This window comes from Bacillus sp. FJAT-49736 (assembly GCF_018343615.1).
Taxonomy (GTDB): domain Bacteria; phylum Bacillota; class Bacilli; order Bacillales; family Bacillaceae_C; genus Margalitia.
This window is the reverse complement of sequence record NZ_JAGYPI010000002.1, coordinates 635,974-866,659: the sequence shown is the minus strand read 5'-3', so window position 1 is coordinate 866,659 and position 230,686 is coordinate 635,974. Positions and strand designations below refer to the sequence as shown.

Genomic DNA, 230,686 nt, shown 5'->3' with positions numbered 1-230,686 from the left:
AAGAGTTCGTCGACTTTGTCCTTGTATTTTACTTCTTCCCATTTTTTTAACTTTGGAACTAACGCTACATTTTCCCGGATCGTCATATGTGGCATCAACCCAATTTGTTGGATCACGTAGCCAATATTTCTTCTGAGTTCTACTGGATTTTGCTGTTTAATGCTTTCTCCGTTGATGGTTATTTCGCCACTGGTCGGTTCGATTATTCTATTAATCATCTTCATCGTGGTTGTCTTTCCACACCCACTTGGACCAATGAGAACAAGCAACTCGTTGTCCTTGATGGAAAAATTTAAGTTCTTAATGGCCAAATAGCCACCATCGTATTGTTTGGATACATTTTTAAATTCTATCAATGCTTAAATCACCTCCAGTGTTTTTTTACCCTAATATTTTGGAGGTAAACATGTTTTTTATCATTTAGGTAAATGGTTTGTGTTCTGTGGATAGGTACTGAGTTCGAATAGGAGAGGAGAAACCCAGGGTGAACCTGCCGAAAATCTAGGACAACGTGACGAAAAAGAAGGGGTAAACGCCGGAAAAAAGGGGAAACCTGCCGAAAAATTGAGGCGAAATGGAGAAATTGTAGTGAAGTGCCGAAAATCTAGGGCAACGTGCCGAAAAAGAAGGAGTAAACGCCGAAAAAAGGGAGAATTATGCCGAAAAAGCTAGTACAGAAGCCAAAAAGACCAGAACCCCGATTGTTGTGTATAACAAAATAAAGGAAACCTATATAAGAAAATAGAATTAATAGAAGAAAGAAATAGTGTGAAGGGCTGATTGTATTGCAAGATTTAGCCATTATAGAAAAACTTTTTGAAGGAACATTCAAAGTGTTAAACGGATTGCCGCTATATATCGCTTGGAAGAAAGTGGAGAAATAAAAGAGATGAATTTCAAAGATAAAATCGGCCAGTTAACAAAGCTATGCGAGATCCATCATCTGCAGCATATCAGTGTTTTGGTCAAAACATTGGATAATGATTACCGGGAAGCACTTTTATCCAATGGCTTTGAACATAAATCTTCCATTGTGGAATATGAAAAAGATTTAAGTGAACTAGTTCCCTGTCTATCTAATTTTCAGTGGATGTCATTAGACGATGAACTTTCAGAAGAAGTTTTTATTAAAACATGGAAGGAGTCAATGTAATTATCTGATAATCAGGCATCATCCCTAACTATGGAACAACATTTTGATTCTATCAAAAGTGAATTGGGACGAAAAAAATGGCGGAATTCCTGCCGTGTTTTTATAAAAGAAGAAGAGCCAATTGCTGTTACCATCCCTCATATAGAACCGGGTACCGAGGATGAAGGCCGGCTATTCTACTTTGGAATCGTTCCTAAAGAACGTGGAAAAGGATTAAGCTCCATCCTTCACAACCAATCATTAAGTTTTCTGAAGGAAATGGGTGCGACATATTATATTGGGAGCACTCAGACCACAAATATTAGGATGCAGAATGTTTTCAAAAAGAATGGGTGTTGTTTAAGGGCTCAGATGGAATCCTACTATAAATATTTTGAATGAGGTGTGGAAATTGGGAATGTCTGATTATTATAAGATGCTCAGAGATAAAGTGGGAAACGAATTGATTTTCATACCAAGTGTAGCAACAATTATTCGTAATGAAGCGGGAGAGATTTTATTTCAATACAAAGGGAACGGAGCAAAATGGAGCCTCCCTGCTGGGGCCATTGAGCCTGGGGAGGCACCTGCGGAAGCAATAGTTCGCGAAGTTAAGGAGGAAACTGGGCTACATGTAGTACCAAAAAAGTTGTTAGGTGTGTTTGGCGGGAGTGACTTTAGATACGAGTATCCCAACGGTGATAAAGTGGAATATAACGTTTTCCTTTTTGAGTGTGAAGTAAAAAGCGGAAAACTGAATCCGGTAGACAGAGAAACAGTTGAATTACGATACTTTAAAGTGGAAGAAATACCCGAGCTTGCTTTGCCTTATCCTAATTCTCTATTTTCGCAGCCAAGTCATGAAGAAACTTATTTTCAATGGAAGGAAGATAGCTTAAAAACAAAAAATACTTACGATAAATTGGAGAATGATATAGCGAACTTGTCCCAGCAGCACTGGCCGGGATTCGAAGCCGTTGCTTTTGCACTTTATGATCAAGAAAAGGTCTATCTTTACCGTCATCCGAAGTTCACCCAACAAGTTCTTCCGTGGAATGAGCAATTTCTAGGGGACACCATTATATTATTTGGGGATTATCCAACCGCCATAGTAAGTGTGGAACGTTATGAGGATATGGAAAGCTTATATTCGATTCTTGCACACGAATTATTCCATGGTTTCCAATATGTCAAAGGGGAAAAGCGATTTCCGAATGAAATGCTTGGAATATCATATCCACTAATAGAGGAAAATGTGGAACTAAGGAGTCAGGAAAGACTTCATCTTTATCATGCCGTAATGGGAACTGCGGATGCCAGAGTAAAACATCTTCAAAATTTCGTTTCAAAAAGGGAAAAGAGAATTAGTCTTATAGGTGAGTATATCGAATATGAAAACGATTTAGAAACGGTTGAAGGGCCAGCTTGGTATATGGAATTGAAGGTCTACGCTGAGAAAAGTCCGCTTCCATATGAGAAAGTAGTAGAAAAATATAGTAGTTATCTATTAAACAAGGAAGATGCTAGCATCCATCTTAGAAGGAGCTGCTGTAGTTCAGGGTTGTTTCTTAGTCTACTGTTGGATGAACTCTCACCTAATTGGAAGGAAGGCTTTTTCGAATCTAATCAAACTTTATATGAGTTATTGAAGAAGCACTTGGATCTTAAAATGGAGCCAATAGATGAAATAGTCATTTCAGATGAGGCGAAAACCATTGTAAAGATGGTGAAAAACAGGAAGGAATCGGAATTGATAGAGTTTCAAGCAAAAAAAGGCTACCATCTTATGTTGGAAGGCGATATAACCGCATCTATGATTGATCCGATGAACATCACGAAAGTCGAAAATAGACTCCTCCATAAAAACTTTTTGAAAATAAAGGTAAATGAGAAGGAATATTTATTTCAACAACCGGTTTTAGCTTATACGAACGAAAATAGCCGAGTTATATCCAAACTTCATGTCATACTTGATGCAAAACCAGTTGAGAAGGAAGGCACTCTAGTTATTAATGACGTGGGTGAATTCAATGGAAAGTTATGCGAGAAAAATGGCATGTTTAATCTCTACTTGAACAATCCTAATAACCTAAATAAATGAGCTCGGACATTTTCCCGAGCTCATTTATTTAATGCTTTTTTCATGGAGCTTTTTCCTATTCTCAATATATTCCCATAAATGATAGATTCCCAAATAAACCATATTGGACAAAAAAGCCAGTGTGGGCTTATGAAAATAAAGGATGAAAAGCAAACCAAGAATAACAAAAGGGGGCGTTAAAATTAGGTGCTTTCTCCAGTTCATAGTAACCCTTTCAAATGCAAGATATTATATTGTTTCCTCAAACCGACTACTTAAACGATTTCAAGCCTGCTCAACTTCGGATGAATCCAGAAATATACTGCAAATCCCAAGTAACCTAAACATGCTAAGTAAAGCACAAGATTACTAGACGTTAATTGCCCTAACAAACCGCCTAAAAAATACTCTATTGTACAAAGAGAGCCCAGCAGTGATGACAAAAAGGCAAATCCTGTTCCTAGGTATTCTCCCGCAGGTTGACTTGAATTAATGTTTGAATGTAGATCCCCATGTCTAACATTCTGCCATCTCCTTTCTTACCAATTTTTTATTATTATTTCATTTATTTTCCAGGTATTCAATTAATAATTGTATAATTTATAAAATAATGTCTGTTTGAAATATTCCCTATACACAGTAAGGCAATTGTAGTAAGATTTTTACAATCAAGGAGGGGAAGAAATTGACCCAAAAATACATAATCCGTCCCGAAATTTCAGCTGATTACGAGGAAATACGAACGGTAAATTATTTTGCTTTCGGGAACAGAACTAATGAAGCAAATCTTATAGAAGCAATCCGTCGAAGTGACCTATTTATTCCAGAGCTTTCGCTTGTTGCGGTGGAAGAGGAAGAAATCGTTGGTCATATCTTGATTAGCCAGATTTTCATAGAAACGAACGGAGGGGAAATTAGGACATTAGGCCTCGCACCTATGGCGGTAAAGCCAGGATATCAAGGGATGGGAATTGGTTCGGCGCTTGTGAAGGAAGGATTGCAAATTTGCCGGAACCTTGGCTATTCCCATGTATTTGTACTTGGTCATCCAGAATTTTATCCTAAGTTTGGATTCTTACCATCACAATCAAATTTTGAAATTGAATGTCCATATCCTGTTCAGGATCCATATTTTATGGCAATCGAGCTGAAAGCTGATTCGTTAAAGGGTATAAAAGGGAAGGTAAAATATCCTCCATCGTTTGAATCTGTATCTTAGTGAAAGGCTCTTTTATAAAAACATGCTTTGGTAGATGAGAATAAAGAACTTTTTAGAAAAATTGATTGGAACTGAGTCTGTACTAAGACTTATTTCCATATATGAAAACTGACTAAAAGAGGTGTAGTCATGTCATTTCCAACACTAGAAACAGAGCGTTTAAAGCTCATTGAAATCACAGAAGAATACGCTGGAGCAGTATATGATGTTTTTTCCCGGGAGGATGTAACACGTTTTTACGGAATGCAGCCCTTTCAGGAAAAGGAACAGGCACTAAGAATGGTTCAATCGTTTTCTAGGAATTTTGAAGAAAAGCGGGGAATCCGCTGGGGGATGCTTTTGAAAGAAACAGGAGAATACATCGGCAGTGTAGGATTAAATAATCTTGTTTTGTCTAGCAAGCGAGCGGAAGTTGGCTATGAGCTTCATCCGAATTTCTGGAGGAAGGGGTTTGTTTCGGAGGCTGTGAAGGCAGTTTTGAAACATAGCTTTGAAGAATTAGATTTATATCGTATTGGTGCCGTTACCTTTCCGGAAAACGAACCATCCTCCAATCTGTTGCTAAAGATTGGATTCCAGAAAGAGGGACTGTTAAGAGGTTATATACATCTAGGGGGAGTATCATACGATACCTTTGTTTTCTCTATATTAAAGACGGATTGGGAAAAGTAGTGGAGAATTATAGATTTGGTCTAATTAACCGACACTAGATCTATTATCTGTGACAAAATCGACTAATTTCATATATTTTCGGACATAGGATTCGTTAAGTCCACCAATTAAAAGGAGTGCTTTTTATGACAGAAGATTTCTATTGTGAAGAGGTGCTAAGCGGTAAGACTACGGTAAAAAAAGTAATGGAAACGGAAAATGTTTTAGCCTACTATCATACAAGACCTTTTTACCCAGTTCATATTGTGGCAATACCGAAAATGCATATTCCTTCGCTTATCACACTCCAGGAAGAAGATAATGAATTACTCGTTGAATTATTTTGCGTCATTAAAAAGGTAGCCGCAATGGTAACAGAAGAGAACGGTGCATGCAGAGTTATTACGAATATAGGAAACTATCAAGATTCCAAGCATCTTCATTGGCATATAGTTTATGGTGCACCTCTTAGGTAGTGTGATAGGGGAACAAGTGATGGAATTAACAGTTTCTCAAACCTTTGCTATTAAACATGTGAGGTTTAAAGCAAAAATTAAGAAAGGAGGGGGTCAAATGAAAAAATCAATTCTTTATCCAAAGAATCTTACAAAAGGAGATACTATTGCAGTTTCCGCACCATCCAGCGGTGTAGAAGAGCCTTGGCATCGCTATATTAAGGATGCCCAAAGAAATGTAGAAAAATTAGGCTTTAAGGTTATCATTGGCGATACCGTTTGGACGAATGAAAAATGTGTAAGTGCTTCGAAGGAAATCCGCGCAAGAGAACTTCAGCAATTTTTGCTGGATGACCAAGTGAAAGCAATTATTCCTCCTTGGGGAGGAGAATTTTTAATGGATCTTCTGCCGTTTTTAGATTGGGGGAAATTAAGAAGTAATACCCCCAAATGGATTCTAGGTTACTCGGATATCAGCACCTTTACTTTTGCATACACATTGCTGACAGGTATTGCAACTGCACATGGCAACAATTTCTTTGACTTAAGTGCAAATAAGTTAGATTCATTGACGCAGAAGTGGCTCGATGTTTTAGGGAATCCTCCAGGTGAAACGATTTCGCAAACATCCTCAAGCCTTCACATCTCCTCTTGGGGAGATGACCCAAATAGTGGATTTCAATTAGACACTCAGACCGTTTGGAAATCGTTAATATCAACGGAGTCAACGCAATTTTCCGGTAGATTACTAGGTGGATGTCTTGATACAATTTCCATTCTTATCGGAACACCTTACGCACCTGTTCAACAGTATGTTGAAAAGTACTGCCAAGAGGAAGGTGTTATTTGGTTTTTGGAAAGCTGCGAAATGAATGCGGCAGATATATATCGTCATCTATGGCAAATGAAAATGAATGGCTGGTTTGAGAAAGCGAATGGAGTATTGATTGGTCGACCAGCGGGATATTCCGATACGAAAGATTTTACGTTAGTGGATGCTCTACATATGGTATTTGGTGATATGGATATTCCCGTAATCTATGATGCTGATATCGGACATGTTCCGCCACAAATGATTTTAGTAAATGGGGCAAAAGCTAATGTTTCCTATACACAAGGGTCGGGCACTGCAGATCTTACGTTTATGTAAAACGAAACAGGAGGTTTTTATGGACACAGTTTTGGAAGTAACATTGGAATTCTATCGACCAAAATATCTAAATGAATTGAGTAATTTTTATTTACCTGCAGACCAAGAACAATTTACTGCGTTGCCAGTTGAAATGCTAGAAACTACGGATGTTAGGCACCCGATAGTGATTGTAAACCAAAATGAACCAGTAGGCTTCTTTGTATTGCATTCTAGTGAAAGAGTCGCGGAATATACAGATAATCCAAATGCTATGTTATTAACAGCATTTTCTATTAACCATGCCCATCAAGGGAAAGGATTTGCCCAGAAAGGCATGAATCAATTAAATGAATTTGTTCCGCAAGAATTTCCACAATGTAATGAGATTGTTTTAGCTGTAAATCAAAAAAATATTCCTGCACAAAAGTTATATGAAAAGGTTGGATTTGCAGATACTGGACAGAGAAAAATGGGGAGAATTGGAGAGCAATTGATTCTGAGCCTAAAACTGTGATGAAGGAATGGTCGCATTGAAAATTAGTAAACACAACGCAGAACACTATGTGTGGGGAGATCAATGTGATGGATGGCACTTAGTGAAAAATAATGATTTAAGCGTCATTCATGAAAGGGTGCCTGCCCATACATCCGAGGTTCGACATTACCATCAGCATTCACGTCAATTTTTCTTTGTTTTATCCGGTTCTGCGGTATTGGAACTAAATGGTGAGAGAATTAACTTAAATAAAGGTGAAGGGGTGGAGGTTCCCCCTCTCCTTCCGCATCAAATGAAGAACGAATCTAATGGAGAAATAGAATTTTTGGTTATTTCACAACCTCATAGCCATGGGGATCGAATTGTAATGAATGAAAAATGATTTTATGTATGCATGGTGAAAGGGGATTAATATGTACGGATTTATTGCATTGCTGGACAAGGAAACAGAAGATTCCATCAAAGACATATGGAGAGAATTAAAGTTGCGATCCATTTCCTCTTATGCGGAGGAAGTAGAAAATCGACAGCCACATATCACCCTTGCAAGCTATAACCAGCTAGACCAAGGTGATTTTATCCAATGGATGGATCAATTCTATGATTCTACTCCACAGGTGGAAATAACATTTAATTCTCTAGGAACATTTTTAAATTCAGGAACATTGTTTTTAGCCCCAACGATATCTGAATCTCTGTCCAATCTTCATAGAAATCACCACGACAATTTTAATAAGTACAAGGACAATCCTAATTCTCTCTACCTTCCGGGAAAATGGATTCCGCATTGTACACTAGCCAATCGGTTAACCCATGAAAAATTAATGGAGGCATTTACATACTGCTTCGGAAAAATTAACACAATCCAGGCAAGTATAACAAAGGTTGCCTTGATAGAAACTATTTTTGTAGATGACCAATGTATAGCAGCCCCAGTTGTATATAGTAAGAAGTTGTTATCCTAAATTAAAATGAATCGTAATTGGAAACAATAAAAAATGGTGCTATTCGTTAAGAACTCATCATGACTGTGAGACCCATTTTACTTTGTTAGTGTAGTAACAGGAGGGTTTTAATTGAAAATACGAAAATTAAGGATGGAAGAGAAGGCCCCAATGGATTTACTTTTATTAGCGGATCCTTCTAGGAGTCTAGTAGAAGAATACCTTTCCAGAGGTGAGTGCTTTGTTGCCGAGGGAGAAGAAAGTATTATGGGTGAATATGTATTGCTTCCAACACGGCCAGATACAATAGAGATTGTGAATATTGCAGTTGCTGAGCATCTTCAAGGAAAAGGAATCGGGAAGAAACTAATAAAAGATGCGATAAAGCGAGCGATGGAGTTAGGCTTTAAGACAATTGAAATTGGCACGGCAAACTCCAGTGTGGGCCAACTATTACTCTATCAAAAATGTGGTTTTCGGATTGTTGGCGTGGATAGGGATTTTTTTATCAGGCATTATGAGGAAGAGATTTATGAGAATGGTATCCAGGTAATCGATATGGTGAGATTGTCTCAGGATATATGAATTGGGATATCGGAATGAATCGAGTAAGCTATATTCGGCAAGAGGGGAGAAAAATATACAGATTATTGATATGACAATTATAGAATATAGATCGTGATCGTACATGGAAGTTAACTTATCAACGAAGGAAATGCTGCAAAACAGGAACTTTACACCGAATGGGAAAAGTTAAAAGTAGGTATAAAGCCATTAGAATATAAGATTAGTAGGAGAAGATAAGGAATTTATTTTAAGAACAAACGCCATCACTTTTGTAGCAAAAAAATATTTCAATAATCTCTGTTTTTGAAAGAGGAGAAAAAAATCAATTAGTCGTTCTAGTAGGGCACGGGATTATTAATGTAATGATTGCAAAAGAGCTACAAAGGATTGGATGGAAAGGGAGTAAAAGGTCTGGTGCAAAGCATTGGAGTAGTACAACATATTTATTGTAAAATGATATAACTCCATGATTTTCTGTTGGATTGGATATAATAAGGAAGAATGATCTTTTAATGAGATGGAGAGAACATCATGAAAGCACTTATATTTGAAAAGTTCGGAGGGCCAGAAGTTCTCCAATATCGAGATATAAAGAATCCGGAAATCGGTCCAGAAGATGTTTTATTAGAAATGAAAGCGATTGGGTTGAATTTTGCGGATGTATATCGCCGAAAAGGTAATTATCATTTAGTCGGACAACCCCCGTACATATTAGGATACGAGGGTGCTGGTCTCGTGCAACAAGTCGGAAGTATGGTTAAGGATATTAAAGTAGGAGACAGAATAGCTTTTGCAGATGTTCCTTTTGCGAATGCAGAGCTTGTCGCGGTACCTCAAGATAAAGCAATTCCTATTCCGGAGAGTATTTCGTATGAAATGGCGGCTTCTTTGGTACTGCAGGGTTTAACAGCTCATTATTTAACGAAAGATAGTTATTCCATAAAAAATGGAGATGTAGCTCTAGTTCATGCTGCTGCCGGAGGTGTGGGCCAGCTGCTAGTGCAAATAATCCAATTGCATGGTGGAAATGTTATTGGTTTGACTTCCTCTGTGAAAAAAAGTCAAGCTGCCCAAACAGCGGGAGCAAATCATGTGTTTTTGTATACAGAAGATTGGAAAGAAAAAATTAAAGCTGTAACCAATGGTCGTGGAGTAGATGTCGTGTATGAATCTGTTGGGGCGACACTTACGGATAGCTTTGATGTAACCCGTATTGGTGGAACTGTTGTATTTTTTGGAATGGCAGGTGGGGATCCAGCACCAGTTGACCCAAGAATGCTGATGGATACATCCAAAACTCTGACTGGCGGTGACCTTTGGAATGTGCTAACATCTCGGGAAGAACGCGTTGCACGTTCCGAAGAATTATTTAAATCGGTTCAAAGCGGTCATCTTAAGATTTCCGACCCCACCTTGTTTAAATTATGTGATGGTGCAAAAGCACATGAGTTCCTTGAAAGCAGAAAAAGTACCGGAAAGGTATTATTAATTCCATAAATCTAAAAGAGGATCCTTTCTATCTTACAGGAAGGATCCTTTTTTACGTTGAATTAACCGTAAATTGAAACTCCCAATATATGACTTTAACATTCAAGTATTATGATTTTAATAGAAATGGATATCTGTTAACTAGGTAATATTGATTATTTGTTACATGGTTCAAATTGACGATATTGGAGAAATTTACAACACAATTTTTGTAAAAAATACGCATATTATTACTTGTTGTGTGTCCAATGTTCGTTATTTATACTGAATCTTGTAAACTATTAAACATGGGGAGTGGGAAATTTTGCGAAAAAGAAATCTATTATTATCAATAGGTCTAGCCACTTTGTTGACTTTACCGTTCTCATCCGTGGATGCTGCAGCTAAGAATACACCTGTAAAAAAAGCACATCCACATCCAATTGAGGTGCAAATTCTTGGAATCAATGACCTTCATGGACAGCTAGACGTCACACGTACGGTTGGCAGTCGAAACGTTGGTCGTGCAGATGTACTGGCAGCCTATTTGAAACAAAAGAAAGCACAAGTAAAAGATACATTGCTAGTTACAAGTGGTGACGCAGTAGGCGCTTCTGCACCTGTATCAGCACTCTTTCAGGATGAACCTACTTTGAATATTTTAAATGCACTTCATTTTGATGTTGGTACACTTGGGAATCATGAATTTGATCACGGTGTAAAGGAAATGATGAGACAAATTTATGGTGGAACAAACCCAACGACAGGGGAATATTTTAAAGGACTAAATTTCCCATATGTATGTGCTAATGTAATAGATAAAAAGACGAAGAAACCTTTGCTACCGCCTTATGTAATTAAAAAGGTGCATGGCATAGACATTGGATTTATTGGTGTAGATACAACCGAAACACCAAGTATCACCATGCCAGCAAATGTGAAGGACGTTGAATTTACCGACGAAACAGAAGCAGTCAATAAATATGCAAAAGAGTTAAAGAAAAAAGGAGTAAAAACCATCATTGTTTTGGCACATGATCCAGGAAATTCAGATTATGATGGAAAAAACGCGACTGGTAAAGTGATTGACATGGCGAAGAATATGGATCCTGAAGTGGATGTTGTATTTGGCGGTCATAATCATGCTTATATAAATACGAAAGTAGCAGGGAAGCGGGTTGTACAAGCATATTCTTATGGAACAGCATTTGCAGAGGTTCATATATGGATTGATCCGAGAACAAAAGATGTGGTAAAAGACAGTGCAGAAATTGTAACAACTTATCAAGATTCCATTACACCAGATCCTCAAATTAAGGCAATGATTGATAAGGATGAAGAAAGAGTTGCCCCATTAATTAACCAAGTGCTCGGAACCACTACCGCTGCATTGACAGGTAAACAAAATGAAAGCGGAGAATCAAATTTAGGAGATCTTATAACAGATGCACAGCGTGATATTACACAAGCACAAATTGCCATAACGAATCCTGGTGGTATTCGTGCGGATATTAACAGCGGAGAAATCACATGGGGAGAACTTTACACAGTTCAACCTTTTGGAAATACCATGATTACGATGGACTTAACTGGAGACCAGATTCGCAAAGCGTTAAATCAACAATGGCGTGATGACGGCTCTTCTAAAATGCTACAAATCTCCGGTATGAAGTACACTTGGGACAGTACAAAAACGGATAAAATTGTTTCTCTAACATTGGAAGATGGTACACCAATTGAACCTAATCAAATTTATACAGTTGCTATGAACAACTTCCTAGCAAGCGGCGGGGATGGGTTCACGGAATTCGCCAATGGTAAAAATCAAGTAAATGGTCCTGTTGATTTGGATGCATTAGTAGACTATGTGAAAAAGCAAACTGGTCCGATTACGATGGAGATTCAGAATAGAATAGTGAAAGTAAACTAGTTTTGGAACACCCCTTAGTGTAGGAATGCTAAGGGGTGGATTTATTAAAGCTTAGGTGCTTCCATCCCAATAGCACTCCATTCTTCTTGTGAAGGACCGTATACACCAGGAACCTTGAGGCCAGCTTGTCTCATTAGTACGGTCATCTGTCCGCGGTGATGGGTTTGATGCAAAATTACTAATAGCAGAGATGCACCTATAGGTAATTGCCGCCCAAACATATCGTGTTCTTCTTTTAAGGATTGGTCGTTCCATTGCTCCTTGATTGCAGAAATCATAGCAGCGTTCACTTGCCGGTATTGATCGGCAATTTCCTTCGCAGATACAGGCACATCCTGATCAGATTCTGCCCCCTTGAATTGCAACCCTGTTTTTGAAACCATTTCATGAAGTGAAGCTACAACATGCCATGCGATCCTGCCTAAATCGCGACCTGCAGCGGTTACGTCCTGTTTTAGTGAGGCATCCGTTAATGTATCCAAAACCTTCTGAGTAGAGCTGCTTTCTTGCTCCCACTGATTCAAAAATTCCGTAATAGATTGAAACATTTATGTTCCTCCTTCAATATTGTCGCTATCTATCATTGACTTTCATGTTCAACAAAATACATTTAGCGGGGGAAATATCATGTGAAATGCTTTGGAGGGACCAGGAAGTTTAAAGGGAGACTGCTGAAAAAGGAAGGAAGATACTGAAGTAATAAGGTGAATTGCTGATGTTCAGTAAGATGATCTTTCATTTATTCCGCCAATTTATCCAATAATTCCGCGGGAATTTAAGATAATTCCGCGAAACCTACACATAATCCCGCGGAATTTACCGTTAATTCCGCCAAACCGCAGAAGTTTTCCGCCATCGGCTAAATCCCAACGAAAAAGGGTGTCATAATCGACACCCTACAAAATTCTATTTGAAAAACTTTTTATTGAACCAATCCCTAGCTGCATACACCTCGTTGCCAGATAATTGATGTCCATTCTGTTCAAAAAGCACTTCTATATCCGCGTTCGCAACTTTCAAAGTTGTAACCAGCTCTTTCGTCTCCTGAAGCGGAACCAATGGGTCATTTTCGCCAGCTCCGATAAAGACGGAAGTTCCACTCAAATCAGGTAAAGTAATCCCGCGTCTCGGCACCATTGGATGAAAGAGAACAGCGCCCGCTAACACATTTTGATAATGGAAAAGTAAGCTTGCTGCAATATTAGCCCCATTCGAGTAGCCAACCGCAACAATATTATTCCGATTGAATTGATATGCTTCCGCACTTTCGTCCAAAAACTCTTTTAATTCCTGAGTGCGGAAAATTAGATCCTCTTCATCAAAAACTCCTTCTGAAAGACGGCGAAAAAAGCGAGCCATTCCGAATTCGGATACATTTCCTTTCACACCTAATAAAGAAGATTCTGCTGAAATCATTTTTCCTACATTTATTAAATCGTGTTCTGTACCTCCTGTTCCATGCAGAAGAAGGAGGGTAGGGGCATTAGGATTTTCCCCTTTTTCAAAAATATGTTTCATCATACTTCACCTTTCTATTGTTTTGTATCTAATGGTTTTAAATGAGCTTCAATTTGTTCGCGCTTCTCTTCTAAAAATGGTGGCAAGGCAAGGGACTCTCCTAGTGTAGCCAAGTCTTCATCTGTATCAAATCCTGGTCCATCTGTTGCAAGCTCAAAAAGAATTCCATTTGGTTCTCTAAAATAAAGGGAACGGAAGTAAAAGCGATCGACAAATCCGGAATTTGGAAATCTTGCTGCTCGAATCTTTGCAATCCATTCCTGTAGTTCTTTCTCATCTTCTACCCTAAACGCAACATGGTGAACCCCGCCACGTCCAAGACGTTCTGGAGGAAGGTCGTTTCTTTCCTCGACATGAACTTCCGCACCTGTACCACCTTCACCAGTTTCAAATACAAGTATATCCGGTTGGCCTTCTATCTCTGATGGATATTGACCTTTCAAACGGAATCCTAGAATATCGGTTAAAACAGAAGCAGTAGCTGGTGCAAAACGAACCGTTAATTTAACGGGACCTAGTCCAAGTATCCCATTCTCAGCTGGAATTGGGCTTTTATTCCACGGTTTCCCGCCTTTCACTCCAACATTATTCTCATCCGATACTAAAATCAAACGCTGCCCCTCATGATCTTTGAAGGCAAGGGTAGAGCGACCTGCTCGATTTTTAATGTCCTCGTGTTCAATTTTTAATTCCTCAAAGCGTTTTTTCCAAAAGACGAGAGCCTGATCATCAGAAACACGTAAGGAAAGTGCGGAAATACTATTTACTCCTTCATGTGTACGAGCAGCATGCGGTATTTCAAAAAATGTTAATTCCGTTCCGGGATTTCCTTTTTCATCGCCATAAAATAAGTGATAAACAGAAATATCATCTTGGTTAACTGTCTTTTTTACTAAGCGAAGACCTAATACTTTTGTGTAAAAATCGAAATTTTCAGGTGCCTTGGCAGTTAAAGCAGATACGTGATGAATACCTTTTAACTCCATAATATTTCCCTCCATTAGTTTTGTATTTTTCTAAGTAACTCTAACAATTGCTTTTTCTCATCCTGAGTTAATTTGCTAAATTGGGATGCTTGAAATTGTTCTTGCTTTGGTACTACTTCCTGAAAAAGATCTTCTCCTTTTTTCGTTAAGGAGAGATATTTTGTTTTCCACTCCTGTTCTCTTTTTATTAGTCCGAGATCTTCTAATTTTGATAATAGCTGTGTAATGTTTCCTTTAGTAACTAGGAGTTTATCTGCCAGCTCCTGTTGGGATAACCGTTTATGTGAACCTATTTGAACTAGTACATCAAATTGGGCAACAGATAAATTCCATTCTTTTAAGTGCTGGTTTGATTCGCGGATGCTTTTGTTATATATTCGTGATAATCGGAACCAAATCATTAAACCGAGTCTTTCTTTCATAACATCACCCCTTGATGAAATCAGTTTATTACTAAACTGATATTAAGTCAAGTCTTCTAACTTATAAACCATCCTGTAATGGATTAGGCTGAATAGGCTTACTTCCATTCTTAGCTGAAAAAAAGAAACCCTAATTTTGAATAATTCTCTTTTCAAAATTAGGGGTTAGTCTCAATATTATTTCTTTTTATTAAAATAATCGATATATCCTTTGGATAAATTATCTAATGGTCCATAGGTCTGCTCCAAAGCTTTGAAGGCACGATTAAATACGATTTGTTCTTTTTGGGGATTATCATCCTCTACGATATCATTTTTCTTCAACACTTCAACCATGTCTAGATATTTTTCTAATCCATAGGTTTGAATTAAATAATCTGTAATTAGAAAGCCTACGTTATAAATATCGATAGAATTATCGGTGTAATTCACGTTTTTGAGGTCACTGATAGGTTTAATGTTTTTTGTTTTCTTTAATATTATTTTCTCTCTTTCTGCTACTTTATTATTGAAGTCAAGTTGTGGTTTGCCGGAATCATCTTTCGTAACTGCACTGGATACAAATACGGCGAGACCTTCTTGCATAAAGGTTGGGGCATTATCGTTAGAAAGATCTGCAAGCATCGTATGAACAACTTCGTGTGTCATTAAGGAATAGGTTACCTCGGAATAGCTTCCGTCTACTAAAAACTTCAGCGAAGTAAATGGTGATGTAACTCCAAAAAGAGTTGGCCAAGCTACGGAGGCGGAAATTTCCTCGAGTGAATCATAGAGCTTGACATTTACTTCCGTGGGCTTCCACCTGAATGTTTTGCTATATAACTCAACAAGATCCTCCACATCTGTAAAAGCTATATCGGCATCTGATTCTAGTGAGGGTAAATAGTAAAGATTTAATGGACCCTCTGTTTTTTTCTTGAAGGGAAGGTCGTTCATCTTCCATGTGCCGTTTATCTTGTTAATGGGATATGTTATGTGATTAGTAATATCCTGATTTTTCAATTGCATATTAATCTGTAACTCTAGTTTTCCTTTATCTAAAGAATCCAAGGTAATATCGTTAATAACGACAGAAACTTTCCAACCTTCCTTTTTCTTTTGATTGAAGTCCTCTAACCATACTTTTTGTTCTTTGTAAAAAAGCTGATTTGTTTCATTTTGAAAGGAAAGAAATTTTGTCTTATTATTTTCCTCTGCTGCTTCTATCATTCCTTCAAAATGGCTTTTTACTGAATTTTCCTCTTGTTCTAGTGCCTTTTTGTCGGCTTGTTTTGTTTGGTGGATTTTTCTGTTTGGTTCTTTTTGTTTTGAACCTACGGTAGGCTGAGAGTGGCAGCCAGAAAGCAGTATTACAAAAATGAGGATAGACAGGGCTCTTTTTAACAAATTATCTACCTCCTTATATAAGTAGTGTTCATAGTAAAAGAAGAATTCCTCTTTACTAACAATATTATACAATATTTCCATTTTTGATTAAAGACTACTATATTTAAAATATTCCTACTATAATGAAAACATCTTTCCATAAGGAGTGAATAATTTGCAAAAAAAGGTTGGGTTTATCGTATATGATGATTTTGCAATTTGGCAGGTTTCGCTTTTGCAAATGTTTTTGAAAAATGCAGGCTATTGCGTGGAGACTCTATCAATTAATGGCGGTTTAGTACCCACTGATGGGGGAGTTCTAGTTCATACAGAGCGTATTGATCAAAGAAATCCCAATGAATATGCTTTTTTGCTATTGCCAGGCGGAAAAGTAACAAAGGATTTGATAGATAATCAACAGCTGCATCAATTTTTACAAGATTTTGATGGACTTATTGCTGCGAGCTGTGGCTCTTCAGCCATTGTTGCCGGTGCCGGCTTGGTGAAAAGTGATTTCACCACCATGCCTCATATAAAGGAACTATTTGCAGAGTATTATGCTGATGGAAATTATACGGATACCGACATTGTGATTGGAGATAAGTTGATTACTAGTAAGGGATTTGCTCATTTCGATTTCATGATGGCGGTTTTAGTAAAGATTGGACTTATCGAGGCAAATCCGCGATTAAAAAATCTTGCATTAAAACTTTCCAAAAATCAAACGCTAAATACGTAATTGGTTGAAATAACACTAAAGGGTGTTATAATAAAAGTAACACCTATTAGTGTTATAAATTCTTTGGAGGTTTTATTCATGACATTACCAGATATTAAACACACTGTTATTTTAAATGCCCCGATTGATAAAGTATGGAAAGCAGTTGCAACCTCAGAAGGTATTGCAGCTTGGTGGATGGAAAATACATTTGAACCCGTTCTTGGAAAGGAATTCATATTGCATGCGGGACCTTATGGAGACTCACCTTGTAAAATAACGGAGCTCGATCCTCCTCACCGAGTGGGATTTGATTGGGGGAAGGATTGGCATTTAACCTTTGAATTAAAAGAAGTAGACGGCAAAACAGAATTTACTCTTATTCATTCAGGCTGGGATGAAAATAAGGTTACAGAATTTAATCAGCCACACACGGTTATTCGCGGTATTATGGATCAAGGTTGGGCTGGAATTAAAGAGAACAAGCTCGTCTCCTATGTTGAGTCTTTATAAATGAAAGATACTGCAATAAAACATGACGTCTTTCAAGCGATTGCCGACCCAACTAGGCGTAAAATGTTAATTTTACTTGCCGATAAAGAAATGCCGATTGCTTCCATTACGGAACAATTTCCTATTACCAGAACTGCAGTTAATAAGCATCTCCATGTTCTTGCGGATGCAGGTCTTGTTCAAAGTAAAAAAGTAGGGCGTGAAACAAGGTACACGCTGCAGCCTGAACCCTTAAAAGAGCTTCAAAAATGGGTGAGCTTTTTCGAAAAATATTGGGCAGATAGACTATCCGCTTTAAAAGAATATGTAGAGTCAGAGGACTAATTACATATTCAGCTCATACCAAGAAGCAGCAGGGTATCCCCGCTGCCTTTTGCTGAGCTTTTTTTGTTTTTTTGGTTCCAGGTACTACTCAACATAAAAACTAGTAAAATACTATCTCTTGTACATTCTGGAGCAATTTTTTTTCATGGCTACCATCTAGGTTAGCCATCCAAAGATCTCTGTTTTCATTCAGTATGGATGATCCTCGCAGCCAAACTAGCTTATTCATGGATTTTACGTATTGTGGTGCATAATCACCCAATCCTTTCGGTGGATTGGTTAATTTGGTTTGCATATTTTTCGACACATCCACGGAGTAAAGTACTGGGAGAGGGTGTTTGCTGAAATCATTGGACCATTTACCTTCCTTCATTCGAGACACTACTAGCAATTCGTTTGTTATCCAGTTGAAATCAATGTCAGCAAAATGGTCTGGTGTAAATGTTCCAGATGCAGGCAATTCTTTTATCCTCAGTTTTTTATTTTTAAAATCAAAGACTAATCTTCCGCCACCGGCTATGAAGGCTAGTGAATCAGTGGAAGGAGCCCATTTGGGTGACCCAACCTGTAAAATAATTTCATCCAAGACTTTAAAATTTTTGCCGGTGCTATCGATCACACAAACCATATTGCTATCCATGGACCATGAAGCTGTCGGCGAAACCACAAAGGATACCCATTTTCCACTTGGGGAATAGCTAAGCTGCTCCGCATATACAGCAATTAATTTATTCTTATTCGTTGTCCCAATTTCCTTAGGCAGTGTAAAAAATGGCTTCACACCACCAAAAAGAACAATATCGCGGTAGTTTTCGCCTACTTTCTTGGTGAACAAGGATGCACTTGACCAGCCATCTGGTCGTAATGTACCCGAGGAGGAAAGGAGAAATCCGTCCCCTTTTGGAAGCCATGCATAATCATTTACACCCATTGCGATGTTAAAGAATTCGCTTAAATTGGAGATGTCTAAGATTCCTTTATCACTAAAGGCAAGGATGTTTTTATGTGGCCCCCATTTTAGCGAATGCCCGTTATGGTAGATTTGTTTTCTCTTACCACTTTCCAAATTATATGTCCATACCTCAGATTGCTGTTCATTCTTAGAGAATTTAGAAGGTCCCATTTGCTGATAAACCAGTAGTTTCCCATCCCTTGACCACTTTGGTGCAGAGGGAACATTACCTGAATTGGTAACTTGCTTTTCCTTTCCATCTACAAAAATCCATAGGTTCCCATCCCGGAGGAACGCTGCTTTAACAAGATTTGTTTGAGCAGTAGCGTTAGCATAAGGAACTAGGATTGTTAAGATAAATGTTAATAACAAGATTTTTTTCATATGATTTCTCCCTTCATTTATGCTGTTCTTACTATCTACTTTGTATGGTTTTAATATGTAGTAAATTTTTGCAGATAAAGGAATTCCCTTCGCTGCTATGGAATAAACATAAAATGGATATATTAGGGGATTTCGATTTTTATTAAAGAATTGCTTTCAGTATGTTAGTAAAGATCGCTGCCTAAAAAAGGAGATGGAGACCAATTGGACAATAATACAAAAGCAAGAGAAGAAGTATTGAATAGTGTAAGAGGTTTAACAGATGAGCAATTAAATAAAAGGGTCGAAGAGGGAACTTGGTCGATTATGCAAATACTGCAACATTTATACTTAATAGAAAGGTCGATAACGAAAGGTATTTCTAATACATTAACTAGTGAGAGTGAACCAGCGCCAGCGAAACCGATAGAACGGATATTGAATCGCTCAACAAAGGTGAATTCCCCACCGTTTGGCGTTCCATCTAATGAATTTGTTACCTTAGAAGAAATGGAAAAGAAACTCGCTGAATCTCGAAAAGCGTTAAATCAGCTTACTTCCAGTGCAAAAGAAGCGGACTTAGAAAGCAAATCAATGCCAAACCCTGTGTTTGGCAGACTTAGTTTAAAACAGTATATTTCTTTTGTTGGTTATCATGAGCAGCGTCACTTGCAGCAAATAGAAGAAATAAAAGCAGCATTGGAATAGTAAAAAAATCACCAAGAGTTCTCGCTTAAGACAAGAACTCTTGGTGATGAATATAGGTAATTATACCTAATTTGTGCTATTTGAGAAGTAATTCGTGCCATTTTAAGTTAATTTCATGCCATTTGAGAAACAAATCATGCCGTTCTCGCACCTTTTCGGGCGAATCAATAGTGCCAACTCAATCTATTTAATGTATTCATTTCCGACTAATATATTGGAGATGACACTTGTTGGAATGACAAACTCCACTGTTCCCATATAGCCAGGTGCTACATCAAATTGATTGAAGGCAATGACTAATTTATGGTTCTTATTAATATAAAAGTTTTGATTCGCAGATATTTTATTAAACATTTCTTCAGGTCTTATATCCAGGTCTCGTTTGCCGCTTACCCAATAAATCTTGTTGGAATCCTTTTTCATTTGCTGGTGCATTTGATCTTTGATATTTTCACTGATTAAGTCGATATATTGGTCATTTTTAAATAAAATTGGCAGGGTCAATAAGATTTGTTTTTTCTTATCGATAGTGTCAAATGTTAAAGTTGTGTCGGATGATGCTTGGATTTTTGTTACATATCTTTCTATCGATAAAATCTGATCATTATCTGTTTTCACTTCATAGCCGCTATCTACTCCAAGATGTCCGCCGCCCTGTTTTTTTAGATCCTTCATTTCTTTAGAGAACTCTTTATACAATTTACGGTTTTCCTCAACATACTTTTGATTAAGGCTGCTTTCCAATTGTTTGTTCTCTAGATTTTTTACTTTTGGTGTTTGAATATGGGCATTAAAGTTTTTATCGTCGAAATGATAATCTTTAAAAGTGAACACTTTCACGACATTACCCACTACTGGTATTTCTGACATCGTTTTTGCAAAAGTAGGGCTAGTATTTAGGCCGACAATAAAAATAGCTGCAGCAGCCACTGTTCCAACTACCCACTTATAGGAACGTCTAGGCTTTTTCGGCTGATTAAGTGCTTTTTGCACAACAGTATCTAATTCTGCCGGGATAGGGATATTTTTATATTCATCTCTCAATAGCTCTAGCTTTTTATCCATTCGAAATTCCTCCAATGTGCTATTTTAACTTTATTCGCAGCATATCAAGTGCTCTGTATATCCTGGTTTTAATCGTAGATTCATTTTCGTCGAGTACTTCAGCGACCTCCTCAATTTTGAGGTCCTCAAAATACCTTAGGACAATTACTCTCCTGTATTTTTCCGGTAATGCCTCAAGTGACCGTTCTAAATCAAAATGTTTATATACATCCTCTTTGCCTGAGCTGAAATAATCTAAAGTTTCCACATTCATAAAGGTGACTTTTTTCTTTTTTCGTATATAGTCTAACGATGTATTTACTACGATTCGATAAAACCAGCTTTTAATAGACCGCTTATCTCGCATGGAGTCAAGGGATAGCAGGCCTTTTTTTATCGAATCCTGCACGATATCTAAAGCGTCCGCTTGATTTTTGACATAACTGTATGCAAGGCGGTAAAAGTCTTCCTTGTTTTCTGTAATGAATTGAACAAAATATGGTTCTAACTTGCTTTTCTTCATTGAAAAAAGAGCTCCTTCTTCTAAGATACGTATCGTTCAAAGTGTCTTACGGAAAATAGACGTTTCATCTCTAAGGAAAGTTTGAAAATTTTATTGGGGAATTTGATATTTTTAGTATGAACTAATTTAGTATGCATTGTGTAAAAGGATTTTACATGTATAAGTGGAATATGAATAAAAGAAAAATAAATATTTGAAGGGTGTGAAAACAGTGTGGAACACGCACTGTAGAATATGAAAATTAAACTGATCATTGCGGATGATAATTCGTTCATTCGGGAGGGAATGAAAATAATCCTTAGCACCTACGAGGAATTTGAGGTTTTAGCCACGGTAGATGATGGGCAGCAAGCGGTTGATTTTTGTAAAAGTCATGATGTGGATGTTGCATTATTAGATGTTAGAATGCCTAATATGAACGGAGTTGAGGCAACGAAGCTCCTAGTAGAGCAAACAAACACAAAGCCTTTGATTTTAACTACTTTTGATGATGATGAATACATAATGGATGCGATCAAAAATGGGGCTAAGGGCTATTTGCTTAAGAATACAGAGCCGGAGGTCATCCGGGATGCCATCAGGGGTGTTTATAAGGGGAACAGCTTTATTCAGGATATCGTGTTGGAAAAAATCAAATCCAATTTGGTCGAGCCGAGAAGTACCGAAACCAAGATAGATACGAGCTTGTTTACGGAAAGGGAATGGAGCATTATGTCCTTAATTGCAAAAGGTCTTTCGAATAAAGAAATTTCCAAGCAGCTCTTTATTTCAGAAGGAACGATTGCAAATTATATTACGTCCATTTTAAATAAAACTGGACTGGAGCATCGGACGCAAATTGCTATTTATTATTTAACCGGAAAAGTTGAGCAATGAGGGTAATATAATGGAATTATGGATGATTTTCAGCAAATTAATAGTAATGGGGTATATTGCTGCGGCTTATGTGCAATCTGGAAGCCCGCATTTACCATGGATTGTTTTTTCGTTGCTTATCTATTTCTGTGTGAATATCGTTATATACATATTTAAAAGGGATAAATTAAAACAACTTTTCATGGTAGCAGCCATTGTATTAACCATTATGTTTTGTATCCGCATTGATCCTTTATTTATTTTGCTCATTCCTATTAACCTATTTGAGCTAGCAGCAAACTATATAGAAAAGAAAATATTTTTATTAATACTTGCGGTAATTCCTATTTTATATATAAAGGCAAACATATATCCCGTTTATGGAATGGTGACATTGCTCAGTTTTATGATTTTTGGCATGAGTGTGATGTTTTCAAAAAAACTAATGAATTATGAGAATCAAGTGGATAAGATGAGGAAGGATCTGCAAAAGCTATCAAGGAATTTGAATGAAAATCAGGAATACATACGACAATCGGAATATACCTTCAAACTGGAAGAGAGAAACCGATTATCACAGGAAATTCATGATAAAATTGGTCACTCCATGACTGGCGCCCTCATTCAAATGGAAGCCTCTAAACGATTGATGTACGTCGATCAGAAAAAAGCATCGAAACTTTTACAAAATGCTATTAATATATCGAAAGAGGGAATTGAGAGTATTCGAATCACCTTGAAAAATATGAAGCCGTCTACCGAGCAAATGGGAATTCATCGTATGAAACTATTATTTGATGAATATGCATCGAAACATGGGCTAACAGCTTCCTTTGTGTACAAAGGAAACCTCGAGGTTATTACCCCAATACATTGGAAAATTATTCAGGAGAACATAACGGAGGCTCTAACAAACACTCTAAAATATTCTGATGCTACCCATGTTTCAATCCATCTAAATGTGCTAAATAAAGTAATTAGGGCAGAAGTGAGGGATAATGGAAGAGGAGCAGAAAAGGTAAAAAAAGGGCTCGGAATCAGGGGGATGGAAGAACGGACAGCTGCTATAAACGGAAAAGTGATAGTGGATGGGACAAATGGCTTTTCGGTAACGACATTGCTGCCTATATAATGGGGTCTTCATGAATTATTACAAGATCTTTTTTTCAAAACAAGTTTGGGAAAGAGGAAAAATGATTTAAAATTTTACATATAAAAAAAATGACATTATAATAACTTTCTTATTTTTATCAATTCAATTTTGTAGAAGTTGTAGATAAATTCGGTGTTATATGGCTGATTACCAAACCGTAAAAAAGGGAGAACTGTTTAATTTATAGGACATTTTTCCTAAAGTGGATTACATTTTTAGTAGGGTATGTAACTTTGCCGACTGTCTCGGAGAAATCGTAGGTAAAATTATATGGTCTATATTTTGCAAATAAATAAAAAAAACATTTAATAATCCCGATATTATTGAAATGTCGGGATTCTTTTATTATAAAATGAACACAACACAATCTTTTATCTTTTATTGAATTTTTGTTTTATGTATAAGTAAATATAAATTATTAAATCTACAGTCAAAAAGAACAAACCAATAACTAAAGTATAATATTTAAAAAAGGTAGCTGTAGAATATCCTCCTACATAGATGACATACAAAAGTATAAAAATAATACCTAATATCCCACATATCTTTTGAGCTTTTACCATAATTTCATCCCCCTTTAAACAAGAAATTTATGCAATAAATAGGATTCAAATTTATGTTCAGTTTAAAAGCAATTTTTAAAATTATTTCAAGAATATCACCCATTTCTTTAGTGTTTTAACGTATCTCTTGTGTTACCCAAATAGGGTTAATGTCTTTTTATGATTTTTAGTTTAACAATAAGCAAGTAAAAAGCATGTATCATTGAATCCAAATAATCAAAGATACATGCATCTATTTTAAATTTGTACAAATATAGTATCTATTATATTGATCGAGTATACATGGTTATTTGCTTATGATCGCAGGCGGATAATCCTTCCGATCCTGAGATTGAATTTCCAGCCATTTCATCGCTGATAAAACCAAGCTTTCATCATGAGGTTTTGCGACAAATTGAACTGCGATTGGCAGTCCGGCTGAACCTCTTTCATTCTCCATAGCTGCTTGATGAACAAGGTCTTTTCTGTTTCTCATTTCTACCTGCTCTTCTTCACGGACAAGTGTATAAGAAAATGCTCCGGAGCAAAATCCGAGATAGTTGATGAGGGAATTGTACGCTCCTTCATATGAAAATTTCTTTGAACCTTCGTGCAAAAGCGCTGGTGTTGGAAAAGCAGGGCATAAAACTAGGTCGATACCTTTTTCCTTCCAATCCAGAAGAATAGATTTTTGATAATCTTTTCTTTTTTGAACTAGAGATTGGAATGCCTCTTCGTCTTTCTTTCCCGTAAAAGGGAGGATAATTTCGCTTACTGTTTTTTGTCCTAACTTGCCAAGGAAAAAGCTCATAAGTTTCCGTTTAAATGGATGGATGGACTGTGTTCGGATAGCATTTTCAATCGCAAATTCCTTTTTCGATTCACCAATTGTTTTTTTCATTCCTTCTCCACCATCCGGACACATGAGTCCATAAAAACCTTGCATACTCTCTTTGACATAAGGGAATGAATACCTAACTACTTTTGCACCTGCTTTAATAAGTAACTCACTTACCTCATGTAATGCACGAGAAATGGATGGAGAAGGGTCTAATATACCATCCGTTTCCCAAAGACCAATGGTTAGCCCATTAAGTCCCATTTCTTCTACAGTTTTGCCGGCTAACACTTGAAAGGCTAGTTTTAGATCCTCCACCGACCGTGCGATCGGACCGATGGAGGACATCTCGGCCGTTTCCTTTCGAATGTGAAAAATTCCTTCAGGAGGAGCCTGTGGAATTGTTCCTGGGGTCGGCTTTAGCGCATGAATACCGCAAAATTGTGCGGGAGTACGGACACTACCTCCAATATCAGTTCCAATTCCGAGCGGTGAAAACAGGCTTGCCACCGCTGCTCCTTCCCCTCCGGAACTTCCACCTGGGGTACGGTTTCGGTCCCATGGATTAGTGGTTCGTCCATAAACAGGGTTGAGCGTTTCACAACCTAAAAGAAGTTGCATCGCATTGGTCTTTCCAAGTATAATCGCTCCCGCTTCTCGAAGTCGTTTTATAGAGGGATCGTCATCTTCTACTAAACTATTTCTTCCTTCTATTCCCCAGGTAGAAGGGGTATTTTTAACATTTAGGTTTTCCTTCACCGTTACTGGCACACCGTGTAGAGGACCTTTTACTTTACCTCTAATAAGCATATCGTCAAGTATACGAGCTTCTTTTCTAGCTTCCTCAAAAAGTGGAATTACAATCGCATTGACTTCTTCGTTTTTCTTTTGTATATGTTCTATAAATGATTCCACCACTTCCACAACGGTTCCTTCACGCTTAGCAATAGCATCACTTAATTGGGTGGCAGATAATTGATACCAATTCATAAATAACTCCCCGTTTCATCGTAAGTAATTTTCTAAATTAATTATTTGAGAGAGCCGCAAAAATTAAAAACTAACGGATCGACTCTCTTTTTGAATCGAACGATATTTAATATAAATGGTTGCTCTCCACAAAAATGTATAAATGACAAGAATTCCAATATATAAGGCTAGCATTAATTCAATATCGGGTTGATAGGTGTGGCCAACAAAGATGGGATGACTTTTAAAGATGTGTGTTCTAATTTCATATCGTACATATGGGAATCCAAATAGAAATAAATAGAATAATAAATTATGTTTAAATCGAATATTTCCATCACTACTTTTCACAAATGAAGTCGTTAAAATATATGGAATTGCTACAACTACCCCTAAACCAATGGTCCACAATATTTCCAAGAGTGATGCCCTTGTCATACAGTAAATGATCCAAGGAACAGGGGCAAACAAAAGCCAATCTCCAAGCAGGAGCTTTAGGCCAGATCCATTAACAACCCTTCTTGTTTGAATAAATTGCTTTAAGGTAACCCAAATAATTAATGCCCATACACCATAACCAATTAAATCCCATTGATGCTGTGTCATTTTTTCTTCCTCCTAATCAAGCCGCCAGTCGGTTTATTGTAATTCATATGATAAATACCGACCGTCGGTTTGTCAATGATTTTTTTGTGAAATTTTTTGTGTGTATATTTTTGCATTTGGACAAAGCAAATTATGAAAAATATGTTGAAAGCCTTATGAAAGTAAATGGTGTTACTATACATGGTTAGTTTTCTCATTCCTGGGCTTTAAAACATTTTTGCACAAAAAGAATAAATCATAAAAGTTCCGCTCAATGAATTTACATTTGAGAATTTATGTGACTAAACCTTCCTTTTCAGCCATGTTAGCAGACCTGATAGTTTTTGATCATTTTTCTGTTTCTGGAGATTTATTGGTATGATGGAAATATAGGGTGTTTTGTATATTTAAAAGGGGTGTAATTATTTGAACAATCGGCTACTTTATTTGGATCGACTTCGTGTCTTTTTAACGTTTCTTTTACTTTTTCATCATACAGCAATTGCCTACGGTGCATCGGGATCATGGATTTATATAGATGCGGAACAAGGAACAACACTAACGAATATCCTACTTTCTTTATTTACGGCTATTAATCAAGCATTCTTTATGGGGCTATTCTTTTTCTTATCCGGTTATTTTGTCCCTAGATCCTATGAACGAAAGGGGAATGTGAAATTTTTAAAAGATCGTTTTATTCGTCTTGGAATTCCACTATTATTCTACCTTTTTATCATAGGACCACTTATTGAGTACTTCCTTTACGTAGAAAAGAGTATGAGTTTGGGGGAATTTTACAGTAAGGAGATCTTAACATTCCATCAATTCTTTATTGGACCATTATGGTTTGTAGAAGCATTATTAATTTTTAATTTAATCTATGCTTTATATAAAAAGTTGGTAAGGAAAGAGTGGAAACCTCAGCCGTTTCCTACTAACCGAAAGTTGGTAATAACCGCTTTTTCACTAGGTGCTGTAGCGTTTTTCGTTCGTTTAATATATCCGGTTGGTAACGGGATCTTAGGGTTACAATTTGGATATTTCCCTTCCTATATACTACTTTTTTATGTTGGGATTGTTTCGTATCGGAATAATTGGTTGAAGAATATTACTGCAGATACGGAAAAAATATGGAAATGGATTACGTTTATTGCGATTCCTATATTCCCTATTGGCTTGATTCTAACGGGTGCTTTAAACGGAACTTTAATGGTAAATGGAGGATGGAATATTCAAGCCATTCTTTATGCCTTATGGGAGCCATTTGTTTGCATAGGAATGTGTATACTGCTGATATCACTTTTTAAACAGAAATATAATCAAATGTCTCTCTTCTTTAAATGGCTAGCGGATAATTCTTTTACCGTTTATATCCTTCATCCCCCTATTATTGTGGGGGGGTCTCTATTACTTCACACATTGGACATTCTACCGTTTGGCAAGTTTGTAATCGTTAGTATTCTCTCCCTGGTATTAACCTTTATCTTGGCATATTTAGTTCGGTTAATTCCTGGTACAAGGCGAGTCTTAGGTTAATTTTCCAATGATATTGGATTTCTTCAAAGGAGGAAGGTGAACTTACTCGAGGTCAAACCTCATTTTCACTTAATTCTTGTTCTATGAAATAAATAATGATACTTATTACCTCACAGCAAGTTTAAACTTCTTTCTACTATTTTTATCACGAAATAAATAGCTCCTTTTTCAAATGGAAATACTCATAATAAGTATTTTTTTGAAAGAGGAGAGAACATTTGTTGAATATACAAAAGCCAATTATCGGCATTACCAGCACGTCCGTTAATTATAACGGTTATGAAAGCTCGATGCTTCCAATTAGTTATTGTGAAGCAATAACTAATGCTGGTGGTATTCCAGTTATTATTGCTGTTTCCAAAGAAGAAATGGCAGCACAATGGTTAAATGTATGTGATGGAATTATATTAAGTGGCGGGGAAGATATGGATCCTTCCTCTTATCATGAGGAACCTCATCCGAAGCTGAAAAAAACGATATTAGCACGAGATCAATTCGAAGTAGGTTTAGTACAAGCCGCCAGAAAACAAAAGATACCTATTTTGGCCATTTGCAGAGGAGTACATATTATGAATGTAGCAATGGACGGTACCATCATGCAGGATATAGAAAGTATTGTTCCTAATTGTATTCAGCATACTCAAAAGGCATCCAGTAAAACTCCTTCCCACAGTATTAAAATAAACGAAAATAGCCTGCTTTTTTCCATCCTTGGATTGCACGAAGCAAGGGTGAACAGCTTTCACCATCAAGCTGTGAATAATGTAGCGCCCGGATTAAAAGTAACAGCCAGGGCAAATGATGGAATCATCGAAGCTATTGAAGCTATGAATATGGAAAACGGGTGGATGTTAGGTGTTCAATGGCATCCAGAGGAAATGGGGATGGATTATCAGATGGATCGACTATTTTCAGAGTTTATTAAAGTCTGTGAGCTAGGTGAATAACACTACTCGAAAAAACTCATATGAAAAACATGAAGATTCTCATGTGAAAACAAGGAAGGAATGCACTTATGGAGGTGCGTTCCTTTTTTTATAATTACATTACAGAACAAAGGAGAGGAGAAATATCATGAACGTATTGGAAATCAAAAATTTAACGAAGAAATTTGGCGATTTTATTGCAGTAGATAATATGGCATTAAAAATAGAAGAAGGAGAAATCTTTGGATTTCTTGGTGCAAACGGAGCAGGAAAAAGTACAACCATTAATATGATATCGGGGTTGCTAAGAAGCAATGATGGGGTTATTAACATACTTGGGAAAAATGCTGCAAAACATAGCCGGTTTGCCAAAATGAATATCGGGATTGTTCCGCAAGATATAGCTATCTACGAGGATTTGACCGCATATGAAAATGTCCGATTTTTTGCAGGACTATATGGCCTGCGTGGGCAGGAATTAGATGAACGTGTAAAAGAAGCTCTTGAGTTTGTTGGATTAAGTGATAAACATAAAGGCTATCCCAAGAATTTTTCCGGTGGGATGAAAAGGCGCTTGAATATAGCTTGTGCCATTGCCCATCGACCGAAATTGATTATTATGGATGAACCGACAGTTGGGATTGATCCGCAATCGAGAAATTATATTCTTACCTCTGTGCGGAAGCTTAATGAAATGGGAAGTACGATTATTTATACAAGTCACTATATGGAGGAAGTAGAGGAAATCTGTACTCGAATCGCAATCGTTGATCACGGCCAAATCATAGCGGAAGGAACAAAGGAGCAATTGAAATCCATCATTACAAATACAAAGGACATTTGGATTGAAGTGAAATCGGCAAAGGGAATTGATCCAAACATGCTGCAGGCAATTCATGGAGTGGAAACAGTTCAGATAGAAGAGAATTTAATTAAAATCAACTCTGACACTGGTGTGAACAATTTAAACAAGATTATTGAACAATTAATGAAAGACGGAGCAGAAATACGTTCTTTAGAAGAACAGGAACCGAATTTGGAAACGGTGTTCTTAACGTTAACAGGAAGAAACCTGCGTGATTAAAAGAAAGGGGGGGAAGTGGTGAATATTGTAAACATCTTCTTGAAAGAATTAAAGCAAACATTTCGTGACGTTCGAATGTTTGGCTTCATGATTGCTTTTCCAATTGTGTTCATATTGGTTCTTGGGTTGGCATTATCCAATGCATTCAATACAAATAAGATTACTATTGATGACATTCATGTCTTATATAAAAATCAGGGAAACAATCAATTAGCGCGGTCCTTCGAAGCATTTAAAAAAGAATTAAGTAAATCTGGAATTCACTTTAAAGAGGCAACAGGTAATGTAAATGGAAAGAAAGAGGTAAAACAAAATAATGTGGACGGTTATGTGGAGATTTCAAACACTGGAGTCAAATTATATGAAAGTGAACGGAATAGTATTGAGGGAAACATTATTCAAGGAATGATGTCCGCATTTGTAGATAAATACAATGTTGCCATGGCAGTAGCAAAGATAGATTCGAGTAAAGTAAGTACGGTGCTTGCATCGAACCATACAATTCCATATATAAATGAAACTTCCTTGCATGCTGCAAAATCTCCAGGGGCAATGGATTACTATGCGATAGCCATGACAGCCATGATTGCTTTCTACGCAGCACTGAACGGTACTTCCTTAATGAACGTTGAAATCGCAAGAAAGACAGGAGACCGACTTCTAGTATCGCCTGCTCGTAAAAGTGACATATTTTTAGGTAAAGTGTTTGGAAGTATAGTAGTGAACTTTATATTTATTGTCATCGTTGTTTTATTTAGCAAGTTTGTTTTTAAAGCAAATTGGGGTGACCATTTAGGTACAGTATTGCTTGTTTTATTCACGGAAATTCTCATGTCTATCAGCTTCGGACTCGGAGTAAGCTATCTTACGAAAACTGCTGGAGCGGCCAGAACCATTGTGATGATTATCATTCAGGTTGCCTCTTTCATAGGCGGTGCTTATTATAAAATCGATTATGCAGGCAATATTCCAAAGCTATCACCATTATCTTGGGCAATTGAAGGAATTACTAAAGTGATTTATGAAAATGATCTCGCGGCTGCCATCCCTTCTATAACTTTGAATTTAGGGATAACGATTATTACGATGCTAATAGCAGTAGTATCGTTTCGAAGACGGGAGGGTTTATAAGCATGAAGGATATATTATGGTTAGTGAAAAATACGTTAAAAGTAACATTTAAAAATAAAAAGGGAATTCTATTATATATATGCACCCCCCTTATCGGGATATTTATTGCAATTCTTTCCCATGGGGGAATGAGCGGAGCCACATTACAAGTTGGGGTGGTGAATCACGATCAGGAGCTGATAACAGCAGATACCATTAAGTTTGTAAAAGGCTTAGAGAATGTGAAGGTAAAAAACATCAAGGGATCAGAAGTATCCAATCTAATAACGGAAGGAAAACTCGATTGTGTTATTACCTTTGAAAAGGGATTTGCTGCGAGTGTTCTTGCAGGAAATCCAAATCATATCACCATTACTTCCATAAAAGGAGCAACGGTTACAAGCTACATTAAATCTTATCTATATAATTACATTGATAATATCACGGCAATTAGCAAAGCGGCGGGTGGTGACCAAAACATATTCGATAAAATGTATGCCGATTACCAGCAGCCACAAGTAAAATTGTCTGCAAATGTCTTAAAGGACACATCTAAAAATAAAGACATGACCAACCAAACGATTGGGTATTTGTTAATGATTATGTTAATTAGTGCAGGGAGTCTATCTGAAATCATTTTAAAAGAAAAAGGAAATAGAACCTATTTCAGATTATTATCGACACCTATTAATGCTAGAAAATATATCTCAGCAAATATCATTGTGAATCTTATTGTGATGGTAATCCAAATAATGATTACATTAGTTTGCCTTAAAGGTATATTCCATATCAACATCAATATGCCTGCATGGCAAATGGCGCTAATCTTGCTGTTATTCGGATTAGTGGCAATTGGATTTGCACAAATTACGGTTGCTTTTACAAACAGTACAGGTGCATCTGGTGCAATGCAAAACCTATTTATTGTTCCAACTTGTTTAATATCAGGATGTTTCTTCCCGTCCGAAATCATGCCCAAAGCACTGCAAAAACTATCCGATTTCTTCCCGCAGCGCTGGGCTATGGAATCCATTGCGAAATTACAGCAAGGCACACAACTAGGGCATGTCACATTGGACTTCTTGATATTGCTAGCCTTTGCAGTTGCGTTTTTCTTAATCGCGATATACAAAATCAGTAGAAATAACAATGTGAGGAATTTTATTTGAGTGAAGAAGGGAACTGGTCTGGGAGGAAGGACGGTTCCTTTTTTCATTTTAAAAACAAATGGAATTACTCTGGTTCTGACTCTTATTGTTCCTGTGTATGGAAATTCCATGCAATGGATGCTTGTGTTTTTGTTTAGGCATTGTTGTTGGATATAAAAAGTGAAATAACAATCATTTTTATAAAGGAAATTACTATAAAATGAGAGTATTTATACGTAAGTAGTTTTTAAAAAAGATTTTGTAAAGTGTCGATTTGTCATTTGCATATTCGTTGCCTTAATAGATGCATGGATATTTTATAAAAATATAATATCTTAATTGGAGGAAATTATATGAATTCAGTAATCTCGAAAGACGGCACTAGGATTGTTTATGACAAAATCGGTGAAGGGCCAGCACTTATATTAGTAGCGGGAGCGTTTAGCTATCGAAAGTTTCCACAACAGGTACAACTGGCAAATCTGTTATCAAAGCACTTCACGGTGTATAATTACGACCGTCGCGGGAGAGGAGATAGTGGAGACTCGCTGCCATATGATATTGCACGTGAAATAGAAGATCTTCAGGCACTGGTGGAAGAAGCAGGTGGTGTGGCTTATGTTTGGGGATTGTCTTCTGGAGCGGCTCTTGCCCTACTAGCAACAGAGAAGGGGGTAAACATAACGAAATTAGTCCTCCATGAACCTCCTTTTGTGGTAAAAGCCGCCGACCCAAAGCCGCCGAAAGACTTCTTAAAGCACACTACCGATCTTATTGTCGCTGAAAACCGTGCCGAGGCTGTTAAATATTTTATGACAAAGGGTATGGGGGCACCTTCATTCGTAGTAGGCATGATGCGAATGATGCCTGGTGTTTGGTCAAGGCTTTTGGATATAGCACACACACTTCCTTATGATGCAGCTTTGTTGGATGGTTATATGGATGGAAAACCATTGCCTTCTGAACAATGGAAGAATGTTAAAATACCTACACTCGTAATGGAAGGAACGGAAAGCCCGACTTCCCTGCGTCACAGTGCTCAGGAGCTTGCCGGTGTTCTGCCAAATGCACAGCTCATTAGTAAAAAAGGTCTCGGACACACCAAGAAGCTAAATATAAAAATGATATCAGCAGAACTTACAGCATTTTTACAAAGTAATTCTTAATAAAAAAATGAATGTGGATGTTTATTAATCGAAGTAATATTCGTTGTATAGATAGAAGCTAGATAATTCTATGAGATTATACAAAGCTTCATGAAAAAAATATTTAGGAGGTAATAATATGAGATTTATGATGATTGTTAAAGCCACTACAGATTCTGAGGCCGGAGTACTCCCTAGCAAGGAGCTAATAGAAGCGATGCAAAAGTATAATGAAGAATTGGTAAAAGCAGGTGTTTTATTAGCTGCGGATGGACTTCAGCCTAGTTCAACCGGAATCAGAATTTCCTATCCTGAACCGGGAGGAAAACCAAAGGTTATAGATGGTCCTTTTACAGAAGCAAAAGAAATAATTGCGGGATATACAATGATCGAAGTCAAATCTAGAGAAGAAGCAATTGAATGGGCTCTGAGGATGCCGGACCCACACGGGTATGGACAGGGAGAAATTGAACTTAGACAGGTATTTGATGCAGAAGACTTAACAGATAATCCTGAATTACTGGAAAAAGAAGCGGCACTACGAAAACAAGTAGAGGAGCAGAAGAAGGCGTGAGTTTGTCCGAAACACATCGAACGATTGACGCGATATGGCGAATAGAATCACCTAAGCTCATCGCTAAATTAACAGGAATGGTACGGGATATAGCTCTTGCAGAGGACCTAGCACAGGATGCATTGGTGATTGCGCTTGAGCGTTGGCCGCAAATTGGTATCCCTGAAAACCCGGGTGCATGGTTGATGACAACTGCGAAGCGGCGTGCAATCGATCATTTAAGGAGAACGAAGGTGCGTGATCAGAAATACGCAGAGGTCGCCCAACATACAACTTTATATACAGAAGAGGACATAAACCATGCTTTGGATGAGGAGATCGGTGACGATCTCCTTCGTCTCATCTTTATGACATGCCATCCAGTACTTTCTCAGGATGCTAGAGTCGCCTTAACGCTTCGTCTACTATGCGGTCTTACGACAGAAGAAATTGCACGTTCTTTCCTCTCTGCAGAATCAACCATTGCACAGCGAATTGTTCGTGCTAAAAGAACGCTTAATGCGAAGAAGGTCCCTTTTGAAGTGCCAATCGGAGAAGAACTGAAAGTCCGTCTCTCAGCAGTTCTGGAGGTCATTTATTTGATGTTCAATGAAGGATATTCAGCAACCTCCGGTAATAACTGGACTCGACCATTGCTCTGTCAGGAGGCGCTAAGACTTGGACGGGTACTTGCAGAGATTGCACCACATGAATCGGAAGTACATGGGTTAGTTGCCTTAATGGAGATTCAATCATCCCGCCTCAAAACAAGGGTGAACTCAAAAGGGGAACCTATTCTTCTTATGGACCAAAATCGTGGACTATGGGATCAGCTCCTTATTCGACGCGGCTTGGCAGCACTTGAACGCAGCCGTAGTATTGGACGCTCACTTGGACCATACTCTTTACAGGCTGCTATTTCAGCTTGCCATGCACAAGCGCCGACTCCTGAGGAGACGGATTGGATCCGAATTGCTGCTCTTTACGAAGCACTTTCGAGAGTAATGCCCTCGCCAATTGTAGAATTAAACAGGGCAGTGGCTATATCCATGGCATTTGGACCAGAATTTGGACTTCAGATTGTGGATGAGTTGAATACAAACCCTTCCTTGGAGGAGTATCATTTGTTACCGAGTGTCCGCGGAGATCTTCTCATGAAGCTGGAAAGATATGATGAAGCAAAGACAGAATTTGAACGTGCGGCATCTCTAACCCAAAATGAGCGGGAACGAACGCTTTTAAAAAATAGGGCTACTGAATGTGAGAATAAAACATCGAAGTAAATATTTTTTAACCTTCTTGTCGATTACATAGTTTCCTTTTCGTCGAGATAATAAAGGAATAGTTTTAGGAGGGAATATTACCCTTAACTTTTTCTTATTTATACAAGGAGGGAAAATATTGAGATTTTTGTTGATGGTGAAGGCAACACCTTACTCGGAAGCTGGAGTCGTTCATAGCAAAGAGCATATTGACGCATTGTATGCCTATAAGATGTCTTTGGCGGAAGTCGGCGCACTTCTTGCGGATGAGGAACTTCAGCCAAGTTCAAATGGGATAAAAGTAAAGTACCCAAAGAATGAAGCAAAACCACAGGTACAGGTGGGTCCCTTTTTGATAAATCAAGACTTCATAGCAAAATATACTTTGATTGATGTGAAATCGGAAGAGGACGCACTGAATTGGGCACTAAAAATGCCGATCCCGGAGGGGCACGGTGAGTTTGAGATTGAATTGCGAAGAATTAAAGAGAATGGTGAATCCATAAAGGAACCTAGAATAGAAGCATTGGAAGCAGATTTGCAGGATCAACTTAATATGTTGAAAGAATTATAATGCAAAGGGGAGTATGTAAAATGAATCAAGAAGTAACGGATTTGATTCAATCAATAAAAGAACCTTTGCAAGGAGATTTAGCCACTAGTTTGCGTGAAGTTGTCCATCAAGCTATCCCAGATATTAATGAGCGTATTCAATATAAAAAGCCACATTTTTTGAACAACGGAAAATATGCGGCTGTTATCTCAACATCTAAAGAAGCTGTTAGTTTTACGATTTTTAATGCCAGCACGCTGGAACTTCCGGAAGGCATGTTCGATGGACCACCGGAAAGAAAGACATTAAAGCTGCGTAAAGGGGATACGTTTGATTTCGAGCAACTAGTTTCCTGGGTTGGTCAAGCTTCAATGGGATAAGGAACCATCCGGTCCCTTGTCCTTTTTATATGAAAAGAAAAACTACCGTGGCCTCTTACGATTCGCAACATTTCTCCCAGTAACAATAAGGATAACGAGCACCAAAAAAACTGCTGTCCACTTCAAAAAAATTATTTCAGAAGACTTTTTATTACTTTCGTATTCTCCTACATTAGTAGGTTTAACATATTTTTCATTTTTAGTAGGTTTAACATATTTTCCATCCCTAGTAGCTTTAACATATTTACCGTTTCCATCTTGAACTGCAATTGCCTCATCTGTATTAATTCCTTTAATAGAGTAATATTTAGTACCTTTTTTATAAGAATTGGAAAAATTCCCAGAATAAGTTCCTTCCCTATCCGAATACTTTGTTACATGCCCAATTTCCTTCCCTATCTCTTTTACCTTCTCATCATTTACCACGTAAATATATCCATTCCAAACCACAAAGGGATATGCCCATTTAGCGAAGGACTTATCGGAAACTAAAAAGCTTATCGACAATACCGTGCACAATATGACATATATAGTCCTCATACATTTCCTCCTTAAAGGTATTTGTAAATATGTATTTCTTCAGGTAATAAAAAAATTCCTGTATTTGGATTAAGTAAAGGAATTATTTTTAAGATTGTAGTATTTAATAGTTAAGAAATTAGGAGGAATGAAAATGGAGCAAAAACAATTTATATATACACTAAAACTAATCCCCGAACTAATAGATCCGAAAAATTGGACAGACAAAGAGAATCAAATTGTGGGGAATCATTTTACAAGATTAAAAGAATTATTAAATCAAGGAAAGCTAGTATTAGCAGGAAGAACCCAGACGATGGATGAAGACACATTTGGAATTGTTATTCTTCAAGTGGAATCTGAAGAAGAGGCTACTTTGCTCATGAATGATGATCCGGCTGTAAAAGAAGGAGTCATGACAGCGGAAATGTTTCCTTATAAGGTAGCTTTATTTAATCATGATTTTAGAGCTTAGAAGCAGAAAAATTGAACGCCGGGACCTTAATAATGGACGGTTTCATAATGAATTGCCCTTGGTTCACCTTGGAATCCTAGCAGATATTTTTTTGGAAAAATATTTGAAGTGCTTCATCATATTTACACGCAAACGAATTAAAAAGTTTTGCCCAATAGGGGGCATATAATATGGAACTAATTGATACCACGCCATTCTTTTTCGGCTTGCATCCTTCGGTTTACTATTCCTATAATGATGAGGGTCATGAATGGCTTTCTTTTGCAAATATATACGCAAAGGAAATAAAGAGGACATTTGCGGAAGACTATCATTCTCTTACAACGGACGAATTATATCTTGAATGGTTCTCCATAAATGGCGGTAAGAAATTTGGCCATAATTGATTAGCTTATTTTATTGGGGACATGTTTTTTCAGGAAATGGTTATGAGATTGGGAGAATTGAACGCAATTATTGCTTGGAAAGAGGATGGCCAATTGAAAAATCAAATAGGCCATTTATTTTTGCAATTTCAACATTTTTCTCCAATTGTTAATTTAATCAAACATTTGATTAAATGTGGTTTATTGTCTGGTTTACTAAGAAAAATTGTAATTCGGGGATTAAAAAATTGCTCGTTTTTGTCGTACAGTTTTTACATCATCACATCTTTAATGTACTACTATCCTGTTGCAAATGAAAGCATCTATCCCAATGATCGTTACACTCCCAATTGCCTTTTAGTGTTAAAGCATAAAGCTCTTGGTGACGAGGCAAGATTGCGAATGATTAAATTGTTATATGAGGGTGATCGGACACTACAGGAAATAACGGAGCATTTGGATATAGGGAAATCTACCATTCATCATCATCTGAAAATATTAAGATCTGCTAGATTAATAGAAATCATTCAGTCGAAGTATTCATTAAAGAGAAAGTCAATCGAATTTGTTGAGGAAAGAATTGGAGTATTTTTTGAAAGGTTAGTGTATGGATAAAAAATGGGCTAGATTGCCGAAAAAAACGAGCAACTTGGTGAAATTGAGATGAAAACGGAGAAAAAAGCAGCTAGAACGCCAAAGCTTAAGAAGAAAACACCATAAAATAGTTGGGATCGGTGGAGTATTAAGTGATGTATGGGGAATCCGCCCGTTATATATAATGATCGGATCGATTATTTGCTTCGTTTCTTTATTAGGAATATTGCTTCCTTAATTTCGATTTCTAAATGAAACAGTGGTTGAAAGGGATACAGCGTAGGAAGGATATTTTTATAAAGTAATAGAATTCAATTTAAAAAAACAGGATCCAACAAACATATAGGGAGGACAGAAATCATGAACTTTACTATCCGCAAAATGCGATTAGAAGATATTCCTCACATTCAAAAGGTGGCAAAAATAAGCTGGGATTCTACGTATGAAGGCATTATTCCGAAATCGGTACAAGAAAGCTTTTTAAAAACAGCCTATAATGATGAAATGATGAAAAGGAGATATGAGGGTTCACTTATTTTTGTGGCAGAAGTAGAAGGGGAAGTAATTGGATTTGCAAACTTTTCTCGTTTAAAGGAAAACGGGGAGGCAGAGCTGGGTGCTGTTTACTTGTATCCTCAATTCCAAGGTCAGGGGATTGGAACCGCTCTTTTAAAAGAGGGGATTAACTCTTTGGGAAATGTTAAAGAGCTTTATATCAATGTTGAAAAGGATAACCTAATTGGAAAAAACTTTTATAAAGCAAAGGGATTTAAGGTTGTTTCTGAATTTGATGATCTTTTTGAAGGGCATGTTCTTAAAACGATGAGAATGGTTTTGGAAATATCCCCTACTTTAAATTAGAATTTTACCAAAAAGAAGGGTTTTTAGAATTTGAGTCGAATACTTCACAAATATCCTAACAAATGTTTGGAGGTCGCAATTTTGTTGCTTTACTATTGATATCTATCACCTGCCTAAAAGTAATAAAAATTTAGGAGTTGATATATATGTTATACAAAAATTGTCTTGAAGGAATTTCTTCTGATATGTTGGATGGCTTTTTTGTCGGTTGGCCAGATCCTCCAAATCCAAAAACACACTTCAGACTACTAAAAAATAGCAGTAAAGTGGTCATTGCGTTAGATGATAATACTAATCAAGTAGTTGGATTTATAACTGCAATCAGCGATGGGGTTCTATCTGCGTACATTCCATTCCTTGAAGTGTTACCAGAGTATAAAAATAAAGGTATAGGCAAGGAATTGGTTAAGCGTATGTTAATAGAACTTGATATTATTTATATGGTTGATTTGTGCTGTGAAGATAACTTAGTTCCTTATTATGAGAAGTTTGGGATGCTAAAATCAAATGGAATGCTCGTAAGAAATTTCGAAATGCAATCAGGAAATTCAAACAAATAAATAGAAGAACAGACGCTTGGTGAATAGCCAAGCGTTTTATATGTCCTATAGTATTCGCTTACTTCCATCGCAATTTGGAAAATTCACTAGCAGTTAACGGAAGACACGATATAGGACTGTTGTATTGAAAATCTTTAATAAAAATTGCAAGATTTGTTCAGGACGCTGCAAAAATTATGATCGATAACAACTGGATGGAGCAGCCCCCACATGGGTTGACCGGGATAAACTGAATTCCGACTAATCAATCACTACAACCAAAAATAAAATTGGAATGGGTTGGAGGGACAAACCGTTCAGATAATGTCGAGAAAACATAAGCAGAAATGGACAAACGAAATGCAGTTTAATGCATTCAGGCATAGTTCATGGGAAAAAAGAACCATATCCGACAAATTTTGTCCTATTTTTCCCACTAGTCTAAAAAATTGTTATATAATGACAATAACAAACTGATAGAGGTGATTGGATGGAACTGACAAAAATATATGGGGATCTACCAGTTTTGGAGACGGATCGTCTTTTGCTGCGGAAAGTAACATTGGATGATGTTGAGGATATTTATACTTATGGTTCAAATGAAGAAGTTACAAAATATGTTACATGGGATACGCACCGAACTCTATCAGACGCTAGAGAGTTTGTGGAGTTTGTTCTAAACCAATATGAAAGTAAGAAAGTTTCCCCTTGGGGAATTGAATATAAAGAGAATGGAAGATTAATTGGAACAATAGATTTCGTATCCTGGCAGCCAAAACACCATACTGCCGAAATCGGATATGTTGTTTCACAAGAATACTGGGGACAAGGGATTGCAACAGAGGCAGCAAAGAAAGTGATTGAATTTGGATTTAAAGAAATGGATTTAGTTCGTATTCAGGCAAGATGCTTTGTAGAAAACATTGGTTCAAGCCGTGTTATGGAAAAGGCAGGAATGTTTTATGAGGGCATTTTGAGAAAATCGGCCTTTATAAAAGGAAAGCACCATGATTTAAAAGTGTATTCTATTTTGAAGGATGAGTTTTCATTCAGAGAATAATAACTATCTATGAAATGGGGCGAAGGGTTTGGTAAGACGGTTCATGAGTATTTTTCTTACACTTTTAGCTTTGCTTGGAATAAATTATGCAGTAGCTTACTTAACAGGATCAAATTTCATAGATTATTCGTTTGTTGTCGGACTTGTTTCCAGCATTATCGTTTGGTTTTTCACCTCAAAAGGGGGACTAACCTCCCGTTTGACAGATGCTATTGTTCAAATAGAATCAACAAATTTTAAAATGAAATCGGATACATATAAATTTTCACCTAATACGGCTTTCTTTACCTCGGTAGCTTACACGCTTGTAGCGATTGTTATTACTTTTTATTATTATCGGAAGTATTTCTCGTAAAAGGTGAGGTACATAATGCAAAGTCCAATTATGAACCAAATTAACACCATTTTTGTTCATGTCAGCGATCTAAGAAGGTCGGTGGAGTGGTATTCCAAGCTGCTTGGGCAAGATTATGATTTGTCAAAGGTAAGCCCACCTGTATATAACATTAATATCAATCACTATACAGGTTTGACATTAGATGCAGGTCCTAATGATATGGTAAAACAAATAAATCCATCTAGTTACCCGTTGTTTAATTTTCATACAGATAATATTAATGAAGCATATGAATATATAAACCTATTGGGTTATGAAATAGAAAGTAAAATGGTGCGATTTGATGACTTTGCATTTTTTACTGTTCGTGATCCGGATCTAAACATTATTATGATCTGTAATGGTTAATAGAAATAAATACCCAAAAGCCTGGTTTCTCATTAATGAAGAAATCAGGCTTTTTAAATGTAATCTCCTGTTCATCATTGGTTCATAATCCTAATTTACAATCACTATGTAGACGGAAGAACAGGGGGGATGAACATGAATAAAATCGCTCATTTCATTAGCAGTTCTAAAGGATCAAAGATAATCTTATTGGGCTGGCTTGCAGTCATTATCATATTAAGTGTTATTGCACCAAGCGCCAAGCAATATTCCATCAGCAGTGGGGAAGGAAGCGTTCATGAAAATACACCTTCCGCTAAAGCAACAAAAGTGATGGATAAATACTTTCCAACAAAAGATGGTTTAACAGCGCTGCTTGTCTTTCATGATACAGGACAGATAACGGAACAAGATCGCGCGAAGATTACGGAAATTAGCAAGTGGTTATCCTCCGATTCAAAACCGAAGAATGTATCGGGTGCATTGCCATTTCACCAATTGCCAGAGCAAGTTCAAAATAAAATGCTTTCGGACGATAAAACAACCCTAATATTGAATGTTGCTCTAAAAAAGGGACTGGATTCAGATCAAATTTACGATACTATTGAAAAAATCAAGCACTATACCAATAAATATAACACCGAGGGCTTAAAACTTGAAATCACCGGTCCAGCAGGAATTTCTTCCGATACGATTTCTTTATTTAAAAACGCAGATCTCATTCTAATGTTCGCAACTATTGGGCTTATTCTAGTTATATTAATGATTATTTATCGCTCTCCATTACTGGCGATAATTCCATTAGTTATTGCAGGAATGATATATCAAGTAGTGGATCGGATTTTGGGGCTAGCAGCGAGGTACGAGTGGTTCACTGTTGATAAACAAGCACTCTCCATAATGATGATCTTGCTTTTTGCGGTTTTAACGGATTATTGCTTGTTTATTCTTGCGAGATATCGCGTTGAACTAAAAGTTAACGAGTCAAAATACGAAGCTATGAAAAAAGCTTTTACACACGTAATGGAGCCAATCTTATTTAGCGGCGGTACAGTTCTAGTCGCTATGTTTGTATTATTCTTTGCAAATTTCCAGCCATATCATTATTTTGCACCAGTTTTTTCGGTAGCGATGGTAGTTATTTTACTAGGCGGAGTAACACTAATACCGGCGCTTTTTGCAGTAGTTGGCCGGAAAGCATTTTGGCCTTTTATTCCGAAATACGAGAAGAACGAAAAGAGGCATCACCAAGGAATTTGGGCAAAAGTGGGTTCCTTTGTCACAAGGAAGCCTGGAGCAACAGTAAGTGTATTATTACTATTCTTAATCTTATCTGCTTTAAATGTAGGATCGCTGAAATATTCATTCAATATCATGAAGTCCTTTCCGAACGATATTACCTCCCGCCAAGGCTATGAAATATTAGAGAAACATTTTCCTCAAGGAGAATTAGCGCCTGTAACAGTAATTTTGGAATCACATAAGGAGATTGTTCAAGATTCTACCTTTGCGGAAAAAATCAATGATTTGGAAAAGGCGCTAAAAACTCAAGAAGGTGTTAGTGATATTTCGCCAAAAGCGGAGCCAGGCACCATTAATCGAAACGCAAATAATTTCTTATCCGAGGATAAACATGCAGTTAAGCTGCAATTGACTCTCAAGGATAATCCTTATGATCAATCGTCATTAAACGTCATTAACAAGTTACGTGAAAACGGTGAGGCTATTTTACAAGATAGTGGCTTTAATACAAAACAATTTTCTATCTATTACTCAGGACAAACAGCTGAACAATTAGATGTAAAAAATTTAAACAACCGTGATATGATTATCACTTTCTTATTAATTGCGATTTTCATTACTATTATGCTTGCCTTCCAAGCTAGATCAGTCGTAATGGCATTCACAATGATTGGGACGATGCTATTATCTTACGTAGCTACACTTGGTTTGGGATGGATGGTGTTCCATTATATCTTAGGCTATGACGCCATTAGTTATCGTTTGCCGGTGTACACCTTCGTATTTCTTGTTGCCTTGGGCGTTGATTATAATATCATGGTTGTCTCCAGAATTAGAGAGGAAGCAAGGCACTTTGAATGGAAAGAAGCGGTTGCCCGCGGTGTTTCCCTTACTGGTGGAGTCATTTCATCCGCAGGAATTATTTTGGCGGCTACATTCTGCGTATTAATGACACAGCCATTGCAGGAGCTCTTCCTATTTGGTATGACCATGGGGATTGGAGTATTAATGGATACATTTTTAGTTCGCGGTATGTTATTACCTGCCATTTTGACCTTCCTCAAGCCTAAGACATTAAATAGAACCAATTAAATATGTAACGTGCTGTTCATCTGTTGTTCATAAAAGCATTTTATTCTCGTTATAGGAATTAAGCTTGAAAAAAAGAGGAGGAATTAAAGATGTTTACCACCATGTTATTTTTTCATCTCTCTGGTTTATCGATATGGCTGGGATCGTTAATATCCCTTGCAGTTATAATGTCGCTGTTGAAGAAACAAGCAGGTTCAAAGGATGTGCAATCTCTATTGCAAAAAATCCCCGGCCTTTTCAACAGATGGCTTCATCCGAGCAGCTTCATTGTACTTTTAAGCGGAGTATTTATGATTATCGGCATGAATATTTCGGAGTCACAAAAGCCATTATGGCTTCACTTCATGGAAAAAGGCGGGTCCCTTACCATTCTATTATCTATTATTGTTTTAAGTATTATTAGCAGCAAAAAAATCAAAAAACCATTAAGAGCTGCGAATGTAGACGTGGGAGTGGTACAAAAGGGGTTATCAATTTATTTAGTATGGCTTTCTATTTTCATTATGCTAGTTTTATCTGTAGTTTTTATGGTAAGTTATAAATTTTAAATATAAAGGGCTAGCTGTATTGAATTTGGTAGTTCCAATTCCGTGGAGAAACATTGCAAATAGCATATGAAATGGCCTCTCTTTTATCATAAAAAATAACTAACCTATTACGCTGATTTATCAATTCAGATAATGAAAACAAATCCAAAATAGCATAGCAAATGGCACCCAAAGTATCATTTTGACAATGGATATTGTCATCTAGGGTGCTATTTTATTTGTAATTTGGTCTGTCAATTTTAATCTGTTAAGAGAAGATTTAAGGATTTGTACCATCGTATAGTATCATATTGTTAGAAATTATATATACAATCGGATTATTATCCGTGCTGCCATCATGGAATCTCGTTGCAACAGGTAAACCTTATTCACAATTTTATCCACTGTTATCGTTGCATTTTATGGCATATAGCCTAAAATGCACCTTTCCTTCCCTGAAGAAAATGGCCTCCGCACAGGGAGGGAAAAATAACAATTGATGGATTATAGACCTTTACGATTATCCACAATATGCCGCCATATCTTTGGATCTACAAGGTGAAATCCTGCAATACCAGGGGTACTGTTTAATTCAAATATTATGGGGTTTAAATTATTGTCTACCCCAACATCTATTCCATATTCTCTTGCAGGGTATTTGCTTGCTATGGTTTCAGAAGCACAAATGGATACATCCTTTATTTTTTCTAAAAGTTCTCTTTCCTTTTTGGGATTCAACTTAAGATAATGTTTCATAAGCTTCTCTATAGGTAAAATCTGTGAACCACGACATCTATTTACAATACCATTGTTATCAAGTTGTTTAGAGCTAATGTTTGCAAGTATGCCGCTGACCTCCCATTTGCTGTTGACTAATTGGGTATGAACACGAATGCTGAAAGGATGTCCGCTGTCAGTTACGCTTTTTATCCCTTCCTGAATGATATAAGGGTGCGATCTCCCGAATTTTTCAAATGGTTGTAGTAGTTCATGAATCTGTTTAACGGTTAGCTTTTGATTAATCTGCTGTCCCTGCATAGAATAACCATTTATCGTATGAAGTTGGTATGGCCCCTTAGTAACTTTAAAAATACCTCTGCCTTGGCCAGATGTATCGTGTTTAATATACAGTTCTTCAAATTTAGTTAAGAAAAGATGTAAATTAGCCATCGAATATTCTACTGTAGTTGGAATACTGCCGAGCTTCATTTGGCCAGAGTTTAATAGTTTATACTGTTCCAGTTTTCCCACTGTATGAACCAAAGTTTTTCACCACTTTCATAAAAAAACACTATAATTTTTCAGATTAAGTGTTTGCTTCTTAATCATATTGTTATGTATATGCTGGTCCAAAATATGGTGCGCCGGCGGATGCATAATTTTACATAAAAAACCCCGTAAACACTGCTCTATAGCTTAATAGACAACAAATCTTGAAATTTCACCACGTAAAATTAAGTTACATTCGTTTCATTCTCTTATTAAGGTGTGAAAGGCACAAAATAAAAATGCTCTAAGAAGCTAATGCACATCACCTCGACTTTATTTTTGAGTTTCATGGATGCTGAAAGGATTTTCCTCCTAGTTATCGAATATAACTAGGAAGCAGATTATGCTAAAGAAAAGGAGATACCTTAAATGAATAATTTAATATTTCAAATAAAATCGAACCATGAGGATTCTGAGTATATCCGTAGTAAATTAATGGAATATAATATGAAATACCTTTCGGATAAAGAGATTGCCTATGTTAACGAGGATATAAGCATTACGATTAATGATGAAGAAGGAAATATACTTGGTGGTATTACGGGAAACACCAAGCTTCATTGTCTATTCATCCAATTCTTATGGGTGGATGAAAGATTAAGAGGTCAAGGAATGGGAGCGAAGCTATTAAAAAAGGTAGAGGAATTGGCGGTTGAAAAAGGTTGTAGAATGATAAGGGTGGACACTTTTAGCTTCCAAGCACCCGAGTTTTATCAAAAACAGGGCTATGAAGTATATGGTACGGTGGAAGATTTTCCTGAGGGATGTACACATTATATGCTATTGAAAAGAATGTAAGGATGGGTGAAATATGACGATTGTCTTGGAGAGAGCAACAGAACCGGAGTTAATAGAGATATATGATTATGCTGGTCAAAATAGACAAGAGGCAACTGGAATAACAGCCGATAATCATCAGGAAGAAATGATCAAGGCCTATGAAAACTCCATAAAGCACGGGGCATATTTTTTAGTAGCAAGAAACAATGGTATTTTAGTCGGTTGGGTATTGATGGATAAGAGTACGGACTGGTTTACTGGAAAGGAAATTGGCTGGATCAGTGACGTATATGTAAAGGCTGAGTTTAGAAAACAGGGTTATGCCAAACAGCTATTACAACAAAGTTTACTGGAATTTAAAAGCTTAGGATACTCGGATGTGCGATTAAATGTTTTTTCCTTTAACGAGAGTGCCATTCGATTATATGAAAAAATAGGCTTTCAAGATTTGTGTAAGTTTATGAAAGTAGAAATTTAATAGCATTAACACAGAAGATATAAAAGAATATACAGAAATAAATTTAACTTGCTGGAAGTGCACCAGCAAGTTAAATGAACAGTCTCATTCTCTTAATACTCTAGGGAATGTTAGATAAATAATGGTTCCAAGTCCTTTGGTACTGCTGACGTCGATTCTACCACCCATTTCTTCCGTGATACGTCTGCATACCATTAGTCCAAGCCCGGTTCCCTTTTCCTTCGTTGAATAGAAAGGGAGGCCGAAGCGGTCAAGTGTTTCTTTACTCATTCCTTCCCCATTATCCGCTATAGAAATTTGAACCGTTTTTTGATTCACCTCTAATTGAATGACAATCATTCCATTTCCGCTAGAAGCTTCGATACCATTTTTTAATAGATTGATAAATAATTGCTGCAGCCTGCTGCTGTTCCCTTTGATATGCGCAGGGAATTTATTTTGGAAATCAATCTTTACATTATTGAGAGTTGCAAAAGAGGAAATGGATCGAACAGCACTTTTTAATTCAATGGTTACATCTAGTGAAACACCTTTTTCAGCTGAATGGTTTTTTCCTAAAGCAAGATAATCGGCAATAATGGCGTTCGCACGGTCCACCTCTTCTATGCAAATCTTAATGTATTCTTTTTCGGAAAGTGAAATTCTAGTGGAGGTCTGTAATATTTGTAAGAAGCCTCGTACACTGGTCATTGGATTACGAATTTCATGAGCGACACTTGCAGCCAACTGTCCTATTACATTAAATTTTTCCGCATGTAAAATTTCGTTAGATAGATTTATTTTCTCAATATGAGCCTCAATTAAATAAATGACAAGCCAAATTAGGACGATATTTTCGAGAATATAAAAAGAGTAAATAATTAGCTTGTTAAAAGTTAAGCTTTCAGATAGCATGAGTGAACCCAGGATAGGGGTACTTGCCGAAAAAATTCCTAAAAACAAAGAGGAATAAGTTAATTTTTCCTTTAGAGAGAAGGTGAAAAAATGGCGCTTAAGCTTGATAAGAATACTGCTTGCGATTAGCAGAATTATAAAACCTGGAATTATTCCTACTCCACCAAAGAAATAGCGAAGGATCATATAGTATAACGAAATGATTATCCCGGTAATGTTCCCTCCGTATATAAATGCCAAGTACAATGGAACAAGTCTTAAATCTATTAATTTTCCTTCATTTATTTGAATAGCAAACGAAAGGGATAACGTGACAGCGATACCACAAGTAACGCCGAATAATATTTTGTTTTTTACATCATGTATTTTTTCCTTCACAAGCACTAAAAATAAAACAAAAGGAAAAAGTACCATTAATATTTGGAGTAATATGTTGTCGTAGTGAATTTCCATGAACAGTTCTCCTTCTTCGACAATAACATACATCATTTTTAATTCTATAAGGATAGTGAAAACTCCTTTTAATCATGTCGTATTTTCGTTTAGAAGATAGGAAAATCGTCCTCGTACCAGGGACAATTGTATTTTTTAAATAGAAAATATATAATGGGGAATAATTCAAAATTTTAATAGAAAAAAAGAAATTGCAGCAACTACCAAGACACATACTAGATGAGATGGTGATGAACATGACACAGTTGACGAAGGAAAGAAATCTAGAAAGAGGTCTAAAGAACAGACATATTCAATTAATTGCAATTGGTGGTGCTATAGGAACCGGCTTGTTCCTAGGAGCTGGTAAATCAATACATCTTGCTGGTCCCTCCATCATGCTGGTGTACCTAATTATCGGTGCCTTTTTGTTCTTTGTAATGCGTGCATTAGGAGAATTATTACTATATAAATCTACTACCGGTTCCTTTATAGAATTTGCACAAGACTTTATAGGACCCTGGGCCGGTTTTATTACGGGCTGGACATACTGGTTCTGTTGGATTATGACAGGAATTGCGGAAATAACGGCTGTCGGAATGTATGTTAAGTTTTGGCTTCCGAATATACCGCAATGGGTACCTGCCTTAATATGTGTGATTGTTCTGTTTCTTATTAATCTAGCTACGGTTAAGGCCTTTGGGGAAATTGAATTTTGGTTTGCTTTAATTAAGATTATCGCGATTGTAGCATTGATTGCCATCGGCTTTGTGCTTGTATTTATGGGTTTTAAGAGTCATGAGACAAAAGCTACATTTGCAAATCTTTGGACTCATGGAGGATTTTTCCCTAACGGAACATCAGGATTTTTGTTAGCTTTTCAAATGGCCGTATTTTCTTTTGTTGGTATTGAGCTTGTTGGGGTCACCGCTGGTGAGGCTATGGATCCGAGAAAAACACTTCCAAAAGCAATCAACAGTATTCCAATTCGTATTCTCATTTTTTATATTGGTGCTCTGTTTATGATTATGTCTATCTATCCTTGGAATGGGGTCGACCCTGACAGTAGCCCATTTGTAAAAGTCTTTGCTTTAATTGGGATACCTGCAGCAGCAGGAATTATTAACTTTGTTGTACTAACCTCTGCAGCATCATCTTGTAATAGCGGAATTTTTAGTACAAGCCGAATGCTTTATACTTTAGCGAATGAAGGAAAGGCGCCTAAGTATTTAAAAACGCTGAACGAACGAAATGTACCAGCACCTGCATTGCTTTGTTCCACCCTCGTGCTATTAGTTGGAGTAGTGCTTAACTATTTATTGCCGGATAAAGTATTTACGTTGGTTACAAGTATTTCAACTATTTGCTTTATATGGGTATGGGGAGTAATCATCGTTTCACATTTGCGCTATCGCAAATTAATGCCTGAAAGTGCGAAACAGAATCCTTTTAAAATGCCATTTGCTCCTATATCCAACTGGCTTGTGCTGGCGTTCTTTGTATTTGTGATTGTTTTGCTTGGCCTAGCTGCTGATACAAGAATAGCGCTATTTATTACACCAGTTTGGTTTATAATTCTGCTTCTTAGCTATTTTTGCATGAAGTTATTTAAAAACGATTAATGATAAGAACCGTCCTTTATTATTGGACGGTTTTTTATTTGACTTTCACTATGAAATATCATAACAATAAAATGAAGAAGAAACTCGAAATATGGAGATAATGTAATATGCATGCTAATGATTAAGGGAGAACGATGATTTGGTGAAGAATAAAAGGAATTCCAGATATTTGGCAGGATTTTTTCTTATAGTTATGGCACTCGGTTTTTTCATCACGATGCCTTTTCAGAATAATATCATTGGTAGGCTCTTACAAGGGGCCTTTGAAGCAGGAGTTGTCGGTGGACTTGCGGATTGGTTTGCCGTAACGGCGTTATTTCGTCATCCGTTAGGAATACCTATTCCACATACCGCACTGCTGCCCAATAATCGACAGCGTATGACTGATGGGATCATTAATTTGGTTGAGAATAATTGGCTTTCCAAGGAAAGTATTCAGTCTAAGGTAGCGCAGGTTCGCATTACGGAGAAATTACTTGAGGAACTTGAGAAAAATGTCCACTCAAAGTGGGTAAGCAAGGGTATAAAAACAATCTCTAAAAGAATGATTACACAAATAAATGTAATGCAGCTTGCAGATGTTCTTGAAAGGGAAGTAAAGGCAAAGGCTTATGCAATGGATGTAAAGGTTTTGCTTGGAACTGTTATCGATAAATCGCTTGCAGGTCAATACGATGAAAAAGCCTTCGATTATTTATTAGTAGAAGTAGAGAAATGGATTTCTAAACAAAGCACGATTGAAAAATTAGGCAGCCTTGCTGTGCAATTAATTGATAATGCAGATGTCGATGGGTTTGTGAAGTTTGCGATAAAATCATTTCGGAATCTGATTAATGAAGAAAAGCTCGGTAACATTATTTTTAAACTCGTGACAAAAGGAATTGATGATCTTCGGAATAGTGATAGTAAAAACAGAGAAGTTTTACTCACAAAGGCAAGAGCATTCTTGGAAGAATTAAAGGAAAATGAAAAGGTTATTTCCGAAATCAATCAATGGAAAAACAGCTTCCTTGATAAATGGGATGCTCATAAGCAGATCGTCACTATTTTAGAAGATATGCAAGAAAAGCTAATTTCATTTATTGAAAGTGATAAATTCGATGCGATGCTATTACCATTTTTAACACGATTATTGGAAGAGCTGAAAGAGGATCAGGAAAAACGGAGCAAAATCGAGGAATGGATACACAGGCAAATAATGGATTTAGTGGAAAAGAATCATACTAAAATTGGAAATTTGGTACGTGAGAATTTAGATAAGCTTGATAATAAAAAGCTTGTGGAATTAGTGGAAACAAACGTCGGCAAGGATCTGCAATGGATTCGTGTAAATGGTGCGGTTTGCGGATTTATTATAGGTTTAGTTCTAACCATAGTTAAAGTGCTTATTTAAATAACTGTTATTGTATCAATTGTTTCCTTTGGTATTCTTTTGTAAATCATAAAGTTTGCCTAGTTTCGCGGCATCTTTTAATAAGATGATTAAAGGATTCTTATAAGGTCAAAAGCAGCATAACTTAGGGAAAAAGCCTTAAAGGGAACACCTTGTAAAAGGAGATTAATTCTTTTATAAGGTGTTCTTTGCCTTTATGTCGGCATATAGCAGGAAATTGCACATGTCCATTAGAATATAACCTTTATACAGAGAAACGCAGATAAAATGCTTATGAAGGGGAACGTGGTAATGTCCAAAGCAGATAATATGTTGTCTATCTTATGGCTGATAAAATCAAGAAGGCGGATGACAGCGAAACAGCTTGCAGAGGAATTAGAAATCAGTATTCGCACCGTATATCGCTATATCGATTCGTTGTGCGCAAGTGGAGTGCCAATTATTGCTGATTCTGGCCATAATGGTGGTTATAGCATATTGGAACAGTTTAATGAAGCTCCTTTATTTTTTGATTTACAGGAGCAAAAGGCACTTATCCATGCGGCAAAATATGCTGAAGAAGCCGGCTATCCTTTTGGGGAGGCGTTGGATTCTGCGATTTCGAAACTAAAGCTGTATACAAATGAAGAGCAATTAAAACAGATTAATCGTTATTCCATTGGATTTGATGTAATTCATCCTCCCGTCAATACATCCGGAGATGAAACCCTGGAACTTTTAGAACAAGCGGTTGCAGAGGAAGCTACTCTTTTTCTTGAGTATAGAAAAAGGAATGGAGATGAACCATCCAATAGGAAACTAGATCCATATGGTATCGTAAATTGGAAAAACAGATGGTATGTCGTTGGATATTGTCATCTTCGTAATGAGATTAGAAGCTTTCGTGTTGATAGAATACTTAGCCTATCAAGGACCGATCAAACCTTTGAAAGACCAATAGAATTTTCAGCACGCGGGTTTTTGTTGAATAGTATTCTCCCGGATATCGAGGACCCAACAGGATTGATTTCTGTACGAATAGAAGGGCATAAATCAGCCATTGATAATCTTTGTGAGCATTGGTTATTAGGACATATGTTAATCGAGAGAACTCATAATGAGGTGCATTTTAAGCTGGATAAAGAAATGATAACTTACTCTTTGCCGTATTTAATATTATCCTATGGGAAATCCATTCAAGTGCAAGAGCCGAGTTTTCTGAAAGAGAAATTAATAAGTATCGCCTCTGACATGATAAATTTTTATCAATCATAATTTCCACTGACCGAATTTGTCAGTGAAGGTAGTGTATATTGACCATAGAACAAGTTACCAGTTGAAAGCAATCAGAAAGATGTGGGATAGGCGATTTAATTGAAATTTATACAACAATACCAAAGGAAAACGGAGGTGAATAGAATGGAGGAATTTACCCAAAGCTGGTTGAAACATCGTACCGTGCTAAATCAACTACTTACTTTAATAGATAATGAGCATATGTATTTCAAACCTTGGGAGGGTGCATATACACTTAGCGACCTTGCTTTGCATATTGCAAGTTCCATGGACATGTTCGTCCAAGCAATCAAGAATGGTTCCTTTTCAATGTCGGGTCTTCCACCTTATGAAACAATGGATGATGTTCGTAAAATTGTATTAGAGTTTACTGAAAAAACAAAGCAGGACTTAGAATTGCTGAATGAGTTACATTTAGAGAAAGAAATTGCGTTCAACCATTTTTATGCTTCTGGTAAGACGTGGCTGGAAAATGCAAGAGATCATGAAATACATCATAAAGGTCAACTGTTTACCTATGCACGGATGATTGGTGTGGAAAAATTGCCGTTCTTTATAATACAACCGGACAGAAGATAGGAGGAGTATGGATGGAACAACCATTTTTAAAGATGTATGATTATCATGTTTGGGCAAATAAACGGGTATTGGAGAAACTAAAGGAAATCCCTGAGGAAATTTTACAACAAGAAATACAAAGTGTTTTCCCAACAATATTAGATGCGGTAGGACATACCTATAGAGTCGATGTATCTTGGTTATATGTTATGATGGGAAAAAGCTTTAATGAAATTATGACATTGATGGGTGAAGTGTCGGAGAAAATAAAAACGATGACTCTCGCAGATTTTGAAAATGCTTATCAAAGTGTAGCAAATCAATATGGAGAATTCTTTGCTAGCTTAGGCTACAACGATCAACCTGTTATGACCGACCATCCTCAGTTTGGAAAATTAGAAACCACTGTATCTGAGTTGGTGCAGCATGTATCAAACCACGGGACCTATCACAGAGGGAATATCACCGCTATGTCGAGACAATTAGGATACCCTGGCGCATCTACAGATTACATATTTTATTTGTATGATAAACCCAAAGAAGAAGCACGCTGATTTTCAGCGTGCTTCTTTTCTGGTGCCTGACAACCTAATGACTATGGGACATGGTTCTTCTTTTTGAACCAATATGATTAATACTGTATACCCATAATGCATTTAGGAGTAAGAGAGCACTTGTGGTGAAGAATACATAGTGGATACCAAATAATCCGGCCATTTGTCCTCCTAATACGGATCCTCCAAGAGTACCGATGTATTGGGCCGATTGATTATACCCAAAAACACGGCCAACAATTTCATCCGGTGCACTTTTTCTTACAAGGTTGTTGATAGAAGGTAATAATCCTGCAGTGGCAAGCCCTAATAAGAACCGTAACCCCATTAATTCCCACGGTGTTTTGACAAATGCTTGTGGAATAAAGATAATTCCTGCAACAATCAATGCTCCAATTAATATTTTCCGTGAGCCAATACGATCGGCAAGTTTTCCAAGTCTTGGAGCCGCGATGATGTTAGCAAGTCCCGAAGCAGCTACCACCATACCCGCAATCATCGATAGATGAGCTGCATGTGGTGAAAGTTCTTTTACATATACTGTAATTAACGGCTGAATGGACATATTCGCAATTTGCAAAATAAATGTACTAGCAAACAATGAAATTAACAATCTGGTATCTGGAACAAGCCTCCATACCTCTTTAAATGCCAACGGTGTTTTATGAACAGGTGTAAATTCCTCTTTTATCAAAAATAACACGGCAAAAAAGGCAATCAATAATAATACACTTGTTACGACAAAACAACTGCGAATCCCTACGAATTCTGTAATGAATCCACCTAGTAACGGTCCTAATAAACCACCGCTAACAGAACCGGTGGAAAGAGTTCCGAGTGCCCAACCCGAGTTCTTCTTCGGAGTTTGAGTAGCTACTAATGTAACGGATGCGGAAATATAACCAGAAACTGCCCCCATTAACATTCGTAATGCGAGCAGCTGATAAACATTTTGTACAAATGCCATGAAAAAAACGACAATGGCCATTCCAAGACTCGCCCGCAAAAGCATGAGTTTGCGGCCTTTCTTATCTGCAAGCTTTCCCCAGATAGGAGAAACAATTGCAGAAAGTAAAAAGGTAGAACCGAATATTAATCCGGACCATTTTTCTACATCCGAAGTAGTATGCACTCCAAGTTTTTCTATATAAATCGGGAGCATGGGAGCTATTTGGCTCATTCCCGCGGCAGTTACAAACGAACCGAACCAACAAACAAATAAATTCCTTTTCCAAGTTTCCATATAAACACCTTTCTTGTGCAAATATTTCGGTTTCCGTAACAATTATGCTCCTTATCATACTCCAAAAAATTGATAATGACTAATATATATATTACTATCTGCTTATAGGTTTAAAGTTATTAATAGAGGTGAAGGCATTGGATTTATTACAATTACGATATTTTCAAATTGTTGCCCATTTAGAGCATATGACAAATGCTGCTAAGCAGCTTAAAGTTGCTCAGCCATCCTTAAGCCAAACCATTTCCAGATTAGAAGAGGAACTTGGTTTTTCTCTTTTTGACAGGGAAGGAAGGAATATTAAGTTAAATTCATTTGGAAAAATATTATTAAAAAGGGTAGATCGTGCATTCTCAGAATTGGAATCCGCAAAGGTTGAGATGGCAGAGCTTGCTGGAGAGAGCAATAATCTTATCTCTTTGTCTGTTATGCATACTCCGTTGCTACCGAATATTATTAGCAAATTTCGAAAAGCATATCCATCCGCAAAATTTCAGGTAAGCATGCATTCTCCACTGCGGTTAGTTGACCAATTGGAAAAGGGGGAAATTGATGTATGTGTTACTTATTTCCCTATTGAAAAGGAAGGGATTAACTGGGTGAATCTCATGGAGGATGAGGTATTTATTGTGGTTCCGGAAAAGCATCCATTAGCGGAAAGAAAATGTATAAGGCTTAGAGAAGTAGAAGATGAACAATTTATTAATATGGAGCGGACCAATCCATTTCGAATGTTGACCGATAGATTCTGTGAAAAGGCAGGTTTTACTCCGAATATTGCCTTTGAATTGGAAGAACCCGGTTCCATTCATAGCTATGTAGAAGCGGGCTTAGGAATCTCCTTTTTAACAGAACACACTATCCGCTATGCAAGCCATGAAAAAATTGTCCCGTTGCACATAGAACAACCAGTGTGCAAGCGAACTATTGGAATGGCATGGAAAAGTGACCGATATACATCCAAGGTGGTCCGTGAATTCAGGGAGTTTATGATTAGGTATTTTAAAGAATTAGAATAATATGCGTTGAGGTGTCATTATTTTTTAGACGGAAAGTGTAACATATAAATATTTTGAATAGGGGTAAAATTTATTAAATAGAATGTAAAGATAGTATAAAATAGAAAGAAAAAAGGGGGAGAATTATGCATACAGTAATATTTGGAGCGGGTGCCGTTGGAGGTTATTTTGGCGGAAAGCTTGCGAAAGCGGGATATCCGGTAACATTTCTGGTTCGAGAAAGACGCTACGAACAATTAAAAAAACGTGGATTAAAAGTATTTAGTTTTCATGGAGATTTTATCATTACTCCAAATTTAGCAATGAAAAGTGAGGAAATCGTTCAGCCGGAACTGGTTATTTTATCGTTAAAAAACTACCATTTAGCATCAGCACTTCCGCAATTAGATACGCTAATTCATAACGGAGCCAAAATATTACCCCTTTTGAACGGAGTTCAGCATATTGAATTTTTGACGAACCGTTATGGAGAAGAGAATATTCTGGGAGGTTTGTGCCTAATAGAATCCACCTTGAACAAGGATGGAGATATCGTTCATACGAGCGATATGCAGGATATTGTTTTTGGAGCATTAAATGGTAACAATTCCAAATTCCATTTTCAAGTAAAAGAAATGCTAGAGCAATCAAGTGTAGGTGCCGCGCTTACGGATAATATAGTAAGAGAAATGTGGAATAAGTTTATTTTCATTACAACGTTTAGTGGTATCACCTCGGCAACTCGTCAGCCTATTGGTGTTGCTATGAATGATGACATAACCAAGGACTTACTGACTGATTTTATACAGGAGATCTACCAAACTGCAGTTTCATTAGAAATACCAGTGGCAAAAGATATTGTAGAAATAATTACAAGGAAAATTGAAAATCTACCTCCGAATATGACATCCTCCATGCATCGGGATCTCGAAAAGGGTCAGCCTTTGGAATTGGAGTATCTGCAAGGATATGTATTGGAGCAAGCCAGTAAGCGGGGAAAGAAAGTACCGGTTACTAGATCTATTTATTCACTACTTCATCCGTACAAAAATGGTGGAACTCTAAAATAAGAAATTTTAGGGTTCTTTTTTTGTAAACGATGTTCGGTAATGCAGGAAGTAATTTTATCTTTTATGATGTGGATGGAAATATGTTTGATGCTTAGAGTGAGTTAAGTCCGAACTTTAAAAGGTAATCTTTAAAAGCATTTGTAGAGTCTCTCATACAAATGCTTTTTCTATACCATTCCCTAATATCACTTAAAGTACATAAAATTATAGAAAAGTTGAACAATACTTAGTATTGGAGGTGTAAAAGTGGAAGATAATTATTTTGACAAAATGTACCAGCAGTACCGTGAACAGGGATTGCAGCAAGCAAAGCTAGAAGCTGGCGAAGAGAACTTAATGGGAAAAGAGGAAATCGTGGCAGTCAGAAAAAATAATGACGGCGATATTATTGCGTTTAAAACGAACGCGGGTCGCGAATTAGATTATATTACAGCATTGGATGAAGCAAAAGCAGGGAAAATCGCTCATATTGATGTTTTTCATAAATACGGCAGGGATATCATTCGTAGTGAGCCGGATGGAATAGAAGAAAATAATTTAGATAACCTGCCCGATTTTTAGAGCGGAACAAGATATGTTCCGCTCTAAAAATGCCATTACTCTTTCGACAGCTTTTCATCTAGTTTTTTCTCTAATTCCGTAATAAATTTCGTATCCTTTTCCATCATTTTTTTATTTTCATCTATTAAATCATTTAAATTAAAAAACTTAGTATTGTGTAATTTCCTTAGTCTAGTTTTCATAAGTATTCTCCTTTCTAAAAGTAAAACCTTGATATTTACAATATCTTATTTTTTATTATAATATAAAAAATCAAAATAAACCATATAGTCAGTTTATTTCACGAATTCTTAACAATTGAACAAAAATATAGGAAACAAAGCAAACGATCAATCCTCATTTGAGTTCATCCACAAAAATCAGGAGGATCGAGAACCCCTTGGAGCATAAAAGTATTATATTTATAAAATATTAATATAAGATTAAAAATTAATTAAATCATTCCAATCACCGAATAATACTTATTGATTTTATAATTAGGAGATAGAAATCGATGAAACCTAAAGTTTATTAGTGGCAATTACGAGGGAGTGGTATAAGAAACGGGTGCTCCTGTTAGAGCACCCGTGAAAAATCACATATTTATTGTTTCTTCTGCTGCAGCAACAGTATGTTTTAAAAGCATCGAAATGGTTACAGGGCCAACGCCTCCAGGCACAGGGGTAATGGCACTGGAATGTTCTAGACAGGCTTTATAATCAACATCGCCGATATTACCTTCGTTATACCCTGCATCTAAGACGACGGCCCCATCTTTGATCCAGTCGCCTTGAATAAGCTTCGGTTTTCCTACTGCAGCAACAACGATGTCCCCAAGTTTCACTACTTCTGCTAAGTTACTTGTTTTGGAATGGCATGTTGTCACCGTCGCATTTTTATTTAAAAGTAGGGCAGAAACGGGTTTTCCTAGAATAGGACTTCTTCCGATAACAACCGCATGCTTGCCTTCAATAGGAATTCGATAATAATCTAAAATCTCCATAATAGCAGCTGGAGTGCAGGAAGGATATTTGCCAAATCCAAATGCTGTTTGACCATAGCCAAGGCTTGTAACGCCATCCACATCCTTTTGAATAGCAATTGTTTCAAATGCTGCCCTTTCATCAATATGAGAAGGGACTGGATGCTGGAGCAGAATTCCATGTACCTTCTCATCCATATTTAGTTCTTGAATTTTGCTCACTAATTCCTCTGTTGTTGTTTCTTTAGGAAGATGGATTCTTAGCGACTCCATGCCGAGTTTTCCACAAGCATTTCCTTTCATTCTTACATAGGTTGCAGAAGAAGGATCATCCCCTACTAAAATCGTTGCAAGACATGGGGTAATCCCTTTGCTTTTTAAATTTGTAATTCTAGCTTTTAGTTGATTCTTTACATTTTGAGCCACTTTGTTTCCGTCTAATATAAGGTTTTCCACGTTAAAATCCCCCTTAAAATATAAAAGAGATAAGGATAGTTCCTTATCTCTGCCCAGACGACCCGACTCTATAAAAAACACAGCTCCCATGTGGTTCATTCCACGAATGTCGTCAGTTACTGTGCTATAAACATTTTTATAAGATAAATTTTACCAAACAACCACTTAATCTTCAATATGTGGTTAGATGCAAACAAGCAAAAATATTTATAGTTGAATAAATTGTGAACGGTATTATCCCTCATAATAATAGGAAGGGGAAAGCAAACTTCCTTATACCGAAGATAGATGTTATTTCACCGCAATAATGAAAAAACGGTGTTCTTTAAAATCAATATATCCATTTTTCTGAATTTCTTCATGGATTTGCAATAGCTTATCATAGTATTTTTGCACGGAAAAGTCAGGGATTTGCCAAGGTATGGCACTTAAATAATAGATTATTGCTCCTACATCATAAAATCTAGTATACGGAAATTGCTCAAAACTCTTTGAAATTTTAAAACCAGCGTTTTTTAATTCATCCACTGCATACTTCATATTCCAATGTGAATAACCATTGTCTGCGTTTGCCCCTAAAGCTTCGTTTAAATCTATATGATCTTTGCCGCCAACTTGTTGGGTAATAAAATGATTGCCGGGCTTTAGTATTCGATATAACTCTGAAACAGAATAAGCCTCGTGCTTATTGATAATCAGATCAAATTGTTCATTATCAAAAGGTAATTGATTATCATCCTTTACTTCTATTACTTTAACCCCTAATGGTTCTAATCGGTTTCTGGCAATCGGAACATTTGGTTCATATGCTTCTGTTGCAAACGTATGGCGTGGAAAGGGTTGTAATTTTGATAAGTATTCCCCTCCGCCTGTTCCCATATCAAGAAGGGTATCTGCCTTTCTGATGCTTGCTAAAATTTTACTTGTATAGTTCCAATTAAGTGGTTCGCTAGCCATTCTTCCAGTATCCGTTAAATAAGAAAAATCCCATCCAGAAAAGGGTTTCTCTGCATCCTTCACAAAAAAATCGAATAGATCCATAGATTTCATGTCAAATCTCCTTTTAATAATTTATTCATCTCCATGTAGTAAGATCGCATTTCTTTTCTATTTATGAATCCATATTCCATAGGTGCTTGATACAGAGTGGTATTCGATAAACAAACGAAAGTTACCTTCCAAAATAAAGAAAAAAAGAATTTCAAAAAATCGATTGTAATTTTAAGATAATTAGTTATAATATCTTATGGTTAATAGTAAACTGAAAGTTTACTATTAATAAACTTTATTGACTCCAAGTTTAGTATAAATAAACATGATGGAAGGTCATAGGATGCAATTTGGTAAAAAAATTCGAAATTTACGTTTAAAAAAAGGGCTGACTCAAGAGGAGCTGGGGGAGCGTACAGATTTAAGCAAGGGATATATTTCCCAAATTGAACGTGATTTAAGCTCGCCATCGATCGATACCTTTTTCAATATTTTAGAAGTTCTAGGGTGTTCACCGAAGCAATTTTTTGACGAAGAAGAAAGAGAACAAAAGGTTGTATACGGAGAAGAAGACCTTACCGATTACATTGATGAGGAACGGGGCTACCATATTCAGTGGCTTGTTCCCGAATCTAATGAGAAGGAAATGGAACCGATTCGGCTTACCTTTCAGGCGTACGGAGAATTCAAGGAATTTGAACCATCTCTTTCTGAAACGTTTGCTTATGTATTAAAAGGGAAGATAAAGGTACAGCTAGGTAGAAAAATGTATTATGCAAAAGCTGGTGAAGTCATTTACTTCCATGCTTCTGATAAGCATCAAATTAGCAATGACTACAATGGAGAGTCTGAGCTGCTTCTTGTAGCAACGGATTCATATTTATAAGGAGGTGTCTTTTATGGCAGAACAAACAATTATTCGTTTTGAAGGTGTGACAAAACAATACGATGATGACCCTGCTGTACTAGATGATGTTAGCTTTGAAATTGAACGGGGTAAATTTTACACGCTGCTTGGTCCTTCAGGCTGCGGAAAGACAACGATTTTAAGATTGATTGCCGGATTTACTCAGCCATCTAAGGGAAATATTTATTTTGATGGGAAAATCATCAATAATTTAGCCGCCAATCAGCGTCAGGTTAATACTGTTTTTCAGGACTACGCCCTTTTTCCTCATTTAAATGTTTTTGAAAATGTCGCCTTTGGATTAAGAATCAAAAAGATGAAAAATAGCGAGATTACGAAGAAGGTCCAGGAGGCACTTCGATTTGTAAACCTGATAGGATATGAAAATCGTGAAATTAGAGAGATGTCCGGTGGGCAAAGACAGCGGGTAGCCATTGCTCGTGCGATCGTAAACGAACCAATGGTCATCTTATTAGATGAACCTTTATCCGCATTGGACTTAAAGCTCAGGACCGAAATGCAGTATGAGTTAAGGGAGCTGCAGCAGCGCCTTGGAATCACCTTTATTTTTGTTACCCATGACCAAGAGGAAGCACTGGCCATGTCTGATGAAATTTTTGTTATTAATAAGGGAAAAATTCAACAGAGCGGGACACCAACAGATATTTATGATGAACCGATTAACCGATTTGTAGCCGATTTTATCGGAGAGTCCAATATTGTTTCCGGTAAAATGATCAAGGATTTCGAAGTGGAATTTGTTGGTAAGAGATTTGACTGTGTCGATCAAGGCTTTACGTCAAATGAAGCGGTAGAGGTTGTTATTCGTCCGGAAGACTTAGAGATTACGAGAAAAGAGCAAGGAAAGCTGCAGGTTCGAGTCGATTCTCAACTGTTCAGAGGTGTACATTACGAAATTTGCTGCTTTGATGAGGCTGGGAATGAATGGCTTGTCCATTCAACGAAAAAAGCAGTAGTAGGGGATGAAATCGGACTAGATTTTGATCCTGAAGCAATTCATGTTATGCGTTTCGGAGAAACAGAGGAAGAGTTTGATAAGCGCCTTGAAGGGTACAATGAGGTTGGCCATGAAAAGTAGGGCTCGTAATATATACCTAATTCCTTATATTTTATGGATTGTGCTTTTTGTTGTTGCTCCAATCGTATTAATTGTATATTACTCGTTTTTTGATATTGAAGGCCATTTTACATTCGAAAATTACAGGCATTTCTTTACGAAAGTATATATGCAAATGACCTTAAGCTCCTTCTGGTATGCATTGCTAATCACAGCCTTTTGTTTGCTGATCTCTTATCCGACTGCGTATTTATTGACAAAAACAAAGCATAAACAGCTTTGGCTGCTATTAATTATTCTACCAACTTGGATTAATTTGCTTTTAAAAGCCTATGCATTTATCGGGATATTCGGAACCTATGGAACAGCTAATTCATTACTAGAGCTTCTGGGTATTGGCGCAAAGCAAATTTTATTTACGGATTTTAGTTTTATTTTTGTTTCGGTATATATCTTTATTCCATTTATGATTTTGCCGATCTTTAACTCTTTAGAAGAAATGAATCCGTCCCTGGTAGATGCGTCAAGGGATCTTGGGGCTTCAGCTTGGACCACATTTAGAAGAGTTATTTTTCCACTGACCATTGATGGAGTGAAATCCGGGTGTCAAGCGGTCTTTATACCAGCACTTTCCCTATTCATGATTACACGATTAATCGCGGGTAACCGAGTTATTACACTAGGAACAGCGATTGAAGAACATTTCCTTGTTACACAGGATTGGGGGATGGGTTCCACCATTGCTGTATTCCTCATCATCCTGATGGCTATTATTATGGCGGTAACAGGTTTACGGAAGCGGGGGATATAAGATGAAAAGTAAAAGAAAGTTATCTAATATTTACTTAGTTATAATTTTTATCATCCTTTACGCACCGATTTTTTATTTAATGTTCTATTCCTTTAATAGCGGTGAAACAATGCACAGTTTTAAAGGATTTACATTAGATTGGTATAAGGAAGTTTTTCAGGATACAAGACTTATTATTATTGTTATTAATACGGTTATCATCGCTCTTTTATCAGCGGCGATTTCGACCATACTAGGTGTAGCAGGAGCTCTTGCTATTTCATATGTAAAAAAGCGGCAAACGAAAAATACATTGTTGACTCTGAATAATGTCTTGATTGTTAGCCCTGATGTTATTATCGGTGCCTCCTTCTTGATTTTATTTACGATTGTCGGCATAAAACTAGGTTTTAGTTCCGTATTGCTTTCTCACATAGCTTTTAGTGTACCGATTGTGGTTATTATGGTGCTTCCAAAACTGCAGGAGATGAGTTCGACGTTAATTGATGCTGCAAGGGATTTAGGAGCTAGCCAATGGCAGGTGTTAACTAAGGTCATATTACCTTTTATTACACCGGGAATTTTTGCAGGCTTTTTTATGGCTCTTACCTATTCGTTAGACGATTTTTCCGTTACCTTTTTCGTAACAGGAAATGGATTTTCAACACTCTCCGTTGAAATTTATTCAAGGGCAAGACAAGGTATCTCCTTATCCATTAATGCACTTTCAACTCTCATCTTCTTGTTTACGATTATTCTTGTAATAGGCTACTACTTTATTAATCAACGGAATAATCGCCAAACTGGAATGGGGGTTAGAAAATGAAATCACTCACTCGGTTTTTTATCATTATTTTTGTTGTTTCATTTGCGCTGATGTTCTTAGTTTCACGTCTGAATGCGACGCAAGGATTTTCAGGTGGAAATACATTAACTATTTATAACTGGGGAGATTATATCGATCCAGCTTTAATTAAGAAATTTGAAAAGCAAACAGGGATAAAGGTTATTTATCAAACTTTTGATTCTAATGAGGCAATGATGACAAAAATATCCCAAGGAGGTACGACCTTTGATGTCGCAGTACCTTCTGAATATGCGATTGATAAAATGAAAAAGGAGCATATGCTGCTTCCAATCGATCATTCCAAGCTGCCAAACTTGAAATATATTGATCCGCATTTTATGAATTTGTCCTTTGACCCGAATAATAAATATTCCGTTCCATATTTCTGGGGAACAGTCGGCCTTGTCTACAACCCATCCATGCTCGGAGGGAAAAAATTAACGAGCTGGAATGACTTATGGGATAAAGATCTTCGTAATCAAATCCTGCTTGTGGATGGTGCCAGGGAAGTAATGGGTATGGGGCTAAACAGCCTTCATTATTCCTTGAACGATACGAACGAGGCGCATCTTCAGCAGGCAAAACGAAAATTAGGCAAATTAACTCCAAATATTAAGGCGATTGTTGGGGATGAGATCAAGATGCTGCTTGCTAATGAGGAAGCTGCTGTTGGTGTCGTTTGGTCCGGTGATGCAGCGGAAATCATGAGTGAAAATGATAAGCTGGATTACGTGGTGCCAAAGGAAGGATCGAATCTTTGGTTTGATAATATGGTTATTCCAAAAACGGCAAAAAATATTGACGGAGCCCATAAATTTATCAACTTTATGCTTGACCCTAAAAACGCCGCAAAAAATGCAGATTATGTAGGGTATTCTACTCCTAATAAAAAAGCAATGGAGTACTTACCAAAGGAAGTAGCTAATGATAAGCGTTTTTACCCTGATTTAACGAAATCAGAGAATCTAGAGGTATATAAAAACCTAGGCAAGAGAATGCTCGCTCATTATAATGAATTGTTTTTAGAATTTAAAATGCATCATAAATAGAAAAGCGTAAGCTCCTTGCAAATCGAAGGCTTACGCTAATCGAATAGAAGAAGACTGATGAGGATTACTCACCAGTCTTCTTTTCTTTTATAAGAACATCATCAAACATTAATCCTTTGATAATTATTACCTCGCTTTTATTATATCCCTTTGCTTTGAAAACAGTTGTTTTAAAACCGAGAAATTTACTGTCACGTGTTTTGCCGATTACTCCATCCGTTTGGAGCTTGCCATCAGTATACTTTTGCAAAAATGCAGCATCTGTTTTGTATACTGCATGATTGTAATAAACCTTTTGTCCCTTAAATGTGTAAATAGGAAGTCTGTCAAACTTAATATATAAAATACTAATTATCAGAATAGGGATTAAAATAATAGAAATAATAGCGATTTTCCACTTGGTTAGCTTCATTATCTCAGATCCACCCTTTTTCCTCTGCAATACTAATGGCTTCAATTCGATTTTTGGCCTCTAGTTTTTGAAAAATTTCCGACATATAGTTGCGGACAGTGCCGGATGAAAGAAATAGAATCGCCGTTATTTCCTTTGTCGATTTTCCTTCAGAAGCTAATTTCAATATTTCCTGTTCCCGAGCAGTTAATGGATTTTCTTCGCGAATAATATCAAACATAAGCTCCTGAGAAAACATTCTCTTTCCTGCGATTACATTCCTAATCGCATCTGCCAATTCATCAATAGAGCCATCCTTTAACAAATAACCGTCAATGCCGATTTTTACGGCGCGTTCAAAATATCCAGGGCGGGCAAAGGTGGTTAATATGATGATTTTTGAGGACAGATGCAAAGTTTTCATTGCCTCTGCAACTTCAAGACCGCTCTTTAATGGCATTTCTATATCCATCAAACAAATGTCGGGTTGAAGCTTGATGATTGATGCTAATGCTTCCTCACCATTTAATGCTTGCCCAACAACCTCCATATCCTCTTCTAAATCAAGAAGAGAACCAAGTGCACCGAGCAGCATTCTTTGATCCTCAGCGATAAAAATGCGAATCAAATGGCAGCACCTTCCTTTTCTTTTTTCTGTACAAGCGGAATAGTGATTTCTAGTGATACTCCATTTAAACTGGTTAAAGACATGGTTCCATCAATAAGTGCTAGCCGTTCTTCCATTCCTTTTATTCCATTTCCTCCTCCAGCTTGATTTGCAAGACCAATTCCATCATCTTTTATCATTATTTTTATATTCTCTGGAGTAGGGGAAATAGTAATAAAACAATTTTTTGATTTGCTATGCTTCACGACATTGGTAGCTGCTTCCTTTAAGCACATACTAATTATATTTTGGGTAAGGAGAGGGACATCCTTCAAGTCGGCATCTCCCTGAAAACGATAGGAAATCCCAGCTGTTTGAAAAGTTTCCTGAATCTCTCTTAATTCCTCCTTCACTCTAATCGCTCTCATTTGAGAAACAATCTCACGGACCTGCTTTAATGCTGCCCGCGATGTTTGCTCTATCTCTTTTGCCTCCATTTGTGCCCGAGCGGGGTCAATTTTAGTTAATTTTCCTACCAGCTGACTCTTTAAAGTAATAAGCGACAAGGTATGACCCAGCGTATCGTGAAGGTCACGAGCTATGCGAACGCGCTCCTCCCGTTTTACAAGCTCTTTAATTTGCTCATTTGCTTGATCCAGCTGTTTTTCCAACTCCATTCTTTTGTTCATGGACCGGACACCGAATGGTGATATCAACATGACAATGAGAAATGGTATAAAATATAAGATGTTTCGCGGCTCCTTAAGTACCCCGGATATAGCAAGAGGGAATGCCTCGACGATGATCAATCCGATTAAGGCAATATTAAATTTCCGTTTGTCGTTATACCAGCCGATAAAATTTGCCGGAAAAAATCCTAAAAATAAATAATTTGGATCGTAGAATAGACTGAAAACTAGGATAATAGCAAGCTCTGTTGCAAGCCAGTATGAATAGCTAGGCTTTTGCATACAGAAATAAAGCTGACGATACGTAATAAAAAATAGCAATAAAAGGCTAGATCCTAGTATCATTTTTAAACCTGATTCGTTTAATAACTCGAATCCGGGGAAAATAAGATAAATAAGGAAAATATACGGGAAAACTCCGAATCTTTCAGGGAAAAATCGGAATTTCTTCAACTTGTGCATTCCTTCATCACACCGCTTCTTGTTTTCTTCTAATATATTTTGATAGTAGCATGAACAAGATTAAATAGGCTATTAAAATCAAAATATTTCTCCACTCAGGTGCGTGACCTTGCACAATCTGCCAAGCTCCATTTCCGAAGTTGTAGGAAGGTAGCCATTCTCCAATAGACTGCATGATTTTCGGCATAATTTCGAGCGGCATCCACATCCCTCCGGCAACGGCCATAGCCATGTAAAGGACATTGCTAACTCCTGCAGCAGTTTCCACTCTTCTCATTAGGCCGATAAGTGTTCCCAATCCAAGAAACGGAATCGAAGCAAGTAAAATCCATAACCCACTGAAAATCCATTGTGTGAAGGACAGGGTGACTCCATTAATAATTGTTCCAGCTGTAAAAATAACTATAATGGAAAATAAATGGATGACCGATTGCCCCATCATTTGTGCAAAAAAGTAAACCGTATCAGATAGAGGGGTTAACCTCATAAAAGTAGCCCAGCCTTGCTGTCGTTCCTGAACCATTCTAATTCCAAGCGTCATAATCGAGGAGCCCATTACACTGAAGGAGGTCATGGACATAAGATAATGGGCTTGCCACTCAGCTCTATCAGGGGCACCTGTATTCACAACCTTTGTAAAAATAAAATAGAATACGATTGGCATTAGTAATGACCAAAAAACAAAATATGGATTTCTCAAAACCCTTAATATCTCCGCTTTACACTGTAAAAGTAAAATTTTCATCCTACATAGCCTCCCGATGATTCTGTGTGAGCTGTTCAAATGCTTCCTCTAATTTTCCATTGTCAATTTGTATTTGACTTGCTCCTACTTTTTCTTCAAAAAGTAAGGCTAAGACAGCATCTGTGTCCTCAGTTTGCACAATCAAACGATTGTTTTTTTGATAAATATGGTTCACCACATCATGTTTAATAAGTTTTTTGATGGACTGCGTTGCATTTTCAGATGTAAAGGAAACCGACTGTTTTGTGAGTTTAGCTTTAATTTCGGCAGGTGTTCCATCCGCAATAATGGATCCATTGTGAAACAACAGTATTCTTTTCGCTATATCATCAGCTTCTTGCAGATAATGTGTGGTAAAAATGATTGTTTTTCCTTTTTGGGCAAGCTCATTAATTGTTTTCCAAAACCGGTTCCTAGAAGTAATATCCATCCCAACTGTAGGTTCATCTAGAATGATTAAATCCGGATTTCCGGATAGGGCAAGTGCAAAACTGAGTCTGCGCTTTTGACCGCCGGATAATTTTTCGGCACGTGTTTTTAAATCTGCTTCTGTTAAACCGGTGAGCTGTATTAACTCATCTAAAGAGAGCGGATTAGGATAATAATTTCGGATTAGCTCCAACAATTCCTTCACCTTTAACCCGTTCATTACACTAACTTCCTGTAGCATCGTTCCGATTTTTTCCCGGACTTTTTTATCGGAAGGAGCTAATTGAAATAAATTTATTTCTCCTTCGGACGGGTGCAACAGCCCCAATAACATAGAAATGGTCGTTGTTTTACCTGCACCATTTGGTCCGAGTATTGCGACCACTTCGCCTTTTTCGATGCTAAAAGAAACATTACTCACAGCTTTTTTATCATGGAATGTTTTCGATACATTTTGGACATTTACAATTTCGTTCATATTCCCGACACCTCCATTGCTTATGAGTTTATTTTATTCTTCATAGTAGTCCGTGATTAGTAAGAGATGTCATGAATGTCAGGTGACAAATGTCATGTTATAGGATTTTTTTTATTTGTAGGTTATTAAAGTACCAGTTGGTGGAAGGGGGGGAATAGACATTTTTATTTCCCTTTTTAGTTGATAATAAATTTGTTTTGGATAGTAAATAGTCTGCGGTTTTTCGATCTGAAAGAAGGGTATACTCTCTAAATTCTTTATTTGTTAATTTTGGCCCGAAAAGAAGGAAATAATCTAAAATTGTTTGCTCGTGGGCTATTTTAGAATAGAACTGACAGCGTTGACAATACCATGTTCCGTGTTTTCGTTGCATTATGGATGGACAGGTGGAGCATTTTACACCAGCGATTAAATCGGTTTTAGCTATTCCTAGTTTTTTAAGAATATCAAGCTCCGGTTGTAAATGTTTTTGGAGCAGCATTTTAGATAATGATTTTAACTGATTGGAATTCATGCATTCCTTATTGTATTTCTGTTTTATGTTAACAATTTTATGAATAGCACTTTCAGCTTGAAGAACTTTATCGTAAATGGATGAATCGTTATTTGTGGATTTTATAATGGAGGTGGGAAAGGCGATAGAAACAAAGTATTCAATAGGAATTGGCCCGAATTTATTATACGACAACCATTTTTGGAGAAGTAAACGGTGACGTGCTGCCTGCAAAATGGGGTTTGGAAATCCTTCCTCCTTTTCGTTGTATATCCGTAAGCATTGCTCGGAATTGGAGTCGAAAATTAGAGTTCCCGCAATATTCTTTGATTCGATAATAAGCAAGAAATAGGGTGATATCAATAAACAATCAATCTGGAAATTTATATTATTTACACTTAGCCGAAGATCGAGGAGAATTTGGTACTCATCTTCTGGTAGAAAATTTAAATGATAACGTAAATTTTTTTCTCCACGGTAACCGGCTAACAATTTAGCAAAATCACTTTCTATCTTATTCCTTTGAGGATGGTTTACCTGGAGACGATTCAATAAAGCTTGGTAATGGAGAATTTCCATAGGTACCGATAATTCTTTTACAAACAATTATTATCCCTCCTTATTTACTATTAACTTCCTTAAAAGATGATGATAATCCTGCTTAAATATGGTGAATTTTTATGATGTAACCTGTTTGTTTAAAAAAGGGAGTAGTAGATTTAGATGGGAAAAGCCGAAACTATGAGTAAACTGCCGAAAAGATGAGGTGGAACGCCGAAAAAAGGGATTAGAACGCCGAAAAGAGAGGAGAAAACGCCGAAAACAAGGAGTAGAATGCCGAAAAAGATGAGGTAAGCCGAAATCTTGGTTAAACTCGCCAAAAAAATGAGGTGGAACGCCGAAAAGAGAGGAGAAAATGCCGAAAACAAGGAATGGAATGCCGAAAAAGATGTGGTAAGCCGAAATTTTGGTTAAACTCGCCAAAAAAATGAGGTGGAACGCCGAAAAGAGAGGAGAAAACGCCGAAAACAAGGAGTGGAATGCCGAAAAAGATGTGATAAGCCGAAATTTTGGTTAAACTCGCCAAAAAAATGAGGTGAAATGCCGAAAAGAGAGGAGAAAACGCCGAAAACAAGGAGTGGAATGCCGAAAAAGATGTGATAAGCCGAAATTTTAGATAAACTCGCCAAAAAAATGAGGTGGAACGCCGAAAAGAGAGGAGAAAACGCCGAAAACAAGGAGTGGAATGCCGAAAAAGATGAGGTAAGCCGAAATTTTGGTTAAACTCGCCAAAAAAATGAGGTGGAACGCCGAAAAGAGAGGAGAAAACGCCGAAAACAAGGAGTGGAATGCCGAAAAAGATGAGATAAGCCGAAATTTTGGTTAAACTCGCAAAAAAATGAGGTGGAACGCCGAAAAGAGAGGAGAAAACGCCAAAAACGAGGTGAAGAACGCCGAAAAGGAAAGGAAGAGCTAAACCTCCGGAAAACTCGCCAAAAAAAGAAGTACCCCCCTATACTGTGAAGATCCAAAAAACAAAAAAAACCGATACCCACGCCGCCACGTGAATATCAGTCTATTCTACAAAGCTACCAAATACGTAACCACAGACAACACGATCGACGTAATCACCATCGCGATTAGCGGCTTTAACGCTTTAGTTCGCAAATCCTTCAGACTAACATTAAGGCCGAGTCCCACCATTGCCGCAGTTAGCAACCAGGTAGTTGCGGTGGAAACCCCATTCAGGACACCCGCAGAAACCGGAATGGAATGACCAAACACATAACTTCCTAAAATGCTCAAAATAATAAATCCAACTAAGAACCAAGGGAATTCAATTTTCGCATCCCCTTCACTGTCATCATTATTTTTTCGTTTCATCCAATACATGAAGATGAAACATAATGGGACAAGTAAAAATACACGGCCTAATTTTGCTAGTAAACCAATTGCAAGTGCATCTTGACCACCAGGTGCAGCAGCTAAGGCTACCTGTGCAATTTCGTGTAAGCTCATTCCGGTCCATGAACCGTATTCAACTGGACTAAGAGGAAGGAACGGCCGTAGGATGGTATATACAATAGCAAAAACGGTACCAACTAGGGCGATAATTCCTACCCCAATCGCAGTATCCTCATCCTTTGATTTTACAATTGGAGCAACTGCCGCAATCGCAGCGGCACCACAGACTCCTGTTCCGACTCCAAGTAAAATGGAAATCATCTTATCTGCTTTCAACATTTTTGCAAACCAAATAGTAAAAAGAATCGCAAATGTAATGACGCATGCATCGCGAAGTAATAGTCCTAAACCGTCATGCAGAACAACATCAATATTAAGCTTCAATCCATATAAAATAATAGCTGCTCGTAAAAGTCTTTTGGAGGAAAAGGTGATTCCTTTTCGAATGATTTCCGGATATCCAAAAAACTGTCTGTAAATAATAGCGATAATAATGGAGCAGGCTAACTGCCCAATGTGGTCAAATCCAGGAACCTTTGCCAAAAAATATCCCAGAAGAGCAATAAAAAAGGTAAAGGCAACACCGCTGATCCATAATCCAAAACCGGAGGAGCTTTTTTTCTGCGGCTCTGCAGGCAATATTCGAGCTTGTTCTGAACTCATGTTATCATCTCCCATTTCCCTTAAACTATTATAAGAATATAACAGTTTTATTGATAAGAAAAATAAATCATTATGATAGTAATCATAAGTAAAATAGTATAATAAAAAGGAGGTGATGGGAATGGACCAATACTTGCAAGTATTTGTTACTGTAGTGGAAAAAGGTAATTTTTCAAGAGCAGCTGAGGAGCTTCATATGACCCAACCAGCTGTCAGCCAATATATTCAGACGCTAGAACGGACGATTGGTGCACGACTTTTAGAACGAACGAATAAATACGTACGCTTGAATAAAGCGGGAAATGCTGTTTACCATCATGCGAAGGAAATATTGGGGTTATATACGAGAATGCAAAGAATTGTTGATGACCTTACCAATAAAGCAAGCGGTGTGCTGACGATTGGTTCCAGTTATACATTTGGCGAATATGTTTTGCCGCATATTATGGCTCAATTGCAGAGAAGCTATCCGGATATTGATCCGACTATCGTTATAGCTAATACGAAGGAAATTGCTGAGCTGGTTGCGAATCATCAGTTGGATGTTGGTATTGTGGAAGGACATTTGAAGGAAAAAAATTTAATCGTGGAGCAGCTTGCCAAAGATTCAATGTTCATTGTCACTTCTGTACATCATCCTTTAGGAAAAAAAGAAGAGGTAAGCTTCCAGGATATTGCAAAGGAAACATGGATTGTGCGTGAATCAGGTTCGGGTACCAGGGAAGCACAGGAGGCAATGTTTCAAAAGTTTAACATCTCCCCAAGTAAATTAATGGAGTTTGGCAGTACACAGCTAATTAAAGAATCCGTAGAAGCGGGGCTTGGAATTAGTCTGCTTTCTAATTGGACCATACAGAAGGAACTACAGCTGAAATCGTTAAAAATTCTAGAAATTAAAGGTCTACCCATTACTCGTGAATTTTCAGTCATTATCCGAACCCCTTTTCAGACAAAGGCATTGGAAGTATTCATTGAACTGTTAAGAGAAAACAAGTTTATTCCTTGGCAAAAAAAATAAGAGGTGCCGCACAAAATACGTACAGCACTTCTTTACTTTTTCATGGCCCTTAACCCAAGTCCCAACGAATAATATGTCCCGCATGTGTCAAGCCACCGCCAAATCCATATACCATCATCAAATCCCCATTTTTAACTTTTCCATTCTCTATACCTAGTCGTATAGCGAGGGGAATGGTTACAGATGAAGTATTGCCCATATATTCAGCGCTCGTTAAGGTTTTATCCAGTGATATTCCGGAACGCTCGCAAATGGATTCAATCATTCTAAGATTGGCGCTATGTGGAACGAACCAGTCAATTGCATCAAGATGTAACTTTGCTTTTTTCAAAAGCGCCTCGATAGAAGGAGGGAGTGTTCTGGATACCCACTTATACACTTCACGACCGTTTTGTACGATATTCCCATCTGCTTTTAAAGGAATACCTCCCATTGTATCTGTTAAATTGGTCCGATAAACATGAATTCCCCCTTCCCCATTTGTCCCCATATGGGTAGCGAGGAAGCTCGGATTTTCTTCATCCTTTTCCACCATAACTGCAGCTGCACCGTCACCGAAAAGAATACAAGTGGAGCGGTCTGTATAATCGGTTACTTTTGTTAAGGTTTCTGTTGTGACAACTAGTACCTTTTGATGTACCCCGGAAGTGATAAAGCTGTTAGCGATGTGCAAAGCATAGGTAAAACCGGCACAGGTGGCGTTTATATCAAAAGCACCGGTGCAGGGAATCTGAAAGTGATTTTGAATTTGACATGCTACACTCGGAAAAGCATAATCCGGTGTGGTGGTGGAGACGACAATACAGTCAATATCTGTTAAGTCCTTACCATATGTTTCTTTCATTTTTTCAATCGCTTTAAATGCAAGTGTGGAGGAAAATTCATCATCACCGGCCATTCTTCTTTCCCTCATGCCTGTTCTTTGGACGATCCATTCATCGTTTGTATCAACCATTTTCTCTAAATCCTTATTACGTAATCTTTTTTGTGGAACATAAGTACCAATTGCCGTAATCCGAGCTGTTGAGTACATGAAATTTCACCATCCTTATAATTGTTAGTTGATAATATTATCTAATATTAGTACCAGGTAATAATTATGTCAATAAAAAAAGATCTGTATAAGCTACAGATCTATTTTAAAATAGATTTTCCATCAGTAACTAATGTTCCCATCTGCTCGTTCATACAGATTTTCTTCATCACACCAATTTCATTGAAGTTAAATATATGGGCAGGTAAGTGATGATCGCGCGCAAGTATCAATGCAGACTGATCCATCACTTTTAAATTCTTCTTCACAGCATCATCATAGTTGAGCTGTTTATACATTTTGGCATCCGGATCAAGCTTTGGATCACTAGTGAAGACGCCATCCACTCCTTGCTTTGCAACAAGGATTGCCTCACAATTTGTTTCTAGAGCTCGTTGAACGCTTGGATAATCGGTGGTTACATAGGGCTGCCCATTTCCGCCTGCAAAAATCACTATATATCCTTTATCTAAGTGATTCATTGCCTTTAAGCGAATATATGGCTCTGCAACGGTAGTTACAGGGATGGATGTCATAACTCGAACCTCTTTATCCATTTTGCTTTTTAGAACTCCTCGTAACATTAAACTATTTATGATCGTTCCTAGTGTACCAATATTATCTGCCTCTACACGGTCAATTCCCCACTCATCCGCAAGCCTTCCCCTGAAGATATTTCCTCCGCCGACAACGATGGAGACCTGAACTCCCAGTTGGACAATAGATATAATCTCATTAGCAATATGTTCTAAACGACTCGATTCAAAATTATTCCCGTTTTGATCAGCAAGTGCACCCCCGCTAAGCTTTAATAAAACCCTTTGATACTTTAGCAAAAAATCTCCTCCTTAATATGAGCAAACACATCGATGCCTTTTGTAGATTGTGATAAATCTAATACTGTCTTCATTTCTGGTAACATTTTCTTTAGAGGTAAAAAATCCAAGGCAAATAAAAAGGAGCAATGGCTAATGCCTTGCTCCTAAAAATGATAAAAAGGAATGGATTTTGAAAATGAAAATAAATATTTCGTTTTCATACAATCCACTCCTTTCCCTAATGGATAAATTCACTTATTTGATTATACGAAATTATTTTGAAATTAGCTAATACTTTTTGAAAATTAAGCTTCTTTTCCTGCTTCGATTTCAATGGTAATTTTAATTTCATCGCCAACTAACACGCCGCCAGTTTCAAGGGCAGCATTCCAAGTTAAACCGTAATCGCTGCGTTTCACTTTACCTTCTGCGCTGAAACCAATTTTTTCTGCACCGCTCATTGGATCTTTTGCAAGACCTTCAAAAGTTACAAGGAATGTTTCTGGACGAGTAACACCATGAATACTCATATCACCTGTCACAGTATACTCATCTTCACCTTTTTTATCGATGCTTGTAGCTTTAAATGTCATAGAAGGATATTTTTCTGCATCAAAGAAATCTGCAGATTTAAGATGTCCGTCACGATCCGCATTGCGTGTATCGATGCTTGCTACATCTACAGTAAAGTCAATAGTAGCGGATGTTAAATCAGTTGGATCTGCTTCGATGGTAGCGTCAAATGTATGGAATGCACCTTTCACTTTTGATACCATCATATGTTTTACAGAAAAATCGATAGCACTATGTGTTGCGTCTACTACCCATTTGCTTTTTGTCATTTTATTTTACCTCCAATAAAAAGTTATTTACTAAAATTAATATACTTAACGGTTAAAATGTTAATAGTTTTACTTTAATCATTAAGTAACTTTATGTAAGTAAGTATATTCTTTTTAGTCAAAGATGTCAATACATTTTTTTAAAACATTCAACTAACGGAACAAGTCTATGAAAGTCTTGTTTGAATTACTATTACTCGAACATTGACTTCAACAAAACCATCTTGTAATATAAACATTAAAATAATAATTGTGATGTTGAAGGATCTATAGTAGCTAAGGATGTTCTTCAAAGCGAATTGGGGATGGTGAAAGCCCAATAAGAGACTTTAGTGAAACGGCAATCTGGAGTCATACATTGGAAAGTGGATGTGCTATTTGTGCATCAACTGGGGTGGAACCGCGTGAGTACAGCTCTCGTCCCCAGACTCATCTAGAGTCTGAGGACGGGAGCTTTATTATTTTTTCAAGAAGGAGCGAATAACAATGAGTGTAAACATGGAGCAAATTGTGTCACACGCCAAACATAGAGGTTTTGTTTTCCCAGGATCTGAAATCTACGGAGGACTAGCGAATACATGGGATTATGGTCCATTAGGTGTGGAATTAAAGAATAACGTGAAAAAAGCATGGTGGAAAAAGTTTATTCAAGAATCTCCATATAATGTAGGATTAGATTCAGCTGTTTTAATGAATCCAAGAACATGGGAGGCTTCTGGACATATTGGTAATTTCAATGACCCGATGATTGACTGTAAAAATTGTAAGGCGAGACATCGTGCCGATAAATTAATTGAAAATGCGCTCGAAGAAAAAGGAATTGAGATGGTGGTTGACGGCTTGCCATTTTCAAAAATGGAAGAGTTGGTAAAAGAACATGATATTGCTTGCCCGGATTGCGGTAGCAAAGATTTTACAGGGATCCGTCAATTCAATTTAATGTTCAAAACTTTCCAAGGTGTAACAGAATCAAGTACGAATGAAATTTTCCTACGTCCTGAAACAGCACAAGGTATTTTTGTTAACTTCAAGAATGTGCAAAGAACGATGCGCAAGAAGCTTCCATTCGGTATTGCCCAAGTTGGAAAGAGCTTCCGAAACGAAATTACACCAGGTAATTTCACTTTCCGTACGCGTGAATTTGAACAAATGGAACTAGAATTCTTCTGCAAGCCAGGTGAGGAGCTTCAATGGTTTGATTATTGGAAGGATTATGCTAAAAATTGGCTTTTAGCATTAGGCATGAAAGAGGATAATCTACGTCTACGAGATCATTCCGAGGAAGAGCTATCCCATTATAGTAATGCAACTACTGACTTTGAATATAAATTCCCATTTGGTTGGGGAGAGCTTTGGGGTATTGCATCCAGAACAGATTTTGATTTAAAGAGACATATGGAATACTCTGGTGAAGACTTCACATATCTGGAGCAAGATACAAATGAACGTTATGTTCCATATTGTATTGAACCATCTCTTGGTGCGGATCGAGTAACACTTGCTTATTTAATTGATTCCTATGAAGAAGAAGCATTAGAAGACGGCACATCTAGAACCGTAATGCATTTACATCCGGCATTAGCTCCGTTTAAGGCGGCAATTTTACCATTATCGAAAAAATTATCTGAGGGTGCCCGCGAAATTTTTGCAGAGCTTGCTAAGGATTATATGGTTGATTTTGATGAAACAGGATCAATCGGTAAACGATACCGCCGTCAGGATGAAATTGGTACACCATTCTGTATCACGTATGATTTTGATTCAGTGGAAGATAAAATGGTAACCATTAGAGACCGAGATACAATGGAACAAACACGACTCCCAATTAGCGATTTGAAAAAATTCTTAGAGGAAAAAATTCAATTTTAGATTTTAAGGACACCTATATTGGTGTCCTTTTTTGATTATGCTCCCGAACCCATGCTAGAACAGAGGATAGGGTAACCAAAGAGAGAGTTAGGCGCCCGAAATCGAACCAGAACAGAGGATAGGGTAACTAAAGAGAGAGTTAGGTGCCCGAAATCGGTTCGGAATAGGAGATAGGGTAACCAAAGAGAGAGTTAGGTGCTCAAAATCGAACCAGAACAGAGGATAGGGTAACCAAAGAGAGAGTTAGGTGCCCGAAATCGAACCAGAACAGAGGATGGGGTAACCAAAGAGAGAGTTAGGTGCCCGAAATCGAACCCGAACAGAGGATAGGGTAACCAAAGAGAGAGTTAGGTGCCCGAAATTGATCCAGAACAGAGGATAGGGTAACCAAAGAGAGAGTTAGGTGCCCGAAATCGAACCCGAACAGAGGATAGGGTAACCAAACAGGGAGTTAGGTGCCCGAAATCGATCCAGAACAGAAGATAGGGTAACCAAAGAGAGAGTTAGGTGCCCGAAATCGATCTATCACAGAGGATAGGGTAACCAAAGAGAGAGTTAGGTGCCCGAAATCGATCTATCACAGAGGATAGGGTAACCAAAGAGAGAGTTAGGTGCCCGAAATCGATCTATCATAGAGGATAGGGTAACCAAAGAGAGAGCTAGGTGCCCGAAATCGATCCAGAACAGAGGATAGGGTAACCAAACAGAGAGTTAGTTGCCCGAAAACACCCCTAAACTGTGGAGAGGGTCCCCGAGGCAGAGCCTAGTGCCTAAAAACAGCTTCAAAAATTAGAGGAAATCGCTCACCGTAAAGAGATTAGTACCATAAAACATATTTCTTCATCGAATAAGAGAGTCATACAAAACAATTCAAAATATGCTCTTGGATAAAATCAAAATGTAAATGTACCCCTGCTTTTTGTATAATAAAAATTAATGAAGGGTGGGATCATCTTTGGCGCAATTACTACCTGTTATGCTGGAACGTGCGGGGATTTTGATTATTGTCGCGTTCTTATTATCGAGATTAAAGTCCTTTAGAAAAATTATTAATCACGAATATGTAATGAAGGAAAAATTGATATTAATTACAGTGTTCGGTGTGTTTGGAATTATTAGTAATTATACAGGTATAGAAATATATCATCATTCCATTTCAGAAGAGTGGCATATCGGGGGATTATCTGGGGAGAGTGCGATTGCAAACACGAGAATAATGGGAGTGGCCATTGCCGGATTACTTGGGGGTCCGGTGGTAGGGCTAGGGGCTGGCTTAATTGCTGGAGTGCATCGCCTTACATTCGGGGGATATACTGGTATCGCGTGCGGAATTTCTACAATACTTGCTGGTATTATTACTGGAATTCTAGGAAAACGCTTTAATATTCGTAAAAAAAATTCCCATCTAAAAGCAGTTGTCATCGGTGTATTGATGGAATGTGTACAAATGGGGATTATCCTACTTATTGCAAGACCATTTGATTCCGCAATGGAACTTGTAAAAATTATTGCCTTTCCGATGATCACGATAAATGGATTTGGAACTCTTATATTCATGCTTATTATTCAAACCATTTTATTGGAGGAAGACCGAACCAAAACACTTCAAACCCACAAGGCATTATATATTGCTCAGCTTACACTGCCGTTTTTCAGGAAGGGTTTGAACGTTGAATCTTGTGAACGTGTTGCAGAGATTATTCTAAAGCATACAGGTGCAGATGCAGTTTCGATTACGGACCAATATCAAGTTTTATCTCACGTCGGACTTGCCTCTGACCATCATATTCCATTAAAGAGTATGTCGACCAGGCTTACACAGAAGGTACTTGAGCTTGGTGTAATTCAAAAAGCAACAACCAAAGAGGAAATCCAATGTTTTAGGGAGGACTGTCCGCTTCATTCAGCGATTGTGTTGCCATTAATAGCACATAGCCAGGTGGTAGGGACATTAAAGTTATATTTTAAGAACTCAAACGGGTTAAGCAGGGTAGATGAGGAGCTTGTAGAAGGTTTAGGTATGCTTTTTTCAACTCAGCTAGAATTTGCGGAGGCTGAGCAGCAGCGAAAGCTATTAAAGGATGCCGAGATTAAAGCTTTACAGGCACAGGTTCACCCGCATTTTTTATTCAATGCTATTAATACGATATCCTGCTTGATCAGAACAGATGCGGATAAAGCGCGAAAATTATTATTGCAACTAAGCACCTTTTTCAGAAGTAACTTGCAAGGAGCAAGACAAATGCAGATTCCGTTAGAAAAGGAATTGGAGCATGTTCAGGCATATCTGACTTTAGAACAGGCGCGGTTTCCTGATAAATATTCTGTTACCATAGATATTGCTGAGTCCATTAAAAATACAATGATTCCTCCATTTACCTTGCAGCCATTAGTTGAAAATGCTGTACATCATGCTTTTAAACAAAGAAAAAAGAAGGGAATCATTTCGATACAAGCATTTGAGGAAAATGGAAAAATAAATATTACCACCATTGATAATGGAATTGGTATGACGGAAGATCAGCAAAAAAAGCTTGGAAATCAAACCGTTCATTCAAAAGAGGGGACTGGAACGGCACTTTGGAATATAAAAAAGCGTATAAATGAAATTTATGGGCAGGATGGGGATTTCACTATTGAAAGTGAACCGAGTTCGGGAACAAAGATCACTATTATTCTTCCGGTTGATCAGCAGAAATGGGGTGAAAAGTATGCTCAAGGCCTTTATAGTGGATGATGAACCATTGGCACGAGATGAATTAAAATACTTGCTTAGAAGAACGAAGCAAGTAGAAATTGCAGGAGAAGCAGATTGTATAGAAGATGCATTGGCTGCTATGGAGAATATTTCCTTTGATGTATTATTTGCGGATATTATGCTCGCACATGAAACCGGGCTAGATTTGGTAGAGGAGTTAACAGAACGGGATTTACAACCAGCAATTGTATTCGCAACTGCATATGACGAATACGCAATAAAGGCGTTTGAATTAAATGCTGTTGATTATATTTTAAAACCATTCGATGAGCATAGAGTGCAGCAAACCGTAGAAAAAATTTTGAGGCTGGACAATGGGGGAAAGAAGCCCCAAGTAATCGAAAGAAAGCCACCATCCGATAAGCTGGCGATAACGGTGGAGGAAAGAATTATCATTATTCATACCCATGATATCCTTTATATGAGGACGATGGAAGGGAAAACGATTATTACTACAGACAAACAAGAATACAAGGTAAGTGATTCCCTCGTAGCATTCGAAAGAAAGCTTCAAGATACCTCTATTGTTCGTGTTCATCGAGCATATCTTGTTAACCTTGATGCGATTGTCGAAATCCAGCCTTGGTTCAATTCCACGTATAATATAATAATGAAGGATGGAGAATCAGTTCCTGTTAGTAGGACTTATACGAAAGAGTTAAAGCAATTAATAGGTTTTTAAAAAGGTCAAAAAAGTTCCTGTATGGATCTTTTTTGATCTTTTTTTATGCTAATCTTACTCTTTTTCGAAAAAATCAGTGCATTTCAAAACTCCACATTTGTATTTCAACCTCTTTTTCTAGCATTTCATATTGAAAAGCCTATGATAGCGTTTTCATTTTATAAAATATAGATAGAATATTTAAACTAAAAAAAGGGGTGCCATAAAATGAATGCGATTACAATTGTAATTGGATCGATATGTATATTAATGATTGCTTATCGTTTATATGGAACATTTATGGCTGCGAAGGTGTTAAAATTAAATGATTCTACACCAACACCGGCACATGAATTTAATGATGGAAAGGATTATGTTCCTACTAATAAATGGGTTACATTCGGTCATCATTTTGCAGCGATTGCAGCAGCCGGGCCACTTGTTGGGCCAATTCTTGCAGCACAGTTCGGGTATTTACCAAGCTTACTATGGTTATTGATTGGGGCAGTTATTGGTGGAGCAGTACATGATGCGGTGGTTTTATTTGCTTCTATGAGACGTAAAGGTAAATCATTATCCGAAGTGGCAAAAGAAGAAATGGGACCTGTAGCAGGATTTTGCACAGGATTAGCAATGCTTTTTATCATTACTATCACGATGGCTGGATTATCCATGGTCGTGTTAAATGCATTGCAAAATAACCCTTGGGGCACTTTCTCTGTTGGAATGACCATTCCTATCGCAATCGCAGTGGGGATCTTCTATAAGAAAACAGGAAACTTAAAATTAGCAACAACGGTAGGCTTTATCTTAATCATGGTTGGCGTGTTCGTTGGACCATATATTGAAGGTACAGCACTAGGCGATTTTTTAACACTTAATACTAAGACATTGGCAATTATTTTACCTATTTATGCATTCTTTGCAGCAGCATTGCCAGTTTGGCTATTGCTTGCTCCACGTGATTATTTAAGTAGCTTTATGAAAATCGGCGTATTTATAGCATTAATTATCGGAGTATTTATTATTAATCCGTCTATAAAAATGCCTGCGCTCACCGATTTCATCCACGGTGGCGGTCCGGTAATGGCAGGTCCGGTTTGGCCATTTATTTCGATCACGATTGCTTGTGGGGCGATTTCGGGATTCCATGCTTTCGTGGGCTCCGGTACTACACCAAAAATGCTTGATCGCTGGACCGATATTAAAGTAGTCGGTTTTGGTGCAATGCTAGTAGAATGTGTAGTAGGAATTATGGCATTAGTCGCAGCTACTGCTTTACAGCCAGCGGATTATTTCGCAATAAACTCTACACCAGAAGTTTTTAAAACATTAGGAATGCATGTTTCGGAATTACCTCATTTGGCAAATGAAATTGGCCTGGGATTAGAAGGGCGTACAGGTGGTGCGGTAACGCTCGCTGTTGGAATGACTTATATCTTTACTAAGATTCATTGGTTCAGTCATTTGGCACCGTATTTCTTCCAATTCGTTATTATGTTTGAAGCTGTATTTATTTTAACTGCGATTGACTCAGGTACTCGTGTTGCTCGTTATTTAATTCAGGATTTCTTCGGGGAAATTTATAAGCCTTTAAAGAAAACAGACTGGCTCCCTGGCTCCATATTTGCTAGTGCAGTAGCGTGTCTGTTATGGGGTTATCTGCTCTTCTCGGGGGATATCGGATCCGTTTGGGCATTGTTCGGTGTATCTAATCAATTGATGGCTTCCATCGGATTAATTGTGGGAGCAACGGTTATTTTAAAAGTTGCGGACAAGAAAAGATATATGTTAACCTGTCTAATTCCGCTAGCATACCTATATGTAACGGTAAATTATGCAGGATATTGGATGATCAAGAATGTATATCTCAACCATGCAGCGGCTGGATATAATGTTCTAAATGGGGTATTATCCATTATCATGCTTATTCTTGGTCTGGTAATTATGATAACTGCAATTAAAAAGTGGATTGAATTATTAAATTCACCTCGTATAAATATGGAAAGTGCAACAACAGGAAACGCATAAGAAATAAGGAGCAGGGGGAGTGTTCGTCTATTTACCTGCTCTCTTTTTTTGCTTGCTTAGGAATTTACATTTTGTAAAAATAATCTACGTCTATTTCACTCATCCATACGCAGATTTTCAAGGCGATAGCTCATTTGTTCATTCTATTTTGACCTCTCCAACTTTTTGCGGTCCGGTGATTCCGGCGGCATTTCCATCCATTCACGGTCTACTAAAATGTTAAAGCCAGTTTTTGAATACAGAAGGATTTCAGCAATAAACTTACTGTATTCAGCGGCGAGATCTGTCCTCAAAGATAAGGAAAGTGCATGACCGATTAAAGTAATATCAATGGAATTTAGGGTATGAAATAGAGACATCACAAGCTTATCAGAAAAAGGAGAGACGGTTGAATCGGTTACTTCCATATTGATAGGCACTGTACCTAATAGATCCTCTTTCATAAGCATTTCATTAAAGAGATTAATTTGTTTTTCCGAAATTTCCTTCCCGTTTTGTAAGTAAGCTTTAATTTCTTCATCCTTGACTACCTGCAATAATCCGGTGCAAAGCAAAACAGCAAAATAGTTCCGTTCGATATTGGAGAAAATCTCAGCTAATTCTAGCACATTCAAGTTCCTTTTTTTTCCGAAAAGTCCTTTAATATAGGAGGTTTTTTCAATAAACTGAACCTCCTTCGGATAGGGAATCATCGGCGGACGGTCATGAATACCTTTTGATAGCATTAATGTAAGAGATTCTTTATAAAGATCCGTTGACTGATAAATAATCTTTGAGAAAAAATCCTGCAAATCGAGCCGGCAAATATTCGTTATGATAAAAGAATATAAGATTAAGTCCATTTTTCCAATGGAATACACAAAAGTTAACGCAAAAGGGTCATAAAATAAAGGAGGAGCTTCTAAGTTAATATCTTTTTCTGTGAAGCCAATCGGAGTAGGTATTCCTTCATTGGTGAAAATAGTTTTAATAAAATTCATTCTGTCTGTAGAGTTAGCTAAAGCATGCTCAAGCACCAGCTTTATTTCAGGATCCTTCACATGGTGGATAAAATAGGTAATCAAACACCACTCCATACTATTGTTCATATATGATGCCCAAAGCCCGCCAATTTCGGAGCTGGTTAGTCTTGTTTCCAAGTATGACCCTCCCTTCTAATCAAACGTAATATTAGAGTTTGATAAATCATTCAATTCTATTCGCTTTTAAACAAACCATAATAGAAAAAGTTATTTAGAAGCGAATGATTAGAAAAAGAGGCAGTGGATAAATTAATAGTAAGTCGCATGACACCGCCCCGGAGGATTGGCATGATTTTTATATTAGCGTTCATATTGTTGGTCGTGTCATTTTGGAAGAAATGCTGGCATCCATTAACGAAATATCTTGCAACCATGCAGTATGTTGCTATTTGCAACCTATTTAATCTTGTTATCTGTCATGATTATCTGCTTTGGGAACTACACTCTCGTTTTATGTCACCAATAGCTGTGGAGCTATTTAATTCCCTGTTTCTTCTTCCGATAAGCACATTAATATATATTTCTTTATTTCCGGAGGGCAGCTTCCGTAAGCAAATATTTTATATTTTCAAATGGATAATGGGATCAATATTAATTGAATTGGTGTTTATTCATTTCAGTGCCCTCCACTTTTATCATGGCTGGGGCTTTTGGGTGGATGTTGTATTCTATTGTTTAATGTATTGCTTTATTAAGCTTCATTATCATCATCCTCTAATCACTTATGCACTATCTTGTATAGTGGGATATATTTTAGTTCGAATTTTTGACGTCCCCATTTCATTTTAATTAGCCTATAAAAAAGGGCTGTCATCCGGACAGCCCTTTACAATAATTTATTGTCTATTATTTGTGAAATCACATTGGTCAAGAGGTACTATTTTCGTTTTTTTCGCAAATTTGTATCCAAGCCAAACGATGATAAATAGCGGTAATCCAATATAGGAAACTAAAATTCCGTTCCAATCAATGTTTCCACCTAAAAAGGCAGGATAATCCTGACCAATTATCACGACAGCACAAAGAACAAAAGCGAATATCGGACCAAATGGGAAGAGCTTTGATCGGTAAGGAAGATCACGTAAGTCTTTCCCTTGTGCTATATAAGCTTTGCGAAAACGATAGTGGCTGATAGCAATTCCTAGCCAAGCAATAAAACCGGACATACCGGAAGCGTTTAGCAACCAATTATAAACGGTACCGTCACCAAAAAGGGAGGCAAAGAACGCCAGTGTGCCAATCAATGAGGTAACGATTAAGGCATTAACAGGTACACCATTTTTATTTAGCTTCGCTAAAAACTTCGGTGCTTTTCCTTCGCGAGCTAGATCCCAAAGCATGCGGGTAGAAGCATACATTCCTGAATTACCAGCAGATAGTACAGCAGTTAGGATGATTGCATTCATAACGGATGCTGCAAAGGCAATCCCGGCTTTATTGAAAATAATGGTGAAGGGACTCATGGTTACATCAGAGTCAGCAAGATGTTTGTCCGTATATGGAATTAATAATCCAATGACAAGGATCGCTAAAACATAAAATAAAAGGATTCGCCAAAATACTTGTTTGACAGCCTTTGGAATATTCTTTTCCGGATTGTCACTTTCTCCGGCAGCTACCCCAAGAAGCTCGGTTCCTTGAAAGGAGAATCCAGCTGCCATGAAGATTCCAAGCATTGCCATAAATCCGCCATGGAATGGTGCATCTCCAATCGTAAAGTTTTTAAAGCCAACTGCCTCATTACCCATTATGCCAAAAATCATTAAAAAACCGGTAATTATAAATATAATGACGGTTACTACTTTAATAATAGAAAACCAAAACTCAGCTTCACCAAAACCTTTTACAGATAAATAGTTTAATAAAAACATAATAACTAAACATATAGCACTCCAGATGAGTGATGGTGTATGGGGAAACCAGAATTTCATAATAATAGTAGCTGCTGAAAGCTCCGCAGCAATGGTAATTGCCCAGTTATACCAGTAATTCCATCCAAGTGCAAACCCTAAAGAAGGGTCTACAAATTTTGTGGCATAGGTACTGAAGGTACCAGAAACAGGCATATATGCAGCCATCTCGGCCAAGCTTGTCATTAAGAAATAAACCATTATTCCAATTAGTAAGTATGCAAGAATAACACCGCCTGGACCTGCAGTATGGATAGCCCCTCCACTTGCAAGAAAGAGCCCCGTACCGATTGTTCCTCCAAGCGAAATCATCGTTAAATGACGGGATTTAAGGCTACGCTTTAATGTCTGAGCCTCTTGCTTTTTACTACTTTTCACATTTGATAATTGATTTGCATTCACAGATTGTCTCACTCCTTTTTTTGTTGGTGCAAGGCACCTATGCTTTTCTTCGTGGGAGTGGGAATCAAAAAAAGCCGTCGAAAGTAGAATCGACGGCTTATTACAAGACCCCGCATCATACCCTTCCGAAAGATAGCTCAACACGTTTGTTTGGTAAGAACAAACGTGACAGTTCTGTTCCTATTCGGAGACAGCCCCAGCCAAATCATCCAAAAGAAAATGATTTGACTTCGGCAACTATTCCTTTCAAACGGAGTCTTCAATGTTCTTTTGCATTTCGTCCGTCTTACTATTAAGAGTTGCGACCTCTACCTCACCGGTCTGATGAGGATTTTTATATTCAATTTATACAATGATTAATTATAATATGTTTTTGACAAAAATCAATAACTTTCACATAAATTGTCGAATGTAAGTTTTTCCGCTGTTGCTTTGCTATTTTTTAAAATGATATGGAAGTGTTGCCACAACAATATCTTTACTCCAAAGCAGCCTGGTCCTTATTAATAAGGCCGATTGATTATGGAGGATATTATGCCACCTTTTCTTCGGAATGAATTGCGGCACAAGTACGGTCACAACATATCCATTTTCGGATACCTTTGTTTGCACCGTTTCCAGAAATTTGCATAACGGATAAATGATGCTTCGATATGAAGAGTGAAGCGTTACTAGCCGAACTCCATTGTCTAGTTCCGACCACTTTTGTTCCATTCTTTTTTCGTCTTCTCTGTCAAAAGCTACATAAACAGCAATCACTTCATTCGTTAATGATTTCGCATAATTAATGGATCTTTCCACAACGGTTGTAATACCTGCTACAGGGACAATAAAGACATTCCCGTTTATTTTTTCCAATGCAGGGTGGGAGCAACGAAGCTGTTCTCCAACTGCCTTATAATGCTTATGGATCGTGTGGAAAAGATAAACCACCGCCGGTAAAAAGATAACAACAAACCATACTTGATGAAACTTCGTAACAAAAATAATACCGAAAACTAAGAAAGAAATAAGCGCCCCAACTAGGTTGATTAATAGCTTAACAAGCCATCCACTCGGTTTTTGTTTTATCCATTTAACAATCATGCCTGTTTGAGAAAGAGTAAACGGAATGAATACACCTACCGCATAAAGCGGAATTAAATGTTCCGTTCTAGCTTTAAAGCCAATTATTAATAGTATGGAAGCAATACTTAGAAAGATAATTCCATTTGAGTACCCTAAACGGTCTCCCCGCATTGTAAACATTCTAGGCATATATTTATCTCGCGCCAGATTATAAGCTAGTTGCGGAAATGCAGAAAATCCTGTATTTGCTGCGAGAACAAGAATTAAGGCTGTTGTACCTTGTATAAAGTAGTAAATATAATTTCGCCCAAATGTATGGGATGCAATTTGAGAAACGACGGTTTCCGTAGCCTTTGGACCAATCCCATACCAATAGGATAAAAACGTAATTCCTGAGAAGAGAACCGCAAGAATTCCTCCCATCATTGCCAAAGTAGTAGCAGCATTTTTGGGAGCAGGGTTCTTAAAATTTGGTATAGCATTCGATATAGCCTCGACCCCAGTTAGTGCTGAACTTCCCGACGAAAAGGCTCGAAGCAGCAAGAATAAGGAAATTCCCGCTACAGGTGTCCCTAATTGCGGATGCAGGTTTGGCGAGATTTGCCCTGTAGCCACTTTATATATGCCGACAATGATAAGGAAGATGATAGCAATTACGAATAAATATACAGGATAAGCTAATATGGAAGCAGATTCTGTTAATCCTCGCAAATTCAAGATTGTAATAAGAATGACTAGAATAACGGCAATTTCAACACTATATGGATGTAAAACAGGAAAAGCTGAAGTAAGGGCATCAGTACCTGATGAAATACTAACCGCAACTGTTAAAATATAATCAACCAGTAAGGAGCCGCCCGCAATTAATCCTGGATTAACGCCAAGATTTTCCTTCGAAACTAGATAGGCGCCCCCGCCTTGTGGATAGGAAAAAATGATTTGTCTGTATGAAAGGGTTAACGCCAACAATAGAAAAAGTACACCTACTGCGATAGGAATGTTATACCAAAACGCCAGAGTACTGACGGAAGCTAGAACAATTAATATTTGCTCCGTTCCATATGCAACCGATGATAACGCGTCCGATGAAAGTATCGCTAATGCTTTTAGCTTTGATAATTTTTGCTCACCTAATTCATGGGATTTCAACGGTCTTCCGATTAAAAATCGTTTGATTGAACTATACATGGATGGATTCTCCTTAAAGATGTGTTCATGTTAAGTATTGTTCCTTAAAGGCTTATTTCTTAAACTTGTTGCTTTTGGGGGCAAAATCTCAGTAACATCTATTCTTTGGTTATGAATCAGTAACTTACGTAAGAAAAGATACCCCGAACTAAGACTATATTAGGATTTTTTGTACGAAAAACAACAATCTAATCGAAAACAGCCTCCTTAAAAAGCAAGATTGTATGAATGCACGCAAAAAACCACAGAAGGGATGTAGCCTTCTGTGGTCTGTATTGTACGATCACAAGGTTGCATTCCTCTCTTTACGCTTACGAGGTTAGCTGTCGGATTCGGACATGAGAGATTGCCCTACCTTAAAAAAGGATTCACCCCAAGTGAACAAAAATGATTCACGAAATTTGGGTCCCCCGCTCCAAAGGATTTAGCGTTTGAACTGTTTATAAAATTTATAATAAAAATATACTCTCATCATTTTTACTTGTAAAGATATGTTTTTCCTTTTTTTTATAAAGGCTCTTTTCTTAAATTTTGTTGCGTTTTGGAAAAATAGACCTTATATCAATCCTTAGTTTGGTTAACAATCATTAATGTCTAAAGAAAAGATGCTGCGAAACCAAGTCTATATTAGGATAGAGAACAATATTCGAAAAACATAAGTTAAAATGAGCTTTTGGATTTAAAAATCTATATGAAAACAGCCTTGTAGATAAAATGTATAACAATTTCTTATTTTTTTATGGGAAATTATTATATAGTAGTGTTGTTGAAATAAGCGCTAAATGGACATATGATATTTTTAATGAGGATCGTATTAAAAGTATTTTATATAGTTTCCGAATAGATAATGGAGGGGCATAAATGGGTAGTTTAGGATTTGGTGAAGTATTAATCATTATTGTAGTGGCATTGTTAATTTTTGGACCAACAAAGCTTCCTAAATTAGGAAAGGCAGCCGGAGACACATTAAGAGAATTTAAAAAAGGAATGAATGGAATCATTTCTGAGGAAGACGAAAAAAAAGAAGAGAACAAATAATAAGGGATTTAATAATGATAAACCATAGACTTGATAAAAGCCTATGGTTTTTTATTTGCTGTATTATTTTTTCTTATGTCTAAACTTAAAAAATTTATAATTTTCTTATGGACTTTCTTCTTGTATAGTTTTTACATATTGAGATAGAAAGTAGGGTGCATCATGAGTCGATTTAGTTTAAGGGGATTTCATCCTATTGTTTGGACATTACTGGGAGGTACTGTATTTGCAAGGGGAGCAAGTTTTATGGCGATGCCTTTTTTAGCCTTATACTTATCCCACTCAGAAGGTATTCATCCCGTGATTATAGGTATCATAGTAGGGATTGGTCCATTATCTGGTACAGTAGGTGGATTTATTGGCGGGCATTTGTCTGACCGTTTTGGGCGGAAAGTAATCATGCTTTCCGCAGTGTTTATATGGGCATGTGTATTTATAGGATTTTCTTTTGCAAGGGATCCATTGGCTTTTTTTCTATTAAATGCCCTGAATGGCATATGTCGCTCCTTTTTTGAGCCAACTAGTCAAGCACTTATGGCTGATTTAACAGAACCAGAAAAAAGATTAAGGGTCTTTTCTTTACGCTACACAGCGATCAATATTGGCGCGGCTATTGGCCCTTTACTTGGCGCTTATTTTGGGGTCGTATCCTCCACCATAACATTTTTGATTACAGGATCTTTTTATCTAATGTATGGGACACTGTTAGCAATTTTATTAGGGAAATATAAAGTAAAGCTGAATCAACAGGTGAAGAAAGTATCAACGATGAAAGCTGCATTCAACATTATTAAGCTAGATTCTTCTTTAAGATACTTTATTATAGGTGGGATCCTCGTAAATATTGGGTATTCCCAAATAGATTCCTCCTTACCACAGCATTTAGGGGGGATTGTGGAAAATGGTGCTATATTGTTTTCATTGCTATTGTCCATTAATGCAGTAACCGTTGTTTTACTACAAATTCCACTGAGTCATCTTGTAGAAAAATGGCGGGTTCTGCATGTGATGATGCTCGGCAGTTTTTTCTTTGTTTTAGGATTCCTCATCATGGGATTTGTCGATTCCTGGATAGGTTTTATTGTCTCGATGGTTGTATTAACAATCGGTGAAATTTTCTTATTCCCCTCTACGAGCGTGTTCATTGATCAAATTGCTAAGGAAGAACTACGTGGGACGTACTTTGGCGCTGCCCAGTTTCGTTCCATTGGAAATTCCGTAGGACCAGTAATGGGTGGCTGGATTTTAAAACAGTGGAATGGTCATTGGCTATTTTGGATAATGGCTTCAGTAGTAACGGTGAGTATTTACTTTTTTCTTGCTGGGAGTAAAAGACAAGTCAAATCTGTTGTTGGTGTAAATAATTCATAATTTATTAGGAAAAAAGTTATAACAAATACCAGTTTCGTGTTATTATGAAGGAAAATATAGATATAAAAAAATAATCAATAAATGATGGCGATAATATAATTAGATTACAAAGTTAAAATATAAGGGGACACGAAAAACTGATGGATGTACTGCTAATGCTTATACAAAAAAAGAGCGTTAAAAGGCTGATCATTTTTGCTCTTATTGCAGTTGTTCTGTACTTTTTAAGGAGCATGATTAATTTAATCCTATTAACATTTATTTTTACATTTTTGATGGACAGATTAGTGAAGTTTGTCACAGATAAAATACCCATTAATAGAAAAGTAACGGTTATCATATTATATTGTTTAATTGTCGGGTTATTATCGTTGGGAATTGTGAAATATTTGCCCGTCATTATTACAGAAATTTCTCAGCTCGTTAAACAATTAACTGCTTTTTACACACAGAAGCATCAAAATAAAGTGTTGAATTATGTCGTAAAAATGATTAACAGCTCTAAAATTTCGTCATATTTAGAGCATGGCTTCACTTTTGTTTTTACTTACTTTACAGGTCTTGGCAAAGTCTTTATGCAAGTGTTAATGTCTATTTTACTAAGTTTATTTTTCTTATTAGAAAAGCAGCGCTTAATTGATTTTACAAAGAAGTTTAAATATAGCAAAATAGCTCCATTTTACAATGAAATTGAATTTTTCGCAGGGAAATTTATTCGCTCATTTGGAAAAGTCATTGAGGCTCAATTTATTATTGCAATTGTCAATACTGTGTTGACAACTATCGCATTGTCCATAATGCATTTTCCCCAACTATTTGGCTTAGCGATATTAATCTTTTTCCTTGGTCTAATTCCTGTTGCAGGGGTAATCATTGGCTTTGTTCCGCTAAGCTTAATTGCATACAGTATTGGTGGAGCGATGCAGGTTTTATATGTCGTAATTACTATATTAGTTATTCATGCAATCGAGACGTATATATTAAACCCTAAGCTGATGTCTTCAAAAACAAATTTGCCGATTTTTTATACCTTTATCGTTTTAATTTTTTCAGAGCACTTTTTCGGTGTATGGGGATTAATTATTGGTATCCCAATCTTTATGTTCCTGCTGGATGTGTTGGATGTTACGGATAATGATAAAGACCTAAAACTAAATAAAAGTTAATGATTCAAAAGTAACAAAAATAGTTATATTAATCTGACCATTAAACAAAATTTGAAAAACACGCTTACTTTCTTACAGGGTAAGTGTGTTTTTTATTTTTTAATAAAGTGAAACCTATGACTTTGGAACTATTTTGGATATTGTGATAAATAATGGAAGGAATTTTTCTTGGTAAGTCGAAATATATATAATTATGAAGATTTATAATATTATAAATAAATCTTCGTGAAAAAGAATAGACCTTGGTCCTATTCTTTTTATTTTTTCATCTATGGGGGGGTTGGATTGATATCTTTTCAAAATGTTAACAAGCATTATGGACATTTTCACGTACTAAAAAATATTAGTTTGGAAGTAGAAGAGGGGGAAGTAGTAGTAGTAATTGGCCCTTCTGGATCCGGTAAGAGCACGATGCTCCGTTGCATCAATCGATTGGAAACGATTACAGATGGAGAATTAACAGTAAATGGATTTAAGGTCAATAACAAAAAGACAAATATTAATGATTTGCGCAAAAATATCGGTATGGTTTTTCAGCATTTCAACTTATATCCACATAAGACAGTTCTCCAAAACATTACATTAGCTCCTATTAAAGCACTGGGAGAGGATCCAAAAAAAGCTGAGGAAACAGCCATGTATTACTTGGAAAAGGTCGGTATTCCGGATAAAGCAAAATCTTATCCATCTCAACTTTCCGGGGGTCAGCAGCAGAGGGTAGCAATTGCCAGAGGTCTTGCAATGAAACCAAGTGTGATGCTTTTCGACGAGCCAACCTCGGCATTAGACCCTGAAATGATTGGCGAAGTATTAGAAGTAATGAAATCGTTGGCCAAGGAAGGCATGACCATGGTTGTCGTCACTCATGAAATGGGCTTTGCAAAGGAAGTGGCAAACCGGGTTGTCTTTATGGATGAGGGCAAAATTTTGGAGGAATCTAATCCAGCTGACTTTTTTGCCAGCCCAAAAACGGAACGAGCTCAGGTATTTTTGAAAAGAGTATTGAATCATTAATCAGCATGCATGTAATTAAATTGCAGTTTTGAAAAACACTTGTAAGCAATAGGACGAAGGAAAAATAAGGGGGAAGAATCTTTGAGAAGTTTAAAAAAGGTTTTGTTTCTTGGTTTAATTTTTACGTTGGTGGCAGCCTTGTTTGCTGGATGCGGGAAGAAGACAAATGGGGATACAAGTAAGGATACTCTACAGCAAATAAAAGACAGAGGAAAGTTTGTTGTAGGTGTGAAGTATGATACGAATTTATTCGGCTATAAAGATCCGAAAACTGGTAAAGTAACGGGATTTGATATTGATATTGCCAAAGCATTGGCAAAAAAAATCCTTGGAGATGAAAATAAAGTTGAACTAGTGGAAATTACATCAAAAACACGTGTTCCTAAATTAAATAACGGAGATATCGATGCCATAATAGCTACTATGACTATAAGCGAAGAACGCAAAAAGGAAGTTGACTTTTCGGATGTATACTTCATGGCAGGTCAATCACTATTAGTTAAAAAAGGGAGTCCAATTAAAAGTGTTAATGATTTAAAAAAGGGAACAAAAGTATTAGCTGTAAAAGGTTCAACATCAGTCGATAATGTAAAAAAAGCAGCACCTGATACAGAAGTGTTAGAATTTGAAAATTACTCAGAAGCATTTACAGCTCTAAAATCAGGAAAAGGCGATGCGCTAACAACCGATGATTCCATTCTTTATGGAATGGCAGATCAAGACAGTAATTATGAGCTAGTTGGGGGGACTTTTACAGAGGAACCTTACGGAATTGCAGTTAGAAAAGGACAAAAGAAATTCCAAGAGTATATTAATAAATTCTTAAAGGAACTAAAGGACAGCGGAGAATACGATCAAATTAAAAACAAATGGATCAAACAATAACATCATATTCTTAAAACCAATGGATGGGCAAAGATTAGCCCATCCTTTTAATGAAGGAGGGGGAAAATGCTCGATTTCTCCATACTGACTCGTTATTCTGATTTATATTTAGAAGGTTTTCTTAATACAATAAAGGTTAGTGTCATTGGACTGATTTGTAGTTTTATACTTGGTGTCATTATTGCTATTTTGCGAATTGCTCCATTTAGAATTCTTAATTTTTTGGGTGCATGTTATGTAGAATTTATTCGAAACATCCCCTTGATGATTATTGCCTTTTTCTTTTATTTTGGTCTTAGTGTTTATATTAACATGAGTGGCTTTGTTGCTGGCACCATTGCCTTAACCATTTATACTTCGGCCTTTATAGCAGAGGCAGTCAGAGCGGGAATTCAATCGGTTGACAAAGGGCAAATGGAGGCTGCTCGTTCATCAGGATTAACCTATATTCAAGCTATGAGATATATTATTTTGCCACAAGCAGTCAAAATTGTTATACCTCCAATAGGAAATCAGTTTTTGAATTTAGTGAAAAACTCTTCCATACTTGGGGTAATTGCTGGGCTAGATTTAATGTATTTCGGAGATGCGGTTCACGAGAAAACCTATGTCGTATTTGATACGTATATTTTTGTAGCTATGTTTTATCTAGTGATAACAATCCCGTTAAGTCTTTTTGTCAATTACCTTGAAAAAAGATTGGCAAGAGCTTATTAGAGGGGGAATGGAATAATGGATTTTTCGGGAGCATACTCGGCTGAAAACCTCTCGTATTTACTAAAGGGTTTTCAAGTAACATTAGAGGTAGCCTTTATTTCAATTGTTTTAAGTTTTATTATTGGCAGTTTGTTGGGGATTGTACGTTATGCAAAGATACCTGTAGTATCTCCTATTGTCTTGGTAGTAGTGGAGATTATACGTAATTTGCCACTTTTGTTAATTATCTTTTTCGTAAATTTGGCTTTACCGGAAATTGGAATTAAATTTGATGTCAAAACATCAGCTATTTTTGCCCTAACTATTTTTGAATCCGCAATGATTAGTGAAATCGTGCGAAGCGGGATTAATTCCATTGACAAAGGGCAGATTGAAGCAGCGAGATCTTCAGGTTTAACATACGTTCAAACAATGAGGTTAGTTATCTTACCACAGGCATTAAAAAGAATGATTCCACCGTTAGTAAGTCAATTTATTTCTTTGTTAAAAGATACATCATTAGCGGTGGTTATTGCCTTACCGGAGCTTCTTCATAATGCGAAGGGGATCTATAATGGAAATATCAACTATGTGATTCCTATTATTCTTATGGCAATTTTCATGTATTTTATCGTCAATTACGCACTTTCACTAATTGCCAGGTGGCTAGAAAAACGCTTAGACACAAACCGCAGAAAAGATCCAAAGCTTGGCAAAGTAAACAAGAGTACAGCATCTGGGGGAATTTCTGCTTAAGGATAATTAATCTTTTCCGTATCACCTTGACAATTAAGCGAAAAATGAATATAGTAATTAAAAAATTATAATGAAAAACGTTGAAAAGGATTAGTAAAGTGTTTCCGTCTTTTTAAGAGAGAAAATCAGTTGGTGCAAGATTTTCAAAGACCACATTTGAACCTGCCTTGGAGTTCTGTATCGATTTTGACTAAGATACATGCGGAGTTTTCCGTTATCAAGAGAGAGTGTACAGCTTATTTAGCTGTAAATAAGGGTGGTACCACCAGGCCTCGGTCCCTTTTGGGAAGCGAGGTCTTTTTTGCGTTCATTGATGGCAGCAACACTTTAATTAATTCGGAAAGGAAGATAGAACATGGCAAAAGATAAAAAATTTGTGGAAGAAATCACTGCTATGGAAGATGATTTTGCCCAATGGTATACGGACGTAGTCAAAAAAGCAGATTTAGTGGATTATTCTTCCGTTAGAGGTTCAATGATTATTCGTCCATACGGATATGCAATTTGGGAAAATATCCAAGGCGTTTTGGACCGTAGAATTAAAGAAACAGGGCATGAGAATGTATATATGCCATTATTAATTCCTCAAAGCCTGCTTCAAAAAGAGAAGGACCATATTGAAGGCTTTGCGCCAGAAGTTGCATTGGTAACACATGGTGGATCAGAAGAATTAGCTGAGCCACTTGTTGTCCGTCCAACTTCCGAGGTTCTATTTGGAGAGCATTACGCAAATATTATTCATTCTTACCGTGACCTACCAAAGCTTTATAATCAATGGGCAAATGTAGTACGTTGGGAAAAGACAACAAGACCGTTCCTTCGTTCTTTAGAGTTTTTATGGCAAGAAGGTCATACATGCCATGCTACTGAGGAAGAGGCTGCTGAGGAAACTCGTAAAATGTTAGAGGTATATGCGGAAGTAGTAGAAAGTTACTTGGCTGTGCCTGTATTAAAAGGTCAAAAGACGGAGAAGGAAAAGTTTGCAGGAGCTAAATTTACTCTTACCATTGAAAGTCTAATGCACGATGGAAAAGCATTGCAATCCGGCACATCACATCATTTAGGAACAGGATTTGCGGAGGCTTTTGGCATTCAGTTCACGGATAAAGATGGCAAGTTGCAAACAGTTAATCAAACGTCATGGGGAATTACAACTCGTCTAATTGGTGCATTGATCATGGTTCACGGTGACAACCGCGGCCTGGTTGTTCCACCAAGAATTGCACCAAAACAAGTAATGATTGTTCCAATCGCTCAGCATAAAGAAGGTGTATTGGATAAAGCATATGAACTAAAAGACCGAATTAGCAAAGTTGCTCGCGTAGATATCGATGCTAGCGACAAAATGCCTGGCTGGAAGTTCAATGAGTACGAAATGAAAGGTATTCCAGTCCGCCTAGAAGTTGGACCTAAAGATATTGAAAAAGGTCAAGTCGTATTGGCAAGACGTGATACAAGTGAAAAAATCATTGTGCCTATCGATGAATTAGAAACAAAAATTCCAGCATTACTAGAAGAAATTCAACAAAATCTATTTGAAAAAGCCAAAAAACACCGTGAAGAAAAAACAAGTGTAGCTTACAACATGGATGAGTTCAAAACGAATTTAGTAGAAAACCCAGGCTTCATCAAGGCAATGTGGTGCGGAAGCGAGGCGTGCGAAAACTTCATTAAAGAAGAAACAGCCGCAACATCTCGATGCATTCCATTTGAACAAGAACATCTTTCTGACAAATGTGTATGCTGTGGCGAAGAAGCAAAACACCTCGTTTACTGGGCAAAAGCATACTAAAAAATAAAAGGTGCCAGGCACCAGATTCAAGAAATCTGGTGCCTGGCACCTTCTTTATTCATACAAACTTTATAAACAGCTTTACTCCGCACCAATCCATTTATCTGCCCAATGCTGAACCTCATCCAGAACAGGCATAATAGCATGTCCTTTGTCTGTTAAACGATATTCAATTCGTACAGGTGTTTCTGGATAGACCTCCCGAACGACAATACCTTCATTTTCAAGTTCCTTAAGCCGGTCCGACAGCATTTTCTGGCTTATATGAGGAATTTGATCAGCTATTTCATTAAATCTTTTCGGCCGTTCTATAAGCACCCGGATAATAACTCCAATCCAGCGTTTGCCCAATAATTGAAATGCCTTTTCGAACTTAGGACAAAGGCTAAATTCGCCCATCAATAACACCTCCTAAAAAGGTTAATCCTTCGATTACCTTCTACAAATTATTATACACCTTTTTATTGCTTACTAAAAGTAAGTAAGTTTAATTTAGGCACTTTTCTTTTTATTCCTGCTATATTTTAGGAAATAATTTTCGGTTAAGGCTGACACCCCTTTTTAGAAGAGATGCCCAGAAGCATAAGCTTTATTAAGATTTTTGTAAACATATACGAGACACGAAAGTAGATTAATTGAAAAATAAAGTAGTTTTTTTGCAAAATGTTGCATGATTCGTAGATAAATGGGGTAAATAAAAGAAAATGGACAAGGAGGAAGATATAATGGCAAAACTAAGCAGTATCAACAAAGCGGTAATAGCAGGAATTGGTATAGCAGGGATTTCCTATTTATCCTCCAAGAATAATCGCGAAAAGGCAAGAACTATGTTTCAAAATGCAAAAGTGAAGGCAGATTCCTGGATTACAAAGTATAAACATAAAAAATCACCATTAACCAAAGTAGGACATTCTGACCCATACGATTTTCAGGATAATAATATGTTAAGCGAGGGTGCCATGTACGGAGTGGACTATTATAACGAGGAAGAACAGCAATAATAATTAGGAAAGAGATTGGAGAAGCTTCCAATCTCTTTTTTCATAAATATAAAGGTTGACATACTAGTAGGTCTAAAGATACAATTCGTGCCATTTAGGGTAAAATTCGTGCCGTTTCTGTCGAAGTTCATGCTGATATAAGCAAAATTCGTGCTGATCGGAACAATTTTTGTGCCAGTTAAAAAATCAGGTCTCTGCCCATTTATTGTATCCCCTAAATATTGGAATAAATAAGTAGATTTAGTCCTTTTTCGGCTGTCCGACTAATCCATAAAAAAAGAGATGACCAATATCGATGATCGTTTGTTTGTTTACATTTGCAAATAATTCTGGATGCTGAATAGCTTCAGTGAAAATATGAAAATATAGGAGGATTGCTTCTGTTGTTATGTTCGGATGAATGTAACCGCCATGCCGACCTTGCTCAATAAGCTCCATCATTGCAGGCATTGCTTTAGTATTAGTCCATTCCTCGATTAGTTTTTGAATTCCAGGGTCTGTTATGGATTTGATGAAATCCGTAGAGATGGATTTTGTCAGTTCCATTCGATCAAACAGAATCTTTTCCACTTTTTTAGGATATGAAATATCCGCATTAATTATTTGATTGAATTTCTCCATTTCCGTATTAAAAAATTCCTCAATAACAGATTTCGTCAAGTCTTCTTTGCTGCCGAAATAATTATAAATAGTAACCGGCGAAACATTTGCCTTCTTTGCAATCTCCGCCACACTTACTTTTTCAACCCCATAAGTGGCAAAAAGTTCAAATGCAGCTTTCCTTATATTCTCCTTTTTTTTCTCCGTTCTTCGTTGATATCCGTCCATTTCTTTCACCTCAAAATCAGATTACTATATATTTTGAAATGAAACAATAAATTTTATTCAAAACATATTGCCTTTTAATAAAACGCGATGTATTATGTAGCAAATGAATCATTTTGATTCAAAACATTTAAAAAAGGGGAGTTCATAATGGGAATTCAAATGAATAGATTAACGAAGGTATTCCCAAATGGAAGAGGAATTTTTGATTTGAACTTTGAGGTGAAAGAAGGGGAAGTATTTGGATATCTTGGTCCAAATGGCGCCGGAAAGTCAACTACTATTCGCCATCTAATGGGCTTTATGAAGCCGAAAGCAGGTTTCGCAAAAATAAATGGATTAGATTGTTGGGGAAAAAGTGCTGAAATTCAAAAGCTGGTAGGTTATTTACCCGGGGAAATTGCCTTTTTGGATGACATCAATGGAATGCAATTTCTTGATCTGCTAGGCGGGATGAGAGGGGTAAAGGATTATCGGAAAAGGAATGAATTAATTGAGCGATTCCAATTTGATGTCAAAACACCTATTCGTAAAATGTCAAAGGGGATGAAGCAAAAGGTAGGGATTGTTGCAGCATTTATGCATGACCCGCAAATTTTAATTCTTGATGAGCCGACATCTGGATTGGATCCTTTAATGCAAAGTTTATTTATTGATTTGATTCTAGAAGAAAAGACCAAAGGTAAAACTATCCTAATGTCATCCCACATTTTTCTGGAAATTGATCGTACCTGTGACCGTGTTGGAATTATTAAAGATGGAAGATTGGTAGCGATAGAAAATATTCAGCAGCTTCAATCGATGCAGCGAAAGGTCTTCGATATCACTGTACAGAAGCAGGATGATGTTGAAAAATTGAAGAAATCCGGGCTTATTATCCTTTCAGAAAATGGATTCAGAATAAAAGTGGCAGTCCAAGGTGATTATAATCACTTTGTTAAAGCATTAGCAGAATGCGATATAAATAATTTAGATATTCATGCCCAATCATTAGAAGAGATTTTTATGCATTTCTATGACAGGGAGGAGAGGGTACAATGAACACATCACTTTTTATATCGACTTTGAAGACGAAGGGGAAAACAATGTTTAGCTATGCATTTGGATCAGCATTTTATGTGCTGCTTATTATGTGGATTTATCCATCCTTTGCAAAATCAAACGCTCTCGATACAGTCATCAAGCAAATGCCGCAAAAATATTTAAGTGCTTTTGGGTTTGACGGCGGTATGCCGAAGAATCTTGGTGGATTTTTGGCAGGCGAATTTTATGGCCTGCTGTTCCTTCTAATTTTAATTATTTATAGTGTAATTCTTTCTACACAGCTTATCGTTCGGTTGGTGGATCGGGGTTCGATGGCTTATTTGCTTTCAACATCTGTTTCCAGGACAAAAATTGCTGTCAGCCAAGCTGCTGTACTAATCCTTGGCCTCTTGCTGATCACATTAGTAACCATTGCAACCGTGCTAATAGGATCCAATATGATAATGGATAACAATGATTTGCAAGTATCCAATTTTATTCAAATGAATGTGGTAGGTTTTCTGCTTTTCTTTGTTATCAGCGGGTACTCCTTTTTCTTTTCGTGTGTGTTGAATGATGAGAAGCGTGCATTATCATTGTCAGGCGGTCTTACAATTGTCTTCTTCGCTATCAATCTAGTAGCGAAAATGAGTACCGATCTTGAATGGCTTAAATATTGTACTGTTTTTTCAACCTTTAACCCGTCAGATATTGCAAAGGGAACAATAGACATATTACCGGTTTCTCTTGGTCTTGGTTTTGCGGGTCTTGTCCTGTATGCTTTAGCGATATTGATTTTTAGAAAAAGAGATTTACCATTATAGTATTTTCATAGAGGAATAATTCCATACGCTGACGAAATAGTAAGGAATTAAATAATGCGGGGTGTGGAGAATGGGAACTTTAAAAGATTGGATTGACTACCTTAACAGTATTAATGAAAAGGAACATGAAAGTTTTTTTCACCCATATAAGGAAGGGAAATGGTCGAAAGCAGCCATTATTTCTCATATGATGTTTTGGGATCGCTTCTTTTATGAGGAACGATTACCACATATGTTAAATGGTGAAACCTTGGTAGGAATAACCGCAGAGCAAGTAGAAGAAAGAAATAAACAAGCAGAAAATTATGCACATTCAGGTGTTTCACTTCAGCAAATAATAGATGAAGCTATAAAATATCGACAGTTGCAGATAAATGCACTTCAGAATGAAGATTTATCCAAGACGTTTACGATTAAAAACAGAATAATTTCCCTTAAGGAATATATGGATGGAGAAGTGGAGCATGATGCTCATCATTTAAAGCAATTAAAGGGAAAATAAGAAGAGGGCTCAATAGTTTTGAGCCCTTTAATATTGCTAAAATAGTAAGAGAAAAGGAATGAAGTAGCTTGAAAGCTTTAATCCTCCATGCGAGTACGTTATACTATATTGGATGTTTGTAACAGGAGTCTGGTTGAAAATGGATTGGACTAGAACTTTAAGAATAAAACACTGAACTTTAAGATACAACAGGCAGTCTATTTAAAGGAATGCATTATTTAATGGAGGAACAAAATGGGAGATATCATACACTCGTTATTACAAACCTTTGCGGGCCTTGGTTATTTAGGCATTGTATTAGGTCTGGTTATTGAAATTATTCCAAGTGAAATTGTCCTTGCGTTTGCCGGTTATCTTGTTTCGAAAGGGGAAGTCAGCTTTATCGGAGCAATCATTGCCGGTACGATTGGCGGAACGATTGCACAAATCATCATTTATTGGATTGGTGCATACGGTGGAAGACCGTTTCTGAAACGCTTTGGAAAATATATTTTTATTCATGAGAAACATATTCTTTTAGCGGAGAAATGGTTTGAAAGGTACGGATCTGGTGTTGTGTTCACCGCACGTTTTGTACCCGTCGTCAGACATGCCATTTCCATTCCGGCTGGTATTACAAAAATGTCTTTTGGTAAATTCACATTATATACGGGTCTAGCCGCAATTCCATGGTCGATATTCTTTATTTATTTAGGGGATAAATTAGCTTCCAACTGGGAGAATGTGAATGAAATAGCGAGGCCATACGTGCAGCCAGCTATGATTATTGCCGTAATAATAATTATTCTCTATGTTGTTTTTACGATTTTTAGAAAAAGAAATAAATCGGTATAGTTCATAAAGCTCAGCCAAATGGTTGGGTTTTTTTGTTTTTCTTGTAGAGGAATTTACAAGTGTTTCACGAAATTGTATAGAAAAGGAGGTTTTGTTAATGAGTACAACGAAAATGAAGGAAGTTCTGTTTTCAGAATGGGATGTAGCGGTTCGTACGATCAGCAATCTGCTAACGAAGGTGCAAGAAAAGGATTGGGATTATCGCCCACAAAAAAACATGAGGACCTTGCTTGAACTAGCTAACCATCTTGTACAAATTCCAACGGTAGATTTGGCAATCGGACAAGAGAAGAAGGAACAGGAAATACGTGATTTGGAGAATAAGCTTCAATCTGGAAATGCAAATGGATTAACGGAAGTTCTGAAAAATGGTTATAAGGATTTTAAAGTCTATTACGATTCCCTTTCTGAGAATGACTTTTTTGATAAAGTATCAAAACCTTTTTACTTCGGTGAGAATATGCAAGGACACAGCCAAGCAAAATGGCTAGCGGAAAGCACAACGCATATCTTCCACCATCGCGCCCAGTTTTTTAACTATTTAAAAGAACTTGGGTACGAAGTAAATATGTTTGATTTATATTAATGGTGTTTTCGGACTGGGAATAAATCTTAACAGTATTGGTTTTGAAGAATCTTTTCAAAAAGGTTTTCATGCGTCTGAAAAAAAGGATTCATTGGGAAATAGGGTCAGTAATGAAAACTGTTTCCCTTATGTGTAAAGAGGTGACACAATGGAATTAGATACGCAATTATATTTTACATCGCAAATTGGGAAGCAAAAGCCGATAACCGTTACGAATAAATCGGTTTCTTGTCCGTTCTGTAATGTGGACCAATTAGAGAACATAATAGACCGGGAAGGTTCCATTATCCTTTTGAAAAATAAATTCCCTACACTACAAAATACGCTGCAAACTGTGTTAATCGAAACAGATGAGTGTCATGGGGAACTTTCCGAATACTCTAGTGAACATTTACATACATTGTTAAGGTTTGCGGTACGGCATTGGTTGGAATTCGAGAGCAGCGGTAAGTTCACTTCGGTTATTTTCTATAAAAATCACGGACCATTTTCCGGTGGCACTATTCGGCATCCGCATATGCAAATTGTTGGGTTACGAGATGTAGATTATAAGAAAAATATAAAGCAGGAGAACTTTAAAGGAGTTACGATTTATACAGATTCATCCATAGATTTTAACATTTCTACTAAACCGATTATGGGTTTCCGCGAAATGAATATCAATTTGTATGATTGGAAGCAAATCAATCGAATGGCTGATTTTATCCAGGCGGCTATTCAATATTTATTGCATCATGCCCCGTACCGTTGTGAAAGCTATAATCTATTCTTCTATCATATGGAGAATACTATTTCTTGTAAAATTGTTCCCAGGTATGTCGTATCTCCGCTGTTTGTAGGATATGTTATTCCGCAGGTATCGGATGATCTCGAGATGGTTGCTAAAAAGGTAAGGGAGATTTGTATGGAGACAGGATTGATTAAATGATGGTAGAAAAATGTTCACTTCATTCTTTTTGTCCAGGAACCACCCCTGCAAATCTTATTATTAAAAAGAATAAAGGGGGATTCTGGTAGAAACTGGGGAAGAGCTAATGGATGCGGTGAAACGAGAGGTATATGAGGATACGGGTATAACTGTTATTAAGCAAATACTAGATTAAAAATATGCATTTCATTTTGAAACAATCAAGAATCAACCAATGATGCGGATGACGGATCATTGCTTTGGGGTAGAGGTAAAAGAAAAAGTCTGTATTAAGCTTTCTAATGAACATGAGAAATACATATGGTGTACTGAGGAAGAAGTAAACAAGCGCATCAATTGGGAATTCAGTACTGCTGCTATTCAAAGACTATTGGAAACGATTGGACTTTAAGGGGATTGAGGGGATTCATATCGATAAAGTAACTATTTTACTTGTTTGGCTGTTTCCAATTATATTTGCTATTCATGATTTTGAAGAAATTATTGTCGTGGAGAAGTGGATTACTAAAAACAAACAAAATCTCGTTCAAAAATTACCTCAAAGAGCAAAGAGCTTTTTTGAGAAAAATTTCGCAATGAAAACCTATCAATTTTCAATAGTTGTTTATGTTGAATTTGTTATCATTTCATTTGCGACTGTTATTGTTTATTTGAATGGGTTTTTTGGTATTTCCAAATGGCTATATTTAGGCTTGTTCGCAGTTTTATTTCTTCACTCCTTTACACATATTGGACAAGCTATTTTACTAAAAAGATATACTCCTGGTGTATTAACATCTATCTTTCTATTAATTCCTTATGGTCTTTGGTTTTATTATGTTTTATTACAAAAGAATTTGATTAGCTTGCAGGATATTGGGATTAGCATACCTGTAGGTGTCATATTATTCACCTTACTATTTCCTGCATTAATGAGGGCTGCCTCAAAATATTAAATATTATAGATGAGCAAATATACAATCTGTTATATTAGCAAAATGACTCAAAAGAATAGGAAAGTGGACTTGGTTTATTCCGCTATTCACGTAATACACGAGGAAATCAATGTATTTTGGCAAATAGCGGAACACCGTGTCCTCGAACAGAAGGAATGGCCAACTGATTTTGCGGAAAGTTGATAATCTTACTAGTATGCTATGGGTACTGCCTCTTTCCCAAAAAACAAGATAGATAGGTCGGCAAAAATACTATTTTATCTCTAACTCTCCATCAACGATTTTCACCCGTGAAGATATCGTTAAATTCATTAGCTTTCCATTTAAATCATAAAACTTCCCATCGGTTTTTTCATAGCCTAATACATTGGCACCATCGATTTCATCAGAACTCCCCTTAACAGCGTATAATCCTGTTGCAAGTAGGATTTTTTGGCCGCTCCTCCATTGTAATATTTGTTGATTTAACACCGTCTGTAATGTGTATTTTTTGGATTCATGAAGATTCAACTCTGGATCTGAAGGATCTGTATCCGTACCAAAGCTTTGGAGACGAGTCACTTCTAGTTGACTGATTTCCTTAAAATTAGGATCCAATTTCTTGATAGCTGCAACATCGAACCTTAATCTTGAATCAAGCTGCCAGCCTTGGCTATTATCTCTAACTTCAGGATTTCCCGCTGGCTTAGAGGGAATTACCTTCTCAGTTGGTTCAGGAGAAGCAGTATTACCAGGCTGCTTTTTTCCTCCAAAATCAATTAAATTATAGGTAAGGACCACCAAGACCGTTACTGTTACGACAGAAATAGCAGCATATTTTAGTGAAAGGAACATAAACGAGCTTTTGGATTTCCGTTGGATATTTCTCCATATGGCATCCTTTTGTTTATAATTTAAGTAAATGTTATTCAGATCGTGAAATCCTTTATCCAATCCAGTCTTCATTTGCATCATCCTCCCATCCTTTCTTCGTTAATTCCTTCTTTAACGCTTGCAAAGCCCGATAAAGGGTGGTTTTTACTTTTGCATCTGTCCAACCTAATATTTCTGCTGTTTCATGAATTGGATATCCTTTTATTTTTCGTAAAATAATAATTTCCCGATAAGGAGTTTTCAGTGAAAAAAGGGCTTGGTAAAGATATTGTGTCTTCTCTTTCATTTCAAGAATTTCTTCTGGAATCGGATTTTTTCGGTCTGTTGAATGGAGCATATTTCCGATGAAGTTAACCGTTCGTTTTTTTCTAAGATGATCATATATAAGGTTTCTAGCAATTGTGTAAAGCCATGTTTTATAAGAGGATTCCCCTTTAAAATGGCGGATACCTTTAAATGCCTTAATAAATACCTCTTGTGTGAGATCCTCTGCTTCTTCTCGGCTGTTCACCATTAACAAAATAAATCGGTATATTAAATCGCTATAATTATGAAATAAATCATCCACCAGATGGTCTGAGCTTTCCATGGATTTATTCCTCCTCAATTAATCTGTACATTAGACGTAAAGGTAAGAATTTTGATTCGCTATTTTTAAAGAATCTTTTCTTAAATTATTTCTATTTCAGACGGAAATCTTAGTAACGACCCAGTTTTGAATAACTATTTTAAGAAAAGGTACTAAGAATATATTAGGATTTATAACAATATACGAAAAGCAAACTTTTCAAAAAAGTTTATGGAGAAAATTGGCTGAAAATGATAGTCTAAATATTATCTAGTATAAAAGTTGGTGAAGAACTTGAAAAACATTTTAGTAGTGGATGACGAGAAGGATATCGTGAATCTTATTTCTATTTATTTGCAAAACGAAGGCTTTACTGTTTTGAAGGCGCATGATGGACAGGAAGCGTTAGATATATTTCAACAAAAGAAAGTAGATCTTATTATTTTGGATGTAATGATGCCAAAAATGGATGGGATGGAGGTATGCCGCAGATTAAGAGAACAGCACACGGTTCCTATCCTCATGTTAAGCGCGAAAGCGGAGGATATGGACAAGGTATTGGGATTAATGACGGGTGCCGATGATTATATGATTAAACCATTTAACCCATTGGAGCTAATGGCAAGAGTTAAATCGCTGCTGCGCCGTTCCTATCAATTTAAGCAAGTAGATCAAGAGGATGAAAGTGAGTTTTTAACCATCAATTCTTTGGTCATTAATAGAGCTTCCCATACGGTTTTGAATCAAGATGTACCAATTATACTGACTTCAAAAGAGTTTGAAATTCTTTATTTACTTGCAAGTAATCGGGGCAGAGTTTTCAGTACAGAGGAAATTTTTGAAAGGGTTTGGGAGGAGAAATACTTCGCGTCCAATAATACCGTTATGGTTCATATAAGCAATTTGCGTGAAAAAATAGAAAAAGAAATGGGATATAAACTGATAAAAACCGTTTGGGGAGTAGGATATAAAATAGATGAATAGGCTATTAACCAAAATTCAGTCGAAAATATTAATCCTGATCATAACGAGTATTCTTTTATCAGCAGCCGTTACATTCGGTCTCTTATTTCTTGCCTACATCTTAAGAGCTACTCACTTTCTCTCTTACTCATTTTTATTAAAGCTTTATTATTTAAATGATTACCTCGGCCTTTATACAATTCTATACATCGTTTGTGCCATTCTATTTTTTGTCTTTATCATTGTCTTAAGCAGAAAATGGGCAAAGGATTTTGATCAAATTTTAAACAGTACATCAAAAATTTCCCAGGGTGACTTACAATTTCATGTACCGGTGTATGCCAAGAATGAGCTTGGGGATATCGCGCAAAATTTGAATAATATTTCATCGCAGCTGCAGCAATCGTTAAAGGAAGAGCGGAATGCAGTGCAGGCAAAGAATGAATTAATCACCAACGTATCTCATGATTTGCGTACCCCTTTAACTTCTATCATCGGTTATTTACGACTAATTGAGGAGGATCGTTATAATGATGAGGTGGAACTTCGCTATTATGTTTCCATTGCATTTGAAAAGGCACGAAGCATGGAGCGAATGGTAAGTGATTTATTCGAGTATACCCGAGTGAATTTTGGAGCGATCCAGCTTGATTACTCCACTATTGATTTAGTTCAACTTTTATCCCAGCTATCCGCGCAATTTTTGCCGCAGCTGGAGGAAATGCAGATGGAAATTCAATTAAAAAGCGAATTCGAATGTATGATTATTGAGGCAGATGGAGATAAATTGGTAAGAGTGTTTGAAAATCTCATATCGAATGGATTGAAGTATGGAAAAGATGGAAAACGAATCGATTTAAGGGTTGGAAAAGAGGATAATGTAGCTATCGTGGAAGTGGTGAATTACGGTGAACCAATACCTGAGGAAGATTTGCCATTTATATTTGAGCGGTTCTACCGGGTGGAGAAATCCCGTTCCATTGATACTGGCGGATCAGGGCTCGGCTTAGCAATTACGAAGAGCATAGTGGAGCTTCATGATGGTACGATTGAGGCAGAAAGCAACAAGCGCGAAACTAAATTCAAGATCATGCTACCAATCAAGGAGATTGCCGAAAAGTAGGTAATCTCTTTCTATTATTTAAAAGTTTAGAAAAGCATAGATTCTTTGCCGTATAACCTTTGTCCAGCTATAAGTGAAATTGGCCCTTCAATTTCAATAGCGTCTACCGGCTATAGGATTTCTACGTCTTCTCCCTACGATAAGCGGACATCGACTCGTTCCTCATCGTGTTTCCTTTATCTCAATCGAAGACTCCCAAATACTTACGCCGATGTACAAGGCGCTTACGCATTTCTTTAGAATTTCTTTAGAAATCCTTTCATCAGTTTTTAATTTTTTCCTGTAAAGTAATTGCTATCATGGAAAACGTTTCTAGGGAGTGAAAGGCTATGAAAAAAATCATTATTCTTATGGCAATCATAGGATTTGCATTTTTATACCAGCATTCAGAGGCGGTAAGAAATCGTGTAGCAGAAATTAATTTTATCCATGCAAATCCGAATAATCTATCCATACAAGGGGAAGCTGGAGTGTTAATGGATGAGGAGAGCGGAAAGATTATATATGCTAAAAATGCAAATGAACGTTTATATCCGGCGAGTACAACCAAAGTACTGACAGCCTTAGTAGCATTAGAAAAGGGAAATCTGAATGATCAGGTACGTGTTGGGAATGAAATTACAATGAGAGATATTGATGAAAGCTCCGCGGGTCTTAAACAAGGAGATGTATTACCGCTAAAAGTTCTCCTAACTGCTATGCTGCTACCGTCAGGGAATGATGCTGCGAGAACAATTGCAGTCTATATTGCGAAAAGAGATAGCGGGAAAACGAATATGAGCGCTCAGGAGGGGATTCAATACTTTGCGAAGCTAATGAACAAGAAGGCAAAGGAAATAGGAGCGACCCATTCTCATTTTGTAAATCCACATGGACTTCATGATCCTAATCATTATACGACAGCAAAGGACTTGGCTATTATTGCAAGAGCGGCAAGGGGAAACCCTGTGTTTCGAGAAATTGTAAGTGAGGAAGCCTATAAGGATCCGACGTTCACCTTTTATAATAGGAATGAGCTTGTAAATCGAAGCAGCGCAAACTTTTTTCAAGGTGCAGATGGAATTAAGACCGGCTTTACCGATCAGGCAGGACATTGTTTAGTATCATCTGCGAATAGGGGCGGGAAAAACCTCATTTCAGTTGTGCTGCATTCAAGTAAGGAAGGTGTATATAGAGATTCAACCGCTATGCTGAATTATGGGTTTCAGAAGGAATATGCGAGCAACTAATGGAATAATAATTTAATAATAAAAAGATTTATAAAATTTCGGTATGCTTTTTCAATATCCAAAATTTACTGTCTATGCTAATAAAAATATTTACAAAAAAATCTTGACTAAAAGTAAAAATAGAAATATTATTAGTCTTGCAAGTTAAAAACTAAATAAAAAATGCTATTACTTATCCAGAGAGGTGGAGGGACTGGCCCTAAGAAACCTCGGCAACGGGTTTGCTTTTTTCGCAAAAACCGTGCTAATTCCTGCGAATCGTGAGAGCGATTTGAAAGATAAGAAGTAGAGCGGCTTATATATATAAACCCTTCTTCTTATCTTGTCATGGATAAGCGGAAGGGTTTTTCGTTTTTCTATAAAATATCTGCTATCAGTTGGAGATATTCATATATCCGAGTTATTTTATGTGTTTACTTGTAATTAGAACGGTTTGAAATTTGCTCCGTTTAAGGAAAGGAGATTAATATATGCTCGTTTTAGAAGATGTCCATAAATTATATGGTGATGGAAAGGAAAAAAAGGTGGAGGCCTTAAAAGGCATTAATCTTCAAGTGGAAAAAGGGGAGATATTTGGGGTTATTGGCTTTAGTGGAGCCGGAAAAAGTACGCTCATTCGCTGTGTAAATTTGTTGGAACGACCAACCTCCGGAAGGGTATTAATTAATGGGGTTGATCTTCTTTCTCTTAATGCAAAGGAATTGCGAAAGCAAAGAAAAAAAATCGGTATGATTTTTCAGCAATATAACCTTCTGCATTCCAAAACCATTTTCGGAAATGTTGCGATGCCGCTTCTTTTAGATGGGGTTCCGAAGCACATCATCAAAGAGAAAGTAACCAAATTATTATCCTTCGTGGGTTTGGAGGATAAGATGAATCAATATCCGGAACAGCTTTCCGGCGGTCAAAAGCAACGGGTTGGTATCGCTCGAGCCTTGGCAACCGATCCGGATATTCTCCTTTGTGATGAAGCTACATCAGCCCTAGACCCAAATACGACGGTGGCAGTACTCGAGTTATTGCGCAAGGTTCGTGATGAACTTGGGATTACCATTTTAATGATCACGCATGAAATGAATGTCATTCAAGATATTTGTGATAAGGTCGCCGTCATTGAAAATGGAATTATTGTCGAACAAGGACCGGTCATAGATGTTTTTACCGAGCCAAAGACACAAATTGCGAAAAGCTTTGTCAGAACAGTATTAAATGACTCAATACCAAAATCGATTCAGCAGCTTATTCAGGAAAGCGGGAAATCCGATCATCAAGGAATTTACCGAATTATTTTCAAAGGTGCTTCGACAAGTTCACCGCTACTATCCAATACAGCTAAGAAATTTTCTATTGATTTGAATGTTCTGCATGGTATGGTAACGGAGCTTCAAGGTATTCCTATTGGAAATCTGCTTGTCGAATTTAAAGGGGAAAAAGAAGAAATTCATCGAGCATTCCAATATATCAAGGAAAACGATGTCTTAATAAAGGAGGTATCTGAAGATGCCATTTGATTGGAGTTGGTTCTGGCCTGAATTTTTAACTGCTATTAATCAAACACTTTACATGGTAATCGTAGGGCTAATTATTTCAATTATTATTGGTTTGCCATTAGGAGTTATTTTAGTTGTAACAAGGGAAAAAGGGATACTTCCGAACAAGGTTTTATTCAATATTCTAAATGTTATTATCAATATCTTTCGATCGGTTCCATTTATTATTTTGGTAGTTGCAATTATTCCATTTACAAGATTGGTAGTTGGTACTGCAATTGGAACGACAGCGGCGATTGTTCCGCTTGTGCTATACACGGCTTTTTATATTGGAAGATTAGTAGAAAATTCATTGCTTGAAGTGGACCAGGGCACCATTGAGTTAGCACAGGCAATGGGAGCATCTCCTTGGCAAATTATTTGGAAGTTTCTTCTTCCAGAAGCGCGAAGCTCACTTGTATTGGCCTTAACTATTGCAACTATTGGATTAATAGGTGCTTCCGCGATGGCTGGAGCTGTAGGCGGCGGCGGAATTGGCGATTTAGCCATTACCTATGGATATAACCAGTTTAAGACAGAAGTAATGATCATTACGGTGGTAACGCTGATAATAATGGTTCAGCTCATACAATCGCTTGGAAATGTTCTTGCAAGGAGATTAAGAAGAAAATAAATATCACCTATGTTTGCGGGAAGGTAAGCCTTTTCAAAATAAATACATTAAATGTGGAGGAATATAAAATTATGAAAAAACTACTTATTATTGTGTTTGGCTTGCTTCTGGTGCTTGCTGGATGCAGCTCAAACAGTTCAGACAAATCAGGAAGTAAAGTGGTTAAGGTAGGAACAACAACATCAGAGGTTCCAACATGGAATCTTGTTAAAAAGCTTGCCAAGAAAAAAGGCATTACTGTTCAAATTGTTAAATTTGATGATTATGTACAACCAAATCTTGCTGTAGATAGCGGCGAAATTGATATTAATGCATTCCAAACAGTTGTTTATTTTGATAGCTTCAAAAAAAGCCATAACCTTGATCTAGCTGCAATTGGAACAACTTCCATTTGGCCAATGGGTATGTATTCTAAGAAAATCAAGAGCATCGATGAAATTAAAAATGGTGACCAGGTTGTAATTCCGAAGGATCCTACGAATTTAGGAAGAGCACTATTATTAATGCAAAAAGCAGGATTAATTACACTAAAATCAGGATTCTCCGGTGCTGGTGGACTTGAAAATATAGCAACAAATCCAAAGAACCTTAAAATTACTCCAGTGGATGCGGCACAAACTCCACGCGGTCTTGATGATGCAACTGCTGCTATTATTAACTGTGACATGGCAATTAACGCAGGCTTAAATCCTTCGAAGGATCCTATTTTCGGTGAGGACGCGAGTAATAAGGCGTATGTGAACATTATCGCTGCTCAAACAAAGCGTAAAGATGACAAGGTTCTAAACCAAATTGTTGATATTTATCATACAAAAGAAGTAACAGACTTTATCAAAAAACATTTTAATGGAGCAGCAGTTCCAGTTATAAAACCTGTTTCTTATTTGGATGATTATAAACAAAATTAAGAAGGAAAAGTCAGGTGGTTTTACCGCCTGACTTTTTTTTGAAATCAAATTGTCAAAAAATTGATGGGTGACAAATTTCGATTTTTCGTTGATAATATTAAAGTCAACAAAAATTTGTTTGGGTAGATAAATTTCTTTATATAAAGTTGAGGGATACTATGGCTACTAGATTTGATAAGAAGACAAGAAGGAAGAAGAGAAGAAGAAGGATTATCTTCTTGTTTGTTCTTCTTTTTATTATAGCAATTGCGGCATATGCCGTTCTTCAATACTATTCAGGCGTTAAACAAGCAGAAAATGATGGAATCAAAAAAGAGAAAATTGAATTTCATGGCAAAAAGGATGCTAATGGAAAGGTAAACTTTTTGTTACTTGGAATTGACCAACGCAAAAATGAAAAGTCTCGTACAGATTCCATGATGGTCGCACAATATGATCCAAAAAATAAAACCTTTAAATTAATCTCCTTAATGCGCGATATGTTTGTGGAGATTCCAGGCTATAAGAATTACAAGCTTAATACAGCTTACTTTTTAGGTGGGCCAGAGCTCTTGAGGAAGACCATTAAGCAAAATTTTGATCTGGATATTCAATATTATGTGATGGTTAACTTTAAAGGCTTTGAAAAAATTGTAGATACAGTGGCACCGGATGGAGTAGAGATTAATGTAAAACAAGAAATGTCGAAAAACATCGGTGTTACCTTACATCCGGGTCTACAAAAGCTGCATGGGAAGGAATTATTAGGCTATGCGCGTTTCCGACATGATGCCAAAGGTGATTTTGGACGTGTGGAACGTCAGCAAGAGGTTATCAAAGCCCTAAAAGACGAAGTGCTCAGTGTAAATGGGTTTGCTAAGGCACCTAAGCTGTTAGGTACGATTGAACCATATATTCAAACGAATATGAATACAAGTGATGCTATAGCGTTAGCAAGTGAATTTTTATTGAAGCGTCCGAAAAATATTGACTCCTTAACAGTACCTGTTCAAGGAGCTTACCAAAATGCTTATATTTCCTATGATGGCGCAGTTCTCCAAATTGATAAAGAGAAAAACCAGCAGGCAATTAATGATTTCCTAAATGGAAAAAGCGATACAGCAAACAATACAACACCGTAAATAAAAAAGCTAGTCTTCGGATGGAAGACTAGCTTTTTTCAGTTATTACTACTTAGAGGATTCTTTTTTTCAAAACAAGTGATATAAATATTTGGTGCAATCTCAATCCTATTTATTTCTTCGAATCCCAATTTTTTATAAAGATTTTTGGCAGGAGAATTATTTTCCCCCGTCGAAACCTCGAATTTTTCTACAAAATGATATACCTCAAAAATATGCTGTACCAGCTGTTTGCCAATCCCTTTTCTGAAAAAGTCTGGGTGAACCACAAGTCTACAAATCTGCAGACTTTGATTCTCTTTTTCCACAGAAGTAGCTCCCGCAAGCTTTCCATCTAGAAAGGCACCGTAGAAAACTTCCTGGCTTTCCATTATGGAGTCCACTGTATCATGCAGGGGAGGAATATCGTAAAAATTCATCAGTTTTGCTTCTACTTCATAAGCAGGAAGCTGTATCCGCAGAACTTGTTCTGCAATTTCCCTATCCGTAATATTTAATAATTGAATCAATTAACCCACATCCTTTATTAACTGGATCCCCATATAAATAGCAACACCCCAAATAATGAGAGCGGATATTCTATTTAAGATGGTAAGTGTTTTTCCTGTTTCATCCATTTTTCGCAAAAGCCTGCCGGCAATTGCAAGACCGGTAAACCAAATCCAAGAGACAAAGATGGTTGCCACTGAAAATGCCCATTTATCCAGGCCGTGATAGTTCAGGGAATTTGTCCCGATTACACCTATGGTATCGAGTATTGCATGGGGGTTCAGCAACGAAACGGAAGCAGCGTATGCTATTTGCCTTTTTGCTGAAAAACGTTCTATTTTATTTTGACCGGAGGTAACTTCACTTTTCCAGATTACCCAACCCATATACAAAAGAAATAAAAATCCAATGCCAAAGATAAATAGTTTTAGCCATCCAAAGGTTAGTACGATTACGGAAATACCAAGTACTGCTGCACTAATTAAAAGCGTATCACAAATAGCTGCAGTAACAATAACCGGTACTGCTCTTAAAAGTGTTGGCTGACTAGCTCCTTGATTAAAAACAAACACATTTTGTACCCCTAAAGGCAATATGAGTCCAAATGCCAAGAGAATTCCATGAATAATTGCTTCAATCATTTTCTGTTCCTCCAGTTTTCGTACTAGTTGTATTCGATGGTAAGGTCTTATTTTCCTTGTAAAAAGGATAATATATATGAACTCAGACTATTTGAAATAAATATGAAGTGAAATGTTTGTTTCGCGGAATTATATCTGATATTGGCGGGATTTAGCCACATTTTGGCGGGATTATCGTCTAAACCCGCGGGATTATGTCAAAGTTTGGCGGAATTATTTATTCTGTAGGAGGAATTTCCCGCATTCATATAGAAAATTACATTCAAAGTTCTAAGGGAGTGATATTTTGATTGTAAAAGCGAAAAAAGTAGAAGCGGAAATACTAGCTTTGCAGGCATTGCTAAGAAGATTGCCGGAAAAACAGTCAAAACGACTACAAATTGAGAAGGATTTGGCAAAAAAACTGGCAGGATTTAAAGGCGAACAGTCGATGGAGTATTATGTATCATTTCTTCCTGAAGATATTTACCTCATTTTTCATCATATTAGGCTACAAGGTAATCTACATCATTTTCAAATGGACATTTTCATTCTATCCCCAACATTTTCTCTCATACTTGAAGTAAAGCATATTTCCGGAAAAGTCACTTTTGATAGAGACGCAAATCAGCTTATTAGAGAGTACAACAATGATGTTGAAGTATTCCCGGATCCAGTATTACAGGCAAATCATCAAAAGCTTCAATTAATAATGTGGCTTAAAGATAAAAGGTTTCCACCCTTTCCTATCGAAACGTTAGTTGTTATGACAAACCCTTCCTCTCTTATTCAATTCACACCCAATAGTTCATCCTACAAACAAACAGTTCTACGCAGTACTAATTTCATATCCAAAATGAATATTCTAAGTCAAAAGTATAAAGAAGAAAAATTAACGAAAAGAGAAATCCGTAAACTATCCAAACTGTTATTAAGAAATCATATCCCTAAACATCCCGAAGTTCTTCAAAAATATAATATTACACAGTCAGAAGTATTATCAGGAGTCCACTGTCCTGAATGCTTCTACTTACCAATGCATAGAATTAAGGGGAAGTGGATATGTTCAAAATGTAATTTCTCCAATAAAAATGCACAAAAGGATACTTTAGAAGATTACAGTCTTTTGTTCAAATCTGTAATTACAAATAAGGAAGCACGGGGATTTTTGAAAATTGATTCCGATTCCATCGTTCAGAAATTGCTAAAGGAAATGAACCTCCCACATTCAGGCACAACAAAAGGCAGAGTGTATCAGCTCCCGTTTAATGATTGGGATTAGTTCTAAATGAAAAATATCCTCTTGATCTTCAGGTAACTGGAAGGTGTAAGGCATTGTAAAAGGGGTGTGATGGATAGAGAAGAGGATGACAATAGATGGTTTTCACTAAAAGGACAGGAATTGCTAAAAGTGTACTTAGATACTATGAAGATAAAAATCTGCTCAACAAAAAAGAGACAACTTAAATAGATATCGATAGTATTCCCAGCACGATATTCAACGGTAAAATGGATTTTCAGCTTAAGACTATCAAGCATACAAATCAAGGAGATTCAACAATATTTAACGGAAACAGAACCAAATTGAACGCGGATGATGGGAATATGGATGGAAGGGTTACGACAAAAGCATCCGCTTCTAGATTAAATTATGCCAGTTATTCAGATGTGATAGGGGGAGTAAAATGAATGAACAGGAATTGATTATTAGGGTATTGGACTATAAAGGAGATCCTTATCATTTTGGGGTTGAACAAGGAAAGCAGTTAAAACAGCCGATATCTCCTATTATACAAAATAAGGATACCTCTAAAGATGCCATAAAACTATTAGCGGAAATTGCACCTCGCTTGCTGGAGGAGCTTAAAGGCATTGCAGAAGGAGCTGTTTTACCGCTTGCTGCGGTACTAGAGAGTTATGGAGGTTACGACATACCTTTTCCCGAAATGGGATGTTCTGCTTTAGTGAAGGATTCCTATTATGTGCGCAACTATGACTTTAGCCCGGATTTATATGATGCAAGGCTTGTGTTTTTTCAGCCTAATAAGGGATTTGCCAGTGTCGGCTTTAGCCAGCAAATTATTGGTCGACTGGATGGGATGAATGAAAAGGGGCTAGTGATTGGATTGCATTTTGTAAATCAGCAGTATCGAAGTAAGGGCTTCCTTGCAACTACTATTGTTAGAATGATTTTAGACCAATGTGCAACCACTGCCGAAGCAGTCCGTCTCATCCAAAAAATCCCTCATGGATATTGCTATAATTATTCGATAATGGACAAGAATGGAGATAGCGTTATTGTCGAGGCATCACCGCAATATCAAGAAATAATTCAAACTCACCCTCTTGCATGCACCAATCATTTTGAATCTGAGAACCTACAAACCAAAAATAAAGAATACATCCAAGGATCATTAATACGCAGGAACTACCTTCAAACTTTAATGAAGGAAGAGTTGACACCGGAAGAGGCTTTTGATCATTTTCATAATCCAGACTCACCTTTATTTTTTCATAACTACAAAGAATACTTTGGCACCCTGCACACTGTTTTATATTCCCCCCACGATCTTAGCGTCATGATTGGAATCGGAAGTGGTAGAGAACTGTTTACATTCTCATTTAAAGAGTGGCTAAATGGTACACTTTTTTTAGCTGATAATATTAGGGGAAACATTCTTTATAACAAATAACAATCTAATACTCTTTTATATCTCGATATGGTAAACTAGTTAAAATTTACCCAAATGAGGTGTGCCGAGTGAGTAATGAAGTGACCCTAATAAAGCCAACTTCGGAGATAAAGAACGAGTACCTATCATTCTACCAAGAATGGAAGGATAGCGGGGAGAATATGGTGCCTTGGGTGATAAGTAAAGACCCGAGTGATTTTAATGCAATGGTCCAGTCATTAATAGACGCCGAAAAAGGTGAAAATCTTCCGGCTAATTGGGTTCCCGATTCAACTTATTGGTTGGTGGATAAAAATAATCGAGTTATTGGTGTAGTCAATATTCGTCATGACTTAACGGAAAAGCTGTTTCGAATAGGTGGTCATATCGGCTACGGTATTCGTCCTACCGAAAGAAGAAAAGGATATGCAACAAAGCTGCTCGCTCTATCCTTGGAAAAAGTAAAAGAATTGAGCATAACAAAAGTACTTATAACCTGTGATGAAAATAATATTGGTTCAGCAAAGACGATTCTAAACAACGGCGGGATAGAAGATTCTAGTTTTGAAGAAGAGGACGGGAATATCGTTAGACGTTTTTGGGTTGAAATATAAAAGCTCAGGTCTTAGAAAAACCTGAGCTTTAACCTACAATTTTAAAATGTCCACCATTACTGTGGTCAAGCACTTTTACTTTTAAGGAGTGATTGAACTTTTTGGATAATCCCTTAATAATGCCTAGGTTAAAGGTGGAAGAATAATGTGGTGTATAGCAAAATAGTACTGTCTCGTCCTTTATGTCCATAAAAGGCAAATATTCGCCAATATAGTCAGGACTCCTATGATTTAAGTGAAAAATATAATCTAAAACTTTTAGGGATTCATGGAAGCTTTGAATTTCTTTAGGAAAAACACCATGTATGGGCACGCATTCCCCAATGTATTCTTCTATTTCTGATCCATATTGTTCTATCATTGCATGTAATAATGTATGAGCAAAATCAAATGGCATCCACTTTGTTCTTTCTAACAATTGGTGGTCCATTTCAAAAGGCAAATGAAGCTTTTCTTTAGAAATAACGTCTAAGATATTTTGCAGGACACTAACATGAATTTTTGCTTGATTTGTTTTCGTGCGGGAATACTTTCCGCTAATTTTAGCATGATAGTTCATAAACCTCTCTAATTCTCGGCTGACTGAAATAGTTTCCTCCGCAGATAGACCAACAATTCCAATGGTTTCATACAGCTGCTGTCTTTTAAATTCAATGATATCCTTGATCATGTATATCTTCCTTTTTTAATCCCGAGTTAATTAATATACATTATACTTTAAAATGCATTTTTTGAACATTAGTTCCGAAATTTAAGATATTAGAAACGAAATTGGCTCAAGAATTCGAGGAATTGCGTTTCTTTAGGATGCTCATATTTCAAAATTGCATAAGTTTTGGAAATAGGAAGATTGATAAATGCGCATGGTGCCTCTAGTAATCTACCTTCTAAAAGCTCTCGGCGTACAGTGGAGGACGGCAAAAAGGAAATCCCCAATCCTTCAATAATAAAGCGCTTTGTAACGTTTACCTGCGAAACGGACATGGTACGCACAGACGGCACTGCGGCACGAACGGAACGTAGCAATTGGTCCCAATATTCCGGGTGGTTATGAGTGATTAAATAATTTTTTTGCAGCAGCTCTTCCGCATCTAGTGGTGGGGCGGACTCACTGTCCTTCCCATCATGTGGGACAATTAACACGACAGGATCATCTAATAATGGGCGGCAAATCAAATCGGAATTTTTTGTATGCTGATTGGAAAGTCCTAAATCAACCTCTCCATTTATAACAGTATCCGCTATAAATTCGGAATCTACTACCTGAACATTAATTTCGATTTCTGGATGGAGTGTCATATAGCGCTTTAAAACATATGGCATAATCGATTCTGCAAAGAGCGGAGAAATGGCAAGTGTTAACTTTTGACTATAGCCTTGGCGAAAACGATTTAAGTCGGACATACTTGATTCATATATGGTTAACAGTTGTTGGGCGTGCGGCAAAAATCTCCTTCCATCCTCGGTTAACGACACCTTTCTGCCATTACGTTGAAACAATATGCTCCCAATCTCTTCTTCTAAAAGCTTCATTTGAACGGTGACAGTTGGCTGTGAAATAAAAAGCTCGTCGGCTGTTTTTCGGAAATTCTCATGCTTTGCTGCAATAACGAATGTTCGTATCCATTTTAAATCCATGTTAGCCACCCTTTCCTGATTACTATATTTAATTAGATTGATATAAATTATTTAATTTTTTTTATCAATTATAACACGTATACTGAATACAAAAGGAGGAGGAATGAAATATGATTCAACACGGTTTAAAAGGGGTTATTGCTGCTGAGACAGCAATTAGTTATATCAATGGAGAAAAGGGACATCTAGTATATAGAGGCTATGAGGCAAAGGAGATTGCCATCAACTACTCTTTTGAGGAAGCTGCCTATCTTCTATGGAATGGGAAGTTGCCTTCACCAGAAGAGGCAGAACAATTAGCTCAACAGCTAAAAAAATATAGGGAGCTACCGCCATATATAGAGGCAATTCTTCACCAATTGCCTGCCAATATGGAATTAATGGGTGTTCTACGGACAGTAGTATCAGCAATGGGAGATGAAAGCTATGGTTGGAAGCCGACCATTGATCAGGCAATAAAGCTGACTGCTATCATGCCTACCGTTATTTCTTATTGGAATCGGAAAAAGAATGGTTTGGAACCAATTAAACCGAACATGGCATACGGTCATGTTGAAAATTATTTGTATATGCTTACAGGAGAAAAGCCGTCCACTGTCCATGTAAAGGCTCTTGAAACATATATGGTATTAACATTGGAGCATGGTATGAATGCATCGACGTTTTCGGCAAGAGTTACAGCTTCTACCGAATCCGATATGGTATCCGCGATCACCTCAGCTATTGGTACAATGAAAGGACCGTTGCATGGCGGTGCGCCTTCCGATGTTACTAAAATGTTAAATGATATCGGAAGTAAGGGAAATGCCGAAAATTGGTTGCGAGGTAAATTAGATAGAGGCGAACGACTAATGGGATTTGGTCACCGTGTATATAAAACAAAGGACCCTAGAGCACTTGCTTTAAGAGAAAAAGCATTGGAGGTTGGAAAGAATGACCCATGGCTTGCTCTCGCTTTACATGTGGAGGAAACGGCAATACGCTTGTTGGAGGAATATAAACCTGGGCGAAGATTATATACAAATGTAGAATTTTTCGCTGCTGCTGTAATGAGATCCATCGACATGGATGATGAACTTTTTACACCAACCTTTACGGCTAGTAGGGTTGTAGGATGGACTGCCCATGTTATGGAGCAGGCAGAGCATAATGTGTTGTTTAGGCCGGAATCACAATACATTGGAAAGCTTCCTGAATTCCAAGAAATTTAAATATAAGAAAGAAGTCTGTTTTTTCTCTATGCAGACTTCTATTTTTTTAATAAGGCTAATTTCACACAGATTTATGGTTTCATATATTGTTATTAATCCTAATATCTTCTCAGCTCGGAGCATCTTTTCTTAAGATGGTTATTCTTGCATTACCAATCGTTAGGTCGTTACTAGGATTTTCGTTTGCAAAAGCAATAAGGTTCAAGAAAAGAACCTTTAATAAAGTTGCTTTCTTACTTGTTAATAAACGAGTGCTCATATCGAAGATTGCCACTTAAAGAGATTATATATTCTTTACCAAACTCGGCAAGGAAACTGAAGAAAGATCGTTTAATGGAAGAATGTTGTCGAAAGATGATTTATACTTATTGTAACTTTTTTATCGTTTGGAGCGTCTTAAAAATATAACAATATAAAAAGGGAGTTCAAGCATGAAAAGGGTACTTATCTTCCTGATTTGCGGGATATTATATATATTGGGCTGCGGTTCGGAATCGATAGCTGCAGAAGGAATAAAATCTACACATATTATTACGGTCTCCAGTAAAAAACCGAATGAGGGAACCTTTGAAACTAATGCTATTCATACGGTTGCCAATCCTGCCTCCATTACTGTTATGGTGAATAAAACAAATGCACTTCCAAAAGGATATCGTCCAAAGGATTTGGTTAGGGCAAAGGTGAAATTCTTCTTTGGGAATCAACAAGTTGATAAGGCAAAGCTAAGAAAACCCGCTGCACAAGCACTGGAGAAAATGTTCAAAGCAGCAGCTGCACATAAGATAATTCTTTATGGAGCCTCCGGTTTCCGCTCGTATGAAACTCAGGCTGCCCTTTTTAAAAGGGAGGTTGTTCAATACGGACGCAAAAAAGCAGAGATGGCTGTTGCCTTGCCTGGTACAAGTGAACACCAAACAGGTCTTGCAATGGATATAACGGCAAAAAGCATCCAATATCACACTGCCCAGAAATTTGCTAAGACAAAAGAAGGCATATGGCTTGCCAAGCATGCCCATGAGTATGGATTTATTTTGCGTTATCCAAAAGGAAAGGAAAATATCACGAAATATGAATTTGAACCGTGGCATTTTCGCTACGTTGGAGTGAAGACCGCTACTGCTATCTATAAAAAGCATATTACTTTAGAAGAATATAATAAACGCGGGGTCTAGCATAATAAAATGCTGACCCGCAGAGGTGATTTGTATAAAGTCGGCTCTGCGGGTCAGCGTTTAGAATCAAAGGTATGTGATCCTTGTCTAAGCAAAGACTACCCCAATCATCCTAATCTTTTTGATAAAAACCCTTCCATATGGAGGGGTTTTTATCGTGTTTTATGACGAAACAAGCCTTAACTTACAGGATGCTCTTTGTTTCATTTCGTAATTTTATTCTAAAGCTAGTTATTAAACACTTGTAATTTGAACCAAATTCGATTATTATCTAATTAGATAATTACTAAAGTAGGTGTCGAAGTAAATGCAATTAAATAAAATAGTGGAATTTCATAAGGCATTAGGTGATTTAACCCGGATTAAGATTATTGCTTTGCTTCAGCAAGGGCCATTGCATGGTCAAGCAATGGCTGGAAAGCTGGGACTTAAGCCGCCGACCATCACCCATCATATTGCAAAGCTGCGTGAGGTCGGCTTGATCAAGGAGCGCCGTGATAAAAATACCATCTATTTTTCGCTTAATACGAAAATATTGGAGTCAAGCGCAAAAGCTATTTTAACAGTCGGAACAGGAGGGATATCTAATATGGAAATGTCGGTAACAGAAGAGGAACGTGCAGCGATTCTTCAAAATTTCTTTACAAGGGATGGAAGACTGAAAAACTATCCTGCTCAGCGTAAGAAAAAGCTCGTTGTTCTCGCGCATTTAGTGAAAGGCTTAGAGTTTGGAAGGCTTTATCCTGAAAAGGAAATTAACGAGTACTTAAAGCAGTTTCATGAAGACTATGCAACTTTAAGACGTGAGCTTATTATGTGCCAATATATGTACCGAGAAAACAATCAATATGAGCTCAATCCCGTTGAACTATGGTGGTTGAATTAATCAGGTGGTGTCAGGCACCTGAATTTTTTTGGGGAACTAATTAGATAATTGTTAAATTAGATGGTTGATAAAGAAGGTGAATATTGTGGTTATTTCTGTAATAAAAGAGGAAAAACAATATCGGAGATTATTCTTGGCCGGAATCATTAATGGTATCGGGGATCGCTTTAGTTCCGTTGCAATGTTGGCGATGCTTTTACACTTAACGGGGTCGGGGATGGCAGTCGGTGTTACGTTAGCCATTAGGCTGATACCATTTCTATTTTTTGGACCGTTAGGGGGCTGGTTAGCTGACCGATTTTCACGAAAAGCAATATTAATTTCCATGGACCTTATTAGAATTGTGTTTGCCCTTTCCTTTTTATTGGTAGATAGTAAAGAGGATCTTTGGATTGTATATGTTAGTTCATTTGTATTAGCCGCTGGGGAAGCAATTTATGCGCCTGCAAGGAAGTCATCTATACCTCGTCTTGTGAAGAAAGATCATCTTGTAAAGGTGAATAGTCTAGAACAAGTAATGGTAGGGATTGTTTTAATTGGCGGTGCCTTTTCAGGAGGAATTGTTTCGACTATTTTTGGTGCTAATGTAACCTTCTGGATTAATGCGGTATCCTTTTTAGGAGCGGCAGCCATAATTGCAACCATTGTATTTCCGGACAAGGTAGAGACAAAGAAAACGGATAAAGAAAAAAAGGGTAATCCATTATCCACCTTTAAAAAAGTAGTCCTTATGTCTGCACCGATTCAGCTGCTTCTTTTTTGCGAAATCGTTATCGCCTCCATGAATGGTATTGATAATGTTCTAATAAGTGTATATGCAGTGAAGGAGTATCAGCTCGGAGATGTAGGGGTCGGACTATTCTATGGTGCATTGGGGATTGGGCTTATGCTGAGCTTTTTAGTAGCTAACCGGCTACGGAACTATTTCTTGCTTACAGGGCTTATTTGTTTGATGCTCGAAGGAACATTTCTTATGCTGCTAAGCAGAACACATTTAGTTATCTTTGCTTTTCTGATGTTTTGCGGTGCTGCCTTTATGTCAGGGATTGGGAATGCGTGCTTTGATACAATTCTTATGAAGGAAATTCCAGAGGAGCATCAAGGGACTATGTTTGGGCTATTAGCAACCATCGGTAACACCTTATTAGGTATATCTATGTTTCTATCAGGCTCTGCTCTTCAATTCGTGGATCCAAGATCGCTTGGTTTGATAGGAGGAATGGCCTTTACTACTGTTGCGATTTTTTTAATGGCTGTCATGTCGACAAAGGCATATAGGAGGAAAGGTACCATTTAAGTGGTACCTATAACTATTTTTCGGAAGAAGTCATTCAAATCCGCCGTAATGTCACATTTTTTGTTTGGTATGGTTTGAACGTAATTCTCCAAATGAAGTAATTCATCTTCAATATATTTATTTATTCGGTAAAGATTTTGAGAGCCTATATACACTTGTCCCGATTTTTTCATATCAATTAATTGGTTCATATCCTTTAGGAGGTCATTATCCTTTATCAGCTCTGCCACCAAGTTTGGAAAGTTAACCGTTGGGTAGCAATTCCTTTCCGCCATCGCTTTACAGGCAAGCAGTGGACGTAAAATATTTAAATATTGCTTTAGCTTAATGTTATCCTTCTCCAAAATATTTTTAGCATTTCGTTTCGCCATGTTCAGATAATGAAATATACACGATTTGGCAGAAAAAGCTTTATCTGCATGAATTTTCAATTCATCATAGAACAGATTATTTTTCATGTAGATGATATCCGAATGCAGCCACTCCAATAAAGGTGGATTTGATTTTCTTAGCAAAAATAATGTTTTGCGTAAGTCCCAGCCCTCTAAATCAAGTGAGTTTGTTATTGGGTGCTGAATCACTTCGCGTTTCTGGTCAATATCTAAATACCATTCAAGGGGATGTACATAGATAAAACGGACATCGTAATCACTGCTTTCAGAATTCAGCCCCCATGCCCGGCTTCCAGCTTCACAGGCAAATAATATTCGCACATGATATTCTTCTTCTACTTCTATCAGCTTTTCTTTCATTTACATCCTCCAAGCAAATATTCCTTTAGATTCTATAATACATATGCTTCCCTTATTTCAGCGTTAATACAATATTATTTGATTATTCGAAAATCATTATAATATAGTAATAAAAAGGGGGAGTATATATGAGCCGGCTTACGGATAAAAGCTTAAGAGAAATATGGGTTGATGTGGAAACAGTATTAAATGGAGATCCTATCCCGTTTGCGGAGATGAATGCTGTTTACCAATTTGAATTAAGCGGTGAGGATGGGGGTACATATCAGTTATTATTTTCGGAGGGGGCAGCGAAAGTTCTTTTTCAAGCAATAGAAGAACCGCAATGTACTCTGAAAATGAAGATCACTGATTTCAAAAAATTTTTGCAGGGAAATATCAACAGTACGGCTGCGTTTATGATGGGGAAGCTAAAGGTGGAGGGCAGTATTGGACTGGCATTAAAATTAGAGAAGCTTTTAGGACAATATGAGTTGTAGAAGATTATTATACAAAAGTAAAAGAGTCCCGCATTCCAAACATGGGGCTCTTATTTGCGTTTTTCTTCCATATTAACTAATGTAATTAAGATCTGCTCTATATATTGTTGGTTTTTGTCCGGTAGATAAGTGAAACGGGTTAACAGTTTTTTGAAGCTTGGATGATCGGATAAATAATCTAGCAAACGCTTCGTTTCAGCATCCTCATAACTCTCTTTGATCATCATTAAGGAACTTTGCTCATCAAGTTTTATACCGTAGCTTAAGTAAAATAGAACTTCATCTGCAAGATGAAAAGTACTTCGCAATTCATTCATTTCAGAAATAGTTAATTCTTTTTCACCGTTTTCAATTTTGGATATATCTGGCTGCTGCTTATGTAACCTGGAAGCCATTTCCTGTTGCGTCAAGCCTAGACTTTCTCTAATCTCCCTAAATCTTTTTTGAAAGGACATAATTTCACCAGCTCATTTTTAGTTATAAAGATAGCGATTTTTTATATAGATTAATGGAGTATATTCGAATAAGGAATCTAAATATTAATTCGAATTTAGAATAACATAACTAAATTACTACAAAATATTTTACCATTAATAGTAATATTTGACTATTTAATAGTTAAATAGTAATGGATTGACTTGAAAGGAGAATGAAATGGAAGAACTAAGCATTCAATTTCAGGAAATTCTATCGAATGGTCACTTAATTAGAGGAAACTATTACTTAGTTTGCAATGGGAATAGACTAGCAAATCAAATGGTTAGAATACAAATGCCTTTTTCATTTAATCATGCTGTTCAATGTACCTCTTTGCAAGACACCACTCCTAAATCAGTTTTCATTATTACTCCGCTTCGAGAATGGACATCCATAAAAATTCAGGTTTTACTAAAAGAAAGATATGTAGATTTCTATATGTATATTGATTTAAAGAAAAAAAAGATATCTCTTGAAGGGATAGAAGGCTCCAAAATAAATCTATCTAATTCATATGCAGCAAGAATTATTTCTTGCTTTGGCATTAAGCGAGATAACAAGGTTCTGTATTTCATGGATTTACAAAGAATTAAAACAAGGCCAAAGCGAACGTGGGGAAATGCTTGATTAATAGACAAAAAGGAGAAGTGCCTTTGGAATATAGTCAAGTTTATAAGGAATCCAAAGGCCTTTCCAGAAAAAAATCTATATCTATCAAAGAGAGTTAATATAAACAATTCCAGAAAGCACTGCAATCGAAAAAACAATAATAGTATACAAATGGTTCTTCATTAAATTCCTCATTCTAGACCTCCGGCGAACTATACTTTTTCCAAATGATAGTGTTGGATTAATTTAATAGAGTCTATGCATTCTACGAAAAAAGTATTCCACCAAGAGGTTGTAATATGGGATACAAAAATGAAACATAACTGTAATGTCTAAATGGCCCAAATTGTCGAAATTTGATGATATAATGACTCAGTAATGATAAATGAAAGAGTGCTAGAGTCACTCATAATATAACATCAATAACTAACTAGATCTCTATCTACATAATCTGGGGGAGAACATCTGTGAAAAGAAAACTGTTAACATTAAGTGTAGCTTCTGTTATTAGTGCAGGAAGCTTGATTGCACCATTATCCGGTAACCACGTATTTGCGGAATCATTGAAACAGAAACAAAGAAATGTTGATTCTAATATTCAAAAGAAAATGGCTGAAATCTCCAATCTCGATGCCCAAGCAAAAGAGATGGAAGATACGATGAAGGAAATCACTACTAAAGTTGATGATACAAATAATAGAATTAAAGAAACCACTCAAACATTAAATGATACGAAGCAAGAAATTAATGATTTGAAAGCTAAAATAAAACAAACAAAACAAAGAATTGCGGAACGAAATAAAGTGTTGCAGGAACGTGCTCGTTCTATCCAGCAAAATAATGATTCGGTAAACTATTTAGATGTGCTTCTAAATTCTCAAAGTATAGGTGACTTCATTGATCGTGCAGTCGCATTAACTACATTTGTAAATGCCGATCATAAAATATTACAGGAGCAAGAGGCTGATAAAAAGTCTTTAGAGCAGTCAGAGGCAGATGTAAATAACAAGCTTGAGCAGGTTCAACAAGACTTAGTAAAGCTTGAAGATTTAAAAGCGCAATTAAAATATCAAATAGATGATAAAAATAGTATTCTAGCAAAATTAAAAGAACAGCAAAAGGCAGCAAAAGATGAACTTGGAAGCCTACAGGACCAAGCGACAACGCTTGCAGAGCAGGAAAAGGCAGCAGAGGCTGCTCAAGAAAAAGAAAGACAAGCTTTCCAAGGAACAGTAGGTGGGAATAGTGGTTCGTCCAGCTCGAATAATAGCGGTTCTTCCGGTTCTGGTAATACTCCAGACGGTCCTGTATATCATGGTACCGGTTCAATCGAAGCTGCGATTAGTGCTGGATCATCTATAGTAGGTCGTTCTCCATATAATTGGGGTGGAGGCCGTTCCAGCAGAGATATTCAAAACCGTTCCTTTGATTGCTCCTCCTTTGTACGTTGGGCCTATGCAATGGGTGGCGTGAACTTAGGTAGCATTACAGGAACATCGACAAATACTTTAGTTTATCAAGGAAGAGCTGTCAATGCATCTGAAATGAAACGCGGAGATCTTTTATTCTTCGATACGTATAAGCGTAATGGTCATGTTGGAATTTATTTGGGTAATGGAAGATTTCTTAATGATAATAGCTCACACGGTGTCTCTATTGATTCGTTAAGTAATCCATATTGGAAATCTACTTTTAACGGTGTTGTAAGACGAGTAGTAGAATAAGATGAAAGAAAGCCTCCTAAATTTAGGAGGCTTTTTCTTATAGTATTGAAAATTGTATGAAGTAAAATATGTCGACTAAACTTGTAGGGGTAAAATGGTTTATATATTTTTCGAAACATTTTTCAAGTTAAACATTTTTGCTAGATGATAATGGACTCTTTATTTGGCTTTCGGTTAGCTCTACTTTCATCCCATCTAGTTTTTTCTATGTGGTCAAAACATGAATTCATATTTTCTTGCAAATAAGTGATCTTCTCATCAATTCGAGTTTCGATTTGGTTTTCACTTTAGACATTTTTTCATCAATATGTTTGGAATGCTGCTGTATTGCTATTAAAAATATCTTGAACTCCTGTTTGTTCCATTCATATCACCCCAGTCTAAGCAACTATTGCATTCCAACAAAATAACAGAAACAAGAAATAAGACAAAAATGGAGGGAATATTCCAATGCTTTTTAACAATAATGGAATAAACAACAGAAAATAAAGGGGTTTTTTGATAATAAAAACATTGAACTTGAAGTAAAACGTCGATAAACATATATTAATTTTTCGCTAGAAAATAGGAATATTCGATATTGCATTCATCATTTGCTAATATTCCCCGGGAAACGCGCAAATATAATGAAAATGTTGTCGGAAAAATGGAATACTAATGATATGATTCTTTATTTGGGTTAGTATGATGCTTATCATACATTCTAGTTTACATAAGCAACTTAATTCATGAAAAGAGCCTTTATGGAGGGAGCTTAGAGTTAAATGTTATTTCGGGTATCTATTATTTCATTATGGAATTTTTTTGATACTTTTTTTCTTTATTTTCGACGCCTTGAATATATCATTACGCATCAAAATGAGAAGGCGGTCTTCAGGGTCAGGATTACAAAATATAAAGGAGCAAATATTCATTTGTCCGATGGAACGGAGATTGGTAAAAATGACTGCTTATTAAAAATTCATTTACATAATGTCCGTATTATAAAAGAGGCTCTTACGGTAAAAAATCCTTTGCAGCGATCCATGGTTATTTACAGGATGGTAGAACAGTCCATGCCATCATTAGCCCGTTTTGTGTATAACCATCCAAAGTCAGAGCAAATAAAAGGTATAATTGGCATTACGATGATAAATAAAGGAGTTGCCCATTTAGGTTTTGAAAAAGCTGCACCAAACAGTCGTCTATATAAACTATTTAAGCTATTCACTCAATTTCCCATCTATCTTTTATCAGCAACCTCCATTTCTATGCGGAATATAAAAAAGCAAAGTCCAACCTATTTATTTATGTCCAAAGAAAAGTTATTTCAAAAATATTTGTGAAAACAAGTGTGATTGTGTCTAGAAAGTCTTCAAGGAAAGGGACCAATGCGCTAGACACTGCCAATATTTATAAAGTAATGTCAGAACAGACAACAAACCATGCAACTTAATGCGTGGTTTTTCGTGTTCAATTGACATAACAAAATTTAATCAAACGTTTGATTAAAACAGTAATAAATCCAACCAGAAAGATTTGGTGAAGATGTTTTCATTGTGTGGAATTTGTGAGTAAAACAATAGTAAAATATTTAGTAAAAATATTGAATATTTTTACTATTTTAGTTACGATTTAGTAAAAGGGGTTTTGGAGGGATGGGAAGTGAAGGGAAAAGTTTTATCTGCTATTTTTACAGAAATATTTAAAAGCACTCATGAGAAAACCTTTTTCTCTCCTGGGAGGATTAATTTAATTGGTGAACACACTGATTACAATGGTGGGTATGTGTTTCCCTGTTCTATTACATATGGAACCTATTGTTTAGTAAAAAAGCGAAATGATTCTTTGGTACGTATGTATTCAGTGAATTTTTCTGAGAAAGGGATAATTGAATTTTTTATAAATCAGTTAGATTTTCGGAAAGAGCATGATTGGGCAAACTATCCAAAGGGAATGTTGCATTTTATCCAAAGAGAAGGCCATCCGATATTAAATGGTTTTGACATCCTTTTTTGCGGAAATATTCCGAATGGGGCAGGCCTATCATCATCGGCATCGATTGAACTTCTTACCGGGGTTATGCTGGATGATATCTTTCAATTACAAATTCCTCGTCTTGATTTGATTAAGCTTGCACAAAAAAGCGAGAATGATTTTATTGGTGTGAATTGCGGAATCATGGATCAATTCGCCATTGGCATGGGGAAAAAGGATACTGGTATTTTACTAGATTGCAAGACTCTCCAATATGAGTATGCCCCTATAAAGTTGGCACATCACCAAATCATCATAATGAATACGAATAAACGAAGGGAACTTGCTGATTCTAAGTATAATGAAAGAAGGGTTGAATGCGAAGAAGCTCTTTTGCAGCTGCAGCAAGCATTAAATATTCAGTCATTAGGTGAAATAACGGAGGAACAATTTGAGGAATTTCAGTATTTGATCAAAAATAAAATAATAAGGAAACGGGCGAGGCATGCGATTTATGAAAATAGGAGAACGTTAAAAGCTTTCATGGCATTAAAACGTGGTAACTTGCGGGAATTTGGCCATTTGTTAAATGCCTCTCATGTGTCATTAAGAGATGATTATGAGGTTACTGGAAAAGAGCTTGATACGCTTGTAGAAGCTGCCTGGGCACAGTCCGGTGTTCTAGGTGCAAGGATGACAGGAGCAGGCTTCGGGGGCTGTGCAATTGCTATTGTAGAGAAGGAGAAAGTAAAGGATTTCATTTCTGAAGTAGGCAGGGTATATGAAGGAGAAATCGGATATTCTGCAGATTTTTATGTAGCAAATATCGGTGACGGTGCGAAAGAGATTAGAGATGAGGTGGAATTATGAGTATTTTAGTTTTAGGCGGAGCAGGTTATATCGGATCACATGCAGTTTATCAATTAATAGATCAACAGCAGGAGGTTGTAGTAGTCGATAACTTGCAAACTGGTCATAAAATGGCTGTTCATCCGCAAGCAACCTTTTATGAAGGGGATATTCGCAACAGGGATTTTTTAAGAAGTGTCTTTGGAAAAGAAAAGATTGAGGCAGTGATTCATTTTGCTGCTAATTCGTTGGTTGGAGAATCGATGAAGGAGCCGCTTAAGTATTTCGATAATAATGTTTATGGGACTCAAGTGTTATTAGAAACGATGAGAGAATTCCGTGTGAATTATATTGTGTTTTCCTCCACAGCAGCAACCTATGGGGAACCAGAATCCATTCCTATTCGCGAGGAGATGCAGACAAATCCAACCAATACATATGGCGAAACAAAACTAACAATGGAAAAAATGATGATGTGGTGCGAGCGGGCATTCGATCTTAAATATGTGTCACTCCGGTATTTTAATGTGGCTGGTGCTAGAAATACAGGAGAAATTGGCGAGGATCATACTCCAGAAACACATCTTATTCCTGTTGTGCTGGAAACTGCTTTAGGAAAACGAGAGGCAATAACGGTTTTTGGCGAAGATTATGATACAGAGGATGGAACCTGCATTCGCGATTATATACATGTGGAGGATTTAATAGAAGCGCATTTACTGGCGTTGCGTTATTTGCAAAATGGCGGAAAGAGTGATGTGTTTAATTTAGGCAGCAATCAAGGCTTTTCCGTCAAAGAAATCATTGAGGCAGCCAGAAGGGTGACGGGCACCAATATTTCTGCCGTAATTGGGGAACGGCGTCCTGGGGATCCAAGTAAATTAATCGCTTCCTCCAAAAAGGCAAAGGAGATTTTAGGATGGAATCCACGGAAAACAAACATCGATCAAATTATTGAGGATGCTTGGAATTGGCACTCCCATCACCCCAATGGTTATGGTGATTAAAATGCACAAGATTTATCGTGTCATTCAACAGCTTGTTTCCTATGCGCTATCAGCAAGGCTAATCGAAGAAGAGGATGTAATTTATGCCAGGAACCAGGTCCTTGCCATTTTAGAACTAGATTCGTTTATGGAAGGCATGGAGGAACAGGAAGGGACAAATATCCCTGATTTGCTAGATTTATTGATAGAATATGCATGTCAGCACAATATTATTGAGGATTATTTCGATGCGAAGGAAATCCTGGCCAGCAAAATTATGAACTGTTTTATCGCCAGACCATCGACGATTAATCGGAACTTTAATGAAATGTATAAAGTTAATCCAAAACAAGCAACCGACTATTTTTACGAATTAAGCAGAAACAGCAATTATATTCAAACGAAAAGAATTCAAAAAAACATAGAGTACAAGGTTTCTACAGAGTATGGAGATATAGATATAACTATCAATCTTTCCAAGCCGGAAAAGGACCCAAAGCAAATTGAAATGGAAAAGGCACTCACGAAGGTGGATTATCCACTTTGCCTGCTTTGTGTGGAAAATGAAGGCTATTCAGGCAGAGTAGGGCATCCGGCACGTTCGAACCACCGGGTAATTAGATTGGAGCTTGAGGGGGAAAAATGGCTGCTTCAATACTCCCCTTATTTGTATTATGGTGAGCATTGTATTGTTTTATCCGAGCAACATCACAACATGGAAATCAATCGGAAAACCTTTGCAAATTTGCTCGCATTCGTCCAAAAATTTCCCCATTATTTTATTGGTTCTAATGCTGATTTGCCGATTGTTGGGGGATCGATTCTTTCACATGACCATTATCAGGGAGGCTGCTATGAATTTCCAATGGCAAAAGCGAAAGAGGAAATGTCATTTCTTTTAAGTCGTTTTTCAAATGTAGAGTTTTCCTCCCTAAAATGGCCGATGAGTGTGCTCCGGTTAAGGAGTAAAGAGATCCATTGTTTGGTAGAGGCTTCGGACTATATTTTACAAAAGTGGAAGTTATATAACGATCCGTCTGTAGGTATACACGCTTTCACAAATAATATTCCACATAATACGATTACACCTATTGCGAGAAAACGGGGCAGATATTTTGAAATGGATCTAGTGCTGCGAAATAACCGAACGGATCAAAGGCATCCGCTTGGAATCTTTCACCCGCATGCAGATGTTCACCATATAAAAAAGGAGAATATTGGTCTAATTGAGGCGATGGGGCTGGCTGTTCTACCGGCGAGGCTAGAGGAGGAACTGTTGGAGGTAGGAAATTATTTGCTAGATAAGGAGAATTCAATTGCAAATTACCATGTAGAATGGGCGGAGCAATTGAAAGCAAAATATAAAGAAATTATCGACCAACAAAATGTTGAAATAATATTAAGAAAAGAAGTTGGGGCGAAGTTTAATAAGGCACTAACTGATGCAAGTGTTTTCAAACGGAACGAGGATGGCAGACGTGCATTGATAAATTTTATTGAAATACTGTAGGGGGAAGTATGTATGAAGATAGAAGCAGCTAGCTTCGGTAAGCACGGTGATCGGGAAGTGATAGCTTATACCTTAACAAATGAGAAGGGAATGAGTGTAGAATGTTTAAATTATGGGTGTATCATTTCTAAAATAATAGCACCAGACCGGCAAAGCAATTTTGAAAATGTTGTGCTTGGGTTTGATACGTTGGAGGATTATATGCGGTGGTCCCCTTATTTCGGTGCAGTGATCGGGCGTGTTGCTGGCAGAATTAAAGGGGCAAGCATTGAACTGGATGGGGTTGAATATAAACTTGCAGAAAATGAAAACGGGAATCATATCCATGGCGGCGTACAGGGGCTTAGCAATGTAATATGGGAGGCTGTTGATTTTCAGGATGAAAATGGTGTGGGAATACTTTTTACATATACAAGCCTTGACGGTGAGGAAGGGTATCCTGGTCAGTTAAACCTAAAGGTTATGTATAAGCTAACGAACGATAATATACTAAACATTTCATATGAGGCGAAAACGGATAAAAAGACTATTATCAATTTAACGAATCATTCTTATTTTAATTTGAGTGGGAATGTTAAAAATGATATATTGGATCATTGTTTGACCATGAACAGTAATGTATTTCTAGAATTAGACAAGGAGCTTTTGCCAACTGGAGAGCTGCTAAATGGGACAAATACTGCATTTGACTTTCGAATGGGAAGAGTATTAAGGGAAGGCACTGTTTCGCAGCATCCGCAAAATCTTTTAGTAGGTAAAGGGTATGATCATCCGTTTATTTTTAATGAAGCAAAGGAAAATACTATCCTTTTATATGATCAAGAGAGCGGCAGGAGATTAAGAGTGAAAACAGATCAACCATGTGTAGTATTATATACATCCAATCAGTTAGAGGGAGATTATCAGCTTTCTGGAGTCCAGGTACGGAGATATTTGGGTGTTTGTCTAGAGACTCAGGGGTATCCTGATGCTGTTCACCATTCACAATTTCCTTCGATCATTTTAGATAAAAATGAAGTATATCAATCTACTACAACGTATCAGTTTTCTGTCTATTAAACGAGGAGGAAAAGATGGCAACGATTAAAGATATTGCAGAAAAGGCTGGAGTCTCCATTACCACCGTATCAAGGGTTCTGAATTATGATCCCACTCTTTCTGTAAGCGATGAGACAAGAAAGAACATTTTTGAAGCAGCAGAAGCGCTTTCCTATAAAAAACGTCCCTCTCGTAAATCAAGTTTCATAAAAGTTGCTTTGCTGCATTGGTACACCGAGAAGGAAGAATTAGATGATTTGTATTATATGTCTATTCGGCTTGGTGTAGAAAACCGTTGCTTGCATCATGATTTTCAAATTATAAGATGCTATCAAACCAATTTGGAGGATTTGCAAAAGGAAGGAATTCAAGGAATTATTGCAATCGGTAAATATAGCAGTAACGAAGTAAAAGAGCTAGCAAGGATTTCGAAAAATATCGTTTTTGTAGATTTTTCTCCTAATGAGGACCGATATGACTCAGTTGTCGCCGACTTTCGGAAAGCGACTGAAAAGGTGCTTGATTATTTTATTGAGAAAGGGCACACCGAAATAGGATATATTGGTGGTCGGGAGGTGTTTCGGGATCAAACAGAGGAAATTTATGATATTAGGGAAAGTACCTTCAAGGAATATATGAGGTCTGCCGGACTATTAAAAGAAGAATTCATTTATACAGGATCTTTTTCTGTCCAAGAGGGCAAGAGACTAATGAATAGAGCTATCAAGGAACAGGGGGATCAGCTGCCGACCGCATTTTTTGCAGGCAATGATTCCATTGCCATTGGCTGTTTACAGGCGCTCCAGGAAGCAAAGCTGGATGTCCCGAAACGTGTCGCCATTATTGGAGTTAATGATATTAGCGTGTCAAAGTACGTTTTTCCTCCATTAAGCACGGTAAAGATTTATACAGAATTAATGGGAGAAACCGCTGTTGATATCCTGATGGAACGCATCGAAGGCAGAAAGATCGCGAAGAAAATATACATATCGACCAAACTCATCCACAGGGTGACAGGCACCAGATAATCTGATGCCTGTCACCCTTATTTTCGTTTTTTTCCTGTGGTATATCCGAGATAGAAGATAGGAATATAGCTTAAAAGAACAAAGCCAATTCGCGGGTCTTTTTCCATGAAGTTCATTATGGAGCCTATAACTTTAAGAAGCTGATCAAGTAGTTGACCTTGAGTGTATAAGCGGTAAAGATAAACAATTAGCAGGGCAATACTTATTAATAAAATGATCCAAAGAATACGAAAAACGGACATGGGATGATTTTTGGATTTTATCATAACCACCTCTATTTCTACTAATCTGCAGATAATGTTCCATTTCGATTAGATGTTGAAAATTTCCTCTATTTTTCTTTTTACAGTTCCTAAACGAATAAATTATTTTTCTTATTCATACTTTTAGCTTGTCATTAATAAAATGACATTGAACCGAGTGCGAAAACGATTGCGTTTTGTAAAGAGGTCGAAGCTGCATGAAAAATGTTGAAAAGGTGGAAAGAAGAGTATTTCATTATAAAAAACGAGGGGGATATTGGAATGAGGAAAAAAGGGAAATGGAGATTTGGGGCAATACTCTTATCTTTATTATTGATGCTAGGAGCTTGTTCTAGTAAATCGGACAGCTCGAAAGAACAAAGTAAAGAATCCGACAAAAAAGACAATAAAAAGGTAACTATCGTGTATGCAAGAGGAAAGGATGTAACGAAGGGGACAAAAATGATTGTAGATGAATTTAATGCAACCCATCCGAACATTCAAGTTGTATTTAAAGAAATGCCTTCCGATAGTGGTCAGCAGCACGATACGTATGTTACTCAATTAAATGGCAAGTCTTCTGAAATAGATGTATTTGATATGGATGTAATCTGGCCAGCGGAATTTGCACAAGCAGACTATGTTCTTCCGCTTGACCGTTTTATCCAACAGGATGGAATCGACTTAAGTCAATACAACCAAGGAGCATTAGCTGCGTCCCAATTTAATGGGAAGCAATGGGCTCTTCCAAAGTTCATTGATGCAGGTCTCTTGTATTATCGGACTGATTTAGTAAGTAAGGATGAAGTACCTAAGACATGGGATGATCTATTAAAAATGGCGAAGGAAAAGAAGGGGAAAGGCGGCACTAAATTCGGTTATGTTTTTCAAGCAAAGCAGTATGAGGGCCTTGTTTGTAATGCGATTGAATTCGTAGCTTCTTATGGAGGACAGTTCATTAATGAAAAGAATGAAGTGGTCGTAAATAGCCCTGAAACAATAAAGGGCTTGAAAAAGCTTGTTGAGGTAGCTAATTCAACCATTGTACCTGGAAACGTTAATACCTTTACGGAAATCGAATCCGATCAGGCGTTCATAGAGGGGCAAACTGCCTTTTTAAGAAACTGGCCTTACGAATTTGCCAGTGCAAATGACAAGGAGAAATCAAAAATTGTCGGCAAGGTTGGAATTGCCCCACTGCCTGCAGGCGATAAAGGATCTGCAGCTGCATTAGGAGGCTGGCAAGCGGGTATTAATAAATACTCTAAGCACCCTAAGGAAGCATGGGAGTTTTTAAAGTTTATGGCAGGAGCAGAGGGTCAAAAGCTGGATGCCATTTATGGTGGCCATGCACCAACCATTACTAGCCTTTATAGTGACTCGGATGTGGTAAAAGCAAACCCAACCTTCGGAGATAAAGGCTTTCAAGACGGTTTAAATGCGGCGGTTCCGCGCCCAGTCGCTGCAAACTACCAAGAAATCTCTGACATTATCCAAATTGAAGTATCAAAAGCCATTTCCAAACAAGAAACGGTGGAAGAAGCAGTTAAAAACATGGAAGCACAAATGAAGGAAAAGCTTAAGAAATAGGGTTTATATGAATGGTTAGCCTTTCTTTGGAAGGGCTAACTTTTTAAGACAAAATTAATATAAATTTTTCATTAATATAAATTTACTTGCTGAAATTAGTTATTGTCTAGCTGTAAGTGAAATTAGCACTACAAATTTCAACAAGTGAAATTAGCACTACAAATTTCAACAAGTGAAAATGGCACTTCAAATATCACAAGTGCCCATCGGCTATCGGATTTCTTCGTCTCCTTCCTACGATAAGCGGGCATCGGCTCATTTCTCGCCGTGTTTCCTAAATATTGCGTCGAAGGCTCCAAAATCCGTACTCCGATGTTCAAGGCACTTGCGCTTTTTTAATAAGGAGTTGAGAAGGTGGCAAAGAAATCTCCCGAAAAAATAAAGGCATATGCACTTGTAGCACCGGCACTTATTCTAATTGCTGCCATTGCAATATGGCCGGTTCTTCAATCCTTTTATTTTAGCTTGTTTGATTTGAAGTTAAATAGCCCTACTAAATCCGAGACACATCTTAGCTATTCCTTCAATCTAAAAAAATACTTGGATACCTATCCTTTTTTAGCAAGCGGGATAGATACGGAAATACGAAATGGACATGCAGTGGATGAACTAAATAAGGTGAAGATAAGCCTTCAAACCTTGGATAAAAACATTAAGAAAGATCCGGATATAAAAGATAAATATACAATCGTAAACAATAAGCTCTTAAATTTCGAGCAAGTAGATGCAGATCTTGAATTTGTAAAAATGGATAAAAAGCTAGCGAAGCAAATTCAGACAACTACTGACCGAATACGAAGCCAATTAAAAGCAATTTCCTCTTCAGAAAAGCTTGAACAAGACAAAAAGCTTCAAGGGTTGTCTACTGCATTAAATCAAGTTGTCATTAAGCCGAACTTTATTGGATTAACACATTACAAGGAAGACTTATCGGAAAAAAGATTATGGAGAGCACTCGGAAACACTCTTACCTTTACCATTATATCTGTTGCTATTGAACTTGTACTGGGATTGGCACTGGCACTTATCATCAATAAAGCATTTGTAGGGAGAGGGCTTATTCGGGCTTCCATTTTAATTCCATGGGCTATACCGACGGCTGTTTCTGCATTAATATGGAAGTTTTTATATGATGGACAGAATGGCATTGTGGCAAAGATATTTGAAAACCTTGGTTTGGTGGACAGCATGTCCAGCCTTTTAACCACACATGGCGGGGCATTTGTCTCTGTAATTTTTGCAGATGTTTGGAAAACCACACCTTATATGGCATTATTACTGCTTGCTGGATTACAGGTAATACCTAGCACTTTATATGAAGCAGCATCTATAGATGGAGCATCTAAATGGAAACAATTCACAAGTATTACATTACCACTCTTAAAATCTAGTATGTTAGTTGCTCTCTTATTCCGTACCCTCGATGCCTTCCGGGTTTTTGATTTAATTTATGTCTTAACTGGTGGTGGTCCGGCAAATTCTACCGAAACGATTTCGATATTAGCCTATAAGGTCATGTTCTCACAAACAAACTTTGGAGATGGGTCAGCACTTGCTGTTATTGTGTTTATTTGTGTGGCGATTATTTCGATGATTTATATTAAATTCCTTGGTAAAGATTTATTGCAGGATTCTACGGGGAAATAGGGGGGGTTCATGGTGAATCGAAAAACTGGGTGGCTGTTCTATATCTTATTATTGGTATTCGTTTTTGTCGTCATGTTTCCTTTCCTATGGATGCTTGCTAGCTCTATTAAACCAGCAACAGAGCTGTTTGGAGACAAGGCATTTACACCTTTTTCTTCTCATCCAACTTTAAAAAATTATATGTCTGTATTTTTCGACTACCCATTTGCACGTTATTTATGGAATAGCTTTGTTGTATCTGCGATTACCACCATATATACAGTATTTGTTGCTTCCTTTGCTGCTTATGCGATTGCGAGACTGCAGTTTGCCGGAAAAACTGTGATTTTAGGAATAGTCTTATCCGTTTCGATGTTCCCGCAAATCGCAACGATTTCGCCAATCTATATCTTTTTGAAAAATGTGGGGCTTACCAATTCATACTTAGGATTAATTATCCCATATACAACCTTTACACTACCGCTGTCCATTTGGATTCTTGTAACTTTTTTCCGGAAGATTCCACATGATTTAGAGGAAGCGGCGAAGATCGATGGGGCAGGCTTAATGCAAACCTATTGGAAAATTATTTTTCCCCTCGCTGCTCCAGGAATCTTCACAACAGCTATTCTCGTATTTATTGCAGCTTGGAATGAATTTCTTTTTTCCTTAACCATCAATACGGATACAAACTACAAAACGGTGCCAGTGGGCTTTGCAATGTTCCAGGGGCAATATACAATCCCGTGGGGAGAAATTGCTGCAGCATCGATTGTAGTTACCATTCCGCTCGTGATTCTAGTTCTCATATTTCAACGCAGGATTGTCTCTGGTTTGACGCAAGGATCAGTAAAGGAATGATAGAATGGACATCGGACGGGGTGGACCGTTCGATGTTATGTATATTCAGTAGCTATAAATACCCAATTCATGTTATTTGAATAGAATTTCGTGCCATTCATATAAACTTTCATGATGATTCTATGTAACACCAAGACATTAAGTTGATAATTCATGACATTTAAATAAGATTATCGTGTTGATGAAAAAACTAGAAAAATACCCCATTTCCCCTGGTTTACACATTTGTAAAAATTGTGTAACCGTAGCTTATGTGAAATATGTTACGATAAAAGCATACTCTTTTAAGCATAAAAACACACAACTATTTTCTAAGTTACAAGTAAATCGGAGGAAACAACGTGGTTAAGAAAATGAAATTCTTTGTTGCTGTTCTCCTTTTATTGCTTATATTCTTTATGATTTTTGCAATGCGGGGAAATACCGTGAAAGATTTTTTGACACAATATGTTCCATTTTTATTTCAACATCAAACTGAAAAAGTTTTATCATATAAACCAGATATGGAGAAAGAATTAAAGAAATACCGATTGGAAAAATATACTCCATTATTGCTTGCTATTATGTATCAAGAGAGCCGAGGAGAGGGACAAGATCTTATGCAGGCGTCTGAATCGGCTGGATTAAAGAGAAATGAAATTCAAGATAAACAGGAAAGCATTAGGCAAGGTGTTTATCACTTTTATCAAATGTATCATCTTGGCATTCAAAATAAAGTTGATTTAAACACTATTATTCAAAGTTACAATATGGGTCCAGGATACATCAAATTTGTTGCATCTAATGGAAGTATGCATACGGAAGAGCTTGCTAAGGAATATTCCAAAATGCAGGTGGAGAATCATCCAAAACTATATACTTGCGGCGGCTTCAAGGGGAATTTCCGTTATCCGTATTGCTTTGGTGATTACACTTATGCCGAAAAAGTAGAAACAAAGCTCGAAATTGTAAAAAAAAATTTAGAAAAATAAAACCAAGGAGTTTGTCTCCTTGGTACTTAGCTTTGAACATATATAGCAGTATTTAAGGGAGTATGGCCACCACCTGCGCCATTCTCCATTGTTTTTAATACCGCTGTAGCCAATATTTGCATACCTGAAAATATGGCACTCCGATCAAAAGTCATATGAGGATGATGAAGTCCTGGCGTCAATCCACATCCAAGACCAAGCATAGTTGCTTTTAAATGGGGACGCTTTACTGAGTAAAAGTGGAAATCCTCCCCGCCTGTAGTAACAAGTGCTTCATCTAGTTTATCTCTGCCTAGCACCTCTGATATGGCTTCTGCCATAATCATTTTTGCTTCCGGATTCACGGTTGCTGCTGCTAAGCTTTCTGGTATTGTGAGATCAATTTTCACTTTATAAAATTCAGCAATCGAGTCTACAGCTGATTTTACCTGTTTAATGAGGATATTCATTACCTCGTTTGTTTGGGCACGTAAATCAAGACTAAAGGTTGCTTGGCCGGGGATAATATTGGCACTTTCCCCTCCAGCATGGAGCTTAGTCATTTTTACAGAATGCGGAATCATTGGATCGATATGAATATAAGCTAGTTCATGTATTAGTGACGCTGCAACTTCTATGGCATTTGTACCAAGATGTGGGCGTGCTGCATGGGCTTCCTCGCCAATAATTGTTCCGCTTATATGGTTGCTGGCACCATGAAGGATAGCGGGGGTCGCTCTCCCATTCTCCGTTTCTTGAATAGGTCGTACATGGACTCCATACAGAAATTCGATATCGTCCACAACACCCTTTTCAATCATTTTTTTTGCGCCTTGGCCAATTTCCTCTGCAGGTTGAAAAATAAAGCGGATTGTTCCACGAGGCAGTGTTTTTTGCTTCTTCAATAGCATAAGAGCACCGAGGGCCATTGTCATGTGGGAATCATGTCCACATGAATGATTTGCTTTGAATTCTCCATCTACCTCTTGCCAAAGTGCATCCATATCGGCACGTATTCCCACTACAGGAGACCCTTCTCCAATTTCTGCTATGACTCCTGGACAGTCATCAAATACGCGTGTTCTGCATCCTAATGATTCCAATTTATTCCTTAAAAATTTGGTAGTATGGAACTCCTTCATACTTACTTCAGGATGGTTATGCAAGTATTCAAAAATCCCCATTATCTCTGCTTGAATGTCTTTCACATCTGTTGTAAACATTCCCATCATTCTAATCCCTTTCGTTTTTGCTTTAAAGCGATTCTATCATTTAAAAGAACATAGCATAAATTGATGGATAATTGAAGTGTTATTTTGCCGGTAAGATTCTGAAACATTTATTTTATTTTTCGTATTACTAAATGTTATGTTTATTCAAGTAAAAAAGTTCCCTTTCCATAAGAGGGTATAAGATAACATAAAAAATAGGAGCCAATAACTGGCCCACACAATATACGACAAATGGATTTAATCAAACGTTTGGTTAAAAGTTGGTAAAAACTGAGTACAATCATGAATACCTAGATGACCTTTCCGCAATATTTGTCGATGTTGAATCTGTTATAAAAAATTAGTAATGTCTTTCAATTACGAAGTTTGCTTTATCCCCGCGGAATACCGTCTTGGAATATTCAATAGGTGAACCATCCTCTAAATACGCATAAGTGATTAGGGAAAAGCAGGGTGCACCGACTTTAACCTTTAATTTATCAGCAATTTCTTTATCTGCAATACATAGTTCTAGATATTCAATTGTCCTCTTAATCTTTAGTCCGAATTGTTGATTTAGTAATCTATAAAGTGATTTCTCACATTCTTTCGCGTCTAGCCCAGGAGTTTTTTTCCATGGTAAATAGGAAATTTCATATTGCAGAGGCTCATTATCAGCATAGCGAATTCTTTCTAACCTATTCACAGGGTCCCCTTTTTGAAGGGTGAATATTTCATCCATAAATTCATCTGATTGAATAACCGTAAGACCAATCACCTTTATAGTCGGGCTTTTCCCTTGATTAGTAAGTTGTTCTGAAAAATTATTTGCTGTAGTTGTTAATACTTGCTTCACTTTTTGTCCCGAAACAAATGTCCCTTTCCCTTGCTTTCTATAAACATAGCCTTCTAGTGTTAACTGCCCAAGGGCCGTTCTTACTGTAGTTCTACTCACGCCAAACTTCTCACAAAATTCCGCTTCTGTTGGCAATTGGGTATGCGGCGTATATTCCCCTGATTTTATTAATTGGATGATGGATTCCTTCACTTTGTTATGTAATGCATCACCATTTCCGTCCATTCCCACAAATATCCTCCTCTTTATATAGAATCCCTATCTGATTTATAGCATAAATAGAGACAAATAATCTATTATTTTTATTTGAATGAAACATTATATGAATTTGTTATAACAAATTCATATTTTGTATTGCGCGAAAAATTATTTGTAATTATAATAATAGTCAGGAAATAGAAAACGCTTACACCTTGTGATATTTACTTTTAAATTCATAAAGGTTTAAGTAGAGCGTATCTAGTATGTGGGAAATATAAAGACATATGGAGGATGGAGTCATGAATATTTTATTATGTTGTTCAGCGGGGATGTCTACAAGTCTATTAGTTACAAAAATGCAAAAAGCAGCAGAAGTGCAGGGAGTAGAAAGCAAAATATGGGCCGTTGGTGCTACAGAGGTACATAACCATATTGATCAAGCCGATGTATTATTACTTGGACCACAAGTCCGTTATATGTTAAAAGAAATGAAAAAAGTAGGGGATGCAAAAAATATCCCTGTCGATGTTATTAGTCCTCAGCACTATGGGCTTTGTAATGGGGAAGAGGTACTGAAACAAGCACTACAACTTAAGGGGTGATTCATAAATGATGAGATTTCTTGAAAACTACATTTTACCTTATGCAGCTAAATTCGGTAATCAACGGCATCTATTAGCAATCCGTGACACATTAGTTGGAATGATTGCCATTACAATGGTAGGTTCTTTATTCGTATTACTTAATAATATTGGTGAAATTATCAAGCCTTATGGAAAAATGATGGAAGCAATATTCGGGAAGAACTGGCAAACACTAGGTGGTGACATTTGGTGGGGAACCATGGCATTCATGACCATCTTTGCGGTCTTTGGAATTGCATATAAATTAGCAAAATCCTATGGAGATGAAGGATTCGAAGCGATGTTGATCGCAGGTGCAAGCTACTTTGTATTAATTCCGCAAACAACGAAAGTAGAGGGTGTAAAAGAGGCAGTTTGGGGTATTATTGACAGCAATTACTTTGGATCTGTCGCATTATTTACTGGAATCATTGTTTCGATTATTGCAACGGAAATTTTTATTCGCTTGTCTAGAATAAAGAAATTAGAAATTAAATTACCAGATGGTGTACCACCAGCAGTAGCCAGAAGCTTCCAGCGATTAATCCCTGGAATGGCAACTATTTTCATTATTGGAGTAATAGGATTATTATTCCGTACCGTAACACATGGTGAATATTTTAATGATTGGTTAAGCAGAATTTTAGTAGAGCCATTAAGCGGTGCTGTGGACTCACTTCCATTTGCTATTTTAGTAACCTTATTGATTCATTTATTTTGGTCTATTGGTCTACACGGAGATAATATACTAGAAGGAATTAAATCTCCTTTGTTGACAAAGCTTGGAACGGATAATATCAATCTTTATAAAGATCATGTAACGGATTTAAGTCAATATCATGTTTTTGCGGGAAGTTTTTCTGATGCATATGTAAACCTAGGTGGTTCTGGGGCAACTCTGGGATTATTAATCGCGCTTATCATTGCAGCACGTAAACGTCATAAACAAATGGTTGCAATTGCTTCGCCTCCAGGTCTATTTCAAATAAACGAACCAGTTATTTTCGGTATGCCGATCGTGTTAAATCCAATCTGGCTCATTCCATTTATTTTAACGCCAGTTGTACTCACGATCATTGCTTATCTTGCCGTTTCATTGCATTTAGTTTTTCCAGTCGTAGCAAATATTCCATGGGTAACACCAGTAATCGTAAATGGCTGGCTTGCAACAGGAGGACATATTTCAGGGGCCGTTTTATCGGGAGTAAATCTAATTGTTTCTGTTTTAATTTGGCTACCATTTGTGGCTATTCAAGGGAAGATGGATGCAAAAAGAATAAAAGAAGCAACACAAAAAGTGGAATCTTCACCATTGAGTATGGACTAAAGCGTAAATTAGGACAAATTTGTATTATCCTTCCTGATAATTAGTAATAAGTTAATTTAGGTAAACATAAAACACCACTAAGGAAAAGTTCACTCGCTCGATTATCACCATCTGTATAACGAACATTCCTTCATAAATGTGTGTACACTTATGGACAAAGGGAGTGGGTTCAGTTGCGAGCGTACATAGCTTCAAACTGTAACCCATTCTTTTATATTTTCAATGGGAAAAAATATATCAATGGGAGTGAATTAGTATGACGAAGGAAGAACTATACAATTTATCCTTTCAATTAATTTTGCATAGTGGAAATGCAAGAAGTCTAGCGATGGAAGCTTTATATGAGGCAAAGGAAAAGAACTTTGAAGGTGCTAGGGAAAAGCTAAAGGAAGCAGATGCAGCTTTTGTAGAGGCACATCATTTTCAAACTGAGCTAATACAGAAGGAGTCTAGTGGTGAGTCACTTGAAATTCCTATTATTCTTGTACATGCACAAGATCATCTTATGACAGCGATGACGGTAAAGGATTTGGCAAAGGAAATCATTGATTTACGTGAGGAACTACAAAAATAGGAGGTTAGATAAAAATGAGTAATGGGTTGAAAATAGCTACAATTGGTGGAGGTTCGAGTTATACGCCGGAGCTAGTGGAAGGATTTATTAAGCGATATGAAGAATTGCCTATTCGTGAGCTATGGCTTGTTGATATTGAAGAGGGAAAAGAGAAGCTAGAGATAGTAGGAAATCTTGCAAAAAGAATGATTAAGAAAGCGGGGCTTCCAATTGACGTTCATTTGACATTGGATCGCCGTGCAGCATTAAAAGGAGCCGATTTCGTTACTACTCAATTCCGTGTAGGTTTATTAGATGCAAGAGCTAAGGATGAAAGAATTCCATTAAAATATGGTGTTTTAGGTCAAGAAACAAATGGGCCAGGCGGTTTGTTTAAAGGTCTTCGTACTATTCCTGTAATTTTGGACATTTGCCGTGAAATAGAAGAGCTTTGTCCGGACGCATGGTTAATCAATTTTACAAACCCTGCCGGCATGGTAACAGAGGCGGTTCTTCGTTATAGCAATATTAAAAAAGTAGTTGGTTTATGCAATGTGCCGATTGGAATGGAGATGGGTGTGGCCCGTTTATTAGATGTCGACCATAGCAGGATTCGTATTACATTTGCAGGCTTAAATCATATGGTTTTTGGCCTAGATATATTTCTTGATGGGGTCAGTGTAAAGGAAAAGGTAATTGATTTAATTACAAATCCGGATAATGCCATTACAGTTAAAAACGTGCCCGCTCTTGAATGGGAACCAGAGTTTTTAAAGGCTCTTAATGCTTTACCTTGCTCTTACCATAATTATTATTACAAGCAAAGTGATATGGTGGAAAAAGAGCTCAAAAATGCAAAGGAACTAGGAACAAGAGCAGAAGTAGTGCAAAAATTAGAGGCAGAATTATTTGAGCTTTATAAGAACCCTGATCTTGATATCAAGCCTCCACAATTGGAAAAACGCGGTGGTGCTTATTATAGTGATGCCGCAGTACGTTTAATCCATTCTATTTATACAGATAAAAAGGATATTCAGCCAGTTAATACCATCAATAATGGAGCAATTGCTGGTATTCCTGCCGAATCTGCCGTTGAAGTAAGCTGTATTATCACCAAAGAAGGACCAAAGCCAATAGTCATCGGCGAGCTGCCAGTTGCCGTTCAAGGTTTAGTTCAGCAAATTAAATCATTTGAGAGAGTAGCAGCAGAGGCAGCGATTACAGGTGACTACAACACCGCCTTATTGGCCATGACTATTAACCCGCTTGTAGCTAATGACCGCGTAGGAAAGCTAATCTTAGATGAGATGCTGGAAGCACATAAAGAACATTTGCCGCAGTTTTTTAAAAATTAAATAGGTAGCAATAATCTACCCTATTTCTTCCTATTAATCAATGAATGTATTAGTTGTTGAATGGATTGTTTTCCCTAAAAGGAGGAGATAAAAGATGATTAATCTAATTGTCAATGCGGATGATTTCGGTTATTCGGCAGGTGTGAACTATGGGATAATAGAGAGCCATCAGCATGGGATTGTTAATTCCACCACGATAATGATGAATATGCCTGGTACAAAGCATGCTATCAAACTTGCCAAACAAAATCCATCCTTAAAAGTTGGTATTCATCTGGTTTTAACTTGTGGAAAGCCGATACTAAGTGATGTATCATCCTTAGTTGATGACAATGGGTGCTTTAAATCGTTATCTTATTGGATGAAGCATAAGGATATGGACTTAGCGGAACTAGAGCGGGAGTGGACTGCGCAAATCGAGGCATATTATGATGCGGGGCTTGTACCAAATCATTTTGACAGTCATCATCATGTACATGGTTGGGAAGAACTGTATCCAATCGTGAAGAAATTATCTGATAAATACAAGTTACCAGTTAGAAGACCAAGTCATTCCTTTAAACTATCTTATTACAGTGATATATTTTTAGATGATTTTTATGGTGAAACGATTAGCGAAAATTATTTTAACTGTTTAAAAGATAAGGTAGCAGATGGTCATACAGTTGAAATCATGACGCATCCTGGATTTGTAGACCAAGAGGTATTGAATGGTTCCTCCTATACTCTTCTCCGAGCACAAGAAACATATATATTAACGCATGTGAAGTTGCCGGAATACATCTCCTTGGTATAAAGGCTGAGATATTTTCTCAGTCTTTTGTTATTTTCTGAAATTTGTAATAACAAATAAAATTTTGTATTGTCTAAATTAATATTTGTTATTATAATTAAAATTAGAAGAAGGGAAAGGGGAGAAGGGTACAGTAAATTTGCAGGAGCTAAGATTTTAGAATAATAAATTTATACTACAACAAGTTAATCCATTAATTTTATTTCCAAAAGATTTAAGAAGCAGCAAGACCACCACTTAATTACTTTCATTTTTAACATTAGTGAAAAGTAACATCTCAAAATTAATACACTCCAAGACTAATCGTTATTCTTCCAAAATTTTTTCGTATTAATAGTAAACGCTTTCATTTTTAATCTTCATATTAGCTAAACTTCATGGTTTTTAAAACAAATAATGAATTATCCTTGTCGAAACAAAGGGGGAAATAGGATGAATTTTATCGACAGATTTATGTCTGTTGCGGGGAAGATTGGTAACAATCGTCATTTGTTGGCAATTCGTGATGCACTAATTGGAATGATTGCTATTACGATGATCGGATCCTTCGCGGTACTTGTTAACAATTTAGGGCAGGTTATTAAACCATGGGGGAAATTATTGACTGCCATTTTCGGCCCCAATTATACAACGCTTGGTGGCGATATTTGGTTTGGAACAATGGCTTTTATTACCGTATTTGCGGTGTTTGGTATAGCTAATAGACTAGCTAGATCATATGGCGACGATGGCTTCGAGGCAATGTTCATAGCAGCAGCATGTTTCTTTTTGCTGCTTCCACAGGTTGCAAAAGTGGAAGGGGTAAAGGATGGTGTCTGGGGCTTAATAGGTGTCGGCTATTTAAATTCCACGGCATTATTTACAGGGATTGTTGTTGCACTTCTTTCAACAGAAGTATTCGTTCGATTATCAAAGGTGAAATATCTAGTTATTAAGCTCCCTGAAGGTGTGCCGCCGGCAGTTGCAAGATCCTTCGCGAAACTATTGCCGGGTATGGGAACAATATTTATCTTTGGGGTAGTGGGCTTACTATTCAGAAAAGCAACAGGAGGAGAGTACTTTAACGATTGGTTAAATGCTGTACTGGTGGCACCAATGTCGAAAGCGGTTGACTCGCTTCCATTTGCAATTTTATTAGTTTTACTAGTACACCTTTTTTGGTCCTTTGGTCTCCATGGTACGAATATTTTAGCAGGAATTACAACACCTTTATTCACAAAACTCGGAAATGAAAATATTGATCTTGCTGCCAAGCATGTAACAGATTTAAAGCAATATTCCGTGTTGGCAGGTTCGTTCCTGGACGCGTTTGTGTATTTAGGAGGAGCAGGAGCTACTCTTGGACTTCTTATTGCGATGTTCATTGCAGGAAGGAAAAGACATAAACAAATGCTCGCTCTCGGAATGCCACCTGGAATTTTCCAAATAAACGAGCCTGTTCTTTTCGGAATGCCAATTGTATTAAATCCAATGTGGATTATTCCTTTTATTCTAACACCGGTAGTAACTACCATTATTGCATATCTTGCAGTCAGCTGGCATTGGGTTTATCCGGTTGTGGCAAATATCCCTTGGGTTTCACCTCCAATTGTCGGGGGATGGCTGGCGACAGGAGGACATATTTCCGGTGCTGTTTTAGCGGGAGTAAACCTAATCATTTCGGTTGTGATTTACTTGCCATTTGTCTATGCACATGCCCATATTGAAAATAAAAAGCTAAAAGCAGAGAATTCCGATAGTGAGCTCAAAATATCTTAATAGGCATTTTTTGCGGCATACATGTTGAAATACTAAAATGCCTTTGAGTCTGGGCATCACTAAAAAACTAGCACAACTTAAAAGAGTATTTAATCGTGTTTTGATCCTCAGGTATTTAAAATGGCCAAATATAATGAAGAGTCAGTTCTTCAAACTGACTCTTCTTACTTCCTGGAATATTATTCATTTATCACAGTTGGCTGACTGGCTAATGAACCTGCCATGTCATTATTGATATCAAAGAGATTATCTATTACTATATAGTTTCCTGTACTTTGGGAACCCGATCCGGTAATAGTTTTCGTTGTGCTGTCTGGGGTTACAAAAGCCCGATCTCCAACCCCAACTACAGCGCCAAAGTTAAATCTACCTAATTGGACACCACCTACTACAGCAGGCATATTAATCATTCCTTTACATTAAAATGGATACTCCATCATATGCCTAAAGAATATTGTGTGATACAAAGGTTTTACTCCTTTAAACTTTCTTTTAAGTCATTGGTAATTCTCTGTTTTTCCTCTTGAGGAACGACTAAATAGTAAATTCCATTTAACTTTTCGCCATTCCCTTTTACCTCATATTGGGTAATATTTTTTTGACTGTCTCGATAATTCTTTTGTATATTCATCATTTCATCAAAGGTCATATTTGTCTTTACATTTTTTCCAAGAGCATAAAGGATATCGGTAATTCTTGTAACGGAGGAAATGTCTACTGCCTTATGAATAATGGCCGTTATAACCTTTCGTTGGCGTTCATTTCTGCCAAAGTCCCCCTTGGGATCTAAATGGCGCATTCGTACAAAACCAAGTGCCTGAGGACCATTTAATGTGATATCACCCTTTCGATAATGATATCCTTTCCGGTAGTAACCTTCATCGAACCAATCAATATCATTATGGACGGTAATTCCGCCAACCGCATCTACTAATTCTTCTAGTGCCTTCATGTTTACACGAATATAATAATTTATAGGGATGCCGACGAAATTTTCTACAGTATCAACGGACATCTTCGTACCACCGAAGGCATACGCATGATTAATTTTATCTGTTGTTCCTTTCCCAATAATTTCTGTCCTTGTATCGCGGGGAATACTGACCATCATCATTTTTTTCTTTTTAGGATTCAAGGTAATGACAATTAAAGTATCTGATCTCCCAGGGTCTCCTTTTCTTTGGTCAACCCCCATTAACAATATAGATATCGGCTTTTGCTTAGAAGGAAGATTTGCTTCGGGAGGTGGCTTTTCATCTGATTCATGCATTTCTTCCGCCGTTTGCTTTGCATAGTGGTATACATAATATGCATATCCGCCAATACCAAGTATCAAAATTCCAATAATGCTCCCAATTATTATCCATACTTTTTTCATTCTATTGCCTCATTTCTGTCGGAAAGCATTTACTAAAAATATTAAGATTTTCTATTCCTATTGTTTGTAACTAACAGAAAAAATAAAAAAACAATTAATTGGTAAGTTCTGTGTCGAAAATAATAATTATTTTGCCATTTTCAAAAAAAATAATGTCTGAATTAAATATTTGCGATACAATCGGATTACCGTTAATTAATAGGAGGTAACAAGTGAATTCCGTAATCCATTATATATACCCCATCGCAATAATTGCTTTAATTTTATACAGAAGGATAAAACGTTCGATTGGTTTTCAGCCTTTTAAAAGATCGCGCCTTACAACAAGAATCGTTATTTTTTCCATTATCACTGTTTTGCTTCTTGGTACAAGTGCTTTGCATCCGATTTCATATTTGTACGATTTATTGGGAATCATTCTAGGAAGTATTTTAGTTATGTATGCAATGAAGCATAGTACATTTGAAATGCGAAATACTACATTATATTATCGAACCCATATATGGATAGAATCATTAGTATTGTTTATATTTCTAAGTCGTTTTGCTTATCGGATTGTTTTTATGCTGCAAATGACATCAAATGTAAATATGAATGATCCACAAAATACTCAATATTATGCAAAAGACCCCTTAACCATGGGAGTGTTCTTTCTTTTGGCAGCCTATTACATTGGTTTTTATTCTTTTGTTATCAAAAGAGGTACAAGTCTATTATCCAAGGAAAAGATATGAAATATTGCCTATCTAAGCAGAAGCTTTAGGATAGGCATTTTTCTTATTGCTTAGGAATTTATAAAATTCAACCTTGTGGAAAGCTTTTGTAAAAAGTGATCTACGTCTAGCTCCAAGTGAAATTGGAACTTCTAATTTCACCAAGTAAAATTGGAGCTTCAAATTTCACCAAGTGAAATTGGGACTTCAAATTTCACTTATCCATACGCCGATGTTCAAGGCGCTTGCGCATTTGTTCTTTATCAAGGTAAAAAGCCACTTTTTTGAAAAAATGAAACATTAAATTGCAAAAAAACGTCTATTATGTGATACAACTAAATAGTATGAAAGACAACCCCTATATAGTTAGGGGAAAAAATCATCAAAGTAATAAAGGAGAAACAAATGATGTTAAAAAAGCTAAGTAGATTCATTCTAGTAGCGCTTGTTTTATTGGGAATTGGATTTAATGGTGTGGCAAAAGCATCAAGCAATGACAATAATGATACGGGGATTGATGAGAAATACGGAACACCGGTTGTTGTGTATGGGCAAACATTGACATCTTCACAAAAGGAACAAATGAAAAAAATATTTAATGTGACTGATAGCAGTCAAGTGAAAGAAATTACTGTTACTGGTTCTGATATTGTTAAATATATTAATGGAGATCCAAACTCCAATTTATATTCTTCTGCAAAAATAACTAGAAAAGATAAGGGAGCAGGCATTGTTGTTAATATTGTAACTCCCGATAATATTACGAGAGTTACTTCTGATATGTATTCGAATGCTTTACTTACCGCGGGGGTGGAGGATGCTACTGTGGATGTGGCTTCACCAATTAAAGTAACTGGCGAATCTGCACTTGTGGGGATTTATAAAGCCTATGATAAATCCGGTACAGCATTAAATAAGGACCGTATGGAGGTTGCAAATCAGGAATTGAATCTAGCAACTGATCTTGCGCAGAAAAACGGTTTGGACCAAGATAAAGTAACACAATTATTAACAGAGATTAAACAAGAAATTGCCAATCAGCATCCGGCCACAAAAGAAGATATTGCAAAAATTGTGGATGATAAATTAAAGACATTAAAAATCGAGTTAAACCCGGATGATCGCCAGCTCCTTATTAACTTATTCGATAAAATGCGCTCCTTAAATATTAATTTTGATAATGTCAAAAGCCAGCTAGGAAGCATTACTTCTGACATTAAAAAGAAGCTGCAGGAAGCAACAGGAGATAAAGGATTTTGGCAAGGCGTAGCGGACTTTTTTAGAAAGCTATTTCAATCTATTGGGGATTTCTTCAGTAACATATTTGGATAGATTGTAATGGTATTTTTTGCCTGACACCCATGGTGTCAGGCATTTTTTTATTCTTTGTTTTCTAGAAACCTAAGTAATCCTTTGCGTACGTATGCTTAATCCATCATTGGGGAAATATACCTACAAAGGAATTGGGGGAGTAGCTTTTGAATAACTGGTTTAAAAATAGAAAAAGAGATCTTGCATTAAAAAAAGCAGAATATCTGGATGAAATGAATAACAATGACCGATTAAACTCGGATATCTCAGTTAAAGCGGATATAAAAATAAAACATGTAGGCATTACAGGCCCGGCTATTTTGAATGAAAAAAGGTGAGATGAAAAATGAAATTATCAGGACTGCAAATTTTTTGGATCATTTTCACCTTCGAAACCGGTAATATGATCTTGCTAACCATTCAATCAGCGGTAAAAGAGGCCAAACAAGATACTTGGATATCTTATATTCTTGCAAGTTTACTGGGCATGGTGATAATATTTATAGCTTGTAAAGCTGCCTTGCATTATCCAAAACAATCGTTAATGGAATTCAGTAAAACGATATTAGGCAAGTGGTTAGGCACATTTATCGGAGTTATCTACCTAGTTCAATGGATCTCTGTAATTGGGAACATTTTAAGAGAATTTGCAGATTTTACTATTACTGTCCTTCTCCCAAATACACCTATTTGGGTATTAATATTGACAATGCTTTTGTTAATGGTGTATGTCACTTATGTTGGAGGTATTGAAGGTATAGGCAGATGCAGTGAAGTTTTTGGACCTATTGTGATCTTGTCTGTCATTTTACTCATATTCTTATCCATTAACAACTTGAATTATCACCAAATATTCCCTGTTTTTTTCGATACAGGTCTGCTTCCGATTTTGAAAGGCACTTTAGCACCATAAGCTTTTTTGGGGGAGTCGGTTGTGATCCTTATGCTTATTTCTTTTATGCAAAAGCCAAACATCGCAATAAAGAGTTCTTTATGGGGAATAGGCATTGCCTCACTTATGGTGGTGATTGTAGTGTTATGGGTCTTAATGACTTTAGGACCTAGTCTTGCATCAGTTATACGATTCTCTGCTTTTGATATGGTCAGCTATATTTCGATAATGAACTTTATTCAAAATTTAGAGATAGTCGCCATTTTAATTTGGATTCTAAGTGTTTTTATCAAAGTGTCTTTGTATTTCTTTTTAGCATGTTACGGAACAGCCAAATTATTTAACATCCAAAATTGGAAAAAGTTAATTTGGCTTTTGGGTATCTTATTATTTTTCTTAGCTGTATTCTATCCAGGTACATCGTACAGCTTCGGTTATATGAAAACATATTGGGTATACATTGCCTTACCAATAAATATGGTAGGAATTCCGCTTTTGTTGTGGGTAATAGGAAGTATTCGAAAAAAATTCGCCTAATGTTGATTTCATAATAGTATATTTAGATAGGATTTTTGGTGCTTGACATCCATGGTGTCAGGCACCATTTTTTATTTTTTTCATGATTATAGGCAAATTTTCGGAATATAAATAGGAATTTTTTAATAGATTTTATTGGGCGTGGCATTTTAAGTTGCTCATGAAGTTAATATTTCAAAGGGGGAAAAAGTTTGAGAAAGAAAAAGACGTTAATTTCAATGTTGTCGCTGCTTTTTGCCGTAATGCTACTGCTTTCAGGTTGTTTTAGTGGACAAGGAAATAACTCCGGACAATCTCCTTCACCAGGAAAAGGGGGAGATAAAAACACAGAAAACACCGGGCCGAAAATCCTGCATCTCAATAATACGGAGGAACCAGGGTCGCTTCATCCTGGTACAGCTCAAGGTACACATGACTCATGGTTATTGGAAGGGCTTTTTGAAGGATTAACAAAGAAGACACCTGAAGGAGAAATTAAAGCAGGAATGGCCGAAACTTGGGATATAAGTTCAGATGGCTTGACATGGACATTCCATTTGAGGGATGGAATGAAATGGTCAAATGGGGATCCAGTTACTGCTGGTGATTTCGAGTATGCATGGAAATATGCTCTTAATCCAAAAACAGCATCTGAATATGCCTACCAGCTCTACTACTTAAAAGGTGGCGTAGAATTCAACTCTGCTAAAAAGAATGCGAAAAATTTGCAAGAACTAGAGGATAAGGTTGGGGTTAAAGCGACAGATGACAAAACCTTGGTAGTTACGTTGGCAGAACAAACTCCATACTTTCTTGACTTAACATCCTTCTATACGTATTACCCAGTTGATAAAAAGGTACAGGAAGAAAATCCTAAATGGGCACTAGAGGCTTCCACTTACGTATCAAACGGAGCTTTTAAGTTAGTTGATTGGAAGCATAAAGAAAGCATGAAGCTTGTAAAAAACGATAATTACTATGATAAAGATAATATTAAGCTAGATGAAGTGGATTTCGTACAAATTGCAAATGAAAACACAGCATGGCAAATGTATCAATCTGGTGATTTAGACATGGTTTTCCCACTACCGCAAGATGTACAAGGGCAATTAATGGCATCTAATAATCCTGAATTCCATAATGGTCCAGATTTATCCACTTATTATTACAACTTAAATAACAAAGTGAAGCCATTAAATAATGTGAAAGTAAGAAAAGCTCTTGCGATGGCGATTGACCGTAAAGTGATTGTGGAAGATGTCGCCCAAGGTGGTCAAAAGCCAGCCTATTCAATCGTTCCACCTGGAATTCCAGATGTAACCGGAGATTACCAAGAAAATGGCGGAGATTTATTTAAGGAAGATGTAGCAGAAGCTAAGAAGCTATTGAAGGAAGGATTAGCCGAAGAAGGTTTATCGAAAATGCCTGATTTTACCCTTATTTATAACACTAATGATGGCCACAAAAAAATTGCTGAAGCCATCCAAGAAATGTGGCGTAAGAATTTAGGTGTGAATGTAAAAGCACAGAATCTTGATTTCCAAGTCAAAATCGATCGCGAACATGCAGGGGATTATCAAATCTCTCGTGCAGGCTGGGTTGGTGACTACGTTGATCCAATGACGTTCATGGATCTTTGGGTATCCAATGGGCCATACAATGATGCTAAATGGAGCAACAAAGAGTATGATGCTTTCATTAAAACCGCAAAAACTTCCATGGATCCAGCAACCCGCATGACAGCAATGCATGATGCCGAAAAAGTATTAATGGATGAAATGCCGATTATTCCAATTTATTTCTATACAAAACCATATGCACTTAAGCCATATGTGAAAGGATTCTTTACACCAATTAATCGTTATCCGCAATATATTTATGCTGACATTGATAAAAAGTAACGAAGGCAGATAAGGAATTAGCTTTTCATTAGGGAGGTATGCCCCTAAGGCATACCTCGCTTTTATCGGTAATTAAGATAGTAAGTGAGTATCAGTTTATTACCGTATAAAATTATTTAACAAGTTTATCTTGTCTAGCTCCAGCGCCTATTGGCTAGCGGATATGCCAGGCGCTTGCGCTTTTCTTATGGGACGAGCGTATGGGAAACGCTAAATGAATTGGAGTGAAACAACTCATGTTACGATACACCTTAAAGCGATTTTTTTGGGCATTGGTGACCATTTGGGCCATTATTACACTTACTTTCATAATAATGCATAGTATCCCTGGGAACCCTTTTGCGAGAGAAGGAGCAATGCCGAAGGCGGTCTATGATAATCTTCAACAACATTATAATTTGGATAAACCGAAGATTGTGCAATACGGGCTATACCTGAAATCACTCATACATTTGGATTTTGGTCCATCTATGAAATCACAATCAATAACTGTAAACGATTATATAAAAAATGGATTTCCTGTATCCCTTCATCTAGGACTACAGGCAATGGCAATCGCAATCTTTTTCGGGTTGATTTTCGGAGTCATTGCATCTTTGAATAAAAACAGATGGCCTGATTATCTTTCTATGATTCTAGCGATTATTGGGATTTCCGTGCCGAGCTTTATTTTAGCTACCTTTCTAATTAATTATTTCGCTGTCAAATGGCCTATTTTTCCTGTTGCAACATGGACATCATGGTCCCATACAGTCTTACCCTCCATATCGCTGGCCACGATGCCAATGGCGTATATAGCGCGCCTAATGCGCTCCAGTATGATCGAGGTATTAAGTCAGGACTATATATTAACGGCACAGGCAAAGGGATTAGGAAAAAGTGTCGTTATTATCAAACATGCAATTCGGAATGCTATCTTACCGGTTGTGACAGTTCTCGGTATATTAATAGCCAATATTGTAACGGGAAGCTTTATTATCGAAAACATTTTTGGCATTCCAGGTATGGGGGAAATGTTTGTCAGGGGAATATCTAATCGGGATTATCCAGTCATACTTGGTTCAACGGTTTTTTATAGTGTGATCCTCATCTTATTAATTTTCATTGTGGATGTTGCTTACACATGGATTGATCCGAGAATTAAGGTGACGGGGGAGAGTAAATAATGGAGAAGGACTTACATTTAAAAGAAGAAATGTTCCTACCGGCAGAGGACAATTTTAAAGAAGCGGAGAAAATCAGTCGTCCTACCATTTCTTATTGGGCAAATGTATGGAGACGCCTCCGTTCTAATAAGTTGGCAATGCTTGGTCTCATCTTGATTGTATTGCTGGTCATTATGGCGATCATTGGGACTCATATTAATGGATACACGTATTATGAACAGGACTATACGAAGAAAAATTTACACCCTAACGCCGAGCATTGGTTTGGAACGGATTCATTAGGACGGGATTTGTTCACACGGGCTTGGTACGGAGCTAGGATATCGCTGTTTATTGGCTTTATGGCAGCATTAATGGATTTCTTGATAGGCGTATTGTACGGAGGGATATCCGCATTAAAAGGCGGCCGTGTCGATAATGTCATGATGCGAATTGCAGAAGTTCTCTATGCGATTCCATATTTGTTAATGGTGATTCTTATCATGGTATTATTTGCGGATAATAATGGCCTTCTTCCTATTATTATAGCGATGACAATCACAGGTTGGATTCCGATGGCACGTCTTGTTCGGGGGCAAGTATTGCAATTGAAGGAATATGAATATGTGCAGGCTGCAAATGCCGCAGGGGCAAAAACCTCCTGGATACTAAGGAAGCATATGATTCCCAATACGATGGGGCCAATATTAGTGAATATAACCTTGACCATTCCTACGGCTATTTTTGCCGAGGCGACCCTGAGCTTTTTAGGACTAGGTATCCCGGCACCAAAAGCAAGCTGGGGAACGATGGCAAGTGAAGCACTTAGCAGCATACTTATTGGCAATTTCTATCAGTTATTTGTTCCAGCCATCCTAATCTCCATCACCATGTTCGCCTTTAATGTATTTGGAGATGGACTGCGAGATGCACTAGACCCAAGGTAGAGTTCTAGAATAGTGTGGAATCAAAGAAAGGGGATTATATGGGGAATCTATTAGAAGTAAAGGATTTGAATGTTTCTTTTCAGACATATTCAGGTGAGGTAAAAGCTGTACGCGGTGTGAATTTTGAAGTGAAAGAGGGAGAGGCAATCGCGATAGTCGGAGAATCTGGCTGCGGAAAAAGCGTTACAGCAAAATCTATTATGAAGCTTTTGCCTACTCCTCCCGCCTTGTATAAAAATGGCTCTATTCTATTTAACGGAAAAGAGTTAATTGGTATGCCGGAAAAAGACATGCAAAAAATCCGCGGGAATGAGATTAGTATTATTTTCCAAGATCCAATGACATCGTTAAATCCAACGAGTAAAGTTGGAAATCAGATTATGGAGGCAGTTTTAAAGCATAATAGTGTCTCCAGAAAAGAAGCATTTCAGGTTGCCCTAGAAATGCTAGAGCTTGTAGGAATTCCGCAACCGGCGAAAAGAATGAATCAATACCCACATGAATATTCAGGTGGAATGCGGCAGCGTGCCATGATTGCGATGGCTCTTGCTTGCCAGCCGCGGCTTTTAATAGCCGATGAACCTACAACTGCTTTGGATGTAACGATACAAGCGCAAATACTAGAATTAATGAAGAAGCTTCAGCAAAAGACAGAGACATCTATTATTCTCATTACGCATGATTTAGGGGTAGTGGCGGAAATGTGTGATAGAGTCATTGTCATGTATGCAGGAAAAGTAGTGGAGACGGGAACGGTTCATGATATCTTTGAAAATCCCCAGCACCCATATACGAAAGGGCTATTGAAATCCGTCCCTAGGCTGGATATGGATAAAAAAGTACCGTTAGCGCCTATTATTGGCACGCCACCTGATTTGCTAGATCCTCCGAAGGGCTGCTCCTTTTATGCAAGATGTGAAAGTGCCATGAGAGTATGTAAGCAGTATGAGCCGGAGTTAAGAGAAATACAAACTGGGCAAACGGCGGCGTGCTGGCTTCATCATTATATGGCGAAGGCAAGTATTAATGGATAAAGGGGGATAAGCATGACAAATGAAAAGAGAGAAAGGCAGGAAGCGCCCCTTGTCGAAATAAAGGATTTGAAAAAGTATTTTAAAGTTGGAGATAGGCAGCTGAAAGCCGTGGACCATTTGAATTTTGACATTTATCCGGGGGAAACGGTTGGGCTTGTTGGAGAGTCCGGCTGCGGAAAATCAACAGCTGGAAGAACAATGATCCGATTATATGAGGCAACAGGTGGAGAGGTTCATTTTAATGGGAAAAATCTATTTGCTTTAAACCAAAGGGAGCTTATGAAGCTTCGCCGCGAGGTTCAAATGATTTTCCAAGATCCTTATGCATCCTTAAACCCAAGGATGACGGTAGAAAATATTATTGGAGAGCCGCTAGCTATTCATAGTATTGTAAAAGGAAAACAGAAGCATGATAGAGTAGTAGAGCTTCTTGAATTGGTGGGCTTAAGCCCAGATCATATAAATCGGTTTCCACATGAGTTCAGCGGTGGCCAGAGACAAAGAATCGGAATTGCCAGAGCACTTGCCTTGAATCCTAAATTTATCGTTTGTGATGAGCCAATATCTGCTTTGGATGTCTCTATCCAAGCGCAAGTAGTGAATTTATTGAAAGAGCTTCAAAGGAAGATGGGTCTAACCTATTTGTTTATCGCTCATGACTTAGCGATGGTGAAGTACATTTCGGACCGAATTGTCGTCATGTATTTAGGGAATATGATGGAGTTATCGGAAAGCGAGGAATTATATCGAGAACCTCTTCATCCCTATACAAGAGCTCTATTATCTTCCGTTCCGATTCCAAAGCCGAATTTGCACAGAGAGAGGATTGTTATCGCTGGCGATGTACCAAGTCCAATAAACCCGCCAAGCGGCTGCGTTTTCCGCACACGTTGCCCACATGTGATGGACATCTGTGCCCAAGAGAAGCCGGAGTGGAAGGAAGCGAAGCCAGGACATTATGTTAGCTGTCATTTATATTCTTGATTAAATCGGGTGGATGTATAGCCCGGTTTATTTTTTTTTATGGGACTATTTTATTTGTAAAGATTGAATTGTTCCCTTGTTATAGCTAGACATGCGAAACGGTAATAAACGAGGGAGGAATGTGCCCAGAAACGGGAGCGAACAAGGAGAACGGTAACAATAGAGGTGGACTCGTGCCCAAAGTTCATCTCAAATCACAAGAATCACTTCATTACTTTTTCTCAGTTATAGATAAAAAGTGTTTTCCCTGGCTTATATTATTTAAAGAAATATTTCTATGATACAATATATTATCATCTACAATTGGAGTGTTCTTTTATGTGCGGCCGATTTAATCTATATTCTAGTATGGAATTATTATTGGAACGTTTTGACCTCAAAAATGCAGAATGGATTGAATGGTATCCCCGCTTTAATATTGCGCCAAGTCAAGATGTATTGGCTGTTGTACAAGGGGAGAATGGCAATAAAGGCGGCTTTTTAAAATGGGGGCTTGTCCCGTCTTGGGCCAGCGACCCAAAAATAGGGTATAAAATGATCAATGCTAGAGCCGAAACATTGACGGAAAAACCAAGCTTTAAACATCTGCTTTCTAGAAGAAGATGCTTAATTATTGCAGATGGTTTTTACGAGTGGAAGCGGGAAGGTGATGGCAAGCAGCCTTATCATATACGTTTGAAAAATGGGGAACCATTTAGCTTTGCCGGACTATGGGATCGTTGGGAAAAGAACGGGGAGAAGCTGCAAACTTGTACGATTATTACCACAGAGGCAAACAAATTGATGAAACCGATTCATGATCGGATGCCGGTCATTTTAACGAAGGAAACGGAGAATCGATGGTTGGATCGAACAATAGGGAATAGTATTACGGATGTCCTCAAACCATATGATTATCAGTATATGGAAGCATATCCGGTTTCTTCTCTAGTAAACAGTCCCAAAAATGAAGGGGAAGAATTGATTAATTCATTATAAATGAGGTTTTAACATGAAAAAGGAAGTTTTTTGGTGGATTATTGCTGTATTTATGTGCTGCTTGATTTTTTATTTTACAGGCACGCAGGCCTCAACAGGCTCTCATACACAACAAATTATTGAAAAATTAACTGGGCTAAGTCCGGACAAGGCAGAGACGATTAATTTTTATTTTCGTAAGGCTACGCATTTAACTGCCTTTGGGTTTCTTGGAATTTGTTTTTTTATGGCGTTAAAAAAGAAAGCGTTCCTTGCTTGGGAGATTACAACCATTTACGCTGCCACGGATGAGTATCATCAATCCTTTGTGCCAGGTAGAACTGCGTCCTTTAAGGACGTGATTATTGATTCGTGTGGATGTATTATTGCGATACTTATTGTAAGGTATTTTCAAGAGAAAAGAACCAAAAAGGAGTAGTTCATCGATACTACTCCTTTATCTATGGAATTAATAATTTCAATAGATCCAATATTCCTCTATGTTTTGATTTATTATTGGAATCAGAATTGGTGTCGCCGCCTCCTGTAGGTGTCGTGTTCGAACTATTGTCGTCATTTCCGGTTTTAGTGCCATTGGAGGAAGTGTTAGTGGTTGGGCTTTTTTCCTCTGTAGTACTTCCATCTGATTGCTGCATGCTTGGGTTTGTTTGGCCACTTTTTTTATTATCCTCTTTATCACTTGTTTGGTCTTTTTCATTAGAAGATGGTGTATTGCTACCTTTGATTAGGGAAGATTCGGTATCTTTCGCTTCTGATTGTTCACTGTCTACTTTTTTGGAGCCTTCACTCTTACCGTCTTTATCAGGGTGTAAGATTTTATTTACATCCTTCATGACTCCAGTTTTCTCCTTATTGGAATCCTGTTTCATTTCATCAGGATGTAAAATTTTGTCTAACTCTTCCGGCAGCTGGAGCTTACCATCCTTAGCAGCTTCGAGGAGCTTCGCAAATAATTCTGCCTGCTTTTGCAAATTTTCATCTGAATCACTGCTTGTATCCACTGTTACTCCTTGTTCAGAGAGACTGGCTACTAGGTCTGGTAGATCCGCATTTTCAGCCGTTTGCTTATGTGCTACAAGGCGTACATTTTTCATTCCAATCTCACCAATATTATTAGGTAGATAAATTCCTCCAAATTCAATCTTCGTTACATCCACAGCCATATTTTTCAACTCTACAGGTCCGGTTGACTTAAATTGAATTGTCATGGGACCGCTAGATGTATTTATTACTTTTGTAATAGTAAGACCATAAATAGTTGCCTTTATAAAAGATAACCTAAGCATAAGTTTATTTTGGTTACTTGTTGTTTCCCCAGAAACGATACCAGGTAATCCCAGGATTCCTTCCACCCGGTCTGCTTCGATAACAAAGCCATCTGCCATGGAAACGGAATCAGTTTCAGCATGTAACTTATGCGGAAATAGGAAAGTATTCAGAAGCACTACAAAAATAAATAAAATTAAACTGCATTTTTTTATCAACATTATCACCATTTTCTTAAAATCAGCTAGAAGCCGTTCTAAGCATTTAATTTCCTTTCAACTTCAACAGAACTAGCAGCAACTTCGGCATTGGAAATTTCATTCATGTTTTGATTAGGTTCAATGATTTCATATTTCCAGGCAATAGATAAGGAACCGCCGATGATACCAAGGATTGTACCGATGAGAAAACCGCCAAGGGCACCCATTACAGATAAAACGGATAGAAAAATCGTAATGACTCCAAATACAATATTAAACTTTGGGAAAAAATAACCTAAAGCACCTATCAAAATTATGAGTCCGCCAAAGATAAGGCCAATCACAACCAGATTCCCAGGAGCAAAGGCTATGCTCATGAGCTGTATAGGAATGTATAAAATGATGATACCAGCAAGGAGCGACAAGGTCGCTCCCCAAAATGGCCGGCTCATTCTCCAATTTTTAAACCTCTGTCTTTTCGAAATGCTTTGACGCATAGAAATTCATCTCCTTGAAGAAAAGCCATGTTATTACTTCTTAACAAATTCAACCTTCATTCCAGGTAATGTAACTGCTTGTTGGAATAAGTATTCTGTATCCAAGCTTCCATTAGTAATGGTTACTGTGTCTGCACCCTGTGTAAAGGCCTTACTTACAGCTTCAGGATCATCTGCAGTAACATAATTTTCGCTGATATTCATATTTGAGAAGGAAGCATCACCGTTAATTAGAACCGCTTTTTGTATAAGACCCTGAATTTCAACAGGAGTTTTATTCCCAGCAGAGATTTTAACTGTATAATTTCCTAATAATGGAATAGAGACGTCTCTAGAAATAACCAGCCCATTAATGGTAACCTTTTGGATGTCATTTACAAACACTGGTTTAACACCATCTGCACCATTTTTAGGGTCGCCGTATAGTGAACCGTATAACTTAAATCCTTTACCAACCATCTTGTCAAACGAAACATTGAATTTCCCGATGCCACCGATAGGGGTTGCATATGCCACTCCGGTAACCCCGAAGACCGCGAAAAGTCCACCTAACAATAAAAATCCACATAATAGTGCGCTGAAAAACCATTTCTTCGATGTCTTCCCCCGAATCATCATCACGCCTTCGTTCATGCAAGTTCCTCCCTTTTTAATGTTTGGATATGTTTTTGGTTAACATGAAAGGTAGCCTCATCCTGGTAGGTGTATGTTAGTATTAAATCCTAAAAAGGCATTTCATTGATCACACAACCATCAACATATCCAATTATTGAAGCAGAAAAAAACATCACCTCCGTAACCGCTTTCATACCTCTATGGTTTAAATTTTATTCAAAAAGTTCTGATAACTGTATTCCTACTATTGTAGGAAAATATAAATAGGCTCCCTACAATTGTAGTGGGTGTAAATTGCCGAAAATTGACTGATATGCTGATTTTTGACGAAGGAAAAAGGGTTCAACTTTTAATATACAGTGGTACTATGGTGGAAATAGGCTTGAATCTTTTTTTGTATTTTATGATGGTTGCCCTTGGGGGGAGTATTAAGTGTCTTTATCATTAAATGCTCATATGAAAACGGTGTTGAAAAACGGAGTAGAATTACTATACATGCATAAAGAATCTATCATAGTGGAATGGAACGACATTTTAGGTTATATGAAAAAAACGAATAAAAGATCTGCAGAGGCCTTTGAGTTTGCGTTCCTTTTTTTAAACCGTTTTTTACAATCAGAAAATCTACAGACAGATACATTACTATCAGACATTCGTTCTGAATGGTACAGGCAATTTCAGAGACCGCCGGAACCAAATTTGCTGATCTTTATTTTGACCCTCTTGGAAAATGCCGTTCATAAAGTAATAAAATCAAAAACGACTCGTTCCTTTCATTTGCATCCCGCTGTTCAGTTTCTATTTTCCAAAATATGTGAGGAGATGCTCTCTATCTCGAACGGAAGATATTTTGACATTAATACACTATGTGAGCAGTTGGTACATTCAAAGCAGCTTCATATTGAATGGGTTGCAAGGATTGAACATGCTACAAATGGCTATAGGTTTAAAAAAGTAATTGGTGTTAACGATGATATGCTGCATTATGATCTCTATCAAGATATAAAACCATCATGGTTTCTTTTAACGGAGTCCCTTTTAAAATTAACAAGTCATCAAGATAAACCGGATAATCGAGATGTGTTCCCGATTCCGTGGAAAGGGGAAACTCTGTTATTTTGCACAAATAATCAAAATGTTACCTCCGTGGCTCCATTTTTAACGTACGCTATGCATTTATTGCAAATAGAGGAGGAAAAAAGCAAGGAGAAATCGAGTGATCAATGGAAGGATGCGGTCATTTTATTTAATGAGTGGATTATGAGATCACATAATTTAGATGAAGCTATTCAAAACATCGCATATGGGTATGCGCAATACCTTCCATTTGAAAGATGTGCATTATTTAAGTATTCCAACACGGATGAAACAGGATTAGGTTTATTCGGTTATCATTTTAATAATGAAGAAATCCGAAATATTAAAGAAAATGTGGATAATATACCATCTTTGTATAAAAGCATTACAAAACTTCATCCCTCAAACGAGGCAATGAAGAACTTTCAGCCAATATATATTTCAAATGCATCGAAGGAATTCCCAAACCATTATGTTCGTCATTTTCAACTGGAATCAGTAATCGTTGCCCCAATATATGTTCCTTCGGAAGGAGAATTAATTGCAGCAGCTATCTTAGATCAGGGGCCAGGAAAGCATTTCGAGGTGGATAGCAGCACCTTCACTGCCCTACTTAAATTTGGTCAAAGTGCTGGAGAATTATTGATGAAGTTCTCCAATACCGATAAGTGGAAGGTGTTGGATTCAAGAGTTGTGCAATTATCCTCACGGGAAATAGATGTTCTCGAGCTATTGGCAGAAGGAGCCTCGACTACGGAGGCAGCGGAAAAGCTACACCTTAGTGAATATACTGTTAGAGACTATATATCTAATATTATGAAACGGCTAAATGCCAAAAATAGAACGGAGGCTGCAGTAAAAGCGATTCGTTTCGGATTAATTAAGTAGATTAGGAAGGAGACTCAAACTCTGGAGTCTCTTTTTTGTTATACAAAAACGGCGGTGGATTTGCTTAACAGGTATATATGCTGCTGCCATGGGTCGGTTGCATATGTAATATTTTTTTTATGGTGTCCATTTTCTTTCCTAAAACCTATATAAAGGGTGAAGGGAGGTGAGCAAAATGGCATCAGCACTTTTGAAAGGTTCCAAGCTAAAGCTAATCTATGATTATGGATTAGATAAGGACGGTAAACCGATGTTTAAAGGCAAAACATTCAGCAATATCCGTCTTAATTCAACACCGGATGAGCTAGAAAATGCCGCACAGGCAATTGCTTCCTTGTCACAGAAGGCTCTTTATGGTGTAGAACGTAATGACAGCTTGGATATTCTTGGGTAGTAAAACAAGAAATTGAAGTAGAAGGAGGTGGTTTGGGTGAAAGTACTTGAATTACATTTTGTAACTGCAGATAACAAAACAGCTACAATTTCAATCGAGGATCCGATCGATCCTGTTGATACAGGAAGGGTGAAAGCAGCGATGGAGCAGGTTATCGCCTCTAATGTATTTCAGAATGCTGCCGGTTTTGCATTTACTGAAATTAAGAATGCTAGATTGGTAGACCATAATGTAACAGAATATACAATCGAATAGTTTTATATGAGAAGGCTTGGTTCGAAATTTGGACTGGCCTTTCTCTTTCTTTAATAAAAACTCTATTCTTAACTTTATTTATTTTCCTAATAAAATCTTAGTTACATCTAATCATTGGTTATGATTAAGAAAAGATGCTCCGAGCTATGAATATATCTAGGATTCATAATGATATACCAAAAACAACCATCTATATGAAACAGCCATAGTTAAAAGAAGAGAGGAGGATTTCCGTTGGATAATATCATGTCCTTCATCAATGAGGTAGGATTTCCAATTGTTGTAACACTGTATTTGCTGTATCGAATTGAAACGAAGCTGGATGCAGTTGTACAATCTATTCAAAGTCTGCCAGAACGAATGAAGAGTAGTGATTAATAAATGGAACGGACTAAATCATGTGATTTGGGCTTTTATCTTGTTGTGAGTGGAGGGGTGGTACTGAGAGGACAGAGGTTCTGTTATTTAGCAAAAAATGTTATAAGGGAATGATTTTAGGCGAATAACGAAACCAATGTCCTCAAACATCTCCCAAATAGCGTTATATATGAAAATAGCGGATTCTGTGTCCTCAAAAATTTGATGAGAGGACTTCGAGCTTTTTATCGACATATACAATAAGAGTATCGGAATTTGTCGAAAAATAAAGATCCTTGCAAGTGGGTAAAATGTCATGAAAAGTTATAAAATTAAAAATGTAACGCTATTTTTTAAAAGCTAAAACTTATATACATCCTTATTTGGAACTTTTTTAAGAAAAGCTGCTCTAGAAACTAATACAAGCTAAAAAATGTAACCAAAAAGCTGGATACAGCCATGGGTGAAAAGAATCATATTCTATTGTTGAATAGAGAAGGAATCACAATGAACATTATAGATCGTATTAGAAATCATCCCTTAATTATAAATAGCAAACCCGCTAAGGCTGACATGATTGCCATCAATAATCACCGTATATATCTTTTATTCTCAATATTGATGATTATTCACTTGGCACAGGGAATTATTTTTTTGATATATAACCCGGGTTTTAAAGCGGAGGACAATGTTTATCAGTGGAGAATGGGTATAGCCATTTCCAATTTTGTGATGTTTGGTGTTGTCTTAATTATCGGTGGAACCGCATTATGGTTAAAGCAAAAGCAACTGGATAAGAGTAAAGCTTCATCAGTTTTGCAATTAATAGCTATTACGGCGTACTTCAGTTTCGGCATAATTGTCAGTGCCTACGGACAATTGGTAAATGCCGGAAGTAATGTATTTTCAAGCGTATGTATTGGCATTGCTGTGATATTTTTAATGAATCCAGTTAAAGCACTTATCTTCTACTGTATTGCATTTTTCTTCTTTCATTTTGGTATCTCCTTTACACAGCATAACAATGATATTCTTTTGTCCGAAAGAGTGAACAGTATCTCGGTAGTTGGCATTAGCTTCGGCATTGCACTAATTTCATGGCGGAATAGTATTTATAAAATCTACCAGGAAAAAGAAATTGAAAAACAAAATCAAATGCTCGAGGCGCAAAATAAACAGCTTGAATTTCTTGCTACACATGATTCTTTAACGGGATTGTTTAATAGAATGGAATTTATGAAATGCGTGGAAATTGAAATGACTAGAATGAGCAGGAATAATAGTAATACCTGTATCATTTTAATGGATATTGATCATTTTAAGCATGTGAATGATCAGTACGGACACCCTTCAGGGGATAAAATTTTAAAAGAGGTTGGGATTCTTTTATCAAATCTTTTAGATTCCAAGTATTTACCTGCTCGCCTTGGTGGCGAAGAATTTATTTTTCTGTTGCCAGAAACTTCCCTCGAGGAGGCAACAGAAGTGGCAGAAACAATAAAGTCTGCAATTCAAAGTTATATGTGTACAGTAGAAAATGAAACAATAATTGTCACAGCGAGCCTAGGAGTGGCATCGCTGAACATGGAAGAGGCCGATCCGTTTACATCTTGCTATCACCGTGCAGATATAGCTTTATATAAAGCAAAAAACAATGGCAGAAATCGAGTTGTTTGTGCATGAAAAATGGGTGGTCATTGATGGACCACCCACTAAAACTGTTTATACAATATCTATAAAACCTTTATCACCTTGATGAATATTGCCTCCCCTAAGCAGTTTAACCGTTTTGTCTTGTTCAAGATTGGTGAAAACAATCGGTGTCACAATAGATGGGACTTTATCCTTGATAAAATCAATATTCATATTAGCCAATCTTTGCCCTTGTTTAATACTGTCTCCTTCTTTTACATATACCGTAAAGCCTTCTCCTTTTAGGTTCACCGTATCAAGTCCCATATGAATAAGCACTTCCAATCCATCTTCCGATTCTAAGCCGATCGCATGATTGGTTGGAAATACGGATTTGACGACACCGTTAAAAGGAGATTGTACTTCTCCATTGGTAGGTTCAATTCCAAATCCATCTCCCATCATTCTTTCGGAAAATACCTTATCCGGAACCTCTTCCATTTTTACTAGCCTTCCACTCATCGGAGCAATAAACGATTCCTTATCAAACTGCTTGGAAGAGCTTGTTTTAGCAATTGTGGTGTCAGTAATAGTGGTGCCAGGCACATCTGGAACTGGTGGATGGTCCAACGAATAAAGCCTTTTCAAGGCATTGGCGGCAAATTCCACATCCGGACCAACGATGATCTGAACACTCGATTTGCTTGTTTTCATGACACCTCTTGCCCCGAAGCGCTTAATCGTCGTTTCATCAATATTTCCGCTGTCCCGGACATCTAAGCGTAATCGGGTTGCGCAATTATCTATATTTGTTAAGTTTTCCTTACCACCAAGTCCCATTAAAAATCCGGCTGCCATTCGAGTGTATTTATCCTCACCGGAAATAGCCACAGTATCATCATCTGCAAATTCATCCTCATCTTCGCGTCCAGGTGTTTTTAGATCTCGCCACTTGATCATAAAGTAGAAAATAATAAAATAAATGACCCCATATATTAAACCTACTAAAATGAGGAGAATTGGTTTTTGGGCAATACCGAAATTTAATATATAATCAATTAGGCTTGCCGAAAAGCTAAAGGAGTCATGAATTCCGAGCAGATATGTTATGGCAAAAGAAGAAGCGGTCAGTAAAGCATGAATAACATACAATAACGGAGAAATAAACATAAAAGCGAATTCAATAGGTTCTGTAACCCCTGTAACAAATGACGTTAACGCCATTCCAAGCAGGAGTCCGGCTGTTTTTCTGCGTCGGTCTGTTTTTGCTGTTGCCATCATAGCGAAACAAGCAGCTGGAAGACCGAACATCATGATGGGGAAGAAGCCAGTTGTAAAGGCGCCGGCACTGGGATCATGATGTAGGAATCGCGTAATATCCCCATGATAAATATTACCAGCAGCATCTTTAAAGGTACCGAAATCGAACCAGACGAGCGTATTAATAATATGATGCAAGCCTAATGGAATAAGGAGCCGGTTTAAGAAGCCGTATACAGCATAACCGAATGCGCCTGCACTTGTAATCCAATGAGCCAAAGCATCAATGCCGTCTTGAACATAAGGCCAAATATAGCCAAAAAGGATACCTAAAATAAGTCCAGCCAAAGCAGTTACAATAGGAATAAAGCGCCTGCCTCCAAAGAAAGCGAGCCATGTCGGCAACTGTATATCGTGGAAACGATTATACAGCATACCGGCAATAATTCCGGAAACGATTCCCCCTAGGACTCCCATATTAACGGTGGGATTAATCGCATGGGTAGTAAAGGTTAGGACCATATAACCAATGGCACCAGCCAAAGCGGCAGCACCATTGTTATCTTTTGCGAATCCTATTGCGACCCCTATAGCAAATAGGAGGGCAAGGTTACTAAAGACAGCATCTTGTCCAATTGCCATGCTTCCGAAAAATGCATTCCCAGCCTCCGCGATAAACTTAATATTAAGTAAATCCGGTTGACCAAGACGCAATAGCAAGCCTGCTGCCGGCAATACAGCAATAGGCAGCATTAACGATTTACCGATTTTTTGCAGGAATGATAGCATACATTCATCCTCCTAAGGTCCTGATATAGTTGCTTTACAACAATTGCTTTAATCAATGGAAATCTTCGTTTTTTCCCTTTCTTTTTTCGGTTCACGCTTGTCCATTTCCTGAATGACGTCAACTAAATCATCAATCGCCTGCTCTCTAGCATAGTTTTGATTATCCTCTAACTGAGCAGTTACACTGATAATCATTCTTTTAATAAATGTCCAATCTTCTTTAAACGTTAAAAAATCAATTGTCTCCAACGGTTCTTCCTCCTACAATAATTTACCTTTAAAATATCCTTTCTTTGGCATTTCTATTCTTTTATTGGAAAGGCATATTTTATAAACTGTTACATTTGAAGGAGACAACCCATTATCTTGGTTTAGACAAGTAAAATGAGGCAATCATTTTTCAGTTGGAAATCATTAATATTGAAAGGAATAGTAAATTTAGTATAATAATAGGAGAGCCTAATTGGAGGAGTACCCAAGCGGCTTAAGGGGGCGCACTCGAAATGCGTTAGGGGCGGCAAACCCGCCTGCGTGGGTTCAAATCCCACCTTCTCCGCCAGAATACATATTGATGAAATGTAAATGAGTGTGTGTCTCTTCAACCATAAGTTTTCGTAAAATGAAAGCTTATGCTTGAATATACTTTACGAAATTATATACTTGAATTTTTAGAAAGATATAATGAAATTAACAATGGAAAAAGCTGATGATCAAATAAGGTCATCAGCTTTTTTATAATATAAAGGCATAATAGTTCAACATAGGATGGTATTTCTTATTGAAGTAAAGGGGCAGTTTAACTTAAGTACATTTCTTCACAAAGATTAAAAAGAAAATAATCTTCCCAATTTATTTATAACAGAAACATTTTAATTGAAAATGTTTCATTTTTTCTGACAGACTTATTAGATTTCGAAAACAATCAATTCAATCATCTTTTTGAATAGGAAAACTATAAAAAACATGCACTAGAAAAAAAATAAATCATATATAGGTGATATCCCGTTTGTATGCTTGAGGAGGATAATATGAAACCTATGTTACCTAGTGAAAAATATTTTGGTAATTTAGAACTAGTTTATGCATTTTATGGGGCTATGCCTACAGGTGTTACTGTTTCAGAAACTGGTCGTATTTTCATTTGTTTTCCGAAATGGGGAGACGATGTTAAATTTACGGTGGCGGAAATTGTTGAGGATAAATTGCAACCTTATCCTAATTTACAAACCAATTTGGCTTATTCCGAGAATATCACAATGACTTTCATCAGTGTACAAAGTGTAGTTGCTGATGGAAGGGGAACGCTTTGGGTATTAGATACAGCTGCGCCCAATTTTTCTGAACCCATTAAAGGTGGGGCAAAATTAGTCGCTGTTGATTTAAAAACCAATACAATTAGAAGAGTATATACCTTTACAGAAGATGTTGTCCTGCCAACAACTTATCTGAATGATGTCCGATTTGATTTCCGTGTAGGCAACGCAGGTTATGCATATATAACGGATTCTTCTTCAAAAGGACCAGGAGCTATTATCGTCGTAGATTTAGAAAATGGAAATGCCTTCAGACGGTTAAATGGAGCAAATTCAACTTCACCCGATCCCTATTTTTTACCGAAAGTAGAAGGTCAAATATTAATGAATCGAAACAAAGACGGTTCAACTTCTCCATTTAGATTGGCGTCTGATAGTCTTGCGATTTCTCCCGATGGAAAGATATTATTTTTTGCTCCACTAACCAGTCGTCATTTGTTCTCGATCTCAACAGAAGTCCTGAGAGACCAAACGACACCGGACATAAATTTACCTTATCATGTGGAGTATTGGGGAGAAAAAGGTGCGTCTGATGGAATGATCACCGATGCAAAGGGAACTGTTTATGCTGGAGATTATGAAAACAACAGTATCCGTAAGATATTGACAAATGGCATAATGGAAACTATAGCACATGATCCAAGAATTTTATGGCCGGATACTTTTTCAATTGGTCCGGATCAATATCTGTATGTCATTGTGAATCAATTACATCGACAGCCTAGATTTCATTATGGAAAAGACTTACGACAGAAACCTTATAGTTTACTTCGTATCAAAATTGATGAATTTCCTGCTCCGACCTTTTCATAATAAAAATAGTCATCAATTAAACAAACACAGTTAGCAAAAAGTATTAACTTTATTTACTTATGCCAAATAAACTCAAAATGGTTTAGGAGGTACAGTTTATTTGGCGAGTGATAAACTGTTCCTGGAAACTTTTTATAATGTCGGTAAGTTCAATGCTGTATTGATATTATTTAAATCCAAACTGATTTGTTCGTTTGTATCCCAAGCATAGTACCATCCTTTTTCTGCCATATATGCGGATATTTGTTCATGCATATCAAGAGCTTCCACTAAATGGCGTGTGAGCATTTCTTTAATTTCCGGTGTTCCTGCCTCCGTAACTGCCATGGCATAATTTCTAATTCCACTTTTAGCTGAAATGAGTAGATCCATTGCAATCACTTGATCCGATAGTACTTTTATATCGTTCTGTCGTGGGACGCAATTTATATATTCGTGTGGCAAAGGAATTAGGATTATACCTTCGTGTTTAATTTTGATTCCTTATTTAAATTGACTTTTTTTACGAGTCCATGATATTGGTTGTGGCAATGGTAAAAATATTATGGAATCCACAATAACAGAAGAAATCCGTCCATGAATCTTTCAGAGACGGATTACTACAAACTTTCATTTTGGTTACGATAAGTTTTTCAAACCTTAATTAGTGTTATTTCTATCCTTCGGTATAAACTGCAATCAAAACTTTGGCAATTTCATCCCCTATATTTTTAACGTGATGAGGGACACTAGCACACCAGTTGAACGTATCTCCCTCTTCTAAAATATAGGAATCTTCTCCTTGTTCTGCTAGAATTTTTCCTTTCAGAACCAAATGGCATTCTTCTCCTTCATGTGCATTTTTCTCCCCTGTAGAAGCTCCTGGAGGAAATTCCACCAATCTAACGCTTAATCCTCCTCTTGTTGCTAAATGCTCCACCATTAAATTTGACTCATTGAAGGTTGTTATTTTCCGTTCATTTTTTCTGATTACCGTCATGTGTTCATCTTTTTCTAAAAGAAGGTAAGGTAAAGGGACTTTTAAGAAAGTGGCGATCGTTTGTAAGGTATTTATGGATGGAGAGGTGTTGTTGTTTTCAACATTGCTTATAAATCCCTTCGAAAGCCCCGTTCCCTCACACATTTGCGAAATTGTAATTTCTTTTCTATTTCTTATGGCACGTATTTTAGATCCGATTTCCATGTTTATCACTCCAATGTGTATCTCAATAGTAAAATTAATTTCATATTAACATAATAATGATTGACATTCCAAATTCACTTTTGGTATCTTGTAATAGAACAATGATTCATATAGGTAAACTTTTTAAGACTGAAATAATATATTACGGGGGTTTTTCGAAATGGAAGCTGGAATGATTTATGAACTTCGCCGTCCTAAGAATCTAGTTCCTGGGAAAAAGTATCCTGCATTGTTTGTTATGCATGGTATTGGTAGTAATGAACACAATATGTTTTCACTCGTTGATGGGCTTGAAGAATATTTCTATATATTTAGTGTAAGGGGACATTTGACTCAAGGCTCCGGATTTGCTTACTTTACGATTCAGGGCTATGGAAAACCACATCGAGAAGTATTCGATGAGGGAATCGATAAATTAGCCAACTTTATTGATTTTGCATCAGAAAATTATTCAATAGATTCCAATCAAATCTACTTGCTGGGCTTTAGTCAAGGAGCGATTGTTTCCATGACTATGTCATTAATTCTTGGAAACAAAATTAAGGGTGTAGTAGCACTAAGTGGTTATATTCCTCAATTTGTAAAAAAAGAATACAATATCAACCCAGGTAATCACTTATCAGTTTTTGTTTCACATGGTGAATATGATCAGGTCCTACCGTATGAATGGGGCAATGAAAATGTAGATTATTACACTAAACTTGGGATTCCGGTAACTTATAAATCATATCCAGAGGGACACACAGTATCCGAAAATAATCTTCAAGATTTTCAGACCTGGATTTTAAATGATTTACAAAGATAAACAATCGAGACTACAAAAATATGGAGGAATAAAAGATGATGCCATCATTATTTATAGCTCATGGTGCACCATTACTTGCAATTGAGAATAATGATTATACAAAATTTCTAAATCAATTAGGACAAGATATACATCGACCAAAAGCTATTGTTTTGTTTTCGGCCCATTGGGAGTCAAGGGTTCAACAGGTGAGTCAAGTAGATCAATATAGTACGATTTATGATTTCGGTGGATTTAATCCATCTTTATACACGATCAAGTATCCTGCTCATGGGAGTCAAGACATTTCGAATGAAATAGGGGACCTATTCACTAAAAATGGTATTTCTTTTGAGAATGACAAAACTCGCGGTTTGGATCACGGGGCATGGGTCGTACTTCGCTTACTTTATCCCAATGCGGATATTCCGGTTATTGCTATGTCAGTGAATCCAAATCTTAAGCCTGAAGAACAATATAAGGTAGGAAAAACATTATCGGAACTAAGAGAAAAGGATATTTTAATCATTGCTAGTGGGGGAACTGTTCATAATTTAGGAGCCGTAAAATGGGCTGACAACGGAGAGATTGATTCGTGGGCACTCGAATTTGATGATTGGCTATCAGTAAACCTTAAAAGTTGGGATTTAAAATCTTTATTTAACTTTGATTCGATTGCTCCCCATGCATCTATAGCGGTACCCCCGTATGGGAATGAGCATTTTGTTCCAATCTTTTATGCGATGGGTGCAGCAGATAATGACCGTCAAGCGAAACGGCTCCATCGTAGTTATCGATACGGGAATCTAAGCCACAGCGTATGGCAATTTGGTTGAAAAAGGTGAGGACATGGATCTAAAAGATATTGCGGATGAGATCTATCGCCACCAAAAGGATGCTGTGGCAATGGATAGAATCTTTCCCAAGAAACCTAGTATTACTTTAGAAGATGCTTATAAAATTCAAGAAATAAACATAGAAAAGGCATTACATGAAGGGGACCAATTTGTCGGTTGGAAAATGGGTCTGACAAGTGTTGCGAAACAACGTTCCATTGGACTCCATCAGCCCATATACGGAAGATTACTGAGGTCAATGAAAATCTCCGATGGGGAGCTTTCTTTAGATGGATTAATTCATCCTCGGGTTGAGCCTGAATTTGCATTTTTATTTAAAGAAAAACTCGAGGGAATGAATATCTCTGAGAAAGATGTTTGGCGGGCTACTGAGTGCATCATGCCGGCAGTAGAGGTTATTGATAGCCGCTATAAGGATTTTTTATTTAACCTAATTGACGTAGTTGCTGATAATGCCTCTAGTTCAAGGTTTTTTATTAAGGAAAGCAAATATGCTCCAGCTCAATTTCAATGGGAAAACCTTATGGTCAAAATTAGATTGAATGACCGTGTGGTTCAAGAAGGGATAGGGTCAGCTGTTATGGGACATCCTGTACGTTCGGTGGTTGAATTGGTTAAAATGTTAGATTCATCGGGTCTATGTATCGAACCGGGGATGATTGTATTAACCGGTGGAATAACGGATGCAGTTCAATTTTTTAGCGGGGATTCCATTCAGGTTGATTTTGGCCAAATAGGTACCATTGATTTAATCGCTAGATAATGTTTGCGGAGGGACTAATAATGCCGATTGTACAAGTTCACTTGCTTGAAGGTAGATCAAAAGAATTAAAACGGAAATTGATTTCAGAGATTACGGAAGCGATTAGCAGGACGCTTGGCAATTCACCTGAAACAATCCGAGTATTATTAAATGAAGTTCCCCAAGAGAATTGGGGAGTAGCTGGTATGCCAATTAGTAGTAGACGAAATAATTAAGTGACTAAACATTTATTAGGGGGAATAGTTATGAACTTAAAAACCGAAATTGGTGCACTTATTTTACGAGTAACATTGGGATCATTATTTTTTATTCATGGGTTCGTCAAATTTCAAGGTGGAATTGAAAATATTGTAGATTGGTTTAACAGTATTGGATTGCCAGGATTTGGGGCATATGGGGTTGCTTTACTGGAGATTATCGGTGGTGTCGCTTTAATTATTGGATTGGGAACAAAAATTATTTCTGCTTTATTTGTTTTACAAATGATTGGGGCAATATTAACTGCAAAACTTTCAGTTGGATTATTAGGAAATGGGCAAATGGCAGGTTATGAATTGGATCTAGGATTCATGGCAATTGCAATATATCTTACAATCACCGGTAGCAATTTATTATCAATTAATCAACTAATTTTCCAAAAGAGAACAAATAAATTAACATAATTTAGTATTAAAAGTACAGGAATTAGCCCTCAGCCAATCATTAAAGGCGTTCTTGCTTGTAAAGCACATGTTGAAGAAACAAAAGATGTTCCACAAGCCACAGGATTAAAGGTTATGGAAAAGATGCGAAAATGATGGAAGAACGATGAGGGGAATTCCCCTTTGGAGTGGGGATTTTGTAAAAAATGGATGAAGTCCTTTTTAATCAGGACTTCATCCATTTTTATTGTTTTTATTTTGAACCTGGAGCCGGTTGGTCGACACCTTTTACATGGTGGCGGTGATGATTCGCTTCAGAAGGCTTTTCAAACGTTTTATTATTTTTTTATCCTTGTTATTTTTATCTAATTAAGATTCTACAGCCTGCATTTTTTATTTATTTAAAGAGATACTAGATAAAAATAAATAATGAGGTAAGAATTATGCATGATAAAGGGAAGATTACAGCCTATCAAATGGCACTGATGATATATCCAACGATTTACGCCACAGCTGTTCTAATGGTTCCAGAAATTACAGGTCAATATGTGGGACGCGATAGTTGGGTAGCACCCATTTTAGGTTCCTTAAATGGATTTTTTACTGCTTATATCCTTTATAAATTACATAAGATGTATCCAAATGAATCGCTTATTCAATATAGTAAACATATTATTGGGTCCTTTCTAAGTAAGATACTTGGATTATTGTACCTGTTCTTTTTCTTGTACATGTGTGGGTTCATTTTAAAGGAGTATTCCTTTTTCATTGGAATTTCCCTTTTACCAAAAACCCCAATGATTGCTATTATAGGAAGCGTTGTTATTATGGCATCTCTCGCTATAACTGGAGGAGTGGAGGTGCTTGGGAGAGCTTCCCAACTATTCATTCCTATTTTCATTCTCCCTATACCGATATTTACAATCATGCTTCTTAAAGACTTGGATCCAAAGAATGTTCTACCGATCTTGGAACATGGTTTGTTCCCTTTGCTTCAAGGTTCTGCTGCCCCGCAGGCTTGGTTTAGTGAGGTATTCCTTATATCTATGTTTCTCCCATTTTTAAAAGATCCTGAAAAAGGATTGAAATGGAGTTTTATCTCAGTATTTGCGGTTATGCTTAGTCTTGTTAGTTTAAATTTACTGACTACTTTCCTATTTGGAGAGATGACAGCTAGTTACACTTTTCCTGTTTTCAAGGCTGTACGGATTATCAGTCTTTCTGATTTTTTTGAACATTTAGAAGCGGGAATTATCACTATTTGGATTTTAGGCGCGTATATCAAAATTACAGTCTTCTTTTATGCATTAGTTTTGGGTACCGCACAATGGTTGAACCTTTCAGACTTCAAACCAATCGTTTTACCATTCGGTTTATTAATATCTCTATTTGCTATTTGGGAATTCCCTAATTTGCAGGAACAGTTCGAATTTTCAAAGATTATATTCCCGTTTTATGTTCCATTTATGTTCACTGTACTACCAACAATATTATTGATTGTTGCTAAGATACGGACAAGAAATACTATGAAGAAAGAGCCTCCCCGTATATCAAATTATTAGAAAAGGTTGTTTTTCAGATATTTTATCTAATAACCTTCCTTTTCCGTTTGAACTTTTTTGATTGAAAATCAATCAGTCTAATAAAAAATGATGTTTTAGTAAATAGGAAATTCGCTAACAGAAAGGACTTGTTCAACTTGTTTCGAATTTTTAAAAAACGTCCACAAAAACAACAACCTTATGAAGGAAAGAGTAACCGAAATCTTCCTCTGTCATCTGAGTTGGATAAAAATCTTCAAATTCTAAAATCCATTTATCAGGGTTGCATTGATGTAATCTATCATCCTTTTTTAATTGCCGGAAAAACAAAAGCCATCCTTGTATATATTGATGGCTTATGTGATACAGAACAAATAGATTCTAGCGTCCTTGCTCCTTTAATGTCTAAAACAATGGATAAATCGATGAGCCTTCAAGAGACATGTGAAAAGATTCAATTATCCAATATACGAGTTGTCAAGACATATGATGATTGTATAAAGAACATTTCTAATGGAAACCCCATCCTTTTAATGGAACATGAGGATCAAGGAGCAGCATTAGGACTAGCCAAATGGGAAAAGAGGTCCATCGAAGAACCTGAATCCGAAAGCGTAATCAGGGGACCAAGAGAAGGATTTGTGGAAACATTGGGAGTCAATATTTCCATGCTTCGGCGAAAAATCAGAAGTCCGAACCTTAAAATGAAAAAAATGAATATCGGGAGTTATTCTGATACCAGTATAATCATTGCTTATATAGAGGGAATTGCTAATCAGTCATTAATAGATGAGGTTCAAAACCGACTACAGAAAGTCGAAATCGACAGTGTATTGGAAAGCGGATATATCGAGGAATTGATAGAGGATAATGTTTTTTCACCGTTTCCGCAGTTACTTGATACGGAACGACCAGACGTCGCCTCAGCTAACCTACTGGAAGGACGTGTCGTCATATTAGTAGATGGTACTCCTTTCGTTCTAATTGCTCCTGCAAGCTTTTTTTCTTTTTTTCAGGCACCGGATGACTATTACCAACGTTATTTAATTAGTTCTGTTATAAGAATAATGCGTCTTTTCTTTATGTTGATTTCTGTATTTTTACCTTCGCTCTATGTAGCAGTTTCCAGTTTCCATCAGGAGATGGTACCTACAACCTTGCTATTAAGTATGGCATCGTTACGGGAAAGTGTCCCATTTACTGCCTTGATAGAGGCTTTAATAATGGAGATTGTTTTCGAAGCACTTCGTGAAGCAGGGCTCCGATTACCTAAACAAGTCGGAGCTACAGTAAGCATTGTCGGGGCATTAGTTATCGGGCAAGCTGCTGTTCAAGCAGGACTTGTTTCTCCTCTCATGGTAATTGTTGTGGCGATTACAGGAATTGCTTCTTTTATGGTCCCTCGCTACTCAGAGGGGATTGCTTTAAGATTGATTCGCTTTCCCATCATGATGCTTGCTGGAACGATGGGTCTACATGGATTAGTGCTTGGTTTTATTGCAATAGTCATCCATTTATGTAAATTACGCTCTTTCGGAGTACCATATCTTTCACCATTAGCCCCAACAATAGGACCAGAAATGAAGGATTCTTTTATACGTTCTCCTTGGTGGATGTTAAATACAAGACCACATTTAACTGGAAGATTTAATAGGTACAGACAGGCTCCCAATCAGCAACCAAAACCGAAAAAATAGATGAAGAATGCTGAAAATTAAAGGAAGGGACTTGAAAGAATGAACTATACTTTGTTTCGAATAATGAAAGCTATTCTTGCCTTCTTTCTTGTTCTTTCACAGTGTCTTTTGCTAACTGGTTGCTGGGATAATAAGGAACTAAATCAATTAGCTATTATTGTAGGAGCAGGCATCGATAAAGAAAAAAATAATAAAATTAAATTAACTGTTCAAGTCTTCCTTCCTCAATCACAAGGTGGTGGGCAACAAAGTAGTTCTGGTAAGGCCCAAGTAGATATCAAATCAGCTGTTGGAACAAACATGGCTGATGCTGCATCCAATCTTCAACGGGAATATTCCCGTAGACTTTTTTGGGGACATTGTAAAACATATATCTTTGGCAAATCCCTCTCTGAAACAGGGAACCTAGAGAGACAAATTGACTTCATAGACCGTCATCCAGAGCCTCGCGAGGATTCTCGTTTATATGTCAGTGATGGAAAGGCATCTGACATTTTACAGCTATCACCTTCATTAGAAAGATATGTAGGAGATGTACTACGAAAGATGTCGGAAATGCATGTTGGTGCAAATATTACAGTGAAAGATTTTGAACAGATGGTTACAAGTGAAGGAGGAGGTGCACTATTACCACTTATTAAAATCAAGCATCAAAATAATGATGATAGGAAAATGAATGTCTCTCCCATCATTGGTGGTACTGCTATTTTTATGAGAGATAAAATGATCGGGAGAATTAATGAAGTTGAATCAAAAGGATTATTATGGGTAAGAAATCAAAATGAATTACCTGAAATAACAGGATATCCCAAAAAAGGGCAAACCATTTCACTATATTTGAAAAGAACAAAGACAAAGCTGATTCCAAAAATTGAAAATGGAAAATGGAGTGTCGCTATATATATATCAAAGGAAGGGATGATTGTTCAAAATGGAAGCAAAATAAATATTATGAGTAAGAAAAATACAAAGAGAGTAGAAAATTATATAGGAAAAGACGTTTCTAATTCCATAGAGAAAGCCCTTAAGGAAGTAAAGGATGGAATGAAGGTGGATACCTTTGGATTTGCTACAGCTTTTCATCGTAAATACCCAAAAGAATGGGAAAAAGTAAAAGATCACTGGGAAGTTGTTCTTCCAGATATCCATGTAGAAACTAATGTTAAGGTACATGTACTCGAGCCTGGGTTGTCGACCTCTACTATAGAGTGAAAGGAAAAGGAGCAAATAAATGAAGATATTTGAGCTTATAGGGATATCCATATTAGTTTTTCTGATCCTCTTAATTGAATGGCGGAAGTTATATCCTAATCAAAAGAAAGAAAAAAGAATGCTTGTAGCCTTAACAGCAATGAGCTTGCTACTAGCAATCTTACTTCTTTACTTTCCAGAAATTCCGGGTCCAACTCAATTGATTAGTTCCATCTTTTACCCGCTAGGGAAGATGCTTAAATAAAATATTTAAGAAATCAAACAAAAATTACAGGCATTAACTGAAATTTAACAAGATAGAAATTGCACTTAATCAACTATGGAACACCCAGAATAACTTTTATATACGTTTTAACAGATTTTTCTTCATAAAGAATGCAACTTTTCTTTAATAAGAAAAATAAATCCTATTAGCAATAATATTAAGTGACAAAAAAGTTGTTTTATTGACAATAAAGTCGTTTAAATAATTATAGATTATTTTAAAAATACGAGTCATCCTATTCTATAATTGGATGAACTAGCCTAATTTCTCCATTCAACTCCTAGAAATTAGGCTTATAAATATTGAAATTACCTTAACGTTGTAAATCCGCGGGAAAGCCCCATTTCCTCCATTTACTTTTTCAAGCCTGCCGCAAAGAAAGGACCATTCATTGTAATCGTGGATAAAATACGAGCCATCTCTTCTGGAGATTCCTCTCTATCACTATTCAGCCATTGCTGAATAACTCCGATATGTGCCGAAGCAATATAGGAAACGAGGTATTCCGCTGGAACCAGGAAATCTTCCTGCTTAATAAAGGGAGTTTTATTACTATTAAATAGATTTTTCCATATAAACTTTTTCAATTTTGTTTGGAATGATAAATCTCCTTTTGGGCCCAAAACGGCTTTCATAAACCCTCTATTTTTGTCTAGATACTCAAAAATGGAAATAAGGATAGTAAAAGGTGCAGTAGTTGGAGGATTTGTTCCTAATTCCGCAATAATATTAGGAACGTTCTTTATGATCCTGTCCGCCATTTCTTGCATAAATTCCTCCTCACATTTGGTCATTAAATCATATTTATCCTGATAATGGGTATAAAAGGTTCCTCGGTTGATTTTTGCCCTAGTTGTTAGGTCTTTAACGGTAATTGCTTCAAAACCTTTTTCTTCTATCAATTCTATCAATGCTTCCCGGATAGATTCTTTTGTACGTATGACCCGTAAATCCGTATTGATATCCCGCATTCCACATTCCTCCATTATTTGTTCAACACATTTAGAAAAAGTGTCGGATATACGACACATTCATTATTTCTGGTTATTGATAAGAACGTTATCTATCATTATAATTTAAAAAACAACACGTTGTTCATTATTATAACCAAGGATAAGGAGGAAATGAAGTGAATCTTTTTAAGAACAAGTTGGTGGTGTTATCACCCATCATTACATTGGCAATCATATTTATTTTTTCTCTAACACTTTTTCCATCCGTACAACCTCAACCGAAAAATTTACCCATTGCCATTGTTAACGAAGACCAAGGAGTGCAAATTCCTAATCAACCAAAGATGAATATGGGGCAAACAATCATTGAAATGATACAAAAAAATGCAAAAACCACAACAGATAAAAACCCTACTGTGAAATGGGTTAAAGTAAAATCCGCAGTGGAAGTACAAAAAGGATTAGATAATCAAAAATATTATGCAGCATTGGTAATTCCGAAAGATTTTAGTGGGAAGCAGGCCTCTTTACGAACACCATCACCTGATTCGCCTGTACTACAAATATTTATTAATCAGGGAATGAATACTGCGGCATCAACTGTAGCAGGGCAAATATTGAATGGATTAGTGGACAATCTGAATAATACGGTTCGCACCCAGCTACTGGATGGATTTGAAAAGCAAGGAGCAACTTTAACGGCAAAACAAGCTGAAAGTCTAGTAACTCCTATAAAAAAAGAGGTTACAAATGTTAATGAAATTGGTACTAATAGTGCAAACGGTAACGCCCCAGTTTCCTTATTTCAACCATTATGGATGGCTGTTCTCGCGAGTTCAGCAATCATCTTTATTGCCGTCCGCAAAATGCCGAATACCACTCGAAAAGAAAACCTTTTGACGAAAATCGGGCAAATTTCCATGGGTGCTATTGTAGCACTAGTAATTGGATTTGGTTTAACTTGGATAGCAAAGGGAATGGTAGGGCTGAATATTCCAGATTTTATGGATACAGCTTTATTTTTAACGATTACTTCATTTAGCTTCTTTCTAATGATATCAGCTGTACTTTCCTTGTTAGGCATTAGAGGGATACCAGTATTTGCATTATTACTATTCTTTGGGGCACCTTTACTTGCAATGGCACCTGAAATGATGTCTTCCTTTTATCGAGATTGGGTTTATCCATGGTTGCCGATGCGATTTATGGTAGAGGGTTTACGAGAATTATTCTTCTTTGGAAAGGGCTTGAACTGGAATACTCCTGTATCCGTCCTTGTATGGATTGGAGTAGTAAGCATGATAATCATACTAGGTACTGCTGTTAAACTAAATTCAGTAAAAGAGAAAACGCAGAAACAAAGATTAGAGGCTTAACGACAGATTGGACATTAAAGGTATCTTACAAAAGCACAAGCCTGATAAAGAACAGCCGAAAAAGCTGTTTTCCTACTAAGGAAACGGGTTCTAATAGATCTGTAATGATTATATATCATGTAGTGGAGGGACAATGACGATGGATATTCAAGTCTCAAATGTCAGTAAAAATTTTGAGAAGAAGCAAGTAATTAAAGATATAACGTTCACGATTCCATCTGGAGAAATATGCTGTTTGCTGGGACCTTCAGGTTCAGGGAAAACAACGATGATTCGCTTGATGATTGGGGCAATTGCTGCGGATAATGGAACCATTCATTTTGCTGATGTGCAAATGCCGAATTTGAATATGTTAAAAAAAATAGGATTTATGCCGCAGAACGATGCGTTGTATGATGATCTATCTGCAGAAGCCAATTTGCGTTTTTTTGCAGGACTTTTTCACTTGGATAAAAGTAAATTAGAAAAGCGTATTGATGACGTGCTTGCTTTAGTTGATTTAACAGAGCATCGAAAGAAGTTAGTGAAGAACTTTTCAGGCGGGATGAAAAAGCGGCTTTCACTTGCGGCTGCCATTTTACATCAACCCGAAGTATTATTTCTAGATGAACCGACAGTAGGAATAGATCCCGTATTACGTCGTACGATTTGGGACCAATTTCAGGCGATCAAAAAATCAGGGACAACCATTATTGTTTCCACCCATGTTATGGACGAAGTGACAGAGTGCGATAAAGCGGCGCTTATTTATAATGGTTCGTTGATTCAATATGATACCGTGGAAAAATTACTTAACAAAACGGAAAGCGGTAGAGTTGAAGAACTGTTCTTCATTGCTTCAAAAGAATTAGAAGGCGGTGCTGCACGATGATGAATTTAGCCAAACGCGTAATCCTCCAAACGATAAATGACAAACGTAGCGTAATGATGATTTTAGTTGCGCCACTATTGATTTTGACTTTGGTGTATTTCTTGCTGGGGGATTCCAAATATGTGCCAACAGTTGGACTAGATAAAAATACAATGCCAGCACCTCTTGTAGCAGCTTTGAAAGCTCAAGATTTGAAAGTTGTAGAAGTCTCGAGCAATAAAGCCCGACATGCGAAGCAATATTTGAAGGGCCATCAAGATGTGGATGCGATTTTTACCATCTCAGAAAGTTCGGGTATGAATATTACGATGTATGAGCCTTCGTCTAAAGGTTCAAAGGCAGTAGCGGAGATTCAAAAGGCGATGTCTACCTTAAATCCTTCAGCTAAGATGAAAATGTCCTATGTTTATGGATCGCAAGGCGAGTCAACATTTGATTCCCTCGGATATGTGTTTCTAGGTCTATTCTCCTTCTTCTTAGTGTTTATCATTTCCGGGATGGCCCTTGTGAGAGAACGAAGTGGCGGCACATTAGAAAGGTTATTGATGACACCAATCAAACGAGGAGAGGTCATCCTTGGTTATACGATTGGATACGGTGTGTTTGCGATTATTCAAGCCATTCTCATAGTTCTTTATTCCTTTTCGGTGTTGAACTTAAGTTCCGTTGGGAACATTAGTTGGATTTTTGTCGCAATGGTTTTATTAGCCGTTACAGCCGTCTCATTTGGTGCGATGATTTCTGTATTTGCTAGTTCAGAGCTGCAAGTCGTACAGATGATACCGTTTACCCTTATACCGCAAGTGTTCTTTTCGGGCTTGATTCCTTTAGATTTAATACCATATCATCTCGGTAATCTGTGTTACCTTATGCCTGTTTATTATGGTGTAACAGCCATTAAGGGTGTCATGGTTTATGGTGAGGGCTTCCTTCAAATCTGGCCATACCTTCTAGGGTTAATTGCGTATTCACTTTTGTTATACCTATTAAACACACAAGCATTGAAAAAGTTCAGAAAACTATAATTTGTCGCGAAAATGACTTGTTCTTGGTTGGTACAGGAAACACTCACCATATCCTTTCTCACTAGAGGGAATGAGAAGGTCTAATGTCCTGAATAACTAATAAAGTTTAAATAAATATAAATTCATTAAAAAAGTCGTATCCTTAAGGAATATGACTTTTTTAGTTATAGAAAATGGCATGAATGTACCTTCCTCACAATAAAATAAATAAAAGGAGAAGATAATGTTCAATTCATTGTTTAGTTTCATCATTTACTTTGCTTACGTTCTACCACGGCTAAGGTAATGGAATAATAACTTAACAAGGGAAAAAGCGGATAATCAATCAAGGTCATCAGTTTTTTTTATTACATCAACTTTATTGTAAAAGTAAATCGATAATCCAGAATGATGGGAGAACTGTGCTGGAACTTTCCTTTAAGCAGGAATCGTGTAAAAAAATAGATGAAGTCCTTTTTAATAAGGACTTCATCCATTTTTATTGTTTTTATTTTGACCCTGGAGCGGGTTGGTCGACACCTTTTACATGGTGGCGATGATGGTGGGCTTCACTTGTATAAAAGTCATAATAATGAACATGCATACCATTACCGATCGGAATAGCTGGACCTGAATAAGCTTTATAGTAATGCGTGTGTCCGTCCTCGTATAAAACATACCCCTCCGTATAATGAATATGACTTCCATCCTCCGTCTGAATCGGAGGGGATGTAACATCCAGACATTGATGGACATGCCCGCTATCTACGGACGTATAATCAACAGATCCATGGTTATGATGCGGGACAAAACCCTCCACAAAGTCATCCTTCGCCACCCTTTTCATAAAAGTCCCTCCTAGATGTATATTTTCTTTCATAATTATGCTTTTGTGGGCTTTAGTATTCGAGAAGTTTTGTTAAAGGGTGATTTATAATAAATGTGTGCGCTTCATGGATGGCCCCAACGCTGTAGTTAATTTTGACTTTGGTAAGTACCGGATATTCAAATATCATTAATGGCTACTAAAGTAAAAGAAAACTCGTTCGAAATTTATAGATGACGAATATATTGGAATGGAATCTCTTTTTCTTGCCTTTTTTAAAGAGATATTTTGGATCGGAGTTATTTCGTTCAGTTTCTCATAAATTAATATAAAAGCAAGCAAAGAAATACCTGATAAGATGATATTTAGGGTATTATCCAACATAATGTCAAGACGGTAGGCCTCTACACCGTATTTGAGAATCCATCTTGATAAACAAAAAATATATATCAGTTCATTTGTACAGTATAAAAGTGTTACTAGTTTAAATAGCTTGTATATCTTTTTTTCGAAAAACAGCTCTTTCGTTATTTTTCTGTCATATCCCATCGCTGTAATTAAATCCAGTGCAAAGTATAAATAAAGTGGTCTCTTAACTATAAGACTTATGGAATATATAAATAATAGCGTTAATGAATAATAAATATTATTTAATAAAAGACGCAAAGCTGAACCGGATAGTAAATCTACTAATAGACTAACTGTTAAATTTAGAATTACAAATACATTTGTAAAGGTAAGCTTTTGAATATTTTTGAACCTAAATAAGCTATATACAAACCCAGGTAAAGTGGAGAGAATCATCGATGGATAGTCTCCTATAAATTCTCTACAAGTTTCCCAGCATACTAAAGGAAATATAAAAAACAGAATTAAATCAACTATCAACATTAAGACAGGTTTCATATCTTCACCGTGCTTTCTACCGTTAATAAAAATATATGATTTTCAATAATAAAAAGAACACAGTTTACTATCATTCTTTTATCCTTTTCCTGATTGGAAACGGCTTGTGTGTAAAGATATCAATTTAGATTAAATAGGCGTTGTTCTAAGAAGCTTGGTGAAGCTTCTTCTTGTGCTAAAGTGGGAGTTTAGTTGAATATAACAAGTCAGACTCCTTGTTCAAGTAAATTCAAGACCAGTTGACCGCGCAGTTGAATCAAGTGAAAGTTTAAATAGCACAACGAATGCTCTGCAAGATTTCACCGCTATGACTTTAAAATTTAATAGTCTGTCTTTCATCCTTTAGTTTGTGTTTTGTGATTTGTTAAAAATGCATATAAAAAAATAGGACCCGTTTTTTTTAAACAGGTCCTAGATCATTTATAAAAATGGTGTATCTTGCATATAAAAAACGTTATTAATAGCCCCCTCCAACAAAAGAAGTTCCTACAATGATAAGCAAAATAAACAATACAACGATCAGTACAAAGGAACTGCCACCACCATATGAGTATCCACCATAACTATAACCGCCTCTACACCACATATATATATTCACCTCCATCTAAGGATTTAGAGTCCGCTCTTACATACGAAGGGTTTTTATTTAACACAGAATTAATTAATAGCCCCCTCCAACATATGAAGCTCCTACAATGATTAGCAAAATAAACAATACTACAATTAAAGCAAATCCCATTCCCATTCCATGTCTATGCTCTGACATACTTATCACCTCCTGCTAATAAACTGGATCCAATAAATCTATCCACTATTACATTATGTGAATTTTCATTATAAGAAATGGACAAACGTATAAAAATAATAGAAAATCCATGTTTGTCCCATAGATTTAAATCCTATGAGAAAAAGCGTATGCACATAGACATACGCTTTTTTGGAGGTGATCTTTATGGTGCCGGCAGAGGATACGGCTAATATAAACTATGTGAAAATTATTAAACTGTTTGGACGAGTGTATTAGCATTTATAGATTTTAAATAAAATATATGATTGTCCATAGGAAAAATATATTCATTTAAAAGTCCTGTTTTTTTCTTTTTTAAACATTAATTTACATTTCTTATTTTACATGTATATATTGTCGGGGAAATGATAGGTGGATATGCAATAGTAATAGAATTCTTAAATAATTTACTGTTTATAAATAAAATAAAAAACATCCGAGGGATGCTTTTAATTATTCTTTGGATATAGAACATATTTTTGTCCAAAATTACAACCACCACTCTATAGATGTAAATTTTGAACTCCTGCAGTTTCTTCAAAATATAAGCAGATATCTCCATTTATCACTATGTAGATAATGGAAAAGTTTGCTTGATATCTGTAGCTCTTCAATGAAACTCCAGTAACTCCACAATCGTTTTCTCTTCATTCATGGAAATATGCTACAAAACTTTCTATAAAGTATTTTTTTAACCTCATTTTAATTTTTATTATTAGTTGCTTTCCTAATTGATTTTTCTACAATGTATTGAAAGCCATAGATAACAATTGCTAAAAATACATTAATAAAATACCAAATAGTGTGTTTCATCTTTATAAATTTGACGACCCCTAATTTTTTTCCAATGTAAGGCATAGGGTATGCATTAATTAAATCCAATACCGCATTAGTTGTTAAATACTTAAAGAATTTCCCATAGGTTAGTCTAAATATCCAGAGTGTTGCCACAAAATAAGGACCTAATATATATGTAAAATCTATAGGGCCAGGAGATAGAGGATTATTCGTTATCCACCATTTTTTTCTATAACTGATTAGACTGAAAACACTTAAAATTAAATTGACAAAACTAGCTACTGGTAAAAACCTTAAAAAGTTCCTTTTCCCCATAAATGGGACAGTCAGCCAAGGCAATATTAATGTGGCTAAAGAGAATGCCATTTTTGTATTATGCTTTACCATTATGCTCCTCCTTAAAATTTGATAGCGTCTAGATACGTAATTTCTTTATATTCCACATTAGCGAATCTACACCTGTCGAAAAATGAGCAATTGGTTTTACTTTAGGAAAGTCCAAATTAAAAGGGATAAAAAGGGTATTCCTGACCATTTCAATTTCTGCTTTTTGTAATGGCCAAGGTCGGTGGTGTATTTCACCGCAATAGATGTTGCCTACATTATTCGAACTATAAAGACAATATCGCTCAGTGAGCCAATGATCAAGAGTTCCTTCTTTTGCATAATAAACTTCCGATACTGGACCAAATTCGCCCTTAAATGATATGGAAGGATTCTCGTTTCCTTTACGAATACTTTGGAAAGAATAGGTTTGTTTTTCCTTTCGTAAAGAAATTTGCGCCGATTTATAAGGTAAACGATACCAACGCTTCGCTATTTTTAAAGAAGCCCAGTTTTCAACATCTATAGACATAAAGTAAATACCTGGTTTACCGTTGTATGTAACATATGTTCTTACATTGATTTCTGGAAATTTTGGGGTTAAGGAAACAGATGATAATCCGAAAGGGAAGATTCCCTCTATAACGAATAGAATGATCCCTAACCATGCTGATCCATTAAAGGTATCAATTTGTAATATGGAAGGTATATGGGGCCGTAATTTTTCAGGCGGAATTGGCCAATGTAAGAACAATACATTTCTCCATGATTGCCGCATAATCCACCTTTTCGAAGGCAATGGAAAAGGGCGGTGAATAATATCATTTAGTAAGGTCATAAAAATAATCTCCTTCTTACATGGAGTTATCAGCTAGTTTTAAAATCAATTTTGGTTGTTGTTCGCAAGATCTGGTATAGTTTCTCCTTTAACGGAATTTTTTAATCTACTCTTTTTTAATATTTTCACCGCTGTTGTTAGTGAAAGTAATTTCATAACAAGAATAATTATTTCTCCTCTTTGGGCAATAATGGTAATAATGATTTAATTTGTATAGTAGTGGAGAAGTGATTATGCCGAACTATTTAAATTATGTTTCTTTAGTGATGATATCAATATTATTTGTCCTTATATTATTTCTCCTTATTGGTTGGCGGTGGATAATTAAACGAATGGTTAAACAAATGGGGAAAATTATTATGACCGACAGTTATCAAGAAAATCTAATTGAGTTGTTACCAGGCCTTAGGCATATGGGGATTCAAAATATACTTGAAAATAGCTTGCGTGCAGAAACGGGCGATGTTCTCCATCGACCGCTTGGTTCTTCAAAACAGTGGCCGAATTTAGATTCGATTACGTTTATCCCTGCACAAACATCTCCGTTTCCCATTGATGGTGAGGAAGATGTGGATGTTGCTGTTACCATTGGACCAAAGGCGAAAAAACCTATGAAAATAAAAATACCGCTTATGATTAGCGGGATGGCCTATGGAATCGCACTAAGTGAGGAAGTGAGACTTTCTTTGGCGGAAGCAGCTAAAAATGTGGGAACCGCCATTAACTCTGGTGAAGGTGGAGTCCTACCTGAGGAAATAGAAGCTGCAGGAAATTATATTCTGCAGTTTTCTAAAACAGATTGGTCAAAGGAAGACAATCTTATTAAACAAGCAGACATGATTGAAGTTAAATTAGGGCAGGGGGCATTAATGGGAACGGGTGGGAAGATTTCCCCGAAAAATCTAACAGGTCGTGCCCGTAAAGTGATGGGACTAAAGGAAAATGAGGATGCTGTGATTTATGATAATTTTGTTGAGAATCAAACGCTGGATGATTTGAAAGAGCTTGTTGATGAACTCCGTAATATAACTGGGGGAGTTCCAATTGGATCCAAAATTGGCGCAGGTGGAAAAATGGAAGAAGATATTGATCATTTGATTTATATTGGAGTTGATTATATTGCAATTGACGGCGGACAAGCAGCAACCCATGGTGCCCCGCCGATTTTATCTGATGATTTTGGGATTCCAACATTACATGCAGTTTTTCGTGCCGCCAATCATCTGGAGAAAAGAAATATGAAGGGGCAAATTAGTTTAATAGTATCTGGAGGATTATTTGTACCCGGACATTTTTTAAAAGTACTAGCACTAGGTGCTGATGCTATATATGTAGGTTCAGCTCTTTTATTTACAGTTGCACATTCTCAAACTCTTAATGCACTACCGTTTGAACCACCTACACAAGCCGTTTGGAATCAAGGGAAATTCAAGGATACATTTAAGATTGATGAAGGCGTTAAATCAGCAGAAAAGTTCTTAACAGCAAGTATTGAAGAAATGAAAATGGCATTAAGAGCGATGGGAAAACGCTCTTTAAAAGAGCTGTCAAAAAATGATTTAGTATCTTACGATGAGTCAACTGCAAAAATGATTGGGATTCCATTTTCATTTCAACCTTGGGAAGAGAGACAAATGAAGAAATAATAAGTTAGAACATCTAAGATTAAATTATAAATCCTTTTCATATCCAAACATAACATCATCTCAAGAAGTGTCTTTGCGCACTTCTTTTTTGTAGTTCATTGCTGTGTGTATGAGACATAATACGTTTGATCTTTTTCAAACAGAGACAGCAGCATATTAGTTGGAGTGAGAAACTCTTCCACACAAAATAAGTGCAGGACTTTGCATTTTCTCTTGCAAAGTCCTGCACTATTATTTTGCCATATACAGTAAAACGATAAAGTTGGTTTCAATGACTATTAAGTTAGCTTACCAAAAGAATGGGAAGAATCCTCCGATAAATACAGGGTCTCCTCCGCCTGCACCCCCTGCATAAGAGGAACCACCTACATATGAAGCACCAACAATAATTAATAGAATGAATAAAACAACAATTAAAGCAAAGCCTCCTCCGCCAGTACCACTCATATCAACACCTCCAAATTTTCAAGATCCTTAATAAAGTATGTTTTTTAATTAATATTGTCTGTACATGCACCTACTTAAAAACCATTTTTAGTAAGGGTGCTGAAGGCTTGTATACCAAAACCTTTCTTTCTGTCAAACCTTAGTGAAAGAAGGAAATTCCCTGATTTTATAGAAGTTAATATAAATATAGGTGGGGAAATGTGTGGGATGAGTTTCATTCTTTCTATGGTTTGTGAAGAAACTCTCTTCGACTATAGGATAGTATTTATCCAAGATGTCTTAACGCTTCATGTATTTACGTTTCTATCACTTATTTTGTGATTTCAAACATTTAGCAAGAATTGATAAATATACAAAAAAATGAAAAAAGAGAAAATTGACTGATGTAAGAAGACAGTCATTTTTTTTTGAAAATAGGAAGTTCAATTTAATAGAATTGCTATATAACTGATTTATTCCAATTAATTTAGAGGAGGAAAAATATGAAGCGAATGCGATTTGAACCACCAAAAGAATACTATAATAACAGAATTGAAGGCATTGATGAACAAATTTGTGATTTAATAAAACAACGTAAAGAACTTTCAAATAACGATCCTGGTTTTCCAACGAAAGAACATATTCATGCATGGTCTAAAAAATATAATTTTTATGAGGATTTCTTAAATAGTGTATTTGCTCATTTCTTAAATGAAGACATATATAAACCTGTTGTAGAACCACAAGGATTTCTTAAAAATATACCAATATTAAGATCGTTTGAAAAAGATGATGTGTTTTATTCGGTAACATTTGTACGTCAATATGAAAATGCCAGTGTTGTTCATTTCAACATTGACAGAGAAGATTCTGATGATGAAATACCTAGAAGATTTCGAGAACCTATCTATTTTGACCTAACCATAGAAGGTAGAGGGGTTGAGTATGACAGCCGCAACCAAGGAGGGGGAGGTTCAGGAGGGCATTCATCTTATACATTCATCGTATCACCAGCTTTACCTGATGATATTTCTAATATTAAATTAGTCTTTAAAGAATGTAAGGTACCATTCCAAAAACCAACAGGTTTCGAATTTGTTATATAAAGGGGAAATTTGATGTTAAATCGTGTCATACAACAATTTCGATTACAGCTACAATCGACTAACGAGGTTGAAGATTCCCATAGTTCAACCGTCTATAAATGTACTTTGTCTAATGGGGAAAATGTTTTTCTGAAAATCCCCTATACAAAATTAAAGTATCAGCGAGAGTTAGAAGCATATGAAATATTAAAAGGAAGAGTTTCCATACCTGAAATGTTGGATTATTGGTCTGGTGATGAGGAATGTCCGGGTGCTTTTTTATTATCTGAATTAAAAGGAAAACCATTAACATTGGAGGCTTCACCAACAATAGCGTTTCAAATTGGGGCTCTTCAAGCCGAGATGCATACTATTCGACCGCCTGCTGGGCGAGTGTTGACTGGCATAAAAAATGAATTTAAGAACTGGTCTGCTTTTGTTGAAAACCAATTTTATAGTTTTGCTGAGGATGTAAGGGATATTTTGGATGCTAGATTATATAATCAAGCCATTAAAAAATTTGAGAAAATGAAAGGACAGCTACCTTCCCCAGATGGGCCAAGCTTTGTACATATGGATTTTCGGCCAGCAAATATAATTGTTGATGGTCATAAAGTTTCAGGGATAATAGATTTTGAAAGTGTTCGGTTTGGTTCAACAGAAATGGATTTTACCAAACTGTATCGTGATTTTTTACGCTACGATCCTAATTTGTATAATGCCTATCGAGAAGGCTATAAAAGTATAAGACCATTAATTGATTTAGAAATGGTATTACCCTTTTATCGATTTACTGACGCCTTCAATAGTATTGGGTGGTGCAAACGTCGTAGTATCGAGAAAAACGCTTTATTTCTAGAAGAAAATATAGCGAGTTTAAAAAGCTTTTTACTTTAAAATCGGGGTCGATTATGAACTTTGCCACTTTATTAGGAAATCAAATTGCTATTTTCTAATGGAAAATGCTGTTAGATTGTGAAGGTTTGTACTAACCAAACGGTATGTTAGCTTTAGAAGGAATTTTAATAGATGTTTAGTTTGTGAGCGAAAAAATGAAACATAGCTTACACTAAATTATTATTGTTTAGAACCGAGCATTTTTGTATTATGCACAATCATTAGGTCAATTCAGTTAGGAAAGAGGTTAATAGACAAGATGATTTCTTTAAGAAATGTACAAACTACAGATATAGAACAGCTTTTATTTATTGAGAATGAAGGCTTTTCAATAGAGGAGGCAGCCACAAAAGAAGCATTTGTGGAGAGGATTCAGTTAATACCTGATACCTTTATTGTGGCAGAAAAGGAAGGGGAGATCCTTGGTTATATTAATGGACCTGTTATTAATCAACTATACATTACCGATGACCTTTTTGAAAAAATCCAAAAAAACCCCCAAATAGGAGGATATCAGAGTATTTTAGGACTAGTTGTGTCTAAAAAGCAAGAAATAAAGGTATTGCAAAAATATTGATTGAGAAAATGGAAGTGCTTGCAGAAGAAAAAGAAAGAGAAGGAATCACTTTAACATGTAGACAGGAATTAGTTTCTTTTTATGAAAAATTTGGATTTGTTAACCATGGCATGTCTGAATCAAAACATGGTGGAGTAAGCTGGTATAACATGGTCAAATTATGGAAGGGAGTGGAATGAAACTTTTATCATGAAGAAATGTTGGTCTACGACTTTCTCTACAAATGGTCCTGTAGACCTCGACTACATCCCAGGTAATATTCCACTCATAGTGTTACCACCTGAAATCATGCCGCTATCTTCTTATAACTTTAATATAAGTTTCTAATTTCATTATAAAAAACTGTTCTGAAAAATAAAAATTGACAATGGAAAAGAAACAATTAAAATAAAAACTATACAGTCGGTTTTTTAAAAATGAATTCCCAGAAAATAATGCAACTATTGAATGCTCCTTGATTAGCGAGTTAGCAATTTACATAATTAAAAATGACTGAATATTGGGATTTGTATAAACCGTCTGTATAGTAATGGGAGGGAGGAATTATCGTGGATCAAATTTTAACCATGTTTAAGGAATTAACAGAAACAACAGGGGTAGTTGGGAATGAAAAGCCTGTAAAAGAGGTAATGAAAAAATATTTGGAGCCAAATTGTGATGAATTGAAGTATGACAATCTTGGTGGTATTGCAGCTATTAAAAAGGGTCCATCAAATGGCCCTAAGGTTATGTTAACTTCTCATTTAGACGAAGTCGGTTTCTTGGTTACGGACATTACAGAGGATGGATTTCTAAAGTTTATCGGTCTTGGTGGTTGGTGGGAACATGTACTACTTGCACAAAGAGTGGAAGTCTTCACATCATCAGGTGAGGTAATTGAAGGGGTAATTGGTTCCAAGCCTCCTCATATTTTAAAGAGTGAGGATAGAAAAAAAGTAGTTCAAATGAATGATATGTTTATAGATATTGGCGCAGAAAGTAAAGAAGAGGCGAAAGCGTTTGGAGTAAGGCCAGGTAATGTCGTCGGAGTCATTTGTCCGTTCACGGTAATGAAAAATCCAAAACTCATGATGGCAAAGGCTTGGGACAATAGAATTGGCTGTGCCATTGTCATTGAAGTGATGAGGCGTTTAAAAGATGAGTCACTAGATTGTACACTTTATGGGGTAGGAGTCACACAAGAGGAAGTCGGTTTGCGTGGAGCGAAAACGATGGCGAATTTGATAAATCCAGATATTACTTTTGCCATAGATGTTGGGATTGCCGGAGATACTCCAGGGATTTCGAGCAATGAATCCCGTTCAAAAATAGGCTCCGGGCCGCAAATTGTATTATATGATAGCTCATTAGTTTCTCACCCGGATCTACGGAATTTTGTGGTTGATGTAGCAGAGGAGTTTAAGATTCCTTATCAATTCGAAGCATTAGCCTTCGGGGGAACGGATGCGGGAGCTACTCATACTTCAGGAAATGGAGCACCTTCATTAGCAATTACGATTGCTACTAGATATATACACAGTCATGCTGCTGTTTTACACTATGATGACTTTGAAAACACCGTTAACTTATTTGTGCAGGTGATAAAAAAGTTAAACAATGAGGTTACGAACAAAATTACATTCTGATAAATAATGTATACCACTCTAAATTCATTTAAAAACCAAATCTCTTGGATTTGGTTTTTTATAACGCAGTACGTGTACTAATTTCTAACGAACAGAGGGTTGAAATGATGAAAACTAGACTAAGGAAACTACACAATAATAAATCCTTTAATTTGAATGAATTAATTAACCAAAATAAACAGATGATGGAGCAGGATAAGGAACTAATAAAAGAAATAGAGAAGCGATTGGAAGAGAAACACATAAAGAGTCCTTAAAATCCTCTCATTTATGATAAAATACGATTAGATTAGTATTGGTGCCAGGCACCTATGTTATAAAATGAGCAAGGAGATGATGAAGTGCCAAAGGTTTCAGAGGATTATAAAGAGAAGAAAAGGCAAATCATTATGGAGAGTGCTTTAATTTTATTTGGAGAAAAAGGATATGAATTGACCACTATAGATGATATTGGAGCGAAATCAGGTATTAGTAAAGGGATGGTTTATACTTATTTTAAAAGTAAGGAAGACCTCTATATTACACTGATGGATCAACGAACAAATCACACTTTTAATATCCTGAAAGAACGGTTTGAAGAACTTGATACTGCCGAACAGAAAATAATAGAATTGCTTCGGATATATCGAGAAGCGGAGAATATGGAAGAGTGGAGCAATTCAATCCGAGTTCACATGGAATTTTGGCTTAATTCATCGAGACAGGAACATTTGAAAAATATTATGAAAGACCGTTATAAAAAACAATTTCGAGCATTCTTGATGCAAATTATTCAAGAAGGACAAGACAATGGAGAATTCAAGAAGGATATCCAAATGGAAATTGTCGCTAGTTTATTTTGGGCTATTATCGACGGAATTTGCTTACATTACACAGTAGTAGGGAAGGAATATAATTATAAAGAGCATTTTTTAATATCTCAAGAAATGATCTTACAATATATATTAATTTCAAAAAAATGATAGATGTTTTGATAATATTATCTAGCTGCCATAAGGGTGGCTTTTTTATTAGATCAAATAGTAAGAATTTTATTGACAAATCCAGATTACTATTTAAAATAAAAACTATACAGTCAGTTTTTTAAAAAGGAGGATTTGCTAATCATTTACCGAACTTAATCTGGATAAGGGGATTCATAATGTGAAAATAAAATCCTATTTTTTGTACACGAAAGCCTTTTCGGATATGGGAAATATGATGGAATTGGTAGTAATCAATGCAATGGTTCTGTCCTTGACGAAGAGTACTTTATGGTTAACGGCTGTTTTAGCAGCGCGTGTGTTTGGAGGAATTTGTTCCAGCTTATTTTCTGGCATACTTGCAGACCGCTATAACAGACGTATGTTAATGATCATGAGTGATTTATTCAGAGGGATATTTGTACTTTGGCTTTTCTTATTTCCGACACCAGTTTTATTTCTTAGTATTTCCTTTATTCTTGGTTTTTTTAGTAGCTTTTTCAGTGTTAGCTTTAGCGCGGAGATTCCTCAAATATACGGAGATAAGAAAATATTAGACATTAACGCGCTTATATCTAGATTGAGTTCCATTAGTATGGTTGTAGGGTTTATGCTGGCAGCCTGGTTATCAACGGTCTTGAATTACCGAGTGATTATATTAATAGACTCTATCTCCTTCTTTTTATCCGCAGCAGTATTGTGGAACTTTAAATGGAATAAAGATGAACAACGAACAAAAGGCCAGTCTTTAAAAAATTGGAGCCAAGATATTAAACAAGTAAAGAATCATTTGTTTATCAATCCTGTTCTGCTGATTCTGTTTACCATCTATATTTTTCAAACCTTTGCGGCGAGTTCTCAAAATGTAGGGATTCCGTTATTAGCCAAAATGCTAAACCCGCATGAAATTACCTTCTATCAGGGGCTTATTTGGGGCAGCTGGGGAATGGGAGGTATTCTTGCTACATGGGTGATACCGAAAATCAAATGGTTCAAGAGAAATCTGCTGTACGTATATCTTGGTTCATCCTTAATGGCATCACTCGGTTTTATTTTCTTACTATCGAATAAAGTGTTCTGGATAATTCTTTTCTTTGCTTTTATTACAGGAATGTTTGATGCGAGCCTAAGTTCCTTCTTTTCAACAATTGTGCAAATGACAGATAATTCTATTAGGGGGAGAATCTTTGGCGTATCCAATCTTTTAAGCCAGTTAGGATTTACGATTGGATTCATCGTAACTTCCTGCTTAATAAATATACTAACCATGCCACACTTAGTATGGTTATTCCACGGCAGTACGATAGCAATCATAGTAGCAATGGCTTTGATTATTAAATCAAGGTATTCCTTAAAGGAAATAAGTAATACAGTGAACCAATAATAGGAGGGATTCCAATGAGTATTATAGTGGAAAAGGAGTTAATCAAGTATCAAAGATGTACAAAGGTAGATATGGATTTAATTTATACAGCATTCTCTAAAGGGTTTTCCGATTACATTATTAAAATGGAAATACCAAAAGATGTGTTTGTTAAAAACTTCTTCGGACCAGAAGGAAATAGCCTGGAGCATTCTTTTATCGCTACTTATGACGGCGAGCCAATTGGTGTCATTCTTGGAGGAATAAAATTATATGAAGGCATTAAAACAATGCGATGCGGTACATTAGCAATAAGTCCTGATTTTAGAGGGAAAGAAGTAAGCAAGAAGCTATTTGAATTGCATAAGGAAGAAGCGATCTCTCAAGGCTGTAAGCAATTATTTTTAGAGGTAATTGTAGGCAATGACAGAGCTATAAATTTTTATAAAAAACTCGGTTATGAAAAAATATATAATCTTCCTATTTTCTCCTTGGGGGACCTATCTCAATTGCCAGAAACTAAAAAGCCGGAAAACGTAACTTTACAAAAAATTAGTTTCAGTGATTATGAGAAGGCAACAGAAAAATGGGATTATCATATTAATTGGCAAAATGATGTCGATTTTATCCGAGCAGCCGACAACTATCATTTCTATGGAGCCTATGTTGGAAATGAAATGGTTGGGTGTTTAAGTATCAACGGGAACGGCAGAATTAGTTTTCTAATGGTGGAAAAGAGCCAGAGAAGACAAGGGATTGGATTGGCTTTATTGAATCAAGCAAGCAAGGACTTGAATGTTAAAACTATGTCGACAACGTTTCCAAATAATCACCAATTGGAGGGCTTTTTCAAAAGATCCGGCTTTACAAGAAATGCTCTCTCGCAATATGAGATGTATTATCTTTTATAGGAGAATTTATGGGAGTAGGAAGAAAAGTAATAAAATTGATCGATTATAAAAGAGAAGACATTCTAAGTAGAAATAAAGAAAACAGAAAATGGATGATTAGTATCTTTTATCCAAGTCAAGGCAAGCAGGAGGATGAGAGAAATTCTTATTTAGATTTGTTTTCTCCAAAGGAAGAAGAAGCATTTAAAATTTTCAAAGATATGGGTGCAGAGGAGATTAAGAATTTAAAGTCATTTTATACTAATGATGCCTCTATATCTTATGATGCAAAGAACCTCCCAGTCATTATCTATTCTCCTGGTATGGGAGTTGACAGGGACTTGTATTTATATAATATATCGAAACTTGTTTCGGAAGGTTTTTTTGTAGTCACTGTAGGAGCAACATATGAAACTCTATTTACGGTTTTTCCAAACGGAAATGTAATTTATCAGAGTGAGGCTGTTCAAACTATCGGATCCAATGATTTTGCATCTTTAAAAGAACTTATGAAAAGTAGGATGGAGGATATTTCCTTTTTGCTTGACACTCTTTCAAGCTGGAATGAAACGGATCATTTTTTAAATGGGAAGCTTGATATGAATAGAGTTGGTGTTATTGGACATTCATTAGGTGGGGCAACCATTTATGAATTAGCAAAAAGAGACAATCGTGTAAAGGCAGGGGTGATTTTAGATGGGAGTCTGCACTTAATTTCCCACGATACGCCAGTAAACACACCTTTCCTATCGATTCGTCAACAGCATGCAACTTTAAGTGAAATGCTACAAATATGGAGTAATGAAGTTGCCGAAGCTTATAGTAAAGGTCAACAATTACTTTATGATTCTTTATCGGGATATAAACTGTTTATAAAAGTAAACAATTCCGATCATATGTCCTTCTCTGATGTACCACTTATTTTTAAAGAAAAGAATGAAGAAATGATAAATGCAGTTCATCATACGGTAAATAAAATTATGATTGAATTTTTCAAAGAGTTTTTAATAGATAAAAAAGCTGCATTCTCACAGTGGATAGAACGTAATACAAATGGTTCAGATTTTTATGTAATAGACAGTGAAGGTAAATATGTAAGTTAATATTTTTCAAAAAGGAGAGCGTGTCTGGCAGTTGTTTCCATTCATGCTCTTTTCATTTTCAAGGAGGAAAGTAATCGTGAAAAAAGCGTGTGTGCTTTTAGTTACGTTATTATTATTGGCTAGTTGTTCAAGTGCAAAAACTGAAAAGGAGCAGAATGCTGATTTACGGATTGTAGATGCAGTAATCTCCATTGGTGGGGTTAATAATTCGAACGATAAGCAAAAGCTTAATTATGCATTTACCATTAGCAATGAAGGGAAATTACTCCTCCAGAAAGACTCCATCCAAATTATGCTAAATAATTGGACGAGAAAAAAATCGATAGAGAATAAAATTACCGAAAAAAATTGTAGGAGAGATAGCATTAGTATTAAAGGATATGTAATATTCTCATCAAAGGATGTTCAGAAGGAGGAAATAGCTATTAATGAACCATTAATTACAGGAATTAAGATGAAGAAGGAAAATGGGAAGGAAGTCATTGTGAAATATTACAAATAATAGATGGAGGAAACTTGGAACGAACACGATTCTTGAATTACACTAAGGATAAGTATAATTTTGGAGTTGATCCGTATGAAAGAGTTTAATAATATCCTTTCTGTTATAAAGGAGCTGGAACGTTTAAAAAATAATACTAGAACCGCGTGGACTAGTACGGGAAGACAAGAAAGCATTGCAGAACACTCGTGGCGTCTAAGTCTATTTTCCATGATTCTGGTAGACTATTTTCCAGAGATGGATAGGATGAAAGTTATTTGTATGTCTTTAATACATGACCTGGGAGAAGCATTTGATGGGGATATTTCAGCCAAGGCAGTGGTAAATACAGACGGGAAAATGGAAAAGGAAGAAAAAGCAATGATTAAATTGATAGAACCACTTCCTGAAAAAATGAGACACCGCTTGCTTTCTCTATGGTGGGAATATAATAAAGGTGAAACCAAAGAGGCTCAATTAGTAAAAGCTTTGGATAAAATAGAAACCATTATTCAACATAATCAAGGCAATAATCCTCCCGATTTTGATTATCAATTCAATTTGGATTACGGTAAAAAATATTCGTATATTGATCCAATAATAGAGTCTATCAGAGAACTTGTTGATAAAGAAACAATGGGGAAAATTCAAGGTTCATAATAAAAAAATGCACTTCGCTTTAAGTTAGAAGTGTATTTTTTTATAGTGTGATGGTTATCTCCGTTTCTGGAATGACCTTCATAAGCGGTATGAAAGACAAAATAAGCTAAAAAAGCAGCAAAATGTCCTTCATAAGCGGAATGAAAGACAAAATCAGCAAAGAAAGCGAAAAAATGTCCTTCATAAGCAGAATGAAAGACAAAATCAGCTAAAAAAGCGGCAAAATGTCCTTCATAAGCAGAATGAAAGACAAAATTAGCTAAAAAAGCAGAAAAATGTCCTTCAAAAGCGGTATGAAAGACAAAATCAGCTAAAAAAGCAGAAAAATGTCCTTCATAAGCAGAATGAAAGACAAAATCAGCTAAAAAAGCAGAAAAATGTCCTTCAAAAGCGGAATGAAAGACAAAATTAGCTAAAAAAACAGAAAAATGTCCTTCATAAGCAGAATGAAAGACAAAATCAGCTAAAAAAGCAGAAAAATGTCCTTCATAAGCAGAATGAAAGACAAAATCAGCTAAAAAAGCAGAAAAATGTCCTTCATAAGCAGAATGAAAGACAAAATCAGCTAAAAAAGCAGAAAAATGTCCTTCATAAGCAAAATGAAAGACAAAATCAGCTAAAAAAGCAAAAAAATGTCCTTCATAAGCGGAATGAAAGACAAAATCAGCTAAAAAAGCAGCAAAATGTCCTTCATAAGCGGAATGAAAGACAAAATCAGCTAAAAAAGCAGCAAAATGTCCTTCATCTTTTAATTAAATCTATTGGTAATAGGACCATTGATGTACTCCAACTAACTTATAATGCTGCTCCAATACCCTCTGTATTCTCTTTTTAGAATCAATTATCTTACACCATTCATAAATCTTACCCGTCGTAATTTTTTCATTCGGAAAAAGCAACCTAAACTCCTCCACGCTCCGCAAAATACTAGTTGACACGACTTCCGTGTGTCCGCATTCCTTACAGCATATTCTCATACCCTTTATCGATAATAAAAATGAATTGCATTTGATACAAACTATTCCCTTTTGCAATTGATCATAATCATAAGAAGGTAGCTGGGTAAATGGGGATTCATCTAGATGAAGCGAAGCTAATTTATCTGCTAGGATCCTTTGTTTATTATTTATCTTAATAGATTTTCTATTTAATTGATTTAAATAGCGAATTACTTGTGTTGGAAAGAGAAAGGGCAGATTAAGGGGTGCTTGGTATAAGGTGAATTCAGGGTTAATAAATACTACGGAAGCAACAACAGGGAGATTGTATCCATTGCTTTGAAGTAATTGTCGCATTAAGGATTCATTTCTTCTCAATTGGACTAGTGGATTAGTAACTTCAAACTTATTTTTCATAAATAATTGTTCCTTTTCGTAATAAAAATCTCCTTCAAAGTTTTTCACTTCAAAAAGGTAGAGGATATCTGCAGTGATAATCAAAGAGTCAATCTGGAAAGTAGTATTATTCATTTGAAGCAGCAAATCATTCAAAATGAAGCAATCGCACTCGAGCGTCTCCGTTAATAAATCAAACATTACTTCTCCTTCAAAGCCCTTTTTTAAATTATAAAAGTGATTTTGATCTTTGTCAGATAAAGTCATTCGAGTGTTTAAAATTTCAAGAGTCTTCAATTCGGTGGATTTGATTCGGGGTTTATAAGTTGTCAATCTTCTACATCCTTTCTAAAGGCACTTTTTGAAATATTATTGGAAGGGAAATATGTGAGGATGACTATAGGAGGGGGGCTGCCGCTCCCCCATAACCTTATTCAAAAACATACTGTAAAACATCTAATGCTTGATCAACTGTTTCTACCGTTACATTTGCTTTATTGGAAAGTTCTTTTAAAGGGTGGATTAACGATTCAGGCCTGATGATAATAGTAGGTTTATTCAATGTAATTGCCGTGCTGGCATCCATTGCGGTATTCCATTGTTTATATTTTTCACCGAATAATGCGATCACTACATCTGATTTTTGCAATAATACTTGTGTTCTGAAATTGTTAATATCAGAGGCAGCATCATCCTTATAGAAATTACCAGGCTGTTTTCCGAGAATTTCTTCCCCGATATTATCAGATCGATCATGGTCTGTTTGAGGCCCTACAAATTTTAATGACAGATTTCTTTCTTTTGCTTTCTTCTTTATTTCCTCTCTCCAATTATCATGGATCTGGCCAGCTAAATAAACAGTTAACTCCACTATTTACGCCTCCTTAAATATTTTCTACCAACATTTTACCAAATGGTAGAGTGAATTGTAATAAGGTTAGGAATATTACGCTAAAATCCATTAACGGGTGTTTTGGTGTTATTATCCATGTTCTTAAAAATTTGTACTAAACAAGATATTCTATTATCTTAGAAGAATCAACGTTTACAAAAGATCGGAGGATAATCATGGAATTGAATTACAGAACATTCAAGGGTGTTGGAGATCTAAATGAGGATTCATACATAATCAATAAGGAGATGTCTATTTTTGGTGTTGCGGATGGTGTTTCTTCATTAATCCCTTTTAAGAGCAGGGAAAACTTAACAGGTGGTTATATGGCTTCTCATGAAGTGAAGAATTATTTACAATCAATCACAACCTATACTAGCCTTTTCGAGGACATAACAAACGTCAATAGAAATTTGCAAAAAAAGATGAGGGAATATGAAATTGATATTCTGGAAAAAGAAAAGCTGTGGGGGACTGCATTAGCTATCGTAAGGGTTTCGGATTTTGGCATTGAATTCGTTCAAACTGGCGATTGTATGATTCTAGCTGTATATCAAAATGATGAAGTAAGACCATTAACACGGCTCCAAGTAGCCCATTTGGAGGAATTGGCGTTTTCTAAATGGAAGGAGTACATAAATCGAGGGATAAAGACTCGGGAAGATTTGATGAAAAAAGTAAAAGATATATTAATTTCTAATAGAAGGAAAAGTAATACTCCAATGGGATATGGAGTGTTAAATGGAGAACCGCAGGCAATTAATTTTCTCGAACATGGAAAAATAAATAACATTGGATTAAAGCATCTTATATTAATTACAGATGGTATGTTTCTACCGGCAGAACATGTACCAGAGGAAGTAAGCTATTGGGATTATACTGCCAAATGCATTCTTGATAAGGGGATAGAACAGTATGCACGGGATTTAATAGCGTTGGAAGAAACCGATCCGGAATGCTTGAAATATATTAGGTTTAAAAAATCTGACGATAAAACCGGTATGGTTCTTACTTTTAATAACTAAAAAAACCGAACTGTTTGTATAAAAGTACCAATAAGCATGCCTGGTAGACTAAATCTAAGATCAGAATTCTCCTTAAGGGAATTCTATTTTTTATATCATAAATTATTGTTTTTCACCCCTTCAGGACAAAATATAAATTTCTGCTTTTAAAAATATATTTACAAAAAGATCAGAGTAAGGGGAATACTGTATGTCATATTCTTTTAGCAATCATAATGCTGACCTCTGGAATGCTTATCTCGATGCAATTTATGCTGTAATAGAAAGAGGAATGGCAGCAAAGGAGGTGGTATGTTCCATCACCACCGGCTTTAGGTCGATTCCTTCCTTAAGAGCAAAGCCTGGTTTGAATCCCTATCATGCATCTGTAGCGGATGTTGGTTATGGATTTGATGCGGTACAGGGAACGATAACCCGTTTACGGGAAGGAGAAGTTCCTCCTCTTGTGATGGAAATGCTCGTATTTGATTTAGATACACTAAGAATCAGTGAGAAGCAGTTAAGTCCCAATTTCGAAATGGCTGTAAAAGAGGCTCCACCAGAAATATATTATTTAGTCGATCTAAGTAGAAATCTCAACTGGCAAATCGGGCAAATGATTAGGGAAGCGAATAGACTAGGAAAAGAACTATTAGGTAACAGGTGGTACGAAATTCATGCCCGTATCGAAAATATTCAAGCAGTACCACGTCTTTAAGGGAGGGAGAGCAATGAACTACCGATCATTATCCATGGATAATGACGAGAGAAGACTTTTACTTGATTGGTGGAATACGATGGAGGAAGCAAAGCCTATGGTGCGAAAATTAATGTCATTCATAACAGAGCTTCGTGTCCATCCGAAGTCTAGCCATGCAGACGGGATGGTCTTGTTTTACCGTGCTGCTTCGGAAATTTCCTATGGATATGCTGGGGTTAGAGGATGCATTAGGAGAGCTTTTACCCATGAATACGGTGAAGGACTTCGAATCAATATGGTTATGTGTCATAGCTTTGCAGATAAATATTCAGAAGATGCCAAAGTTTTGCTTGAAAGAGTGGCAAAGCAAATTACGGATCAGGAATCTTTACAAATTGTGCAGAGGATTAGGAAAACATTAGCTGAAAATGATTTATGGCTAAGAGAAATAAAACAGAAAGCCGATGCCTTTTTTGGTAAAGATACTTTTATAGACTTGCAAAGTAAAGTTAAAAAAGCTATTACTTTATCTAAAATGGATTAAGTTTTTTATTGACTTTTATACCCGTATGGGTATATTGTGTTGTTGTCAATAACTTTCCCGTTTTTGACATACAATAAAAATAAATGAAGGAGATGAATGAATATGGCAGGACATCGATTTAAACCGGAAAAAGCGGCAAAGCTACTAGACACAAACCGAAAACAATTAATTCCACAAGAAAAAGTAGTAGAATTATTATCGATTGAAGAAAATGATATCGTAGCAGATTTAGGAGCGGGAAATGGTTATCTAACTCTTCCGTATGCAAAAGAAACAAGTCAATCGCTTTACGCTGTTGATATTGAAGTAAAGATGCTGGAATTGCTGAAGGAGAGAGCAGCAAAAGAAGGCATCTATAATATTCAATACATTGAGAGTAATTTAGAAGAAATACAGTTGCAGGATAATAGTGTTGATAAGGCGGTTGTTGCATTTGTTATGCATGAGATTCCAAATATGGAGAAGGCTCTTGGTGAATTCAAACGCATCTTGAAACCAGGTGGAAGATTATTGATTCTTGATTGGGAAGCAGTAGAAGCTGAGGTTGGGCCGCCAATACATGAAAGAATATCTTCAGAGGACATGAGGAAATTTATGATAGAAAAAGGATATAAATCCGAGGTTGTTCCATTTAATTCAGATGTATATGCAATAACATTGGATAATAAATGAATGTCATTTCATACCCGGAACATAAAGAATGCTGTATTTATTCTATACTATAATCTAGTTGACAAGATACCCTTATGGGTATAAAATAACCATTGTAATTCTTAATGGAAAAGGATTATTTGATATTATTCAAGGTAAAAAATAATTTATCGAAGATAGAACTTTCATTTAAAAGGAGGCGAGTAAATGTACTATGATGATCAAATGAAAAACCGGGTAAAACGGATTGAAGGTCAGTTGCGCGGTATATTAAGAATGATGGAAGAAAATAAGGATTGTAAGGATGTAATTACACAGCTATCCGCATCCCGTACAGCAATTGACAGAACCATTGGGGTAATCGTCAGCTCGAATCTAGTAGACTGTGTGCAAAAAGCCACGGAAAATGGAGATAGTGCAGAGGAGCTAGTAAAAGAGGCAGTTAATCTTCTTGTAAAAAGTCGTTAATTACCTGAGGTTAATACCTCTTTTAATTTCACTAACAAAATACCCCGTGGGGTAAAAATTATTTTTTTAGTTTTATAGATACCCATACGGGTATTGGTAATACAAATAGGAGGAATTTATATGACAAATACGAAAAAGACGACCATTGTTTTATTCAGCGGAGATTACGACAAAGCAATGGCTGCATATATCATTGCAAATGGAGCGGCAGCCTATGATCATGAAGTAACTATATTCCATACCTTTTGGGGATTAAATGCTTTACGAAAAGAAGAGTCAATTCCTGTCGAAAAAGGCTTCATGGAAAAAATGTTCGGCAAAATGATGCCAAAAGGAGCAGATAAAATGGGACTGTCCAAAATGAACTTTGGTGGATTTGGTCCGAAAATGATAAAAGGCGTGATTAAAAAGCATAATGCGCTAACGCTGCCGCAACTGATTGAGATGGCTCATGAGCAAGAGGTGAAGCTGGTCGCTTGCACGATGACGATGGATCTTTTAGGGCTTCAGAAAGAGGAGCTGCTTGATAATATCGAATATGCCGGAGTTGCAGCATATTTGGCTGATGCACAAGATGGAAACGTGAATTTGTTTATCTAGTGGGAGGCACTAATTATGGTATATTTTAAATTTATCATTCTGGCAATTATCCTTTTCTATCTTATCCAGCGCATGTTCCCAGCAAAGGGTGTAAGAAATATTTCCACGGAAGAATTAAAAAATGAATTAAAAAACAAAAACAAAGAATTCGTGGATGTCCGGACACAGGCCGAATTTAAAGGAAATCATATTAGGGGATTTAAGAATATTCCCCTTCATCAGCTTAACCAAAAAATAAAAATTCTATCGAAGGAAAAAGAGATAATTGTTATTTGCCAAAGCGGGATGAGGAGCAATAAAGCCTGCAAAATTCTAAAAAAACATGGATATAAAAATGTATCAAATGTGAAGGGCGGCATGAATGCCTGGACTTATTAATATTACAGGAGGAATGAAGGATGAAAGAAATCACACCTAAAGAAGTAGAGGAATTATTAAAGGAAGGCAAAAAGCTAACTATCATTGATGTACGAGAAGTGGAGGAAGTAGCCGAAGGGAAAATTCCCGGAGCAGTGAATATTCCTTTAGGATTAATGGAGTCTCGAATGAATGAGTTGAAAAAGCAAAACGAATATATTATGGTATGCCGCTCCGGAGGCAGAAGCGGACGTGCAACACAATTTTTAGAAAGTGAAGGGTTTCAGGTTGTGAACATGAGTGGTGGAATGCTTGCGTGGGAAGGTAAAGTGGAGTGAATTTATTAAATTTGTGTATACCTGTATACGTATGTAATTAGGAGGAATTTACATGGAAAATATTATTGCTAATATAATTTTGGATGCAAAAGGCTTAGCATGTCCAATGCCGATTGTTAAAACAAAAAAAACGATGAATACAATGGATCCAGGGCAGGTGATGGAGGTGCAAGCTACTGATAAAGGATCAAAAGCAGACATCAAGGCTTGGGCTGAGAGCAGTGGCCATCAATATTTAGGAACGCTGGAAGAAGGGGCTATTTTAAGACATTTTTTAAGAAAAGCATCAAATGAAGATGCAGTAGAAAAGAAGCATCCCTATGTCATTAATAATGAGGAGCTCGAGGAAAAGCTTAATAGGAATGAAAATATCGTTGTTCTTGATGTAAGGGAAGCCGCAGAATATGCATTCCGTCACATCCCCAATTCTATTACGATTCCTTTAGGAGAGTTAGAAGAACGTATGAATGAGTTAAACAAGGAAGATGAAATTTATGTGATATGCCGATCAGGTAACCGGAGTGACCTTGCCGCACAAAGATTATCGAAAAATGGCTTTGCGAAGGTAATAAACGTGGTGCCTGGTATGAATGAATGGTCAAGTAAAACGGAAAAAATTTTTTAACTACAATAATACCTTGGGGGGTACAAAAATATGACTGTTAGCATGATGGCTTCAAAAGAAGTAACTAAAAAAGTTATTAATAAAGAACCTTTATTCATTCTAGATGTAAGGAATGAAAGTGATTTTAACGATTGGAAGATGGAAGGAGTGAACTTTCAATATTTAAATGTTCCATATTTTGAATTGTTGGATGGAGTAAGCGGAATTATAGACATGCTTCCAAAAGATAAAGATATATTAGTAGTCTGTGCAAAGGAAGGATCATCTGTTATGGTGGCGGAAATGCTTTCAGAGGCTGGATGGACCGTTTTTTATTTAAAAGGTGGTATGAAGGCTTGGAGCGAGTATTTAGAGCCTATCAAAGTGGGGGATTTAAACGATGGTGGAGAACTATATCAATTCGTTCGTATCGGAAAGGGCTGTCTATCTTATATGGTAGTATCTAATGGGGACGCAGCCTTGATTGATGCTACTAGGATGACGGATGTTTATGTAGATTTTGCAGATACGGTTGGAGCAAGAATTACACATGTATTTGACACCCATCTTCATGCAGATCATATTTCTGGTGGAAGACATATAGCCGAAAAAACAGGTGCAACCTATTGGCTCCCACCGAAGGATGCGACAGAGGTAGCCTTCGAATATCGGCCATTAGTGGACGGAAACGATGTTGTAATCGGTAATACAACCATTCATATTCAAGCCCTTTATTCTCCGGGACATACGATTGGTTCTACCTCATTTATAGTGGATGAAAAGTATTTGCTCTCTGGGGATATCCTGTTCATTGATTCTATTGGCAGACCAGATCTGGCAGGGAAGGCGGAAGACTGGGTAGGAGATTTGCGAGAAACACTTTACAGCAAGTACCGGGCATTGTCCGACGAACTAATCGTTCTCCCAGCTCATTTTATGATCATAGATGAGTTAAATGAGGATGGAACGATAGCAAAAAATTTAGGCGCTCTATTTGCGGAAAACCATGGATTGAATATGCAAGATGAAGAGGAATTTCGCAAAATGGTGACGGAAAATCTACCGCCGCAGCCCAATGCTTATCAAGAGATTCGCGAGACGAATATGGGGAAAATCGCTCCAGACGAAGAAAAACAGCGTGAAATGGAAATTGGACCAAACCGCTGTGCAGTTCGCTAACAAGGCTCTTTTCTTAAACTTTGTTGTTTTTGTATTCGAAAAGAACGGGTTACTACTCTATTTGGTCTAAGAATGGAAAAAAGGATAAGAAAAGATGCCCCGGCGTCGTTAAAAAAATGATGAAAATACAACAATTAATACGAATCAGCCACAAAATTTAAGGAGGATTATTATAATGGAAGCAAACAAATTTTTAGATGCAAAGGGATTAGCCTGTCCAATGCCAATTGTGAAAACGAAAAAGGCAATGACTGATATGGAATCCGGTCAAGTTTTAGAAATTCATACAACAGATAAGGGTGCCAAGAATGACCTTTCCGCATGGGCAAAATCCGGCGGTCATGAGCTTGTACAATTTGAAGAGGATCATGATGTGCTGAAATTTTGGATAAAAAAAGCTTAAAAAGATGGGGGCCGAAAAAGATTCCCTTTTTTAAAGGAGGTCTCGAGAGTGGATATTAGTCTTATCTTAACAATATTAGTAATTGGCCTTATTGGTTCCTTTATTTCGGGGATGTTAGGTGTAGGCGGGGCAATTATAAATTTTCCTTTGCTATTATATATTCCGGCACTTCTTGGTGTTGGACATTTTACAGCGCATGAGGTTTCAGGGATTACTGCTATTCAAGTATTCTTCGCAACCATAAGCGGTGTTTGGACATATCGAAAAGGGGATTTATTAAATAAAAAGCTGATTGCCTACATGGGAACAAGTATTTTAATCGGAAGTCTTATTGGTGGCTTTGGATCTAACCACCTGCCGGAGAGTGGGATTAATCTGATATATGGAATACTGGCCATCATTGCGGTTGTCATGATGTTTATACCGAAAAAAGGCATTGATGATATTCCGTTCAATCAAGTGAAATTTAATAAATGGCTTGCCGCAATTCTTGCTTTAGTTGTTGGGATTGGTGCAGGGATTGTTGGGGCAGGAGGGGCTTTCCTGCTGGTGCCAATTATGTTAACGGTGCTAAAAATACCAACAAGAATGACCATCGCTTCTTCTCTGGCTATTACCTTTATCTCTTCAATTGGATCAACAGTAGGTAAGATTACGACGGGGCAAATCGAGTACTTGCCAGCGATGATTATGGTGGTTGCGAGTCTAATTGCTGCACCGATTGGAGCAAAGGTTAGCAGGAAAATGAACACAAAGATTCTTCAGATAATCTTAGCGGTGTTAATCTGTATCACAGCTATTAAGGTTTGGATGGATATTTTGTGAACATATAATTTTTTCTAGTGGGCTGTCTAGGTTAGACAGTCCTTTTTTGTGCGGAAGATTTGGGGAACTAACTAAATCGGAGAGAACTTTTACAATAAATAATTTAGCCACCAGTGAGACTGATGGCCATTTCCTTAGAACTTATGCAAATTTATATATTATTGGTCAAATCCTCCATCATTGCCTCATCCATTGGACCAATTATTTTTTTTCGAATGATTCCATTTTGATCAATAATATAGCTAGTAGGAATAGCGACAGCCTGATAGGTTTTTCCTATATCCCCGTTCTTATCGAGAAGAACCGGGAAGGTGATGTTATTTTTTGATATAAAAGATTGAACTAAAGAGGTTCCCCTGTCCATACTGGTTAAGTTAACAGAAACAATAGTGATGTTTTTGCTTTTATTTTTCTCGTAAAATTTTTGCATATATGGCATTTCTGCTTTACACGGTGGACACCATGATGCCCAAAAGTTTAATATGATCTTTTGACCGCGATAATCAGAAAGCTTTGCCGTTTTTCCATCAAGAGTTGATAGTACAAAATCCGGTGCTTCAGCCCCTTCTTGGACTGATTTCGAATTCGAACTTAATCCTTTAGTATTGGAAGTCTCCGCCATTGCTGTTTTTTTATTTGTAAGATCATTAAGAAAAGATGGCCGCCAGATATTAATTACAATAATTAGTACAGCTATTATGAGGATAGCGAACGTTAACAAGTTTTTCTTCACGGATTTTCGTCCCTCCTTATTCCTATTATGAATAGGAATAACCCTAAACATACAAAAGATAGATTCTTTATTCCTGATAATTCATTAAAAATGCTAAGGAGTAGTGCCTCTACCAAATTAAAAATGATCATCTGTTGGTACGTAATTCTCTTTTTGAAGAACAAGAATAAAAACGTGGCTAAGATAATCAATTCAAAGATTGCTGCATAAAAGTTTTGAACACAAAAATGTAGTATTAATTGATAGATGATAAAAAATAGCAAATAGCTCGAGAAGCTTTCAATATGAATTGGACGCTTGCGATGAACGCCGTATAAATATATGGCAACACTTACAACTGCAAGAACTTGCCCCCATGTTCCACCATTGAAATAAAGAAGGGACATGGGGTTATTCATAAATAGATGGAAATTCGTAATCATATAGCTGAATTTATATACGATGAGATACAGAAAAAAACTATTCCAATACCAATCACCAATGCGTTCTTTTTTCATATATTTGAAAAGGAATGCACTAAGCAAAAGGGATGCAAATGCGCTGACCATATCAGCAGATAATGTAAATCTGCCTAATGTTATATAACTTGCCATCATCCTTTTGGAACAGTGAAATAAATCTGATAGGAAATATCAATGCTCTGGACAACGGATTGCATCATTCCGCAGTTTTTTATCACTAAATCTGCCATTTTTTCAGCTAACTCATCGCTCATTTTCGTATTGGATTCCACCTCAGCTACCATACATATTTGTTCAATTCTATTTGCTATTTCTGGGTTTCTAACAGCATAAACAGAAATACTAATATGTTCAAAGGAAACTTTTCTCTTCACTAAAATATTTGCTAATATAGGTGTGCTACAGCCGACCAAAGATGAGATAAAGAGCTCAAACGGTCGATATCCCTGTTCTGAATTAGGTGATATAGATAAAGTCCCAAATTCCGTAACAGATGTTACCTTACCATTCTCAAAAATAAAGTTCATAATTTTTCTCCTTTCTTAGCTTCTACATAGAAACTTCGTTAACTATTTTTATTAGTGGTTTCGTTTCCTCAAGCAGTGACTTGAATCATTCCTGCTTTCCACAATCACCTGCTATGTAATGCTTACAAATAGCCGTTAATCTCAGTTAAAGGAGTACGAAGCTCAAGGGAGATATGATGAAACATCTCATCAAATTCACATGAAAAAGTGAAAGATTAGCTTCTTTTGGTTTCAAATTTATACCCCATTCCTCTGACCGTATGAATATACTCTATTAATGTGATTTGTTTCATTTTTTCGCGAAGATTCTTAATATGGACATCAATTGTTCTATCTGTAACTTCTTTTTCATTATTTTCATATATAGAATCAAGAATCTGCCCTCTAGATAGCACTTGTCCAGGATGGTGCATAAGTAAATGAAGTAGTTTGAATTCGAATATCGTTAATTCAAGCGGAATTCCGTTTATGAACACCTCACCCTTAATAGGTTTAATCGTTAGTCCGCCAAAGCTGAGCTTTCCACAGCGGCTGGCTGTTCTTCTAAGCACCGCTTCAATTCTTACCATTAATTCTGCAGGGCTAAAGGGTTTTACAACATAATCGTCTGCTCCTAATTTAAAACCTTCAATTTTAGATGATTCAGAAGCTTTAGCAGTTAACATGATAATGGGGATGACACTTTTCATGTCTTGACGTATCCAATAACATATTTCTTCTCCTTTCATATCAGGCAACATAAGATCCAGAATAATTAGGCACGGGTCAAACTCTAGAATAATACTTTTTGCCATGCTTCCATCTTTGGCTTCCAGGACTTCATAGCCTTCTTTTTCTAAGTATATTTTCACTAGATTCCGTATCTTGGAATCATCTTCAACTATTAAAACCGATTTGCCGATTAATTCAGTTTCTGCCATATGGCTCATCCTTTAATAAATTTTGGGTTGGAGATGCATATTCTTTTATTTTACATCACAATTGGCAGAGGAAAGGAATAGATCGGTATGACTATATATTAAAAATATTACCTTTAACGATAAAGTGTATAGTTGTATTGTTAAGATTTTATGAAGAAAAAAAGAATCACCTATATGAATGGTAGAGTGATTCTCTTAGGAAACCGTTTTTTTCATTTGTGATTTGTTTTTCCTGCCATGAAAATGCGTGTGAAATCTTCAATGAATGCGGGAATATCTGCTTCCATCCCAATCCAATCAAGAGTTTCCTTCGGTTCCGGAGATGGTTTTGGTCTAAAATCGGCGGTGCTTTTTCCACGGGCAGTTCCGAATTGCTCCACTGTAACTCGCCGCGGTAAGTATTTCACGAGGTTTCGATTCACAATGGCACTAACAGCCAGGACATCATGTAAAGGGGCAGCCTGTATACCTGGTACATTTTTCTTATAGGCATTCAAATAATAATCATAAGCAGGTTTGAGTAAGTGGGTAAAGGGGGACTTGCTGTTTGCTGCGATGTAATTAATGATATCGGGTGGTATAACAGCCTTATTGGTAATATTCAAAGGATGTAAATAAATGTTTCTTCCCCTCTCCATCACAATATTTGCTGCAATGGGATCAGAGAAAAAATTAGCCTCCGCCTCAGCAGTAATGTTGCCGGGCACTAGAAAAGCACCACCCATAAAATAAAAAGCATTCACCTTTTTGAAGGCTTCCGTACCATAAATAATGAAGGGCAAGGCAAGATCCGTCTGCCTTCCAACACCTACAATAATTAAGTTGTTTGGAAAAGCATTTACTATTTCAATAATTTTATTAATATCATAGACATCTACATCTTTTATTTCAAAAGGGAGTTGAATTGGACCTAGACCGCCTTTTCCATGTATTTCGGGATAATATTGTGCAATTTCTCCTGATAAGGGTCCTGATGACCCTGCAATTATTGGTATATCCTGCCGACCTGCTAGTCTTAATAGATAAGCAGTGTTTGCTACTGATTCTTCCTTCGTAATGTTACCATACCCACTTACTACCCCGACTACGTTTAGTTGAGGATGCATAAGTGCATACATAAGGGCAAACGAATCATCTACTCCGGAGTCTACAAACATTAAGATATTGTACATGATTTTTCACTCCAAATTAGGACGAGGAAGAAGCTCCCGCCCGCAGGTAAATATTCTCTATATATTATGTTGCTTCGTGATAATTGGCTCAAACCATATTTTTCTACCATTATTTTGTATCTTTTTTCAAGTATTATTCCTAATAGTTAAAATTTGAAATCTGAAAATTCCAACCATATAATTACTTTACATATGCTAATTTAGTAAAATACGAGGAGGAATTGCCATGTTAGAAATCGTCAAGAGATTAACTTCACTGAACGGCCCATGCGGTTATGAGCACAATGTTTCCTATTTTATTCGGGATTACGTAAAGGATCTTGTAGATGAGGTTAGAATTGATGGTATCGGTAATGTCATTGCAATTAAAAGAGGAGAGCTTTCAGGACCAAAAGTTTTGCTTACTGCTCATATGGATGAGGTTGGATTCATCGTGAAAAAAATAGAAGAGAACGGTTTATTGAGGTTCGAAAAGCTTGGAGGCCATGATGACCGAATTCTGCTTGCCCAACAAGTAATGGTTATAGGGAATTCTGGGGAAGTACATGGAGTAATTGGAACGATGTCTGCACATTTTGTGAAATACGATGACCCGATGAAGGTTCGCAAACATTCCCACTTGTATATCGATATTGGTGCTACTTCTAAAGAGGAAGCTGAGAACATGGGAATCGAGGTCGGTTCTCCTGTAACATGGGCTACAGAAATGAAAGTAATAGGTCCTAAGGGGAAAGAAATGATCATGGCTAAGTCACTTGACGATCGGGCGGGTTGTGCCGTCTTGTTGCAATTACTAAAAGAACTGCAGAACGAAATATTTGTAGGTGAAATCACTTTTTTATTCTCTGTCCAAGAGGAAGTTGGTTTAAGAGGAGCGGAGACAGCTATCAAGACGTTAGAAGTGGATGCTGCGATTGCCATTGATACTACCGCTGTAAGTGATACACCCGAAGAAACTATGGACAAGACACTGTTTTTAGGGCATGGAACGGGCATCAAGGTGATGGATTTCAGCTTGATTGTACATAAAACTATGAAAAATCATTTAGTAAGTTTGGCAAAAGCCAATGGTATTGCCTATCAGCTAGAAATCTTTCCTGGAATCGGAACAGACGGCGGTGCAGTAGCACTAGCAAATCATGGGGTGCCAACAGGAGTGTTGTCCATTCCATCTAGATATGCTCATTCACCGATTGAGCTTGTAAGTGTGGCAGATTTGGAGGCTACAAAAGATCTGTTGAAGGCTTTTGTATTAGACTTGTCCGAAGAAACTAGTTTTGAATGGTAATAGATTTTTGGTGAGATTCCAATTTACTTTTTTTACCCAAAATTATACCTGTGAGAAATCAGTACATAATACAAAGTTCATCTAATAAAAAAACCACCTTGGTGGTTTTTTTAGATGGATTCATTCTTACTATTCCTCGCCGTAATAGTTTTCAAAACCAAATACCCGTCCGAGTGCCTTGTACCAATTCGATATGGGATAAGATTGATGATGCACAACCATAGGTTAAAAAGAATAAAGATTAGTAGAATTCTTGAGTGACTATAGGAAAGAAGAAGTGCACCGAGAATTCCCAATAATCCATTTAACAATGGTCCAAATAGAGAAATGATTATTTGTTCCGCTTTTGAATAATAGGGATTCCGCTCACTCGCAGTGTATCCACCAAGCATGAATAGTGCATGGATATGGATGGACATTCTACCTAGAGGCAAACGTAGCAATCTTCTTCCGACACCAATAAATAATTCAATTTTTTCCGAACGGACGAGGAGGGCACCTATAGAATGTCCTAATTCATGAATGAAAAGGGTAAGTGGTGCAATTATTAGAAGAAACGAGATGATAAACATAATCAAAACCTTTTTATTTTTATCTTACCATTTAATTTCAATTTGTGTTTCCTGTTACGAAAATAGAAAACATAACGGCAAACAAAATTAGAAAAGTTAAGATGGAGCCTAACACTTTTTGATTATGAAGATTTTTTCCTTCTTTAAGCCTTATGAATAAATTTACGAGATTTAAAAACCACATGACTCCTAAAATGGGTATGAAAAGCCATAGAAATATAAACAATTTAACACCTCCAACATTTTATACGAGTTACAATATAATAAGTTTCTTTTTTTAATTCCGACTTGATTAGTAGAAATTAAAATTCACTTTCGTTAAAATAAAGAGAAGAGTTATTCAAAAGGAGGGAAAAGTATGGATCTACTTAACAAAGATACATTTGTTGAACGTATGCAGGTTATGGAGGGATTAATTCAGACCTTTCATGACCGGGCGGCTAAGAACGATAAAGAAGGTCGTTTTCCTTTTGAAAATATAGAGGACTTAAAAAGAAGTGGTTATACCAGATTAACGTTGCCAAAGGAATATGGTGGAGCTGAAATGTCTTTATATGATTTTGTACGATTTCAAGAGGCAATTGCAATTGGCGACGGAGCGACAGCTTTATCGATAGGCTGGCATATGGGGAATATGATGAATTTGTCAGACAAACGGAATTGGGAGGAACAGCTTTTTGCTTATGTTTGTAAAGAGGTTCAAAAGGGAGCGCTTTTGAACGTATGTGCTACAGAACCGCAAACAGGAAGTCCCACTAGAGGGGGGAGACCTACAACAACAGCTGAAGATAAAGGGGATTCTTGGGTGATAAATGGAAGGAAGTCCTTTACAACGATGGCACCGGTTTTGGATTTTTTTATTGTCTCAGCAAGTATTCTCAAAGCAGATGACGTAGCATACTTTTTAATTCCTCGCGATACCCTAGGGCTTTCCGTTGAGGAAACATGGGATAGTATAGCGATGAGAGCATCGGGTAGCCATGACTTAGTATTGGAAAATGTCGAGATTCCGAAGCATTTTTTAACGGAAAAGGTTGGTCCAAGAAGTAAGTCGGCAAATGGATGGCTACTTCACATTCCAGCTTGCTATTTAGGAATTGCAGAGGCAGCAAAGCGAGAAGCTGCTAGATTTGCCAAGAGCTATACTCCTAACAGCCTGATATCTCCTATATTTGAACTGCCTGCGATTCAGCAAAAGTTTGGCGAAATCGAATTAAAACTTATGCAATGTAGACATTTTCTGTATTCTGTTGCAAAAATGTGGGATGAAGGATCTCAAGAAGTAAGGGATAAAATGAATCCTGAGCTTGGTGCTGTAAAACTAACAGTTACAAATCTTGCCTTTGAGGTTGTAGATTTGGCAATGAGAATTGTTGGCGCACGAAGTTTATCGGAGAAAAGCCCATTACAGCGGTATTACCGAGATGTTCGTGCCGGCCTTCATAATCCCCCAATGGATGATATGACATTAATGCAATTGGCGAAACGAGTGTGAAAGTTTTTGGCGGACACAGAGTTCGTTATTTTATATAAATGGTCGATTGTAAAGGTTAAGAGGACACAGAGTCCGTTATTTAGGGGAAAACACACGGAAACGACTATTTTTTCCACAAATAACGGAACCTCTGCCCTCTAACGAAGAAAAAAACCCCTTTTTGTCACAGATAACGACTCGTGTGTCCCTCCAACTTTCTTTAAACGATATAAAAATCCACTTTAAGTATCAGGACCACCTTTATTTGCCAGCATTCTACTTTCTTTGTGGGCCATTCTCTATACCACGGAACGGCTAGTTCATTATTTTTTCAAAAAATGGTTAAACACCCACCCGCATTTGGGATAATCCCATATCCTATTATTAATAACACAGTAGGAGGTGTTATAAATGAGTGCAGTTGGATTTGGCGGCGGATTTGCGCTAATCGTTGTACTATTTATTCTATTGATTATCGTTGGTTCCGCTTACGTTTATTAATAAGGCTATTTTCGCATAGATTATTTAAAATCCAAAATCCGATTTTAACCTGTTGCTTTTCGAATAAGTTCATTAACCCGTATAACTAAATGCTTCGTGGCATCTTTTCTTAAGAACATTTGCGGAAATTGCCTAGAAACAAAGTAATTTACCCTTATTATGATCCAAAAGCAACAAGGTTGACGAAAAAAGCCATTAATGATTATTAAATAATGAGAAAAGGAGATGTATGTGAATGTTTTATGGTGGATATGGATGCTGTGGTGGATATGGATACGGAGGACCGGTAGGCGGTTTTGGTTCCGGATTTGCGTTAATTGTCGTGTTATTTATCCTTCTTATCATTGTTGGTGCAGCTTGGTTATAAAACCAAAGTCTTCACGATGAAAAGGGATATCATGTAAGACACGTCCAGGATGAACCTATTCCTTTTGGAGTAGGTTCATTTTCTTAAGAGAAAATTGGAGTAAATTCCTTCCTTGCTGCATAAACTAATTGAGATGTACATAAAAGAAGGTAATTATTCATTGCCTCTTTTGAAATTTATTAGTATATCTTAGTTCCTTATATAATGATATACTAAAGGTAACTCATAGAAGGGATGAGATCTATTATGGCATACTTTAGAGGCCAGAAGGAACCAGTACCTGAAGTGGAAACATCTATTTGGTCCTGTACAAGTGAGAGTTGTTTTGGTTGGATGAGAGAAGCATTTTCACTCGAAGAAACACCAAAATGTCCATTATGTAATTCTGAAATGGAGAAAGGAACAAAAGTTTTACCAGTAATTGAATGATTTCATAAATTCATTGAAAAAATAAGAAACATTTTACGATATAATTTCATTCAAAACGAGGACAGCTTTGTTTATCGTAAGAAAAATCAACAGCTACATTTTCCAGTAGCTGTTTTTTTATGTTTCACATTGTAATTTAAAAAGAAAATCAAAAATAGGACAAATGTATTAGTTGGGAGAATTTATTCCAATCCTTTGAAAATAGGGAATCCTATTATTTAAACGTTTACATACTCTTAATCTGAACTTAACTTTTTCAGTCAAATGGACCTATATAATGAAGGGGATAGTGCATGTTACTATATTTATGAGTATGTCACATTTCTATAAATCTATTAATAAGTGTGACATATTTACTAATTTAATGGGAGGCTATTATGGGGAAATTAAAAAGCTTGTTCTTAAAAGTATTAGCAATAGTTCTTGTCGCAGGAACTTTACCGACTCTTTCTGGCTTGCATACTGCCAAAGCCGAAGGACAAAATGATCCAGCCCCATTTATTAATCCGAAGAATCCGAATGGAAAAAAGGTATTGTTTGATAACACTCACGGAGAAACAGCCGGTGCAGCGGACTGGGTTATTGATGGAGGTTTTTCAGATTTTGCAGATGCCATTGCGGATCAAGGATTTTATGTAAAGGAATTAAGAAAAACAACGCCAATTACGTATGACGATTTAAAAGATTACAGTGTATTTGTTCTAGGAGAATCCAATATTCCGTTTAAAAAATCGGAACAAGATGCCATGCTTCAATATGTGCAAAACGGTGGCAGCATCTTCTTTATCGGAGATCATTATAACTCTGACCGCAATCTAAACCGCTGGGATTCAGGAGAAGTATTCAACGGATTTAGACGCGGTGCATGGACTGATCCAACGAAAGGGATGACAAAGGAAGAAGCATCCTCACAAGAAATGCAAGGTGTGGAGAGCTCAGATTGGTTAGCTGATCATTTCGGTATTCGTTTCCGCACTAATGCATTAGGGGATATTACAGGTGGAGAAACAGTCGTGACGCCGGAACAATCTTTTGGAATCACACAGGGTGTGAAGACGGTAGAAATGCACGCTGGTTCAACCCTAGCAATCTTAGATCCTACTAAAGCAAAAGGTCTTATATATATGCCGAAAAGTCCGCCAGCTTGGGGCAGTGCGGTTGACCAAGGTGTGTATAACAATGGTGGTATAGAAGAAGGTGCATTTGCCGCTATTTCTAAGGTTGGAAAAGGAAAAGCTGCTTTCTTAGGAGATTCTTCACCAGTGGAGGATTCTACACCGAAATACCTGCGTGAAGATAATGGAAAAAAGAAAACCACCTATGACGGTTTCAAGGATGAAGGGGATGATAGTACCTTCCTTATCAACACTATCAATTGGTTAGCAAATCAAGAGAATTATACAAGCTTTGATCAAGTGTCTGGATTACAACTTAGTCCTGTAACAAAATTATATGATTGGGAACTACCACAAAACACTACTGAACCGCAATCAGAGCCATGGGCACAGCCAACTGGTGGATACAAATGGTATGATCCATCTACATTTGCTCCAGGGTCCTTTGGATCTACCAAATCAGCACCGGTAAATCCAGCTTATTCGTTTGTTCACCAGGCTACTTTGCCAAATGCAGAAGAGTTCCAAATTCGTGTAAAGCTTGATAATCTACTGCCAGGACAAACGATTAGCGGGTTGAGCCTAGGAATCTATCTTACAGGTGGTACACAGGTTGCTATGGTTCAAAACCCTGATGGAACATGGCCAACAGGATATGGATACAGTGCCAATTTCTCTGTTACAGCAGACTCCTTAGGTCATGCAAGTAAAGATGTAACAGTAAAAATTAAACCAGGGTCATTAGGCGCAGCAAATTTACGCTTGCGATTGAACGGAAATAATATGCTAACAGAACCAGTAACCATCGGCAATGTACATGCCGAGCCACTTCCAGAAGATAAGCCGAATCTACCGGAAAAAGTAACGTTAGCTACTGCCAGAACAGCACAACCAGGTTCGGTTGTAACGGTAGAAGGAGTAGTAACCTCTACACCGGGTGTGTTTGGTGGAAATGGTTTCTACTTACAAGATGAAACAGCTGGTATTTATGTTTTTGTAAACAATGGTAATTACAAACTTGGAGATACAGTGAAAATCACTGCACCACTTTCCGTTTTCAATAGTGAATTAGAATTATCCGATCCATTAGCTATTGAAAAAACCGGAACTAGTGATCTGCCTAAACCAATTACTGTAAGTCAACTAAGTGAGCAAAACCAAGGTCAGCTTGTTCAATTAGAAAATGTAGAAATTCAAAACTTAACTGCGTTGAACAAAGCATTTGAATTTGATGCTATAAAAGGTGAAAAAGTGACAAGAGTCAGGGTGGATGAAAGAACCGGTTTAACATACACTCAATTTTCATCTCAATATCATAATGGTGATGTTGTGAATATTTCCGGTATATCCTCTATCTTTAAGGATATCTATCAATTAAAGCCATTAAGTATAAATGATTTTGAAATTGCGGATAAAACTCCACCTGTCATTCACGATTTGGATGCAGTAACCTTCTTCCTATCGGATCGGGCAGAAGTGAATATCCTTGTAACGGATGAGGGTACAGGTGTCAAAAGCGTGAAAATTACACTGGATGGTGTAGAAGTTCAAAATCCTATTCAGATCGAGCCGCTTCAACTGTCATTAGGCAAACATACGATTTCAGTAGAAGCTGTTGATAATGCTGGAAATAGAAGCTCCAGACAGTTTGACATTCAAGTGATCATGGATACGGATCATTTAGATGAGCTGCTTACAACGGGATATGAGAACGGCAAGATTACGAATCTAGGAATTTACAACAGTTTAATGGCGAAAGTGAACAACATACAGAGTGCGAAAAATGATAAGACAAAACAAAACATGATTCATGCCTTCATCAATGAAGTAAATGCCCAAAAAGGGAAGAAAATTGATAGGGATTTTGCAGAGTTGCTGATTAATGCGTCCTTAACATCTGATCAGTATGAAGAGGCAATTTAGCAGAAAGTGAGCCGAACCGAGGTGGTTCGGCTCTTTTTTATTTGTAATTTTAATTGGGCAGGAGTGGATGGTGTTATAATTCTAATCTTATCTCCTCTTAACTGGGTTCCTTCATAACTCCTCATTTGATGATCATGGTTCATAAGGTATCTTTACATAAGTCTCTTTTCATAAATTTTTTCGCTTTTGCAGATAAAAATCTTAATAACGTTTCCTTACATATTTTCTCATTTTAATGAACATCATAAAAAATAGAAAAAAATCTACTTTTTGTAAGGAGACAAGAAATGAGACATATCATTGCGCTTATTATTAAATTTATTTTTGTCGGTATTTTTACTTTTTCTGTATTAGGAATTTTTGATCTTCCGATACCTGCTATTTTTGCAACGGCGGTAGTGGTAACCATTGCTTCCTATCTTATTGGGGATCTATTGATTTACCGAATGGGAAGTATTACGGCAATAGTTGCTGATTTTATTATGTATTATGCAATGCTAGGGGCAATCGAATATTTCTATTTTCATCTAACTTTAAGCAGAACGCTTTACTCTGCATTTTTTATGACCTTCTTTTTAACATGGGCTGAAGCACTGTTCCATGGTTTTATTCTAAATCGCTACTTTGTGGACGAAGACTATGATCGCCCAATCCCTATTCGAACGACACGATACAGCACAGAATTTAGTGAGGAGCTGGATGGTCGAGTGGATAGGGAAAAAAAGGAGTAAATGAAAGTAATGATTTCCTCTATCTTAAAATGGTGCTTGGCACCATGTGTTAGGCACTGTACATTCGGAATAAGGTAAATAATAAAGATGATGATGGTACACGAGGTAAATTGTACCAGGAACATACCCCTATTTTGCCAAAAGGCAGAATAGGGTTTATTTACTTGGAGTCGTATTTTAAAAATTCCATGCTATCATAAAAAGGGTCCGAAGCGTTAAAGCTTTAGACCCCTTTACACATTATTTGTTACTTCAATTTAAGCAATTGGTTATTGTAAAAAATAATATATTCAAGACTGCTTTTTAGTATTAGGTTTCATTTCATCCGCAATCTCTTCTAATGATTTTATTTTTCCATGGGGGTTTTGCGATTGTTTTCTTACTGTCCATTGGCGTTCCTTTTGTCCTTTTGACTGTGTCATTTATTCGTCTTCCTTTCCATCTGAATCAATTTTCCCGTCAAAGTATTTAGAAAACCGCTCTAGTTCCTTATCCTTTCTTAAAGAGGTAACATGAAACGGGTTATTATGTGGTAAATCAAGCTTTAATCCCATATTTGGTCCTCCAAATGGGTTTGCTTCCACACCTTCATAGGAAGAATTGGGATGAGTATCTCTCTCATGATAATCTCTATCACGGTCCATATAAATCACTCTTTTCCTTTTAGCTTCGTAGCTATTTTTTGCTTAATTCGTTTCTTTATTCGTATTTTTGGTACAATATAAGGATAAAAAGATATACATTCAGTAAACTAAAAATGAATTGGATAGAAAGGATTTTATATATGACAAGTCTTCAGCCAGGAACAATAGTAGAGCTGCAGGTGGAGCGGGAAGCGCCATTCGGATATTTTTTGTCAAATGGGGAGGAAGATGTGCTCCTTCATCAAAGCGAAATATTGGAATCATTTGATCCGGAGGAGCCTCAAACCGTATTTATTTATCAAGACCACCAAGGGAGATTAGCCGCAACGATGTCCATCCCGAAAATTAAAATCGGTACATATGATTGGGTAGAGGTTGTAGAGGTAAAGCATGAGCTTGGAGTGTTCGTTTCGATTGGAATCAGTAAGGATATCCTTGTTTCCAAAGACGATTTACCTGCCCTGTTTACCTTATGGCCAGCTAAGGGAGACCAATTGTATTGCACATTGAAGACAGACAAGCATAATCGCCTATTCGGCAGGCTTGCCACTGAGGACATCATGCGTGCAGTTGCTGTACCTGCAACAAGGAAGGATTTTAATAAGAATGTTTCAGGGAGAGCCTATCGTCTGCTGATGATTGGAACCTTCATTCTTACAGACGAGAACTATATTGGTTTTATCCATGAATCACAGCGAATGCAAGAACCTCGACTAGGCCAAAAGGTGGAGGGGAGAATTATCGATGTGAAGCAGGATGGCGGTATCAATGTATCCTTATTAAAGAGGGGCCATGAAGCAATGGAGGAAAATTCTGATATTATTTACCGCTATATGGAAAGCCGTGGCGGTAGAATGCCGTATTGGGATAAAAGTACTCCAGAGGATATCGCAGCACGCTTCAACATGAGCAAAGCTTCTTTTAAAAGAGGTCTTGGAAAGTTGATGAAGGAAGGGAAAGTTTACCAAGAGGACGGTTGGAGTTACTTTAAATAATGGCTTTTTTCCTAAACTATATTGCTTTTGCAGAGCATACACAGTAACGGAGTTAACATTAATACGAAAAAACCTAATATTTCAATAAAAAAATGTGAAGTTAAGTGCTTCACATTTTTTTTTTTGGTGAAAGTTTATAAATAAAAAGTTCAACATGGTATAAAAGGGTGGACACTATGAATATAATTACCTATCAAATGAAAGCGCTTACCCACACACTTTTTATTTGAATTGGAGGATTGATCATGAAAAAAATTTTATTAGTATGTGCTGCAGGAATGTCTACGAGTCTATTAGTAAACAAAATGCTGGATCATGCCAAGGATATCGGTGAGGAAATTGAGATATTTGCTCTTCCGGTATCAGAATGCGGAACGGTTGCAGATCAGGTAGATATCGTTCTCTTGGGACCACAAGTACGCTATCAAAAGAAGCAAGTGGAATCGATTGTTAGGAAGGATATTCCCGTTGAAGTCATTGATATGCGTGAATATGGGACGATGAATGGAAAAGCAGTTCTTGAAAGGGCATTAAAGCTGCTCTAAGGGTGAAAAGAGAGTTATCTCTTATCATAAATCGAGACTCTATTCCTAGACTTGTGGCTTTTGGTGAAGAAAACCTTATAACAAACCTTTATTCATTTTAAGAAAAGATGCACCAAAGCCGAATCTATATTAGGATGGAGAACAATGTACGAAAAGCAACAAGTTGAAATCCGCTTTTGGATTTTAACAAAATAGGTGAAATCCGCCTAAATTGATTTGGATGGGTGGTGGTTCAGACAAAAACTTAAAAAAGAATAAGGTTGGATGGTTGCTATTATCCTTACATTTTTCTATTTAAGCCTTCCATCGAAATTGTTTCATCCCAAGAATTAAAAAAATTGGTGTGCCTTTTAAACAAAGGGGGAGAAATAATGAGTAAGGTAAATGACATTTTAGAAAATAAGGTGATGCCTGTCGCGGCAAAAATAGCAGGGCAGCGGCATTTGCAAGCATTGCGGGACGGTATTATTCTCACAATGCCGCTCATCATCATCGGCTCGCTGTTTCTGATTTTGGGGAACCTGCCGATTACTGGTTATCCGGAGTTTATGGCTAGGACCTTTGGAGATGCATGGAGAACAAAATTATCGTATCCGGTTGGTGCCTCCTTCGATATTATGGCTCTGATAGCTGCATTTGGTATTGCGTATCGGCTCGCTGAAAAATATAAAGTCGATGCACTATCAGCGGGTGCCATTTCCGTTGCGGCATTTTTGCTAGCTACTCCTTATAGCTTTATGTTCCAGGGAGAAGGCATGAAAAAAGCAATCGAGGTTTCCGGTGGGGTTCCTACAGCTTTATTAGGAAGTAAAGGCTTATTTGTTGCTATGATTATTGCGATGGTATCGACAGAGATTTATCGATTTGTCATTAAAAAGAATATCATTATTAAAATGCCGGATGGAGTTCCACCAGCAGTAAGTAAATCTTTTGTTGCATTAATACCTGGCTTTTTCGTCTTTCTAGTTGTCTGGCTAGCCAGACTTCTTATTGAACAGACATCCTTTGAAAGCTTGCATAATATTGTCGGTGAACTTTTACAAAAGCCGCTCGGAGTTCTCGGGGGAAGCCTCATCGGAGGTATTATTGCGGTTATATTTATCCAGCTCCTTTGGTCATGCGGGTTGCATGGTGCAGCTATAGTCGGCGGTGTCATGAGTCCTATTTGGCTTACAGCCATGGATCAAAATCGTATCGCATTTGAGGCTCATCAAGAACTGCCAAATGTCATTACTTCACAGTTCTTTGATATATTTGTGTATCTTGGCGGCTCTGGTACTACTCTTGGATTTGTACTTGCGATGCTCTTTTTCTCCAAGAGTCAGCAGTCCAAGCAGCTGGGCAGGCTTGCCATCGGACCAGGTATCTTTAATATCAATGAGCCTGTTGTGTTTGGAGCGCCGATTGTATTGAATCCGCTGCTGTTAATTCCATTTATCCTTACTCCAATTGTGATGGTTATTGTCACATATGTAGCAATGAGTACAGGAATTGTTCCAAAACCAGCGGGAGTAGCCGTTCCTTGGACGATGATTCCAATCATTGGGGGATATCTGGCTACTGGCGGAAAAATTGCTGGTGCTCTCCTCCAAATCGTGAATTTGGTGATTGCATTTCTGATTTACTTCCCGTTCTTTAAAGCATGGGATAAGCAAAATTATAAAATGGAGCAAGGCTCTTGATACCTTCATGAATTGTATAAGACGTGTGGAACAAGTATGGTTTTTGGATCATACTTGTTCCTTTTCTAAAAGGGGGTTTCTATACAGATGATCCGATTAATAGTAAATGCAGATGATTTTGGCTATTCCAAGGGGGTAAATCATGGCATAGTCGACGCATTTAAATACGGTATTGTAAATTCTACCACGATGATGATGAATATGGCTGGCACCGACCATGCCATAGAGCTTGCGAAAGAGAATGCTGATCTTCCAGTTGGGATTCATTTAGTGCTTACATGTGGTAAACCGCTTCTGTCCGATGTTCCTAGTTTAGTAGATGAAAAGGGGAATTTTAAAAGGTTATCCGTTTTACAATTGGAAAAGGATATAGATCTTGATGAATTGGAGCGTGAGTGGACAGCGCAAATAGAACGTTTTTTGGCATCTGGATTGACACCAACTCATTTTGATAGTCACCATCATACACATGGAATAAAGGAATTTTATCCGGTAGTGCAAAAACTGGCTGAACGTTATGGACTTTCCGTTCGAAAATCCGTCCTCGATGAATTTGCAGGTATCCCCTCCTACACGGATGAATTTGTGCATGACTTTTATGGAGAAACAGCAACGAAGGATTTCTTTTTGCAACTACTAAATAGAAACTTGGATGGAAAATCTGTAGAGGTAATGTGTCATCCTGCTTATTTAGATGCGGAAGTAATGAGTGGATCCTCCTACAATGTTGAAAGAATCAAAGAACTGGATATTTTGACGAATACGGTTCTGCCAGAGGGAATAGTCTTGTTATGAAAGCACTACATAAATCTGATTAGAAAGGATGTTTGATCATGAAAATCGTAACCATTGGCGGTGGATCAAGCTATACACCGGAATTAATTGAGGGATTTATAAAAAGATATGAGAGCCTGCCAGTTTCAGAGCTTTGGCTGGTTGACATACCAGAAGGAGAAGAGAAGCTGAACACAGTCGGAGCTTTGGCAAAAAGAATGGTGCAAAAGGCGAATGTGCCAATGGACATCTATTTGACAACGGATCGCCGCAAGGCATTAAAGGATGCCGACTTTGTGACTACCCAATTTCGCGTTGGAGGATTAGCTGCGCGGGCAAAGGATGAAAGTATCCCATTAAAGCATGGGGTGATTGGGCAGGAGACGAATGGTCCCGGTGGTTTATTTAAAGGCTTGCGGACCATACCGGTAATATTAGATATTATTCGTGATATGGAAGAGCTTTGTCCAAATGCTTGGCTGATTAATTTCACTAATCCGGCGGGAATGGTGACCGAGGCGGTTTATCGTCATTCCAACTGGAGGAAAATTGTCGGACTTTGCAATGTTCCCATCGGTATCCGGATGGGAATAGCAAAGATATTAGGTGTCTCTGCAGACAGGATAGCGGTTGATTTTGCTGGGCTAAATCATATGGTTTATGGCCTGGATGTGTATTTAGATGGAGTTTCAATTCTAGAGGAAGTCATTGACAAGCTATCCTCTCCAGATGGCAGTCTCACAATGAAAAATATCGCAAATCTAGGTTGGGATCCCGATTTTATAAAAGCATTAAAAGTGCTTCCATGTCCATATCACCGCTATTATTACCAGACAGAAAAGATGCTGTTGGAAGAGCTTGAGGCAGCTAAAACGGCGGGAACCCGCGCAGAGGTCGTACAAAAGCTAGAGGAAGACCTTTTTGAATTATATAAGGATCCGAACCTGTCTATTAAGCCACCACAATTGGAAAAGCGTGGCGGTGCTTATTACAGTGATGCAGCCTGCAGCCTAATCGATTCCATTTATAATGACCGCAAAGATATCCAACCGGTTAATACGATGAATCTTGGAGCAATAGCCAGTATTCCAGAGGACTCTGCGGTTGAGATTAATTGTGTTATTACAAAGGATGGACCAAAACCAATTGCCATTGGCGATTTGCCGGTTCCGGTGAGGGGTCTAGTACAGCAAATTAAATCCTTTGAACGAGTAGCCTCTGAGGCCGCTGTAACGAAGGATTATCACAAGGCGCTGCTTGCGATGACCATCAATCCCCTCGTTCCATCAGACACAAAAGCAAAGGTGATTTTAGATGAGATGCTGGAGGCGCATAAGGAGCATCTACCTGGGTGGAGTATTCCTGAAGTGGCGAAATAGTAATGGCAGCCCCTATTAATAGGGGCTATTTTTGTAGGACTTCTGACTTAAATCGGGCAATTTTGAATTAGTATCGGGCCATTTTGCAGGGGATTCGTGCCAATTGAAACGGATTTCGTGCTATTAATCGCAAATTAGTACATCAAATGAAACCGAATGAATTTTTCTAAGCTATGGTACAATACTTTTAAACAGAATTTTGATAAAATTCACCATATTATGATTATCAAATGGTTATTTTTGATTTTTAGTAGGGATATCACCGAATATATTAGAAAAATAGAATAATAGAGTGGGGATGGAAAATGGCACTTATAGTATTAGATATTGGGGGAACGTCTATCAAGTATGGGCTTTGGCAGGATGAGGTCCTCAGTGGAAAGGGTTCTATTAAGACTCCAGGTAGCTGGGAAGAAATGAAGATAGCGCTTACGGCATTAAAAGACAGACTTGGAACAGGTAGAACGATTGAAGGTGTAGCGATTAGTGCGCCGGGGGCTGTAAATCAGGAAAAAGGGATTATTGAAGGAGCAAGTGCAGTACCGTATATCCACCATTTTCCGATATTTACCGAACTGAAAGAGTTATTTCAATGCCCTGTTTCTATTGAAAATGATGCGAATTGTGCTGGTTTGGCAGAAATATGGAAAGGAGCCGCCAAAGGACTACGAAATGTACTCTTTGTAGTCATCGGGTCTGGTATTGGCGGTGCCATTATAGTGGACGGGAAGATATGGCATGGTAAGCACTTATTTGGTGGAGAATTTGGGTACATGCTTTTAACCGACACGCATACATTTAGCGATTTAGGGACCGCTGTTAGTATGGCAAAAAGGGTAGCGAAGCGCAAAAATTTGCCTGAAGACGCGCTGAGCGGGAAAGACGTATTTGATTTGGCTGAACAAGGCGACCCAATTGCACAAGAGGAGGTCGATACCTTCTATCATTATTTGGCACAGGGAATTTTTAATTTACAATACAGCTTTGATCCAGAAAAAATTATTATTGGCGGAGGTGTCTCCAGTAAAGAAGATTTGCTTCCAGAGTTAATGAAGCATTTGGAAGAGATTGTTAAGCAGGTAAAAATCG

General features: G+C 36.9%; 243 protein-coding genes, 1 tRNA gene, 5 pseudogenes, 4 riboswitches and 1 other annotated feature (2 of these 254 running past the window's edge). Of the genes and pseudogenes, 177 read left to right on the top strand and 72 right to left on the bottom strand.

Annotated elements, in window-relative coordinates:
- On the bottom strand, nucleotides 1-356 hold the start of the coding sequence (locus KHA87_RS15675; protein ID WP_213095077.1) for an ABC transporter ATP-binding protein. Its footprint begins 775 nt before the window's first position; the window shows 356 of its 1,131 coding nt (coding positions 1-356); it begins with the start codon at nucleotides 354-356; its stop codon lies beyond the left edge, outside the window.
- A gap of 533 nt (nucleotides 357-889) precedes the next feature.
- On the opposite strand from KHA87_RS15675, the gene KHA87_RS15670 reads away from it, so the two are divergent.
- The 13 genes and pseudogenes from KHA87_RS15670 (at nucleotide 890) to KHA87_RS15610 (ending at nucleotide 12,073) form a co-directional block, all read left to right on the top strand.
- A complete protein-coding gene (locus tag KHA87_RS15670) occupies nucleotides 890-1,153 on the top strand; it encodes a hypothetical protein (protein ID WP_213095076.1) in 264 nt (87 codons plus the stop codon).
- Nucleotides 1,154-1,183: 30 nt separating this feature from the next.
- Complete coding sequence (locus KHA87_RS22670; RefSeq protein WP_213095075.1) at nucleotides 1,184-1,534, top strand: GNAT family N-acetyltransferase; 351 nt, start codon at nucleotides 1,184-1,186, stop codon at nucleotides 1,532-1,534.
- 10 nt (nucleotides 1,535-1,544) lie between these two features.
- Nucleotides 1,545-1,979, top strand: a pseudogene (locus tag KHA87_RS22250) (NUDIX domain-containing protein); the annotation flags it as partial.
- Nucleotides 1,980-3,897: 1,918 nt separating this feature from the next.
- A complete protein-coding gene (locus KHA87_RS15655; protein WP_249310418.1) occupies nucleotides 3,898-4,431 on the top strand; it encodes a GNAT family N-acetyltransferase in 534 nt (177 codons plus the stop codon).
- Between the two features lie 129 nt (nucleotides 4,432-4,560).
- A complete protein-coding gene (locus KHA87_RS15650; protein WP_213095073.1) occupies nucleotides 4,561-5,103 on the top strand; it encodes a GNAT family N-acetyltransferase in 543 nt (180 codons plus the stop codon).
- Between the two features lie 125 nt (nucleotides 5,104-5,228).
- Nucleotides 5,229-5,558: an HIT domain-containing protein gene (locus KHA87_RS15645; RefSeq protein WP_213095072.1), complete on the top strand. Its 330-nt coding sequence runs from the start codon at nucleotides 5,229-5,231 to the stop codon at nucleotides 5,556-5,558.
- 97 nt (nucleotides 5,559-5,655) lie between these two features.
- The gene (locus KHA87_RS15640) at nucleotides 5,656-6,687 is read left to right on the top strand and encodes a S66 family peptidase (protein ID WP_213095071.1); all 1,032 of its coding nucleotides are present in this window, start codon (nucleotides 5,656-5,658) and stop codon (nucleotides 6,685-6,687) included.
- 19 nt (nucleotides 6,688-6,706) lie between these two features.
- Complete coding sequence (locus KHA87_RS15635) at nucleotides 6,707-7,183, top strand: GNAT family N-acetyltransferase (protein WP_213095070.1); 477 nt, start codon at nucleotides 6,707-6,709, stop codon at nucleotides 7,181-7,183.
- A 16-nt stretch (nucleotides 7,184-7,199) separates the two neighbouring features.
- On the top strand, nucleotides 7,200-7,547 hold the full coding sequence (locus KHA87_RS15630) for a cupin domain-containing protein (RefSeq protein WP_213095069.1): 348 nt from the start codon (nucleotides 7,200-7,202) through the stop codon (nucleotides 7,545-7,547).
- Between the two features lie 31 nt (nucleotides 7,548-7,578).
- Nucleotides 7,579-8,130 (top strand): 2'-5' RNA ligase family protein, encoded by a 552-nt coding sequence (locus tag KHA87_RS15625; protein ID WP_213095068.1) that lies wholly within the window; start codon nucleotides 7,579-7,581, stop codon nucleotides 8,128-8,130.
- Nucleotides 8,131-8,241: 111 nt separating this feature from the next.
- Nucleotides 8,242-8,694, top strand: a complete 453-nt coding sequence (locus KHA87_RS15620) for a GNAT family N-acetyltransferase (RefSeq protein WP_213095067.1) — start codon at nucleotides 8,242-8,244, stop codon at nucleotides 8,692-8,694.
- 513 nt (nucleotides 8,695-9,207) lie between these two features.
- Nucleotides 9,208-10,173 (top strand): quinone oxidoreductase family protein, encoded by a 966-nt coding sequence (locus KHA87_RS15615; RefSeq protein WP_213095066.1) that lies wholly within the window; start codon nucleotides 9,208-9,210, stop codon nucleotides 10,171-10,173.
- A gap of 295 nt (nucleotides 10,174-10,468) precedes the next feature.
- A complete protein-coding gene (locus tag KHA87_RS15610) occupies nucleotides 10,469-12,073 on the top strand; it encodes a bifunctional metallophosphatase/5'-nucleotidase (protein WP_481748364.1) in 1,605 nt (534 codons plus the stop codon).
- A gap of 44 nt (nucleotides 12,074-12,117) precedes the next feature.
- Here KHA87_RS15610 and KHA87_RS15605 read toward each other — a convergent pair whose 3' ends face one another.
- The 5 genes from KHA87_RS15605 to KHA87_RS15585 all read right to left on the bottom strand — a co-directional run bounded on the left by KHA87_RS15605 (nucleotide 12,118) and on the right by KHA87_RS15585 (nucleotide 16,385).
- Nucleotides 12,118-12,621 carry a DinB family protein gene (locus KHA87_RS15605; protein WP_213095065.1) on the bottom strand — a complete coding sequence of 168 codons (504 nt, stop codon included), beginning with the start codon at nucleotides 12,619-12,621 and terminating at the stop codon, nucleotides 12,118-12,120.
- Between the two features lie 358 nt (nucleotides 12,622-12,979).
- Nucleotides 12,980-13,591 carry an alpha/beta hydrolase gene (locus KHA87_RS15600; RefSeq protein WP_213095064.1) on the bottom strand — a complete coding sequence of 204 codons (612 nt, stop codon included), beginning with the start codon at nucleotides 13,589-13,591 and terminating at the stop codon, nucleotides 12,980-12,982.
- A gap of 14 nt (nucleotides 13,592-13,605) precedes the next feature.
- A complete protein-coding gene (locus tag KHA87_RS15595) occupies nucleotides 13,606-14,577 on the bottom strand; it encodes a ring-cleaving dioxygenase (RefSeq protein WP_213095063.1) in 972 nt (323 codons plus the stop codon).
- Nucleotides 14,578-14,591: 14 nt separating this feature from the next.
- Nucleotides 14,592-14,999: a MarR family winged helix-turn-helix transcriptional regulator gene (locus KHA87_RS15590; protein WP_213095062.1), complete on the bottom strand. Its 408-nt coding sequence runs from the start codon at nucleotides 14,997-14,999 to the stop codon at nucleotides 14,592-14,594.
- Nucleotides 15,000-15,176: 177 nt separating this feature from the next.
- Nucleotides 15,177-16,385 (bottom strand): gluzincin family metallopeptidase, encoded by a 1,209-nt coding sequence (locus tag KHA87_RS15585; protein ID WP_213095061.1) that lies wholly within the window; start codon nucleotides 16,383-16,385, stop codon nucleotides 15,177-15,179.
- A gap of 154 nt (nucleotides 16,386-16,539) precedes the next feature.
- Between KHA87_RS15585 and KHA87_RS15580 the strand changes: the two genes are divergently transcribed.
- From KHA87_RS15580 to KHA87_RS15570, 3 genes are all read left to right on the top strand, one after another.
- Nucleotides 16,540-17,103: a DJ-1/PfpI family protein gene (locus KHA87_RS15580; protein WP_213095060.1), complete on the top strand. Its 564-nt coding sequence runs from the start codon at nucleotides 16,540-16,542 to the stop codon at nucleotides 17,101-17,103.
- 78 nt (nucleotides 17,104-17,181) lie between these two features.
- A complete protein-coding gene (locus KHA87_RS15575) occupies nucleotides 17,182-17,595 on the top strand; it encodes an SRPBCC family protein (protein WP_213095059.1) in 414 nt (137 codons plus the stop codon).
- The gene (locus tag KHA87_RS15570; protein ID WP_213095058.1) at nucleotides 17,596-17,919 is read left to right on the top strand and encodes an ArsR/SmtB family transcription factor; all 324 of its coding nucleotides are present in this window, start codon (nucleotides 17,596-17,598) and stop codon (nucleotides 17,917-17,919) included.
- Nucleotides 17,920-18,019: 100 nt separating this feature from the next.
- Here the strand turns inward: KHA87_RS15570 and KHA87_RS15565 are convergent, their stop codons facing one another.
- Complete coding sequence (locus KHA87_RS15565; protein WP_213095057.1) at nucleotides 18,020-19,255, bottom strand: TolB-like translocation protein; 1,236 nt, start codon at nucleotides 19,253-19,255, stop codon at nucleotides 18,020-18,022.
- A 204-nt stretch (nucleotides 19,256-19,459) separates the two neighbouring features.
- Between KHA87_RS15565 and KHA87_RS15560 the strand changes: the two genes are divergently transcribed.
- Nucleotides 19,460-19,942 carry a DinB family protein gene (locus KHA87_RS15560; protein WP_213095056.1) on the top strand — a complete coding sequence of 161 codons (483 nt, stop codon included), beginning with the start codon at nucleotides 19,460-19,462 and terminating at the stop codon, nucleotides 19,940-19,942.
- 183 nt (nucleotides 19,943-20,125) lie between these two features.
- On the opposite strand, the gene rsiV is transcribed toward KHA87_RS15560, so the two are convergent.
- Nucleotides 20,126-21,007, bottom strand: a complete 882-nt coding sequence (gene rsiV, locus KHA87_RS15555; protein ID WP_213095055.1) for an anti-sigma-V factor RsiV — start codon at nucleotides 21,005-21,007, stop codon at nucleotides 20,126-20,128.
- Nucleotides 21,008-21,026: 19 nt separating this feature from the next.
- Nucleotides 21,027-21,509: an RNA polymerase sigma factor gene (locus KHA87_RS15550; RefSeq protein ID WP_213095054.1), complete on the bottom strand. Its 483-nt coding sequence runs from the start codon at nucleotides 21,507-21,509 to the stop codon at nucleotides 21,027-21,029.
- A 234-nt stretch (nucleotides 21,510-21,743) separates the two neighbouring features.
- Between KHA87_RS15550 and KHA87_RS15545 the strand changes: the two genes are divergently transcribed.
- Nucleotides 21,744-22,385 carry a response regulator transcription factor gene (locus KHA87_RS15545; RefSeq protein ID WP_213095053.1) on the top strand — a complete coding sequence of 214 codons (642 nt, stop codon included), beginning with the start codon at nucleotides 21,744-21,746 and terminating at the stop codon, nucleotides 22,383-22,385.
- A gap of 10 nt (nucleotides 22,386-22,395) precedes the next feature.
- Nucleotides 22,396-23,496: a sensor histidine kinase gene (locus tag KHA87_RS15540; RefSeq protein WP_213095052.1), complete on the top strand. Its 1,101-nt coding sequence runs from the start codon at nucleotides 22,396-22,398 to the stop codon at nucleotides 23,494-23,496.
- A gap of 870 nt (nucleotides 23,497-24,366) precedes the next feature.
- Here KHA87_RS15540 and KHA87_RS15535 read toward each other — a convergent pair.
- Nucleotides 24,367-25,887 carry an amidase gene (locus KHA87_RS15535; RefSeq protein WP_213095051.1) on the bottom strand — a complete coding sequence of 507 codons (1,521 nt, stop codon included), beginning with the start codon at nucleotides 25,885-25,887 and terminating at the stop codon, nucleotides 24,367-24,369.
- A gap of 63 nt (nucleotides 25,888-25,950) precedes the next feature.
- Nucleotides 25,951-26,472: a CcdC protein domain-containing protein gene (locus KHA87_RS15530; protein ID WP_213095050.1), complete on the bottom strand. Its 522-nt coding sequence runs from the start codon at nucleotides 26,470-26,472 to the stop codon at nucleotides 25,951-25,953.
- Nucleotides 26,473-26,877: 405 nt separating this feature from the next.
- Between KHA87_RS15530 and KHA87_RS15525 the strand changes: the two genes are divergently transcribed.
- The 10 genes from KHA87_RS15525 to KHA87_RS15480 all read left to right on the top strand — a co-directional run bounded on the left by KHA87_RS15525 (nucleotide 26,878) and on the right by KHA87_RS15480 (nucleotide 36,148).
- Nucleotides 26,878-27,987 carry an acyltransferase family protein gene (locus KHA87_RS15525; protein ID WP_213095049.1) on the top strand — a complete coding sequence of 370 codons (1,110 nt, stop codon included), beginning with the start codon at nucleotides 26,878-26,880 and terminating at the stop codon, nucleotides 27,985-27,987.
- Between the two features lie 218 nt (nucleotides 27,988-28,205).
- Nucleotides 28,206-28,934 carry a gamma-glutamyl-gamma-aminobutyrate hydrolase family protein gene (locus tag KHA87_RS15520; protein ID WP_213095048.1) on the top strand — a complete coding sequence of 243 codons (729 nt, stop codon included), beginning with the start codon at nucleotides 28,206-28,208 and terminating at the stop codon, nucleotides 28,932-28,934.
- A gap of 127 nt (nucleotides 28,935-29,061) precedes the next feature.
- On the top strand, nucleotides 29,062-29,997 hold the full coding sequence (locus KHA87_RS15515; RefSeq protein WP_213095047.1) for an ABC transporter ATP-binding protein: 936 nt from the start codon (nucleotides 29,062-29,064) through the stop codon (nucleotides 29,995-29,997).
- 18 nt (nucleotides 29,998-30,015) lie between these two features.
- Nucleotides 30,016-31,128: an ABC transporter permease gene (locus KHA87_RS15510; protein ID WP_213095046.1), complete on the top strand. Its 1,113-nt coding sequence runs from the start codon at nucleotides 30,016-30,018 to the stop codon at nucleotides 31,126-31,128.
- 2 nt (nucleotides 31,129-31,130) lie between these two features.
- Nucleotides 31,131-32,276 (top strand): ABC transporter permease, encoded by a 1,146-nt coding sequence (locus KHA87_RS15505; RefSeq protein ID WP_213095045.1) that lies wholly within the window; start codon nucleotides 31,131-31,133, stop codon nucleotides 32,274-32,276.
- A 332-nt stretch (nucleotides 32,277-32,608) separates the two neighbouring features.
- Nucleotides 32,609-33,421, top strand: coding sequence for an alpha/beta fold hydrolase (locus tag KHA87_RS15500; RefSeq protein WP_213095044.1), 813 nt, complete (start codon nucleotides 32,609-32,611; stop codon nucleotides 33,419-33,421).
- A 118-nt stretch (nucleotides 33,422-33,539) separates the two neighbouring features.
- Nucleotides 33,540-33,974, top strand: coding sequence for a YciI family protein (locus tag KHA87_RS15495; RefSeq protein WP_213095043.1), 435 nt, complete (start codon nucleotides 33,540-33,542; stop codon nucleotides 33,972-33,974).
- Nucleotides 33,971-35,236 carry an RNA polymerase sigma factor gene (locus KHA87_RS15490; RefSeq protein ID WP_213095042.1) on the top strand — a complete coding sequence of 422 codons (1,266 nt, stop codon included), beginning with the start codon at nucleotides 33,971-33,973 and terminating at the stop codon, nucleotides 35,234-35,236. The genes KHA87_RS15495 and KHA87_RS15490 overlap by 4 nt, the downstream gene beginning before the upstream one ends.
- Nucleotides 35,237-35,354: 118 nt before the next feature.
- Nucleotides 35,355-35,789 (top strand): YciI family protein, encoded by a 435-nt coding sequence (locus KHA87_RS15485; RefSeq protein ID WP_213095041.1) that lies wholly within the window; start codon nucleotides 35,355-35,357, stop codon nucleotides 35,787-35,789.
- Nucleotides 35,790-35,809: 20 nt separating this feature from the next.
- Nucleotides 35,810-36,148, top strand: a complete 339-nt coding sequence (locus KHA87_RS15480; protein ID WP_213095040.1) for a DUF1801 domain-containing protein — start codon at nucleotides 35,810-35,812, stop codon at nucleotides 36,146-36,148.
- Between the two features lie 42 nt (nucleotides 36,149-36,190).
- On the opposite strand, the gene KHA87_RS15475 is transcribed toward KHA87_RS15480, so the two are convergent.
- Nucleotides 36,191-36,688, bottom strand: a complete 498-nt coding sequence (locus tag KHA87_RS15475) for a hypothetical protein (RefSeq protein WP_213095039.1) — start codon at nucleotides 36,686-36,688, stop codon at nucleotides 36,191-36,193.
- Between the two features lie 133 nt (nucleotides 36,689-36,821).
- Between KHA87_RS15475 and KHA87_RS15470 the strand changes: the two genes are divergently transcribed.
- From KHA87_RS15470 to KHA87_RS15425, 10 genes and pseudogenes are all read left to right on the top strand, one after another.
- Entirely contained in the window at nucleotides 36,822-37,142 is a 321-nt protein-coding gene (locus KHA87_RS15470; RefSeq protein WP_213095038.1) for a YciI family protein, read from the top strand.
- Nucleotides 37,143-37,312: 170 nt separating this feature from the next.
- Nucleotides 37,313-37,528, top strand: a complete 216-nt coding sequence (locus KHA87_RS15465) for a hypothetical protein (protein WP_213095037.1) — start codon at nucleotides 37,313-37,315, stop codon at nucleotides 37,526-37,528.
- Nucleotides 37,529-37,804: 276 nt separating this feature from the next.
- Nucleotides 37,805-38,122 (top strand): annotated as a pseudogene (locus tag KHA87_RS22245) (ArsR/SmtB family transcription factor); the annotation flags it as partial.
- A 339-nt stretch (nucleotides 38,123-38,461) separates the two neighbouring features.
- Complete coding sequence (locus KHA87_RS15455) at nucleotides 38,462-38,962, top strand: GNAT family N-acetyltransferase (protein ID WP_213095035.1); 501 nt, start codon at nucleotides 38,462-38,464, stop codon at nucleotides 38,960-38,962.
- A gap of 146 nt (nucleotides 38,963-39,108) precedes the next feature.
- Nucleotides 39,109-39,522, top strand: a complete 414-nt coding sequence (locus KHA87_RS15450) for a GNAT family N-acetyltransferase (RefSeq protein WP_213095034.1) — start codon at nucleotides 39,109-39,111, stop codon at nucleotides 39,520-39,522.
- Nucleotides 39,523-39,991: 469 nt separating this feature from the next.
- Nucleotides 39,992-40,561 carry a GNAT family N-acetyltransferase gene (locus tag KHA87_RS15445; protein WP_213095033.1) on the top strand — a complete coding sequence of 190 codons (570 nt, stop codon included), beginning with the start codon at nucleotides 39,992-39,994 and terminating at the stop codon, nucleotides 40,559-40,561.
- 43 nt (nucleotides 40,562-40,604) lie between these two features.
- Nucleotides 40,605-40,916 (top strand): hypothetical protein, encoded by a 312-nt coding sequence (locus KHA87_RS15440; protein ID WP_213095032.1) that lies wholly within the window; start codon nucleotides 40,605-40,607, stop codon nucleotides 40,914-40,916.
- 15 nt (nucleotides 40,917-40,931) lie between these two features.
- A complete protein-coding gene (locus KHA87_RS15435) occupies nucleotides 40,932-41,306 on the top strand; it encodes a VOC family protein (RefSeq protein WP_213095031.1) in 375 nt (124 codons plus the stop codon).
- Nucleotides 41,307-41,441: 135 nt separating this feature from the next.
- The gene (locus KHA87_RS15430; protein ID WP_249310416.1) at nucleotides 41,442-43,619 is read left to right on the top strand and encodes an MMPL family transporter; all 2,178 of its coding nucleotides are present in this window, start codon (nucleotides 41,442-41,444) and stop codon (nucleotides 43,617-43,619) included.
- A gap of 89 nt (nucleotides 43,620-43,708) precedes the next feature.
- Nucleotides 43,709-44,167 carry a hypothetical protein gene (locus tag KHA87_RS15425; protein ID WP_213095029.1) on the top strand — a complete coding sequence of 153 codons (459 nt, stop codon included), beginning with the start codon at nucleotides 43,709-43,711 and terminating at the stop codon, nucleotides 44,165-44,167.
- Between the two features lie 483 nt (nucleotides 44,168-44,650).
- On the opposite strand, the gene KHA87_RS15420 is transcribed toward KHA87_RS15425, so the two are convergent.
- On the bottom strand, nucleotides 44,651-45,409 hold the full coding sequence (locus KHA87_RS15420; RefSeq protein ID WP_213095028.1) for a YheC/YheD family protein: 759 nt from the start codon (nucleotides 45,407-45,409) through the stop codon (nucleotides 44,651-44,653).
- A 375-nt stretch (nucleotides 45,410-45,784) separates the two neighbouring features.
- Here KHA87_RS15420 and KHA87_RS15415 point away from each other — a divergent pair, with 375 nt between their 5' ends.
- On the top strand, nucleotides 45,785-46,213 hold the full coding sequence (locus KHA87_RS15415; protein ID WP_213095027.1) for a GNAT family N-acetyltransferase: 429 nt from the start codon (nucleotides 45,785-45,787) through the stop codon (nucleotides 46,211-46,213).
- A 13-nt stretch (nucleotides 46,214-46,226) separates the two neighbouring features.
- A complete protein-coding gene (locus KHA87_RS15410) occupies nucleotides 46,227-46,673 on the top strand; it encodes a GNAT family N-acetyltransferase (protein WP_213095026.1) in 447 nt (148 codons plus the stop codon).
- 84 nt (nucleotides 46,674-46,757) lie between these two features.
- Here KHA87_RS15410 and KHA87_RS15405 read toward each other — a convergent pair whose 3' ends face one another.
- Nucleotides 46,758-48,020 (bottom strand): ATP-binding protein, encoded by a 1,263-nt coding sequence (locus tag KHA87_RS15405; RefSeq protein ID WP_213095025.1) that lies wholly within the window; start codon nucleotides 48,018-48,020, stop codon nucleotides 46,758-46,760.
- A gap of 236 nt (nucleotides 48,021-48,256) precedes the next feature.
- On the opposite strand from KHA87_RS15405, the gene KHA87_RS15400 reads away from it, so the two are divergent.
- From KHA87_RS15400 to KHA87_RS15380, 5 genes are all read left to right on the top strand, one after another.
- Nucleotides 48,257-49,621, top strand: coding sequence for an amino acid permease (locus KHA87_RS15400; RefSeq protein WP_213095024.1), 1,365 nt, complete (start codon nucleotides 48,257-48,259; stop codon nucleotides 49,619-49,621).
- Nucleotides 49,622-49,763: 142 nt separating this feature from the next.
- Nucleotides 49,764-51,014: a DUF445 domain-containing protein gene (locus KHA87_RS15395; protein ID WP_349305594.1), complete on the top strand. Its 1,251-nt coding sequence runs from the start codon at nucleotides 49,764-49,766 to the stop codon at nucleotides 51,012-51,014.
- Nucleotides 51,015-51,305: 291 nt separating this feature from the next.
- On the top strand, nucleotides 51,306-52,268 hold the full coding sequence (locus KHA87_RS15390) for a helix-turn-helix transcriptional regulator (protein WP_213095023.1): 963 nt from the start codon (nucleotides 51,306-51,308) through the stop codon (nucleotides 52,266-52,268).
- A gap of 144 nt (nucleotides 52,269-52,412) precedes the next feature.
- A complete protein-coding gene (locus KHA87_RS15385; RefSeq protein WP_249310414.1) occupies nucleotides 52,413-52,868 on the top strand; it encodes a DinB family protein in 456 nt (151 codons plus the stop codon).
- Nucleotides 52,869-52,879: 11 nt separating this feature from the next.
- Nucleotides 52,880-53,401 (top strand): DinB family protein, encoded by a 522-nt coding sequence (locus KHA87_RS15380; RefSeq protein WP_213095022.1) that lies wholly within the window; start codon nucleotides 52,880-52,882, stop codon nucleotides 53,399-53,401.
- A 34-nt stretch (nucleotides 53,402-53,435) separates the two neighbouring features.
- On the opposite strand, the gene KHA87_RS15375 is transcribed toward KHA87_RS15380, so the two are convergent.
- The gene (locus KHA87_RS15375) at nucleotides 53,436-54,644 is read right to left on the bottom strand and encodes a multidrug efflux MFS transporter (protein ID WP_213095021.1); all 1,209 of its coding nucleotides are present in this window, start codon (nucleotides 54,642-54,644) and stop codon (nucleotides 53,436-53,438) included.
- A 137-nt stretch (nucleotides 54,645-54,781) separates the two neighbouring features.
- Here KHA87_RS15375 and KHA87_RS15370 point away from each other — a divergent pair, with 137 nt between their 5' ends.
- The 3 genes from KHA87_RS15370 (at nucleotide 54,782) to KHA87_RS15360 (ending at nucleotide 57,273) form a co-directional block, all read left to right on the top strand.
- Nucleotides 54,782-55,663, top strand: a complete 882-nt coding sequence (locus KHA87_RS15370) for a LysR family transcriptional regulator (RefSeq protein ID WP_213095020.1) — start codon at nucleotides 54,782-54,784, stop codon at nucleotides 55,661-55,663.
- A 125-nt stretch (nucleotides 55,664-55,788) separates the two neighbouring features.
- Nucleotides 55,789-56,712 (top strand): ketopantoate reductase family protein, encoded by a 924-nt coding sequence (locus KHA87_RS15365; RefSeq protein ID WP_213095019.1) that lies wholly within the window; start codon nucleotides 55,789-55,791, stop codon nucleotides 56,710-56,712.
- 270 nt (nucleotides 56,713-56,982) lie between these two features.
- Nucleotides 56,983-57,273: a DUF3892 domain-containing protein gene (locus tag KHA87_RS15360; RefSeq protein WP_249310524.1), complete on the top strand. Its 291-nt coding sequence runs from the start codon at nucleotides 56,983-56,985 to the stop codon at nucleotides 57,271-57,273.
- A gap of 35 nt (nucleotides 57,274-57,308) precedes the next feature.
- Here the strand turns inward: KHA87_RS15360 and KHA87_RS15355 are convergent, their stop codons facing one another.
- The 3 genes from KHA87_RS15355 to KHA87_RS15345 form a co-directional block, all read right to left on the bottom strand.
- Nucleotides 57,309-57,455 carry an FbpB family small basic protein gene (locus KHA87_RS15355; protein WP_213095017.1) on the bottom strand — a complete coding sequence of 49 codons (147 nt, stop codon included), beginning with the start codon at nucleotides 57,453-57,455 and terminating at the stop codon, nucleotides 57,309-57,311.
- A 392-nt stretch (nucleotides 57,456-57,847) separates the two neighbouring features.
- On the bottom strand, nucleotides 57,848-58,690 hold the full coding sequence (locus KHA87_RS15350; RefSeq protein WP_349305589.1) for a bifunctional 5,10-methylenetetrahydrofolate dehydrogenase/5,10-methenyltetrahydrofolate cyclohydrolase: 843 nt from the start codon (nucleotides 58,688-58,690) through the stop codon (nucleotides 57,848-57,850).
- 44 nt (nucleotides 58,691-58,734) lie between these two features.
- A riboswitch (ZMP/ZTP riboswitch) is annotated at nucleotides 58,735-58,820 on the bottom strand.
- A 161-nt stretch (nucleotides 58,821-58,981) separates the two neighbouring features.
- On the bottom strand, nucleotides 58,982-59,740 hold the full coding sequence (locus KHA87_RS15345) for a class I SAM-dependent methyltransferase (protein WP_213095015.1): 759 nt from the start codon (nucleotides 59,738-59,740) through the stop codon (nucleotides 58,982-58,984).
- 283 nt (nucleotides 59,741-60,023) lie between these two features.
- Here KHA87_RS15345 and KHA87_RS15340 point away from each other — a divergent pair, with 283 nt between their 5' ends.
- From KHA87_RS15340 to KHA87_RS15320, 5 genes are read left to right on the top strand one after another with little or no spacing between them, the layout of a single operon-like run.
- A complete protein-coding gene (locus KHA87_RS15340; RefSeq protein ID WP_213095014.1) occupies nucleotides 60,024-60,566 on the top strand; it encodes a helix-turn-helix domain-containing protein in 543 nt (180 codons plus the stop codon).
- A 13-nt stretch (nucleotides 60,567-60,579) separates the two neighbouring features.
- Nucleotides 60,580-61,686 carry an ABC transporter ATP-binding protein gene (locus KHA87_RS15335; RefSeq protein WP_213095013.1) on the top strand — a complete coding sequence of 369 codons (1,107 nt, stop codon included), beginning with the start codon at nucleotides 60,580-60,582 and terminating at the stop codon, nucleotides 61,684-61,686.
- Nucleotides 61,676-62,476 carry an ABC transporter permease gene (locus KHA87_RS15330; protein WP_213095012.1) on the top strand — a complete coding sequence of 267 codons (801 nt, stop codon included), beginning with the start codon at nucleotides 61,676-61,678 and terminating at the stop codon, nucleotides 62,474-62,476. The genes KHA87_RS15335 and KHA87_RS15330 overlap by 11 nt, the downstream gene beginning before the upstream one ends.
- A gap of 1 nt (nucleotide 62,477) precedes the next feature.
- Nucleotides 62,478-63,281 carry an ABC transporter permease gene (locus tag KHA87_RS15325; RefSeq protein ID WP_213095011.1) on the top strand — a complete coding sequence of 268 codons (804 nt, stop codon included), beginning with the start codon at nucleotides 62,478-62,480 and terminating at the stop codon, nucleotides 63,279-63,281.
- On the top strand, nucleotides 63,278-64,351 hold the full coding sequence (locus KHA87_RS15320; RefSeq protein ID WP_213095010.1) for an ABC transporter substrate-binding protein: 1,074 nt from the start codon (nucleotides 63,278-63,280) through the stop codon (nucleotides 64,349-64,351). Before KHA87_RS15325 ends, KHA87_RS15320 begins: the two co-directional genes overlap by 4 nt.
- A gap of 64 nt (nucleotides 64,352-64,415) precedes the next feature.
- On the opposite strand, the gene KHA87_RS15315 is transcribed toward KHA87_RS15320, so the two are convergent.
- The 7 genes from KHA87_RS15315 to KHA87_RS15285 all read right to left on the bottom strand — a co-directional run bounded on the left by KHA87_RS15315 (nucleotide 64,416) and on the right by KHA87_RS15285 (nucleotide 71,273).
- Nucleotides 64,416-64,763, bottom strand: coding sequence for a hypothetical protein (locus KHA87_RS15315; RefSeq protein ID WP_213095009.1), 348 nt, complete (start codon nucleotides 64,761-64,763; stop codon nucleotides 64,416-64,418).
- A 4-nt stretch (nucleotides 64,764-64,767) separates the two neighbouring features.
- The gene (locus KHA87_RS15310; RefSeq protein WP_213095008.1) at nucleotides 64,768-65,370 is read right to left on the bottom strand and encodes a response regulator transcription factor; all 603 of its coding nucleotides are present in this window, start codon (nucleotides 65,368-65,370) and stop codon (nucleotides 64,768-64,770) included.
- On the bottom strand, nucleotides 65,367-66,500 hold the full coding sequence (locus tag KHA87_RS15305) for a sensor histidine kinase (RefSeq protein ID WP_213095007.1): 1,134 nt from the start codon (nucleotides 66,498-66,500) through the stop codon (nucleotides 65,367-65,369). The genes KHA87_RS15310 and KHA87_RS15305 overlap by 4 nt, the downstream gene beginning before the upstream one ends.
- Nucleotides 66,501-66,507: 7 nt before the next feature.
- On the bottom strand, nucleotides 66,508-67,245 hold the full coding sequence (locus tag KHA87_RS15300) for an ABC transporter permease (RefSeq protein WP_213095006.1): 738 nt from the start codon (nucleotides 67,243-67,245) through the stop codon (nucleotides 66,508-66,510).
- Nucleotide 67,246: 1 nt separating this feature from the next.
- Nucleotides 67,247-68,152: an ABC transporter ATP-binding protein gene (locus KHA87_RS15295; protein ID WP_213095005.1), complete on the bottom strand. Its 906-nt coding sequence runs from the start codon at nucleotides 68,150-68,152 to the stop codon at nucleotides 67,247-67,249.
- Nucleotides 68,153-68,249: 97 nt separating this feature from the next.
- On the bottom strand, nucleotides 68,250-69,251 hold the full coding sequence (locus KHA87_RS15290) for a nuclease-related domain-containing protein (RefSeq protein ID WP_213095004.1): 1,002 nt from the start codon (nucleotides 69,249-69,251) through the stop codon (nucleotides 68,250-68,252).
- 975 nt (nucleotides 69,252-70,226) lie between these two features.
- Nucleotides 70,227-71,273 (bottom strand): YeiH family protein, encoded by a 1,047-nt coding sequence (locus KHA87_RS15285; protein WP_213095003.1) that lies wholly within the window; start codon nucleotides 71,271-71,273, stop codon nucleotides 70,227-70,229.
- Nucleotides 71,274-71,394: 121 nt separating this feature from the next.
- Between KHA87_RS15285 and KHA87_RS15280 the strand changes: the two genes are divergently transcribed.
- The gene (locus tag KHA87_RS15280) at nucleotides 71,395-72,291 is read left to right on the top strand and encodes a LysR family transcriptional regulator (RefSeq protein WP_213095002.1); all 897 of its coding nucleotides are present in this window, start codon (nucleotides 71,395-71,397) and stop codon (nucleotides 72,289-72,291) included.
- 49 nt (nucleotides 72,292-72,340) lie between these two features.
- Here KHA87_RS15280 and KHA87_RS15275 read toward each other — a convergent pair whose 3' ends face one another.
- From KHA87_RS15275 to KHA87_RS15265, 3 genes are all read right to left on the bottom strand, one after another.
- Nucleotides 72,341-73,324 (bottom strand): ketoacyl-ACP synthase III, encoded by a 984-nt coding sequence (locus tag KHA87_RS15275; protein WP_213095001.1) that lies wholly within the window; start codon nucleotides 73,322-73,324, stop codon nucleotides 72,341-72,343.
- 101 nt (nucleotides 73,325-73,425) lie between these two features.
- Nucleotides 73,426-74,160: a UMP kinase gene (gene pyrH, locus KHA87_RS15270; RefSeq protein ID WP_213095000.1), complete on the bottom strand. Its 735-nt coding sequence runs from the start codon at nucleotides 74,158-74,160 to the stop codon at nucleotides 73,426-73,428.
- A gap of 287 nt (nucleotides 74,161-74,447) precedes the next feature.
- The gene (locus KHA87_RS15265) at nucleotides 74,448-74,984 is read right to left on the bottom strand and encodes a YceI family protein (RefSeq protein WP_213094999.1); all 537 of its coding nucleotides are present in this window, start codon (nucleotides 74,982-74,984) and stop codon (nucleotides 74,448-74,450) included.
- A gap of 486 nt (nucleotides 74,985-75,470) precedes the next feature.
- On the opposite strand from KHA87_RS15265, the gene KHA87_RS15260 reads away from it, so the two are divergent.
- The 4 genes from KHA87_RS15260 to cstA all read left to right on the top strand — a co-directional run bounded on the left by KHA87_RS15260 (nucleotide 75,471) and on the right by cstA (nucleotide 82,303).
- The gene (locus KHA87_RS15260; protein WP_213094998.1) at nucleotides 75,471-76,853 is read left to right on the top strand and encodes a glycine--tRNA ligase; all 1,383 of its coding nucleotides are present in this window, start codon (nucleotides 75,471-75,473) and stop codon (nucleotides 76,851-76,853) included.
- A gap of 955 nt (nucleotides 76,854-77,808) precedes the next feature.
- On the top strand, nucleotides 77,809-79,590 hold the full coding sequence (locus KHA87_RS15255) for a sensor histidine kinase (protein WP_213094997.1): 1,782 nt from the start codon (nucleotides 77,809-77,811) through the stop codon (nucleotides 79,588-79,590).
- Complete coding sequence (locus tag KHA87_RS15250; protein ID WP_213094996.1) at nucleotides 79,565-80,293, top strand: LytR/AlgR family response regulator transcription factor; 729 nt, start codon at nucleotides 79,565-79,567, stop codon at nucleotides 80,291-80,293. Before KHA87_RS15255 ends, KHA87_RS15250 begins: the two co-directional genes overlap by 26 nt.
- 207 nt (nucleotides 80,294-80,500) lie before the next feature.
- On the top strand, nucleotides 80,501-82,303 hold the full coding sequence (gene cstA / locus KHA87_RS15245; protein ID WP_213094995.1) for a carbon starvation protein CstA: 1,803 nt from the start codon (nucleotides 80,501-80,503) through the stop codon (nucleotides 82,301-82,303).
- A 143-nt stretch (nucleotides 82,304-82,446) separates the two neighbouring features.
- Here cstA and KHA87_RS15240 read toward each other — a convergent pair whose 3' ends face one another.
- Nucleotides 82,447-83,442, bottom strand: coding sequence for a DUF3231 family protein (locus KHA87_RS15240; protein WP_249310413.1), 996 nt, complete (start codon nucleotides 83,440-83,442; stop codon nucleotides 82,447-82,449).
- Nucleotides 83,443-83,613: 171 nt separating this feature from the next.
- Here KHA87_RS15240 and KHA87_RS15235 point away from each other — a divergent pair, with 171 nt between their 5' ends.
- Entirely contained in the window at nucleotides 83,614-84,114 is a 501-nt protein-coding gene (locus KHA87_RS15235; RefSeq protein WP_213094994.1) for a CBO0543 family protein, read from the top strand.
- 47 nt (nucleotides 84,115-84,161) lie between these two features.
- On the opposite strand, the gene KHA87_RS15230 is transcribed toward KHA87_RS15235, so the two are convergent.
- Nucleotides 84,162-85,637 (bottom strand): amino acid permease, encoded by a 1,476-nt coding sequence (locus tag KHA87_RS15230; protein ID WP_213094993.1) that lies wholly within the window; start codon nucleotides 85,635-85,637, stop codon nucleotides 84,162-84,164.
- A 125-nt stretch (nucleotides 85,638-85,762) separates the two neighbouring features.
- Nucleotides 85,763-85,956: riboswitch (Lysine riboswitch) on the bottom strand.
- 116 nt (nucleotides 85,957-86,072) lie between these two features.
- Entirely contained in the window at nucleotides 86,073-87,893 is a 1,821-nt protein-coding gene (locus KHA87_RS15225; RefSeq protein WP_213094992.1) for an APC family permease, read from the bottom strand.
- Nucleotides 87,894-88,187: 294 nt separating this feature from the next.
- A riboswitch (cyclic di-AMP (ydaO/yuaA leader) is annotated at nucleotides 88,188-88,333 on the bottom strand.
- A gap of 421 nt (nucleotides 88,334-88,754) precedes the next feature.
- Here KHA87_RS15225 and KHA87_RS15220 point away from each other — a divergent pair.
- The 8 genes from KHA87_RS15220 to proS all read left to right on the top strand — a co-directional run bounded on the left by KHA87_RS15220 (nucleotide 88,755) and on the right by proS (nucleotide 96,611).
- Nucleotides 88,755-88,931, top strand: a complete 177-nt coding sequence (locus KHA87_RS15220) for a twin-arginine translocase TatA/TatE family subunit (RefSeq protein WP_213094991.1) — start codon at nucleotides 88,755-88,757, stop codon at nucleotides 88,929-88,931.
- 162 nt (nucleotides 88,932-89,093) lie between these two features.
- Complete coding sequence (locus KHA87_RS15215; RefSeq protein WP_249310412.1) at nucleotides 89,094-90,302, top strand: MDR family MFS transporter; 1,209 nt, start codon at nucleotides 89,094-89,096, stop codon at nucleotides 90,300-90,302.
- A 140-nt stretch (nucleotides 90,303-90,442) separates the two neighbouring features.
- Complete coding sequence (locus KHA87_RS15210; RefSeq protein ID WP_213094990.1) at nucleotides 90,443-91,468, top strand: AI-2E family transporter; 1,026 nt, start codon at nucleotides 90,443-90,445, stop codon at nucleotides 91,466-91,468.
- Nucleotides 91,469-91,753: 285 nt separating this feature from the next.
- Entirely contained in the window at nucleotides 91,754-92,482 is a 729-nt protein-coding gene (locus KHA87_RS15205) for an amino acid ABC transporter ATP-binding protein (protein ID WP_213094989.1), read from the top strand.
- An 81-nt stretch (nucleotides 92,483-92,563) separates the two neighbouring features.
- On the top strand, nucleotides 92,564-93,367 hold the full coding sequence (locus tag KHA87_RS15200) for a transporter substrate-binding domain-containing protein (RefSeq protein WP_213094988.1): 804 nt from the start codon (nucleotides 92,564-92,566) through the stop codon (nucleotides 93,365-93,367).
- A 66-nt stretch (nucleotides 93,368-93,433) separates the two neighbouring features.
- Nucleotides 93,434-94,084, top strand: coding sequence for an amino acid ABC transporter permease (locus KHA87_RS15195; RefSeq protein WP_213094987.1), 651 nt, complete (start codon nucleotides 93,434-93,436; stop codon nucleotides 94,082-94,084).
- A 15-nt stretch (nucleotides 94,085-94,099) separates the two neighbouring features.
- The gene (locus KHA87_RS15190; protein WP_213094986.1) at nucleotides 94,100-94,819 is read left to right on the top strand and encodes an amino acid ABC transporter permease; all 720 of its coding nucleotides are present in this window, start codon (nucleotides 94,100-94,102) and stop codon (nucleotides 94,817-94,819) included.
- A gap of 71 nt (nucleotides 94,820-94,890) precedes the next feature.
- Nucleotides 94,891-95,103, top strand: a binding site (T-box leader).
- 71 nt (nucleotides 95,104-95,174) lie between these two features.
- Nucleotides 95,175-96,611: a proline--tRNA ligase gene (gene proS, locus KHA87_RS15185; RefSeq protein WP_213094985.1), complete on the top strand. Its 1,437-nt coding sequence runs from the start codon at nucleotides 95,175-95,177 to the stop codon at nucleotides 96,609-96,611.
- An 81-nt stretch (nucleotides 96,612-96,692) separates the two neighbouring features.
- On the opposite strand, the gene KHA87_RS15180 is transcribed toward proS, so the two are convergent.
- Nucleotides 96,693-97,010: a winged helix-turn-helix transcriptional regulator gene (locus KHA87_RS15180; RefSeq protein WP_213094984.1), complete on the bottom strand. Its 318-nt coding sequence runs from the start codon at nucleotides 97,008-97,010 to the stop codon at nucleotides 96,693-96,695.
- A 326-nt stretch (nucleotides 97,011-97,336) separates the two neighbouring features.
- On the opposite strand from KHA87_RS15180, the gene KHA87_RS15175 reads away from it, so the two are divergent.
- Nucleotides 97,337-97,612 (top strand): hypothetical protein, encoded by a 276-nt coding sequence (locus KHA87_RS15175; RefSeq protein WP_213094983.1) that lies wholly within the window; start codon nucleotides 97,337-97,339, stop codon nucleotides 97,610-97,612.
- A 240-nt stretch (nucleotides 97,613-97,852) separates the two neighbouring features.
- On the opposite strand, the gene KHA87_RS15170 is transcribed toward KHA87_RS15175, so the two are convergent.
- Nucleotides 97,853-98,440 carry a TetR/AcrR family transcriptional regulator gene (locus KHA87_RS15170; RefSeq protein ID WP_213094982.1) on the bottom strand — a complete coding sequence of 196 codons (588 nt, stop codon included), beginning with the start codon at nucleotides 98,438-98,440 and terminating at the stop codon, nucleotides 97,853-97,855.
- Nucleotides 98,441-98,587: 147 nt separating this feature from the next.
- Here KHA87_RS15170 and KHA87_RS15165 point away from each other — a divergent pair, with 147 nt between their 5' ends.
- The 8 genes from KHA87_RS15165 to KHA87_RS15130 all read left to right on the top strand — a co-directional run bounded on the left by KHA87_RS15165 (nucleotide 98,588) and on the right by KHA87_RS15130 (nucleotide 104,069).
- Nucleotides 98,588-99,478 carry an ABC transporter ATP-binding protein gene (locus tag KHA87_RS15165; RefSeq protein ID WP_249310410.1) on the top strand — a complete coding sequence of 297 codons (891 nt, stop codon included), beginning with the start codon at nucleotides 98,588-98,590 and terminating at the stop codon, nucleotides 99,476-99,478.
- The gene (locus KHA87_RS15160; protein ID WP_213094981.1) at nucleotides 99,475-100,284 is read left to right on the top strand and encodes an ABC transporter permease subunit; all 810 of its coding nucleotides are present in this window, start codon (nucleotides 99,475-99,477) and stop codon (nucleotides 100,282-100,284) included. The genes KHA87_RS15165 and KHA87_RS15160 overlap by 4 nt, the downstream gene beginning before the upstream one ends.
- A gap of 70 nt (nucleotides 100,285-100,354) precedes the next feature.
- Nucleotides 100,355-100,786 (top strand): DinB family protein, encoded by a 432-nt coding sequence (locus tag KHA87_RS15155; protein ID WP_213094980.1) that lies wholly within the window; start codon nucleotides 100,355-100,357, stop codon nucleotides 100,784-100,786.
- Nucleotides 100,787-101,020: 234 nt separating this feature from the next.
- On the top strand, nucleotides 101,021-101,620 hold the full coding sequence (gene uptA, locus KHA87_RS15150; RefSeq protein WP_213094979.1) for an undecaprenyl phosphate transporter UptA: 600 nt from the start codon (nucleotides 101,021-101,023) through the stop codon (nucleotides 101,618-101,620).
- A 97-nt stretch (nucleotides 101,621-101,717) separates the two neighbouring features.
- Nucleotides 101,718-102,206: a DinB family protein gene (locus tag KHA87_RS15145; RefSeq protein ID WP_213094978.1), complete on the top strand. Its 489-nt coding sequence runs from the start codon at nucleotides 101,718-101,720 to the stop codon at nucleotides 102,204-102,206.
- Nucleotides 102,207-102,354: 148 nt separating this feature from the next.
- A complete protein-coding gene (locus KHA87_RS15140) occupies nucleotides 102,355-103,134 on the top strand; it encodes a DUF4931 domain-containing protein (RefSeq protein ID WP_213094977.1) in 780 nt (259 codons plus the stop codon).
- 214 nt (nucleotides 103,135-103,348) lie between these two features.
- A complete protein-coding gene (locus tag KHA87_RS15135; protein WP_213094976.1) occupies nucleotides 103,349-103,525 on the top strand; it encodes an NUDIX hydrolase in 177 nt (58 codons plus the stop codon).
- The gene (locus KHA87_RS15130) at nucleotides 103,515-104,069 is read left to right on the top strand and encodes an HXXEE domain-containing protein (protein WP_213094975.1); all 555 of its coding nucleotides are present in this window, start codon (nucleotides 103,515-103,517) and stop codon (nucleotides 104,067-104,069) included. Before KHA87_RS15135 ends, KHA87_RS15130 begins: the two co-directional genes overlap by 11 nt.
- A 252-nt stretch (nucleotides 104,070-104,321) precedes the next feature.
- On the opposite strand, the gene KHA87_RS15125 is transcribed toward KHA87_RS15130, so the two are convergent.
- Nucleotides 104,322-105,014, bottom strand: a complete 693-nt coding sequence (locus KHA87_RS15125) for a hypothetical protein (RefSeq protein ID WP_213094974.1) — start codon at nucleotides 105,012-105,014, stop codon at nucleotides 104,322-104,324.
- The gene (locus KHA87_RS15120) at nucleotides 104,995-105,531 is read right to left on the bottom strand and encodes an RNA polymerase sigma factor (RefSeq protein ID WP_213094973.1); all 537 of its coding nucleotides are present in this window, start codon (nucleotides 105,529-105,531) and stop codon (nucleotides 104,995-104,997) included. The genes KHA87_RS15125 and KHA87_RS15120 overlap by 20 nt, the downstream gene beginning before the upstream one ends.
- Nucleotides 105,532-105,795: 264 nt before the next feature.
- Between KHA87_RS15120 and KHA87_RS15115 the strand changes: the two genes are divergently transcribed.
- The 7 genes from KHA87_RS15115 to KHA87_RS15085 all read left to right on the top strand — a co-directional run bounded on the left by KHA87_RS15115 (nucleotide 105,796) and on the right by KHA87_RS15085 (nucleotide 113,017).
- Nucleotides 105,796-106,494: a response regulator transcription factor gene (locus KHA87_RS15115; protein WP_481748363.1), complete on the top strand. Its 699-nt coding sequence runs from the start codon at nucleotides 105,796-105,798 to the stop codon at nucleotides 106,492-106,494.
- Entirely contained in the window at nucleotides 106,487-107,596 is a 1,110-nt protein-coding gene (locus tag KHA87_RS15110; RefSeq protein ID WP_213094971.1) for a sensor histidine kinase, read from the top strand. Before KHA87_RS15115 ends, KHA87_RS15110 begins: the two co-directional genes overlap by 8 nt.
- A gap of 329 nt (nucleotides 107,597-107,925) precedes the next feature.
- Nucleotides 107,926-108,825 (top strand): D-alanyl-D-alanine carboxypeptidase family protein, encoded by a 900-nt coding sequence (locus tag KHA87_RS15105; protein ID WP_213094970.1) that lies wholly within the window; start codon nucleotides 107,926-107,928, stop codon nucleotides 108,823-108,825.
- Between the two features lie 169 nt (nucleotides 108,826-108,994).
- Nucleotides 108,995-109,110: riboswitch (SAM riboswitch) on the top strand.
- A 185-nt stretch (nucleotides 109,111-109,295) separates the two neighbouring features.
- Nucleotides 109,296-110,336 carry a methionine ABC transporter ATP-binding protein gene (locus tag KHA87_RS15100; protein WP_213094969.1) on the top strand — a complete coding sequence of 347 codons (1,041 nt, stop codon included), beginning with the start codon at nucleotides 109,296-109,298 and terminating at the stop codon, nucleotides 110,334-110,336.
- Complete coding sequence (locus tag KHA87_RS15095; protein WP_213094968.1) at nucleotides 110,326-110,988, top strand: methionine ABC transporter permease; 663 nt, start codon at nucleotides 110,326-110,328, stop codon at nucleotides 110,986-110,988. Before KHA87_RS15100 ends, KHA87_RS15095 begins: the two co-directional genes overlap by 11 nt.
- Before the next feature lie 71 nt (nucleotides 110,989-111,059).
- A complete protein-coding gene (locus KHA87_RS15090) occupies nucleotides 111,060-111,896 on the top strand; it encodes a MetQ/NlpA family ABC transporter substrate-binding protein (RefSeq protein WP_213094967.1) in 837 nt (278 codons plus the stop codon).
- Between the two features lie 158 nt (nucleotides 111,897-112,054).
- Complete coding sequence (locus tag KHA87_RS15085) at nucleotides 112,055-113,017, top strand: LCP family protein (protein WP_213094966.1); 963 nt, start codon at nucleotides 112,055-112,057, stop codon at nucleotides 113,015-113,017.
- A gap of 38 nt (nucleotides 113,018-113,055) precedes the next feature.
- Here KHA87_RS15085 and KHA87_RS15080 read toward each other — a convergent pair whose 3' ends face one another.
- Nucleotides 113,056-113,526, bottom strand: a complete 471-nt coding sequence (locus KHA87_RS15080) for a GNAT family N-acetyltransferase (protein ID WP_213094965.1) — start codon at nucleotides 113,524-113,526, stop codon at nucleotides 113,056-113,058.
- Nucleotides 113,527-114,147 carry a LysE/ArgO family amino acid transporter gene (locus KHA87_RS15075; protein WP_213094964.1) on the bottom strand — a complete coding sequence of 207 codons (621 nt, stop codon included), beginning with the start codon at nucleotides 114,145-114,147 and terminating at the stop codon, nucleotides 113,527-113,529.
- 286 nt (nucleotides 114,148-114,433) lie between these two features.
- On the opposite strand from KHA87_RS15075, the gene KHA87_RS15070 reads away from it, so the two are divergent.
- From KHA87_RS15070 to KHA87_RS15060, 3 genes are all read left to right on the top strand, one after another.
- On the top strand, nucleotides 114,434-115,408 hold the full coding sequence (locus KHA87_RS15070) for a nuclease-related domain-containing protein (RefSeq protein ID WP_213094963.1): 975 nt from the start codon (nucleotides 114,434-114,436) through the stop codon (nucleotides 115,406-115,408).
- 403 nt (nucleotides 115,409-115,811) lie between these two features.
- Nucleotides 115,812-116,819, top strand: a complete 1,008-nt coding sequence (locus KHA87_RS15065; protein ID WP_213094962.1) for a C45 family autoproteolytic acyltransferase/hydrolase — start codon at nucleotides 115,812-115,814, stop codon at nucleotides 116,817-116,819.
- A 68-nt stretch (nucleotides 116,820-116,887) separates the two neighbouring features.
- The gene (locus tag KHA87_RS15060) at nucleotides 116,888-117,412 is read left to right on the top strand and encodes a GNAT family N-acetyltransferase (RefSeq protein WP_213094961.1); all 525 of its coding nucleotides are present in this window, start codon (nucleotides 116,888-116,890) and stop codon (nucleotides 117,410-117,412) included.
- Nucleotides 117,413-117,440: 28 nt separating this feature from the next.
- On the opposite strand, the gene KHA87_RS15055 is transcribed toward KHA87_RS15060, so the two are convergent.
- Nucleotides 117,441-118,082 (bottom strand): aspartyl-phosphate phosphatase Spo0E family protein, encoded by a 642-nt coding sequence (locus tag KHA87_RS15055; RefSeq protein ID WP_213094960.1) that lies wholly within the window; start codon nucleotides 118,080-118,082, stop codon nucleotides 117,441-117,443.
- Nucleotides 118,083-118,171: 89 nt separating this feature from the next.
- Nucleotides 118,172-119,050, bottom strand: a complete 879-nt coding sequence (locus KHA87_RS15050) for a LysR family transcriptional regulator (protein ID WP_213094959.1) — start codon at nucleotides 119,048-119,050, stop codon at nucleotides 118,172-118,174.
- Between the two features lie 110 nt (nucleotides 119,051-119,160).
- On the opposite strand from KHA87_RS15050, the gene KHA87_RS15045 reads away from it, so the two are divergent.
- The gene (locus KHA87_RS15045; RefSeq protein ID WP_213094958.1) at nucleotides 119,161-120,261 is read left to right on the top strand and encodes a citrate synthase/methylcitrate synthase; all 1,101 of its coding nucleotides are present in this window, start codon (nucleotides 119,161-119,163) and stop codon (nucleotides 120,259-120,261) included.
- 109 nt (nucleotides 120,262-120,370) lie between these two features.
- Here KHA87_RS15045 and KHA87_RS15040 read toward each other — a convergent pair whose 3' ends face one another.
- A complete protein-coding gene (locus KHA87_RS15040) occupies nucleotides 120,371-120,520 on the bottom strand; it encodes a hypothetical protein (protein ID WP_213094957.1) in 150 nt (49 codons plus the stop codon).
- A gap of 172 nt (nucleotides 120,521-120,692) precedes the next feature.
- Between KHA87_RS15040 and KHA87_RS15035 the strand changes: the two genes are divergently transcribed.
- The 3 genes from KHA87_RS15035 (at nucleotide 120,693) to KHA87_RS15025 (ending at nucleotide 123,616) form a co-directional block, all read left to right on the top strand.
- Nucleotides 120,693-121,433, top strand: coding sequence for a M15 family metallopeptidase (locus KHA87_RS15035; RefSeq protein WP_213094956.1), 741 nt, complete (start codon nucleotides 120,693-120,695; stop codon nucleotides 121,431-121,433).
- A 307-nt stretch (nucleotides 121,434-121,740) separates the two neighbouring features.
- Nucleotides 121,741-122,319 carry a DUF2087 domain-containing protein gene (locus KHA87_RS15030; RefSeq protein WP_213094955.1) on the top strand — a complete coding sequence of 193 codons (579 nt, stop codon included), beginning with the start codon at nucleotides 121,741-121,743 and terminating at the stop codon, nucleotides 122,317-122,319.
- Nucleotides 122,320-122,404: 85 nt separating this feature from the next.
- Nucleotides 122,405-123,616, top strand: a complete 1,212-nt coding sequence (locus KHA87_RS15025; protein WP_213094954.1) for an MFS transporter — start codon at nucleotides 122,405-122,407, stop codon at nucleotides 123,614-123,616.
- Here KHA87_RS15025 and KHA87_RS15020 read toward each other — a convergent pair.
- On the bottom strand, nucleotides 123,613-124,368 hold the full coding sequence (locus KHA87_RS15020) for a nucleotidyltransferase domain-containing protein (RefSeq protein WP_213094953.1): 756 nt from the start codon (nucleotides 124,366-124,368) through the stop codon (nucleotides 123,613-123,615). The two genes, KHA87_RS15025 and KHA87_RS15020, sit on opposite strands and share 4 nt — an antisense overlap.
- Nucleotides 124,369-124,496: 128 nt before the next feature.
- On the opposite strand from KHA87_RS15020, the gene KHA87_RS15015 reads away from it, so the two are divergent.
- Nucleotides 124,497-124,847: an SCP2 sterol-binding domain-containing protein gene (locus tag KHA87_RS15015; RefSeq protein ID WP_213094952.1), complete on the top strand. Its 351-nt coding sequence runs from the start codon at nucleotides 124,497-124,499 to the stop codon at nucleotides 124,845-124,847.
- A gap of 50 nt (nucleotides 124,848-124,897) precedes the next feature.
- Here the strand turns inward: KHA87_RS15015 and KHA87_RS15010 are convergent, their stop codons facing one another.
- Nucleotides 124,898-125,302, bottom strand: a complete 405-nt coding sequence (locus tag KHA87_RS15010) for a helix-turn-helix transcriptional regulator (RefSeq protein ID WP_213094951.1) — start codon at nucleotides 125,300-125,302, stop codon at nucleotides 124,898-124,900.
- A gap of 199 nt (nucleotides 125,303-125,501) precedes the next feature.
- Between KHA87_RS15010 and KHA87_RS15005 the strand changes: the two genes are divergently transcribed.
- From KHA87_RS15005 to KHA87_RS14970, 8 genes are all read left to right on the top strand, one after another.
- Nucleotides 125,502-125,951, top strand: a complete 450-nt coding sequence (locus KHA87_RS15005; RefSeq protein WP_213094950.1) for a hypothetical protein — start codon at nucleotides 125,502-125,504, stop codon at nucleotides 125,949-125,951.
- A gap of 449 nt (nucleotides 125,952-126,400) precedes the next feature.
- Entirely contained in the window at nucleotides 126,401-127,657 is a 1,257-nt protein-coding gene (locus KHA87_RS15000) for a coiled-coil domain-containing protein (RefSeq protein WP_213094949.1), read from the top strand.
- A 764-nt stretch (nucleotides 127,658-128,421) separates the two neighbouring features.
- On the top strand, nucleotides 128,422-128,982 hold the full coding sequence (locus tag KHA87_RS14995; protein WP_213094948.1) for a YkoP family protein: 561 nt from the start codon (nucleotides 128,422-128,424) through the stop codon (nucleotides 128,980-128,982).
- Between the two features lie 319 nt (nucleotides 128,983-129,301).
- Nucleotides 129,302-130,483 carry a galactokinase gene (locus KHA87_RS14990; RefSeq protein WP_213094947.1) on the top strand — a complete coding sequence of 394 codons (1,182 nt, stop codon included), beginning with the start codon at nucleotides 129,302-129,304 and terminating at the stop codon, nucleotides 130,481-130,483.
- On the top strand, nucleotides 130,480-131,469 hold the full coding sequence (gene galE, locus KHA87_RS14985) for a UDP-glucose 4-epimerase GalE (protein WP_213094946.1): 990 nt from the start codon (nucleotides 130,480-130,482) through the stop codon (nucleotides 131,467-131,469). Before KHA87_RS14990 ends, galE begins: the two co-directional genes overlap by 4 nt.
- Nucleotide 131,470: 1 nt before the next feature.
- The gene (gene galT / locus KHA87_RS14980) at nucleotides 131,471-132,958 is read left to right on the top strand and encodes a UDP-glucose--hexose-1-phosphate uridylyltransferase (RefSeq protein ID WP_213094945.1); all 1,488 of its coding nucleotides are present in this window, start codon (nucleotides 131,471-131,473) and stop codon (nucleotides 132,956-132,958) included.
- A gap of 12 nt (nucleotides 132,959-132,970) precedes the next feature.
- Nucleotides 132,971-134,017, top strand: coding sequence for an aldose epimerase family protein (locus KHA87_RS14975; protein WP_213094944.1), 1,047 nt, complete (start codon nucleotides 132,971-132,973; stop codon nucleotides 134,015-134,017).
- Nucleotides 134,018-134,031: 14 nt separating this feature from the next.
- A complete protein-coding gene (locus KHA87_RS14970) occupies nucleotides 134,032-135,024 on the top strand; it encodes a LacI family DNA-binding transcriptional regulator (RefSeq protein ID WP_213094943.1) in 993 nt (330 codons plus the stop codon).
- A gap of 17 nt (nucleotides 135,025-135,041) precedes the next feature.
- On the opposite strand, the gene KHA87_RS14965 is transcribed toward KHA87_RS14970, so the two are convergent.
- Entirely contained in the window at nucleotides 135,042-135,290 is a 249-nt protein-coding gene (locus tag KHA87_RS14965) for a hypothetical protein (RefSeq protein WP_213094942.1), read from the bottom strand.
- Nucleotides 135,291-135,548: 258 nt separating this feature from the next.
- Between KHA87_RS14965 and KHA87_RS14960 the strand changes: the two genes are divergently transcribed.
- From KHA87_RS14960 to KHA87_RS14945, 4 genes are all read left to right on the top strand, one after another.
- Entirely contained in the window at nucleotides 135,549-136,856 is a 1,308-nt protein-coding gene (locus KHA87_RS14960; RefSeq protein ID WP_213094941.1) for an ABC transporter substrate-binding protein, read from the top strand.
- Between the two features lie 354 nt (nucleotides 136,857-137,210).
- Nucleotides 137,211-138,503, top strand: coding sequence for a carbohydrate ABC transporter permease (locus KHA87_RS14955; RefSeq protein ID WP_213094940.1), 1,293 nt, complete (start codon nucleotides 137,211-137,213; stop codon nucleotides 138,501-138,503).
- Nucleotides 138,504-138,512: 9 nt separating this feature from the next.
- Nucleotides 138,513-139,343: a carbohydrate ABC transporter permease gene (locus KHA87_RS14950; RefSeq protein ID WP_249310407.1), complete on the top strand. Its 831-nt coding sequence runs from the start codon at nucleotides 138,513-138,515 to the stop codon at nucleotides 139,341-139,343.
- A 353-nt stretch (nucleotides 139,344-139,696) separates the two neighbouring features.
- Entirely contained in the window at nucleotides 139,697-140,314 is a 618-nt protein-coding gene (locus tag KHA87_RS14945) for a lysozyme family protein (protein ID WP_213095195.1), read from the top strand.
- A 26-nt stretch (nucleotides 140,315-140,340) separates the two neighbouring features.
- Here KHA87_RS14945 and KHA87_RS14940 read toward each other — a convergent pair whose 3' ends face one another.
- On the bottom strand, nucleotides 140,341-141,516 hold the full coding sequence (locus tag KHA87_RS14940; protein ID WP_481748375.1) for a M20 peptidase aminoacylase family protein: 1,176 nt from the start codon (nucleotides 141,514-141,516) through the stop codon (nucleotides 140,341-140,343).
- Nucleotides 141,517-141,865: 349 nt separating this feature from the next.
- Complete coding sequence (locus tag KHA87_RS14935) at nucleotides 141,866-142,585, bottom strand: GntR family transcriptional regulator (RefSeq protein ID WP_213095194.1); 720 nt, start codon at nucleotides 142,583-142,585, stop codon at nucleotides 141,866-141,868.
- Nucleotides 142,586-142,860: 275 nt separating this feature from the next.
- On the opposite strand from KHA87_RS14935, the gene KHA87_RS14930 reads away from it, so the two are divergent.
- From KHA87_RS14930 to KHA87_RS14905, 6 genes are all read left to right on the top strand, one after another.
- The gene (locus KHA87_RS14930) at nucleotides 142,861-143,163 is read left to right on the top strand and encodes a PTS sugar transporter subunit IIB (protein ID WP_213094938.1); all 303 of its coding nucleotides are present in this window, start codon (nucleotides 142,861-142,863) and stop codon (nucleotides 143,161-143,163) included.
- 7 nt (nucleotides 143,164-143,170) lie between these two features.
- Nucleotides 143,171-144,511: a PTS sugar transporter subunit IIC gene (locus KHA87_RS14925; protein WP_213094937.1), complete on the top strand. Its 1,341-nt coding sequence runs from the start codon at nucleotides 143,171-143,173 to the stop codon at nucleotides 144,509-144,511.
- 256 nt (nucleotides 144,512-144,767) lie between these two features.
- Entirely contained in the window at nucleotides 144,768-145,085 is a 318-nt protein-coding gene (locus KHA87_RS14920; protein WP_213094936.1) for a PTS sugar transporter subunit IIA, read from the top strand.
- Between the two features lie 14 nt (nucleotides 145,086-145,099).
- Complete coding sequence (locus tag KHA87_RS14915) at nucleotides 145,100-146,419, top strand: 6-phospho-beta-glucosidase (protein ID WP_213094935.1); 1,320 nt, start codon at nucleotides 145,100-145,102, stop codon at nucleotides 146,417-146,419.
- Between the two features lie 94 nt (nucleotides 146,420-146,513).
- Entirely contained in the window at nucleotides 146,514-147,215 is a 702-nt protein-coding gene (chbG, locus tag KHA87_RS14910) for a chitin disaccharide deacetylase (RefSeq protein ID WP_213094934.1), read from the top strand.
- 429 nt (nucleotides 147,216-147,644) lie between these two features.
- Nucleotides 147,645-148,970, top strand: a complete 1,326-nt coding sequence (locus KHA87_RS14905; protein ID WP_213094933.1) for a PTS sugar transporter subunit IIC — start codon at nucleotides 147,645-147,647, stop codon at nucleotides 148,968-148,970.
- A gap of 179 nt (nucleotides 148,971-149,149) precedes the next feature.
- Here KHA87_RS14905 and KHA87_RS14900 read toward each other — a convergent pair whose 3' ends face one another.
- Both KHA87_RS14900 and KHA87_RS14895 read right to left on the bottom strand, forming a co-directional pair.
- Entirely contained in the window at nucleotides 149,150-149,371 is a 222-nt protein-coding gene (locus tag KHA87_RS14900) for a spore germination protein (protein WP_213094932.1), read from the bottom strand.
- A 71-nt stretch (nucleotides 149,372-149,442) separates the two neighbouring features.
- Entirely contained in the window at nucleotides 149,443-150,348 is a 906-nt protein-coding gene (locus tag KHA87_RS14895; RefSeq protein ID WP_213094931.1) for an LCP family glycopolymer transferase, read from the bottom strand.
- A gap of 212 nt (nucleotides 150,349-150,560) precedes the next feature.
- Between KHA87_RS14895 and KHA87_RS14890 the strand changes: the two genes are divergently transcribed.
- The 11 genes and pseudogenes from KHA87_RS14890 to KHA87_RS14835 all read left to right on the top strand — a co-directional run bounded on the left by KHA87_RS14890 (nucleotide 150,561) and on the right by KHA87_RS14835 (nucleotide 161,187).
- Complete coding sequence (locus tag KHA87_RS14890) at nucleotides 150,561-151,082, top strand: CcdC protein domain-containing protein (RefSeq protein ID WP_249310406.1); 522 nt, start codon at nucleotides 150,561-150,563, stop codon at nucleotides 151,080-151,082.
- 387 nt (nucleotides 151,083-151,469) lie between these two features.
- Nucleotides 151,470-152,393 carry a DUF1002 domain-containing protein gene (locus tag KHA87_RS14885; protein ID WP_213095192.1) on the top strand — a complete coding sequence of 308 codons (924 nt, stop codon included), beginning with the start codon at nucleotides 151,470-151,472 and terminating at the stop codon, nucleotides 152,391-152,393.
- A gap of 146 nt (nucleotides 152,394-152,539) precedes the next feature.
- A complete protein-coding gene (locus KHA87_RS14880; protein ID WP_213094930.1) occupies nucleotides 152,540-152,710 on the top strand; it encodes a hypothetical protein in 171 nt (56 codons plus the stop codon).
- 8 nt (nucleotides 152,711-152,718) lie between these two features.
- Nucleotides 152,719-153,801: pseudogene (locus KHA87_RS22240) on the top strand (GerAB/ArcD/ProY family transporter).
- A 191-nt stretch (nucleotides 153,802-153,992) separates the two neighbouring features.
- Complete coding sequence (locus KHA87_RS14865; protein WP_249310405.1) at nucleotides 153,993-155,681, top strand: peptide ABC transporter substrate-binding protein; 1,689 nt, start codon at nucleotides 153,993-153,995, stop codon at nucleotides 155,679-155,681.
- Between the two features lie 236 nt (nucleotides 155,682-155,917).
- Nucleotides 155,918-156,847: an ABC transporter permease gene (locus KHA87_RS14860; RefSeq protein WP_213094927.1), complete on the top strand. Its 930-nt coding sequence runs from the start codon at nucleotides 155,918-155,920 to the stop codon at nucleotides 156,845-156,847.
- On the top strand, nucleotides 156,847-157,773 hold the full coding sequence (locus KHA87_RS14855) for an ABC transporter permease (protein WP_213094926.1): 927 nt from the start codon (nucleotides 156,847-156,849) through the stop codon (nucleotides 157,771-157,773). The genes KHA87_RS14860 and KHA87_RS14855 overlap by 1 nt, the downstream gene beginning before the upstream one ends.
- Before the next feature lie 38 nt (nucleotides 157,774-157,811).
- Nucleotides 157,812-158,807 carry an ABC transporter ATP-binding protein gene (locus KHA87_RS14850; protein WP_213094925.1) on the top strand — a complete coding sequence of 332 codons (996 nt, stop codon included), beginning with the start codon at nucleotides 157,812-157,814 and terminating at the stop codon, nucleotides 158,805-158,807.
- A gap of 12 nt (nucleotides 158,808-158,819) precedes the next feature.
- Nucleotides 158,820-159,791, top strand: coding sequence for an ABC transporter ATP-binding protein (locus tag KHA87_RS14845; RefSeq protein WP_213094924.1), 972 nt, complete (start codon nucleotides 158,820-158,822; stop codon nucleotides 159,789-159,791).
- A gap of 318 nt (nucleotides 159,792-160,109) precedes the next feature.
- Entirely contained in the window at nucleotides 160,110-160,769 is a 660-nt protein-coding gene (locus tag KHA87_RS14840; protein ID WP_213094923.1) for an SOS response-associated peptidase, read from the top strand.
- 13 nt (nucleotides 160,770-160,782) lie between these two features.
- Nucleotides 160,783-161,187 carry a VanZ family protein gene (locus tag KHA87_RS14835; RefSeq protein WP_213094922.1) on the top strand — a complete coding sequence of 135 codons (405 nt, stop codon included), beginning with the start codon at nucleotides 160,783-160,785 and terminating at the stop codon, nucleotides 161,185-161,187.
- Nucleotides 161,188-161,209: 22 nt separating this feature from the next.
- Here the strand turns inward: KHA87_RS14835 and KHA87_RS14830 are convergent, their stop codons facing one another.
- The 3 genes from KHA87_RS14830 to KHA87_RS14820 are packed head-to-tail and all read right to left on the bottom strand — an operon-like array spanning nucleotide 161,210 to nucleotide 163,365.
- A complete protein-coding gene (locus KHA87_RS14830; protein ID WP_213094921.1) occupies nucleotides 161,210-162,256 on the bottom strand; it encodes a hypothetical protein in 1,047 nt (348 codons plus the stop codon).
- 35 nt (nucleotides 162,257-162,291) lie between these two features.
- Nucleotides 162,292-162,732, bottom strand: coding sequence for a DUF6114 domain-containing protein (locus KHA87_RS14825; protein ID WP_213094920.1), 441 nt, complete (start codon nucleotides 162,730-162,732; stop codon nucleotides 162,292-162,294).
- 33 nt (nucleotides 162,733-162,765) lie between these two features.
- The gene (locus KHA87_RS14820) at nucleotides 162,766-163,365 is read right to left on the bottom strand and encodes a DUF6230 family protein (protein ID WP_213094919.1); all 600 of its coding nucleotides are present in this window, start codon (nucleotides 163,363-163,365) and stop codon (nucleotides 162,766-162,768) included.
- Between the two features lie 414 nt (nucleotides 163,366-163,779).
- Here KHA87_RS14820 and KHA87_RS14815 point away from each other — a divergent pair, with 414 nt between their 5' ends.
- The 5 genes from KHA87_RS14815 to KHA87_RS14795 all read left to right on the top strand — a co-directional run bounded on the left by KHA87_RS14815 (nucleotide 163,780) and on the right by KHA87_RS14795 (nucleotide 168,001).
- A complete protein-coding gene (locus KHA87_RS14815) occupies nucleotides 163,780-165,312 on the top strand; it encodes a LuxR C-terminal-related transcriptional regulator (RefSeq protein ID WP_213094918.1) in 1,533 nt (510 codons plus the stop codon).
- Between the two features lie 175 nt (nucleotides 165,313-165,487).
- Nucleotides 165,488-165,706, top strand: coding sequence for a DUF1659 domain-containing protein (locus tag KHA87_RS14810; protein ID WP_213094917.1), 219 nt, complete (start codon nucleotides 165,488-165,490; stop codon nucleotides 165,704-165,706).
- Between the two features lie 36 nt (nucleotides 165,707-165,742).
- Nucleotides 165,743-165,961 carry a DUF2922 family protein gene (locus KHA87_RS14805; RefSeq protein WP_213094916.1) on the top strand — a complete coding sequence of 73 codons (219 nt, stop codon included), beginning with the start codon at nucleotides 165,743-165,745 and terminating at the stop codon, nucleotides 165,959-165,961.
- Nucleotides 165,962-166,207: 246 nt separating this feature from the next.
- Nucleotides 166,208-166,339 carry a YvrJ family protein gene (locus KHA87_RS14800; RefSeq protein ID WP_481748374.1) on the top strand — a complete coding sequence of 44 codons (132 nt, stop codon included), beginning with the start codon at nucleotides 166,208-166,210 and terminating at the stop codon, nucleotides 166,337-166,339.
- A 486-nt stretch (nucleotides 166,340-166,825) separates the two neighbouring features.
- Entirely contained in the window at nucleotides 166,826-168,001 is a 1,176-nt protein-coding gene (locus KHA87_RS14795; RefSeq protein WP_213094914.1) for a sensor domain-containing diguanylate cyclase, read from the top strand.
- A 39-nt stretch (nucleotides 168,002-168,040) separates the two neighbouring features.
- On the opposite strand, the gene nagE is transcribed toward KHA87_RS14795, so the two are convergent.
- Nucleotides 168,041-169,999, bottom strand: a complete 1,959-nt coding sequence (gene nagE, locus KHA87_RS14790; protein ID WP_213094913.1) for an N-acetylglucosamine-specific PTS transporter subunit IIBC — start codon at nucleotides 169,997-169,999, stop codon at nucleotides 168,041-168,043.
- Between the two features lie 48 nt (nucleotides 170,000-170,047).
- Entirely contained in the window at nucleotides 170,048-170,248 is a 201-nt protein-coding gene (locus KHA87_RS14785; protein WP_213094912.1) for a hypothetical protein, read from the bottom strand.
- 216 nt (nucleotides 170,249-170,464) lie between these two features.
- On the opposite strand from KHA87_RS14785, the gene KHA87_RS14780 reads away from it, so the two are divergent.
- Nucleotides 170,465-170,558 (top strand) — tRNA-Ser (locus KHA87_RS14780).
- Nucleotides 170,559-171,027: 469 nt separating this feature from the next.
- The gene (locus KHA87_RS14775) at nucleotides 171,028-172,125 is read left to right on the top strand and encodes an L-dopachrome tautomerase-related protein (RefSeq protein WP_213094911.1); all 1,098 of its coding nucleotides are present in this window, start codon (nucleotides 171,028-171,030) and stop codon (nucleotides 172,123-172,125) included.
- A 132-nt stretch (nucleotides 172,126-172,257) separates the two neighbouring features.
- Here KHA87_RS14775 and KHA87_RS14770 read toward each other — a convergent pair whose 3' ends face one another.
- Entirely contained in the window at nucleotides 172,258-172,554 is a 297-nt protein-coding gene (locus tag KHA87_RS14770) for a spore coat protein (protein WP_213095190.1), read from the bottom strand.
- Nucleotides 172,555-172,780: 226 nt separating this feature from the next.
- Entirely contained in the window at nucleotides 172,781-173,308 is a 528-nt protein-coding gene (locus KHA87_RS14765; protein ID WP_213094910.1) for a helix-turn-helix domain-containing protein, read from the bottom strand.
- A gap of 160 nt (nucleotides 173,309-173,468) precedes the next feature.
- Here KHA87_RS14765 and KHA87_RS14760 point away from each other — a divergent pair, with 160 nt between their 5' ends.
- From KHA87_RS14760 to KHA87_RS14720, 9 genes are all read left to right on the top strand, one after another.
- Nucleotides 173,469-174,113 (top strand): alpha/beta hydrolase, encoded by a 645-nt coding sequence (locus KHA87_RS14760; RefSeq protein WP_213094908.1) that lies wholly within the window; start codon nucleotides 173,469-173,471, stop codon nucleotides 174,111-174,113.
- 35 nt (nucleotides 174,114-174,148) lie between these two features.
- Nucleotides 174,149-174,928 (top strand): DODA-type extradiol aromatic ring-opening family dioxygenase, encoded by a 780-nt coding sequence (locus tag KHA87_RS14755; protein ID WP_213094907.1) that lies wholly within the window; start codon nucleotides 174,149-174,151, stop codon nucleotides 174,926-174,928.
- A gap of 13 nt (nucleotides 174,929-174,941) precedes the next feature.
- A complete protein-coding gene (locus tag KHA87_RS14750; RefSeq protein ID WP_213094906.1) occupies nucleotides 174,942-175,712 on the top strand; it encodes a 2-keto-4-pentenoate hydratase in 771 nt (256 codons plus the stop codon).
- Between the two features lie 20 nt (nucleotides 175,713-175,732).
- Complete coding sequence (locus KHA87_RS14745; protein WP_213094905.1) at nucleotides 175,733-175,927, top strand: 2-hydroxymuconate tautomerase; 195 nt, start codon at nucleotides 175,733-175,735, stop codon at nucleotides 175,925-175,927.
- A gap of 30 nt (nucleotides 175,928-175,957) precedes the next feature.
- Nucleotides 175,958-176,374, top strand: a complete 417-nt coding sequence (locus tag KHA87_RS14740; protein ID WP_213094904.1) for a DoxX family protein — start codon at nucleotides 175,958-175,960, stop codon at nucleotides 176,372-176,374.
- Between the two features lie 422 nt (nucleotides 176,375-176,796).
- Nucleotides 176,797-177,915 carry a GerAB/ArcD/ProY family transporter gene (locus KHA87_RS14735; protein WP_213094903.1) on the top strand — a complete coding sequence of 373 codons (1,119 nt, stop codon included), beginning with the start codon at nucleotides 176,797-176,799 and terminating at the stop codon, nucleotides 177,913-177,915.
- 137 nt (nucleotides 177,916-178,052) lie between these two features.
- Nucleotides 178,053-179,591 (top strand): spore germination protein, encoded by a 1,539-nt coding sequence (locus KHA87_RS14730; protein WP_213094902.1) that lies wholly within the window; start codon nucleotides 178,053-178,055, stop codon nucleotides 179,589-179,591.
- A 39-nt stretch (nucleotides 179,592-179,630) separates the two neighbouring features.
- The gene (locus tag KHA87_RS14725; RefSeq protein ID WP_213094901.1) at nucleotides 179,631-180,803 is read left to right on the top strand and encodes a Ger(x)C family spore germination protein; all 1,173 of its coding nucleotides are present in this window, start codon (nucleotides 179,631-179,633) and stop codon (nucleotides 180,801-180,803) included.
- Nucleotides 180,804-180,822: 19 nt separating this feature from the next.
- Nucleotides 180,823-181,047: a hypothetical protein gene (locus KHA87_RS14720; RefSeq protein ID WP_213094900.1), complete on the top strand. Its 225-nt coding sequence runs from the start codon at nucleotides 180,823-180,825 to the stop codon at nucleotides 181,045-181,047.
- Nucleotides 181,048-181,421: 374 nt separating this feature from the next.
- Here KHA87_RS14720 and KHA87_RS14715 read toward each other — a convergent pair whose 3' ends face one another.
- Nucleotides 181,422-182,039 (bottom strand): TetR/AcrR family transcriptional regulator, encoded by a 618-nt coding sequence (locus KHA87_RS14715; RefSeq protein WP_213094899.1) that lies wholly within the window; start codon nucleotides 182,037-182,039, stop codon nucleotides 181,422-181,424.
- Between the two features lie 158 nt (nucleotides 182,040-182,197).
- Between KHA87_RS14715 and KHA87_RS14710 the strand changes: the two genes are divergently transcribed.
- From KHA87_RS14710 to KHA87_RS14700, 3 genes are all read left to right on the top strand, one after another.
- Nucleotides 182,198-183,397, top strand: a complete 1,200-nt coding sequence (locus KHA87_RS14710) for a YhgE/Pip domain-containing protein (RefSeq protein ID WP_213094898.1) — start codon at nucleotides 182,198-182,200, stop codon at nucleotides 183,395-183,397.
- A gap of 139 nt (nucleotides 183,398-183,536) precedes the next feature.
- Entirely contained in the window at nucleotides 183,537-184,268 is a 732-nt protein-coding gene (locus tag KHA87_RS14705; RefSeq protein ID WP_213094897.1) for an ABC transporter ATP-binding protein, read from the top strand.
- The gene (locus KHA87_RS14700; protein WP_213094896.1) at nucleotides 184,265-185,293 is read left to right on the top strand and encodes an ABC transporter permease; all 1,029 of its coding nucleotides are present in this window, start codon (nucleotides 184,265-184,267) and stop codon (nucleotides 185,291-185,293) included. Before KHA87_RS14705 ends, KHA87_RS14700 begins: the two co-directional genes overlap by 4 nt.
- 487 nt (nucleotides 185,294-185,780) lie before the next feature.
- Here KHA87_RS14700 and KHA87_RS14695 read toward each other — a convergent pair whose 3' ends face one another.
- From KHA87_RS14695 to KHA87_RS14670, 6 genes are all read right to left on the bottom strand, one after another.
- Nucleotides 185,781-186,119 carry a YmaF family protein gene (locus KHA87_RS14695; protein WP_213094895.1) on the bottom strand — a complete coding sequence of 113 codons (339 nt, stop codon included), beginning with the start codon at nucleotides 186,117-186,119 and terminating at the stop codon, nucleotides 185,781-185,783.
- A 168-nt stretch (nucleotides 186,120-186,287) separates the two neighbouring features.
- Nucleotides 186,288-186,902 carry a DUF3159 domain-containing protein gene (locus tag KHA87_RS14690; RefSeq protein ID WP_213094894.1) on the bottom strand — a complete coding sequence of 205 codons (615 nt, stop codon included), beginning with the start codon at nucleotides 186,900-186,902 and terminating at the stop codon, nucleotides 186,288-186,290.
- 559 nt (nucleotides 186,903-187,461) lie between these two features.
- Complete coding sequence (locus KHA87_RS14685; protein WP_213094893.1) at nucleotides 187,462-187,590, bottom strand: YjcZ family sporulation protein; 129 nt, start codon at nucleotides 187,588-187,590, stop codon at nucleotides 187,462-187,464.
- Nucleotides 187,591-187,665: 75 nt separating this feature from the next.
- Nucleotides 187,666-187,743, bottom strand: a complete 78-nt coding sequence (locus KHA87_RS14680) for a YjcZ family sporulation protein (protein WP_283249461.1) — start codon at nucleotides 187,741-187,743, stop codon at nucleotides 187,666-187,668.
- A gap of 750 nt (nucleotides 187,744-188,493) precedes the next feature.
- Nucleotides 188,494-188,976: a hypothetical protein gene (locus KHA87_RS14675; RefSeq protein ID WP_213094891.1), complete on the bottom strand. Its 483-nt coding sequence runs from the start codon at nucleotides 188,974-188,976 to the stop codon at nucleotides 188,494-188,496.
- Nucleotides 188,977-189,004: 28 nt separating this feature from the next.
- Nucleotides 189,005-189,751 (bottom strand): YqjF family protein, encoded by a 747-nt coding sequence (locus tag KHA87_RS14670; protein ID WP_213094890.1) that lies wholly within the window; start codon nucleotides 189,749-189,751, stop codon nucleotides 189,005-189,007.
- 233 nt (nucleotides 189,752-189,984) lie between these two features.
- Between KHA87_RS14670 and KHA87_RS14665 the strand changes: the two genes are divergently transcribed.
- Nucleotides 189,985-191,397, top strand: coding sequence for an FMN-binding glutamate synthase family protein (locus tag KHA87_RS14665; protein WP_213094889.1), 1,413 nt, complete (start codon nucleotides 189,985-189,987; stop codon nucleotides 191,395-191,397).
- A gap of 360 nt (nucleotides 191,398-191,757) precedes the next feature.
- On the opposite strand, the pseudogene KHA87_RS22235 reads toward KHA87_RS14665, so the two are convergent.
- A pseudogene (locus KHA87_RS22235) lies at nucleotides 191,758-191,844 on the bottom strand (YjcZ family sporulation protein); the annotation flags it as partial.
- Between the two features lie 482 nt (nucleotides 191,845-192,326).
- On the opposite strand from KHA87_RS22235, the gene KHA87_RS14655 reads away from it, so the two are divergent.
- From KHA87_RS14655 to KHA87_RS14605, 11 genes and pseudogenes are all read left to right on the top strand, one after another.
- On the top strand, nucleotides 192,327-192,929 hold the full coding sequence (locus KHA87_RS14655; protein ID WP_213094887.1) for a hypothetical protein: 603 nt from the start codon (nucleotides 192,327-192,329) through the stop codon (nucleotides 192,927-192,929).
- Nucleotides 192,930-192,941: 12 nt separating this feature from the next.
- Nucleotides 192,942-193,805: an aminoglycoside phosphotransferase family protein gene (locus KHA87_RS14650; RefSeq protein WP_213094886.1), complete on the top strand. Its 864-nt coding sequence runs from the start codon at nucleotides 192,942-192,944 to the stop codon at nucleotides 193,803-193,805.
- A 262-nt stretch (nucleotides 193,806-194,067) separates the two neighbouring features.
- Nucleotides 194,068-194,561: pseudogene (locus KHA87_RS14645) on the top strand (GNAT family N-acetyltransferase).
- Nucleotides 194,562-194,948: 387 nt separating this feature from the next.
- Nucleotides 194,949-196,007, top strand: coding sequence for a M42 family metallopeptidase (locus tag KHA87_RS14640; RefSeq protein ID WP_213095189.1), 1,059 nt, complete (start codon nucleotides 194,949-194,951; stop codon nucleotides 196,005-196,007).
- 107 nt (nucleotides 196,008-196,114) lie between these two features.
- The gene (locus tag KHA87_RS14635; protein ID WP_213094885.1) at nucleotides 196,115-196,264 is read left to right on the top strand and encodes an FbpB family small basic protein; all 150 of its coding nucleotides are present in this window, start codon (nucleotides 196,115-196,117) and stop codon (nucleotides 196,262-196,264) included.
- Between the two features lie 84 nt (nucleotides 196,265-196,348).
- Nucleotides 196,349-196,969 (top strand): TetR/AcrR family transcriptional regulator, encoded by a 621-nt coding sequence (locus KHA87_RS14630; RefSeq protein WP_213094884.1) that lies wholly within the window; start codon nucleotides 196,349-196,351, stop codon nucleotides 196,967-196,969.
- A 181-nt stretch (nucleotides 196,970-197,150) separates the two neighbouring features.
- Complete coding sequence (locus KHA87_RS14625; RefSeq protein ID WP_213094883.1) at nucleotides 197,151-198,353, top strand: MFS transporter; 1,203 nt, start codon at nucleotides 197,151-197,153, stop codon at nucleotides 198,351-198,353.
- A gap of 14 nt (nucleotides 198,354-198,367) precedes the next feature.
- Nucleotides 198,368-199,243: a GNAT family N-acetyltransferase gene (locus KHA87_RS14620; RefSeq protein ID WP_213094882.1), complete on the top strand. Its 876-nt coding sequence runs from the start codon at nucleotides 198,368-198,370 to the stop codon at nucleotides 199,241-199,243.
- 8 nt (nucleotides 199,244-199,251) lie between these two features.
- Nucleotides 199,252-200,325, top strand: coding sequence for an alpha/beta hydrolase family protein (locus KHA87_RS14615; RefSeq protein ID WP_213094881.1), 1,074 nt, complete (start codon nucleotides 199,252-199,254; stop codon nucleotides 200,323-200,325).
- Between the two features lie 76 nt (nucleotides 200,326-200,401).
- Nucleotides 200,402-200,827, top strand: a complete 426-nt coding sequence (locus KHA87_RS14610) for a hypothetical protein (protein ID WP_213094880.1) — start codon at nucleotides 200,402-200,404, stop codon at nucleotides 200,825-200,827.
- A 75-nt stretch (nucleotides 200,828-200,902) separates the two neighbouring features.
- Nucleotides 200,903-201,466 (top strand): HD domain-containing protein, encoded by a 564-nt coding sequence (locus KHA87_RS14605; protein ID WP_213094879.1) that lies wholly within the window; start codon nucleotides 200,903-200,905, stop codon nucleotides 201,464-201,466.
- Nucleotides 201,467-202,224: 758 nt separating this feature from the next.
- Here KHA87_RS14605 and KHA87_RS14600 read toward each other — a convergent pair.
- The gene (locus KHA87_RS14600) at nucleotides 202,225-203,067 is read right to left on the bottom strand and encodes a nuclease-related domain-containing protein (protein WP_213095188.1); all 843 of its coding nucleotides are present in this window, start codon (nucleotides 203,065-203,067) and stop codon (nucleotides 202,225-202,227) included.
- A 163-nt stretch (nucleotides 203,068-203,230) separates the two neighbouring features.
- Entirely contained in the window at nucleotides 203,231-203,671 is a 441-nt protein-coding gene (locus tag KHA87_RS14595; protein WP_213094878.1) for a YtoQ family protein, read from the bottom strand.
- 197 nt (nucleotides 203,672-203,868) lie between these two features.
- Between KHA87_RS14595 and KHA87_RS14590 the strand changes: the two genes are divergently transcribed.
- The 12 genes from KHA87_RS14590 (at nucleotide 203,869) to KHA87_RS14535 (ending at nucleotide 211,365) form a co-directional block, all read left to right on the top strand.
- Complete coding sequence (locus tag KHA87_RS14590) at nucleotides 203,869-204,717, top strand: protein phosphatase 2C domain-containing protein (protein WP_213094877.1); 849 nt, start codon at nucleotides 203,869-203,871, stop codon at nucleotides 204,715-204,717.
- A 190-nt stretch (nucleotides 204,718-204,907) separates the two neighbouring features.
- Nucleotides 204,908-205,414 carry a hypothetical protein gene (locus tag KHA87_RS14585; protein ID WP_213094876.1) on the top strand — a complete coding sequence of 169 codons (507 nt, stop codon included), beginning with the start codon at nucleotides 204,908-204,910 and terminating at the stop codon, nucleotides 205,412-205,414.
- Between the two features lie 13 nt (nucleotides 205,415-205,427).
- Entirely contained in the window at nucleotides 205,428-205,940 is a 513-nt protein-coding gene (locus tag KHA87_RS14580; RefSeq protein ID WP_213094875.1) for a hypothetical protein, read from the top strand.
- Between the two features lie 102 nt (nucleotides 205,941-206,042).
- Nucleotides 206,043-206,612, top strand: coding sequence for a class I SAM-dependent methyltransferase (locus KHA87_RS14575; protein WP_213094874.1), 570 nt, complete (start codon nucleotides 206,043-206,045; stop codon nucleotides 206,610-206,612).
- A gap of 186 nt (nucleotides 206,613-206,798) precedes the next feature.
- Nucleotides 206,799-207,059 (top strand): metal-sensitive transcriptional regulator, encoded by a 261-nt coding sequence (locus KHA87_RS14570; protein WP_213094873.1) that lies wholly within the window; start codon nucleotides 206,799-206,801, stop codon nucleotides 207,057-207,059.
- A 120-nt stretch (nucleotides 207,060-207,179) separates the two neighbouring features.
- Nucleotides 207,180-207,659 (top strand): DsrE/DsrF/DrsH-like family protein, encoded by a 480-nt coding sequence (locus tag KHA87_RS14565; protein ID WP_213094872.1) that lies wholly within the window; start codon nucleotides 207,180-207,182, stop codon nucleotides 207,657-207,659.
- A 15-nt stretch (nucleotides 207,660-207,674) separates the two neighbouring features.
- The gene (locus KHA87_RS14560; protein WP_213094871.1) at nucleotides 207,675-208,037 is read left to right on the top strand and encodes a rhodanese-like domain-containing protein; all 363 of its coding nucleotides are present in this window, start codon (nucleotides 207,675-207,677) and stop codon (nucleotides 208,035-208,037) included.
- Nucleotides 208,038-208,057: 20 nt separating this feature from the next.
- Nucleotides 208,058-208,354 (top strand): rhodanese-like domain-containing protein, encoded by a 297-nt coding sequence (locus KHA87_RS14555; protein ID WP_213094870.1) that lies wholly within the window; start codon nucleotides 208,058-208,060, stop codon nucleotides 208,352-208,354.
- A gap of 52 nt (nucleotides 208,355-208,406) precedes the next feature.
- Nucleotides 208,407-208,979 (top strand): sulfurtransferase TusA family protein, encoded by a 573-nt coding sequence (locus tag KHA87_RS14550; protein ID WP_213094869.1) that lies wholly within the window; start codon nucleotides 208,407-208,409, stop codon nucleotides 208,977-208,979.
- A 30-nt stretch (nucleotides 208,980-209,009) separates the two neighbouring features.
- Nucleotides 209,010-210,137 (top strand): MBL fold metallo-hydrolase, encoded by a 1,128-nt coding sequence (locus tag KHA87_RS14545; RefSeq protein ID WP_213094868.1) that lies wholly within the window; start codon nucleotides 209,010-209,012, stop codon nucleotides 210,135-210,137.
- A 175-nt stretch (nucleotides 210,138-210,312) separates the two neighbouring features.
- Nucleotides 210,313-210,540: a sulfurtransferase TusA family protein gene (locus KHA87_RS14540; RefSeq protein ID WP_213094867.1), complete on the top strand. Its 228-nt coding sequence runs from the start codon at nucleotides 210,313-210,315 to the stop codon at nucleotides 210,538-210,540.
- Between the two features lie 48 nt (nucleotides 210,541-210,588).
- Nucleotides 210,589-211,365 (top strand): sulfite exporter TauE/SafE family protein, encoded by a 777-nt coding sequence (locus tag KHA87_RS14535; protein WP_213094866.1) that lies wholly within the window; start codon nucleotides 210,589-210,591, stop codon nucleotides 211,363-211,365.
- A gap of 151 nt (nucleotides 211,366-211,516) precedes the next feature.
- On the opposite strand, the gene KHA87_RS14530 is transcribed toward KHA87_RS14535, so the two are convergent.
- The 5 genes from KHA87_RS14530 to KHA87_RS14510 all read right to left on the bottom strand — a co-directional run bounded on the left by KHA87_RS14530 (nucleotide 211,517) and on the right by KHA87_RS14510 (nucleotide 215,178).
- Nucleotides 211,517-212,098: a peroxiredoxin family protein gene (locus KHA87_RS14530; RefSeq protein ID WP_349305588.1), complete on the bottom strand. Its 582-nt coding sequence runs from the start codon at nucleotides 212,096-212,098 to the stop codon at nucleotides 211,517-211,519.
- Complete coding sequence (locus KHA87_RS14525) at nucleotides 212,095-212,691, bottom strand: hypothetical protein (RefSeq protein ID WP_213094864.1); 597 nt, start codon at nucleotides 212,689-212,691, stop codon at nucleotides 212,095-212,097. Before KHA87_RS14525 ends, KHA87_RS14530 begins: the two co-directional genes overlap by 4 nt.
- Nucleotides 212,691-213,086 carry an OsmC family protein gene (locus KHA87_RS14520; RefSeq protein ID WP_213094863.1) on the bottom strand — a complete coding sequence of 132 codons (396 nt, stop codon included), beginning with the start codon at nucleotides 213,084-213,086 and terminating at the stop codon, nucleotides 212,691-212,693. Before KHA87_RS14520 ends, KHA87_RS14525 begins: the two co-directional genes overlap by 1 nt.
- Nucleotides 213,087-213,301: 215 nt before the next feature.
- Complete coding sequence (locus tag KHA87_RS14515; RefSeq protein ID WP_213094862.1) at nucleotides 213,302-214,006, bottom strand: response regulator transcription factor; 705 nt, start codon at nucleotides 214,004-214,006, stop codon at nucleotides 213,302-213,304.
- 212 nt (nucleotides 214,007-214,218) lie between these two features.
- Entirely contained in the window at nucleotides 214,219-215,178 is a 960-nt protein-coding gene (locus KHA87_RS14510; protein ID WP_213094861.1) for a nucleoside hydrolase, read from the bottom strand.
- Between the two features lie 226 nt (nucleotides 215,179-215,404).
- Here KHA87_RS14510 and KHA87_RS14505 point away from each other — a divergent pair, with 226 nt between their 5' ends.
- Nucleotides 215,405-216,466: a M42 family metallopeptidase gene (locus tag KHA87_RS14505; protein ID WP_213094860.1), complete on the top strand. Its 1,062-nt coding sequence runs from the start codon at nucleotides 215,405-215,407 to the stop codon at nucleotides 216,464-216,466.
- Between the two features lie 110 nt (nucleotides 216,467-216,576).
- Here KHA87_RS14505 and KHA87_RS14500 read toward each other — a convergent pair whose 3' ends face one another.
- Nucleotides 216,577-217,038 (bottom strand): site-2 protease family protein, encoded by a 462-nt coding sequence (locus tag KHA87_RS14500; protein WP_213094859.1) that lies wholly within the window; start codon nucleotides 217,036-217,038, stop codon nucleotides 216,577-216,579.
- Between the two features lie 358 nt (nucleotides 217,039-217,396).
- Here KHA87_RS14500 and KHA87_RS14495 point away from each other — a divergent pair, with 358 nt between their 5' ends.
- The 6 genes from KHA87_RS14495 to KHA87_RS14470 all read left to right on the top strand — a co-directional run bounded on the left by KHA87_RS14495 (nucleotide 217,397) and on the right by KHA87_RS14470 (nucleotide 223,578).
- Nucleotides 217,397-218,533 carry an acyl-CoA dehydrogenase family protein gene (locus KHA87_RS14495; RefSeq protein ID WP_213094858.1) on the top strand — a complete coding sequence of 379 codons (1,137 nt, stop codon included), beginning with the start codon at nucleotides 217,397-217,399 and terminating at the stop codon, nucleotides 218,531-218,533.
- Nucleotides 218,534-218,923: 390 nt separating this feature from the next.
- Entirely contained in the window at nucleotides 218,924-219,013 is a 90-nt protein-coding gene (locus tag KHA87_RS14490; protein WP_101354584.1) for a YjcZ family sporulation protein, read from the top strand.
- Nucleotides 219,014-219,248: 235 nt separating this feature from the next.
- Nucleotides 219,249-219,380, top strand: coding sequence for a YjcZ family sporulation protein (locus KHA87_RS14485; RefSeq protein WP_213094857.1), 132 nt, complete (start codon nucleotides 219,249-219,251; stop codon nucleotides 219,378-219,380).
- Between the two features lie 246 nt (nucleotides 219,381-219,626).
- Nucleotides 219,627-219,809, top strand: a complete 183-nt coding sequence (locus tag KHA87_RS14480; protein WP_213094856.1) for a cold-shock protein — start codon at nucleotides 219,627-219,629, stop codon at nucleotides 219,807-219,809.
- A gap of 377 nt (nucleotides 219,810-220,186) precedes the next feature.
- Nucleotides 220,187-222,847, top strand: a complete 2,661-nt coding sequence (locus KHA87_RS14475; RefSeq protein WP_213094855.1) for a DUF5689 domain-containing protein — start codon at nucleotides 220,187-220,189, stop codon at nucleotides 222,845-222,847.
- A gap of 287 nt (nucleotides 222,848-223,134) precedes the next feature.
- Nucleotides 223,135-223,578: a DUF2512 family protein gene (locus KHA87_RS14470; protein WP_213094854.1), complete on the top strand. Its 444-nt coding sequence runs from the start codon at nucleotides 223,135-223,137 to the stop codon at nucleotides 223,576-223,578.
- 290 nt (nucleotides 223,579-223,868) lie between these two features.
- Here the strand turns inward: KHA87_RS14470 and KHA87_RS22230 are convergent, their stop codons facing one another.
- Together KHA87_RS22230 and KHA87_RS14465 are read right to left on the bottom strand one after the other, a co-directional pair.
- A complete protein-coding gene (locus KHA87_RS22230; protein WP_249310403.1) occupies nucleotides 223,869-224,000 on the bottom strand; it encodes a DUF6254 family protein in 132 nt (43 codons plus the stop codon).
- Nucleotides 224,001-224,222, bottom strand: a complete 222-nt coding sequence (locus tag KHA87_RS14465; protein ID WP_213094853.1) for a hypothetical protein — start codon at nucleotides 224,220-224,222, stop codon at nucleotides 224,001-224,003.
- A 140-nt stretch (nucleotides 224,223-224,362) separates the two neighbouring features.
- Between KHA87_RS14465 and KHA87_RS14460 the strand changes: the two genes are divergently transcribed.
- From KHA87_RS14460 to KHA87_RS14435, 6 genes are all read left to right on the top strand, one after another.
- Nucleotides 224,363-225,217 (top strand): CvfB family protein, encoded by an 855-nt coding sequence (locus KHA87_RS14460; protein ID WP_213094852.1) that lies wholly within the window; start codon nucleotides 224,363-224,365, stop codon nucleotides 225,215-225,217.
- 245 nt (nucleotides 225,218-225,462) lie between these two features.
- Nucleotides 225,463-225,762 carry a PTS sugar transporter subunit IIB gene (locus KHA87_RS14455; RefSeq protein WP_213094851.1) on the top strand — a complete coding sequence of 100 codons (300 nt, stop codon included), beginning with the start codon at nucleotides 225,463-225,465 and terminating at the stop codon, nucleotides 225,760-225,762.
- Between the two features lie 371 nt (nucleotides 225,763-226,133).
- Nucleotides 226,134-227,444 carry a PTS cellobiose transporter subunit IIC gene (gene celB, locus KHA87_RS14450; RefSeq protein WP_213094850.1) on the top strand — a complete coding sequence of 437 codons (1,311 nt, stop codon included), beginning with the start codon at nucleotides 226,134-226,136 and terminating at the stop codon, nucleotides 227,442-227,444.
- Between the two features lie 87 nt (nucleotides 227,445-227,531).
- A complete protein-coding gene (gene chbG / locus KHA87_RS14445) occupies nucleotides 227,532-228,239 on the top strand; it encodes a chitin disaccharide deacetylase (RefSeq protein ID WP_213094849.1) in 708 nt (235 codons plus the stop codon).
- A gap of 38 nt (nucleotides 228,240-228,277) precedes the next feature.
- Entirely contained in the window at nucleotides 228,278-229,597 is a 1,320-nt protein-coding gene (locus KHA87_RS14440; protein ID WP_213094848.1) for a 6-phospho-beta-glucosidase, read from the top strand.
- Between the two features lie 305 nt (nucleotides 229,598-229,902).
- On the top strand, nucleotides 229,903-230,686 hold the 5' portion of the coding sequence (locus tag KHA87_RS14435) for an ROK family protein (RefSeq protein WP_213094847.1). Its footprint extends 95 nt past the window's final position; 784 of the gene's 879 nt are visible here — the first part of the coding sequence; its start codon is at nucleotides 229,903-229,905; its stop codon lies beyond the right edge, outside the window.

Coding starts and splice junctions, on each gene's coding strand:
- KHA87_RS15670 (WP_213095076.1), top strand. CDS start 890: ATGAATTTCAAAGATAAAATCGGCCAGTTAACAAAGCTATGCGAGATC.
- KHA87_RS22670 (WP_213095075.1), top strand. CDS start 1,184: ATGGAACAACATTTTGATTCTATCAAAAGTGAATTGGGACGAAAAAAA.
- KHA87_RS15650 (WP_213095073.1), top strand. CDS start 4,561: ATGTCATTTCCAACACTAGAAACAGAGCGTTTAAAGCTCATTGAAATC.
- KHA87_RS15645 (WP_213095072.1), top strand. CDS start 5,229: ATGACAGAAGATTTCTATTGTGAAGAGGTGCTAAGCGGTAAGACTACG.
- KHA87_RS15640 (WP_213095071.1), top strand. CDS start 5,656: ATGAAAAAATCAATTCTTTATCCAAAGAATCTTACAAAAGGAGATACT.
- KHA87_RS15635 (WP_213095070.1), top strand. CDS start 6,707: ATGGACACAGTTTTGGAAGTAACATTGGAATTCTATCGACCAAAATAT.
- KHA87_RS15625 (WP_213095068.1), top strand. CDS start 7,579: ATGTACGGATTTATTGCATTGCTGGACAAGGAAACAGAAGATTCCATC.
- KHA87_RS15615 (WP_213095066.1), top strand. CDS start 9,208: ATGAAAGCACTTATATTTGAAAAGTTCGGAGGGCCAGAAGTTCTCCAA.
- KHA87_RS15605 (WP_213095065.1), bottom strand. CDS start 12,621: ATGTTTCAATCTATTACGGAATTTTTGAATCAGTGGGAGCAAGAAAGC.
- KHA87_RS15600 (WP_213095064.1), bottom strand. CDS start 13,591: ATGAAACATATTTTTGAAAAAGGGGAAAATCCTAATGCCCCTACCCTC.
- KHA87_RS15595 (WP_213095063.1), bottom strand. CDS start 14,577: ATGGAGTTAAAAGGTATTCATCACGTATCTGCTTTAACTGCCAAGGCA.
- KHA87_RS15590 (WP_213095062.1), bottom strand. CDS start 14,999: ATGAAAGAAAGACTCGGTTTAATGATTTGGTTCCGATTATCACGAATA.
- KHA87_RS15575 (WP_213095059.1), top strand. CDS start 17,182: ATGACATTACCAGATATTAAACACACTGTTATTTTAAATGCCCCGATT.
- KHA87_RS15570 (WP_213095058.1), top strand. CDS start 17,596: ATGAAAGATACTGCAATAAAACATGACGTCTTTCAAGCGATTGCCGAC.
- KHA87_RS15565 (WP_213095057.1), bottom strand. CDS start 19,255: ATGAAAAAAATCTTGTTATTAACATTTATCTTAACAATCCTAGTTCCT.
- rsiV (WP_213095055.1), bottom strand. CDS start 21,007: ATGGATAAAAAGCTAGAGCTATTGAGAGATGAATATAAAAATATCCCT.
- KHA87_RS15550 (WP_213095054.1), bottom strand. CDS start 21,509: ATGAAGAAAAGCAAGTTAGAACCATATTTTGTTCAATTCATTACAGAA.
- KHA87_RS15545 (WP_213095053.1), top strand. CDS start 21,744: ATGAAAATTAAACTGATCATTGCGGATGATAATTCGTTCATTCGGGAG.
- KHA87_RS15540 (WP_213095052.1), top strand. CDS start 22,396: ATGGAATTATGGATGATTTTCAGCAAATTAATAGTAATGGGGTATATT.
- KHA87_RS15535 (WP_213095051.1), bottom strand. CDS start 25,887: ATGAATTGGTATCAATTATCTGCCACCCAATTAAGTGATGCTATTGCT.
- KHA87_RS15530 (WP_213095050.1), bottom strand. CDS start 26,472: ATGACACAGCATCAATGGGATTTAATTGGTTATGGTGTATGGGCATTA.
- KHA87_RS15515 (WP_213095047.1), top strand. CDS start 29,062: ATGAACGTATTGGAAATCAAAAATTTAACGAAGAAATTTGGCGATTTT.
- KHA87_RS15505 (WP_213095045.1), top strand. CDS start 31,131: ATGAAGGATATATTATGGTTAGTGAAAAATACGTTAAAAGTAACATTT.
- KHA87_RS15500 (WP_213095044.1), top strand. CDS start 32,609: ATGAATTCAGTAATCTCGAAAGACGGCACTAGGATTGTTTATGACAAA.
- KHA87_RS15495 (WP_213095043.1), top strand. CDS start 33,540: ATGAGATTTATGATGATTGTTAAAGCCACTACAGATTCTGAGGCCGGA.
- KHA87_RS15480 (WP_213095040.1), top strand. CDS start 35,810: ATGAATCAAGAAGTAACGGATTTGATTCAATCAATAAAAGAACCTTTG.
- KHA87_RS15475 (WP_213095039.1), bottom strand. CDS start 36,688: ATGAGGACTATATATGTCATATTGTGCACGGTATTGTCGATAAGCTTT.
- KHA87_RS15470 (WP_213095038.1), top strand. CDS start 36,822: ATGGAGCAAAAACAATTTATATATACACTAAAACTAATCCCCGAACTA.
- KHA87_RS15465 (WP_213095037.1), top strand. CDS start 37,313: ATGGAACTAATTGATACCACGCCATTCTTTTTCGGCTTGCATCCTTCG.
- KHA87_RS15455 (WP_213095035.1), top strand. CDS start 38,462: ATGAACTTTACTATCCGCAAAATGCGATTAGAAGATATTCCTCACATT.
- KHA87_RS15450 (WP_213095034.1), top strand. CDS start 39,109: ATGTTATACAAAAATTGTCTTGAAGGAATTTCTTCTGATATGTTGGAT.
- KHA87_RS15445 (WP_213095033.1), top strand. CDS start 39,992: ATGGAACTGACAAAAATATATGGGGATCTACCAGTTTTGGAGACGGAT.
- KHA87_RS15440 (WP_213095032.1), top strand. CDS start 40,605: ATGAGTATTTTTCTTACACTTTTAGCTTTGCTTGGAATAAATTATGCA.
- KHA87_RS15435 (WP_213095031.1), top strand. CDS start 40,932: ATGCAAAGTCCAATTATGAACCAAATTAACACCATTTTTGTTCATGTC.
- KHA87_RS15430 (WP_249310416.1), top strand. CDS start 41,442: ATGAATAAAATCGCTCATTTCATTAGCAGTTCTAAAGGATCAAAGATA.
- KHA87_RS15425 (WP_213095029.1), top strand. CDS start 43,709: ATGTTTACCACCATGTTATTTTTTCATCTCTCTGGTTTATCGATATGG.
- KHA87_RS15415 (WP_213095027.1), top strand. CDS start 45,785: ATGAATAATTTAATATTTCAAATAAAATCGAACCATGAGGATTCTGAG.
- KHA87_RS15410 (WP_213095026.1), top strand. CDS start 46,227: ATGACGATTGTCTTGGAGAGAGCAACAGAACCGGAGTTAATAGAGATA.
- KHA87_RS15405 (WP_213095025.1), bottom strand. CDS start 48,020: ATGGAAATTCACTACGACAACATATTACTCCAAATATTAATGGTACTT.
- KHA87_RS15400 (WP_213095024.1), top strand. CDS start 48,257: ATGACACAGTTGACGAAGGAAAGAAATCTAGAAAGAGGTCTAAAGAAC.
- KHA87_RS15390 (WP_213095023.1), top strand. CDS start 51,306: ATGTCCAAAGCAGATAATATGTTGTCTATCTTATGGCTGATAAAATCA.
- KHA87_RS15385 (WP_249310414.1), top strand. CDS start 52,413: ATGGAGGAATTTACCCAAAGCTGGTTGAAACATCGTACCGTGCTAAAT.
- KHA87_RS15380 (WP_213095022.1), top strand. CDS start 52,880: ATGGAACAACCATTTTTAAAGATGTATGATTATCATGTTTGGGCAAAT.
- KHA87_RS15375 (WP_213095021.1), bottom strand. CDS start 54,644: ATGGAAACTTGGAAAAGGAATTTATTTGTTTGTTGGTTCGGTTCGTTT.
- KHA87_RS15365 (WP_213095019.1), top strand. CDS start 55,789: ATGCATACAGTAATATTTGGAGCGGGTGCCGTTGGAGGTTATTTTGGC.
- KHA87_RS15360 (WP_249310524.1), top strand. CDS start 56,983: ATGTACCAGCAGTACCGTGAACAGGGATTGCAGCAAGCAAAGCTAGAA.
- KHA87_RS15355 (WP_213095017.1), bottom strand. CDS start 57,455: ATGAAAACTAGACTAAGGAAATTACACAATACTAAGTTTTTTAATTTA.
- KHA87_RS15345 (WP_213095015.1), bottom strand. CDS start 59,740: ATGAAATCTATGGATCTATTCGATTTTTTTGTGAAGGATGCAGAGAAA.
- KHA87_RS15340 (WP_213095014.1), top strand. CDS start 60,024: ATGCAATTTGGTAAAAAAATTCGAAATTTACGTTTAAAAAAAGGGCTG.
- KHA87_RS15335 (WP_213095013.1), top strand. CDS start 60,580: ATGGCAGAACAAACAATTATTCGTTTTGAAGGTGTGACAAAACAATAC.
- KHA87_RS15330 (WP_213095012.1), top strand. CDS start 61,676: ATGAAAAGTAGGGCTCGTAATATATACCTAATTCCTTATATTTTATGG.
- KHA87_RS15325 (WP_213095011.1), top strand. CDS start 62,478: ATGAAAAGTAAAAGAAAGTTATCTAATATTTACTTAGTTATAATTTTT.
- KHA87_RS15320 (WP_213095010.1), top strand. CDS start 63,278: ATGAAATCACTCACTCGGTTTTTTATCATTATTTTTGTTGTTTCATTT.
- KHA87_RS15315 (WP_213095009.1), bottom strand. CDS start 64,763: ATGAAGCTAACCAAGTGGAAAATCGCTATTATTTCTATTATTTTAATC.
- KHA87_RS15305 (WP_213095007.1), bottom strand. CDS start 66,500: ATGCACAAGTTGAAGAAATTCCGATTTTTCCCTGAAAGATTCGGAGTT.
- KHA87_RS15300 (WP_213095006.1), bottom strand. CDS start 67,245: ATGAAAATTTTACTTTTACAGTGTAAAGCGGAGATATTAAGGGTTTTG.
- KHA87_RS15295 (WP_213095005.1), bottom strand. CDS start 68,152: ATGAACGAAATTGTAAATGTCCAAAATGTATCGAAAACATTCCATGAT.
- KHA87_RS15285 (WP_213095003.1), bottom strand. CDS start 71,273: ATGAGTTCAGAACAAGCTCGAATATTGCCTGCAGAGCCGCAGAAAAAA.
- KHA87_RS15280 (WP_213095002.1), top strand. CDS start 71,395: ATGGACCAATACTTGCAAGTATTTGTTACTGTAGTGGAAAAAGGTAAT.
- KHA87_RS15275 (WP_213095001.1), bottom strand. CDS start 73,324: ATGTACTCAACAGCTCGGATTACGGCAATTGGTACTTATGTTCCACAA.
- KHA87_RS15265 (WP_213094999.1), bottom strand. CDS start 74,984: ATGACAAAAAGCAAATGGGTAGTAGACGCAACACATAGTGCTATCGAT.
- KHA87_RS15260 (WP_213094998.1), top strand. CDS start 75,471: ATGAGTGTAAACATGGAGCAAATTGTGTCACACGCCAAACATAGAGGT.
- KHA87_RS15250 (WP_213094996.1), top strand. CDS start 79,565: ATGCTCAAGGCCTTTATAGTGGATGATGAACCATTGGCACGAGATGAA.
- cstA (WP_213094995.1), top strand. CDS start 80,501: ATGAATGCGATTACAATTGTAATTGGATCGATATGTATATTAATGATT.
- KHA87_RS15235 (WP_213094994.1), top strand. CDS start 83,614: ATGATTTTTATATTAGCGTTCATATTGTTGGTCGTGTCATTTTGGAAG.
- KHA87_RS15225 (WP_213094992.1), bottom strand. CDS start 87,893: ATGTATAGTTCAATCAAACGATTTTTAATCGGAAGACCGTTGAAATCC.
- KHA87_RS15220 (WP_213094991.1), top strand. CDS start 88,755: ATGGGTAGTTTAGGATTTGGTGAAGTATTAATCATTATTGTAGTGGCA.
- KHA87_RS15215 (WP_249310412.1), top strand. CDS start 89,094: ATGAGTCGATTTAGTTTAAGGGGATTTCATCCTATTGTTTGGACATTA.
- KHA87_RS15210 (WP_213094990.1), top strand. CDS start 90,443: ATGGATGTACTGCTAATGCTTATACAAAAAAAGAGCGTTAAAAGGCTG.
- KHA87_RS15195 (WP_213094987.1), top strand. CDS start 93,434: ATGCTCGATTTCTCCATACTGACTCGTTATTCTGATTTATATTTAGAA.
- KHA87_RS15190 (WP_213094986.1), top strand. CDS start 94,100: ATGGATTTTTCGGGAGCATACTCGGCTGAAAACCTCTCGTATTTACTA.
- proS (WP_213094985.1), top strand. CDS start 95,175: ATGGCAAAAGATAAAAAATTTGTGGAAGAAATCACTGCTATGGAAGAT.
- KHA87_RS15180 (WP_213094984.1), bottom strand. CDS start 97,010: ATGGGCGAATTTAGCCTTTGTCCTAAGTTCGAAAAGGCATTTCAATTA.
- KHA87_RS15175 (WP_213094983.1), top strand. CDS start 97,337: ATGGCAAAACTAAGCAGTATCAACAAAGCGGTAATAGCAGGAATTGGT.
- KHA87_RS15170 (WP_213094982.1), bottom strand. CDS start 98,440: ATGGACGGATATCAACGAAGAACGGAGAAAAAAAAGGAGAATATAAGG.
- KHA87_RS15165 (WP_249310410.1), top strand. CDS start 98,588: ATGGGAATTCAAATGAATAGATTAACGAAGGTATTCCCAAATGGAAGA.
- KHA87_RS15160 (WP_213094981.1), top strand. CDS start 99,475: ATGAACACATCACTTTTTATATCGACTTTGAAGACGAAGGGGAAAACA.
- KHA87_RS15155 (WP_213094980.1), top strand. CDS start 100,355: ATGGGAACTTTAAAAGATTGGATTGACTACCTTAACAGTATTAATGAA.
- uptA (WP_213094979.1), top strand. CDS start 101,021: ATGGGAGATATCATACACTCGTTATTACAAACCTTTGCGGGCCTTGGT.
- KHA87_RS15145 (WP_213094978.1), top strand. CDS start 101,718: ATGAGTACAACGAAAATGAAGGAAGTTCTGTTTTCAGAATGGGATGTA.
- KHA87_RS15140 (WP_213094977.1), top strand. CDS start 102,355: ATGGAATTAGATACGCAATTATATTTTACATCGCAAATTGGGAAGCAA.
- KHA87_RS15135 (WP_213094976.1), top strand. CDS start 103,349: ATGATGCGGATGACGGATCATTGCTTTGGGGTAGAGGTAAAAGAAAAA.
- KHA87_RS15125 (WP_213094974.1), bottom strand. CDS start 105,014: ATGAAGACTGGATTGGATAAAGGATTTCACGATCTGAATAACATTTAC.
- KHA87_RS15120 (WP_213094973.1), bottom strand. CDS start 105,531: ATGGAAAGCTCAGACCATCTGGTGGATGATTTATTTCATAATTATAGC.
- KHA87_RS15110 (WP_213094971.1), top strand. CDS start 106,487: ATGAATAGGCTATTAACCAAAATTCAGTCGAAAATATTAATCCTGATC.
- KHA87_RS15105 (WP_213094970.1), top strand. CDS start 107,926: ATGAAAAAAATCATTATTCTTATGGCAATCATAGGATTTGCATTTTTA.
- KHA87_RS15100 (WP_213094969.1), top strand. CDS start 109,296: ATGCTCGTTTTAGAAGATGTCCATAAATTATATGGTGATGGAAAGGAA.
- KHA87_RS15095 (WP_213094968.1), top strand. CDS start 110,326: ATGCCATTTGATTGGAGTTGGTTCTGGCCTGAATTTTTAACTGCTATT.
- KHA87_RS15090 (WP_213094967.1), top strand. CDS start 111,060: ATGAAAAAACTACTTATTATTGTGTTTGGCTTGCTTCTGGTGCTTGCT.
- KHA87_RS15085 (WP_213094966.1), top strand. CDS start 112,055: ATGGCTACTAGATTTGATAAGAAGACAAGAAGGAAGAAGAGAAGAAGA.
- KHA87_RS15075 (WP_213094964.1), bottom strand. CDS start 114,147: ATGATTGAAGCAATTATTCATGGAATTCTCTTGGCATTTGGACTCATA.
- KHA87_RS15065 (WP_213094962.1), top strand. CDS start 115,812: ATGAATGAACAGGAATTGATTATTAGGGTATTGGACTATAAAGGAGAT.
- KHA87_RS15055 (WP_213094960.1), bottom strand. CDS start 118,082: ATGATCAAGGATATCATTGAATTTAAAAGACAGCAGCTGTATGAAACC.
- KHA87_RS15050 (WP_213094959.1), bottom strand. CDS start 119,050: ATGGATTTAAAATGGATACGAACATTCGTTATTGCAGCAAAGCATGAG.
- KHA87_RS15045 (WP_213094958.1), top strand. CDS start 119,161: ATGATTCAACACGGTTTAAAAGGGGTTATTGCTGCTGAGACAGCAATT.
- KHA87_RS15040 (WP_213094957.1), bottom strand. CDS start 120,520: ATGAGCACTCGTTTATTAACAAGTAAGAAAGCAACTTTATTAAAGGTT.
- KHA87_RS15035 (WP_213094956.1), top strand. CDS start 120,693: ATGAAAAGGGTACTTATCTTCCTGATTTGCGGGATATTATATATATTG.
- KHA87_RS15030 (WP_213094955.1), top strand. CDS start 121,741: ATGCAATTAAATAAAATAGTGGAATTTCATAAGGCATTAGGTGATTTA.
- KHA87_RS15020 (WP_213094953.1), bottom strand. CDS start 124,368: ATGAAAGAAAAGCTGATAGAAGTAGAAGAAGAATATCATGTGCGAATA.
- KHA87_RS15015 (WP_213094952.1), top strand. CDS start 124,497: ATGAGCCGGCTTACGGATAAAAGCTTAAGAGAAATATGGGTTGATGTG.
- KHA87_RS15010 (WP_213094951.1), bottom strand. CDS start 125,302: ATGTCCTTTCAAAAAAGATTTAGGGAGATTAGAGAAAGTCTAGGCTTG.
- KHA87_RS15005 (WP_213094950.1), top strand. CDS start 125,502: ATGGAAGAACTAAGCATTCAATTTCAGGAAATTCTATCGAATGGTCAC.
- KHA87_RS14995 (WP_213094948.1), top strand. CDS start 128,422: ATGTTATTTCGGGTATCTATTATTTCATTATGGAATTTTTTTGATACT.
- galE (WP_213094946.1), top strand. CDS start 130,480: ATGAGTATTTTAGTTTTAGGCGGAGCAGGTTATATCGGATCACATGCA.
- galT (WP_213094945.1), top strand. CDS start 131,471: ATGCACAAGATTTATCGTGTCATTCAACAGCTTGTTTCCTATGCGCTA.
- KHA87_RS14975 (WP_213094944.1), top strand. CDS start 132,971: ATGAAGATAGAAGCAGCTAGCTTCGGTAAGCACGGTGATCGGGAAGTG.
- KHA87_RS14970 (WP_213094943.1), top strand. CDS start 134,032: ATGGCAACGATTAAAGATATTGCAGAAAAGGCTGGAGTCTCCATTACC.
- KHA87_RS14965 (WP_213094942.1), bottom strand. CDS start 135,290: ATGATAAAATCCAAAAATCATCCCATGTCCGTTTTTCGTATTCTTTGG.
- KHA87_RS14960 (WP_213094941.1), top strand. CDS start 135,549: ATGAGGAAAAAAGGGAAATGGAGATTTGGGGCAATACTCTTATCTTTA.
- KHA87_RS14950 (WP_249310407.1), top strand. CDS start 138,513: ATGGTGAATCGAAAAACTGGGTGGCTGTTCTATATCTTATTATTGGTA.
- KHA87_RS14945 (WP_213095195.1), top strand. CDS start 139,697: ATGAAATTCTTTGTTGCTGTTCTCCTTTTATTGCTTATATTCTTTATG.
- KHA87_RS14940 (WP_481748375.1), bottom strand. CDS start 141,516: ATGTTTACAACAGATGTGAAAGACATTCAAGCAGAGATAATGGGGATT.
- KHA87_RS14935 (WP_213095194.1), bottom strand. CDS start 142,585: ATGGACGGAAATGGTGATGCATTACATAACAAAGTGAAGGAATCCATC.
- KHA87_RS14930 (WP_213094938.1), top strand. CDS start 142,861: ATGAATATTTTATTATGTTGTTCAGCGGGGATGTCTACAAGTCTATTA.
- KHA87_RS14925 (WP_213094937.1), top strand. CDS start 143,171: ATGATGAGATTTCTTGAAAACTACATTTTACCTTATGCAGCTAAATTC.
- KHA87_RS14920 (WP_213094936.1), top strand. CDS start 144,768: ATGACGAAGGAAGAACTATACAATTTATCCTTTCAATTAATTTTGCAT.
- KHA87_RS14915 (WP_213094935.1), top strand. CDS start 145,100: ATGAGTAATGGGTTGAAAATAGCTACAATTGGTGGAGGTTCGAGTTAT.
- chbG (WP_213094934.1), top strand. CDS start 146,514: ATGATTAATCTAATTGTCAATGCGGATGATTTCGGTTATTCGGCAGGT.
- KHA87_RS14905 (WP_213094933.1), top strand. CDS start 147,645: ATGAATTTTATCGACAGATTTATGTCTGTTGCGGGGAAGATTGGTAAC.
- KHA87_RS14900 (WP_213094932.1), bottom strand. CDS start 149,371: ATGCCTGCTGTAGTAGGTGGTGTCCAATTAGGTAGATTTAACTTTGGC.
- KHA87_RS14895 (WP_213094931.1), bottom strand. CDS start 150,348: ATGAAAAAAGTATGGATAATAATTGGGAGCATTATTGGAATTTTGATA.
- KHA87_RS14885 (WP_213095192.1), top strand. CDS start 151,470: ATGTTAAAAAAGCTAAGTAGATTCATTCTAGTAGCGCTTGTTTTATTG.
- KHA87_RS14860 (WP_213094927.1), top strand. CDS start 155,918: ATGTTACGATACACCTTAAAGCGATTTTTTTGGGCATTGGTGACCATT.
- KHA87_RS14855 (WP_213094926.1), top strand. CDS start 156,847: ATGGAGAAGGACTTACATTTAAAAGAAGAAATGTTCCTACCGGCAGAG.
- KHA87_RS14850 (WP_213094925.1), top strand. CDS start 157,812: ATGGGGAATCTATTAGAAGTAAAGGATTTGAATGTTTCTTTTCAGACA.
- KHA87_RS14845 (WP_213094924.1), top strand. CDS start 158,820: ATGACAAATGAAAAGAGAGAAAGGCAGGAAGCGCCCCTTGTCGAAATA.
- KHA87_RS14840 (WP_213094923.1), top strand. CDS start 160,110: ATGTGCGGCCGATTTAATCTATATTCTAGTATGGAATTATTATTGGAA.
- KHA87_RS14835 (WP_213094922.1), top strand. CDS start 160,783: ATGAAAAAGGAAGTTTTTTGGTGGATTATTGCTGTATTTATGTGCTGC.
- KHA87_RS14830 (WP_213094921.1), bottom strand. CDS start 162,256: ATGTTGATAAAAAAATGCAGTTTAATTTTATTTATTTTTGTAGTGCTT.
- KHA87_RS14825 (WP_213094920.1), bottom strand. CDS start 162,732: ATGCGTCAAAGCATTTCGAAAAGACAGAGGTTTAAAAATTGGAGAATG.
- KHA87_RS14820 (WP_213094919.1), bottom strand. CDS start 163,365: ATGAACGAAGGCGTGATGATGATTCGGGGGAAGACATCGAAGAAATGG.
- KHA87_RS14810 (WP_213094917.1), top strand. CDS start 165,488: ATGGCATCAGCACTTTTGAAAGGTTCCAAGCTAAAGCTAATCTATGAT.
- KHA87_RS14800 (WP_481748374.1), top strand. CDS start 166,208: ATGTCCTTCATCAATGAGGTAGGATTTCCAATTGTTGTAACACTGTAT.
- KHA87_RS14795 (WP_213094914.1), top strand. CDS start 166,826: ATGAACATTATAGATCGTATTAGAAATCATCCCTTAATTATAAATAGC.
- nagE (WP_213094913.1), bottom strand. CDS start 169,999: ATGCTATCATTCCTGCAAAAAATCGGTAAATCGTTAATGCTGCCTATT.
- KHA87_RS14775 (WP_213094911.1), top strand. CDS start 171,028: ATGAAACCTATGTTACCTAGTGAAAAATATTTTGGTAATTTAGAACTA.
- KHA87_RS14765 (WP_213094910.1), bottom strand. CDS start 173,308: ATGGAAATCGGATCTAAAATACGTGCCATAAGAAATAGAAAAGAAATT.
- KHA87_RS14760 (WP_213094908.1), top strand. CDS start 173,469: ATGGAAGCTGGAATGATTTATGAACTTCGCCGTCCTAAGAATCTAGTT.
- KHA87_RS14755 (WP_213094907.1), top strand. CDS start 174,149: ATGATGCCATCATTATTTATAGCTCATGGTGCACCATTACTTGCAATT.
- KHA87_RS14750 (WP_213094906.1), top strand. CDS start 174,942: ATGGATCTAAAAGATATTGCGGATGAGATCTATCGCCACCAAAAGGAT.
- KHA87_RS14745 (WP_213094905.1), top strand. CDS start 175,733: ATGCCGATTGTACAAGTTCACTTGCTTGAAGGTAGATCAAAAGAATTA.
- KHA87_RS14740 (WP_213094904.1), top strand. CDS start 175,958: ATGAACTTAAAAACCGAAATTGGTGCACTTATTTTACGAGTAACATTG.
- KHA87_RS14735 (WP_213094903.1), top strand. CDS start 176,797: ATGCATGATAAAGGGAAGATTACAGCCTATCAAATGGCACTGATGATA.
- KHA87_RS14725 (WP_213094901.1), top strand. CDS start 179,631: ATGAACTATACTTTGTTTCGAATAATGAAAGCTATTCTTGCCTTCTTT.
- KHA87_RS14720 (WP_213094900.1), top strand. CDS start 180,823: ATGAAGATATTTGAGCTTATAGGGATATCCATATTAGTTTTTCTGATC.
- KHA87_RS14715 (WP_213094899.1), bottom strand. CDS start 182,039: ATGCGGGATATCAATACGGATTTACGGGTCATACGTACAAAAGAATCT.
- KHA87_RS14705 (WP_213094897.1), top strand. CDS start 183,537: ATGGATATTCAAGTCTCAAATGTCAGTAAAAATTTTGAGAAGAAGCAA.
- KHA87_RS14700 (WP_213094896.1), top strand. CDS start 184,265: ATGATGAATTTAGCCAAACGCGTAATCCTCCAAACGATAAATGACAAA.
- KHA87_RS14695 (WP_213094895.1), bottom strand. CDS start 186,119: ATGAAAAGGGTGGCGAAGGATGACTTTGTGGAGGGTTTTGTCCCGCAT.
- KHA87_RS14690 (WP_213094894.1), bottom strand. CDS start 186,902: ATGATTCTCTCCACTTTACCTGGGTTTGTATATAGCTTATTTAGGTTC.
- KHA87_RS14685 (WP_213094893.1), bottom strand. CDS start 187,590: ATGTGGTGTAGAGGCGGTTATAGTTATGGTGGATACTCATATGGTGGT.
- KHA87_RS14680 (WP_283249461.1), bottom strand. CDS start 187,743: ATGGGATTTGCTTTAATTGTAGTATTGTTTATTTTGCTAATCATTGTA.
- KHA87_RS14675 (WP_213094891.1), bottom strand. CDS start 188,976: ATGGTAAAGCATAATACAAAAATGGCATTCTCTTTAGCCACATTAATA.
- KHA87_RS14670 (WP_213094890.1), bottom strand. CDS start 189,751: ATGACCTTACTAAATGATATTATTCACCGCCCTTTTCCATTGCCTTCG.
- KHA87_RS14665 (WP_213094889.1), top strand. CDS start 189,985: ATGCCGAACTATTTAAATTATGTTTCTTTAGTGATGATATCAATATTA.
- KHA87_RS14655 (WP_213094887.1), top strand. CDS start 192,327: ATGAAGCGAATGCGATTTGAACCACCAAAAGAATACTATAATAACAGA.
- KHA87_RS14650 (WP_213094886.1), top strand. CDS start 192,942: ATGTTAAATCGTGTCATACAACAATTTCGATTACAGCTACAATCGACT.
- KHA87_RS14640 (WP_213095189.1), top strand. CDS start 194,949: ATGTTTAAGGAATTAACAGAAACAACAGGGGTAGTTGGGAATGAAAAG.
- KHA87_RS14635 (WP_213094885.1), top strand. CDS start 196,115: ATGAAAACTAGACTAAGGAAACTACACAATAATAAATCCTTTAATTTG.
- KHA87_RS14620 (WP_213094882.1), top strand. CDS start 198,368: ATGAGTATTATAGTGGAAAAGGAGTTAATCAAGTATCAAAGATGTACA.
- KHA87_RS14615 (WP_213094881.1), top strand. CDS start 199,252: ATGGGAGTAGGAAGAAAAGTAATAAAATTGATCGATTATAAAAGAGAA.
- KHA87_RS14605 (WP_213094879.1), top strand. CDS start 200,903: ATGAAAGAGTTTAATAATATCCTTTCTGTTATAAAGGAGCTGGAACGT.
- KHA87_RS14600 (WP_213095188.1), bottom strand. CDS start 203,067: ATGACTTTATCTGACAAAGATCAAAATCACTTTTATAATTTAAAAAAG.
- KHA87_RS14590 (WP_213094877.1), top strand. CDS start 203,869: ATGGAATTGAATTACAGAACATTCAAGGGTGTTGGAGATCTAAATGAG.
- KHA87_RS14585 (WP_213094876.1), top strand. CDS start 204,908: ATGTCATATTCTTTTAGCAATCATAATGCTGACCTCTGGAATGCTTAT.
- KHA87_RS14580 (WP_213094875.1), top strand. CDS start 205,428: ATGAACTACCGATCATTATCCATGGATAATGACGAGAGAAGACTTTTA.
- KHA87_RS14575 (WP_213094874.1), top strand. CDS start 206,043: ATGGCAGGACATCGATTTAAACCGGAAAAAGCGGCAAAGCTACTAGAC.
- KHA87_RS14570 (WP_213094873.1), top strand. CDS start 206,799: ATGTACTATGATGATCAAATGAAAAACCGGGTAAAACGGATTGAAGGT.
- KHA87_RS14565 (WP_213094872.1), top strand. CDS start 207,180: ATGACAAATACGAAAAAGACGACCATTGTTTTATTCAGCGGAGATTAC.
- KHA87_RS14560 (WP_213094871.1), top strand. CDS start 207,675: ATGGTATATTTTAAATTTATCATTCTGGCAATTATCCTTTTCTATCTT.
- KHA87_RS14555 (WP_213094870.1), top strand. CDS start 208,058: ATGAAAGAAATCACACCTAAAGAAGTAGAGGAATTATTAAAGGAAGGC.
- KHA87_RS14550 (WP_213094869.1), top strand. CDS start 208,407: ATGGAAAATATTATTGCTAATATAATTTTGGATGCAAAAGGCTTAGCA.
- KHA87_RS14545 (WP_213094868.1), top strand. CDS start 209,010: ATGACTGTTAGCATGATGGCTTCAAAAGAAGTAACTAAAAAAGTTATT.
- KHA87_RS14540 (WP_213094867.1), top strand. CDS start 210,313: ATGGAAGCAAACAAATTTTTAGATGCAAAGGGATTAGCCTGTCCAATG.
- KHA87_RS14525 (WP_213094864.1), bottom strand. CDS start 212,691: ATGGCAAGTTATATAACATTAGGCAGATTTACATTATCTGCTGATATG.
- KHA87_RS14520 (WP_213094863.1), bottom strand. CDS start 213,086: ATGAACTTTATTTTTGAGAATGGTAAGGTAACATCTGTTACGGAATTT.
- KHA87_RS14515 (WP_213094862.1), bottom strand. CDS start 214,006: ATGGCAGAAACTGAATTAATCGGCAAATCGGTTTTAATAGTTGAAGAT.
- KHA87_RS14510 (WP_213094861.1), bottom strand. CDS start 215,178: ATGTACAATATCTTAATGTTTGTAGACTCCGGAGTAGATGATTCGTTT.
- KHA87_RS14505 (WP_213094860.1), top strand. CDS start 215,405: ATGTTAGAAATCGTCAAGAGATTAACTTCACTGAACGGCCCATGCGGT.
- KHA87_RS14500 (WP_213094859.1), bottom strand. CDS start 217,038: ATGTTTATCATCTCGTTTCTTCTAATAATTGCACCACTTACCCTTTTC.
- KHA87_RS14495 (WP_213094858.1), top strand. CDS start 217,397: ATGGATCTACTTAACAAAGATACATTTGTTGAACGTATGCAGGTTATG.
- KHA87_RS14490 (WP_101354584.1), top strand. CDS start 218,924: ATGAGTGCAGTTGGATTTGGCGGCGGATTTGCGCTAATCGTTGTACTA.
- KHA87_RS14485 (WP_213094857.1), top strand. CDS start 219,249: ATGTTTTATGGTGGATATGGATGCTGTGGTGGATATGGATACGGAGGA.
- KHA87_RS14480 (WP_213094856.1), top strand. CDS start 219,627: ATGGCATACTTTAGAGGCCAGAAGGAACCAGTACCTGAAGTGGAAACA.
- KHA87_RS14475 (WP_213094855.1), top strand. CDS start 220,187: ATGGGGAAATTAAAAAGCTTGTTCTTAAAAGTATTAGCAATAGTTCTT.
- KHA87_RS14470 (WP_213094854.1), top strand. CDS start 223,135: ATGAGACATATCATTGCGCTTATTATTAAATTTATTTTTGTCGGTATT.
- KHA87_RS22230 (WP_249310403.1), bottom strand. CDS start 224,000: ATGACACAGTCAAAAGGACAAAAGGAACGCCAATGGACAGTAAGAAAA.
- KHA87_RS14465 (WP_213094853.1), bottom strand. CDS start 224,222: ATGGACCGTGATAGAGATTATCATGAGAGAGATACTCATCCCAATTCT.
- KHA87_RS14460 (WP_213094852.1), top strand. CDS start 224,363: ATGACAAGTCTTCAGCCAGGAACAATAGTAGAGCTGCAGGTGGAGCGG.
- KHA87_RS14455 (WP_213094851.1), top strand. CDS start 225,463: ATGAAAAAAATTTTATTAGTATGTGCTGCAGGAATGTCTACGAGTCTA.
- celB (WP_213094850.1), top strand. CDS start 226,134: ATGAGTAAGGTAAATGACATTTTAGAAAATAAGGTGATGCCTGTCGCG.
- chbG (WP_213094849.1), top strand. CDS start 227,532: ATGATCCGATTAATAGTAAATGCAGATGATTTTGGCTATTCCAAGGGG.
- KHA87_RS14440 (WP_213094848.1), top strand. CDS start 228,278: ATGAAAATCGTAACCATTGGCGGTGGATCAAGCTATACACCGGAATTA.